General features: G+C 39.5%; 215 protein-coding genes, 3 tRNA genes, 2 pseudogenes and 1 riboswitch (2 of these 221 only partly in view). Of the genes and pseudogenes, 118 read left to right on the plus strand and 102 right to left on the minus strand.

What is annotated here, in order from left to right; genetic code table 11:
* Positions 1-202, plus strand: the final stretch of a protein-coding gene (locus L0668_RS13160) for a peptidylprolyl isomerase (protein WP_268820370.1). Its footprint begins 410 nt before the window's first position; only the last 202 of its 612 coding nucleotides appear in the window; its start codon lies beyond the left edge, outside the window; the stop codon is at positions 200-202.
* A 6-nt stretch (positions 203-208) separates the two neighbouring features.
* Here the strand turns inward: L0668_RS13160 and L0668_RS13165 are convergent, their stop codons facing one another.
* The 4 genes from L0668_RS13165 to efp all read right to left on the minus strand — a co-directional run bounded on the left by L0668_RS13165 (position 209) and on the right by efp (position 2829).
* Complete coding sequence (locus L0668_RS13165; protein WP_235313118.1) at positions 209-736, minus strand: GNAT family N-acetyltransferase; 528 nt, start codon at positions 734-736, stop codon at positions 209-211.
* Positions 729-1166 (minus strand): hypothetical protein, encoded by a 438-nt coding sequence (locus L0668_RS13170; RefSeq protein WP_235313119.1) that lies wholly within the window; start codon positions 1164-1166, stop codon positions 729-731. The genes L0668_RS13165 and L0668_RS13170 overlap by 8 nt, the downstream gene beginning before the upstream one ends.
* 50 nt (positions 1167-1216) lie before the next feature.
* Complete coding sequence (epmA, locus tag L0668_RS13175; RefSeq protein ID WP_235313121.1) at positions 1217-2191, minus strand: elongation factor P--(R)-beta-lysine ligase; 975 nt, start codon at positions 2189-2191, stop codon at positions 1217-1219.
* Between the two features lie 68 nt (positions 2192-2259).
* Positions 2260-2829 carry an elongation factor P gene (efp, locus tag L0668_RS13180; protein ID WP_235313123.1) on the minus strand — a complete coding sequence of 190 codons (570 nt, stop codon included), beginning with the start codon at positions 2827-2829 and terminating at the stop codon, positions 2260-2262.
* 35 nt (positions 2830-2864) lie between these two features.
* Here efp and epmB point away from each other — a divergent pair, with 35 nt between their 5' ends.
* Positions 2865-3890: an EF-P beta-lysylation protein EpmB gene (gene epmB, locus L0668_RS13185; RefSeq protein WP_235313124.1), complete on the plus strand. Its 1026-nt coding sequence runs from the start codon at positions 2865-2867 to the stop codon at positions 3888-3890.
* 136 nt (positions 3891-4026) lie between these two features.
* On the opposite strand, the gene L0668_RS13190 is transcribed toward epmB, so the two are convergent.
* Positions 4027-4218 (minus strand): hypothetical protein, encoded by a 192-nt coding sequence (locus L0668_RS13190; protein ID WP_235313126.1) that lies wholly within the window; start codon positions 4216-4218, stop codon positions 4027-4029.
* A 94-nt stretch (positions 4219-4312) separates the two neighbouring features.
* Here L0668_RS13190 and L0668_RS13195 point away from each other — a divergent pair, with 94 nt between their 5' ends.
* Positions 4313-4624 carry a hypothetical protein gene (locus L0668_RS13195; RefSeq protein ID WP_235313127.1) on the plus strand — a complete coding sequence of 104 codons (312 nt, stop codon included), beginning with the start codon at positions 4313-4315 and terminating at the stop codon, positions 4622-4624.
* Positions 4625-4658: 34 nt separating this feature from the next.
* Here L0668_RS13195 and L0668_RS13200 read toward each other — a convergent pair whose 3' ends face one another.
* The 7 genes from L0668_RS13200 to nudF form a co-directional block, all read right to left on the minus strand.
* The gene (locus L0668_RS13200; protein WP_235313129.1) at positions 4659-5948 is read right to left on the minus strand and encodes a YfiM family lipoprotein; all 1290 of its coding nucleotides are present in this window, start codon (positions 5946-5948) and stop codon (positions 4659-4661) included.
* A gap of 145 nt (positions 5949-6093) precedes the next feature.
* Entirely contained in the window at positions 6094-6585 is a 492-nt protein-coding gene (locus L0668_RS13205; protein WP_235313131.1) for a hypothetical protein, read from the minus strand.
* Positions 6586-6594: 9 nt separating this feature from the next.
* On the minus strand, positions 6595-8484 hold the full coding sequence (parE, locus tag L0668_RS13210; protein ID WP_235313132.1) for a DNA topoisomerase IV subunit B: 1890 nt from the start codon (positions 8482-8484) through the stop codon (positions 6595-6597).
* 87 nt (positions 8485-8571) lie between these two features.
* Positions 8572-9150 (minus strand): YqiA/YcfP family alpha/beta fold hydrolase, encoded by a 579-nt coding sequence (locus L0668_RS13215; protein ID WP_235313134.1) that lies wholly within the window; start codon positions 9148-9150, stop codon positions 8572-8574.
* A 23-nt stretch (positions 9151-9173) separates the two neighbouring features.
* Complete coding sequence (locus L0668_RS13220) at positions 9174-9917, minus strand: metallophosphoesterase (RefSeq protein ID WP_235313136.1); 744 nt, start codon at positions 9915-9917, stop codon at positions 9174-9176.
* 6 nt (positions 9918-9923) lie between these two features.
* Entirely contained in the window at positions 9924-10367 is a 444-nt protein-coding gene (locus L0668_RS13225; RefSeq protein WP_235313137.1) for a DUF1249 domain-containing protein, read from the minus strand.
* Positions 10360-10986: an ADP-ribose diphosphatase gene (gene nudF / locus L0668_RS13230; protein WP_235313395.1), complete on the minus strand. Its 627-nt coding sequence runs from the start codon at positions 10984-10986 to the stop codon at positions 10360-10362. Before nudF ends, L0668_RS13225 begins: the two co-directional genes overlap by 8 nt.
* Positions 10987-11245: 259 nt before the next feature.
* Here nudF and tolC point away from each other — a divergent pair, with 259 nt between their 5' ends.
* Positions 11246-12526, plus strand: coding sequence for an outer membrane channel protein TolC (gene tolC, locus L0668_RS13235; RefSeq protein WP_235313139.1), 1281 nt, complete (start codon positions 11246-11248; stop codon positions 12524-12526).
* A gap of 105 nt (positions 12527-12631) precedes the next feature.
* On the plus strand, positions 12632-13450 hold the full coding sequence (locus L0668_RS13240; RefSeq protein WP_235313141.1) for an ion transporter: 819 nt from the start codon (positions 12632-12634) through the stop codon (positions 13448-13450).
* A 112-nt stretch (positions 13451-13562) separates the two neighbouring features.
* On the opposite strand, the gene prsT is transcribed toward L0668_RS13240, so the two are convergent.
* Positions 13563-16331, minus strand: a complete 2769-nt coding sequence (prsT, locus tag L0668_RS13245) for an XrtA/PEP-CTERM system TPR-repeat protein PrsT (protein ID WP_235313143.1) — start codon at positions 16329-16331, stop codon at positions 13563-13565.
* A 42-nt stretch (positions 16332-16373) separates the two neighbouring features.
* The gene (locus L0668_RS13250; protein WP_235313145.1) at positions 16374-17648 is read right to left on the minus strand and encodes a TMEM143 family protein; all 1275 of its coding nucleotides are present in this window, start codon (positions 17646-17648) and stop codon (positions 16374-16376) included.
* A 326-nt stretch (positions 17649-17974) separates the two neighbouring features.
* On the opposite strand from L0668_RS13250, the gene L0668_RS13255 reads away from it, so the two are divergent.
* The 7 genes from L0668_RS13255 to L0668_RS13285 all read left to right on the plus strand — a co-directional run bounded on the left by L0668_RS13255 (position 17975) and on the right by L0668_RS13285 (position 25877).
* A complete protein-coding gene (locus L0668_RS13255; RefSeq protein WP_235313147.1) occupies positions 17975-19720 on the plus strand; it encodes a DEAD/DEAH box helicase in 1746 nt (581 codons plus the stop codon).
* Positions 19721-19949: 229 nt separating this feature from the next.
* Entirely contained in the window at positions 19950-21353 is a 1404-nt protein-coding gene (locus tag L0668_RS13260) for an alpha/beta hydrolase family protein (protein ID WP_235313149.1), read from the plus strand.
* Between the two features lies 1 nt (position 21354).
* The gene (locus L0668_RS13265) at positions 21355-22389 is read left to right on the plus strand and encodes a sensor histidine kinase (RefSeq protein WP_235313151.1); all 1035 of its coding nucleotides are present in this window, start codon (positions 21355-21357) and stop codon (positions 22387-22389) included.
* 4 nt (positions 22390-22393) lie between these two features.
* On the plus strand, positions 22394-23107 hold the full coding sequence (locus tag L0668_RS13270; RefSeq protein WP_235313153.1) for a LytR/AlgR family response regulator transcription factor: 714 nt from the start codon (positions 22394-22396) through the stop codon (positions 23105-23107).
* Positions 23108-23252: 145 nt separating this feature from the next.
* Entirely contained in the window at positions 23253-24641 is a 1389-nt protein-coding gene (gene cysG / locus L0668_RS13275; RefSeq protein ID WP_235313155.1) for a siroheme synthase CysG, read from the plus strand.
* A gap of 80 nt (positions 24642-24721) precedes the next feature.
* Positions 24722-25453, plus strand: a complete 732-nt coding sequence (locus tag L0668_RS13280; protein ID WP_235313157.1) for a GGDEF domain-containing protein — start codon at positions 24722-24724, stop codon at positions 25451-25453.
* Positions 25454-25559: 106 nt separating this feature from the next.
* Entirely contained in the window at positions 25560-25877 is a 318-nt protein-coding gene (locus L0668_RS13285; RefSeq protein ID WP_235313159.1) for a DUF4870 domain-containing protein, read from the plus strand.
* Positions 25878-25914: 37 nt separating this feature from the next.
* Here the strand turns inward: L0668_RS13285 and L0668_RS13290 are convergent, their stop codons facing one another.
* Positions 25915-26787 carry an ATP-grasp domain-containing protein gene (locus L0668_RS13290; protein ID WP_235313161.1) on the minus strand — a complete coding sequence of 291 codons (873 nt, stop codon included), beginning with the start codon at positions 26785-26787 and terminating at the stop codon, positions 25915-25917.
* 175 nt (positions 26788-26962) lie between these two features.
* On the opposite strand from L0668_RS13290, the gene L0668_RS13295 reads away from it, so the two are divergent.
* Together L0668_RS13295 and L0668_RS13300 are read left to right on the plus strand one after the other, a co-directional pair.
* Entirely contained in the window at positions 26963-28114 is a 1152-nt protein-coding gene (locus tag L0668_RS13295; RefSeq protein WP_235313163.1) for an efflux RND transporter periplasmic adaptor subunit, read from the plus strand.
* 16 nt (positions 28115-28130) lie between these two features.
* Entirely contained in the window at positions 28131-31316 is a 3186-nt protein-coding gene (locus L0668_RS13300) for an efflux RND transporter permease subunit (protein ID WP_235313164.1), read from the plus strand.
* 353 nt (positions 31317-31669) lie between these two features.
* Here L0668_RS13300 and L0668_RS13305 read toward each other — a convergent pair whose 3' ends face one another.
* Both L0668_RS13305 and L0668_RS13310 read right to left on the minus strand, forming a co-directional pair.
* Positions 31670-32302, minus strand: a complete 633-nt coding sequence (locus L0668_RS13305) for a YigZ family protein (protein WP_235313166.1) — start codon at positions 32300-32302, stop codon at positions 31670-31672.
* A 69-nt stretch (positions 32303-32371) separates the two neighbouring features.
* Positions 32372-33247, minus strand: coding sequence for an EamA family transporter (locus L0668_RS13310; RefSeq protein ID WP_235313168.1), 876 nt, complete (start codon positions 33245-33247; stop codon positions 32372-32374).
* A gap of 455 nt (positions 33248-33702) precedes the next feature.
* Here L0668_RS13310 and L0668_RS13315 point away from each other — a divergent pair, with 455 nt between their 5' ends.
* Both L0668_RS13315 and L0668_RS13320 read left to right on the plus strand, forming a co-directional pair.
* A complete protein-coding gene (locus L0668_RS13315; protein WP_235313170.1) occupies positions 33703-36588 on the plus strand; it encodes a TonB-dependent receptor in 2886 nt (961 codons plus the stop codon).
* 115 nt (positions 36589-36703) lie between these two features.
* Complete coding sequence (locus L0668_RS13320; protein WP_235313171.1) at positions 36704-37915, plus strand: alginate lyase family protein; 1212 nt, start codon at positions 36704-36706, stop codon at positions 37913-37915.
* A gap of 39 nt (positions 37916-37954) precedes the next feature.
* Here the strand turns inward: L0668_RS13320 and L0668_RS13325 are convergent, their stop codons facing one another.
* The 3 genes from L0668_RS13325 to L0668_RS13335 form a co-directional block, all read right to left on the minus strand.
* Positions 37955-39769: a putative bifunctional diguanylate cyclase/phosphodiesterase gene (locus L0668_RS13325; RefSeq protein WP_235313173.1), complete on the minus strand. Its 1815-nt coding sequence runs from the start codon at positions 39767-39769 to the stop codon at positions 37955-37957.
* 299 nt (positions 39770-40068) lie between these two features.
* Positions 40069-40731 carry an HAD family hydrolase gene (locus tag L0668_RS13330; RefSeq protein WP_235313175.1) on the minus strand — a complete coding sequence of 221 codons (663 nt, stop codon included), beginning with the start codon at positions 40729-40731 and terminating at the stop codon, positions 40069-40071.
* 58 nt (positions 40732-40789) lie between these two features.
* Positions 40790-41689: a LysR family transcriptional regulator gene (locus L0668_RS13335; protein ID WP_235313396.1), complete on the minus strand. Its 900-nt coding sequence runs from the start codon at positions 41687-41689 to the stop codon at positions 40790-40792.
* Between the two features lie 155 nt (positions 41690-41844).
* Between L0668_RS13335 and L0668_RS13340 the strand changes: the two genes are divergently transcribed.
* The gene (locus tag L0668_RS13340) at positions 41845-43011 is read left to right on the plus strand and encodes an MFS transporter (RefSeq protein ID WP_235313177.1); all 1167 of its coding nucleotides are present in this window, start codon (positions 41845-41847) and stop codon (positions 43009-43011) included.
* 212 nt (positions 43012-43223) lie between these two features.
* Here the strand turns inward: L0668_RS13340 and L0668_RS13345 are convergent, their stop codons facing one another.
* From L0668_RS13345 to L0668_RS13355, 3 genes are all read right to left on the minus strand, one after another.
* Positions 43224-43775, minus strand: a complete 552-nt coding sequence (locus L0668_RS13345) for a carboxymuconolactone decarboxylase family protein (protein ID WP_235313178.1) — start codon at positions 43773-43775, stop codon at positions 43224-43226.
* Positions 43776-44081: 306 nt separating this feature from the next.
* The gene (locus tag L0668_RS13350) at positions 44082-44684 is read right to left on the minus strand and encodes a TetR/AcrR family transcriptional regulator (protein ID WP_235313180.1); all 603 of its coding nucleotides are present in this window, start codon (positions 44682-44684) and stop codon (positions 44082-44084) included.
* 137 nt (positions 44685-44821) lie between these two features.
* Complete coding sequence (locus L0668_RS13355; protein ID WP_235313182.1) at positions 44822-45688, minus strand: LysR family transcriptional regulator; 867 nt, start codon at positions 45686-45688, stop codon at positions 44822-44824.
* Positions 45689-45793: 105 nt separating this feature from the next.
* Between L0668_RS13355 and L0668_RS13360 the strand changes: the two genes are divergently transcribed.
* Together L0668_RS13360 and fghA are read left to right on the plus strand one after the other, a co-directional pair.
* Entirely contained in the window at positions 45794-46924 is a 1131-nt protein-coding gene (locus L0668_RS13360; protein ID WP_235313184.1) for an S-(hydroxymethyl)glutathione dehydrogenase/class III alcohol dehydrogenase, read from the plus strand.
* A gap of 122 nt (positions 46925-47046) precedes the next feature.
* Entirely contained in the window at positions 47047-47901 is an 855-nt protein-coding gene (fghA, locus tag L0668_RS13365) for an S-formylglutathione hydrolase (protein ID WP_235313186.1), read from the plus strand.
* 269 nt (positions 47902-48170) lie between these two features.
* Here the strand turns inward: fghA and L0668_RS13370 are convergent, their stop codons facing one another.
* The gene (locus tag L0668_RS13370; RefSeq protein WP_235313187.1) at positions 48171-48878 is read right to left on the minus strand and encodes an SDR family NAD(P)-dependent oxidoreductase; all 708 of its coding nucleotides are present in this window, start codon (positions 48876-48878) and stop codon (positions 48171-48173) included.
* A gap of 67 nt (positions 48879-48945) precedes the next feature.
* Positions 48946-49359 carry a hypothetical protein gene (locus tag L0668_RS13375; RefSeq protein ID WP_235313188.1) on the minus strand — a complete coding sequence of 138 codons (414 nt, stop codon included), beginning with the start codon at positions 49357-49359 and terminating at the stop codon, positions 48946-48948.
* Between the two features lie 148 nt (positions 49360-49507).
* Between L0668_RS13375 and L0668_RS13380 the strand changes: the two genes are divergently transcribed.
* On the plus strand, positions 49508-50329 hold the full coding sequence (locus L0668_RS13380) for a hypothetical protein (protein ID WP_235313190.1): 822 nt from the start codon (positions 49508-49510) through the stop codon (positions 50327-50329).
* 8 nt (positions 50330-50337) lie between these two features.
* On the opposite strand, the gene L0668_RS13385 is transcribed toward L0668_RS13380, so the two are convergent.
* Positions 50338-50811, minus strand: coding sequence for a nuclear transport factor 2 family protein (locus L0668_RS13385; protein WP_235313192.1), 474 nt, complete (start codon positions 50809-50811; stop codon positions 50338-50340).
* A 170-nt stretch (positions 50812-50981) separates the two neighbouring features.
* Between L0668_RS13385 and L0668_RS13390 the strand changes: the two genes are divergently transcribed.
* The 3 genes from L0668_RS13390 to L0668_RS13400 all read left to right on the plus strand — a co-directional run bounded on the left by L0668_RS13390 (position 50982) and on the right by L0668_RS13400 (position 54653).
* Positions 50982-51548 (plus strand): TetR/AcrR family transcriptional regulator, encoded by a 567-nt coding sequence (locus tag L0668_RS13390; protein ID WP_235313194.1) that lies wholly within the window; start codon positions 50982-50984, stop codon positions 51546-51548.
* Between the two features lie 196 nt (positions 51549-51744).
* Positions 51745-53604 (plus strand): hypothetical protein, encoded by a 1860-nt coding sequence (locus L0668_RS13395; protein ID WP_235313196.1) that lies wholly within the window; start codon positions 51745-51747, stop codon positions 53602-53604.
* A 74-nt stretch (positions 53605-53678) separates the two neighbouring features.
* A complete protein-coding gene (locus tag L0668_RS13400) occupies positions 53679-54653 on the plus strand; it encodes a hypothetical protein (protein ID WP_235313197.1) in 975 nt (324 codons plus the stop codon).
* Positions 54654-55165: 512 nt separating this feature from the next.
* Here the strand turns inward: L0668_RS13400 and L0668_RS13405 are convergent.
* Together L0668_RS13405 and L0668_RS13410 are read right to left on the minus strand one after the other, a co-directional pair.
* Positions 55166-55471, minus strand: coding sequence for a nucleotidyltransferase domain-containing protein (locus L0668_RS13405; RefSeq protein ID WP_235313198.1), 306 nt, complete (start codon positions 55469-55471; stop codon positions 55166-55168).
* A gap of 2 nt (positions 55472-55473) precedes the next feature.
* On the minus strand, positions 55474-55893 hold the full coding sequence (locus L0668_RS13410) for a nucleotidyltransferase substrate binding protein (RefSeq protein ID WP_235313200.1): 420 nt from the start codon (positions 55891-55893) through the stop codon (positions 55474-55476).
* A gap of 446 nt (positions 55894-56339) precedes the next feature.
* On the opposite strand from L0668_RS13410, the gene L0668_RS13415 reads away from it, so the two are divergent.
* On the plus strand, positions 56340-56585 hold the full coding sequence (locus L0668_RS13415) for a hypothetical protein (RefSeq protein WP_370659900.1): 246 nt from the start codon (positions 56340-56342) through the stop codon (positions 56583-56585).
* A 491-nt stretch (positions 56586-57076) separates the two neighbouring features.
* Positions 57077-59020, plus strand: a complete 1944-nt coding sequence (locus tag L0668_RS13420; RefSeq protein ID WP_235313202.1) for a fibronectin type III domain-containing protein — start codon at positions 57077-57079, stop codon at positions 59018-59020.
* 139 nt (positions 59021-59159) lie between these two features.
* Here the strand turns inward: L0668_RS13420 and L0668_RS13425 are convergent, their stop codons facing one another.
* Positions 59160-60341, minus strand: coding sequence for a BaiN/RdsA family NAD(P)/FAD-dependent oxidoreductase (locus L0668_RS13425; protein ID WP_235313203.1), 1182 nt, complete (start codon positions 60339-60341; stop codon positions 59160-59162).
* A gap of 89 nt (positions 60342-60430) precedes the next feature.
* Here L0668_RS13425 and L0668_RS13430 point away from each other — a divergent pair, with 89 nt between their 5' ends.
* Positions 60431-61108, plus strand: coding sequence for a cyclase family protein (locus tag L0668_RS13430; protein ID WP_235313205.1), 678 nt, complete (start codon positions 60431-60433; stop codon positions 61106-61108).
* A 1-nt stretch (position 61109) separates the two neighbouring features.
* Here the strand turns inward: L0668_RS13430 and L0668_RS13435 are convergent, their stop codons facing one another.
* From L0668_RS13435 to L0668_RS13450, 4 genes are read right to left on the minus strand one after another with little or no spacing between them, the layout of a single operon-like run.
* Positions 61110-61727 carry a response regulator transcription factor gene (locus L0668_RS13435; protein WP_235313207.1) on the minus strand — a complete coding sequence of 206 codons (618 nt, stop codon included), beginning with the start codon at positions 61725-61727 and terminating at the stop codon, positions 61110-61112.
* A 30-nt stretch (positions 61728-61757) separates the two neighbouring features.
* Positions 61758-62909 (minus strand): sensor histidine kinase, encoded by a 1152-nt coding sequence (locus L0668_RS13440; protein WP_235313208.1) that lies wholly within the window; start codon positions 62907-62909, stop codon positions 61758-61760.
* 27 nt (positions 62910-62936) lie between these two features.
* Entirely contained in the window at positions 62937-63740 is an 804-nt protein-coding gene (locus L0668_RS13445; protein WP_235313210.1) for an ABC transporter permease, read from the minus strand.
* The gene (locus L0668_RS13450) at positions 63737-64705 is read right to left on the minus strand and encodes an ABC transporter ATP-binding protein (RefSeq protein WP_235313212.1); all 969 of its coding nucleotides are present in this window, start codon (positions 64703-64705) and stop codon (positions 63737-63739) included. Before L0668_RS13450 ends, L0668_RS13445 begins: the two co-directional genes overlap by 4 nt.
* A gap of 176 nt (positions 64706-64881) precedes the next feature.
* Here L0668_RS13450 and L0668_RS13455 point away from each other — a divergent pair, with 176 nt between their 5' ends.
* The 3 genes from L0668_RS13455 to L0668_RS13465 all read left to right on the plus strand — a co-directional run bounded on the left by L0668_RS13455 (position 64882) and on the right by L0668_RS13465 (position 67220).
* Positions 64882-65499, plus strand: coding sequence for a DNA-3-methyladenine glycosylase I (locus tag L0668_RS13455; protein ID WP_235313214.1), 618 nt, complete (start codon positions 64882-64884; stop codon positions 65497-65499).
* A gap of 51 nt (positions 65500-65550) precedes the next feature.
* Positions 65551-66081, plus strand: coding sequence for a DUF3750 domain-containing protein (locus L0668_RS13460; RefSeq protein WP_235313216.1), 531 nt, complete (start codon positions 65551-65553; stop codon positions 66079-66081).
* A 272-nt stretch (positions 66082-66353) separates the two neighbouring features.
* Entirely contained in the window at positions 66354-67220 is an 867-nt protein-coding gene (locus L0668_RS13465; protein WP_235313218.1) for an AraC family transcriptional regulator, read from the plus strand.
* A 490-nt stretch (positions 67221-67710) separates the two neighbouring features.
* Here L0668_RS13465 and htpX read toward each other — a convergent pair whose 3' ends face one another.
* Genes htpX through L0668_RS13485 form a run of 4 tightly spaced genes read right to left on the minus strand, consistent with a single transcriptional unit; the run spans position 67711 to position 72141 of the window.
* Positions 67711-68586: a protease HtpX gene (htpX, locus tag L0668_RS13470; protein WP_235313219.1), complete on the minus strand. Its 876-nt coding sequence runs from the start codon at positions 68584-68586 to the stop codon at positions 67711-67713.
* Between the two features lie 50 nt (positions 68587-68636).
* Positions 68637-69425, minus strand: a complete 789-nt coding sequence (locus tag L0668_RS13475) for an RMD1 family protein (RefSeq protein WP_235313221.1) — start codon at positions 69423-69425, stop codon at positions 68637-68639.
* A 38-nt stretch (positions 69426-69463) separates the two neighbouring features.
* Positions 69464-70696 carry a GNAT family N-acetyltransferase/peptidase C39 family protein gene (locus L0668_RS13480; RefSeq protein WP_235313223.1) on the minus strand — a complete coding sequence of 411 codons (1233 nt, stop codon included), beginning with the start codon at positions 70694-70696 and terminating at the stop codon, positions 69464-69466.
* On the minus strand, positions 70696-72141 hold the full coding sequence (locus tag L0668_RS13485; RefSeq protein WP_235313224.1) for a RimK family ATP-grasp domain-containing protein: 1446 nt from the start codon (positions 72139-72141) through the stop codon (positions 70696-70698). The genes L0668_RS13480 and L0668_RS13485 overlap by 1 nt, the downstream gene beginning before the upstream one ends.
* 250 nt (positions 72142-72391) lie before the next feature.
* Between L0668_RS13485 and L0668_RS13490 the strand changes: the two genes are divergently transcribed.
* Complete coding sequence (locus L0668_RS13490) at positions 72392-73222, plus strand: LysR family transcriptional regulator (RefSeq protein ID WP_235313226.1); 831 nt, start codon at positions 72392-72394, stop codon at positions 73220-73222.
* A gap of 37 nt (positions 73223-73259) precedes the next feature.
* On the opposite strand, the gene L0668_RS13495 is transcribed toward L0668_RS13490, so the two are convergent.
* Positions 73260-73493 carry a hypothetical protein gene (locus L0668_RS13495; protein ID WP_235313228.1) on the minus strand — a complete coding sequence of 78 codons (234 nt, stop codon included), beginning with the start codon at positions 73491-73493 and terminating at the stop codon, positions 73260-73262.
* 25 nt (positions 73494-73518) lie between these two features.
* The gene (locus L0668_RS13500) at positions 73519-73692 is read right to left on the minus strand and encodes a hypothetical protein (RefSeq protein ID WP_235313229.1); all 174 of its coding nucleotides are present in this window, start codon (positions 73690-73692) and stop codon (positions 73519-73521) included.
* 196 nt (positions 73693-73888) lie between these two features.
* On the opposite strand from L0668_RS13500, the gene L0668_RS13505 reads away from it, so the two are divergent.
* Complete coding sequence (locus L0668_RS13505) at positions 73889-74659, plus strand: 3-keto-disaccharide hydrolase (protein ID WP_235313230.1); 771 nt, start codon at positions 73889-73891, stop codon at positions 74657-74659.
* Positions 74660-74778: 119 nt separating this feature from the next.
* Here L0668_RS13505 and L0668_RS13510 read toward each other — a convergent pair whose 3' ends face one another.
* From L0668_RS13510 to recG, 9 genes are all read right to left on the minus strand, one after another.
* Positions 74779-75252: a peroxiredoxin gene (locus L0668_RS13510; RefSeq protein WP_235313231.1), complete on the minus strand. Its 474-nt coding sequence runs from the start codon at positions 75250-75252 to the stop codon at positions 74779-74781.
* Between the two features lie 77 nt (positions 75253-75329).
* Positions 75330-75824: a DUF3016 domain-containing protein gene (locus L0668_RS13515; RefSeq protein ID WP_235313232.1), complete on the minus strand. Its 495-nt coding sequence runs from the start codon at positions 75822-75824 to the stop codon at positions 75330-75332.
* A 216-nt stretch (positions 75825-76040) separates the two neighbouring features.
* Positions 76041-77339, minus strand: a complete 1299-nt coding sequence (locus L0668_RS13520; protein ID WP_235313233.1) for an ATP-binding protein — start codon at positions 77337-77339, stop codon at positions 76041-76043.
* 7 nt (positions 77340-77346) lie between these two features.
* Positions 77347-78060: a response regulator gene (locus tag L0668_RS13525; RefSeq protein ID WP_235313234.1), complete on the minus strand. Its 714-nt coding sequence runs from the start codon at positions 78058-78060 to the stop codon at positions 77347-77349.
* A 13-nt stretch (positions 78061-78073) separates the two neighbouring features.
* Positions 78074-78424, minus strand: a complete 351-nt coding sequence (locus L0668_RS13530; RefSeq protein WP_235313235.1) for a DUF3019 domain-containing protein — start codon at positions 78422-78424, stop codon at positions 78074-78076.
* A 105-nt stretch (positions 78425-78529) separates the two neighbouring features.
* Positions 78530-79366: a MipA/OmpV family protein gene (locus L0668_RS13535; RefSeq protein WP_235313236.1), complete on the minus strand. Its 837-nt coding sequence runs from the start codon at positions 79364-79366 to the stop codon at positions 78530-78532.
* Between the two features lie 151 nt (positions 79367-79517).
* Entirely contained in the window at positions 79518-82070 is a 2553-nt protein-coding gene (locus tag L0668_RS13540) for a DUF4132 domain-containing protein (protein WP_235313237.1), read from the minus strand.
* Positions 82071-82097: 27 nt separating this feature from the next.
* Entirely contained in the window at positions 82098-82892 is a 795-nt protein-coding gene (locus L0668_RS13545; RefSeq protein ID WP_235313239.1) for a class I SAM-dependent methyltransferase, read from the minus strand.
* On the minus strand, positions 82885-84960 hold the full coding sequence (gene recG / locus L0668_RS13550) for an ATP-dependent DNA helicase RecG (RefSeq protein ID WP_235313240.1): 2076 nt from the start codon (positions 84958-84960) through the stop codon (positions 82885-82887). Before recG ends, L0668_RS13545 begins: the two co-directional genes overlap by 8 nt.
* A 154-nt stretch (positions 84961-85114) precedes the next feature.
* Here recG and L0668_RS13555 point away from each other — a divergent pair, with 154 nt between their 5' ends.
* Positions 85115-85594 (plus strand): nuclear transport factor 2 family protein, encoded by a 480-nt coding sequence (locus tag L0668_RS13555; RefSeq protein ID WP_235313241.1) that lies wholly within the window; start codon positions 85115-85117, stop codon positions 85592-85594.
* 63 nt (positions 85595-85657) lie between these two features.
* Here L0668_RS13555 and L0668_RS13560 read toward each other — a convergent pair whose 3' ends face one another.
* A complete protein-coding gene (locus tag L0668_RS13560; protein ID WP_235313242.1) occupies positions 85658-86287 on the minus strand; it encodes a peroxiredoxin-like family protein in 630 nt (209 codons plus the stop codon).
* A 209-nt stretch (positions 86288-86496) separates the two neighbouring features.
* On the opposite strand from L0668_RS13560, the gene L0668_RS13565 reads away from it, so the two are divergent.
* Positions 86497-90114 (plus strand): 3-keto-alpha-glucoside-1,2-lyase-like domain-containing protein, encoded by a 3618-nt coding sequence (locus tag L0668_RS13565; protein WP_235313243.1) that lies wholly within the window; start codon positions 86497-86499, stop codon positions 90112-90114.
* A gap of 61 nt (positions 90115-90175) precedes the next feature.
* Here L0668_RS13565 and L0668_RS13570 read toward each other — a convergent pair whose 3' ends face one another.
* The 5 genes and pseudogenes from L0668_RS13570 to rpoZ form a co-directional block, all read right to left on the minus strand.
* The gene (locus L0668_RS13570) at positions 90176-90439 is read right to left on the minus strand and encodes a TfoX/Sxy family DNA transformation protein (RefSeq protein WP_268820380.1); all 264 of its coding nucleotides are present in this window, start codon (positions 90437-90439) and stop codon (positions 90176-90178) included.
* Positions 90440-90505: 66 nt separating this feature from the next.
* Positions 90506-91174 (minus strand): annotated as a pseudogene (gene trmH, locus L0668_RS13575) (tRNA (guanosine(18)-2'-O)-methyltransferase TrmH); the annotation flags it as partial.
* 41 nt (positions 91175-91215) lie between these two features.
* On the minus strand, positions 91216-91602 hold the full coding sequence (ridA, locus tag L0668_RS13580) for a deaminase RidA (RefSeq protein WP_235313244.1): 387 nt from the start codon (positions 91600-91602) through the stop codon (positions 91216-91218).
* 40 nt (positions 91603-91642) lie between these two features.
* A complete protein-coding gene (gene spoT / locus L0668_RS13585; protein WP_235313245.1) occupies positions 91643-93781 on the minus strand; it encodes a bifunctional GTP diphosphokinase/guanosine-3',5'-bis pyrophosphate 3'-pyrophosphohydrolase in 2139 nt (712 codons plus the stop codon).
* Between the two features lie 111 nt (positions 93782-93892).
* Positions 93893-94165 (minus strand): DNA-directed RNA polymerase subunit omega, encoded by a 273-nt coding sequence (rpoZ, locus tag L0668_RS13590; RefSeq protein WP_235313246.1) that lies wholly within the window; start codon positions 94163-94165, stop codon positions 93893-93895.
* 171 nt (positions 94166-94336) lie between these two features.
* Positions 94337-94435, plus strand: a riboswitch (TPP riboswitch).
* Between the two features lie 133 nt (positions 94436-94568).
* Here rpoZ and thiC point away from each other — a divergent pair.
* From thiC to thiH, 6 genes are read left to right on the plus strand one after another with little or no spacing between them, the layout of a single operon-like run.
* Positions 94569-96530 carry a phosphomethylpyrimidine synthase ThiC gene (gene thiC / locus L0668_RS13595; protein ID WP_235313247.1) on the plus strand — a complete coding sequence of 654 codons (1962 nt, stop codon included), beginning with the start codon at positions 94569-94571 and terminating at the stop codon, positions 96528-96530.
* Positions 96531-96533: 3 nt separating this feature from the next.
* The gene (locus tag L0668_RS13600; RefSeq protein WP_235313248.1) at positions 96534-98129 is read left to right on the plus strand and encodes a bifunctional hydroxymethylpyrimidine kinase/phosphomethylpyrimidine kinase; all 1596 of its coding nucleotides are present in this window, start codon (positions 96534-96536) and stop codon (positions 98127-98129) included.
* A complete protein-coding gene (locus L0668_RS13605) occupies positions 98126-98950 on the plus strand; it encodes a HesA/MoeB/ThiF family protein (protein ID WP_235313249.1) in 825 nt (274 codons plus the stop codon). Before L0668_RS13600 ends, L0668_RS13605 begins: the two co-directional genes overlap by 4 nt.
* Positions 98947-99165, plus strand: a complete 219-nt coding sequence (gene thiS, locus L0668_RS13610) for a sulfur carrier protein ThiS (protein WP_235313250.1) — start codon at positions 98947-98949, stop codon at positions 99163-99165. The genes L0668_RS13605 and thiS overlap by 4 nt, the downstream gene beginning before the upstream one ends.
* A 3-nt stretch (positions 99166-99168) precedes the next feature.
* On the plus strand, positions 99169-99942 hold the full coding sequence (locus L0668_RS13615; protein WP_235313251.1) for a thiazole synthase: 774 nt from the start codon (positions 99169-99171) through the stop codon (positions 99940-99942).
* 14 nt (positions 99943-99956) lie between these two features.
* Positions 99957-101066, plus strand: a complete 1110-nt coding sequence (gene thiH, locus L0668_RS13620) for a 2-iminoacetate synthase ThiH (protein ID WP_235313252.1) — start codon at positions 99957-99959, stop codon at positions 101064-101066.
* An 82-nt stretch (positions 101067-101148) separates the two neighbouring features.
* On the opposite strand, the gene gmk is transcribed toward thiH, so the two are convergent.
* Positions 101149-101793: a guanylate kinase gene (gene gmk, locus L0668_RS13625; RefSeq protein ID WP_235313253.1), complete on the minus strand. Its 645-nt coding sequence runs from the start codon at positions 101791-101793 to the stop codon at positions 101149-101151.
* Between the two features lie 90 nt (positions 101794-101883).
* Between gmk and cyaY the strand changes: the two genes are divergently transcribed.
* The 11 genes from cyaY to L0668_RS13680 all read left to right on the plus strand — a co-directional run bounded on the left by cyaY (position 101884) and on the right by L0668_RS13680 (position 110241).
* Entirely contained in the window at positions 101884-102201 is a 318-nt protein-coding gene (gene cyaY / locus L0668_RS13630) for an iron donor protein CyaY (RefSeq protein ID WP_235313254.1), read from the plus strand.
* A 39-nt stretch (positions 102202-102240) separates the two neighbouring features.
* Entirely contained in the window at positions 102241-102912 is a 672-nt protein-coding gene (locus L0668_RS13635; RefSeq protein ID WP_235313256.1) for an alpha/beta hydrolase, read from the plus strand.
* Positions 102913-103029: 117 nt separating this feature from the next.
* Positions 103030-103362, plus strand: coding sequence for a metalloregulator ArsR/SmtB family transcription factor (locus L0668_RS13640; RefSeq protein ID WP_235313258.1), 333 nt, complete (start codon positions 103030-103032; stop codon positions 103360-103362).
* A 1-nt stretch (position 103363) separates the two neighbouring features.
* Positions 103364-103777: an SRPBCC family protein gene (locus L0668_RS13645; RefSeq protein ID WP_235313259.1), complete on the plus strand. Its 414-nt coding sequence runs from the start codon at positions 103364-103366 to the stop codon at positions 103775-103777.
* Between the two features lie 196 nt (positions 103778-103973).
* On the plus strand, positions 103974-104441 hold the full coding sequence (locus L0668_RS13650) for a YHS domain-containing (seleno)protein (RefSeq protein WP_235313260.1): 468 nt from the start codon (positions 103974-103976) through the stop codon (positions 104439-104441).
* Positions 104442-104456: 15 nt separating this feature from the next.
* On the plus strand, positions 104457-104927 hold the full coding sequence (locus L0668_RS13655; protein WP_235313261.1) for a GNAT family N-acetyltransferase: 471 nt from the start codon (positions 104457-104459) through the stop codon (positions 104925-104927).
* Positions 104928-104994: 67 nt separating this feature from the next.
* Complete coding sequence (gene hemC / locus L0668_RS13660) at positions 104995-105930, plus strand: hydroxymethylbilane synthase (RefSeq protein ID WP_235313262.1); 936 nt, start codon at positions 104995-104997, stop codon at positions 105928-105930.
* 19 nt (positions 105931-105949) lie between these two features.
* On the plus strand, positions 105950-106669 hold the full coding sequence (locus L0668_RS13665; RefSeq protein WP_235313263.1) for a uroporphyrinogen-III synthase: 720 nt from the start codon (positions 105950-105952) through the stop codon (positions 106667-106669).
* 29 nt (positions 106670-106698) lie between these two features.
* On the plus strand, positions 106699-108069 hold the full coding sequence (locus tag L0668_RS13670; RefSeq protein ID WP_235313264.1) for a uroporphyrinogen-III C-methyltransferase: 1371 nt from the start codon (positions 106699-106701) through the stop codon (positions 108067-108069).
* A complete protein-coding gene (locus tag L0668_RS13675) occupies positions 108066-109232 on the plus strand; it encodes a heme biosynthesis HemY N-terminal domain-containing protein (RefSeq protein WP_235313265.1) in 1167 nt (388 codons plus the stop codon). The genes L0668_RS13670 and L0668_RS13675 overlap by 4 nt, the downstream gene beginning before the upstream one ends.
* A 7-nt stretch (positions 109233-109239) precedes the next feature.
* Positions 109240-110241, plus strand: coding sequence for an MBL fold metallo-hydrolase (locus L0668_RS13680; RefSeq protein WP_235313266.1), 1002 nt, complete (start codon positions 109240-109242; stop codon positions 110239-110241).
* A 70-nt stretch (positions 110242-110311) separates the two neighbouring features.
* On the opposite strand, the gene L0668_RS13685 is transcribed toward L0668_RS13680, so the two are convergent.
* The 5 genes from L0668_RS13685 to L0668_RS13705 form a co-directional block, all read right to left on the minus strand.
* Complete coding sequence (locus tag L0668_RS13685) at positions 110312-114205, minus strand: cellulase family glycosylhydrolase (RefSeq protein WP_235313267.1); 3894 nt, start codon at positions 114203-114205, stop codon at positions 110312-110314.
* A 76-nt stretch (positions 114206-114281) separates the two neighbouring features.
* Positions 114282-116750 carry a TonB-dependent receptor gene (locus tag L0668_RS13690; RefSeq protein WP_235313268.1) on the minus strand — a complete coding sequence of 823 codons (2469 nt, stop codon included), beginning with the start codon at positions 116748-116750 and terminating at the stop codon, positions 114282-114284.
* Complete coding sequence (locus tag L0668_RS13695; protein ID WP_235313269.1) at positions 116747-118054, minus strand: sugar MFS transporter; 1308 nt, start codon at positions 118052-118054, stop codon at positions 116747-116749. The genes L0668_RS13690 and L0668_RS13695 overlap by 4 nt, the downstream gene beginning before the upstream one ends.
* A 194-nt stretch (positions 118055-118248) precedes the next feature.
* Positions 118249-119379 carry a helix-turn-helix domain-containing protein gene (locus L0668_RS13700; protein WP_235313270.1) on the minus strand — a complete coding sequence of 377 codons (1131 nt, stop codon included), beginning with the start codon at positions 119377-119379 and terminating at the stop codon, positions 118249-118251.
* A 284-nt stretch (positions 119380-119663) separates the two neighbouring features.
* The gene (locus tag L0668_RS13705; RefSeq protein ID WP_235313271.1) at positions 119664-121031 is read right to left on the minus strand and encodes an alkaline phosphatase PhoX; all 1368 of its coding nucleotides are present in this window, start codon (positions 121029-121031) and stop codon (positions 119664-119666) included.
* A 297-nt stretch (positions 121032-121328) separates the two neighbouring features.
* On the opposite strand from L0668_RS13705, the gene L0668_RS13710 reads away from it, so the two are divergent.
* The 6 genes from L0668_RS13710 (at position 121329) to L0668_RS13735 (ending at position 126745) form a co-directional block, all read left to right on the plus strand.
* A tRNA-Arg gene (locus tag L0668_RS13710) sits at positions 121329-121405 on the plus strand.
* Between the two features lie 654 nt (positions 121406-122059).
* Entirely contained in the window at positions 122060-122587 is a 528-nt protein-coding gene (locus L0668_RS13715) for a sigma-70 family RNA polymerase sigma factor (protein WP_235313272.1), read from the plus strand.
* Complete coding sequence (locus tag L0668_RS13720) at positions 122584-123285, plus strand: anti-sigma factor (protein ID WP_235313273.1); 702 nt, start codon at positions 122584-122586, stop codon at positions 123283-123285. The genes L0668_RS13715 and L0668_RS13720 overlap by 4 nt, the downstream gene beginning before the upstream one ends.
* 219 nt (positions 123286-123504) lie before the next feature.
* Positions 123505-125085: a DUF4331 domain-containing protein gene (locus L0668_RS13725; protein ID WP_235313274.1), complete on the plus strand. Its 1581-nt coding sequence runs from the start codon at positions 123505-123507 to the stop codon at positions 125083-125085.
* A gap of 9 nt (positions 125086-125094) precedes the next feature.
* Positions 125095-125592, plus strand: a complete 498-nt coding sequence (locus tag L0668_RS13730; protein ID WP_235313275.1) for a cadherin-like domain-containing protein — start codon at positions 125095-125097, stop codon at positions 125590-125592.
* An 85-nt stretch (positions 125593-125677) separates the two neighbouring features.
* Positions 125678-126745 (plus strand): tetratricopeptide repeat protein, encoded by a 1068-nt coding sequence (locus L0668_RS13735; RefSeq protein ID WP_235313277.1) that lies wholly within the window; start codon positions 125678-125680, stop codon positions 126743-126745.
* Between the two features lie 553 nt (positions 126746-127298).
* Here L0668_RS13735 and map read toward each other — a convergent pair.
* The 4 genes from map to rpmE all read right to left on the minus strand — a co-directional run bounded on the left by map (position 127299) and on the right by rpmE (position 129549).
* Positions 127299-128069 (minus strand): type I methionyl aminopeptidase, encoded by a 771-nt coding sequence (gene map, locus L0668_RS13740; RefSeq protein ID WP_235313278.1) that lies wholly within the window; start codon positions 128067-128069, stop codon positions 127299-127301.
* A complete protein-coding gene (locus L0668_RS13745; RefSeq protein ID WP_235313279.1) occupies positions 128062-128268 on the minus strand; it encodes a ParD-like family protein in 207 nt (68 codons plus the stop codon). The genes map and L0668_RS13745 overlap by 8 nt, the downstream gene beginning before the upstream one ends.
* Positions 128269-128365: 97 nt before the next feature.
* The gene (locus tag L0668_RS13750) at positions 128366-128917 is read right to left on the minus strand and encodes a hypothetical protein (protein ID WP_235313280.1); all 552 of its coding nucleotides are present in this window, start codon (positions 128915-128917) and stop codon (positions 128366-128368) included.
* Positions 128918-129336: 419 nt separating this feature from the next.
* A complete protein-coding gene (gene rpmE, locus L0668_RS13755; RefSeq protein ID WP_235313281.1) occupies positions 129337-129549 on the minus strand; it encodes a 50S ribosomal protein L31 in 213 nt (70 codons plus the stop codon).
* A 197-nt stretch (positions 129550-129746) separates the two neighbouring features.
* Between rpmE and priA the strand changes: the two genes are divergently transcribed.
* The 16 genes from priA to L0668_RS13835 all read left to right on the plus strand — a co-directional run bounded on the left by priA (position 129747) and on the right by L0668_RS13835 (position 145141).
* Positions 129747-131927, plus strand: coding sequence for a primosomal protein N' (gene priA / locus L0668_RS13760; RefSeq protein WP_235313282.1), 2181 nt, complete (start codon positions 129747-129749; stop codon positions 131925-131927).
* Between the two features lie 99 nt (positions 131928-132026).
* On the plus strand, positions 132027-132551 hold the full coding sequence (locus tag L0668_RS13765; protein WP_235313283.1) for an SPOR domain-containing protein: 525 nt from the start codon (positions 132027-132029) through the stop codon (positions 132549-132551).
* A 173-nt stretch (positions 132552-132724) separates the two neighbouring features.
* Positions 132725-133249 carry an ATP-dependent protease subunit HslV gene (hslV, locus tag L0668_RS13770; RefSeq protein ID WP_235313285.1) on the plus strand — a complete coding sequence of 175 codons (525 nt, stop codon included), beginning with the start codon at positions 132725-132727 and terminating at the stop codon, positions 133247-133249.
* Positions 133250-133327: 78 nt separating this feature from the next.
* Positions 133328-134659: an ATP-dependent protease ATPase subunit HslU gene (gene hslU / locus L0668_RS13775; protein WP_235313286.1), complete on the plus strand. Its 1332-nt coding sequence runs from the start codon at positions 133328-133330 to the stop codon at positions 134657-134659.
* Positions 134660-134972: 313 nt separating this feature from the next.
* Positions 134973-135380: a Rap1a/Tai family immunity protein gene (locus tag L0668_RS13780; protein ID WP_235313287.1), complete on the plus strand. Its 408-nt coding sequence runs from the start codon at positions 134973-134975 to the stop codon at positions 135378-135380.
* Complete coding sequence (locus tag L0668_RS13785; RefSeq protein WP_235313288.1) at positions 135380-135901, plus strand: Na+/H+ antiporter subunit E; 522 nt, start codon at positions 135380-135382, stop codon at positions 135899-135901. Before L0668_RS13780 ends, L0668_RS13785 begins: the two co-directional genes overlap by 1 nt.
* 2 nt (positions 135902-135903) lie before the next feature.
* Positions 135904-136179, plus strand: a complete 276-nt coding sequence (locus L0668_RS13790; RefSeq protein ID WP_370659901.1) for an MrpF/PhaF family protein — start codon at positions 135904-135906, stop codon at positions 136177-136179.
* Entirely contained in the window at positions 136172-136513 is a 342-nt protein-coding gene (gene mnhG / locus L0668_RS13795; protein WP_235313289.1) for a monovalent cation/H(+) antiporter subunit G, read from the plus strand. The genes L0668_RS13790 and mnhG overlap by 8 nt, the downstream gene beginning before the upstream one ends.
* Positions 136510-137490 carry a DUF4040 domain-containing protein gene (locus L0668_RS13800; RefSeq protein ID WP_235313290.1) on the plus strand — a complete coding sequence of 327 codons (981 nt, stop codon included), beginning with the start codon at positions 136510-136512 and terminating at the stop codon, positions 137488-137490. The genes mnhG and L0668_RS13800 overlap by 4 nt, the downstream gene beginning before the upstream one ends.
* Positions 137487-137846, plus strand: coding sequence for a cation:proton antiporter subunit C (locus L0668_RS13805; protein ID WP_235313291.1), 360 nt, complete (start codon positions 137487-137489; stop codon positions 137844-137846). Before L0668_RS13800 ends, L0668_RS13805 begins: the two co-directional genes overlap by 4 nt.
* A 5-nt stretch (positions 137847-137851) precedes the next feature.
* Positions 137852-139345, plus strand: coding sequence for a monovalent cation/H+ antiporter subunit D family protein (locus tag L0668_RS13810; protein WP_235313292.1), 1494 nt, complete (start codon positions 137852-137854; stop codon positions 139343-139345).
* Positions 139342-140808, plus strand: coding sequence for a monovalent cation/H+ antiporter subunit D family protein (locus L0668_RS13815; RefSeq protein ID WP_235313293.1), 1467 nt, complete (start codon positions 139342-139344; stop codon positions 140806-140808). Before L0668_RS13810 ends, L0668_RS13815 begins: the two co-directional genes overlap by 4 nt.
* Position 140809: 1 nt before the next feature.
* Complete coding sequence (locus L0668_RS13820; protein WP_235313294.1) at positions 140810-141124, plus strand: hypothetical protein; 315 nt, start codon at positions 140810-140812, stop codon at positions 141122-141124.
* A complete protein-coding gene (locus tag L0668_RS13825) occupies positions 141114-142823 on the plus strand; it encodes a Na(+)/H(+) antiporter subunit D (protein WP_235313295.1) in 1710 nt (569 codons plus the stop codon). The genes L0668_RS13820 and L0668_RS13825 overlap by 11 nt, the downstream gene beginning before the upstream one ends.
* 492 nt (positions 142824-143315) lie before the next feature.
* Positions 143316-144692, plus strand: a complete 1377-nt coding sequence (locus L0668_RS13830; RefSeq protein WP_235313296.1) for an N-acetylmuramidase domain-containing protein — start codon at positions 143316-143318, stop codon at positions 144690-144692.
* Positions 144693-144709: 17 nt separating this feature from the next.
* Positions 144710-145141, plus strand: a complete 432-nt coding sequence (locus tag L0668_RS13835) for a 3TM-type holin (protein ID WP_235313297.1) — start codon at positions 144710-144712, stop codon at positions 145139-145141.
* Between the two features lie 17 nt (positions 145142-145158).
* Here the strand turns inward: L0668_RS13835 and L0668_RS13840 are convergent, their stop codons facing one another.
* The gene (locus tag L0668_RS13840; RefSeq protein ID WP_235313298.1) at positions 145159-145977 is read right to left on the minus strand and encodes a substrate-binding periplasmic protein; all 819 of its coding nucleotides are present in this window, start codon (positions 145975-145977) and stop codon (positions 145159-145161) included.
* A gap of 310 nt (positions 145978-146287) precedes the next feature.
* Between L0668_RS13840 and L0668_RS13845 the strand changes: the two genes are divergently transcribed.
* The 4 genes from L0668_RS13845 (at position 146288) to L0668_RS13860 (ending at position 150533) form a co-directional block, all read left to right on the plus strand.
* On the plus strand, positions 146288-147892 hold the full coding sequence (locus L0668_RS13845) for an ABC-F family ATPase (protein ID WP_235313299.1): 1605 nt from the start codon (positions 146288-146290) through the stop codon (positions 147890-147892).
* A 72-nt stretch (positions 147893-147964) separates the two neighbouring features.
* Positions 147965-148639 carry a nitroreductase family protein gene (locus tag L0668_RS13850; protein ID WP_235313300.1) on the plus strand — a complete coding sequence of 225 codons (675 nt, stop codon included), beginning with the start codon at positions 147965-147967 and terminating at the stop codon, positions 148637-148639.
* Positions 148640-149115: 476 nt separating this feature from the next.
* Positions 149116-150066 carry a calcium/sodium antiporter gene (locus L0668_RS13855; protein ID WP_235313301.1) on the plus strand — a complete coding sequence of 317 codons (951 nt, stop codon included), beginning with the start codon at positions 149116-149118 and terminating at the stop codon, positions 150064-150066.
* A gap of 29 nt (positions 150067-150095) precedes the next feature.
* A complete protein-coding gene (locus tag L0668_RS13860; protein ID WP_235313302.1) occupies positions 150096-150533 on the plus strand; it encodes a phosphate-starvation-inducible PsiE family protein in 438 nt (145 codons plus the stop codon).
* A 103-nt stretch (positions 150534-150636) separates the two neighbouring features.
* Here L0668_RS13860 and gorA read toward each other — a convergent pair whose 3' ends face one another.
* Positions 150637-151983 carry a glutathione-disulfide reductase gene (gene gorA, locus L0668_RS13865; protein ID WP_235313303.1) on the minus strand — a complete coding sequence of 449 codons (1347 nt, stop codon included), beginning with the start codon at positions 151981-151983 and terminating at the stop codon, positions 150637-150639.
* Between the two features lie 248 nt (positions 151984-152231).
* Between gorA and prlC the strand changes: the two genes are divergently transcribed.
* The 6 genes from prlC to L0668_RS13895 all read left to right on the plus strand — a co-directional run bounded on the left by prlC (position 152232) and on the right by L0668_RS13895 (position 159313).
* A complete protein-coding gene (gene prlC, locus L0668_RS13870) occupies positions 152232-154271 on the plus strand; it encodes an oligopeptidase A (RefSeq protein ID WP_235313304.1) in 2040 nt (679 codons plus the stop codon).
* A gap of 18 nt (positions 154272-154289) precedes the next feature.
* Positions 154290-154979 (plus strand): DNA-3-methyladenine glycosylase I, encoded by a 690-nt coding sequence (locus tag L0668_RS13875; RefSeq protein ID WP_235313305.1) that lies wholly within the window; start codon positions 154290-154292, stop codon positions 154977-154979.
* Between the two features lie 195 nt (positions 154980-155174).
* Positions 155175-155714, plus strand: a complete 540-nt coding sequence (locus tag L0668_RS13880) for a methylamine utilization protein (protein WP_235313306.1) — start codon at positions 155175-155177, stop codon at positions 155712-155714.
* 3 nt (positions 155715-155717) lie between these two features.
* Positions 155718-158042 carry an EAL domain-containing protein gene (locus L0668_RS13885; RefSeq protein ID WP_235313307.1) on the plus strand — a complete coding sequence of 775 codons (2325 nt, stop codon included), beginning with the start codon at positions 155718-155720 and terminating at the stop codon, positions 158040-158042.
* Between the two features lie 43 nt (positions 158043-158085).
* Positions 158086-158898: a DUF3034 family protein gene (locus L0668_RS13890; RefSeq protein WP_235313399.1), complete on the plus strand. Its 813-nt coding sequence runs from the start codon at positions 158086-158088 to the stop codon at positions 158896-158898.
* Between the two features lie 4 nt (positions 158899-158902).
* Positions 158903-159313 (plus strand): group I truncated hemoglobin, encoded by a 411-nt coding sequence (locus tag L0668_RS13895; protein ID WP_235313308.1) that lies wholly within the window; start codon positions 158903-158905, stop codon positions 159311-159313.
* 100 nt (positions 159314-159413) lie between these two features.
* Here L0668_RS13895 and L0668_RS13900 read toward each other — a convergent pair whose 3' ends face one another.
* On the minus strand, positions 159414-159746 hold the full coding sequence (locus tag L0668_RS13900; RefSeq protein ID WP_235313309.1) for a hypothetical protein: 333 nt from the start codon (positions 159744-159746) through the stop codon (positions 159414-159416).
* Between the two features lie 350 nt (positions 159747-160096).
* Between L0668_RS13900 and L0668_RS13905 the strand changes: the two genes are divergently transcribed.
* The 5 genes from L0668_RS13905 to ubiB all read left to right on the plus strand — a co-directional run bounded on the left by L0668_RS13905 (position 160097) and on the right by ubiB (position 167618).
* A complete protein-coding gene (locus L0668_RS13905; RefSeq protein WP_235313310.1) occupies positions 160097-163468 on the plus strand; it encodes a PVC-type heme-binding CxxCH protein in 3372 nt (1123 codons plus the stop codon).
* A 24-nt stretch (positions 163469-163492) separates the two neighbouring features.
* Entirely contained in the window at positions 163493-164371 is an 879-nt protein-coding gene (locus L0668_RS13910; RefSeq protein ID WP_235313311.1) for a sugar phosphate isomerase/epimerase family protein, read from the plus strand.
* A gap of 163 nt (positions 164372-164534) precedes the next feature.
* The gene (gene ubiE / locus L0668_RS13915) at positions 164535-165314 is read left to right on the plus strand and encodes a bifunctional demethylmenaquinone methyltransferase/2-methoxy-6-polyprenyl-1,4-benzoquinol methylase UbiE (RefSeq protein ID WP_235313312.1); all 780 of its coding nucleotides are present in this window, start codon (positions 164535-164537) and stop codon (positions 165312-165314) included.
* Between the two features lies 1 nt (position 165315).
* Complete coding sequence (locus L0668_RS13920) at positions 165316-165975, plus strand: ubiquinone biosynthesis accessory factor UbiJ (RefSeq protein WP_235313313.1); 660 nt, start codon at positions 165316-165318, stop codon at positions 165973-165975.
* Positions 165975-167618, plus strand: a complete 1644-nt coding sequence (ubiB, locus tag L0668_RS13925; protein ID WP_235313314.1) for a ubiquinone biosynthesis regulatory protein kinase UbiB — start codon at positions 165975-165977, stop codon at positions 167616-167618. The genes L0668_RS13920 and ubiB overlap by 1 nt, the downstream gene beginning before the upstream one ends.
* Before the next feature lie 28 nt (positions 167619-167646).
* On the opposite strand, the gene L0668_RS13930 is transcribed toward ubiB, so the two are convergent.
* Positions 167647-168528, minus strand: a complete 882-nt coding sequence (locus tag L0668_RS13930) for a hypothetical protein (RefSeq protein ID WP_235313315.1) — start codon at positions 168526-168528, stop codon at positions 167647-167649.
* Positions 168529-168820: 292 nt separating this feature from the next.
* Here L0668_RS13930 and tatA point away from each other — a divergent pair, with 292 nt between their 5' ends.
* From tatA to hemB, 6 genes are all read left to right on the plus strand, one after another.
* The gene (gene tatA / locus L0668_RS13935) at positions 168821-169081 is read left to right on the plus strand and encodes a twin-arginine translocase TatA/TatE family subunit (RefSeq protein WP_235313316.1); all 261 of its coding nucleotides are present in this window, start codon (positions 168821-168823) and stop codon (positions 169079-169081) included.
* Complete coding sequence (gene tatB, locus L0668_RS13940) at positions 169081-169380, plus strand: Sec-independent protein translocase protein TatB (protein ID WP_235313317.1); 300 nt, start codon at positions 169081-169083, stop codon at positions 169378-169380. The genes tatA and tatB overlap by 1 nt, the downstream gene beginning before the upstream one ends.
* Before the next feature lie 76 nt (positions 169381-169456).
* Complete coding sequence (gene tatC / locus L0668_RS13945; RefSeq protein WP_235313318.1) at positions 169457-170206, plus strand: twin-arginine translocase subunit TatC; 750 nt, start codon at positions 169457-169459, stop codon at positions 170204-170206.
* Positions 170207-170283: 77 nt separating this feature from the next.
* Entirely contained in the window at positions 170284-171084 is an 801-nt protein-coding gene (locus L0668_RS13950) for a TatD family hydrolase (protein WP_235313319.1), read from the plus strand.
* A 1-nt stretch (position 171085) separates the two neighbouring features.
* The gene (locus L0668_RS13955) at positions 171086-172507 is read left to right on the plus strand and encodes a sensor domain-containing diguanylate cyclase (RefSeq protein ID WP_235313320.1); all 1422 of its coding nucleotides are present in this window, start codon (positions 171086-171088) and stop codon (positions 172505-172507) included.
* Positions 172508-172547: 40 nt separating this feature from the next.
* Positions 172548-173540 (plus strand): porphobilinogen synthase, encoded by a 993-nt coding sequence (gene hemB / locus L0668_RS13960; RefSeq protein ID WP_235313321.1) that lies wholly within the window; start codon positions 172548-172550, stop codon positions 173538-173540.
* A 27-nt stretch (positions 173541-173567) separates the two neighbouring features.
* Here hemB and L0668_RS13965 read toward each other — a convergent pair whose 3' ends face one another.
* Both L0668_RS13965 and rhlB read right to left on the minus strand, forming a co-directional pair.
* Entirely contained in the window at positions 173568-175088 is a 1521-nt protein-coding gene (locus L0668_RS13965) for a Ppx/GppA phosphatase family protein (protein ID WP_235313322.1), read from the minus strand.
* Positions 175085-176347: an ATP-dependent RNA helicase RhlB gene (gene rhlB / locus L0668_RS13970; RefSeq protein WP_235313323.1), complete on the minus strand. Its 1263-nt coding sequence runs from the start codon at positions 176345-176347 to the stop codon at positions 175085-175087. The genes L0668_RS13965 and rhlB overlap by 4 nt, the downstream gene beginning before the upstream one ends.
* A gap of 102 nt (positions 176348-176449) precedes the next feature.
* Here rhlB and trxA point away from each other — a divergent pair, with 102 nt between their 5' ends.
* The 5 genes from trxA to L0668_RS13995 all read left to right on the plus strand — a co-directional run bounded on the left by trxA (position 176450) and on the right by L0668_RS13995 (position 180396).
* On the plus strand, positions 176450-176776 hold the full coding sequence (trxA, locus tag L0668_RS13975; protein ID WP_235313324.1) for a thioredoxin TrxA: 327 nt from the start codon (positions 176450-176452) through the stop codon (positions 176774-176776).
* Positions 176777-177039: 263 nt separating this feature from the next.
* Complete coding sequence (gene rho, locus L0668_RS13980) at positions 177040-178305, plus strand: transcription termination factor Rho (protein WP_235313325.1); 1266 nt, start codon at positions 177040-177042, stop codon at positions 178303-178305.
* 231 nt (positions 178306-178536) lie between these two features.
* The gene (purE, locus tag L0668_RS13985; RefSeq protein WP_235313326.1) at positions 178537-179031 is read left to right on the plus strand and encodes a 5-(carboxyamino)imidazole ribonucleotide mutase; all 495 of its coding nucleotides are present in this window, start codon (positions 178537-178539) and stop codon (positions 179029-179031) included.
* Between the two features lie 11 nt (positions 179032-179042).
* Entirely contained in the window at positions 179043-180182 is a 1140-nt protein-coding gene (locus L0668_RS13990) for a 5-(carboxyamino)imidazole ribonucleotide synthase (protein WP_235313327.1), read from the plus strand.
* A gap of 138 nt (positions 180183-180320) precedes the next feature.
* Positions 180321-180396, plus strand: a tRNA-Thr gene (locus L0668_RS13995).
* Between the two features lie 501 nt (positions 180397-180897).
* On the opposite strand, the gene L0668_RS14000 is transcribed toward L0668_RS13995, so the two are convergent.
* Both L0668_RS14000 and prmA read right to left on the minus strand, forming a co-directional pair.
* A complete protein-coding gene (locus L0668_RS14000) occupies positions 180898-182331 on the minus strand; it encodes a M20/M25/M40 family metallo-hydrolase (RefSeq protein WP_235313328.1) in 1434 nt (477 codons plus the stop codon).
* 85 nt (positions 182332-182416) lie between these two features.
* Positions 182417-183295: a 50S ribosomal protein L11 methyltransferase gene (prmA, locus tag L0668_RS14005; RefSeq protein WP_235313329.1), complete on the minus strand. Its 879-nt coding sequence runs from the start codon at positions 183293-183295 to the stop codon at positions 182417-182419.
* 318 nt (positions 183296-183613) lie between these two features.
* Here prmA and L0668_RS20815 point away from each other — a divergent pair.
* Positions 183614-184756: pseudogene (locus L0668_RS20815) on the plus strand (methyl-accepting chemotaxis protein); the annotation flags it as partial.
* Between the two features lie 436 nt (positions 184757-185192).
* Here the strand turns inward: L0668_RS20815 and accC are convergent.
* From accC to aroQ, 3 genes are all read right to left on the minus strand, one after another.
* Positions 185193-186542 (minus strand): acetyl-CoA carboxylase biotin carboxylase subunit, encoded by a 1350-nt coding sequence (accC, locus tag L0668_RS14020; RefSeq protein ID WP_235313330.1) that lies wholly within the window; start codon positions 186540-186542, stop codon positions 185193-185195.
* Between the two features lie 12 nt (positions 186543-186554).
* Positions 186555-187004, minus strand: coding sequence for an acetyl-CoA carboxylase biotin carboxyl carrier protein (accB, locus tag L0668_RS14025; protein WP_235313331.1), 450 nt, complete (start codon positions 187002-187004; stop codon positions 186555-186557).
* A gap of 83 nt (positions 187005-187087) precedes the next feature.
* Positions 187088-187522 carry a type II 3-dehydroquinate dehydratase gene (gene aroQ / locus L0668_RS14030; RefSeq protein WP_235313332.1) on the minus strand — a complete coding sequence of 145 codons (435 nt, stop codon included), beginning with the start codon at positions 187520-187522 and terminating at the stop codon, positions 187088-187090.
* Between the two features lie 222 nt (positions 187523-187744).
* Here aroQ and L0668_RS14035 point away from each other — a divergent pair, with 222 nt between their 5' ends.
* Together L0668_RS14035 and upp are read left to right on the plus strand one after the other, a co-directional pair.
* Positions 187745-188347, plus strand: a complete 603-nt coding sequence (locus tag L0668_RS14035) for an acyl carrier protein phosphodiesterase (RefSeq protein ID WP_235313333.1) — start codon at positions 187745-187747, stop codon at positions 188345-188347.
* 2 nt (positions 188348-188349) lie between these two features.
* The gene (upp, locus tag L0668_RS14040) at positions 188350-188979 is read left to right on the plus strand and encodes a uracil phosphoribosyltransferase (protein ID WP_235313334.1); all 630 of its coding nucleotides are present in this window, start codon (positions 188350-188352) and stop codon (positions 188977-188979) included.
* A gap of 17 nt (positions 188980-188996) precedes the next feature.
* Here the strand turns inward: upp and L0668_RS14045 are convergent, their stop codons facing one another.
* Positions 188997-190754 carry a protein-disulfide reductase DsbD gene (locus L0668_RS14045; protein ID WP_235313401.1) on the minus strand — a complete coding sequence of 586 codons (1758 nt, stop codon included), beginning with the start codon at positions 190752-190754 and terminating at the stop codon, positions 188997-188999.
* Between the two features lie 319 nt (positions 190755-191073).
* Here L0668_RS14045 and L0668_RS14050 point away from each other — a divergent pair, with 319 nt between their 5' ends.
* The 7 genes from L0668_RS14050 to L0668_RS14080 are packed head-to-tail and all read left to right on the plus strand — an operon-like array spanning position 191074 to position 195763.
* Positions 191074-191583, plus strand: a complete 510-nt coding sequence (locus L0668_RS14050; protein ID WP_235313335.1) for an FxsA family protein — start codon at positions 191074-191076, stop codon at positions 191581-191583.
* Between the two features lie 48 nt (positions 191584-191631).
* Complete coding sequence (locus L0668_RS14055; RefSeq protein ID WP_235313336.1) at positions 191632-192294, plus strand: response regulator; 663 nt, start codon at positions 191632-191634, stop codon at positions 192292-192294.
* Between the two features lie 3 nt (positions 192295-192297).
* Entirely contained in the window at positions 192298-193626 is a 1329-nt protein-coding gene (locus tag L0668_RS14060; protein ID WP_235313337.1) for an ATP-binding protein, read from the plus strand.
* Entirely contained in the window at positions 193623-193985 is a 363-nt protein-coding gene (locus L0668_RS14065; protein WP_235313338.1) for a cupredoxin domain-containing protein, read from the plus strand. The genes L0668_RS14060 and L0668_RS14065 overlap by 4 nt, the downstream gene beginning before the upstream one ends.
* Positions 193975-194748: an FTR1 family protein gene (locus L0668_RS14070; protein WP_235313339.1), complete on the plus strand. Its 774-nt coding sequence runs from the start codon at positions 193975-193977 to the stop codon at positions 194746-194748. The genes L0668_RS14065 and L0668_RS14070 overlap by 11 nt, the downstream gene beginning before the upstream one ends.
* Positions 194745-195452, plus strand: a complete 708-nt coding sequence (locus tag L0668_RS14075) for a hypothetical protein (protein ID WP_235313340.1) — start codon at positions 194745-194747, stop codon at positions 195450-195452. Before L0668_RS14070 ends, L0668_RS14075 begins: the two co-directional genes overlap by 4 nt.
* Before the next feature lie 35 nt (positions 195453-195487).
* Positions 195488-195763 (plus strand): peptidylprolyl isomerase, encoded by a 276-nt coding sequence (locus L0668_RS14080; protein WP_235313341.1) that lies wholly within the window; start codon positions 195488-195490, stop codon positions 195761-195763.
* A 370-nt stretch (positions 195764-196133) separates the two neighbouring features.
* Here the strand turns inward: L0668_RS14080 and L0668_RS14085 are convergent, their stop codons facing one another.
* From L0668_RS14085 to L0668_RS14135, 11 genes are all read right to left on the minus strand, one after another.
* Positions 196134-196967 (minus strand): FAD:protein FMN transferase, encoded by an 834-nt coding sequence (locus tag L0668_RS14085; protein ID WP_235313342.1) that lies wholly within the window; start codon positions 196965-196967, stop codon positions 196134-196136.
* Positions 196968-197062: 95 nt separating this feature from the next.
* Positions 197063-198355, minus strand: coding sequence for a DUF3570 domain-containing protein (locus L0668_RS14090; RefSeq protein WP_235313343.1), 1293 nt, complete (start codon positions 198353-198355; stop codon positions 197063-197065).
* Positions 198346-198570 (minus strand): DUF4266 domain-containing protein, encoded by a 225-nt coding sequence (locus tag L0668_RS14095; protein WP_235313344.1) that lies wholly within the window; start codon positions 198568-198570, stop codon positions 198346-198348. Before L0668_RS14095 ends, L0668_RS14090 begins: the two co-directional genes overlap by 10 nt.
* Before the next feature lie 6 nt (positions 198571-198576).
* Complete coding sequence (locus L0668_RS14100) at positions 198577-199071, minus strand: TlpA disulfide reductase family protein (RefSeq protein ID WP_235313345.1); 495 nt, start codon at positions 199069-199071, stop codon at positions 198577-198579.
* 135 nt (positions 199072-199206) lie between these two features.
* Complete coding sequence (arcA, locus tag L0668_RS14105) at positions 199207-199914, minus strand: two-component system response regulator ArcA (protein ID WP_235313346.1); 708 nt, start codon at positions 199912-199914, stop codon at positions 199207-199209.
* A 137-nt stretch (positions 199915-200051) separates the two neighbouring features.
* On the minus strand, positions 200052-201701 hold the full coding sequence (locus L0668_RS14110; protein WP_235313347.1) for a sensor histidine kinase: 1650 nt from the start codon (positions 201699-201701) through the stop codon (positions 200052-200054).
* A 70-nt stretch (positions 201702-201771) separates the two neighbouring features.
* Positions 201772-202098 (minus strand): hypothetical protein, encoded by a 327-nt coding sequence (locus L0668_RS14115; RefSeq protein ID WP_235313348.1) that lies wholly within the window; start codon positions 202096-202098, stop codon positions 201772-201774.
* A 1-nt stretch (position 202099) separates the two neighbouring features.
* Positions 202100-203524 carry a glycogen synthase GlgA gene (glgA, locus tag L0668_RS14120; RefSeq protein WP_235313349.1) on the minus strand — a complete coding sequence of 475 codons (1425 nt, stop codon included), beginning with the start codon at positions 203522-203524 and terminating at the stop codon, positions 202100-202102.
* A 9-nt stretch (positions 203525-203533) separates the two neighbouring features.
* Complete coding sequence (locus L0668_RS14125; RefSeq protein ID WP_235313350.1) at positions 203534-204559, minus strand: methyltransferase; 1026 nt, start codon at positions 204557-204559, stop codon at positions 203534-203536.
* Positions 204559-205278, minus strand: a complete 720-nt coding sequence (gene trmB, locus L0668_RS14130) for a tRNA (guanosine(46)-N7)-methyltransferase TrmB (RefSeq protein ID WP_235313351.1) — start codon at positions 205276-205278, stop codon at positions 204559-204561. Before trmB ends, L0668_RS14125 begins: the two co-directional genes overlap by 1 nt.
* A 102-nt stretch (positions 205279-205380) precedes the next feature.
* A complete protein-coding gene (locus L0668_RS14135) occupies positions 205381-206118 on the minus strand; it encodes an alpha/beta fold hydrolase (protein ID WP_235313352.1) in 738 nt (245 codons plus the stop codon).
* 78 nt (positions 206119-206196) lie between these two features.
* Between L0668_RS14135 and mutY the strand changes: the two genes are divergently transcribed.
* From mutY to L0668_RS14150, 3 genes are all read left to right on the plus strand, one after another.
* The gene (mutY, locus tag L0668_RS14140; RefSeq protein ID WP_235313353.1) at positions 206197-207264 is read left to right on the plus strand and encodes an A/G-specific adenine glycosylase; all 1068 of its coding nucleotides are present in this window, start codon (positions 206197-206199) and stop codon (positions 207262-207264) included.
* Positions 207265-207286: 22 nt separating this feature from the next.
* A complete protein-coding gene (locus L0668_RS14145; RefSeq protein WP_235313354.1) occupies positions 207287-207559 on the plus strand; it encodes an oxidative damage protection protein in 273 nt (90 codons plus the stop codon).
* 348 nt (positions 207560-207907) lie between these two features.
* A tRNA-Phe gene (locus L0668_RS14150) sits at positions 207908-207983 on the plus strand.
* A 315-nt stretch (positions 207984-208298) separates the two neighbouring features.
* Here the strand turns inward: L0668_RS14150 and L0668_RS14155 are convergent.
* Together L0668_RS14155 and L0668_RS14160 are read right to left on the minus strand one after the other, a co-directional pair.
* On the minus strand, positions 208299-208727 hold the full coding sequence (locus tag L0668_RS14155; protein ID WP_235313355.1) for an RNase H1/viroplasmin domain-containing protein: 429 nt from the start codon (positions 208725-208727) through the stop codon (positions 208299-208301).
* Positions 208728-209180: 453 nt separating this feature from the next.
* On the minus strand, positions 209181-209588 hold the full coding sequence (locus tag L0668_RS14160; RefSeq protein ID WP_235313356.1) for a DUF2787 family protein: 408 nt from the start codon (positions 209586-209588) through the stop codon (positions 209181-209183).
* Positions 209589-209708: 120 nt separating this feature from the next.
* Here L0668_RS14160 and L0668_RS14165 point away from each other — a divergent pair, with 120 nt between their 5' ends.
* On the plus strand, positions 209709-210152 hold the full coding sequence (locus L0668_RS14165) for a hypothetical protein (protein WP_235313357.1): 444 nt from the start codon (positions 209709-209711) through the stop codon (positions 210150-210152).
* 81 nt (positions 210153-210233) lie between these two features.
* Here L0668_RS14165 and L0668_RS14170 read toward each other — a convergent pair whose 3' ends face one another.
* The 5 genes from L0668_RS14170 to L0668_RS14190 all read right to left on the minus strand — a co-directional run bounded on the left by L0668_RS14170 (position 210234) and on the right by L0668_RS14190 (position 215450).
* Positions 210234-210692, minus strand: a complete 459-nt coding sequence (locus tag L0668_RS14170; protein WP_235313358.1) for a DUF6641 family protein — start codon at positions 210690-210692, stop codon at positions 210234-210236.
* An 18-nt stretch (positions 210693-210710) separates the two neighbouring features.
* On the minus strand, positions 210711-212732 hold the full coding sequence (locus L0668_RS14175) for an AAA family ATPase (RefSeq protein ID WP_235313359.1): 2022 nt from the start codon (positions 212730-212732) through the stop codon (positions 210711-210713).
* The gene (locus L0668_RS14180; protein ID WP_235313360.1) at positions 212732-213643 is read right to left on the minus strand and encodes a tyrosine-type recombinase/integrase; all 912 of its coding nucleotides are present in this window, start codon (positions 213641-213643) and stop codon (positions 212732-212734) included. The genes L0668_RS14175 and L0668_RS14180 overlap by 1 nt, the downstream gene beginning before the upstream one ends.
* Before the next feature lie 189 nt (positions 213644-213832).
* On the minus strand, positions 213833-214702 hold the full coding sequence (locus L0668_RS14185; protein ID WP_235313361.1) for a hypothetical protein: 870 nt from the start codon (positions 214700-214702) through the stop codon (positions 213833-213835).
* Positions 214689-215450: a hypothetical protein gene (locus L0668_RS14190; protein ID WP_235313362.1), complete on the minus strand. Its 762-nt coding sequence runs from the start codon at positions 215448-215450 to the stop codon at positions 214689-214691. Before L0668_RS14190 ends, L0668_RS14185 begins: the two co-directional genes overlap by 14 nt.
* A gap of 223 nt (positions 215451-215673) precedes the next feature.
* On the opposite strand from L0668_RS14190, the gene L0668_RS14195 reads away from it, so the two are divergent.
* The 5 genes from L0668_RS14195 (at position 215674) to L0668_RS14215 (ending at position 220999) form a co-directional block, all read left to right on the plus strand.
* Positions 215674-216030: a hypothetical protein gene (locus L0668_RS14195; RefSeq protein ID WP_235313363.1), complete on the plus strand. Its 357-nt coding sequence runs from the start codon at positions 215674-215676 to the stop codon at positions 216028-216030.
* A gap of 90 nt (positions 216031-216120) precedes the next feature.
* A complete protein-coding gene (locus L0668_RS14200; RefSeq protein WP_235313364.1) occupies positions 216121-217101 on the plus strand; it encodes a hypothetical protein in 981 nt (326 codons plus the stop codon).
* Between the two features lie 639 nt (positions 217102-217740).
* A complete protein-coding gene (locus L0668_RS14205; protein WP_235313365.1) occupies positions 217741-219402 on the plus strand; it encodes a reverse transcriptase domain-containing protein in 1662 nt (553 codons plus the stop codon).
* Positions 219402-219548, plus strand: a complete 147-nt coding sequence (locus L0668_RS14210; protein ID WP_235313366.1) for a hypothetical protein — start codon at positions 219402-219404, stop codon at positions 219546-219548. Before L0668_RS14205 ends, L0668_RS14210 begins: the two co-directional genes overlap by 1 nt.
* Positions 219549-219790: 242 nt before the next feature.
* Entirely contained in the window at positions 219791-220999 is a 1209-nt protein-coding gene (locus L0668_RS14215) for an FRG domain-containing protein (protein WP_235313367.1), read from the plus strand.
* A gap of 672 nt (positions 221000-221671) precedes the next feature.
* Here L0668_RS14215 and L0668_RS14220 read toward each other — a convergent pair.
* The 7 genes from L0668_RS14220 to L0668_RS14250 all read right to left on the minus strand — a co-directional run bounded on the left by L0668_RS14220 (position 221672) and on the right by L0668_RS14250 (position 229519).
* Positions 221672-224785 (minus strand): efflux RND transporter permease subunit, encoded by a 3114-nt coding sequence (locus tag L0668_RS14220; protein ID WP_235313368.1) that lies wholly within the window; start codon positions 224783-224785, stop codon positions 221672-221674.
* A 53-nt stretch (positions 224786-224838) separates the two neighbouring features.
* Positions 224839-225777, minus strand: a complete 939-nt coding sequence (locus L0668_RS14225) for an efflux RND transporter periplasmic adaptor subunit (RefSeq protein ID WP_235313369.1) — start codon at positions 225775-225777, stop codon at positions 224839-224841.
* The gene (locus L0668_RS14230; protein WP_370659903.1) at positions 225774-227096 is read right to left on the minus strand and encodes a TolC family protein; all 1323 of its coding nucleotides are present in this window, start codon (positions 227094-227096) and stop codon (positions 225774-225776) included. Before L0668_RS14230 ends, L0668_RS14225 begins: the two co-directional genes overlap by 4 nt.
* 71 nt (positions 227097-227167) lie before the next feature.
* The gene (locus L0668_RS14235; protein ID WP_235313370.1) at positions 227168-227563 is read right to left on the minus strand and encodes a hypothetical protein; all 396 of its coding nucleotides are present in this window, start codon (positions 227561-227563) and stop codon (positions 227168-227170) included.
* 87 nt (positions 227564-227650) lie between these two features.
* Positions 227651-228535, minus strand: coding sequence for a cation diffusion facilitator family transporter (locus tag L0668_RS14240; RefSeq protein WP_235313371.1), 885 nt, complete (start codon positions 228533-228535; stop codon positions 227651-227653).
* Positions 228528-228887 (minus strand): DUF3703 domain-containing protein, encoded by a 360-nt coding sequence (locus tag L0668_RS14245; RefSeq protein ID WP_235313372.1) that lies wholly within the window; start codon positions 228885-228887, stop codon positions 228528-228530. Before L0668_RS14245 ends, L0668_RS14240 begins: the two co-directional genes overlap by 8 nt.
* The gene (locus L0668_RS14250) at positions 228884-229519 is read right to left on the minus strand and encodes a cation efflux transmembrane domain-containing protein (RefSeq protein WP_235313373.1); all 636 of its coding nucleotides are present in this window, start codon (positions 229517-229519) and stop codon (positions 228884-228886) included. The genes L0668_RS14245 and L0668_RS14250 overlap by 4 nt, the downstream gene beginning before the upstream one ends.
* Before the next feature lie 81 nt (positions 229520-229600).
* On the opposite strand from L0668_RS14250, the gene cadR reads away from it, so the two are divergent.
* Positions 229601-229990 carry a Cd(II)/Pb(II)-responsive transcriptional regulator gene (cadR, locus tag L0668_RS14255; protein ID WP_235313374.1) on the plus strand — a complete coding sequence of 130 codons (390 nt, stop codon included), beginning with the start codon at positions 229601-229603 and terminating at the stop codon, positions 229988-229990.
* Between the two features lie 213 nt (positions 229991-230203).
* On the opposite strand, the gene L0668_RS14260 is transcribed toward cadR, so the two are convergent.
* Positions 230204-230686 carry the 3' end of a tyrosine-type recombinase/integrase gene (locus L0668_RS14260; RefSeq protein WP_235313375.1) on the minus strand. Its footprint extends 807 nt past the window's final position, so the window shows 483 of its 1290 coding nt (coding positions 808-1290); its start codon lies off the right edge, out of view; it ends in the stop codon at positions 230204-230206.

The raw sequence follows: 230686 nt of genomic DNA on the forward strand, positions 1-230686 counted from the left end.
CTTTTTTAATATGGCTAACAATGACAGCTTAGATCCTGGCAGAAACTGGGGATACACAGTATTTGGTTCGGTACAAGAAGGTTACGAAGTGTTAGATAAAATGGCTGCGGTCAAAACTGACTTTGATCCTAAATACGGCTGGCCTGATGTACCTGTTGAACCAGTAATTTTAATAAAAGTTGTGATACTACCGCCAATTTAGAGCCATTTATTGGGCACTCAGTTCAAAAAGATGACTTAACTCATTATAGCCTTTTAGCTGCAAGGTATTTTTGTAGCTAAAACCTAATTTACCTAGCAAAGATATGGACTTGTCATTAGTGAAAGTGGTAATTGCCAAGACGTTTTGCAAACCATTTTTCTTGGCGAATGCATCTCGCAAAACCAATTGTGCACTTTCAAATGCATAGCCTTTATTTCGATACATTGGCAAAAACGCAAACCCCAGATCGGGGGAAGATAACTCCTCTCGTTTTAGCAATCCACACAAACCCAAAATTTCGCCACTATTGGATTCGACCACCAATAAGCCTAGATCAAGTTCTTGATACATTTTTAGCGGACCATTTTTAATATAATCAATGGCGTCGATTTGATTATGTAAGCCTTTATCTCCTATATATTCGATACAATCAGGATCATTAAATAGTTGTAATACAAAGTTTGCATCGCTTATTTTTATAGGTCGTAAAAGCAACCGTTGTGAAGTAAGTGCCTGCACTAAATCGTTAATCAAGTAGCAAAAAACACTGAGCCAAAATCATGATTATTAGCAACACATGAGGGTATGCCACTGTGGGTTTTAATGATTGTTTGATGTATTCGGCAATTAGACCCAAGGCTCCTTTTCTAGACTCAGCCCAAGCAGAATTAAACTGCATGCCTAGAGTGGATGAATCAGTTAAATCTGCACCAGCTAGAGCGTTTTCAACCTGCTCTAACCTTTCGCCCATACGAGCTTGAAATGTTTTCCATATGCCATCTTGCAACCAAATCATCGCACAGACAAAAATTGCCCAACATCCAAGATCTAAAACAAATACTAAACAACAGGTCACTAATATATTGAACAACTTAATCATTAATGAGTACTTTTCGTAACTATCAAACTGATTTTGTAACGTTGTCCATTCTTGTTGTAAACTAGTTAATTGATTCTCAGACATTTGAATTCCTTAAATTAAAACTTCATGGTTCTATAACTAAATCAGTACAATTAAGCTCGGTTGTGTTCAAAAGCAATAACTTGTTCTATGCGCTCACATTCCAAAGCTAACATGATTAAACGATCAACCCCTAAAGCCACACCTGCACAAGCTGGCAAACCTGACTGAAGAGCAGAGATTAAGTTTTGATCGATAGGCATACTTGCCAAACCTTGCTGCTGACGTTTCATATTATCGTTTTCAAATCTTGCTTGTTGTTCGTCAGCATCATCTAATTCATGAAATCCATTGGCCAGTTCTATACCTTTAAAATACACCTCAAAACGTTCTGCTACATTTGGATCTTGAGGGCTAATTTTTGCTAACGCGGCTTGTGACGCTGGAAAATCATATACAAAACAAGGGCGTTTTTGGCCAATGTTAGGTTCAACTATTTGGCTGAACAACAACATTAATAGAATGTCTTTATTATGTTCATTTTCTGCTATCTCTGCAAAGCCGTATTGTATCGCAACAGTCTTGATTTCATCCAAACTAGCTTTGATTGGATTGCAAAACAAGTGTTGTTCAAACGCCTGTTGATAGGTCAACTTATCCGCATTTTCACAATTAAGAATTAGTTGCAATAGTTCATCCATTTCGGCCATTAATTGATGATGGTCAAAGTCAGGCCGATACCACTCAAGCATAGTGAATTCAGGGTTATGATTACGCCCTGCCTCTTCATTACGAAAGGACTTACAAATTTGATAAATGGCTCCACTACCTGCACACAACAAGCGTTTCATGGCAAATTCTGGTGAAGTCTGTAAATACAGGGTTTGAGTTTTAGGTGAGAGTGGACTTTGAAATAAAGTGCTAAATGAATGCAAGTGTTCATCAGTCACAGTGTGATGACTCAAAGCAGGTGTATCAACTTCTAATATTTGCCTTTCTGCAAAAAACTGCCTGATCTTTTGTAAGATCTGAGCTCTTTTTTTAAGAGTTGAGATAGCCGCACTAGGCTGCCAGTTTGTCACTGTCATATGATGAATTGCTCAAATAAAAAAGCCCACCAAAGGTGAGCTCTTAACTAATAAATTTGTAGTTGTTACTACTTTTGTGCTCGACCTACGTAGTCACCTGTACGAGTATCTACCCGCACCACTTCACCAGTTTGCACAAATAATGGTACACGCACTACTGCACCTGTAGCCAAAGTAGCAGGTTTACCACCTGTACCAGCAGTATCACCTTTTAGGCCAGGATCAGTTTCAGTAATTTCTAATTCAACAAAATTGGCTGGTTGAACTACGATAGGTGAACCGTTCCATAAAGTAATAGTGCACATATCGTTTTCTACTAACCATTTTACATTTTCACCCACAGCACTTTCATCTGCTGCAATTTGTTCAAATGTATCATTGTTCATAAAATGCCAAAATTCGCCATCTGTATACAAATAAGCTAATTCAGTTTCCATTACATCTGCACCTTCCACAGAGTCACCGGATTTAAAGGTTTTTTCTAATACTTTACCTGTAATAAGTTTACGAATTTTCACTCGACTAAAGGCTTGCCCTTTGCCTGGTTTAACAAATTCATTTTCAAGAATGTTGCAAGGTTCGCCGTCGAGCATTATCTTTAAGCCCGCTTTAAACTCATTTGTACTGAAATTAGCCATGTGTCCTCGTGAATATAACTATGCTGAGAAAATAATTGTCGCAAATAATACCTAAAAAACCGCTGTCTGTAGAGAGTAACTGGCAAAAAGAAATTGCGACTAGCTTTTCTGATCCCGAATCTTTATTAAATTACTTGAATTTACCCACCCAAAACTTCTCTGAAGACGTTAGAGCGCGTGCGCTTTTCCCCATGCGGGTGCCTCGTTCCTTTGCTGCTAGAATGAAAAAGGGGGATCCTACTGATCCACTATTTTTACAAGTATTTACTAGCCGCGCTGAATTTCTAACAGCCAAAGGCTTTAGCAAAGACCCGCTAGAAGAACAAAACAATCAGCAACCGGGCATATTACACAAATATAAAAATCGACTTTTATTGTTAGTACGAGGTGGCTGTGCGGTTAATTGTCGTTATTGTTTCCGGCGTCATTTTCCCTATGGCGACAATCATTTAAATAAAAATGAGTGGCAGCAAGCCATCACCTATATCCGAGACAACCCACAAATAGATGAAGTAATTTATTCAGGTGGTGATCCTTTAATGGCTAAAGATGATTTTTTAGCTTGGTTAACTTCTGAAATTGAAAACATTTCTCATGTTAAAAGATTACGAATTCATACTCGTTTACCTGTAGTAATTCCCTCCAGAATAACTACAGAACTAATTAATTGGTTTACTCAAACCAGATTAAAACCAGTATTAGTGCTACATATCAATCACGCTAATGAAATTGATCAGTCTTTAACATTAGCTATGCAAAAACTAAAAGATGCGGGAGTCACCTTGCTTAATCAAGCGGTTTTGTTAAAAGGAATTAATGATACTGTTGAACAACAAATAGCGCTGAATGAAGGAGTATTTGGATTAGGGATCATGCCTTATTATTTACATGTATTGGATAAGGTAGAAGGTGCCGAACATTTTGATGTTCCAGAGTGCGATGCAACAAACCTAATGGCAGAATTGATAAAGCATCAGCCAGGTTATCTGGTGCCTAAACTCGTTAGAGAAATAGCAGGCCAACCTGGAAAAACACCACTTGACCTAAACCTGCATCCTTAAATAGTGGCTTTGATAAAAGTAAAACGCTTACCAGGTTATCAATCCCCTAAACTCACTAGAGAAATAGGCGTTAGATAACCCGGCAAGACGCCACTTAATTTAAAGCTTCAACCATAGGGTTTCCCCTATTCTATAATCAAGCAAAAGTGTCTATGTTAGACCCAAGTGCAGGATTAGCAGACGAAGTTTTTGGCACGTCAGCGGCTGATTCCAGCAGCTGAAGCGTCGCTTTACCCTCTGTTTCTTGCTGTGACTTAGCAAGCTGCAGAGACTTTATTTCTAGCGTCGCACCGGATGAAGCAGAGTGACTAGCACCTTGAATATCCATACCATATTCCTTGTAGCAAATTACAAAAGAAGGCAGAATTGCCCTCCTCGACAATTTATCGGCAAGATTAAGTAAAACTTTACTATTAATTACTATGCAAAAAATTATTCAAAAACTAGGTGAGAATGTACAACTGATTTATCGCAAAGCCATCGATGCAGATCAAATCATTAGTCAATTACAAAATCACGGGAAAGGTAAATTTAGCGCAATATTTCCAGCAGAAGCAGGGTTTAGTGCGAACAGTAAGTATTTTAAACCTTACGTGGAAGAGTTAGCCAAAACGGTTGTAGAACTATCGGAACAACCTGAGTCTGATTTAAAAACAGAATTACCTGACTTAGTGGCAAAAATAGAATTATTGCTTAAAACTTTAAGCCATTTTCAACAAACGGTGCGTAAGTAAGTCATTTAAAAAGCTCTTTCGAGCATCAAGTTTATTATTGATGCTCGGAATGAATAGGTAAGTTAGCAATTCTGCGCTGAATTTCATCTAACATTTTTACGTATTTAGGGCTATCAACCTCACCAAACTGCTTGGTGAATTTTTCTTTTCTAAGACCTTCGGGCAGACCTTTAATCTGAGGGAAAAATAAACCTTCGCTATAATTGTTGGCTAATTTTTGTTGTACAAACCAGGCTGTTGTTGGGTCGGTTGCGGCCCGTGCAAATTCAACCCCCGCAATATCGGCGGCTAAATCCACAAAACTATAACCACTGCCACCTTTGCCTCTATCCATTAGCTCTTTAAATTCACCTATAGCAATACTTAAGCCTTGCTCAGATAATATTTTAATCGCCGCTGAAAATAGAAAGTGTTGATTTAAATCACCTCGATATTTCAACATAGGCTTTACTCTAGGTAAGGCGACTTTCCCTACTTCTGGTTGCACATCTCCAACAAAGTTAGCAAACCTGTGGTGGCCAGCATAAATGGCTAAAGCCAAAATAGCGGCTTTATTTTCTTGCGCGGCGGTTTCGTATGTAGATCGTTGTTTTGCCCAATTAAATAAAGGCCCCATAAATTTAGCTAAAGACTGAGGCCGTGTTTTATTACCTATATCTAAATCAGACAGATTTTTAAGATAATATGCAGTTCTAAGGCGTAACTCTTCATCACTAGAGCCTCCTACACCTTGTTTAACTTCATTAAGATCTTTCAAAAATTGATCAAGTGGACGCACTGCTAATATCATTTTTTGCGGATACATAGTCACATTCTCTACTTGCTGCACAAACTGGGTAGCTATGTCGCTGCCTGTGTACCAATTTGCTATAGTGACTAAAGTTCTCAGGGCTAAATTACCCGGAATTAAAAAGGGGCCAACTTTAACGTGTTCGAATTGAATTCCAACTCCAGACAACATTAATATTTCAATATTAATATAGTTACCTAAGGGATTTTGTGGCAAAGCATAACTAGCCAAAATAAGCGCTGATTGAGAGGTGATTTCTACTTGACCTTGAAGCGGTTTATGGGCTCTTTGAGCAAAGCCAACTAAGCTATTTAACTGGCTTTCTGTTATCGTAATATTTTGTTGAGTCTCACGATTTTTAACACTATCGCTAAGCTGTTTCATTAGCTTTTTGACTGACTCAGCCTGATCCACTTGTTGCCCACTTCTAGCACTAAACTGTGGCTCTGATTCAATAGATAAAATAAACAGACCAACAAAACTAGCCAATACTAGAAATAATATCAGTAACAGATATTTAAACAGCTTATACAAAAAACATTCCTCTTAAAAAACAGGCTGGGGGTCAGTGATGATATTAAACGATACTATCACTAAGAGGAACTCGAAAAATCCATGATAATGAATATATATTATTCATTTCATCAAGCTTTGGGCTGCAGTATTAAGTTATCTTGTTTTAACTAAATAATTTCAACAACTTGATTGACTCTTTATCTGCACGAACTAGATCTTGAGCTTTTTCAACTTCTGTTAGATATTGCTGCTTGTCAAAACACAAAATTGGAAAATCTGCATAATTCCAATACAAGCCCTGTGATTTTTTATCTACGTCATCTCTATTTGGATTGCGCCATTGGCCCCAAAAGACAAAATCATTAAATCCAGTGATTAGCCCTTGCAACACCCAACATTCCCATTCACCACAATCACATACGTAAGGCCTAAACCTTTGCCCCTGATTATTGATAGTGGCCATACTATGCATGATTTCGTAGCTACCTAAACCCGCTGTATAAGCTCCATTAATTTTATGGTCAAAACGCTTTTCAAACTCAGCAATACTATCTAATAAACACACATCATCGATGTAAACATCGAATATTAAGCCCAAGCCTCGGTAATGCCCGACTGGTTTTAAACTAAGTTTGTTTAATATATCCTGGCTCAAGTGTAAAACCTAAACGACTGCCATATTGCCTTTTGATTCCAACCATTCTTTACGATCTGGCGCGCGTTTTTTAGCAAGTAACATATCCATGGTTTCTAACATTTGTTCATCATCTTCAACAGTTAACTGCACTAACCTGCGAGTATTGGGATCCATAGTAGTTTCCCTTAGTTGTATTGGATTCATTTCACCCAAGCCTTTAAATCTTTGTACATTGACTTTACCGCGTTTTTTCTCAGCAACAATGCGATCTAAAATGCCTTCTTTTTCACCTTCATCTAAAGCGTAAAAGACTTCTTTACCTATATCGATTCTAAATAACGGAGGCATGGCCACATAAACGTGTCCGGTATTGACTAACTTACGGAAGTGTTTAACAAACAAGGCACACAAAAGGGTGGCGATATGTAAACCATCAGAGTCAGCATCGGCCAAAATACAGATTTTATCGTAACGCAGGCCAGATAAATCGTCTGAATCGGGATCTATGCCTAAAGCCACAGAAATATCATGAATTTCGTTAGAAGCTAACACCTGAGATGAGTCAACTTCCCAACTGTTTAGAATTTTTCCTCGTAACGGCATAATCGCTTGAAAATCACGATCTCTGGCTTGTTTAGCGGAACCACCAGCGGAATCCCCTTCCACTAAAAACAATTCTGAACGCGAGGTGTCTTGGGTGGAACAATCGGTCAATTTACCGGGTAATGCGGGGCCGGAAGTGACCTTTTTACGGGCCACTTTTTTACTTTGACGTAAGCGGGACTGAGCATTGTTGATGCACATTTCAGCTAGGAGTTCGGCCACATCAGTGTGTTGGTTTAACCACAGGCTAAAAGCATCTTTTACTACGCCTGATACAAACACTGCCGCTTGCCTTGAAGATAGACGTTCTTTAATTTGACCGGCAAATTGAGGATCTTGCATTTTAGTAGACAAAATATAAGTACAGCGATCCCATATGTCCTCAGGAGTTAACTTCACACCTCGTGGCATTAGATTTCTAAATTCACAAAACTCTCGCATGGATTCTAATAAGCCCTGACGCAAACCGTTTACGTGTGTTCCACCTTGCGCTGTAGGGATAAGATTCACGTAACTCTCGGTGATCATTTCGCCACCTTCTGGCAACCACATTACCGCCCAGTCAGCAGCCTCAGTGTTACCTGAAAAAGCTCCAACGAACGGTGCGTCATTAGGTAATGTTTCATACTCTTTTACCGACTGATATAAATAATCTTTTAGGCCGTCTTCAAAAAACCACTCTTGGCTTTCGTTGGTAATTTTATTATTAAACTTAATCCGTAAACCCGGACACAAAACAGCTTTGGCACGTAATACATGTAATAATTTTGATACCGAAAACTTAGCCGAATCAAAATATTTGGGATCTGGCCAAAAATGCACTTTAGTCCCAGTATTACGTTTTCCACAGGTATCCACAATTTCTAGTTCTTGAACTTTTTCACCATTTTCAAAGGCGATTTGATACACGTTTCCGTCACGTCGAATATTTAATTCAACCCGAGTAGACAAGGCATTAACCACGGAAATACCCACACCATGTAAACCACCAGAAAACTGGTAATTTTTATTGGAAAATTTACCACCCGCATGTAACTTAGTCATGATCAATTCAACACCAGAAATCCCTTCTTCTGGATGAATATCTACTGGCATGCCTCGACCATCATCCGTTACCTCTATGGATTGATCTGCATGCAAGGTGACTTTAATAGAACTTGCATGTCCAGCCAAAGCCTCATCCACACTGTTGTCTATCACTTCCTGACTTAGGTGATTAGGGCGAGTCGTATCGGTGTACATTCCAGGACGTCTTTGTACCGGCTCTAGACCGTTTAAGACTTCAATGGCTTCTGCGTTATATTGATCTGACATAATTTTTTGTATTCTTATTGTTCGCGCTAGTTCAAGTTAAATAAGTAGAGAAACTTTCCACTAAAGGTATGTTATACCAAGCTTCATTTAGTCTTGCAGTAGAAACCTAAAAATATCTGGCAAGAATCGTTCAAAATGCTGAAAACTATGATCACCACCTGGTTCAATTGTCATTTTACACCCATGATATTTTTGTTCTGCTTGCCGATAGTCCAGCGTTTCATCTGCAGTTTGTAACAACACCCAATAATTCAATAAATTGGTCACTCTAGGTGAGTCCAAACTAATCAGTTCGGTTATATGTTTATGCTCAAGCAAAAAAGCTTCATCTGTGTATGGACTGGTATGTTCACCCAAATAATCCACTAACAAGTCGTAAGGTTTAACCGCTGGATTAACTAATACTGCTTTACCACCGTATTTTTCACGCATGTAGGTCGACAAATAGCCACCTAAAGAGCTACCCACAAACCGTAATTTTTTATTAGGATGTTGGGCAATGATGTTTTCAATAGTTTGCGCCGCCTGTAGTGGGTAATTAGCTAACTTAGGCACTTCTAAGGTCAATTTCGGATAATGACGGTTAACGAACGCTTTAGTTTGCTGGGCTTTAAAAGATTGTGGTGAACTTAAAAATCCATGCAAATAAATGACTAAATAATCCAATATTTTAGACCCAAATAATGTGTTTAAAGAATACGTTTAACTGAAGTACTTATTTGACCATTTTCTAATAAGTTAATCACCCTGAAACCTGGCCTTAATTCACTCACTGCAAATAACTCACTATTTTGCCATTGCCAACAGGTTGAAGGGCAAGCCATATACTGAATTCCGTTTTTAGTGGATTCAATGTCAGAATGAATATGCCCGTAAACCACAGCTTTAACTGCGCTATGCTGATTAATTAACTCAACAAACTCGTGTCGATTAAGCCATGGGTGTTTATCCATCCAACCGCCACAGTCGAGTGGGTGATGGTGTACTGCAATTAAATGTGCTTTTTCTGGGTTTCGATCTAACTGCTCTGACAAAACCAATAAGTCTTGAACTGAAACTTGGCCAAAAGTGCTTTTGTAATGACTATTTAACAAATGAATTTGCCACTCTTTCTCATCTGATATGAGCGGTGAATTACCCCACAAAACATTTTGCGGAAATTCACTTTTTAGCAGCTCAGGGCTATCATGGTTTCCTGGTAAAATAGTTATGCCACAGCGTAAATTGGCGTTGGATATTAACTGTTTAAAGTGTTGGTAGCTTCCAATCGAACCGTCACCACTTACATCACCGGTTACCAATAACAAATCCGGTTTGTAACCACTTACTTCCTTCAAGATTATTTTAAGCGTTTGATAAGGATTTATTTGCTTGTATCCAAGTTTATTTACATCAGCAAATAGATGACAATCTGTTATTTGTACCAGGCGCATAAAAAGTTAATTCGCTACAGGCTGTGTTTGCTTGTTTTGATTCAGGCAAAATTGCAACCACTCCGCCAAAAACTGATTAACCATTTCTTTTTCGTTTTTTTGATACATCTTAATATTGGGATATTGATAGCTAGGTTTAAGAGAACCAATATTTTGTGCGCTTAATACTTCAGCCATTTTTGCATCGTGGTACAACCTAACTTGTACTATTGGCCTTAAAAATTCAAAACCTGTTTGACTCTTTTGCGACATTTCTAAGGTACTAGTGTATCGACTGCATTCAATAATTTTGATGGTATATTGTAAAGAGCTATTGATATCAAATTGATAACTTAAATCTTCAGTATCACAATCGGGTAACAACCTAAGTAAACGCCCATAATTTAGCTCACACACCTGGTGCATGTTAGCTAATTTGGGGACGTACTTTTTACCGACTACTTTATTCATTTTCCCATAAATCCAATACTTTTTGTTTATTCATAGTAAACCACTGCAGGGCAATAAGTGTCGCTGCATTATCCACTTTACCTTGTTCAATCCACTCAATTGCTTGGGTGGCAGAAACTCTGTGTACTAAAATATCTTCACCTTCATATTCTAAACCATGCACACCTTGTGCTTGCGTGGCATCCACTTCACCCACAAAAATATGTAACCTTTCAGTTGTTCCACCTGGGCTAGACAAATAGCTCAATGCTTTAGTTAGGTTTTTTATCTTTACCCCAGCCTCTTCTTCAGCTTCTCGGCGACAGACGTTCTCTGCGGTTTCTCCCTCATCAATAATTCCGGCTACCACCTCGAGTAACCAAGGCGATTCAGAAGTAGGGAATGCGCCAATACGAATTTGTTCTATCATCACAAATTCATCTAAGTTGGGGTCATAAAGCAAGACCGCTATAGCGTGACCTCGCTCGAAAATCTCTCTTTCAATTACTTCACTCCAACCACCTTTATACAATTTATGTTTAAAAGCATACTTCACCATATTAAAAAAACCGCTATACAAGGATTCTTTTTTTAATATTTGTACATCTTGTTGGCCGTATCGCTGAACCTGATTAGTTATCTTAGTCAAAGCTATTTCCTACTAAGTTTTCAGTGGTTTTATGGGTCTATTGTAACCCAATCTAATCAAGCTTTAGTTATTTATAATTGAGTCCCTAATAACTTTAACATGTTTAGCCACACATTCTGTTACACTTGGATACGCTGTGTTACCACAAAGGGTTTTTAGTTAGGTCTTGATTTGCTTAGACTTTAACTACATATACAATATTCTGGCAAGATCGAGCTGGACAATAGATAGCGAACCATTAGGACAACAAATGAAAAAGACACTTTTATCACTATTGATAAGTGTAGGCATGACTTCTTCTGCTTATGCTGACTCACTATTTGAAGTTTATCAGCAAGCTTTGCAAAACGACCCTAGCACTTTGCAATCTAAGGCAAATAAAGAAGCCGCATTTATTGGTATTGAAAGAAGTCGAGCTAGCTTATTGCCACAAATATCAGCATCTTTATCAGCAAATAAATCCTATGGTGATAGTGAAGGTTCCTCAAACGGTGCAGGAGTAAGTTTACGCCAAAGTATTTATGACCAATCCAACTGGATTGCTGTAGATCGTGCTGAATTAGTTGCTAGTCGAGCTGACACTATATATGCCCAAGCCATGCAAAATCTGATTGTGCGCACGGTTACAAACTACTTCAATACCTTGCAAGCCAAAGATGACTTGGAGTTTGCCAAAGCAGAAAAACGCGCTATCGAACGCCAGCTAGAACAAACTAAACAAAGATTTGAAGTTGGCTTAACCGCCATTACGGACGTGCATGAAGCACAAGCCCAATATGATACCTCACTGGCTTCAGAAATTAGTGCGGAGAATGAAGTAGAAAATAACCTAGAGGCTTTGCGAGAAATTACTGGCCGTTATTATTCTTCGCTAAATAGTTTAAATACGGACACATTTGCGGCTGCAATGCCATCTCCTTCAAATATCGAAGACTGGTTAAAATTAGCTGACGAATTCAATTTGCAAATAATATCTGCCAATACCAGTGTAGACATTGCTAAATTTGATATTAAAAACGCTCGTTCTGGTCACATGCCAACAGTAAGCTTATCAGCCAATGCTAACTCAAATGATGATGATGACTCAGATAGTCGATTTAACACCTATGGTATTGGATTATCTGTCTCTGTTCCTATCTATAGCGGTGGCCGAACCTCGGCTGACGTAAGTACTGCAAAATTTAACTTTGTAGCCAATAGCGAAGAAAGAGAACGTACTCGTAGGCAAGTGATCCGCAATGTGCGCTCAAATTACAATGGTGTTAAATCTGCAATCGCTAGAATCAAAGCTTTCGAACAATCTGTTGTATCAGCTGAAAGTGCCTTAAAAGCTACAGAAGCAGGTTTTGAAGTAGGTACCCGTACAATTGTTGATGTGCTAAACAGTACTCGTAATTTATTTAACGCTAAACGTAATTTATCTAGGGTTAGGTATGGTTATGTAACTAGTGTGATGGATTTGAAATTAGCTGCCGGCAAATTATCTGAACAAGATGTTAAAGACATAGACTCGGCACTAGTTAGCCTTTAGGTGTTTACATACTTAATTATCAAAGGCAGCAATCGCTGCCTTTTTTATTGACAGATTCAACTAAATCACTATTCTAACGCCGTTAATTTTTCAGTCGATAACCCTATGAAAGCATCAAGTCTAAAAAATACATTTATCCAAATTCGAAGCAACAAACTTTTTGAAATTTTTGTAGTGACCGTTATCATATTTTCTGCATTATTAGTGGGTGCAAAAACATACGATGCGTCAAATACCAGCACTATGTTATTGGTCACTAAGTTTCTAGATTGGTTTATTAGTGCATTCTTTTTAACAGAGATCACTATTCGTTTTTTAGCAGAACACAAAAAACGAGACTTCTTTAAAAGTTTTTGGAACATCTTCGATACTCTAATTGTTATTGTCAGCCTTATTCCAGCAGATGATGCTGAACTAGCCGTGATTGCTCGTTTAGTAAGAGTATTCAGAGTGTTGCGGATGATTTCGATTATTCCTGAACTACGTATATTATTAGTTTCTTTAGTAAAAGCATTACCACAGCTTGGTTATGTAATGTTACTTATGTTCATTATCTTTTACATCTATGCAGCCATAGGTAGCACCTTATTTGAAGCAATCAACCCTGTGTTATGGGGCGATATTACTATCTCTTTATTGACTTTATTTAGGGTGATGACTTTTGAAGATTGGACTGATGTCATGTACGAAACAATGGAGGTGTATCCACTTAGCTGGGTCTTCTATTTAACCTTTATATTCTTCACCGCCTTTGCGTTTTTGAATATGGTAATTGGTATAGTTGTGGGTGTGATGGAGCAAGAAAACGCTAAGGCTAGGGCAGAAAAGTTAGAAGAAGACGGCGAACCTAGTTTGAAAGATATATCTGCACAAATTACTTCTTTACAAGCTCAAGTGAATACTCTGAAAATTGACAAGCATTAAGTAAAGTTTATGTTTCAATAAAAATTAAAATTCCCTAATCAATTATTGAGGGGCCCGATTTTACCAATCCACGTTAATAAGTGACCACTTATTAACGTGGAATTGAACTAGGTTACTGAATTTTAAACTTAGCTTTTAACTCAGTAACGCGCTGAATAGATTCAGGCAGTTTATATTCGCGTTTTTTCAAAGTACGTTCCGCTAAAAAAGCATTATCTGCTGCGAACAATGCATCGACATAATTCAGATAAATTTCTTCATTTTGCATTTGATCAGTCACAGCGCGATCATACAATTTCACCGCTTCTGTATAATCTTTTTCAGCCATCCGGATTTGTGCAAGTGTGTCCAAGGCAGCAGCATTATCTGGTTTTATCGCGACAGCTGCTTCTCCATGCTCTTTAGCTTTATCAATTTGTCCCGCTTGTAAATACAAATAAGCTAAATTATTTCTAGCCACATAGTTTTGGGGATTTTGTTGAATAGCCGTTTCATACGAGGCTATGGCAGAAGACACATCCGAACCTAGCTGTCTTTCTGCTAACAACATACGAGCAGTTTGGTCGTTAGGTTGTTTGGATACATGTTCAGCCAGTAATTGGGTACCTTTAGCACTTTGTTTTAACTGTTCATAACTTGCTAAAATCACCAACAAGTTTCGCGTAGTAGGACTAGCATTATAAGCTGTTAAAGCGTTTTCTATGGCTAACTCTGGCTGCTTATCCTTTAATTGTAAGCGAGCAAGAAACCCTTTAACCAAAGGTTTATCCACCACAGATTCAGGTAATAAATTATATTTAACTTGCGCTTGTTCGTAATCTGAACTCATTAGCAAAAAGTGCAAATGTAAAAGCTGCATTTGTAAATCGTCACGATTATTTAAAAAACCTGTCGTCACTTTTAGTGCATCTTCAAACTTATTTTTGTTATCTAACAAGAGCAACTTACCAATATTAGCGTCTTTGTTATTAGGCTGTTGTGCCAACCAAGCATCGTAGTGTTGATTGGCTTTTGTTACTTGATTTGTTCGAATATAACTTTGGCCTAAAATTTTCCAATATCCAATTGGCAAGTCTTTGCCATTTTTTAAATCTTTTAGTAGTTCTATGGATCCTGCATAGTTTAGCTCAGCTGCCTGCACTCTTGCTAACAACAAACGTAAACCTAAGTTTTGTTTATCGCCATTAAAGGCTTGTTGAATTTTACTCAGAGCTAAACTCGCGTCTCCTTCTTGCTTCGCAATTAAATATTGCGTCGCTAAAGCAGGCACGTTTTGCGGATATTCCACCAAAATGTCATCTAACATCTGAGACGCTTGAGAGACATTCTTTTGCAACAACTCTAAGTTCACCATAGCTAACTGTGGCGACACATTATTTGGCGATTTGCTCAAGGCTTGTTTAAATTCGTTTTTGGCTTCGGAGTACTTTTGTTGTTTGGTATAAACCTCACCTGCTAACATAAAAGGTTTTATGTCATTTGGTGCACTAGTTTTCCATTCATTGGCTAATATCAGGGCTTTATCAAACTGTTGAGTAGCTAAATAGGCTTTACCCAAAGTGGTTTGTGCTGCTTCTAAATCAGGCGATTTAGCCACAGCTTCTTCTAAATTGACTATGCCATCTAAGTTATTTAGTGAAAGTTGCAATAAACCTAAACGAGTTAAATCCTCAGCTGTATTGCTCAATCCTGTGGAGCGCTCTACAAGTCCTTCCGCTTCTTTTTCAAAACCATCTTTTAAAAGTTCGTAACTAGCTTTAGAAAACAAAGGAGCATCTTGTTCAGACAAGCTATCTAGCCGACCTAACACGTCACCTACCTCTGAAGTTAAACCTAACTGCAATTGACTGGCCGCTAAAAGTTTTAAACCTGGGTGATTATCTGGCAGAACACTAGCGACATAGGACAAATGCCTGTTGGCACTAGTATAGTCCTGAATTTGATAGGCGGAATAACCAGCAATTAGAGCTAAAGAAGTCTCATTAATCCCGGCATTAATAGCAAACTCGGCATATTTTAACGCAGTGGCGTATTCTTGTTTTGCGGCACTAGTGGCAGCCTTAAGTTGATTTAATAACGGATTTGTACCGTTTATCAATAAAAGTTTATCTATGTACGAATCTGCTTGAGCAGCCTTACCAGTATCCACCAGCAACTTTGCCAAAACAAACACAGTCTGACTATCTTCAGGGAACAAACTAACATATTCAGTAAACACTTCAATTGCCTGATCAGTCTGACGTAGAGACAAATGCAATTGTGACAATAATTTCAATAACTCAGCATTTTGAGGTGCCTGTTCTTTCAACGCAGTCACTTGAGTTAAAGCTTCTTGATAGTTTCTATCCACTACAAACATATAGGCTGCTGTGAGTGGTTTATATATTGAACTAGTATCTAAACTTGCAAGTTCTTCTATTAATACCTTGGCGTCTTCTAATTTATTCAAACGAACTAAAGACAAAACTTTAAAATAACCAATCTCAGCTCGTTCTACCGAGGTTAAACCGGCATTTCCATGTTCTATCTTACTGATAGCTGAGTACGCCCCCGTTTGATGGTAAGCCTGAGTTAACAGAGGGATAACCTTCGACGCGTCATAGCCATATTCTAAGGCTCGGTTTAACTCTTTTTCAGCATTTTCAAACTGCTTTTGCTGCAAATACAATTGGCCTAATTCAAAACGAGCCAAGGCTGATTTTGGGTCAACTTGAATGGCATTTTTTAAAGATAAAATTGCAGCATTGGCGTTATTTTCAACCGTAAATTGTTTGGCTTCTTGTATGTATTCATCACTGGTTTTTTGACCGCAACCTGCTAAGCCACCCAATAACATCCCTACCATGACTAAATTCAGACCCGTCTTACAAAAAGTTTTCATCTATTTTTCCCTATCAATTGATTAACTCTATAATAACCCGACTTAATGAAACTTAAACACTTGGTCCCAATTTTTATCTAAAATAATCAGCCCTTGATTAAGTGGCACGGCTGAATAAGAGTTGTCCATTACAGTGACCAGTTTCAAGCGTAATAATTTAGCTAACGCATCCTCTATTTCAAAATCCAATTTAAGCCCAAATTTGTCATCAAACCAAGTTTCTATTTCCTTATCTAACTCTTGACTAGTTAAGCCTGACTGACTAACCAATAAAAAGTAGTAAGCCAATATCGCCTCTTTACACTCTTCCTCTTCTGCTGAGTCGATTAAATGATGAAAAACTCCGCTATTATTGTCTAAGTTTTTGCAATACAAATTATCGGCTAAGGTTTTCATAAAACTTAGTTTTCTATTTTTAAATTTACTCCACTCTTTAAAAATAAAACCGCCAAGTACAGCTAGTCCGGCACCTAATACTAATAACTGCTGACTGCCTATCACCACTTCCTTGTTACTTAGTCCAATCCAATAACTCATTAAGGCTGCAACTAAAACAAGAGACGCACCCAACTTAGTTACCAAAACCACCGCCCCTCCTACGAGCGCTGAACCACCAATAATTGCTTTATCAATATTTCGCATCCGTACTTCACTGTTAGGAAACAACATTTCTAAGTCAGCTTTTGGAATGTTTTGAAACAACTTAATGACCGTAGAGCCAGGTTCAAAATGCGCCACTGTTTTGTTTTTCTGCTTAAAATATTCTGCATCTTTAAACTTAATATATACAGTCACTTTGTCGTAATTGGTAAATCGGATCTTTTGCTTTTTAAGGCCCCAATATTGGCTCAACACTTCCGTTTTCTGTTGTTCTCCCCTGCGATAAAACACCACTTCTTCAAAATCTTCAAACTCCACGACTAACCTTACTTTAAACAGAGATTCTTCATGCAAAGCTTCTTGTAAATCTGTATCTGTGATTTTTTCAAAATTTGCTGCGTTGAGTACTTGGGTAAAATCTTGAGCAAATTTTTGCTGTTTTTGTGCCAGAATTTCAGGACTATCTTGATCTAATTTTAAAGTATCGCTGTTTGGATCAAATGGGGCATAATTCTCTTTTAAAGCCTCAAGTATTTGGTGATACTCAAAATGCAAAGTGCTGGTTAATATGCGACAGAAGTCAGCAAACTTTACATTTTGTTCAACAGATAACCGTGAATCATGAATACAAGCTTGAATTACATCAGCTTTTCGCAAAGGAATGAAACGGTCTTTCTGTCCATTCTTTTCACTTAATGTTTCCCCTGATTTTTGCATAAATTTCCTAAAAATAGTCTTTCAATAAACTGAGTCACTTAAATTGGCTTGTTAACCAATATCAGCAAATGTTAATTATTTGCACTAACCGCATGGGGCTTTCTCAACATTTCTGACAATAAACTACAAAATAAAGCATTATAAAAACACATTTTTGAAAAATAATGCAATTAAACAAAGCATTACGTGGAGTAAATCTAGAAAATCGAATATAATTTGACCTTTGAAACCGTGCCGGCTTCGCCTTAAATAATTGTATTACCGATTTTAGAAATTGTATTACCGATTCAAATAATGCTGTGCCTGCCTGTACCCTGGGAACATTGATGACAACCACATCTGATATTACATTTAGAGATTTAAACCTACCCGAAGAACTGCTGCAAGCATTAGAAAAAGTTGGTTATGAAAAACCAACTCCTATTCAAGCTGAAAGTATTCCAATTATATTAAACGGTGACGATTTATTAGGAACGGCGCAAACCGGTACTGGTAAAACGGCAGCATTTGCTTTGCCTATGCTAGCCAACGTTGACCCTGATGACAAAAACACCCAATTATTAGTATTGGCACCGACTAGGGAGCTAGCTATTCAAGTAGCCGAAGCTTTCCAAGTATATGCCAGCTTTTCTAAGAAAATTAACGTACTACCTGTTTACGGTGGTTCTTCTTACGACAATCAAATCCGTCAGCTAAGACGTGGTGCACAAGTAGTCGTAGGTACACCTGGTCGTGTTATCGACCACATTAAAAAGAACACACTTAAATTAGATAAATTAAAATTCTTAGTACTTGATGAAGCTGACGAAATGCTACGTATGGGCTTTATTGACGACGTAGAATGGATTTTGAGCCATGCACCTAAAGAACGCCAAACCGCGTTGTTCTCAGCCACCATGCCAGATCCAATTCGCAAAATAACCAAGCGTTATTTGAATGACCCTAAGCAAGTGAAAATTGAATCAAAAGTCACCACAGCTAGTACAATTCGTCAGCGTTATTGCCAAGTGGCAGGCCATCATAAGATGGAAGCCTTGACCCGTATCATGGAAGTGGAAAACTTCGATGGCGCTATCATTTTTGTGCGTACTAAAACCGCGACTATGGAATTAGCCGAAAAATTATCAGCTCGCGGTTATGCTGTAGAACCTTTAAATGGTGATATTCCACAAAACTCTCGTGAACGTACTGTTGATCGATTGAAAAAAGGCAAAATTGATATTCTTGTTGCCACTGACGTTGTAGCCCGTGGTCTAGATGTTGAACGTGTTAGTCACGTAATTAACTTTGATGTACCTTACGATACAGAATCTTATGTACACAGGATTGGTCGTACAGGTCGTGCGGGCCGTGAAGGGGATGCAATATTATTTATTTCACATCGTGAAAAACGTATGTTGTTCTCAATAGAGCGCGCTACAAAACAATCTATTGACTCAATGGCGATACCTTCAATTTCAGAGCTAAATGAAACACGTTTAAGTCGTTTCAAAAGCAGTGTGATTGAAGCGATGAGTGATTCTTCCATTGAAACCTTGATCCCAATTGTTGAATCAATTCAAGAAGAAACCGAAGCCGCTCCTGAAGTGATCATGGCTGCATTGGCTAAGATTGCACAAGGTGATGAACCACTTATACTTAAAGAAAGTGACCGCCCAGACTTAAACTCTCGTCCACCGAGAAACGACCGCAACGATCGTGGAGATAGAGGTGATAGAAACGATCGTGGCGGTAGAGACCGCGGCCGCAGTAATGACCGTCCTAAGCGTGAACGTAAGTCAGGTCCTCCTAGTGAAGGCATGCAACGCTACCGTATCGAAGTAGGTCATACTCATGGTGCTAAGCCAGGCAACATAGTTGGCGCTATTGCAAACGAAGCGAATATCAGTAGTAAAAACATAGGTGCTATCGAAATTTATGACAATTTCAGCACAGTAGATTTACCTAAGGATATGCCTAAAACAACACAAGACGTGTTACAAAAAACACGCGTAGCAGGCCGCAGTTTAGGTATGCGTGAATGGTCAGATCAACCACCTAAAAAGCGTGGCAATCCAGGCAATCGCAAATAATTAATTTGATTCAATCATTTAATTGAATATATAAAGGGCTAATTTTTATTAGCCCTTTTTTTAACATCAAAATTTGAATTATCCTGAGTGATGTCAATTCAAGTAATACCAAATACAGTAAATAATTGGTGTAACCACTTATCCGCTTTTTAGTACGTTCGTCATAAAAATCATTCAAACAATATTTCTTTTGATATCGTAATTTTCGACATCAACAAGGAGAAATATCATGTTCAAATCTTATATTTGTAAACAAAGTCGTAAACCTATTCCAATGTGGTTGTTTATGCTCATGTTAGTTCTGTGGGTTACTGATTCAAAAGCGAATCCTGACTGGACACAAGATTGGACAGGTAAACTTAATATAACGCCAGAAATGAGCTTAACCCTCATTCTTCATATCAAGCAAAAAGATGGCAATTACCTAGCAACTTTAGACAGCGTGGAGCAAGGCGCGATGGGCATTGCAGCGAGTCATACAAATATCAAAAACCAACACTTCTTATTTCGGTTTTCGAGCATAGGTGCACAATTTAAGGGAGAATACCAAGGAGGAGAACTGGTAGGGACATTCAGTCAAGGTGGAGGCAAACTTCCCCTCTCTCTAACCCCGTTAACCCCAGAGTTGAAACAACAGGTCGCAGAAGCTAACGCTCGCCCACAAGAGCCACAAGCCCCATATCCATATATTGAAGAAGAAGTGAGTTATACCCATGTTAAGCAAAATTTTAGTTTTGCAGGTACCTTAACCAAACCTAAGGGCAATAGCCCTTTTGCGGCAGCAATTTTAGTGTCTGGCTCTGGCCCACAAGATCGAGATTCCAATTTAATGAATCACAAACCATTCAAGGTAATAGCAGATCACTTAACTCGGTTAGGGTATGCCGTTCTGCGCACTGATGACCGAGGCACAGGAAAGTCTGGTGGTAAATTCGACAATGCTACAATTAACGATTTCTCATTTGACGTTGAATCAGCCTTTAATTACCTGTCACAACGAAAAGACATAGAAGCCAGCAAAATCGGCCTAATTGGTCATAGCGAAGGTGGTATGACAGCACCAATATTTGCTGCTCGGCAACCAAAAGTTGCGTATATCATTATGCTTGCAGGATTAGGTGTTTCAGGTACAGAATTATGGGCTACTCAACAAAAAGAATTAGGCTTAGCATCAGGTATGACAGATGGCGCGGCTATTTATAATTTACAGTATAAAGCCGCTACTATGGCAGCAAATCACGCCACTGAAGCTGACCTAAAAACTTTATTCAGCACCATACCCGGAGCAAATGAACAGCTCCTCAGCACTATGTCCAAAATGTTAACTAGCCCATGGGGCCAGTCATTTACTTCGTATCAACCAGCTGAGATTTTAAAGCAATTAAACATGCCCTTGTTAGCTATAAATGGAGACTTAGACATACAAGTAAACGGCCAAGCCAATCTAGCTGGAATTCAGAAAATCATGACAAAAAGCCAGAATAAGGATGTTACTATCACCTTATTACCTGGTCTAAATCATCTTTTTCAAAAAGCTAAAACCGGTCACGTAATTGAATATGCGCAAATTAACGAAACGATAAACAAAGTTGCCCTAGATACACTTTCTCAATGGTTAATTACGAGATTTTAAAATGTTAACACCTTATTGGCGATATCAAATCATTGGCTGGTTTACCCTATTGACTTTGGACTTTAGCGGTAAATACGCCGCTAAAATGATGATACCGTCACTTTTGTTAGCAGTATTAATTTTGTATAGCTTGGGTTTATTGGTTAGCCATGGGATGCGTTATATTTTTAAACAGTATTGTGCCCAACTTACTATAGCCAAACTTATACCTGTAGCTTTTTTGGTCAGTTTTGTTGGAGCGTTTTTATCCTCTTCTGGAATGATGTTGCTATTGTATTTGAGTGGTCATCAGGCTTTTACAGATGACAAAGTGAATGCCATGCAAATTTATCAATACAACATATTTATGATGTGGTTGTTTTTATCAATTTGGACGGGCTTATACTTATTTGTCACTCGCCAACGCCAAGTTGATGACTTAAACCAGAAACAACAGGCGCTGCAAGACAATTTACAACAATCTCAGTTACACGCTTTAATGAATCAGTTAAACCCACACTTTATGTTTAACAGTATTAACAATATTCGCGCATTGATTTTAGAAGATAAACATAAAGCTAGAGACATGTTGGCTCATATGGCAGATATGTTGCGATACAATTTAAAAGATCAAGACAAAGCGTTAGAAGCGTTAAGCAAAGAACTAGAAATTGCCAATGCATTTATGGCACTTGCATCCATTCAATTCGAAGATAGGTTAACCTTTGTGGTAGAACTTGACGATAATATCGATCAGGACATTTTAATTCCACGAATGCTCCTCCAACTACTGTTGGAAAATGCTATAAAGCACGGTATAGCTAAAAGAATGCAAGGTGGCGAAGTCAAATTAAAAATTAAGTTACTTACCAATAATATTAGTATTGAAGTTACCAATCATGGGCAACTAGTCACAGGATCCAAACCGCAAGATACAAAAATTGGTCTTCAAAATATTCAAAGCCGATTGGCTATGCTGTATGACAACGAAGCAAGTTTCGAGATAAAACAAGTTAATGAGTTAGTACTTGCTAGAATATTAATACCAAAGGGTTGATATCATGCGCGCAATAATTATTGAAGATAGTCGGTTGGCAAGAGTAGAACTTAAAGAGCAACTTTCTCAATTTACTGATATAGAATTAATCGCCGAAGCTGAAAATGCAGAAGCAGGTATAGAATTAATCCACCAATCCCACCCTGATTTACTATTTTTAGACATTCAATTACCGGGTATGGACGGTTTTGCTTTATTGGAAAAACTCGATTTTTTACCTCAGATAATTTTCACTACAGCCTATGACGAATATGCGGTTAAATCCTTTGAAGTGAATGCATTAGATTACTTACTTAAGCCCATTACTAATGACAGATTACAAGGAGCAATCGACAAAGCGAGGCAACAGTTTAAATCTGCAGCCATATCACCAGACCAAACATTACAACCCAATAGTCGTTTCTTCGTCAAAGAAAAAGAACAATGTTGGTTAGTTGAATTACAGCAAGTGCAATTGTTTGAATCAATTGGCAACTATACGCGCTTATACTTTGAACAACATAAACCTATGATTTATAAATCTTTAAACCAGATTGAATCTCGCTTACCCATAGGAAATTTTTTTCGAGCTAACCGCACCGAGTTAATTAATATGCAATATGTGAAAAATGTTGAGATGGTTTTAAACGGCCACCTTTTGATTAGTTTAGAAAACGGCAAAATAATTGAATTATCTCGCAGACGAGCGACTGAATTTAAAAAACAAATGTCTCTATAATTTCATTAAAAAGTAACAAGTAAGTCTAAACACAAATAAAGTCAGTTTGGCTAATAACCAAAAAACATAAAATTGTCGCTATAGACTGTTTATTCACTGGCTATTAAAGGGCAAAATGCTTATACAGCACTTAGAGTAAGACCCAATGAAATACTTTCCAATTTTTTTAGATACCACAGACCTATCTTGTTTAGTTGTCGGCGCCGGTGAAGTTGCCGCGCGTAAGGTTGAGTTATTACTTAAAAGTTCAGCCCAAATTACAGTTGTCGCTCCATGGGCTTGCGATACTGTTAAAGAATTTGCAGAGCAGAAAAAAATTAAATTACATGTTAGACCTTATGCAGAGTCCGACATGTTAGATCAACAAATGGTATTTGTGGCGACGGATAATGGCGAACTCAATGTAGCGATTCACGACCAAGCTCGTGCCCAAAAAATATTAGTGAATGTGGTTGATAACACGCCTTTATGTCAGTTCATAACACCATCTATAGTCGACCGTTCCCCCATTACTATTGCTATTAGTAGTGGTGGTGTAGCACCTGTATTACTCAGATATTTAAGACAAAAATTAGAAACAGTTATTCCTCACAAAGTCAGTTTACTTGGCCAGTTTTCTGAAAAATTTCGTGAACTCGTGAAACAAAAATTAAACACAGTCACCCAAAGACGTTACTTTTGGGAAGATGTGTTAGATGGTGATATAGCTGAAAATATCTATCAAGGTAAGGTTGAACAGGCTGAACAAAAATTGCTGGCTAAGCTAGAAGATCCAGAAACCAAACAAACTCAAGGTGAAGTTTATTTAGTCGGCGCCGGTCCGGGAGATCCAGAGTTACTCACATTTAAAGCTCTGCGGTTAATGCAGAAAGCCGATGTGGTGGTCTATGACAGATTAGTGTCACCAGAAATTCTAGAAATGGTGCGTCGCGATGCAGAAAAAATTTATGTGGGCAAAGCAAAAAGTGATCATGCTGTGCCCCAAGAAAAAATTAATGAATTATTAGCTAGACTCGCGCTAGAAGGAAATCGAGTAGTTAGATTAAAAGGTGGCGATCCATTTATTTTTGGCCGCGGTGGGGAAGAAATAGAAACTCTAATCGACCATGGCGTTAACTTTCAAGTGGTGCCTGCCATTACCGCGGCCAGTGGTGCGGCTAGTTACTGCGGCATTCCTTTGACCCATAGAGATCACTCAAAATCAGTGGTATTTGCAACTGGCCATCTCAAAGACAACAGTATTAATTTAAATTGGCAAGGGTTAGCTCAGCAAGATCAAACCATAGTGTTTTACATGGGACTCACGGGTCTTCCAATAATATGTGAAAAACTCATAGAGCATGGGTTATCGCCTGACACTCCAGCTGCCATGGTACAATCAGCCACGACTCCAAGACAAAAAGTGGTAACAGGTACCCTAAGCACTATTCAAAGTATTGCTGAACAAGCAGGAATTCGTCCACCGACCTTAATTATAGTTGGCTCGGTAGTCAGTTTACATAAAAAATTAAATTGGTATGACGAAAACAATTAGTCCTTATCTAATTGCTTTAAACAGAAGTAAGTGTCTACTATAGTATGGAGTTCAAGGGTATTCTGTAGGGAAACAAGACATTGGCCATTCATTTAACTACAAATCAGATTAAAGCAATCAATCTCGTCGCCTTGGTTGCTTTAATTGGTTGCAGTGTTTTATTACTTATACACACTTTAGACATCCTTTCTATTCCCCTTTCAATTCAAACAAGGTTAATAAGCATAGTACTAATCTCTAGTGCAATAGTACTTTTCGGAGTCATATTTCCACTGCTCAACAAAGTAGAACAATTAATAACACAACTTCAACTAGCCAACACTCAAGATACTTTAACGGGTTTAAATCAAAGACACACATTTACACCATTGGCTAAACAAACCATAGCACTTAGTCTGCGATATAGATGGCAACTATCAATCATCCGCTTCGACATCGATCATTTTAAATCCATAAATAGCCAATATGGCAATCAGGTTGGTGATGCGGTAATCAAACATGTAGCTTTAACCATTAGCGCAAACTGTCGTGAGTCAGATAATGTGTTTAGATTTGATGGTGAAGAATTCGTTTTATTATTGCCGCAAACCAATCTAGAGCAGGCACTAAGACTTGCGACTAAAATTAATCAAAAAGTGCTGTCGGCCCCACTCTCAACGGACAAATTAATCTTGGAAGTCAGTGTAAGCGCAGGGGTGTCCGAATTACAATCAGAAGAAACGGATTTAGAAGCAACATTAAAACGAGCAGACCAAGGATTGAAACTTGCAAAAGAGCAAGGTAGAAACAGAGTAATGCTAGCAGAGGGTTGATTTCTAACTTCCCAAATCGGCCTTAATCTGCTATTAATTCACAGCGAATTTATATCAGCATGAACTGGTATTAGATGGATATTAAAATTACAAAGAGGATATAAACATGGATCAAGATTCAAAAAACATCGCTATTCTAAACTGGGTACTTACTATCTTTTTTGGATTTATACCGGGCTTAGTTTTGTATTTAGTCAAAACTGACGATGCGTACATCAAAGGTCATGCTATTGAAGCATTAAACTGGTCAATCACGGCTATCATTGGGTATGCCATTGCCACTGTTTTAAGTTTTATTGTGATAGGTATATTTTTATTTCCCGTTATTGGAATATGCCACTTAATATTTTGCATCATGGGCGCTATCGCGGGCTCTAAGGGCGAAGATTTCAAAACCCCTTTTGCAATCCGTCTTATCAAATAAACCAGTTTGTTGAAGGCACGTTTACGAGTACGAGCCTTTAATTTCCTTTTCCAAATTTTGTTACGAAAGCATCCACAAAACATTGAGGGGATTCAGGATCCATATTGAAATAGAGTGAAGGTTCAATTAATTCTATTTCAATCACCACAAATTCATGCTTGTGACGAATGATATCGACTCTTGCGTACAACACATCATCAGGTAACGCAGCTAAACTATGCCTTGCTACTGTTAACATATCTTCTGTAGCTTGAATGGTTTCTAACTGCCCTCCATGTTCTTCTTGAACTCTAAAGTCTCCAGATTTGGGTTTCTTTAAAATGGCATGACTATAATTTCCATCAAAATAAAAAAGTGAATACTCACCCTCATCAATAATGCCGGGTAAGAATGGCTGTAACATAAACTCTCTGTCAGAAAAAACATCAGATAACTCGTTATTTAAACCAACTAATGAGTCTCGAGTGAATCGATAAGTGAAATCAGCGTTTGCGCTAATTAACGGCTTAATGACCATTTCCTGTGTACTAAAATGTTCGAAACCTGAAGTTATTTTGGCGTAGTCAAAAGACTCAAACCACAATGTGGGTACTATACTCACTCCTTGATTTTGTAAATCTTTTAAGTACGCCTTACTAATATTCCATTCGACAACCTTTAAACTATTTTCCAATTGAGCTGAAGAAGCGTCAATTTCCCGTAAACAAGTGAGAAATTCTTCGCAAAATTGTTGGTAATCCCAGGTACTGCGAATAATCACTACATCAAATACACTCCAGTCAATCCTCCTGTTACGCCAAGACACTTCCTCTGCTAACCAGCCATATTGTTTTAAAGGCTCAATTAACATTTGGTCATACACAAAAAAGTCTTCAAGATTATCTGTAGTTAATAAGGCACATCGCTTCATAGCAATCCTTTAATTTAAGGTTATTTGATAGTCAAATTAGCATTTTGCAGACGCATAATTAATTCCATACAGAAAATATGTGTATTACTTCACATATTTTTACAAATGCAAATAGGTATGCGACTTATCCTAAGTTACTATATGCGGGTTAAGATTATAATTACAGGCATATACTATGAAAACCGCATGGATGAAAATAGCTTTACCAGTGTTAATTTTATTAATTGGCTTTGGTGGATTGAGCGTAATTAAAGCTTCAGCAGATCAAGAAGAAGAAAAAGAAGTAGTTGATACGCGCCCAACGGTTAAAGTAGAGACAGCGATAGCAGAAGACTACCAAGTCAATATTACCAGTTATGGTGAAGTCGCGCCATTAGAAAGCACTATGTTGTCAGCGCAAGTGTCTGGTGAAGTAACCAGTTGGCATCCTAATTTCGTAGCCGGTGGGTTAGTGTTACGTGGTGACACATTATTTAATATTGAAAAAGACACATACGAAGCCGCTTTATTACAAGCAGAAGCTAACCTTACACTTGCCAAATCTCAACTTATCGAAGAGCAAGCTAGAGCAGACGTAGCTAAAAGAGAAGCAAAAGGTCTATCACAAAGTAAAATCTCTGACCTGTATTTACGTAAACCTCAATTATTAAGTGCGCAAGCAGCAGTAAAATCAGCTCAAGCTAGACTTAAAATTGCCCAGCGAGACCTCGAAAACTGTGAAGTTAAAGCACCGTACGATGCACTAGTAGTAAAACGTAACTTAGGTGTAGGCCAATACGTCAATCAAGGTGCTCAAATAGCAGAAATATATAATATTGAAACTGCTGAAATATCCTTTCCAATAGCTGGCTTTGACCGTGAGTTTTTACCGCTAAACATTGCCCAACAAGAAGCAACGGTTAGCACTAAAGGTTACAACTCCATTTCTAGAACGGCCACTATCAGTCGCGACTTAGGTATTATTGACCAAGATACTCGTATGAGCCAATTGGTAGTCCGAGTTGAAGATCCCTATAGCTTAAAATCGTCACAACCAGCATTAAAATTTGGTCATTACGTAGAAGTCAGCTTTGCCGGTAAAACCTTAAGCCAAGTTTATCGTTTACCTCAATCTTTAGTGACCAACCGCATCATTTGGGTGTTGGACGAAGAACAACAAATGCAACCCAAACGTGTTGAAATCCTGCGTGAAGAAGGGGCTTACTTCCTAATTAGTGAAGGACTACAAAATCAAGATAAATTGATTATGACCTTACCTGAATACCCACAAAAAGGTATGAAAGTAAAAATTGCAGAGCCAGATCAAGATTTAGTTGTTCAACAATAATTCAAAGGCATAAATCATGAATAGTGAAAATGAAAACCCCCATGCCATCGTTGAAAAGAACGACGCAGAAGAACCTAAACAGACTGGTTTTATAGCATTTTTTGCCAATAACTCTGTGGCAGCCAACTTAATGATGGCTTTTATCATCATTATGGGCTTATTTAGTTACGCCACTATTCAACGACAAATGTTTCCTAATGTCGAAATTAATTACATCAATGTGAGCGCTGTATATCGCGGCGCCTCTCCTCAAGAAATTGAAGAAAGCATACTGATCAAAATTGAAGAATCTCTAAAAGGTATCACTGAAATTAAAAAAGCCGTGTCTCGGGCTTATCGTGGTAGTGGCTCAATTAGTTTAGAAATTCAAAAAGACAAAGAACTGACAGAAGTATTAGACAAAGTCAAAGCCCGTATTGATAGTATTGCCACCTTCCCTGGGGGCATGGAACCGCCAACCATCTCACAAGTAGAGTTTCGTCAAGATGTGATAGAAATGTCTTTAGTAGGTGATATTCCCATTACTGAGCTAAAACCTATTGCCAAACAAGTAGAAGACGAATTATTACAACTTAGCAATGTGTCTTTAGTTGAATTAGATTCACCAATGGACGAAATCGCCATTGAAATCGATCCTGATATTTTACGTAAATATAATTTAACAATTAATGATGTTACTCAAGCTATTCGTAAACACTCAGCCAATATATCTGCCGGCCAGTTGCGCACAGAGTCAGGCATAGTGGCGGTCAGGGTTGAAAATCAATATTACAATGGCGACGAATTCCGTCATATCCCAGTAAAAGTAGGTAAAAATGGCGCCAAAGTCTATTTAGAAGACGTGGCGATAATTAAAGATGGCTTCACCGAAGGTAAACGTTACTTCAAATATTCTGGTAAGAACGCTTTATTCATGTCGGTCAAAGCCACTAAAGATCAAAATATGGTGCCTGTTGCAGAATCAGTTCATAAATATATTAAAGCCCGTAACAAAACTTTACCTGAAGGTTTAGAGTTAAAAGTGTTAGTCGACATGACCTTCTACCTTAACGCTCGCCTAGACATGATGTTAAAAAATCTAACCCAAGGAGCCTTACTTGTCGCCATTATGCTGACTATATTTTTGCGCTTTAGGCTAGCATTTTGGGTAATGGTGGGATTACCAGTGTGTTTCTTGGGCGCAGTTATGATGATGCCAGTATTCGGCATCACCATAAATATCTTGTCTTTATTCGCATTTATTATGGTACTTGGCATAGTGGTAGACGATGCCATAGTCATAGGAGAGGCCTCCTACAGTGAGATTGAATCCAAAGGCGGAGGAGTCGAAAGTGTGGTGCGTGGTGCCAAAAAAGTCGCCACTCCAGCCACATTTGGTGTATTAACTACGATTGCCGTTTTTGCTCCATTTGTTTTTTCTAAAGGACCTGAAGGCGCGTTTTTTATCAACATCGCCACTGTGGTAATTTTATGTTTAGTGTTTAGTTTAATCGAATCAAAATGGATATTACCGGCCCATTTGGCCCACATGAAATTTACCCCAGTTAAAGACTCAAGTTGGCGAGCCAGATTCAACAAAAACTTTTTTAATTTTGTTAACGGCCCATATAAGAACTTTATCACTCGCAGTATCGAATGGCGATGGCTTGTGTTGATGACATTTATTGCCGTACTCATGATCAGCTGGGGACTAATTTCAGCCAACTATGTGCGAGTAGTCCCCAACCCTAAAGTACCTCATGATTTCCCAGCTATTGCCATTGAAATGAACGACAATGTGGCTGATGACACCACTATTGAAGCGGTAAAAACCATTGAAAAGATGGTGTTAGATATAGAAAAAGACGTCATTCAAGAATTTGGTAGCCCAATGTTACAAGACACTATGGTGTTTAACCAAGGGCGTACTAAAGCAAGACTTATTGCACCACTTGTAATTGAAGAAGAGCGTCATTTCGATGCACTCGAATTGGCCAGAAGGTGGCGAGAAGCACTACCCATTATTCCAGGTATGAAATCTATCACCATACAAGACAGCATTAACGGAGGCGGTAATGGTGATGGCGAATTTGGTTACATGCTGTTTGGTGCTGATATAAACATGCTGAACGCTGCAGGCCGCGAATTTATTGCAATGTTACAACAGCAAAAAGGGTTATTCGACATTAGTTCTTCAATTGACCCAGCCAGTAAAGAAATTCAAATAGACTTGCTACCTGTGGCCTATGATCTTGGTTTAGATTTAGCCGCCATAGCCAACCAAGTTGGTGCTAGCTTTTTTGGTGGGGAAGCACAACGGGTAATTCGCGACGGTGAAGAAGTAAGAGTAATGGTCCGTTACCCTCAACTCACTCGTGAACGTTTTGCTGAATTAAAATATGCTGTGATTACCACGCCAAGTGGGCAAGAAGTCATGTTAGGTGATGTAGTGACTCTAACGGAAAAACCAGGTATTAATCATATTCGCCGAGAAGGTGGTTACAGAAGTGTATACGTATACGGGTCTATTGATGAAGAAGTGGTTGAGCCAAATGAAGTGATAAAAGAAGTGCAGGAAAAACTACTACCACAGCTTAAATCTAATTTTCCTGGGGTAAAATCAGAACTAGGCGGTGCTATAGAAGAACAGCAAGCGCAACAAGACGAACAGTTAGCTTTTTTTATTGCTGGTATGTTACTGGTATATATTTTGTTAGCCGTGCCTTTAAAAAGTTATGGGCAACCTATAATTATTATGTCGGTGATCCCGTTTAGTTTTACTGGTGCAGTTTGGGGGCACTACTTCTTTGGTATTGATTTAAGTATGATGTCAGCATTTGGCTTAATTGCGGCAGCTGGGGTGGTCATTAACGATAGCCTAGTCATGACCGACTTTGTCAATCAAAGGCGTAAACAAGGATATTCAATTTTAGAAGCGGTAACCGAAGCGGGTTGTGCAAGGTTTAGGGCGATAACTCTTACCTCTATCACTACCTTTGCTGGTGTATTGCCGATAATGTTCGAAACTAGCCTACAAGCCCAGTTTGTCATCCCTATGGCTGTGGGGTTAGGGTTTGCAGTCTTGTATGCAACTATGGTTACACTAATTTTGGTGCCGTGTTTGTATATGATATTAGAAGATCTGAAAAATCGTTTTGGGGGACTGTTTAGGATCATTGCATGGCCAGCGACCTATTTAGGCAGGCGAATTTCAAAGTCTTAAACTTCTAAATTAATAAACAAACTAAAAGCGCTGAAAGGCGCTTTTTTTTGTCAGTTTAGTACGTCAGTATCTAGCAGACTAATTTTCATCATTAGTTATACCAATCCACCTTAATATGTGATCACTCAGAATGCATCCAGCGGATTTTGATTAAGGCGTCGCTGCGCAGTAATGGTTGTTCCCTTTCAAATAGCGAGAACGCAAAGCAAAACCCGCTGGGGCATTCCTTTCAGGCGAGTTTTAAAAGGGTTTACTCTGTGTTGCATGACCTCGAAAGAGAACGAGGTGATTTTTTAGTAAAGAGCTATCAATCATGCTCCTTGATTAAACCCTTTTAAACTCTCGCTGAGTGACTACATATCAAGATGGATTGGTATTATATCAACCCTGCCACTGGTGATATTAATTAACTCAACTTTCAAATCAGCTAACTGGGTGGATGCCACATCTGCACTAGCCATGACATTTTCGCTATATTCTGTTTGAATATTTTCAACATCGTATCGGGCTAATAGTCGAGAGACGGCTCCCTCAAACTCATATTCATAGTTCAATTTAAGTTTCGAACGACTCACTTTAATTTTGCTAGGCATGTCAGTTAGCACCTGAGCGACAGCATCTGAATATGCTCTTTGCAGCCCTCCAGTACCTAATTTAGTGCCACCAAAATAGCGCACTACAGCAACAACAATATCACCGTAACCACTATGTTCTAATACTTTAAGCATAGGCATTCCAGCTGTTCCACTTGGTTCCCCATCATCACTCATCGAACGAATGGTGGTATTAGGCGCACCTGCAATATACGCCCAACACACATGATTGGCTTGAGGATGTTGTTCACGTAAAGAGCGGACAAAGTCATCAGCTTCTTGGCGAGAACTGGCGTTATTCGCTAAGGTAAGAAACTTACTACGTTTTACCTCTAATTCAGTTTGCCAAATACCCACTGGCACTTGATAACTTTGCGCAACATTTGAATTCAATTTAAGCTCTCATGCCTCTTAATTTTAAGTTCACATAACTCATAGCTCTGTATTCATGCAAAAATAGCCCTATGCCCACATTACGAGCAACGCGGCAAAACCAATTAACAACAGACCAATAATTTCATGTTTCTTAACAGGGTTCTTCAACCAAAAAACCGCTATCACTATAGTAAACAGCACCTCAAGTTGGCCTAAGGTTTTAACGTAAGCCACATGATGCAAAGCCATGGCACTAAACCAACAAATAGATCCCAAACAACTGGTTAAACTGGTGCTAAAGGTCATTTTTGCGTTTTGCTTAAGGTGACCAAATGTTTGTGGATTGTTCATGGCGATATAAATAATAAGTAAACTAGTTTGAATACATAACACCCATAATAAAACCCAAGCGGCACTATGAGGAAATGGCACATCTAATAAATGCGCAGCTTCACGTACATATAAAGAGGTAAGGGCAAAGCAGGTTCCACAGGCCAAACCAATTAAAATAGTTTTAATACTCAGCTCACCTTTTTTGCCACCACCACTTAATACAAACACAGCAGCAGCACCCACAAAAATGCCTATCCAACCAAATAAACTTAGCTGACTGCCAAAAAATAAAGTACCTATTACACCTGCTACTAAAGCTTCACTTTTTGCTAAACCTGCGCCTACAGCAAAGTTTTTTTGTTTAAATAAAATCACCATTAACGAAGTAGCAGCAATCTGCAACACAGAAGCGAGTATTACTATGCCAATAAACTTAAAGCTAAAATCGGGAAGAACTTGATCTGAAAAAAAATACAGAAGAAATAAATATAACAGTGCGATTGGCGGTGCAAATAAAAATCTCGCTAAGGTTACCCCTGATGTACTTACCGTAGCACTTAGCTTACTTTGCAGAGCATTACGAAAGGTCTGCATTATCACGGCACCAAGTGTGAAGAATATCCAGCTCAATTTAAACCCTTATTTACCATTCAGTATGTTATTTCCAAAAACTAGCATTTTACCCTTTTTAACGAACTATAGTTATGAAACTCAACTAAATTTTCCGCTTCGCCGCTCCCATATCAATAACTAATTTCTATTTTTCAGGCCCCGCTTTTTACACAAACCAACATTGGCCTTACAATTAAAAATTTGGACATACCAAATAAAACACAAAAAACCAAATAGAAATGTAAATAATTTTTAAATGTTTACTAAAATTAACAATAAAATCAAAAAAGCCAATAAAAACAATATAAAAACCTTATTTAAACTACAAACAACAGTTAAATAAATGTTCTTTTTTTGTAACTTAATTCAATTAATTTTGGCATGACCACTTGACTATATACTTATATGACATACTATAATTATTAAAAATAACAAACAACACACACAATCAAATCATTTAATAGAGGTAACACATGCACTCTACACACCCATTTACAACTAATCGCAACATGAAAAAAAGCTTCACTGCACTTGCAGTATTGGCTGCTTTTAATACCCTTAGCACATCAGTTTTAGCTCAAGCTACAGAGCAAAATACAGATGATAGTGCTGAAATTATCGAAGTAAGAGGAATTGCAGACGCATACCGCAACGCAATTGCTGAAAAAAGAAGTTCGGCAACCATAGTCGATGCTTTGTCTTCTTCAGACATAGGCGCATTACCTGATTTATCCGTTGCCGAAACACTAGAACGAATTACCGGTGTTAGCGGAGATCGCTTTAAAGGTAACGCAAGTGAAATATCGATTCGTGGACTTGGTCCATTTTTAGGATTTTCTACGGTCAACGGTAGAGCAATATCCTCTGGTAGTGGTAACCGCTCTGTTGCTTTTAGTCAGTTCCCATCTGAATTAGTTAACGGTGTTACCGTTTTTAAAGCCCAAAAAGCGGATCTACTTGAAGGCGGTGTATCTGGTCTTATCGATTTAAAAACCATCAAACCAGTAGATTACGGTAAAGAGCGTTTTCAAACTGAAATGCGCTTAAACTATAACCCTTACCAAGCAAAATTCAACGACGACAATGGTTTAGGTTATCGCCCTTCTGCTTCTTACACCAACAGCTTTGAGTTAGATGACGGCGGAAAGTTTGGTTTTGCAGTGGGATATGCGGGAGCTCGCATTTCCTCGCCAGAAGAAAGTTATAATACTAGCTCTACATTACGCAACTGTAATTCAGATTATGCGGTTGATGGTGGCAGTAATTGTAGTTTTAGTGACGCTCGAGCTGCAGCAAATGGTGGCGAAGCTAAAGATGGCGACTACTATTTTATTTCTAACCAATTTTATTATCGCCAAATGGAGTCAGAAGAAGAACGTGACGGTGTAATTTACGCCCTACAATGGCAGCCGAATTCGGATTTAGACATTAACTTAGATGGTCAATGGTCTAATCGATACTATTACGAAGATCGCCATGACTTAATGTTTGATGATGGCCGCAGACGTATCGCTAACTGGACCACTAATAGTGAACATGCACTCACTTCATATACTGGAGAATCACGTATTAGTTCATACGGCGAATACCGAGTTAGAGAAGAAGAGTACAGCGGTGTGGGTTTGAACATTGATTGGCAAGCCAGCAACGATCTGCATGTCGCTTTTGATGCAGCCTACTCTGGCACTGAGCGATATCAAACAAGAACTTGGGCCCGTTTTCGAGGTGACAGAAGTTTTTACGATTGGCAAAACAGTGACGGTCAAGATTTCCCAAGTATTACCGCTGTTTACAGTGATTTTGATGATCCCGCGGGCAGCGCCGAAAATTGGCAACAAAACATCCAAGATCTAGCTTATTTTGATGCCGACAGCGAAGCCAGAAACTATCGTTTTGACATTGAAGATACCATTAAAAGTTATCGCCTAGATTTTGAGTATGCCTTAGACGGTGACATATTTTATGCAGTTAGATTTGGTAGCGCTATGTCATTCCATGACCATGACAACTTTGGTGAAGAAAGAAAAAGTTTATCTACACCATCAAGTCAGCGACCTGAAAAAATAGCAGCGGCAGTTGCCAACTGTGCCATTGATTTCCCTCAATCTGACTTTGGTGAAGATGCTAACTTCCCAGTAAGTAGCTGGGGCACCTTTGATACACATTGTGGCTATGATGTTTTAGTTGGCGACACTGACATGAGTGTTGATCCCATGTCTCCGAGTGAAAACGATGTGCGTATGAGTGAAGACATTACTTCATTCTATGCTATGGCCGATTTTTCTACTGAGTGGGGCGACATATCAGTAGACGGAAATGTGGGTCTTCGTCATGTAACAACTGACATATCATCTCTTGGTATTCGTACCTCGTATACTGTTAATACCAATGACAGTGGCTTTATTTCTTTCACTGAAAATGCCGGTGTGAATGAATTCAGCGAGCTGCAAAATAGCTATAGCAACATTTTACCTAGTATCAACCTTTCATTTGGTTTAACCGACGAATTGCAATTAAGGTTTGCTGCGTATGGCGGCTTATCAAGACCAGACATGTGGTATTACGGTTCAGCTCGTGACATACGTGGCGCGTCTGAAGAAGACGAATTCACCACAGTTCAACAAGCCTTAGACGGCAATGTCACCGCTCGTGGTAACCCATACTTAGAAGCATTGGAGTCTAACAACTATGACCTGAGTTTAAGTTATTACTTGGGTGCTGATACTATGTTATCAGCAGCCTTATACTACAAAACCTTTAATGCTCGATTTGATTCATTAAGTGGTTTTGAAGATGTTGTAGTAGATGGCACTGCATACAATGTTGAAGTACAAGGTCGCCCTACTATTGTAGATGAAGACTCCAAAATTCAAGGTTTAGAGTTAACTGTAATGCATCAGTTTTCAAATCTACCTGCGCCTTTTAATGGCTTAGGTACATCGCTAAACTATAATTATGCTGACTCTGATTTTGAAACGCCAGAAAATGGCGGCAGTATTACTCAAGATGTACGTGACATGATCGCACCATCTGATATTGCGGGTTTATCTAAAAACACCTTCAGTGGGCAAGTTTATTGGGAAAGTGATAACTTCTCAGCTCGTCTATCTTATAAATACCGTTCTGAATACTTAAAACCCTTTGGCAGCAGTTTGGCCCAGACTAACCGTTTTGTTGATGATACTTCGTCCTTTGACGTTGATTTTAAATATGACATCAACAAAAACATCACGGCTCGCTTTCAGATACTTAACTTAACTGGCGAACCTTATGTCGAGCAACGTGTTGCACATGGTGCATATAACCGCATCGAACATTCAGGACCTCGTTTCTTCTTAGGTTTAAAATACCGTATGTAATTCCATTTTTGGTAAATACGGCACGCAGCCAAGTTCTTAAAACTCATAGTTGGGCCGCACTCCAGCTATGAGTTTTTTGTATTAAACTAGAAAAAGCTCAGCAGGTGTAATAAAAATGTATGTCAAAAAAAACCGTTACCTTGGTTTAATCCTAGCAGCCTGGTTAGGCTTTATCACAACAGCTTGCACCCAACCCAATTCGAACTTACCAGTCCAAGTTCTGGAAAAACACACCTTGCCCTTTACTGTAGATAAAAATGCAGTATTACAAAAAGCCGACTTAGCCTTAACTGCGCCCGTGACCACAGTGACGGCAACTTCTTCAGAACGAAGTGCTGGCGGCATTCATGACTTTTATTCAGAAGGTGACTATTGGTGGCCTAATCCTAGCGATCCAAATGGGCCATACATACGCAAGGACGGTCAAAGTAATCCAAATAACTTTATCGACCACAGACTTGCCATGATGACTTTTAGAGATATAGTAGCTGCGTTAACGTCAGCATATTTAGTGACTGGAGATACAAAATATTCAAACCAAGCCTTAGCCCATATTAACGCATGGTTTGTTAATCCTAAGACTAATATGACGCCAAATTTATTGTATGGCCAAGCGATAAAAGGCCGTCACACAGGGCGAAGTATTGGCATTATTGACACCTTACATCTAACCGAAGTGGCACTGAGCATTAAAAGACTAAACGATGCAGGGGTAATTGCTAGCCAAGATTTTTCTGCTATTCAAAACTGGTTTGCACAATATTTGAATTGGCTGAATAACCATGAGTTTGGCATAAAAGAGAAACACCATCCCAATAATCACGGCGTTGCTTGGTCGTTACAAGCTGCAGCATTTGCCTTAGTCGCAAAAGACGTTGCAACCCTTGATTGGATCCGTACTCAATTTAAACAAGTCTACCTAAAACAAATGATGAACCAACATGGCGGTTTTGATGCAGAGCTAGCTCGAACAAAACCCTATGGTTATTCTTTGTTTGTGCTTGATTTAATGGCTGGTTTAGCCACCTTAGCGTCCACCGAGCAAGAGGACTTATGGGATTTCACCTTAGCAGATGGACGAAATATGCAACTAGGTATGGAGTTTATCCTACCTTACATTCAAAACAAACAGGCATGGCCATATCAACAGGATATTCAATACTGGGATAACTGGCCACAAAGGCATCTCAACTTAGTCTTAGCTGAAGAAAACTTAAACCTACCTCAAATACGGCCTATATGGCTAAACTTACCGGCTCATTCTGATGTATACGAAGTAAGAAGGAATATGCCAATGACTCAGCCCATTCTTTGGTTACAAAAATAACCTAGATTCTGGATAAGCATCTATTGTATTGGGTATTTATTACTTGCTGGCATCTTGCCTATATAGCTCGTGCCAGTTTTCAAGTTCTTCTTGACGCATGGGTTTACTATAATAATATCCCTGTAGGCTTTGTATACCCATGCTGATTAATGCATCCGCTTGAGCCTTAGTTTCTACTCCTTCAGCTACTACGCTATAACCCAACTCTTTAGCCATATGTTGAGTCGCTTGGATCACTGCTGTGCCTCCTTCAGCCATACTAGCAATAAAGTTTTTATCAATTTTAACTACGTCTGCTGCAATAGATTGTAGTAACGAAAGTGACGAAAACCCTGTTCCAAAGTCATCTACTGACACCTTTATCTTCAACTTTTGTAAGGCTTTTATTTTTTGAATAGCTAACTGAATATCTTCCACAAATATTGATTCGGTAATTTCTATATGTAATTTTTCAGCCGGAAATCCAGATTCTTTTAACGTTTTTTCTAGTACATCTAACATATTGTTATGCATCAACTGAGACACAGACACATTGACCGACAAGTTAACTGTATTATCAAATGTCCATTTAGTGGCAACTTTGCAAGCTTGTTGCAATACCCAACTACCTATGTCGTGGATAAAGCCATTTTGTTCTGCAATAGGAATAAATTCATTGGGTGGTATCAACTCTCCGTCAAGCTTCCAACGCAATAAGGCTTCACAAAAACATACCTGGCCAGTTTGACTATCTATCACCGGCTGATAAGTGACATACATTTGTTGCATTTGAAGCGCGCGACTTAAACCATCTTTTAAACGGTTTTCACGATTTATAGATTCTCGCATTACGTCATTAAATACACGCACATCAGATTTTGAGGTTTGTTTTTGGGCATACATAGCTGTGTCTGCTAATTCAATCAACTCTTGCTCATTTTTAGAATGCTTGGGGTACATAGCAATACCTATAGTAGCACCAACACTTAGGGAGTTTGAGTTCACCCGGATGGGTTGCGACAATAAATGAATTAATTTAGTAGAAAATTCTTTAGCTTCTATTTCATCTCTATGCTGTAAAGCAATCAAAAATTCATCGCCACCCCATCGACATAAGAACTCATGGTTTTGTGCTTGCATGTATAATCTATGAGCAATTGAAGTCAGTACATCGTCGCCAACTGCATGGCCATGTGAGTCATTTATATTTTTAAAACCATCTAAATCAATAAACAATAAAGCTAAAGGTTTATTTTCTTTTTCTGCTTTAGCGATCAGCAACTTAAGGCTTTCAGAAAACGCGTTACGGTTAAAGAGTTTAGTTAATGGATCCAACCTAGAAATAGTTAAAATTTCTTGTGTTCTACTTTTTACTTTTTCTTCCAAATTAAGATTTGATTCTGCTATTTCAGCATTCTTTAATTCCATTTCTTTCAATAAATCTGAGTTTTGATTTTTAATTAAAATAGAGTCCATGGTGAATTTGGACGACAATCTTGCCGAAGACATCATCACCCCAACAAAAACAAAGCCTAATACCCCGAAAATATTGTGATGATCTTCAGTAGAAAACAAACAAAGTAAAGACAATGGGATGAGTAAAATTGCCGCATAACTTAATGATAAGGCTTTGTTAGCAGCCAAAACTGTTGCAGCGCCGCCAGCCATTGCTGACATAACGACTAATGTGCACGACAATTCAATAACATCCATTGAGTCAAAAAACAAAATAGAATAAACGCTTAAAGTAAATGCTGTTAAATATCGCCCTACAATAAACCGGCGCATAGGTGCAGACACGTCATATTGGCTTCCCCTCAGTTTTGTTTGCCAGTAAAACAAATCTGCTAAACGATAGGTTAATAAGAGGCACATAAATAGCAGCCAGTAAATTTTTAAATATTTATCTGGGTTGTTAGGAAAAAAAAAGACAAGAGACAAACAAATACTCAAAGTAACAAATAAGCTACCTGAGTTGTTTCCATGTAGAAGCTCAAGTATATCTCTTTTTATGTTTTGTTCAGAATAAACAGAAATAGGCCTAGCTTCCTTTATATACTTTGCAGACAGCTTGCCAAGACGTAAATGTCAAAGCTATATTATTGATAATAAAAGACATTAATCATAAACCGATCGTATGGCAATAGATAACCTACTTTAGTCTATGTATTTCATTACAACTTTAACTTAAAAAATAACAATGCTTGATCAAAATGAGCAAAAGTATATGGGCAGTTTGATAAAATTTCAGGCTCAATATCTACTAAATCTGGAATAACAGCAGTTTGGCAGCCAGCTGCTATTGAGGCTTTTACCCCAGCATTTGAATCTTCAAACACCAAAACTCGCTCTGGTCGCACACCCAACTTATTGCATGCTAATAGATAACAATCAGGAGCGGGTTTAGGATTGGCTATATCGTCAAAGGTCACCAACACATCAAGTTTTTGCTTATAAGCTGTGTTTTGAAAACTCTGTAATGTAGATTCAAGATCGGACGATGTCACCACGCCAACTGGAATTTTTTTATCAAGGATGTATTGAAATAAGGCATCAAAACCTTTTTTAACCGGCAGCCCTATGCGTTTTTTCTCTGTCATATACAGACGAATTTCAAAAATAAATTGGTCCATGGGGAAATCTGGACCAAACTGTTTGTGCGCAATTTGATAACATTCTTGAGTAGGCACACCGATAAAATCTTTATACATGTCTACGCTAAAATGTACATTGAATGCTTTGGCCGTATGCACCCAGGCATCACAACATATCTGTTCGCTATCAAAAATAGTCCCGTCTTTATCAAATAACACAGCATCAAATTTTGTAAAGCCCATTCTCAAATTCACCTCTTAAGCAAAAATATGACGCTGCATAGGCAGCATAATTTACTCATTACATTAACCTTAATTGAGGTTTGATAAAATCAATAAAGGCGCTAATTCTCTTAGTGGTTGTCGATGATTGATAGTAGACCGCATTTATCAACTCTCTATCTGTATTCGTAATTAGATAGGGCTCTAAAATTTTCACCAGCTTGCCACTTACAATATCTTCGGCAATCATAAAACCCGACAAACAAGCTATACCATTCCCAGCTAAAGCCAACTGTCTAATACTCTCACCATTGCTGGCATGCAAAGTGGGGTTAATCAGAGCGTGAGTCTTATTTGTTTGCCCTTTTAATGGCCACTTGTTTAATACTTTACTATTTAAAAAGCCGATTAACTCATGCTCGGCTAAATCCTCTGGAGTTTGCGGTTTTTTATGTGCACGCAAATATTCTGGACTGGCCACTATATATAAAGGGCTTCTACCTAATGCTCTAGCTTTTAATGTGGAGTCTTCTAATTTACCTATTCTGATAGCGACATCTGTTCGCTTCTCAATTAAATCCACAAATTCTTCATTCGAGCTTAGAGTTAATTCTATATCTGGGTAAGCCAGTTTAAATTTTTGAATAACAGGAATGATTTGATGAAACAAAAATGGGCTAGCGGCATCTACCCTTAATGGCCCAGCGGGTAATTCGCCACGATTGATTATATCTAGCTCTGCGAGCTGAATTTTTTCTAAACCTTCACTCACCAGTTTGACAAATTTCTTGCCCTCATCGGTCAAGGCGACTTTTCTTGTGGTGCGCGTGAAGATACTGGCTCCGAGTGCAGACTCCACTTTTGCAACGGAGCGAGATACCCGAGCGACTTGCATATCTAGAGCCTCTGCGGCCGCCGAAAAACCACCAAACTCTACCACCGCTAGTATCACTTCTAAATCGTCTGAGCGGGTTTTCAAAGTCACTATAATCTCTCCAATCCAATTAACCCTATTTGCTACAAAAGTAATTTGACAATACCGATATTTATCACAAAAGAATAGCAGTTAATAATAGCGCCATCAAAACATTGCGCATGTTGCGCCTTGTTCATTTAAACCATTTGGAGTCAATTATGCCTTTAGCATTACTTGCATTAGCCTTGAGTGCTTTTGCGATTGGAACAACTGAATTTGTGATAGTGGGCTTATTACCCACTATGGCCCAAGATCTTAACGTCAGCATTCCCTCAGCCGGGTTGTTAGTCAGCCTTTATGCCTTAGGGGTAGCCATAGGCGCACCTGTACTCACCGCCTTAACCGGACGATGGAATAGAAAACACGTTTTACTATTTGTGATGGGCTTGTTTGTCATAGGCAACTTAATTGCTTGGCAAGCTCCTAGCTTTTCAGCGCTAATTGTAGCTCGCATTTTAACTGGCCTTGCTCACGGTGTGTTTTTCTCAATTGGCTCGACCATAGCCACGGGCTTAGTGCCCAAAGAAAAAGGCGCCAGTGCTATTGCCATTATGTTCACTGGCTTAACGGTAGCCTTAGTGACAGGAGTGCCTTTAGGTACTTACATTGGCCAACTTTTTGGCTGGGAAGCGACGTTTTTAACCGTTTCATTATTAGGCTTGATCGCAATGATTGGCAGCGCCTTATTGGTACCGAATAATTTAAAACAGCCACAAGCAGCAAAATTAGCCGACCAAATTAAAGTGCTGACCCATAGCCGTTTGTTATTGGTTTATGCCATCACCGCAGTTGGTTATGGCGGCACGTTTATCGCCTTTACTTATCTTGCGCCAATTTTAAAAGAGATCACTGGCTTTGGCTCTCACACTATTGGTCTAATTCTATTAGTCTATGGGGCATCAGTAGCCATAGGTAATATATGGGGCGGTAAATTAGCCGACAAACATGGGCCTATTACCGCACTGACTATTATATTTTCTGGCCTAGCGCTAGTGCTATTGATGTTTAGTTTCACCGCCCCCCACCCTATTTTAGCCGTGCTTACTATTTTGATTTGGGGGGCTTTCGCTTTTGGCAATGTACCCGGGCTACAAGTTTATGTTGTTAAACTTGCCGAGCAACATACGCCTAACGCGATAGATGTAGCATCGGGATTAAACATTGCGGCCTTTAATGTAGGTATAGCCTTAGGTGCCTTTGGCGGTGGATTAATAGTAGAAAACTTTAATCTTATGGATACCCCTTGGGTGGGTGCCATAGTGGTAGGTGTGGCAATTATACTGACCAGGGTAAGCGGCCGTTTAGATAGCAGTACCAATTCTTAATTAAACAACTAAAGGGGTTCAACGTTTTAGGCGCTGACCCCTTGCTACTTTTTTATTCAACTCAACTTAAAAATTTTTCAGCATCTATACCTATTACCTCAACAGCTAACTAACAACGCCACATAACTGGCATAATTTTACTTTAAAATTGAAATAAAAAAATAGCCAACAAGAGTTGGCTAAGCTTTTCTAAATCATGTTAGTCAATGCTATTAAGCTTTTGACCAAGCAAACTTTTCAAACGGCTTATCGACCGGGGTATTGCCAATGTGGTTGGTATAGTTACTGATCACCTTTTGCGACAAACCTAAAATAATTTCTAGAATTTGTTGCTCACCATAGCCTGCAGCATAAAAAGCTTCAAGCTCTTGGTCTGTAACATGGCCACGATTGCGCACAATAATTAATGTCATATCTAGCAAGGCTTGTAACTTAGGAGTAGGCATAGGTTGCTCGTTACGCAATGCTTCGATTACCTCTGGGCTAACCTTCATCGAGTGAGCAATACCTGTGTGGGCAGGCACACAATAATGACAGCCATGCTCGACGTTAATGCCTTGCCATACCACTGTTAATTCTTCCGCATCAAAAGAAGTGTTAGTAAACAGTTCATGTAACTTTTGATATCCCTCTAGGATAGTGGGCGCATTGGCTAACACACCGTGTAAGTTAGGCACCATACCAAAGGCTTTCAGTGAACCTTCTAATAGTGGCTTGCTTGCTTCAGGTGCTGACTCAATAGTGTGGATTTTCAAAGTTGTCATCTCGTTTCCTCAGATTCAAATAAAAGTAGGCAAGATTGCCCATAGATTAATTCAATGTTTAATAAGATTCACGGCATTAAATACCGATCGGTACATTATCATTTAAAAGAATTGTACCGATCGGTAACAACAAGTCAATAAAAATCTAAATAAAAACTTGGTTCAAGGGAAGTTTAATATCAATTAGGAAATGTAACTTATTGAATAAAAAGGAAACATTATTAATGTATTTTTAAAAATGAGGAAACTGACGCTAAAGAAGGGACGAAAATCTACATAGTGCTAAAGCTATATTGATTTTTAGCCTTAATGCACACCTATGCCCTTGATAATCGAATCAACAGAATATTCAAGATCGGCTTGACTAACCGCTGAACGTGCCATAGAAGCAGTGCCTTTTAATAACGTATACAAACTCAAGGCATTGGCCGCGGCATGTTTATTCAAGCCTAGTGCTATGGCTTCTGGGTCGGTGTTGAATAAATCGGTATACAATTGCTTAGGTAAAAGATCGGCGTCCAGTAATATTTGTTTCGCTGCATCTGGAATATTGCCGCTTACTAACTCTGATTGACACAAAACCAAGTAACAGCCCATAGGATTTTGCTGGCTACATTGCATATCAACAATCGACATCATGTGCCGGTGCAAACGTTGTTTTAAAGGCACACCCGGTTCAAACAGTAGCTCGAGGTGAGGTTTCATTTTAGTATCTAGGTAGCGCTGGGTAGTTTTCACAAACAATGATTCTTTGTTGCCAAAAGTACGGTACATACTAGGTTTGTTAATACCCATAGTTTCGGTTAAGTCGCTCAACGACGCGCCTACATATCCTTTTTGCCAAAAGACATGCATAGCCAGATCGAGTGCTACTTCAGAATCAAACTCTAATTTACGGCCACTTGTCACAATACTTACCCATTCACATTTATATTTATATTTATATTACCAAATACTACAAGCCTTTTATTTTACCAGTCGGTACATAATATTCAAGGAATGTGTCAAAACGTCTGTAGAAACTACCTGTAGAAATAAAAGCCCAATCAGGCTAAGTGTTCGGCTAAAAAATCCACTAGCGAGCGAATTTTCGGGGATAAGTGTCTATTTCGTGGGTACACTGCCCATATTCCTTCATCAGACTCACGATAATTGTCGAGTAGTGTCACTAGCTCCCCACTTTGTATATGTTGATGCACGTAATAGTCGGGCAATTGCACTATGCCTAACCCTTTAAGTGCGGCATCTACTAAACCGTAACCGCTGTTGTACCGTAAGCGGCCATTCACGCGAATATTCTTTTCTTTGCCAGCATCACTAAAATGCCAATAATCCAATGTGCCTAATAGACAGCTATGTTTGTTTAATTCAGATAAAGAATGAGGCACACCGTATTCATCCAGGTATGCCGGAGACGCACATAAGTAGTTAGTGCGAGTTCCAAGTTTTTTAGCCATCATCGACGAGTCGCTAAGCTTGCCAAGGCGAATAGCCAAATCGAAACCTTGTTCCACCAAATCTACTCTTTGATTACTTAAATAGGCTGTCACTTCCACATCTTTATAGCACAGCATAAAATCATTAATAATAGGCAGGATTTGCTGCTCGCCATAAGTGACCGAGGCGGTAAGGCGAATTTTACCTTGGGGTTTCGACTGTAAGTTAGTAATCGCGCGTTCGGCAGCATCGAGCCCATCCAGCACACTGCGGCAATGTTGATAGAAAATCCGCCCTTCTTCGGTTAACGACACTTTGCGAGTTGTGCGGTAAAACAACTTAACTTTTAAACGCTTTTCTAATGCACTAATTTGTCGACTCACCTGAGCAGTTGAAATTGCCAAAATTTTTGCTGTCTGGGTGAAACTCTCTGTTTCAGCCACCGACACAAACTCATTTATTCCTTCCCACTGCATTTATTATTACCTGTGAGTAAAAGTAATTTACTAAAACCACATATTATCATCCAAACAGAAACAAATATAATACTTGCCATATTCGAACTAGAAGAGAGTCTCACTATGTCAGATCAATTTATTAAATCTAAAGCCGCTATCGCTTGGGGCCCTAAACAACCACTATCTGTTGAAGAAGTGGACGTAATGCTGCCGCGCAAAGGCGAAGTGCTAATTAAAGTGATTGCATCAGGTGTTTGTCATACCGATGCATTTACCTTGTCGGGTGAAGATCCAGAAGGTATTTTTCCGGTAATTTTAGGCCATGAGGGTGGTGGTATTGTTGAGCAAGTAGGTGAAGGCGTGACCAGCGTGTCGGTTGGCGATCACGTTATTCCGCTTTACACCCCAGAATGTGGCGAATGTAAATTCTGTCTATCGGGTAAAACTAACCTATGTCAAAAAATTCGCGAAACCCAAGGTAAAGGCTTAATGCCAGACGGCACCACTCGTTTTTACAAAGATGGTCAACCAATTTTCCATTACATGGGCTGTTCAACATTTTCTGAGTACACAGTATTACCGGAAATTTCACTGGCTAAAGTCAATAAAGATGCGCCGTTAGAAGAAGTCTGCTTACTGGGCTGTGGTGTAACGACTGGCATGGGCGCGGTCATGAATACCGCCAAAGTAGAAGAAGGCGCAACCGTTGCCGTATTTGGTTTAGGTGGTATTGGTTTGTCTGCTGTGATTGGCGCAGCTATGGCTAAAGCTAGTCGCATTATTGCTATCGACATCAACGAGAGCAAATTCGAGCTAGCAACAAAATTAGGTGCAACAGATTGCATCAACCCGAAAGACTACGACAAACCTATTCAAGACGTAATCGTTGAACTTACCGATGGCGGTGTGGATTACTCATTTGAGTGTATCGGTAACGTCAACCTAATGCGTTCTGCACTTGAGTGTTGTCACAAAGGTTGGGGCGAGTCAGTCATTATCGGTGTAGCCGGAGCGGGCCAAGAAATTAGCACCCGTCCTTTCCAACTAGTAACAGGCCGAGTATGGCGTGGTACTGCATTTGGTGGGGTAAAAGGCCGCTCTGAATTACCAGATTACGTAGAACGTTATTTGGCAGGTGAATTTAAATTGAGCGACTTCATTACTCACACTATGGGCCTTGAAGACATCAATGAATCCTTCGAACTTATGCACAAAGGCGAAAGTATTCGCAGTGTAATTCATTTCGACCAATAACCCAGCCGCAAACAAATAACCAGTTTAGCCGGCGCTTAATCTTCCCAAGGTTAATCGTCGGCCTTTTATTGTTGCTCACTTTTATTGTTTTTCTCTCTTAACCTTGCTCTAAGGACTTAAGCATGACAATTGAAAATATCAGTATAAACAAAAGCTTTGGCGGCTGGCATAAACAATATAGCCATCAGTCTAAAGTACTCTACTGCAAAATGCGTTTTGCTATCTATTTACCGCCGCAAGCCTCAAGTGGTGAAAAAGTACCAGTATTGTATTGGTTGTCTGGGTTAACCTGCACCGACGAAAACTTTATGCAAAAAGCCGGTGCACAACGTAAGGCGGCAGAGTTAGGTATTGCCATTGTAGCGCCAGACACTAGCCCACGAGGCGACGACGTAGCCGATGATGATAGCTACGACCTAGGTAAGGGCGCAGGTTTTTACCTAAATGCCACTCAAGCTCCATGGAACCGTCATTACCATATGTATGATTATATAGTGAAAGAGTTGCCACAGCTGATTGAAGCCACCTTCCCTGTTTCTAATAAACGAGCCATAGCGGGTCATTCTATGGGTGGTCATGGTGCTTTAACCATAGCCATGCGTAATCCTGAGCGTTACACCTCTATGTCTGCTTTTAGCCCAATTACTAATCCCTCTAATTGCCCTTGGGGAGAAAAGGCCTTTAGTACTTACTTAGGTAAAGACACAGCCACTTGGGCTCAATATGATGCCAGTGAACTAATGCGTGAAGCCACACAATTTGTGCCGGCTTTGGTTGACCAAGGCGCAGCGGATGACTTTTTAGTAGAACAACTTAAGCCTGAAATATTAGAAGCTGCAGCTAAAGTAAGTGATTACCCACTAGAACTTAAGCTGCATCAAGGTTACGACCATAGCTACTACTTTATCGCTAGCTTTATTGAAGATCACTTGTCTTTTCATAGTGAATATTTAAATAATTCTATTGGTCGAAGTTAGTTCATATAAAAACTGCCGTATATTCGGCAGTTGTTTAATTTAAATCAAAATAAGTAAATATGCATGATTGCTAAATTTTGTTTGGTTGTAATTTTGCGAATGAAAAATCAGAGCATTTTTAAATTAAAACTCCTTGCAGTTTTTGCATACTCCTAAAGCTGCTGACTATACGAATAAAGTGCTGCATAAAAAATTAGCACCAAACTGTTTATGGACTAATTAGTAACATTCCTGAAAAAGTAAACCAGTAAGCCTTTACCCTGATTGAGCTACCAAGGAATAGTGGCGCCTGTACTGTCTAAAAATGAACCTGATTGTTCAAGCGTAAGGCTTTCAATTGTTAGGCTAATTTGCTGAGCGACTTCAGCTACACTGGTTGGCGCCTCTGGGCCGCCCATATCAGTATTTACCCAACCTGGGCTGATGGCACAATATATTGCCGACTTAGTTTGGGCTTTGTTGGCTAAGCGTTTAGTTAACAAATTAAGGGATATTTTACTCACAGCGTATGCATCAAATGGCTCATCTGCCCCTATATTTTCTTGTAAAGACGCTAGTCCAGTGGAGATTTGTATCACTTTAGTATTGTGTTCAAATAGCCCAGATAACGCCTGGATCACTAAAGCTGGGCCAACCATATTTGCATTAAAGTTATTTAAGAAGGTGGCTTGGTTCCATTCACCAAACTTACTGTCAATGGACACACCCGCGTTATTGATCAACACTGAGATATGCGACCACTCTTCGCATACTTTAGCGGCAAAATGTTGAATAGATTGTTCGTCACACACATCCAGTTCTACTAAGGTTAAGTCGCTAGAATATTGTTTATTGAGCTCTTGTAGGGCATCACTGATAGCACCTTGCCTGTGAGTAGCAATAACCTGCCAGCCATAGTGTAAATATAACGAACATAAACCTAGGCCAATGCCGCGATTCGCTCCAGTGATGACAACTGATTGTTTTGAATTTAACATTGAACACTCTAAGACATGGTATGAGAAAGGATTACATATACAATTTAAAGGGTAATTATATCTGAATTTAAATCCAGTCTTCTAACAAAAAAGTAAACCCATTATCTGTTAGCCATTTCTCTGCTAGTTCTGGAGTGTGGGTGTAAAACTGATGATCAGTATCGTAATTGGACACATTAGCAATAATGTTTTTTTGCATTTCAAATCGACATAAAGTGACTTCGTGGGTTTGATTATTAGCCGCACACCAATCATAAATTAACTGAAAATCGTCGAAAGCTTCAAAAGTTGGCATTATCCAATTTCGAATGTCCACAAGTGCAGCCCAAGGTTGATGCGTAATGCCATCAACCAGATCTTGAGTTTCTGCCAATACCTTTTTAACTGTGCCTTTGGACCATACATTATTTAACTCTACGCACAATACATTACCTACTAACTGTAATTGATATAAATTTTGCCTAGAGTCTGTATGCACCATAATAAATTCCTATTTTGCCCGCACACTTAGTTTACTATCTAAAAACCAGTTGAGACAATTTTTATCCGAATAAATATTCTTTGAATCCAACCATCAAGTTTGCTAATTTTCCATTCCTATCCATATTTTTAATATATATTTTTTATACGTGAATTTAATTTTTGTCCTGCTCAGCCAGATTATCGCCTTTCCAGCTCAACCCAATATAAAACTAGAAGTTGTGGGACAAGCCTCAGTTACACCTAACTTAGCTATATTTGCACCACACGAGAACGAAAATGTAGTAAACGATTATGTATCTCAGAAAGTGACTAAATACGGTGGCGTATTTGTTATTTTGCGCCAAAATAAAGAGCGTTGGATAAGATTCAACATAGATCCCTTTGAAGTGAAAATTGATCCCAATCGTATATTTACCGAGTCTGGAAGACACAAAAATATTATCAAACATAACCCAAAGTTACGCACCAATACTTATGTGTTTCATCGGGCCATGCTGCTTTCAAAACGCTTAGCTAAACTCATTACCCATACCATGGGTAACACTGACTCATCACCCATTTGGCTTGCTATTCACAACAATACCCATGGTTATCGAGGCGATAACAAACAAGGGCGAGGTGATATATCAATACAGCTATACCAACAAAAACTGGCCAATAATGCCACCTTCATCAAAGCAGTAAGTCAGCAATACGGTGACGAAGATGACCTGTTTTTTGTGACCCAGCAACAAGACTTCAATACCTTGCAACAAAACGGCTGGAATGTAGTTTTGCAACACCCACAGGTTGGCGTCAATCCAGAAGAAGACAACGGCTCTTTATCTATGTACGCTCAAAAATTAGGTATTCGTTATATCAATATTGAAGCAGAGCGTTCTACATATAATTTTGGTGAAGATCACTTAATCAAACAACAACAGATGGTAGATTTTGTATTCAACCAACTGTTAGATATCAAAGATTAACGACTAGATTATAAACCTAAATCTAATAACCCTGGATGATCCTCTGGTCTGGCGCCATGTGGCCAATGAAACTTACGTTCACTCTCTTTTATGGGTAAATCATTAATACAAGCAAAACGGTTTTCCATTAATCCATTTTCATCAAATTGCCAATTTTCGTTACCATATGAACGATACCACTGACCCGAGTCATCATACCATTCATAGGCATAACGTACCGCGATACGGTTGTCAGAATAAGCCCATAATTCTTTTATTAAACGGTATTCCAATTCTTTATTCCATTTACGAGTTAAGAATTGTTCAATCTCTTCACGACCATTGACAAACTCAGCACGATTTCGCCAACTACTGTCTTTGGTATAGGCCATGGCCACCTTACTTGGATTACGGTTATTCCAGCCATCTTCAGCTATTCGTACTTTTTGTTTAGCGGTTTCTGCATTAAAAGGTGGAACCGGATGTCTGATTTCTTCACTCATGTTTATTCCTTAATAGTTATTGATAGCCGTGCATTGGGACAAAGGAGACAGATTGGTCTACCTAGTATAATAAATTAATAGACAGACTTGTCTACGTCAAGAAATTTATCTACTCTTAGCACTATTAAAATAAAGGTGTTTAAAAAGCATACTCAGCGAATAAGGTTTCGATGAAAGAAAATAAGAAAGACCTGCTTATCGATATAGCGCAAAATTTGTTTTATCAACAAGGCATAAGAGCGACAGGCATAGATCTTGTCTTGGCTAATTCTGGCGTAGCCAAAAAAACCTTATACAATCATTTCGACTCTAAAGAAGCACTTATCATCGCCACATTGGAAAGGCGCGATCAACAGTTTATGGCCATGATGCAACAAAAAGTCACAAACTTAACGGCTAGCCAAACCGCTACCCAAGAGTTAAAACCCACTTTGGCCTTATTTGATGCTCATTATGAATGGATTAATTCAGATAACTTCCATGGCTGTATGTTCATCAATGCCTCAGCTGAATACCCAGTCGCTGAAGATCCTATTCACCTAATGTGTTTACAACACAAACAGAATATAGTCGGTTACATTGAAACTTTATTGCCAACAGCAATCAGCGACAAACCGTCTACAGCTTTGCAGCTAGCATTACTTTTAGATGGTGCAATTGTTATGGCTCACACCATGAATGATAAAAACTCAGCAAGGTTTGCTAAACAAGCTGCAATGAAAGTGTTAGGACACTAGTGCCTAAAATATGGTTACACCATTAAGAAAAGTGATTAAAATCTCACCTTGTTCTGCCCCCTATAGTTAGAATGGTCCTAGGAATTAGCACGTAAATTTCCTTAACCTCATCTTACATTCAATAAAAAGTGGATTTGTTAAGAGAAAAGTTTTTATAATACCTACACATTTAAATATAAATAATTAAATTCATATAATGAAATTAGTACGTATTATTATCGTTTTCTGGTTGGTAGCTTTGTCTGCTGCTTCTGTTGCTTCTGAAATTGTTAATATTCATCTGGAACCAAACACGTCCCGCAATATCGGCGGGGTCACTAAATTTGATAGGACGCAATTCATAACGCTTCATGAAAGCTTTGGATCGTCTGATCTAACCAATGAAGATCTGCAATATATTGAATATGAACTTGAAGCTGAATTTGGCAGAGATGGCGGACTAGTTTCATGGCTAGCCAGAGATATTCCCGCTGACAGCAACAATCCTGACATGCCTGACGTAGGTAAAATTAAAGAATTATTTGCACCGAAATTCAATGGCAAAAGTGATCAGCTCAGGTATAAACCGAACCATATGCGTAATGTTATCTTGTGTACTCACCCTGAAATTATGCATGGACATATTCACAATAAGTCACTTGCATGGGGGCCGCGCACAGCGGAAGCGACAGCAGAATACACCGCACAAATGCTAAAATGGGCATTTACAGATGAAAATAGACCCCTTGCTATTGAGGTCTATAATGAACCATTTGTTAAAGCCAAAAAGATCCCAACCACAATCGAAGAGATGAGTGAACAACATAATGTGGTTGCTAAGCGGGTTAAAGAGTTAAATCCCAATGTAATGGTGGGCGGGTATTCTGCAGCTTGGGTAGAATTTGAAAGTGGTGACTGGAACAATTGGAATAACTGGCAGAAAAAGTTCATGGATATTGCCGGTGAAAATATGGATTTTTGGTCATATCACATCTACGACGGCGTGAATGTAATGGGCACCCCAAGATCGCGAACGGGTAGTAATTCTGAAGCGATTATGGATATTATCGATACCTATAGTCACATTAAATTCGGTGTTGCAAAGCCTCTTATGATCACTGAATACGGAAAAATTCCTGCAGGTAATATGAGTACCATGCCATACAGTGAAGAACGTTCAGCCGGCATGTTGTATTCAGCACTAGGCCAGTTAATGACTTTTATGGATCACCCAGACCGCTTAATGCGCACAGTGCCTTTTATACTGGGTAAAGCTTCATGGACCTATAACATGACTAAGGACTATGTTCCCGGTGAAGCAAACCCTTATTTACTCTGGCGACGTTTAGCTGATGGCAAAACCTATGTCAAAACCGATTTGATGAAGTTTTATTCCTTCTGGAAAGGGGTTAAAGGAGATTGGCGCTATACCTCGAGTAGTAACCCAGACGTCAGAGTGCATATGTTAGCAGATACCAATCGGCTAAGTGTGATCATGATGAACCTTGATGGATCCTCTAAACAACTGTCCTTAAAAGGTTTACAAGAAGTCAAAACAGATTCAGTTGTATTGCGCTCGTTAACGACGAACGTAGCCACTCCTGTACTTGCGGAGAAAACATTGCAAACAATACCTGACGTTTTTGATCTAGAAGCCGGTGAAATTGTCTTGTTTCAAGTTAATTTGAAAAAGACTGCCCAAGTGGAACGTACCTTAAAAGAACATAGGGTATATGCCACGGATTATCTTAAGGATATAAAGGGAGGCGAGCCGATTACTTTTAAGTTTAAGCAGGTTCCCACAGGAAAAGGTAACGCTATACTTCGACTTTCTCCTGCACGAAAACTTGGCAAGCAACCCCTACCTACAGAGATCAAAATTAATGGTACTCCTTTAACCCTTCCCACAAATTGGGCGGGAGATGACCAAAAAGGCCGAAACATGTTCTACGGCATGGTCGAATTGCAAGTACCCATGCAAGCATTGAAAGACGAGAGTATGGTTAGCCTGACTTACCCTGATGATGGTGGAAAAATTGCCAGCGCAGTGCTGCAAGTTAATCGAATGGAAAACTAAAGGTATGTGTAAAATTGCGACGTTAATATTAGCCCCAATCCTTTAAACTAACAGCGCCTATTAAGTGAATAAAAATGAAAAAAATAATATTTTTAGCGTTAATAACAATCACTGCAACAAAAGCTTTTTCCAGCACAGGATATGGCTATAACAATAACCGTATTGCTATTAGTGCTGATGGTAATAATCAATCTGATCCAGACACTTGGGGCGGGCAAGTTACGGCAAAAGCGCCGGCTGCAGACGCAGGTAGAACTTATACTTATAAATCTGAATGGCAAAGAGGAGATGAAGACGACTGGAGTGCAACCCCCGCTGCTTTAGCCATGATTGCTAATGCAAATTTAGAAGGGATGTTAGTCCATTACTCCTATAATAACTTTATTGGCTCGCCTCCACATACCAGTGCGCGAAACATTATGAAAGAAGGCGTTGATGGTTCTTTGCTTCGCTGGAAAAACTTTGATCCTGCCGTGTTTTTTGATGTATCCGCTGACAACAATAAAGCAATAAATCATTTGGCCGAACAAATTAAAATTTCAACAGCCAACGACCCCTTGTATTTTATCGCTATGGGGCCGACTGAGTTCCTTTATCGAGCGTTAGAAAAGGTAAAAGCAGCAGGAAAAGAACAGGCTATCAATCACTTGTATATCCTTTCACATAGCAACTATAACGACAATCATATTAGGAGAGTTGAGCATAGAAGAATGGAACATGTGTTCGAAGAATTTCCAATAGTTGAAAAGAAAAATTTCAAACGAATTAAAGATCAAAATTCTTCTTCTAATTTAAATAAGGGCTGGAGTTCGTCAAAAGTAAATAAGCAAAAAACTTGGGAGCCTTATCACTTTTTGAAAACACATGCTGACCCCGATGCTAGATTTTTATGGGAGATGTTAAATATTGATAATTTAAGTAAACCCGATATTTCTGACGCGGGCTTGGTTTGGTATTTATTATACAATGACCAAGATGGTAATCCGAGTAAGCTAAAGACCCAATTCATTGACGGCATTAAAACCGATGGTCTTTCACAGCCGAAATAGTTAACCCGAACTCTGGATAATAAGTGTCGTAATACTTTGATTTTACAGTTGCCCCACCTTAGTAACCGAGGTCGCGAATAATCGAGGTTATAAAAAGATTGTTTGGCGGCAATACCAATGCTTTTGATTTACCCGTGACTACAAATTTCCGCATTTCAAATCGGCTTGCCATGGACGGTAAGACTGGGTGCATATCATCATGGATGTGGTTCTGACTCATCTGGACAAGGTAATATTTGATGGATTAGACAAAAGTTTCTGGAAAATTTTTGAACAGCTTTAGCTGGTTCACGGAGGGTATCGATAGCCCTAAGGGGTAAATACATGGATGTATTATATAAAAGAAGTAACTGGTGAAGCCGGCAAAACCGCATGCGACCGCCAATAATGACGGAAGGTAGAGTAATGCAGGAGCAGCTACCGCGAGTACTTTGTGTACGAAGTACAGTGAACCTAGTGAATAATCTTAGTTCTCGCAGCGAATACTTGGTTTGCGAAGCACACAAGTAAGCTCAATCTCGTTGATAGATTACTTGTCCTACACGCTCAATATGCTCAAGCAAGCTTGTATTTTCAATTTGTGAATAAAGTGAAAGATCTATTTCATAAGGGAGATCCAATTGCTCTAATTTATCCATTATCTCGTACAAAGAAGGCATATTGAGTAATGCTCCTTTTAAAGCAACATCGATGTCCGAACCCGGGCGATAATTTCCTTTTGCTCTTGACCCATAAAGAATAGCTTGCTCAACACATTGATATTCAGCTAATACTGCAAGTATCCCGTCTAAAGTCTGTTGAGGAAGACCATAATTCACAGCTATACATTCTCAGCTTGTTTATCTAAGGACTTTTTCAACTGAATAAACTGCGGATAGTAAAGCTGGCACACATCACTAAACACGGTTTCAGCAACTACGATATTGTAAGCATGACTACTCAATTGGCGACTTTTTATCATTTGCATCCAAATCTCTCCATGTTCAACTAAACCACGAGAAAAGGCGGTACGAAAAGCATCACGACTACCTTGAATTCCTTCTTCCCCCTGATACTGATAAAAATCTTTTATTACATTCCACGCCAACTCATAAGTAAACTCAAAAGCTTGAATCAAGCCTTGCTTCTCTAAGTCAGATAAAGGGCGAGTATCAGCTAGTTCGACCGCAAAGGTTAATCTAGATAATGCTAAACCGTAATTTTGCAACCGTTGCAACCAGCGAATATCTTGCTCTGTCATTATAATATTCTCATGTTTAAATGTACGTGCAGTTTATGGTGGATACGATACAGAATCAAACTATGAAACCCACGATTTTTGTATTATGGCTTCGCCACTTTATGCGCTGCGCGATAGGGCATTCACTTCATGAACCAAGCATGACTTCGTCAAGGTATACGCTGCGCTTATTTATTCACTTCGTTCATCGCAATCCATTGCGGGTTTTCAAACCTCATCCCTGAGGCTCGACAAACTTTTTACCAACAGCCGCAAAAAGTATGCATAAAGGACCGTGCTCCAGACAAATTCCTGTTCAATCAAATAATTGACTTTAATGTCAGACCGGCAATAAGCCGCTCCCAGCTATAAAAAATTGCCTTGTCCAGATGTCCATATCTGGCTGTCAGACAAGCCAATCATTTACTGAGAAATTAGTAGTCGCAAGAGATTGGGTGAATATATTTGTGAAATGGTATAACCATGAACATCGCCATAGTGGCATTAAATTTACCCCCCATGAGCGCCATACAGGTCGAGATATTGAAATCTTATCCGCTAGAGCCTTGGTGTATAAAAAGGCTAAGTTAGAAAATCCAAAGAGATGGTCAGGAGAAATTAAGAACTGGGTGCATATTAATGAAGTGCATCTCAACCCAGAAAAAGGGAAATCAGAAATAGTGGAAATAAGGCGGCATAAATTTAAACTGTAGGCGACAACTAGCTTGAAAAACACCGGTATTCGAGGTGCGAACTAAGCGCAGTACTATTTATGTGCTGCGCGCACTAAGATATAAACTATTGCCGAATAAATGGTACTGCAGTAGAAATAATGGCCATATTCGCAAGGCAGAACTTAGACACCTAGCTTTGAATGAATTTAGGCCATAGTAAAAATTAAAAACAACTTCTCCTATTACAAAAGCACAGCAGTCTAACGACTGAGAATATGACACTTGATCTGTCTTTATGAAACTTTTGTAGCACTTTTAATATTTAACAGACTTGTCACTTTCCTTTGTTAGGGTTTTTACCGCAACGTTCAGCTTAAATAAAATATTCAGTAATAGTTCTAACTTGATACTTTTTTGAGGTGTTCTGCGGTGTTTCTAGTTGGTTTGCACTTAGTGAGTTGGGAACCAAAATCTCAACCTCTTTTGGGCAAAGTGAAAAATATAAACTCAGACTTGATGGATAAATAACAATGAAAAGTACATTTTCTAATCCCCGCTCTCTAGGGATACTATGTTTAGCAGCCGTGCTTTTTGGCTGTGACGACGACAAAATCATAGAAGTACCGGTAGAGGTAGAAATACCAGTTGAAGTTCCAGTGATAGTTAATCCCGAACATGCACTGTTAACAGACCCGTTTTTACAAGTTCCAACGAACGACTCAGTTAATGTTGTATGGTTTACTAATTTCGAGAGTTCAGAAAATACGCTAACTTATGGCGATACATCTACCAATGCTGTGACCACCACACAGTTAAGCCGCATGATGGAAGATGCGTCTTCTCAGCAATTTGGCAAATCCTATGACACTGTAAGTTATCGTACAGTTTATCGCCATGAAGCTAAGGCAGAAGGGCTAACCCAAGGGGAACGGGTTAATTACTCAGTGTCGAGTATTGATACAGATGGATTTGAATTTTCAAGTAGCACATTTACCCTAGCACCCGCTCCGGCAAAAGGTGCAGCCATGAAAATCCTGCTTACCTCTGATTTACAGTCTAAAAAGAACGTAGTGGCAAATTACCAAAAAGTAGTAGAAACCGTTGGCACTCCAGATGCTGTATTATTTGCTGGAGATTTTGTCAATGTTCCCGACCGAGCATCAGAATGGTTTGACCAAGCTAAAAGCAATGCCCCAGGTTTTTTCCCTGCATTACAAGGTCATTATCAAGAATACTTCCCAGGTTTCCCGTATAACGGTGGAGAGATACTGCAACACTCACCATTATTCGGCACCATAGGTAACCATGAAGTAATGGGACGTTATAATCCGACCGAAGATGATTATTCACTTAACGGTAGCTTTAATGATCCTCAAACTAGATGGTATGCAGAAGCCGCTTACGAGCAAGTAAAAGCAGACGTGAACCCTTCTAATGACGCAGATATAAAAGCACAATGGATTATTGATCAATCCCATAATCAAATTAGTTTCTTAGATATATTTTCTTTTCCAGATGATGGCCCAGGCGGTGAAGAGTACTATGCAACAACATTTGGTGATGTATTCATTATTTCAATGAATGTGTCTAGAATTTGGCGTTCATGGAGTGTGTCAGGTGCAAATAAGTCAAAATTTGTCGAAAGCCTCAGTACGCTAGAAGATCCATCTAAATGGGGTTTTGGCGAGTTTTTATTTGAGCGTTTTGACAAAGACTCAGACCAGTATGCTTGGTTAGAATCTGTGATGGAAACAGACGCATTTAAAAACTCTAAATACAAAGTAGTAATGGCTCACCAAGGTGTTTTTGGATTAGGTGATAATACTGTACCAGTGTTATCTCAGCCAGTTATGCAGCTAGTTGAAACCGACAGCCAAGATGTTGAAACTATTACTGAGTTTACCTTCCCACTAACAGCTGATGTATGGACAAATACAGTTCAACCTATGCTCACAAATGTCAGCGAAGTACGTTATCAATACCCACTTAACCAAGATGTATGGCTAAACGATATTGAACCACTGTTATTAGCAAATGACGTAAACTTGGTTCACATTGGTCATTCTCATTTATGGAATCGTGCGCAAGTTGAAAACCTACATTATTTAGAAAGTTCTAACGTGGGTAATTCTTACGGCGCATATTATGTAGATACCAGTGGCACATATACCAAAGATGTACGCTCTAGCTATGCTGATTTTTGGGCTGACGTAAACTCCGAAAATCCTCGTTGGTTAATTGAAGATTATCCACCAAATGGTGATCCTCAAGACCGTGTATTGAGCTTCCCTAATATATTTAGCCCAATGAGTGCAGAAAACGAAAATTATCCAAACCTTCCCTTTGTCACTAGCAACACATTGTCAGTGTTTTCTATTTTAGATACTGGCACGGGAACAGTACAAAGTTACGTATTTGACCCTACAAACCTTAATTCGACCGTAGAGTTATTCGACGAATTTTCTTTGGAATAATAATTCGCGATATATACGCAGGTAATGAGCTACACAGCTCGTTACCTGATTTTTGGTATAAGTGTTTTGAGCAAGTAAAATACAAAGCTGCCCTGTTTCATAGTCACGCTACGTATATATTTAAAGCCAAACGGTCACATCAAACCACCTGCCCAGCAACCCAACCACTCGACCAAGCCCATTGGAAATTATACCCCCCCAACCAGCCTGTGACGTCCATCACCTCGCCGATAAAATATAACCCTTTTACTTTTTTGGCTTCCATGGTTTTTGAAGATAGTTCGTCTGTGTCGACTCCACCTAAGGTTACCTCGGCAGTTCGGTAGCCTTCGGTGCCATTAGGTTTAAGTTGCCAGTGATGAAAGGCTTCGGCCACTTGGCCTAGCTGTTTGCCTTGATATTGTTTTAGCGGTTTGTTTTCAATGTTTAAATAGGGCAATACCGCTTGTACATATCGTTTTGGATAATGTTTGGTTAATGCGGTACTTAGTTGTACGTCTGGCTGGTTTTCTTTCGCCTTCTCTAATTCAGCCAAAAGTTCTCCATGGGGGAACAAGTCAAATTCAACAGTTTGACCCGGTTGCCAGAACGAGGATATTTGCAATACAGCTGGGCCACTTAAACCCCTGTGAGTAAACAATATGTTTTCGTTAAAGCTAGTGTCATTACAACTGGCGTTAGCATCTAGCGATATACCGCTTAGTTCAGCGAGTACTTTTTTGTCTAGCTCGTGCAAAGTAAAAGGCACGAGTCCAGCTCGCGTGGGTTTAAGTTTTAACCCAAACTGTTCTGCAATTTGATAACCAAATGGGCTAGCGCCTAATTTAGGAATAGACAAGCCGCCAGTCGCCACCACCAGCGATTCGCATTGATACTGGCCTTGGTTGGTATTTAATACAAAACCATCATCAATTTTTTCTATATCCAGAATTTCACATTGCTGGGTCACACTGGCACCGGCTTTTTCACATTCACTAAGTAACATTTTCAAAATGTCTTTAGCACTATCGTCACAAAATAATTGGCCTAGGGTTTTCTCGTGATAAGCAATACCGTACTCTGCCACTAGCCCAATAAAATCCCATTGGGTATAACGGCTTAAGGCTGATTTAGTAAAATGTGGATTATCGCACAAGAAGTTTTCATGACTGGCATACATATTGGTAAAATTACAGCGACCACCACCAGACATTAAAATTTTACCGCCAATACGTTTGGCGTGATCGAGCACAGCTACACTACGCCCACGTTTTGCAGCTTGAGCCGCACAAAATAGTCCAGCTGCGCCTGCGCCAATGACGATTACATCTAATTTTTTCAATTCAATGCCTGAATGGTGTTATTTATGGCCGGATTATAGGGGATTTACATGCTAATCTGCAAAAATACTCGAATAAGGCAGTTGCTAATATGACTACATCTCACAAAAAATGCTCACAGATGATCGACTTAAGCCATACCATTTTTGATGGTTTGATTACCTACAAAGGCTTACCAGCACCTATTATGTGCGACTACTTAAGCCGTGAAAAATCAAAAGAAATTTACGGTGAGGACTATCAGGTTCAAATTGGTAAAATTGAAATGATCGCCAACACGGGCACTTACCTTGATTCACCTTTTCATTTTGCTGAAAACGGTAAGGACTTGAGTGATTTGTCTTTGGAGTTACTCGCCAATTTGCCAGCTGTATTAGTTGATGTAAAAGACCAAATAGAAATTGGCCCAGAGAGTTTTCAACACTTAGACGTAAAAGGTAAAGCGGTGTTGGTTTATACCAACTGGAGCCAGCATTGGAATACTGAACAATACTTTGAAAACCATGCATTTATCACAAAGCAAGCGGCAATCTGGTTAGTCGACAACGGAGCAAAATTAGTCGGTATCGATACCCACAATATTGATGATACACGGGGAAAATTAAGGCCCGTACATAAACATTTATTGGGCAATGATGTTTTGATTTGTGAGCATATGACAAACCTAGAGCAATTACCTAAAGATGGTTTTAGGTTTTTTGCTGTACCACCTAAAATCACGGGTGTAGGTACATTTCCGGTGAGAGCGTTTGCTCAGATAGTTGACTGAACTACAACCAGCCGTTTTGATGGGCGATCCTGGCGGCTTCAACTCGGTTTTTTGCATTTAACTTATTGGCCGCAGAGGACAGATAGTTTCGCACAGTGCCCGCTGATAGAAACAACTTAGCTGCGATATCTTCTGTAGACATTCCGTCTTTAGCTAAACGTAGTGCATGGCGCTCTTTTTCTGACAAAGGGTCTTTTTCCATCCAAGAATCAACCATTAACTCAGGAGCAATGGCGCGGCCACCTTGGTGAACTTTGACTATGGCATCGATTAAATCTTGCGACGGTGAATCTTTTAATAAGTAACCTTTTACGCCTGAATCCATGGCCCGACGTAAGTACCCACTTCTGGAGAAAGTAGTAAGAATAATCACTTTACTAGCACTTTTTTGTTGGTGTAACTCATGAGCTAGCTCTAAGCCCGTCATGTCTGGCATTTCAATGTCGGTTAATACTATGTCTATTTTTTGTTCTGGATTAGTCAATACAAAGTCCAATGCCTGTTTACCATTAGCGCAACTTTTGACTACCTCTAGATTATCTTCTAAATCTAAAATAGTGGCTAAGGCATTTAGCAACATAGTTTGGTCTTCGGCTAATACTATTCTTATTTTTGCCATGTTAGTTTTCCTGAGCTTTTATTTTCACTACTAGTTTCCAGAATTGGGGACAGTAATTTTGGTCAGGGTTCCCATATTTTCGCCACCAGAAACAACATCCACTACCCCGCTCATTTTTTGCATTCGCTCTTTAATACCTTTAAGGCCAAACCCTGAAGCCGAGTTATCTTCAAACCCAATACCATTGTCTTGAACGTTTAATTCCATATTGTTGTTTTTACTATAAATAGTCACTTTAACTTGTGTAGCTTTTGCGTGTTTAATAATGTTGGTAATAAGTTCTCTAAGTACGATAGCTAGCTCTTTATTACTGGCTAAATCTAGCTCTAAACCATCTTCTTCAACACCTAGTAACTCATAACTAAATTCTATGTCTACACTGGCAAGTACATACTTGGCATTGGCTAACTCACTGAGTAAATCACTGGTGCGATAACCTGAAACCACTTCCCGTACCTGACTTAAGGCATCACGGGAAATATCTTCTAGTTGTTTGATTTCGGTGCGGGCCTTTTGCATGTCAGGGCTAAAACCTTCGCTATTCCCTTTATCAAGCAGCCGTCCAGCCAAGTCGGCTTTTAGGGTAATAACTGAAAACGTATGGCCAATAAGATCATGTAAATCTCGAGCAATACGCTCTCGCTCAGCTACTTTAGCTAAACGTTCCACTTCTTTTTGCGACAGTATGAGTTCTTGTTTTTTATCGTGTAGGGCATATTGATAAATATTTATCGAACCCACAATTAAACTAAACACTATCCCAGGCAAATAAAAGTAAGCTTCTAGGCTAAACCACCAGCTAATACCAGCCATCCACAAGACTATGCCAGTTAAAAACATAAAAGAATATTTCACTGGCCTTAGTCGACTTGTAAATGAAGCCGCATAAATAAATAAGGTTTGTGCACTTGGGGTAAACAACGCGCATAAAGTACCAATTAAAACAATCGCCACTATATGAAATATAACGTATTTACGATTGACCCAATAAACATGAAAATACACAATTAAAAAGCTAACTGTTGCGATAGCAGCCCATAACCAGTGCATAGGATCGGGCGAGTAATAAAATACCGGACCAAAAAATAAAGGTAAATATATCAACCAAACATAAGGCGAGAATTGCTCACACAGGTCTCTTGGCAACAAACGGGCATCAATTGATTTAAGTAAACTCTTCACCTAATAATTTCCTAGTTTTACAAAAACTTAGTTTTGTTTTCTTTTATGGGCAACTAACGCAAAAACAAAAAATATCACTGCAAACAAAGTTAAAGCCAGTAGATGTGTGAAAACAGAATCACCTACGTCTTGCTGCATAACTTTTAAAGCCAATTGCGACAAATGGTAAGGAGGTAAAAAATTAGCAAAGGTCTGCAAAAAGTTTGGCAACATAGTAATAGGTATCCATAAGCCTGACAAAAAGGCCATAGGTAAATAAATAACATTCACAATTGCTGGCGCACTTTCAGCTTTTAGCATCATGCCTAAAGCCAAACCTAATAAACAAAAAGGCAAGCCTCCAAAAACCAGAATAACCGACAATAAGGCACCTTGGAATACGCTTAACTCCACTCCGCCAAAGAACACTCCAATAATCCCTAAACTTATAATGATCAGCAGAGAAAAAATCATTGAAACAATTAAGCGGCTAATAATTTGTGCTGATGCTGGCATAGGAGAGGCTTCCTTAATATCTAACCAACCTTTTCCTCTTTCTACCGCCAACGCCGCCCCAAATGAAAATAATGCTGGCCCCATCACCCCAAAAGTCCCGTATGTACTTAACAGGTAACTAGCAGCTTGCACATTACCATGGTTCATTAAGACGCCAAAAAATAAGTAAAAGATCACTGGGAATAAAATGGCCGGTAAGGCAAAAGCTGGATTTCGAATAGTTTTAAGCCATTCAAACTTGGTTTCTAACCAATATACCTTGAGTGTTTTGGCTGGGCTCATAGGAACAAACTGTTCACTAGTTGAACTGGCACATTCTATACTTGTATAGTTCACGCTGCTTCCCCTTTATTAATAACTGATTTACCGGTTTTACTTTGTGCCAACTGATCTTTATTTAACTCCAAGAAGGCTTCTTCTAAACCTGCTCGAGATACGCTTAAATCTTCTAGCTCAGGATATTTAGTGAGTAGTGAAATTAGTGTTTGATTCAATTCATTGGTTTGAATCGCAGTATATTTTCCGCTTACGTCATGGCTAATTAGATAAGCGACACTGTTGAAATCTATTGGATAAGAAGGTGTGGTAAATCGAATAGTTGTAGAACTAACACAGGCTTTTATTTGCTCGTTAGTGCCTCTTTGAATAATGGCACCTTGTTTAAGCAAGACAATTTCATCCGCTAAACTGTCTGCTTCTTCCAAATAATGTGTGGTCAACACAATTGCTGTGCCTTGATTTTTTAAGTCTCGAATTGCTTTCCATAAACTTTGTCTGGCGCTTAAATCCATACCTACGCTGGGTTCGTCTAAAAACAACAACTTAGGGTTGCCACAAATACTTAAAGCAAAAAGTAAACGCTGTTTTTCACCACCCGACAACTTCTTAGAGAAACGTTCTTGCAGTGACTCTAAACCGGCATATGCAATCACCTTCTGGTAGTCCATAGGGTTTGGATAATAACTTTGAAACAGTTGAATATGTTCTCTAATTTTGAGGGTTTCTGGTAACGATGCAACTTGTAACATGGCGCCTGTTTGTTGTTTAACCGCTAAAGAGCCAGGCTGTGATGAAAATATACTGATCTCCCCAGAGTCTATTTTTAACCGGCCTAACAAGGTATTAATTAAGGTTGTTTTACCTGCACCATTTGAGCCTAAAATGGCTAATACTTGGTTAGATTTTATCTGCAATTCAACGTCGCAAAGAGCTTGTTTATTAGAAAAGCTTTTGTTTAAACCTTGGATAGAAGCAACCACTTGGGAAGCGTCCGAATGTTTAACTGAATTAACTTGCTGCATATCAATCTCGTGTGTGAATGAATACCGTGAGTTAACTATGCTCGAAACCAAAATGAATATTTAGACATATCTATCATCAATTCAATGTGACAAATGTCATTAATCGCCAGTCTTTTCTTTATCAACAAGCAAGAGTAGTCTTTGAGCTCGATTAGTTATTGTTTAACGAGATGAGTATGGCCAATACTTTTAAGGCTGAAGATGGAAAAGTGCGCTGCAGTTGGTGTGCAGCCTCGCACTTCTATATCGATTACCATGATAACGAATGGGGCTATCCTGTTATTGACGATCAACGCTTGTTTGAAAAGATTTGTCTCGAAGGATTCCAGTCAGGATTAAGTTGGCTCACAATTTTGAATAAACGTGAAAATTTTAGAGCAGCATTTGCTGACTTCGATTTTAATAGAGTTGCAAAATTCACCGAGCAAGATGTTGAACGCTTAGTATTGGATGCAGGCATCATTCGCCACCGTGGAAAAATCTCTGCAACCATCAATAATGCTAAACGAGCAAAAGAAATGATCAAACAAGAAGGCTCGTTAGCAGCCTATTTTTGGCGATTTGAACCAAAGCGTGATGAGTCTATTGAACCTGAAGTGATGGCAACATGTGAAGAGTCCATAGCACTATCGAAAGATATGAAAAAACGCGGTTGGAAATTTGTTGGCCCCACGACTGTATATGCTTTTATGCAGGCAATGGGTATGGTGAATGATCATGCGTTAACTTGTGTTGGACATACTAAATCAAAGCAATTACGTAATGAGTTCACAAGACCTTCGGGGTTGTTGTGAGGTATAATCAATAGTTAACTTACATCAAAAATGACTACTCAACCTTAAGAAATGAATAAATTATTTTCTGTATTTTTATTAATAAGCTTACTTAGCAGCTGTGCCAATAAAGACTGGCGCACTGCGTCAAGAGAACCCGCAGGTTTAGCCCCCAACCCTGCCACAGAAACACAAGCCATAATTCAATTTTATGCTGCCGATGCGTTTAGTTGGCGTGGCTGGTTTGCTGTGCATACTTGGGTAGCACTTAAAGAACCATTCGCTGAACAATACACAGTGCACGAAGTGGTAGGCTGGCGAGTAAAACGAGGGCTGCCGGCTTTACATCAATATTTGACAACTACCCCAGATAGGTATTGGTATGGCTCTAAACCTGAGTTGGTACTTTCTATTGAGGGGGAGCAAGCAAGCCAATTAATACCTAAATTAACCGCCGCGATAAAGCGCTATCCTTGGGCGAACGAATATTCTGTAGTGCCTGGCCCTAATAGTAATACGTTTCCAGCATGGCTAGGGTTGCAAGTACCTGAGTTAGGTTTAGACATGCCGTTTAATGCCATTGGTAGTGGTTACGCTGATTAACAGCAGACTAGACCAGCGTGGAGCAAAATAGGCAGTAAACTACATAGGTAAAAGACTTTAAAACAAAAGCTAAAAGCCTTTCACCACAGAGGTCACAGAGCGCTGCACAGAGAAAAAAAATGGTTAAGAATCAGTAAATAATAGATGAACAACATCTTAAATCTGGTTATGCCTGTATTTCATGTTAACCACATTCAAGATTGAGCAACCTTGGTCAAGATTAGTATCTCAGCTGGTTTTAGTATTAATTGACCAAGGAGAGAATTATTCATATGTCAAAAATTCAAGATCGGTTTCTGCAAGTCATTAGTTATATAGAGACTAACCTCGATGCGGATCTTGATCTTAATATGCTTTGCCAGCAAGTTCATTTGTCGAAATATCATTTTCATAGGCAATGCTCAGCATTCTTTGGAATGCCGGTAATCAAGCTTGCAAGATTACTGAGGCTTAAAAGAGCAGCCTACCAGCTAGCCTATAGAGATGATAAGAATATTTTAGATATCGCGTTGGCAAATGGCTATGACAGTCATGAAGCTTTTTCCCGGACTTTTAAAAAGTATTTTGATAAAAGTCCGTTTGAATTCAGGAAAGCACCTGATTGGACTCCTTGGCAATCTATATATGACCCAGTATTAACGTTAAGGACAAAGATGATGAATAAGCACTGTGAATTTAAAGTAGAAATAATTGATTTCCCCGAGACATCGATCGCTGTAATGGAGCACAGAGGTGCTCCAAATCTACTAGGAAATACCATACAAAAGTTTATCGAGTGGAGAAAGCTCAATCGTCTTTCGCCAAATATAAGTAAGACCTTCAATTTGGTATACGATGACCCCAATGTTACAGCCCCAGAAGACTATAGATTTGATATTTGTTGTTCTAGTGATCACAAAGTTGAACCAAATAATCATGGTGTAGTTAACAAAGAAATTCCGTCGGGAAAATGTGCAGTAGTTAGGCATGTCGGTAGTGATGATTCTATCGGTGTGGTAGTGAACTTTCTGTACTCCAAATGGCTATTGGATTCTAATTTTGAAGTTCGGGACTTTCCTATTTTTTTTGAAAGAGTTAGTTTCTTTCCTGAAGTATCAGAGAATAAAATGATAACCGACGTTTATTTACCAATTAAATAAGACGTATATCAAGTTGCCACGCACTTGCACATAGTTTCATGTTAGGTTTGAAAAATTTGTGGCTATTTTTACGATCAAGGTTACAAGCTTAATCTTATCTCGACCTAGCCTCTAGTCATCTCGGTAATGTTTTAAGCCGGGATCCATTTTTTCACTAGTGGATTCCTGCTAACAACATACAGGAATGACGGTGTGACATGCAGATATAGCGGTGTGGCATGTAGAGTAACTAGTGGGCTGAACCACTGAAATTGTAGATAGAATAGCATTCCTGCATGAGCGAAAATGTCACAAAATCCCCTGTTAAGTTTGGTTAAACACTTTTCATTTTAACCAAACCTTTTGCTCTGTGATCTCCGCACCCTCTGTGGTTCAAATTCTTTTGCTTTTTCTTCCTACTGTTTTTTCTGCGCCACTTAGCTCTTCTGCCCTATTCTGCCTCACACTACTATTGTCTACTGTATCCTGCTCCAGGCTGTTTGATCCGCTTTTATCTACTCTGCGTTAAATTGGCGATGCGTTGTTCTAACGGTGGGTGGCTAGAAAACATTTTTTTGACCTTACCGGCACTTATAGCAAAAGCAGCCATTTCATCGGGTAAAGCAGGGCCATTCTGAAAACTCTGCAAACGTTTTAAGGCCGCTACCATATTATTGCGCCCGGCTAATTTAGCCCCACCTTCATCGGCTTTAAATTCTCTTTTTCGTGAGAACCACATCACTATCATGCTAGCCAAAATACCTAAAATCAGTTCACAAATAATAGATACAATCCAAAAAGCAGGCCCATGACCGCGTTCAACTTTAAACACCACCCTGTCCACAACATGGCCTATCACTCGGGATAAAAACACCACAAAGGTATTGATCACGCCTTGGATCAAAGTAAGCGTCACCATATCGCCATTAGCCACATGGCTGACTTCATGGGCCAATACCGCTTCTACTTCGTTTTGTGACATCTGCTCTAACAAACCCGTACTCACAGCCACTAAAGCATTGTTTTTATTCCAGCCAGTAGCAAAGGCATTAGGGCTAGGATGCTCAAAAATGCCCACTTCTGGCATACCAATATTGGCTTGTTCTGCTTGCCTTCTAACCGTTTGTACTATCCACCTTTCGGTTTGGGTTGAGGCTTGATCAATTATTTTGACCCCCATAGAGCGTTTTGCCATAAATTTTGACAATAATAACGAAATAATCGCGCCACTAAATCCAATAACGGCCGAATAAACCAATAATGTGCTTAAGTCTAAATCCACCCCATTTTGCTGTAAAAGTCCTTGCACACCTAACAAGCTAAAAGTCACACTAATCAAAGCAATAACCGCTAAGTTAGTACCTAAAAACATTAAAATTCTAAACATACGTCCCCCTTTAGGTTTTGTGCACTTAATCTAATTAAGTGTGGCATAAGTCAATGAACAAAAAACAACACTATTTCTACCGCAATCAATATAATAATAATCCATTCCAAAAATGAAGAATGTTTATGGTGCTGTTCAGCAGCAAGCATTTCATATAACTCATTAATAGTGCCTAATTTCATAGTTAAAAGGTCTACTCTAGGTTTTAAATCTAAATACTTACTCACTGTTAAATATTTTTGCTCTTGCTCTGGATATTCCCAGAAAAACTCAGGTGTATCCAACAAGTTAAAATGCAACAAAATGTCACTCTTAATACTAAACAGTGCCCCTCGTAATTTTGACAATTCTTTGCGGCCTAGTGGCATTTTTCCAGTTTTAGCTAACGCTTGTGACAAATAAGCATTATTTTGAATTGTACTTACTGCCACTGATTCAAAACGTTCTAACGTAGCTGACTGTGCCAAAGCATGACTCACAGCTAACAGTGTTAACGTACTGCCATCAGGAATAGTTAACTCATCATCGATCATTTTAACTGGCTCAGATGGCTGCACTTTAAACTGATAACACTCAGCCTCAACCTGTGCCACTTTTTGGTTTACTGCGTCTTCGGTTATCTCAAGTAAGTGTTGTTTTTTAGTGGGGCTCATACCCCATCCGATAACCACACCATAATCAAAAATAAACAAATGTCCTTTAGGTGTACTCACACCTAAGGCATCACGGTATTGCTTAACAAAATAGGTTTTGGCTATTTTTTCTTTTAACGCACTTATCTTAATTTCATTACCAAGCAACATTATTTCAACGGTCGCACTAGCAAAGTTGGTATTCATTTTTTGTTCCTTTTTGTTTATTATTTTTTTTATTAGTTTTAATTTAAGATTATCGCTGTGCGTAATTTATTTTTGCCATAGCTGGATAACCTAATAAAGTCTTCTTTAGCCAATGGAATATGTTGGCAATCAAACCCCATTACATGGCCATCGGGCACACTAGGATCGTGAAAATACAAACAATCATCGTCCATCGCTGTGATCGTGACCCAATGAGGTACTTTGTAACCATCCATTTGATAAGTACTAATAAGGCTTAACACACGACCACCACTTTCTAGTGCCGATTGCAATAAATCCAAATCAAATTCAGCCGTTTCAACCTGTATACCTTTAGTAGCAGCTCGGCTAGCGAATTGTGCTTCAACCAACTCCACTGTTTGCTTTTTATGCTCGCTACGCACACCTGCTGTAAACAAAGGTAAAGTTTGATTGATTAATACCTTGGCATTAAACCCTCTTTTTTCTGCCGCCAGTGCCAAACCTATTGGGTGACAACCGCCATGGCCTGACATCATAAAAATGGTGGTGGCTTCGCGCCATAAATCTAATTCTGTTTGTTGATCCATCGACATATCTGCCGAAATGCTTTTCATGGCCATCATTAGTGCAGCTGGGCCACAAGTGAAATCTGTGGTTTGTTCATACCAAGGGTAAGTGGGTAAACGATTAAAATTAGAATAATGACGAATGGACTTTTGCATTCTCAAGGCGTCATTATTGTTTTCATAATAGTTTTTATAATCGCCAAACACCTTATAACCCATAGCTTGATACAAACTAATGGCGCGTTTATTGGTTTTTTCTACCTCTAAACGCAAGAACAATTTACCCGCTTCCACGCTTAGTTTTTCAAGCTCGATTAATAACAGCTTACCTACACCTTGACCGCGCACGTCTGACAGTATAGCCAGCGAATATAAACGGGCTAAACGAGTACCAGAGCGCATAATCACTAAGCCGTAACCTACAATCTGTGTTGCCTGTTCAATCACAATAAATATACATTGTGGTGACTGTAACCAGTGGCGAAAACTGCGCTTACTTAAACGATCGGTAGCAAAACAGTTTTGCTCAATGTCAACCAAAGCAGCCAAGTCTGATAAACCCGCTGCACGAGTTACAAACTTTGCTTGGGCACTACTAGCTGGCTGCGGCTTAATGTGTCTAGAGTGCTCTTGTTTGAAGTCATCTTGCTTGAGGCCACTTTCTTTGCAGTCACTGTGGTCCGAGCTAACTAGCTGACAGTTAATTTTTTCATGGGTATCCATTAACGCCCCCTTTGCTCTAAACGAGTAGCAAACTCTTGCATTACTTGCATGTACAATTCTTCACCTAAATATTTGTCTTCTATGCCGTAATCTAGGCTTGGATTGTCGTTGACTTCGATCACGTAAACTTTGTCATCATGATGCTTAATATCTACACCATACAAACTAGAACCAATAAATGAGCAAGCACTTACTGCTGCATCAAGCACTTTTCTAGGGACTTCGAAAGTAGGTAAGGTTTCAAAATCACCAGACGAAAAACGTTTCGAGCCATGGTTATATATTTGCCAATGATTACGCGCCATATGGTATCGACAGGCATAAATAGCCCGACCATTTAACACTCCTATACGCCAATCAAACTGGGTGTATATGTACTCTTGAACCAATATAATCGCCGACTCAGTTAACACCTCAGTTATTTTGCTGACTAATGCTTGGTGATCCGCCACCTTAAATACACCTTTCGAAAACGAGCTTTCGGGGAGTTTTAACACCATAGGAAAACCAAACTCTTGTTCTAAGTTTGCAATAGTTTGATCCGACGCATCCAATACAAAACGGGTTTTAGGCGAAGGAATTCGGTGATAAGTAAAAGCATCATGCAAAAACACCTTATTGCAACAACGTAAAATTGAGTCTGCGTCATCTATCACCACTAAGCCTTCACGAGCAGCAGCTCGGGCAAGTTGATATGTGTGATGACGAATAGCTGTGGTCTCGCGAATAAATAAAGCGTCGTAACGACTTAACAAACCAATTTGACTAGCCGACACCAACTCAGCATTAATGCCAAAATGTTTAGCTGCTTTGATAAAACGTTTAAGCGCACCGTTATCACTTGGTGGTAGGGCTTCTTGCTCGTTCACCAAAATAGCCATGTCCCAACGTAGGTGTTTATTACTTTTTTTGTTGCGCCAAACTTGATTGGTAAAGTCGTCTAAACGTTGAATAAATAATTCATGCTCAACTGTATTTAATTGGGCTAAATCAAATAAACCCACACGTACATACAACTTGTCTTCTCGCCAAGACAGAGACAACTGCAAAATAGGCGCGGGGTATTGTTCGAACACATATTTGGCGACTTTGTTAATACAAGTGTTTTGGTGCCACCCAAAATAAACTAAGCAGTCTGTTGCTTGCTGATCAACAAAATGGCGAGACACAACCCCAGGGATAACAAGCTCTACGCCATTGATTTGGCTGGTTAAATCATTAATAGTACTCACACTAGGTAATACTTTATGCTGCCGAGCTTCAGCTAATAATGAGCAATAATATCCCTGACTCAAATATTGACTTGAGTCACATAAATTTATTAAGCGAGTTAACTGCTCATCCTTTTTCGGGAAGTCAGCTAGGTATTGATTGAAGTCAATCGCTTTAATATTTGTATTAATCACGCTAGAAGTTTGATTAAGTACAATAAGGGTTTTATGCATTATCCATTTCCACAACTAGAAAATCATTAGGTTAATTAGGGTTAAATTTATCCAACAAGCTTTGTGCAGAACACTATTTAAGCTGTTGATTTTTGGCGCATCGTACGCTGTTTAATGGAATTGTGAAGTGAATGCTGATTGCAAAATATTTATCTTCAAGAACACTTTTATTAATGTAATATGTCGCTTAATTCTTGCTGTACTTCAGGGCACCTAACGCCCAATAGAACCAATAAATAAAAGAGTTTTTATGGATATTCGATTTCTTATAACCTTTATGGAAGTAGCCGAAACACGGCATTTTGGAAAGGCGGCCGAAAACCTATATTTAACCCAGTCTGCAGTGAGCGCACGCATTAAGCAGCTAGAAGAGTATTTTAATTCAGCTTTATTTGTGCGTAATCGAAATAGTTTACAGCTCACAGCTGCCGGCGAAAAATTAATCCCTTATGCAGAACAATTAGCCAAAACCTTAAACCAAGCAAGACAAGCCTTAAGTGACGAAAATGTACAACAACTTTCCATTGCTTGTACGCCAAATGCATGGGATGTGTATTTAAAGCAAAACTTAACTGGATTAAAAAATGCGTTTCCTGAAGTGGCTATTAAGGCAGACGTATTAACCAACGAACAACTAATGCGTTTGGTGCACGAACATGCAATAGACTTGGCTGTAACCACTATCCCCTTTAAGTCTGATGACGTGGAAACAATAGAGTTAAGCAGCAGTAAACTGGCCTTATATCAAACAAAATCACTAGATATGCTGGATAAAGCCGCAGACAATTCTCAGTTTATTTATATGGATTGGGGTAAAAAATATAATGAAAAAATTGACAAACTTTATCCTGGCTCTAGGCAAGCTAAGTTGCGTACTAGCTCTTTGCAAGTTGCCTTAGAGTATTTAGCTGATAATGCTGGCGCCATGATATTACCCGAAGAGTTTGCTCAATCTATTTTAAAGCAATACGAGTTAAGCAAAGTCTCTACATTGGATAGCTTAGAAGTGAAGTGTTATTTAATTTATCTAAAAGAAGCCCGTGAAACCTGGCTAGGTGAACTGATTGAATTTTTGGAATAATAGCCGTACATTTCGTCAAATATACGGCTATTTCAAACTAAAGTGCGGTATCTAACTTAACCAAAGGTCGAAAACCCTCAGCAGCTAATTCTTCATTCACACATTCTAACATGTATTTTTTTAGGTCTTTTTCGGCGATCTTATATTCAGTCGCCATTTCACTACAATATTGTGTCAATTCAGTGACTACCTTGGCACTTGCGTTTGGCAATTCTTCTGCAGACACTGTACTTACTAATAATACGCCCAATGACAAAATGACGCTTTTCATCTAGTTTTACTCACTATAAAGGTTGTTAATGTAATTCGGCAAATTCGATGTGCTCTTTACGCACTTTACGTTTATTCACCTTTTGTTTTTTTCTAGAGTTTGCCTCTAGTTCGCCGCTATATTCCGCGTTAAATCTATGCTTTTTAGCACCAGTGAAGGACTCAAATTCATCTTTTTTTGAATAAAAATTTCTACTCATTTACCTAACCCAAAAAGTTTATGTATTAATCACAGCATTTGCTGTTTCGCTATTATTGACTCTATTTAGAAAAAGAAAAACGAAATAAATTGTTCTTCACGAGTAATAAAATTGTTTAATCTAATTAAAACACCCTCTAATATACAGCCCATATATAAACCAATTAATTTATATGGAAACTAGGGACTTAATTATCATGAGAATACTATCTGTCATGCTAAGCATCATGATGACACTTGGATGCAGCGGCACTTCCAAGTCAGACCAATGGATCACCTTATTTAATGGTGAAGATTTGAATGATTGGGTAGTTAAAATGAATCACTACCATGCTGGAGAAAACTTCGGTAATACCTTCAGAGTAGAAGACGGCTTGCTTAAGGTCAGATACGACCAATATGAATTTACCGATGAGTTTGCACATATTTTTTATAAAACGCCTTTTAAGAACTTTCACTTAACAGTGGATTATCGTTTCAGCGGTGAGTTTGAACAACAGGCCCCACACTATGCTGAATTAAACAGTGGCGTAATGTTTCATAGCCAGTCAGCTGAATCTCAAAATAAAGAACAAAACTGGCCAGTATCAGTAGAGATGCAATATTTAGCAGACTTAGGTGACGGAAAACGCACTACAGGTAATATGTGTTCACCAGGTACAAACATTGAATACCAAGGTAAGGTATTTCCCGGCCACTGTTTAAAATCAAGTAAAAAAGCGCTACCTAAAGATCAGTGGGTAACCGCTGAATTAATTGTTAATGGTCCTAAAATTACACAATTGATCAACGGAGAAGTTGTACTTGAATACACTAATCCTACTATTGATGGTAATGACCACACAGTGAAAGGCCAAAGTCCTGAATATATTCAGGGTGGTAAAGCCTTAGACTCTGGCTACATAGGATTACAAAGCGAAGGCCAACCTATAGAGTTTAAGAATGTAAAGATCAAAATATTAGATTAGGGCAGTTATACCAATTACAGTAAATAATTAAGAGAAACTGACAAAACCCAAAAACAAAAATGCCGCTGACTAAAGCGGCATTTTTATAGCTTGTTTATAAGCTGTTCAATAAGTTTCGTTTATAAACTATTCAACATAGTCTCAGCGTCACTGACTTCAAATTTACCTGCAGCTTCAACATTTAGGCTGGTCACAACTCCATCATCAACTAACATAGAATAACGTTGAGAACGCACACCACCAAATGTAGCTGTTTGCATATCTAAACCAATTGCTTGAGTAAACTCAGCGCCGCCGTCGGCTAACATAGTAACAGCAGCAACGTTTTGCGTTGCGCCCCAAGCGTCCATAACAAAAGCGTCATTTACCGATAAACAGATTATTTCGTCCACACCTTTGGCCTGTAATTTATCAGCTAATGTTATATAACCTGGTAAGTGGGCCTCTGAACAAGTTGGGGTAAAAGCACCCGGAACTGCGAATAGCACTACTTTTTTACCTGCAAACAATTCACTGGTAGTAGGGTTACTTGCTTCCCCTGCTTTACGTAAACTAAATGTAACTTCTGGTAATTTATCGCCCACTTTAATCATTATTTTTCCTATCTAATAGTTAGTTAATTTTCAACTGATTTAATTTATTGAGTTTTTATTGGTTTATCTTTTAACTATTAATTTTTCACTAAGTAGTCAGTAAAACTATCTTTAAACCAATCTTCAATTAATTGTTTTTCAAAGCCATAAGCTTCATTTTTGTACCGTAAAGACACCTTGTTCATGAAAGAGGTATCACGAATATTTTCTTGGTTTTCAGCTAATACATTATCGCCACCATCCAATAACTGATAAGAAAATTCCATTCTAGGTGGAAACATGTCTCTTACCACTCGGAAATTTCGTGACTGAGTTTCACCGGCTAAATCTAAGTCGGTTACATCTAACTTCAACAAATAACCGTCAGGCAGCTTTTTGGCTAATCTTTTTAATACTTTTTCAATATTATAAAAAGCATCTTCTTTAGTATTTTGCATCCCATTAAAAGGGTCTTTGATATCGACATATTTTTCTGGATTAGTCCAAACGACTTCAACTTTGGCCATGGCCGCTACTTGAAAACACATAAATGTTGCAGCTGCTAAAGTAAATATTCGGCTAGTAATTTTCATTATTCGTCTCCTGTAAAACACTTATGAATTAAAACATGATTTATTAAAAAGCTGTGCTCAATTTACATACTTACCTACAAAAAGATAAATATTCTCTAGCACATATGCTAGTTAGTGTAGTTTATTAGACGTCTTAGGTAAGCTTTAGTTGCTTGCTGGTAACAATTTGTTTCATTTTGAGCATATAAAACTTGTCAAAACAACAGTTAATTATGGCTAGTTGTGGCCTTTAATTGATAGAAAACTTACAACCAATTCTGCACCGCCTAAGTCAACTGAATCGTCAATTTTTAGCCGCCCCTGATGCCATTGTATTATGCGATTAACAATTGCCAACCCCATGCCATATCCAGATTGTTGTCCCAGCCTAAGTTCCCCTCGCGTAAATGGTTTTAATAATTCAAACCGTTTGTCTTTTGGTATTCCTGGGCCATCGTCTGATACTTTTAAATACACCTGTTCTAGCTCGCTACTGACTGCTACTTGAACCTTTGATTTAGCGTGCGTCAAAGCATTTGTAATAAGGTTATTTAACAACATTGACAAGTAATGTTCATCACCTTGAATATATATTTCGCCTGCAGGTTGCCAGATAATATCCTTATCAGTCGCTCCTTGTACTTCAAGACATTGCTTAACTAGCGAGTTTAGCTCAACTGGTTGCTGTTTAACCTCAACCATACTCTGCTCCATACGCGCATAATTAAGTAATACTGCCACTAACTTTTCCATCTCATCAATGTCACGACTAATATGGTTTTGATATTTTTCTCTATTAGCTTGATTGTCGGTTTGTTGTAACGCTTCAATACCAAATCTTAACCTAGCCAAAGGTGTACGTAGGTCATGAGATACCGCATTACCCAGTAATTTATTATCGTCCACAAGCACTTGAATACGCTGTGCCATACGATTAAATTCTTTCTCAATATCGGCTATATATGATGTACGCGTTATAATAACTCGTTGATCTAACTCACCCTCGCCAAAAGCCTTGGCGCTTTGCCTTAGATGTTGTAAATGCCTAACCAGTGGATATAACCACAACAATACAATACTTAAAATACCCAGATAAAAGACACTGGTGAAGACCAAGCGTAGACCCTCATTACTCTCAGGCTCCGAAGGTTTAGGAATAGACAATATCAACACTTGTTGACGACTAGGCAGCAAAAAATGAATTAATATATTGTTTTCAGACTCTAACTCTAATGCTCTTCCTTGGAGGAAATTAACTTGCAATTCTTTGGGTAAAGGCAACTCTGCTTGCATTATCAGGGACAAAGTCAATTCAGAATTTTTAGGCCAAGCCTCTAGAAAAGTCACCGGGTCTATCTGTTGATCAAGAGCTTTTGCTAACGCCTCCCCCATCTGACGATAAGACAAAAGCTCGTTACTTTGTGAACTTGTTCGCTCAGGTGCATTCAATTGAGCAAAAAAATTATCTAACGTCCAACCTAAACCAATAGCTGCAGATAACACCACAAACAACAATGAAAATGATAGTTTCTTCACCTTAGGTTTACCAAGCGTCACTCACAAATAAGTAACCTTTACCCCAAACGGTTTTGATTCGGTAAGGGTTTTGTGCATCATCTCCCAATTTTTTGCGAAGGCGTGACACTAATATATCCATTGAACGATCAAAACCATCGTATTCAATACCTCGTAACTCTGTGACCAATGCTTGACGACTCACCACTTGGCCAGCGGCTTTTGCAAGTAGTCGCAGCACATCAAATTCATTCGATGAAATAGCCACGACTTTTCCAGCAAATCGCACACTACGCCCCGTCAAATCCAAACTTAGTTGGCCAAAATTCAACCCATCCGCTTGCTCTATCGATGCCACTTGGTTTAATTCAGTTCGGCGTAATAGCGCTTTGATTCTAGATAATAAAACCTGCGGTTTAACCGGTTTAGTCACATAATCATCTGCGCCTAATTCTAAACCTAACACTTCATCTGTCTCTTGATCTCTAGCTGTCATCATTAAAATCGGACCATGATACTCTGCTCTAACCTGTTTACAGACGTCAAAACCATCCTTAACGGGTAACATGATATCCAAAATGACTATGTCGGGTTGGTCTTCTACAATTAAGTCAATCGCCACATCCCCTCGAGTAACAAGCGTTACGAGAAAACCATTTTCAGTTAAATAGTCACTAAACCACTCGGCCAGTGATTGGTCATCCTCTACCAACATAATGTGTTTGGCTACTATGTTATCCATTAAAAATTATCCATTAAAACAATCTCCAACTGCCTTTTGGTCGCTTAGATGATTTATACACCCAAGCAACAGTAATTTTTTGTTTGACCAAATCAATTGTCGAACCTTTCGCACGCATTACATAATTGCGGCTTGCCTGGTCTTGAAAGTCATAGCTTAAGCTACCTTGATTGATTTTAGACCAGCACTGCAAAGTCTTATTTTGGCTCAACTCGACTAAACAAAAATCCCCCTTTACTGTGCTATGCCAATTAAACTCTACATGCTGATAACAGGTTTGTCCTTGGCGTAAGGCTACACAACGTTGAGGGCTGATTTTCAACTGTATAGATGATTGCTTATTGGCGTCCTCCTCAGACCCCATAGCTCGAAAACTTCCACTGATGAATACTATCGTTATAATTATTAAATTAATTATAAAGAGACTTATCCTAGTCATATGTATCGTCATTATATTTACGCCTCTATATTAAAAAACGTAACTAATGCTAGTACTAACTGACATAGCGTTGTCACGATCAGTCAAAAATAGAGGACTATCAGAGTCATTATCTATAGCGCTACCATACCGAGTTGTAGCCCTAAATACCCAATCTTCGTTAATAGGATAAGTCACACCGGCTTCAGCAGTGAAACCCAATACGCTTTTCCCTGTGAAGGCAGTAAAATCAGTGCGAGCTGCCTCTTCTTCAGACACCCCTAAATAATAATCAACAAGCTTTTCGTCGTTATAATTCAAGCCCAACATGCCATGAAAATTCCAATTACGATATTGCCAATTTCTGCCAACCAAAACTGAAGCTGAAGTGCCACTACTATTACCAGTAATGTCATGCTGCATACTTAGTTGTAAGGTATTACCAGCAAAGTAACCTGTCGCTCGACCTCCAAGCATCACTGATACATGTCGTTCATTTATTCCAATAAATCTATCATCTAACTCTTCCCCCATACCGTTGCCAGTCGGTATTAACACCACATCAAATGACCAATTTTTTGAATCATAGGCATTGTAACCAAAAACTAAAGGTGTATGACTTTCTCCATATAAATCAATAAAAAATCCCCGCCAGTTGTAACTGCCGTTTACAAGTACTTCAAAATCTGAAAAGTCTTCATCGTCTCTTGTAAAACTTGATCCTTTACCCGCAATAGCAGCCAAACCTATTTCGAAGTAATTTTCTGGTGCGCTATTAAATTCAGTATTGTTACGCAACGAATGAGATATATCTGCTGCGATACTAGAAGTGGCAAAACCCAAAGTGACCAATGCCAGTGAGACTTGTTTAGCTAAATTAAATTTCATAGTGTTTATCTATCCTTTTTGTAAGACACCTAGGCATTATATTTTCCATGGTCGCCTAAATGCGTAACAAGATACTGCGTCTGTAACAAAATGTAGCGAGCACTAATCCAATTGACGATCAGACATTGACGTGTACTTGTCATGCTAGACCTCAGCCCCTTGCAGAAAGCTGAGCTAAAAAACTAGGATATTTAATTTTATCGTCATCCACTAAAACATGAGCTTTCGATAAAATAGCCAACAAAATACTATCAATCTCAAACAGCGAGTGAATATTATCTTTGGATTTAATATTTGTTTTCTGTGTCTCAAAATACAGCACTTGTTCATTTTTCTGTATTAAAATTTGCGCGCTACCTATATGAATTTTATAGTTATTTATTTTTCCACTTATCACTAAAAAACTACCATCTAGAGACATGTGATGACCTAAAGTTAAATGTGGAATTAACCTTTCTAGTATGTTTTTTCGTGATTTAGCAGTTTCCGTCAGCTCACCAAATGAATACAAGTGCCAGTAGTCTTTATAACCTTGTAGCTTTTCAGCCTTTTCATCCTCCCATAATGGTTCCCTACCAATACTCGCCACTTCAATAAACAAACTAATATCTCTAAATATTTCTGAAAATAAAATCGCAGGGACATCCCCAAAGTTGACAACGCCAGCTTCCTCATTAAAAAATGTAACCTCATCAGTGACGACATAATTCCACATCCAAGACTCATTAATATCAGTATTACTATAAGAGGGTTCATTAACAGAAAGTTTCACCGTTAGTTTATGCTCTGGAAATGATCTCGACACATGGCCTTTGCCAGATCTGTCGCCCATTGCAACAAGTAACTGAAATGCCCAGCCCTTAGATACAGCTAGGGACTTAAGCTGATGTTGTTTGAGAATATGTTTAGCCAATTTATCCGTAGTAAGCTGATTAGATATTTCAAATTCAGACAAATGAAAGCATTCACGAAAAGCCTGTTTAATTGGCTGCTGAATTTGCAGATGTTGCAGCTGGCTTCTCCACTGTGTAATTACGCAGTTGTCTGTGTCATGGGGATGCCAAAGCTCAACCGTCTCTTCACCAGTAAAGTCAATTACCTGACCTTGAACATTTTTCCACTGATTAGACACAAAAATAACTAGATTATCGTCGACTTTCCATATGAGTTTATTTGCAATCTGAGACAGTAAGCCATGCTGCAAATAGGTTTTGCTAAATGATGATAAAGTCCATTGCATATTTTCGGTGTATAACCTGTCTATACGATGTTTTTGTGCGCTGAAGGTTTGTTTTATTTGCTTACAAAGGCTGCGTGTATCTTTAAGCTTATCCATATACACGTCGTTTTTTTTGATCCATTCTGGTGTTGTCTTTTGAATTTTACCATCGGTGTTCCCCCAGTGTGTATCTAGCCCACCAGAGTTAGATAATGCAATTTGAAACTGATAATAATCAAAATCAATACTCAACTTGCCATTAATAAGACCAAAGGTTGGCACTGATAACTCTTCTATTCGTGCAGTACTCATACCCATACTGTTAGCTTTCTTTTCAATATATTTTTGAATAAGCTTTTGGGTATTAGTTTGGCGAATATTTAACTTTAATTTTGATAAATAGTTTATGCCAGCCATGCCATTAGCCTGAGCCAAAACATATATACCTGCATTACCAAGACTGGTTGAAGCCGCACCTTTACCAATAATTTTTTTAAAACATACCTCGGTTAAAAGCTCGATAGATTGCAAAGTTTTTTCATCTTGAAAAAGGCTTAACGTCCATACCATGCCTTTTAATAGGTTAACCTGCTTTTCCTCAACAAATTCTGCGCCCGCTACAGTTTGAAACTTTAATTTTGAAATAGCCGTTATCCATTCAATCACCCTAGTTTGATAGGCACTAGTACCTAGTTGTTCAATAATTAATTGAGCTGTTTTTATAAAAGATTTGCTGGGCTTTGATGTACTAGCAGTAGATAAATGATTGAATATTACGTGCCATTGATTTTGTTCTGCAAACGTTAACTCTGCTAATGACATGTTTAATATTGTACTAACTCGCCCGTCATCAAGAACATAAGGGGTGGCTAATTGTTTATCATTTAAGAATAATAGTGTTTCTAACTTATTGACCGCTTTGCCAATATCTGGGCCCCAATAGGCTTTACTAGAATCATTGGTTAAATATTGACTTAACTTGGGATGCGTTATTAATGCTTTGATGTCAGCACTGGTAATCGGATCTAAACCATAATGACTGACATGATGCTCAATTTGCTTAACAAAATGGCTAAATGGACGGTCGGGTATATGTAAAGGCAGTTCGAAACATTTATTTGGCTGATATAGTTGATTAAACAAGCCTAAAAATGAGTAACCATTAGGAAACCTAAGATTAAACCTCAATAGTTTATTGAGTAGATGAATATCAATGTAATAAGACTTAAGGCCCACCTCGTCTTTAAACTCAACTGTACTAATTTTATGCACCAATACATCTAACACTTCAAGTTTTTCAGATGAACTGAGTTTCTTTAGTTCTTGGTACTGTGGGCAATTTGCAAAAGACAAGTCTGTCCCTGCATAAATATACTTTTCAGACGAAAGAATATATTTCTCTATGGATAAAAGCATTTCATCATATTGGCTCTCCTTTTTACTGGCAGAGAGTATCCCTATATTTTTTAATAGCTTGTTTAGCATTATTCCTCCAGTGAATATTTCTCTGCTTTATACAATCAAGTACACATCAAACCTATTTGCTTTGCCTTTCATTTCAATATCTGGTTTTGTATCAGCCAAATATGGCGCACCAGATGGACGCTTTACCACTACTCTTTTTTTGGCCAAAGCCAAGGCTGGGGCTAACAATAAGTTGGCATCTTCATCGGGGCCAAGTAATTGCTGAAACAAACGCATTTCTTTTTTTACTGCCGCGCTTTTTTTACGGTGTGGGAACATAGGGTCGAGATACACCACATCGGGTATATTCTTTGGTTGTTGCTTGCGCCAATTGGCTAAAAGCTCATAGGCCACACCGTGAAATAGTTTCATTCGAGCATTAAGCCAGTCGGCCAAGTTAGGCTCTGAACCCGCTCGTCGTAAGCCGTCGTTTAATAGTGCGGCCACTATAGGTGAACGTTCAATCATATCCACATCACAGCCCAAGCTTGCCAATACAAAGGCATCGCGGCCAAGGCCAGCGGTAGCGTCTAACACTTTTAATTTACCAACACCTTTAAGCCCCAGAGCCTTGGCTATGGCTTCTTTTTTGCCACCACCGTGCAAACGCCTAAAGGTTAAAGCATCAGAGGCAAAGTCCACCAGCACTGCGCCTACTTTGGGCTCGTCTAATTGGCGCAGTTCCAATTGGTTAGCTTGCTGAATTAAGGCTAAACCTTTATCCACATTGCTTTGATAAGTTAAGCCCCACTGCTGAGCGGTTTGTTTGGCTTGGGCAATTACCTCAGCGGTTGCTTCTGGGGCAGTAGTAATCTTAATTGTGGGGTACAAATTATCAGGCATGTCCGTATTGCTCTTTGTGGCCTAACCAGCGGTTGATAATAGCTTGGGCGTTAGCTGGATAAGACTCCCATAAATGATTGGCGATGTTTTGCACTTGGGGGATAAGTTCAGCATCGCGCACCAAGTCGGCAATTTTTAAATCGGCTAGGCCTGTTTGTTTAGTGCCGAGCAATTCACCTGGTCCTCGAATTTCCAGATCCTGTTGAGCAATGTAAAACCCATCATTGGATTCACGCAATACTGCTAGTCGCTTATTGGCAGTTTTTGACAATGGGCTTTGATACATTAATACACAATGGCTCTCGACTGAGCCGCGCCCTACTCGGCCACGTAATTGATGAAGTTGAGCCAAACCTAAACGTTCTGGATTTTCTATGATCATCAAACTCGCATTAGGTACATCCACGCCTACTTCAATTACCGTGGTGGCCACAAGTAAGTCCAGCTCTCCTGCTTTAAAGTCAGCCATGATTTGTTGTTTTTCATCAGATTTTAATCTGCCATGAACCAAACCCACTTTCAGCTCAGGTAAAGCTGTACGCAGTAAAATCGCAGTATCTTCAGCCGCTTGGCTTTGTAAAAATTCAGATTCGTCGATTAGAGTACACACCCAATAGGTTTGCCTACCTTGTTCCACACTGGCGTTACGTACTCGAACTATGACTTCATCACGGCGGGTATCAGGTAAAACCACAGTTTTTACTGGCGTTCTACCTGGAGGTAATTCATCAATCACAGATGTATTTAAATCAGCATAAGCTGTCATGGCAAGAGTTCTAGGGATAGGCGTTGCTGTCATGATCAATTGATGAGGAAAGGCACCTTGCGACTCTCCTTTTTCCCGTAGGGCTAACCTTTGATGTACACCAAACCTGTGTTGCTCATCGACTATCACTAAAGCTAAATTGTTAAACTCAACAGTTTCTTGGAAAATAGCATGAGTACCGATCAGCATCTTGATTTGACCTGACTTTAAATCAGTTAGTACTTGCTGTCTTGCTTTGCCTTTTAATTTACCAGCCAACCACCCTAACTCAATACCTAGTGGCTCAAACCATTGACGAAAATTATTAGCATGCTGTTCTGCTAATAGCTCAGTAGGTGCCATCAAACCGACTTGATAACCACTGGCGATAGCCGACAATGCCGCCATAGCGGCCACCAAGGTTTTACCAGAGCCCACATCACCTTGTACTAAACGCATCATAGGGTAATTTTGTTGCATGTCTTGCTGAATATCGGCTGCCACTCTATGTTGTGCATTAGTTGGCTTAAAGGGTAAATTAGCTAAAAAATCCTGCAATACTTTAGCCCCTGCTGGGATCGGGTATGAGGCTTGTTTTTGACTTTGTTGGCGCACTTTTAGCACACTCAAGTGGTGGGCTAACAATTCTTCTATCACCAATCTTTGTTGGGCTGGATGTTTACCATCTTCTAATAAAACCAAGGTCACATCTGGCGGTGGCCTATGCACAAGCATAAGAGCTTCAACTAAACCTACTTGTTGTTGATATAAACCTTGAGGCAATAATTCAACTAATCCGCCCTTTTTTAACAGCTTCAACGCTTGTTCGGTGAGGTTGCGCAAAGTTAATTGTTTAATCCCTTCAGTTGCCGGATACACTGGGGTTAGCGATTCTTGCATCAAATCCGGTTTATCTGAATTAACTGTTTTATATTCTGGATGCATGATCTCTAAACCATGTTTACCCGCTTTTACCTCGCCGAAACACCTAATGGTAGTGCCCACTTCTAGATTATTTTTTTGTGCCGCAGAGAAATGAAAAAACCGTAAAGTAACCGTACCCGTGCCGTCACTAATTCGCACTATTAACATACGTTTTCGACCAAACTGCACGTCACATGACATCACCTCACCTTGAATACTGGTGTGTAAATGAGGTTGTAAATCGGCAATGGGATAAATACGCGTGCGGTCTTCATAGCGCAAGGGTAAATGAAACAACAAATCTTGCACAGAGGAAATAGACAACTTTAAGAAGTTTTCAGCCACACGACTGCCTACCCCTTTTAATTCGGTAATAGGAGTTTGTGCTAGGCCTTTCAAAGGGAAAATTGCCCCAATAATAGGGTGGTCAAGTTATTCATTTAACTGTGGGTAAATCGATATATAGTGTTATGTCTATATAATCAAAGAATTAGCGATATGGATCAAGCTATTATACTCTGAATATAACTACTGCTAATTTGAGGAGTACACCATGAAACTTAAATCGTTGTTGATTGCCTATTTGATATTCTCATTTCAGCTAACCGCTTCTGCCGACCCAGTACAAGAGGTAAATGAAACCTTAGATAATTTCCATCAAGCAGCAAGTGAAGCCAACCTAAATGAGTATTTTGCATTATTGACAGAACATGCGGTTTTTATTGGTACAGATGCCAGCGAACGTTGGAGTAAAGAGCAGTTTTACCAATATGCCAAACCTTACTTTGAGCAAGGAAAAGGTTGGTCTTATACCCCAGACAACCGTCATATCTATTTTTCAAAAGACAAACAAACAGCCTGGTTTGATGAACTGGTCACTAATAAGACGTTTTGCGATTGTAGAGGAACAGGAATATTAGAACTAACTAGTGCAGGCTGGAAAATAAGCCAATATCATCTCACTATACCTATTCCTAATGAGCTAGCTGATGACATAGTTAAAAAAATCAAAGTTGCGGATAGCAAGCGGTAGTCTCCATCTTTTGGTGTGGTCACTATTTTTTGGTGAGCATTACGCTCACCAAAACCTGCGGATTTACAATGACAATTTAGCCGCTTGATACAATAACTCTGAAGAAATCCTAGTTTTTGTATCTGGGTTAACGTAATTAAATTTCACCATACCTTTTTGATCTAAAATAAACACAGCAGGTGCCGGCAATACAGCTGTACCAGAGGATTTTTCGCTGGTTAAATCAATATCCCATTTAGATTTGTACATAGTGCGTTTTTCATCTTCTATGTAGTAACCAATGCCAAAACCACTAATCGTTTCTAGTTCCGCATCAGAATAAAGTTTAACTGTGAACTTAGTCTGTAATTTTTGCGCTTGTAACTGAGCTGGTGTTTCTGGGGAAATCGCTAAAATTTGATAACCTAATTCGCCAAGCTTGCCTTCAATATCTTTTAGGCCAGCTAACTGACGATTACAATAAGGACACCAACCACCCCGATAAAATATTAAGATTGTTGGTTTTTGCATAGTTAAGGCTTTAAGACTAACCGGATCGCCATCAACAGTTTGTAATGTGGCTTTTGGGGCAACTTGTCCATTTAAAATTGGGGTGACGTTTTCTACTGAATCAGCAATTTTACTTCTGTCTAAGGCAGCAGCTGAGAATGACATCAAAGCAATGACGCACATTAATAGTTTTAGTTTTTTCATAATAACTCAAAAATTTAGGTTGGTTAGTGACGTATTAGAGACCCAATGGCCAAATAAATAATTTCAAAATAAGAAGTTTTCTTGACAAAAATATGTGCCCTCTATCTTTCAATTAACTGAATTAACTTGTTGAATACGTATGCAAATTACTGTTTCCTAGGTAAACCTAAGAGTATGATAAAAATCGGTTTATTTAGGATCAGATACCTATGTTTAAAGAAAATACCACTTCAACTTTCTCGATATGGTCGTTCATTGTTTTCTTAGTGATTTTCTGCGTGGCTTGTAACCAGCCTGAGCAGCAAGCTCCAAGTTCATTCAAGGAACCAAACTTACAAGCCATGCGTTCAACTTTAGACGGTGAAACCAGAATTATCAGCCTTAAACTAGGCAATGATATTACCGCCGCGTATGACACTAAACGCTCAGCTTTATTTAAACTTTGGCAAGGAGAGTTGAGTTTATCTGGTGCCGTGTTTGACCAAAAACATGGACCACAACCTAAAACTCAAGGTCAAGCTTTTGTCATTGATAGCAAAGCAAATTGGTCGGTAGATTCAGGAGACGTTAGTTATCAGGGTCATCAACTCAATCAAGATAACGTCACTTTATTGTATCAAGCATCCGGTACTCAAAATGGCAAAGATTGGCAAGCTCAAATTGAAGAAACTCCTAGTGCCAGTTTTGCTGGAAACCAGTTAAGTTATACCCGCCAATTTAAGGTAAGCGGATTACCTGCAAACCTAACTCTTTATCTCAAACAGCTATTTGCCGGACAACAAGCTAAATTAACAGGCGCTGGAGAATACGACTCGCTTAATCAAACCTTAATTTTGCAAAATGGCCAAACTAGTTTCAGCGTAGACTTTTCTGCAATAGATATTTCAAAACCAGAAGTAAAAACAGCAAAACCAGAAGTACACCCAGGGTTAGCTCTGATTCAAAATAGTGATTGTGCAGCCTGCCACAATGCAGAGGTAAAAACGGTTGGTCCTTCTTACACTGCCATAGCACAAAGGTACATCACTATTAGTGGAGCCAAAGAGCAACTAAGTCAAAAAATAATTGCAGGTGGTGCAGGCAATTGGGGAGCAGTACCTATGACTCCGCATGCCACCTTGAGCATGGCCGACGCTGGAACTATGTTGGATTATATTTTTAGTTTACATTCAACTGAGGATACGCAATTAGATGGTACTGATGTATTACTAGGCAAACCGAGTATTTCAGTAAACTTTAGTGATACTACACCTGAGTTTGTAGAAGCCTCTCAAGGTGCTTATGTTTATGTCACTGGATTATTAAATGGCGATCCAGATGAACAACATGCTCGCACCAGTATTCCTAGTTTAGGGGCGTTAGTTTCTGAAATTCATTTCCCGAATATAGAGAATTTAGGTCCAGCCACCAATGATTTTATGTATCACGTCAAAACTAATCTAAAGCTCACCCAATCCCTAGGTACCACCATCAGGTTGGTATCAGACGATGGCGCTTATTTGTATTTAAATGGTCAGCGTATTATCAATAACTGGGGATTCCATGCCGCCGAACCTAAAGATGCACAAGTAAAATTAGTAGCAGGTTTGCACAGTTTAGAAATTATTTATTTTCAAGCCGGTGGCGGTGGCGCCTTGTCACTGCAATGGCTAAACCCCGAGTCTAAGAAATTCGAAGTGATACCAGCTGACATGCTGCAAGTGACAGAGCAAGATATTAAACAAGTAAAACCTATTATTACCGACCCTGACATTGTAAAAACTGTACCTGGCGATATGCGAGAAGTAGCAGGAGTGCATCCATCGTTTAACTTAAGCCAGGCTCGTCCAGATGAATTTAAACCTATGGTAGGTGGCATCGACTTTTTCGAGGATGGTCGAATGGTAGTCAGTACTTGGGACCCTGAAGGCTCAGTTTATCTTGTAGAAAACTACCAAGAAAAACCTGAAGATATTAAAGTAAAACGTATTGCCAAAGGTTTAGCTGAACCACTTGGAGTAAAAGTGGTTGATGGCCAGATTTATGTATTACAAAAACAAGAACTGACTCGTTTAGTCGACACCAACAACGACGGCTTTATGGATAGATATGAACTAGTCTCTAACGACTGGGCCGCCACCGACAACTTTCATGAATTTGCCTTTGGCTTAGAGTATGAGGACGGGTATTTTTATGGGGCATTAGCCACCGCAATTTTACCTGGTGGAGCCAGTGCTGACCCACAAGCACCTAGCCGCGGTAAAGTGATAAAAATATCTAAAGATACAGGCGAAGTTGAATTTATCGCCCACGGATTGCGTACCCCTAATACCATAGGTCGAGGCATAGACAACAAGCTGTTTATTGCCGATAACCAAGGTGACTGGTTACCGGCCTGTAAAATTGTCGAACTTACTCCCGGCGCTTGGTATGGCTCGCGCTCAGTGGATTTTGAGGGCACGGCTAATTTAAACGAAACCTTACCTGTTGTTTGGTTACCCCAAGGTGATATTGGTAATTCTGCTAGTCAACCTGCACCTCTAAATGTTGGCCCTTATAAAAATCAAATGATCCATGGTGACGTAACTCATGGTGGCATTAAACGCGTGTTTGCCGAGCGTGTAGATGGCCGATTGCAAGGCGCAGTGTTCCGTTTTAGCCAAGGCTTAGAAGCGGGGGTCAATAGATTAATGTGGGCACCAAATGGTAGCTTGATTGTGGGGGGAGTTGGTAATCCAGGCAACTGGGCTCACGGTCAAAAATTGTGGTACGGGCTTCAAAGCCTGACTTACAATCAAGAGTCTACTTTTGAAATGTTAAGTGTTAGCGCCCGCAGTGATGGTTTTGAAATCACCTTAACCGAACCTGTCAAAACAAACCGACTTGTTCAAGCCAGTGACTTTGAAATTCAACAATGGTATTTCGAACCTACAGCAGAATACGGCGGCCCGAAAAAAGATCAACGTGAGCTTGAAATCCAAGCCCTGACTCTGTCTGAAGACCGCACTAAAATCCAAATCAAACTGGATGGGCTAAAAGAAAACCAGGTGGTGTATTTCAGGATCAAACGAGCCTTTGAAAGTGAAAATAATCATGAGCTGTGGACCACTGAAGCTTGGTATACCTTAAACAAGATCCCGCAAAACAAACCTTTAAAATTAAATAATACTTACACCATTTCCCATAATGAGCTTAGTGCAGAAGAACAACTGCAGGGGTGGGAATTACTATTTGATGGACAGTCTTTAGGCCACTTCAGAAACTACAACCAACAAAGCATAGGCAAGCGTTGGGGGATAGATAACGGCAATTTATTTTTTGCTGGTCGCACTCCAGAAGAAACCGGCTGGCAAACAATAGACGGTGGTGACTTAATCATCACTCCTGAGCCAGTTGAAAGCTTTGAATTAAATTTAGAATGGAAAGTGCAACATGGCGGTAACAGCGGCATTATTTATAATGTGAAAGAAAGCCCTGAGTTAGAATTTCCATTCTTGTCAGGCCCAGAAATGCAAATTTTGGATAACCCTAACCACGGTGATGGGCAAATTGAAAAACATCGCTCTGGCGACAACTACGATTTAATCAAAAGCAAATTTGTTAGCGTATTGCCCGCAGGAGAATGGAATCAAGTACGCTTAGTAGTTAACAATGGCCATGTTGAGCATTGGTTAAATGGCTATAAACTAGTTGATGTGCAGATGTTTGACGATAACTGGAAAGCCTTAATCGCGGGTAGTAAGTTTAAAGACTGGCAGCATTTCGCCAAAACCCCAGGTGGCCACATAGTGCTACAAGATCACGGAGATAAGGTCTGGTTTAGGAATATTAAACTGAAACAACTTTAATGATTTTTGCATAACTTACTAACACAGCCCGTGATTAACGGGCTGTGTTATTTGGTGATAGTTATTTAGGCGCTAGTCCCATTTCATCTAGTTTTAACAAAATTTCGTTTTTTTGATTAGCAGAAATGTCCAACCAATGTTTGCCTTGTTGCGCACCAATTAACGCATAAAGAGAATTTAAACCGGTACCCGCTACTTTTAGTTTTAATTGTTTATAAATTTGGAATGGATCAGCAGCCATAAACTGTTCAGCCGTGTAAATATCTACCTTAGCTAACATTTCTTCACTTTTAAGGCCAAAGCCCTTTAGGTCGCGAATATTCATGCCTTGATAAGGGTTAGAGCCAGTCGCTTGCACTCTTTTCCACCAAGTAGCATCCGCTTGAATTGCTTGCACTCTTTTCCACCAAGTAGCATCCGCTTGAATTTGCCCAGCTTCATCTATATATGGGTATTCGATACCCTTGCGATCACATATTTCTCGGTATCGAGGAAAACCACCTTCAAACAACATTTTTTGACAATCGACTTCTGTCAGGTGTTGTTGATCGTACAAGCCCGCATTTTGTCTTTGCCTTTGGGCTTCGTATAACACCAACGCGGCTGCTACTGAAACATTTAAAGACTGCACCATGCCTACCATGGGAATGACGATATCTTTATCAGCTAAAGCAATGGCTTGTTCGGTGGCACCATGTTTTTCTTGACCAAGAATAATAGCGGTAGGTTGGGTATAATCAATTTCTCGAAAATCGACCGCGGTGTCTGACAGATTGGTCACCAAGACTTGCATATTTTGTTGTTTGAGTTGAGTTACAGCTGCTTCAATCGAATTGTGCCTTTGGGTATAAACCCAGTTTTGACTGCCCATAGCAGTGCCTTTACGAAGCACTGCTTTTTTTGCCCACACGGCATGCACTTGATGCACACCTACGGCGTCACAACTACGTAAAATAGCAGAGACATTGTGCGGTTTATGCACCTGCTCTAAACACACAGTTAAGCTTGGTTGGCGTAACGCAATGAGTTGCCTGATGCGCGCGTAACGTTCAGGCTCCATTTTGACTTCTACAGACATGATTATTTCAGAATATAATTAGCTTACTCAGGCAATTCCATCACACCGTCAATTTCGATTTGCACACCTTTAGGCAAAGCGCTTACTTGCACAGCGGCTCTTGCTGGGTAAGGTTGCTCAAAATACTGACTCATGATTTCATTTACCGTAGCAAACTTAGATAAATCCGTTAAAAAGATATTCACTTTAGCCAATTCATTCGTGGTGCCACCAGCAGCTTCACATACTGCGCTAACATTCTTAAATACTTGATGAGCTTGTTCAGCAAAGTCTTCTGATATCACTTGCATGGTTTCTGGAACCAGTGGAATTTGTCCAGATAGATAAACAGTGGTACCAGATTTAATAGCTTGGCTATATGTGCCAATCGCAGCTGGTGCGTTATCGGTATGAATAACAGACTTAGTCATAATAATGTCCTTTAATTTTTGGGTTTAATAGTAGCAAGTGTTATTTTTTGCTATTTGTTTTGCTACTTATTTTTTTGGCCTGACTGTGACGAGATACCCTTTGCACTTCGGGCATAATACGAATTTTTCGCATGACATTAGCTAATTGCAGGCGATTTTTAATAGTGAGTTCAATATCAATATAATAAACGTTACTTTCTTTTTCTTCGGTTTGTAAACCTACTATGTCTGAGCCAGCCGCGGCCACCGTACTGGTTAATGTAGCCAAGGTTCCTTGGCGATTGATAAGTTCAATACGCACTGAAGCATGGAAGTTACCACTCACATCATTATCCCATTGCATAGTTAACACTCGGTGAGATTCTTCTTTGCTTAATTTACGAATGTTACTGCAGCCAGTTTGATGGATCACTAAACCGCGACCTGGGCTTAACACTGCCACTATTTCATCATCTGGTATGGGGTGACAACAGCGTGAATATGTGACTAATAACCCTTCGGTACCTCTAATAGCCACTTTGTTTTCTTTATGCTCTAAGTCGGTAGATTCCCCCAATAAACGTCTGGCGACTATGGCACTTAGTTCGTTACCCAAACCAATATCAGCCAACAACTCAGTAAAATTATTATGTTTGGTTTCTACCACCACACGATCAATGTCTACTTGAGGTACTTCGTCTAGTTTGACCTTACCTAAGGCATGCCTGAGTAAACGATTCCCCATGACAACCGCTTCTTCAGAGCGCTGATTTTTTAAGTAATGACGAATATGGGCACGAGCACGAGCACTTACCACAAAATTCAACCAGTTGGCATTAGGTTTAGCTCTAGGCGAGGTAATGATTTCAACGGTTTGACCGTTCACTAAAGGTTTACTTAATGAAAACGGGCGTCTTTCTACTTTCACCCCAACACACGAATTACCTACGTCTGTGTGTACTGCATAGGCAAAATCTACCGCTGTGGCGCCTAAAGGCAATTCAATAATTCGTCCGTTAGGGGTAAACACATAAATTTCATCAGGGAACAAATCGGTTTTAACGTTTTCGATAAATTCAAATGAAGAGCTAGCACTTTGTTGTAACTCTAACAATGACTGCATCCACTTACGTGCACGCACTTGAGCCGTAGTATCACTGCCATCGTCTGAATCTTTATAAAGCCAATGCGCTGCAACGCCTTTGTCAGCCATTTGATTCATTTCTTGGGTGCGGATCTGGATTTCAACTGGAATGCCATGAGGGCCAATTAAAGAAGTATGCAAAGACTGATAACCATTCGTTCTAGGAATAGCAATATAATCTTTAAATCGATTGTCGATGGGTTTATATAAACCATGCATGGCGCCTAAAGCACGATAACAATGGTCAACAGAATCCACTATCACCCTAAAAGCATAAATATCCATCACTTCATTAAACATCAACTCTTTATTTTTCATCTTCTGATAAATCGAGTACAAATGTTTTTCACGACCTGTGGTTTCGGCCTTAATACCCGCTTCAGCGAGTCTACTTTCGACTTCTTTTTTGGTGTTTTCAATCACCTCTTTACGATTGCCCCGTGCTTGTTTTACCGCGCCTTTTAGCGCTCGGTAACGTAAAGGGTACATAGCCTGAAAACCTAACTCTTCTAATTCATTTTTAATATCATGAATCCCCAATCGGTGGGCAATAGGCGAATAAATATCTAGAGTTTCACGGGCAATACGTCGTCTTTTGTCTGGCCTTAACGATCCAAGGGTGCGCATGTTATGAGTGCGGTCAGCTAGTTTAATTAAGATAACGCGTATGTCTTGTACCATAGCCATCATCATCTTACGGAAGTTTTCGGCTTGGGCTTCTTGTTTACTGCTGAAGTGGATCTTATCTAATTTACTTACCCCTTCAACTAACTCACCTACAGTTTCACCAAACTCTTTGCTCAGATCTTCTTTGCTGTGATCGGTATCTTCGATAACATCATGTAAAAGCGCAGCCATGATGGTTTCATGATCTAAACGCATGTCAGCCAGAATGGCTGCAACTGCTACTGGATGGGTAATATATGGATCACCACTAGAACGCATTTGGCCACTATGGGCGTCTCTTGCGACAATAAACGCTCGCTCAGTATCTGCAACCCTATTGGATGGCAAATAAATCTCAAGTTTTTGTTTTAAACCCTCAAACAGATACACGAATGCGTTTACTTATAAGTAGTAATGAATTAGAAAGTAAGAATACGGGGATTTGACGAACAAGCCAACGGCTAACATCAATAAAATGCAGCCGCAGACCAAAAATAATGTTTATTCTTCTGAAAGAATATTCGCTACTGAAGCAAATTCGGCTTGATCTTGTTCTTGTTGATCACGAAGAGTATCTGCGTCTAGGCTAGATGCAGTCACTAATCCTTCTTCAATCTCACGTAAAGCAAGTACGGTTGGCTTATCTGTGCCTCTTGGTACTAAAGGTTCTTTTCCTTCAATAGCAATTTGGCGCGCACGACGAGCAGCCACTAAAACCAAATCAAATCGGTTGCCAATTTTATCTACAGCATCTTCAACTGTTACGCGGGCCATGATGATCTCCGTCGGGTGTTAACATTAAAAAAAGGTCGCATAGTGTACTGATTAATCAAACAATTTAAAAGCTATTTGATCTACAAATGATCGAACTTATTTCAAATAACCTGAGTTCCAGATAAATTACCTAAAATTCTTGAATGTGATTTAGGCTTAAGCTTATACTGCTCGCTCTTGTCGGAGTGCCTTATGGCTGAGACCGTTAATTCGGGATCCGTTGAACCTGATCGAGTTAATACTCGCGAAGGAAACAAGCGAGAGCATAATTTTATATTGTATTTTTAATTATGTTCTATCAGCTTCTAGTTTTCATTTTGTGAATGATCACTATTAGTGCTTTTCAACACAATATTTCTCCAGACAAGCAACTTCCTTTTCAACTGTATTTGTGAGATTGCTAATGTCAAACCGCCGTGAAACCCGTGCTAACGCACAACAATTTATAGATAACTTAAAGCCATTATTACACCCTAATTCAACTAAAGTTTATTTGTCAGGTACGCAACATGATATTCGTGTGGGTATGCGTGCAATTCAGCAAACTGACACTATCTTAGGTGGCACATCTGAAGAACCTATTACCGAGAGTAATCCCGACATTTTGGTTTACGATTGTGCTGGTCCCTACTCAGATCCAGATGCAAATATTAATGTGCGTCAAGGCTTACCCAAAGTTAGACGAAACTGGATTACTGCTCGTGGTGACGTTGAACAATTATCTTCAGCTAGCTCCCGCTATACTCAACAACGTATGGCAGATGACGGCTTAGATCACCTCAGGTTCGATTCTTTAGACCACCCACTAAAAGCCAAACCGGGCAAATGTGTCACCCAGATGCACTACGCCAGAGCAGGCATTATCACTCCTGAAATGGAATACATAGCTATTCGCGAAAATATGGCCAGAGAACAAGTTAAACAAGATGTGTTGACCCAAAAAGCGCCTGGCCGAGCATTCGGTGCCTCTATAGGCCAGCCTATTACTGCCGAGTTTGTGCGCGAAGAAGTCGCCCGAGGGCGAGCAATTATCCCAGTTAATATTAATCACCCAGAAGCTGAACCTATGATCATAGGCCGTAACTTTTTAGTTAAAGTGAATGCCAACATAGGTAACTCTGCCGTGACCTCTTCAATTGAAGAAGAAGTAGAAAAACTAGTTTGGTCGACTCGTTGGGGTGCTGATACGGTAATGGATTTATCTACTGGCCGTTATATTCACGAAACCCGTGAGTGGATAGTACGTAATTCGCCTGTGCCAATTGGTACTGTGCCTATCTATCAAGCGTTAGAAAAAGTAAATGGTGTGGCAGAAGATCTCACTTGGGAAGTCTTTCGCGACACCTTAATTGAACAAGCCGAACAAGGTGTAGACTACTTTACCATTCATGCCGGTGTGCTTTTGCGTTACGTACCTATGACCGCCAAACGCTTAACCGGTATTGTTTCTCGCGGTGGCTCTATCATGGCTAAGTGGTGTCTATTCCACCACAAAGAAAGTTTTTTATATCAGCACTTTAGAGAAATCTGTCAATTATGTGCGGCGTATGATGTGTCACTTTCCTTAGGTGATGGTATGCGCCCTGGTTGTATAGCTGATGCCAATGATGAAGCCCAATTTGCTGAATTAGAAACACTAGGTGAGCTAGTCAAAGTTGCATGGGAGTACGATGTACAGACGATAGTGGAAGGCCCTGGACATATTCCAATGCAACTCATAAAAGAAAATGTTGAGATGCAACTGGATATTTGTAGTGAAGCGCCTTTTTATACCCTAGGCCCACAAACCACAGATATTGCCCCAGGTTATGACCACTTTACTTCGGGCATTGGTGCCGCCCAAATTGGATGGTACGGGGTTGCCATGTTGTGTTATGTCACGCCTAAAGAACATTTAGGTTTACCGAATAAAGAAGATGTTAAGCAAGGTTTAATTGCATACAAAATTGCTGCCCATGCCGCTGATGTGGCTAAAGGCCATCCTAGCGCACAAATTCGTGATAACGCTCTATCCAAAGCTCGATTTGAGTTTCGTTGGGAAGATCAATATAACCTAGGTTTAGATCCTGATACAGCCCGCGCTTACCACGACGAGTCTTTGCCTCAAGAATCGGCAAAAGTCGCGCATTTCTGTTCCATGTGTGGACCTAAATTTTGTTCTATGAAGATCACTCAAGAAGTACGTGATTACGCGGCTAGCCAGCCCATTGATGTAGAGCAAGATGCCACTCGTTTAGTGGAAAGTAGAATGCTTAATGAAGATGAAATTCTCCAAGCTATGGACATCAAATCTCAAGAATTTAAAGCCCAAGGAGCCAAACTTTACACTCCAATAGAAACTCCAGTTGTAGAAGGTGAAAAGTAACACATGTCGGTCAATCTAGGTGCCGAACCTTTGTTACAACAAAGCAATAACTCGCGCCCTGTTGTTTGGAGCATAGCTGCTTCAGACAGTGGCGGTGGTGCAGGTATTCAAGCTGATAATTTGACCATTCACGATTTGGGTGGTCATAGTTGTAATATTGTGACCGGCACAACTGCGCAAAACTCTACAGTAGTAGCAGGTGTAGAGGCAACATCTGAGTGCATGTTATTGGCTCAACTCAATTGTTTAGCCAATGACATGCCACCCCAAGCCATAAAAATTGGGGTACTGATGAATGTATCTCAAGTTCGCACTATTAGAGTTTGGTTGCAAAACGAGTTAGGTAAACTAGAAGCTCAGCTAGGTAGGAAAATTCCTGTGATTTGGGATCCTGTCATGCTAGCAACAGCTGGCCAGGCACTAACTGAATCTAATCTAAGCCCCTCGCTTAAGGATTATCTAAAACTTGCAAAACAGGTTAGTTTGATCACGCCAAATTATCAGGAATTGGATTTCCTAACACAGGAAAACGCTAACCAAGATGAACAAGGTTCTTGGCAACAAAAAATTGAGCTATTAAAAAACAGCACCAATACCAACGTGTTATTCACGGGCGGAGAACAAGCTGACAAAATTGCAACTGACTGGTTAGCAGCTACCAAATTAGAGCACACATCCTTGCACCACCAGCAGCAATTAATTGGTTTTTGCACAAACAAAATAGTCACCGCCAATAATCACGGTACTGGCTGTACATTGTCTTCGGCAATCGCGAGCGCTATGGCCTTAGGCCATCCAATGTTAGATGCTATTTGTATTGCTAAAGCTTATGTGACTCAAGGGTTAGTCAAAGGTTATCAAATAGGTCAAGGGCCGGGTGTGTTAGCCCGTGATGGCTGGCCAAATAAATTAGAATACTTTCCTAAAATTGAAATGCCTCGCTACCCTAAGTTAGCTCTGCAACACAAGGTAAGTTTTGCCAAAGTCAAAACACCTTTGCAGATTTATCCCGTGACCCAGTCTTTGAAGGTACTTGAACAAGTTCTTAAAGCGGGTGCATTAACAGTTCAGTTAAGAATAAAACAGCCTAAAGACATTTCTCTTCTTGAAGAAGATATCCAGCAAGCAATAGGTTTAGGCCGCAAATATCAAGCCCAAGTGTTTATTAACGATCACTGGCAGTTAGCCATTAAACATGGAGCCTTTGGTGTGCATTTAGGTCAAGAAGATGTGTTAGAAGTAGATCTAGAACAAATATCCCTGGCTGGGTTAGCCCTTGGATTATCCTCCCATGGCTACTTTGAAATGTTACTTATTCAGCAACTTTCTCCTAGTTATCTGGCTATAGGGCATATTTTTCCAACTCCCACTAAATCCATGCCATCACAACCTCAAGGACTACAAAAACTTGCCCGCTACTGCCAATTACTCAAAGGCAAAATTCCTTTAGTGGCCATAGGTGGTATTGAGCAACAAAATTTAGCCCAGATTGCCCAAACAAATGTGGACGATGTGGCTGTGGTGCGAGCCGTTGAACAAGCTGAAAACCCAGGCTTGAGTTGGAAAAACTTACAACATCAGTGGGAGGCTTGTTCTTGAAACCTGCATTAACCAATAAACAATTAGAGCAATATTACCGACAAGTTTTGCTGCCACAAGTAGAAGAGTCTGGTCAACACAAGTTGCTACAACAACATGTACTGATTATTGGTGTTGGCGGCTTAGGGACACATGTTGCGCAGCAGCTATCTGCTGCTGGTATTGGTCATTTACATTTAATGGATGACGACAAAGTAGAAACCTCAAACCTGCCTAGGCAAATACTATTTGGTAACTATGACATAGGAAAGTCCAAGGTAGAATGTGCTAAAACAGCCTTAAACAGGCACAACCACCAAACTAAAGTTAGCACTTACATACAGAGATTTACGGCTAAAACCATAAACAGTGTTATCAACAACAGCTCTTTATTGAGTGACCTTATCTCCGCTAAACAACTGATTGTTTTAGATTGCTCAGACAATATGGCCACACGTCAAGCTGTTAATCGTTGGTGTGTGCAGAGCGCACTGCCACTTATTAGTGCTGCGGTTACCGCTTTTAGAGGTCAATTACTTTTAGTGGATAACCAAACCAATCCAGAAGCGGGTTGTTACCATTGTGTTTTCACGACTCAAGAACAAGCGACTAACTGTGCTGAAATGGGCGTACTCGGGCCCACAGTGGCTACGGTTGCTAGCATGCAAGCTTTGATGACCATCAAACACATATTGCAATTATCCCGAAAGGATAATCAGTTACATATTTTTGATGCGATGGATTTAACTTGGCGTAAATTAACTCGCCAACAAGATCCCCAATGTCCAGTTTGCCAGGTTCATCTAAATAGCCCACCAGCCCAACCAGAGACTCACATATGATCACTATATCTTTCAATAAAGACACCTTAGATATTGCGGCTAATAGCAGCCTACAGCAGGCGTTAAATAGTTATGCCGAGCAAAAACCAGAAATACAACTAGCCAACATTGCTTTGGTAGTTAATCAGAGAATTATGCCTAAAAGTCAGTGGCCTAATTATCTTTGCCAGAACCAAGACCAAATCGAAATTTTTAGCCCAGTAGCAGGAGGGTAAGTAATGTTAACCATAGCCAAGCATACATTTAATTCACGCTTATTCAGTGGCACGGGTAAATTCTCTAACACTCAAACTATGCTCGAAGCACTGAAAGCCTCTGGATCGGAACTTGTCACCTTAGCCATCAAACGAATTGATCAACGCCAAGGTACAGATAATCTGATGGTTCCCCTTACAAAAATGGGTGTTAAGTTGTTACCTAACACCTCTGGCGCTCGTAATGCCAAAGAAGCCATATTTGCCGCCCAACTAGCCCAAGAAATGTTTGGCACTAATTGGATAAAACTAGAAATCCATCCCGATCCTAAATATTTAATGCCAGACCCGATCGAAACACTGAGTGCGGCTGACGCTTTAGCTAAACAAGGGTTTGTGGTTTTACCTTATGTACATGCTGATCCAGTATTGTGTCATCGCTTAGAAGAAGTGGGTTGTAGCGCGGTAATGCCATTAGCCAGCCCAATTGGCAGTAATCAGGGGTTATTAACCCGAGAGTTTTTACAAATTATTATTGAACAAGCCAAGGTTCCTGTAGTGATAGATGCGGGAATTGGTTGCCCGTCCCATGCAACTGCGGCTATGGAGCTGGGTGCAGATGCGGTATTGGTCAACACAGCTATTGCCTCCAGTAATCAGCCCATTTCAATGGCGCGCTGTTTTAAACAGGCGGTACAAACAGGCCGAGAAGCCTACCAAGCTGGTCTAGGCCAAGTCAGCCAACAGGCGCAAAACACCAGTCCATTGACTGGCTTTTTATCAGTCAACTCAATTTAATCCAAGGCTAGGTTATGAATTTTTCAGATGTGTTCAAAAAATTAGATAGAGAGCACCTGCGCCTTTCTTTATATTCATCTACCGCATCAGATGTAGAACAAGCATTGGCTAATCCAAGTGGTAGTTTATCTGCCTTGATGGCTTTGTTATCACCTGCCGCGCAGCCATTTATAGAACAAATGGCACAAGCAGCCATGCAACTTACCCAAAAGCGTTTTGGTCACAATATTAATTTATTCATTCCATTGTACTTATCCAATTTATGCGCCAATGAATGTGATTATTGTGGTTTTACTATGAGCAACAAAATAAAGCGTAAAACCTTAAATAAAATAGAAATAGAAAGTGAAATAGAGATTATAAAAAAACGCGGATTTGATTCTGTTTTATTAGTATCTGGTGAACATGAAACCAAAGTTGGCATCGACTATTTTTCTCGAGTACTACCTCAAGTGAAAAAACACTTCAGCCATTTAGCTATGGAAGTACAACCTTTGGCTACGGCAGAATATCAACAATTGATAGATTTAGGCTTAGATGCAGTTATGCTTTATCAAGAAACCTATCAAACTAACACTTATGCAAAACACCATACCCGTGGTAATAAAAAAGACTTCGAGTATCGCCTCAATAGCCCAGACAGATTAGGTCAAGCTGGGGTGGATAAGATGGGGTTAGGAGTATTGCTTGGGTTAGATGATTGGCGATTGGATGCATTAATGATGGGCCACCACCTAGAATACTTGCAAAACAAATATTGGCGCAGTAAATACAGCATATCTTTACCTAGGTTACGCCCTTGTACAGGTGGTATTCAACCTAAATCCCCCATAACAGATGCAGGCTTAGTCCAGGTAATTTGTGCCTTTAGGCTGTTTAGCGAACAATTAGAAATTAGCCTATCAACCCGCGAGTCAATTGAGCTGCGTAATAATTTAATTCCTCTTGGTATCACCCACATGAGCGCAGGTAGTTCAACTCAACCCGGTGGGTATAGTGCTGCTACAAAAGAATTAGATCAATTTGAAATTAGTGATGAACGTTCAGTAGAAGAAGTCTCAGCCATGATCCATCACAAAGGTTATCAAGCAGTATTTAAAGACTGGGAAAGTGGCTGGTGCTAGTGGCTAAGGGCTAAAGGCTAAAGGCTTTAAATACAGCTCACACCAACCACTCTAATAATACTTGTTTTTTTATTCACCTGATTTATTCACCAAGTAAGTTATCAAATAACTGCTGATGACGAATAATTTGTTTTTCTTTACGAAGGCGTCGGGTCATCACAATGGCATCTAACTCTGCTAAAGCGGCTGCAAAATCATCATTCACCACAATATAATCAAACTCATGGTAGTGGGATATTTCAGATACAGCTTTGGCCATACGTTGCTCAATCACCTCAGCAGAATCTTGGCCACGTTTAGTCAATCTAGCTTGTAATTCTTGTTTTGAGGGTGGCGCGACAAATACGGTAGCTGTATCCGGAATCTGCGCTTTAACTTGGCGAGCTCCTTGCCAATCAATATCTAAAAATACATCAATACCTTGACGTAAGGTTTGCTCAATCACAATTTTTGAGGTGCCGTAATAATTACCAAATACTTCGGCCCATTCAAAAAATGCATCTTGCTCAATTAAAGATTCAAATTCAGCTCTGTCCACAAAATGGTAATGTACACCATCCACTTCACCTGGTCTTGGAGCACGAGTGGTGTGGGATACAGAAACCTGCATCACATTATTGTGGGCATTTGTGCACTGGTGTTTTTCTAACAAAGCTTTAATCAAACTAGATTTACCTGCCCCTGAAGGTGCAGTAAGAATAAAAAGATTTCCGAGAGTCTGTGGCATATTTATATATTAGTCATTAATTATGGTGTCGCGATTAACTAGCAATGTTAGCATATTGCTAGCAACAGAATACATAACGAGCAAGATATTATGAACGATAGCCAATACCATCAAATGACAGATGATTTATTAATTAGCATTGAAGAAATGTTAGACGAGTGTGAAGTAGATATAGATTATGAATCTGCGGGCAGTATACTTACCATGACATTTGAAAATGGCAGTAAAATAATTATTAATAAACAACCGCCACTTCATCAATTATGGGTAGCCACTAAATTTAATGGTCATCATTTTAATTTTCAAAATGACTTATGGATCGACGAACGTACAGACGTTGAATTTTGGTCATTCTTAGATGAAGCATGCAGCAAACAAGCTGAACAAACTGTTTCACTAAGAAAGTAAGCACCTACCAACTATAACGGATAAGAAGAGATTATCACAATGAGCGCACAAGATTTACCTTATGTTGAAGTAAACCCAACTACCACAGCCAAGGCCACAGTCATTTGGTTACATGGTTTAGGTGACTCTGGTAATGGATTTGCGCCTATTGTACCTGAACTCAAAATGCCGGAAGAGTTAGCCGTACGCTTTATTTTCCCTCATGCGCCAGTGCGTCCTGTCACTATTAATAACGGCATGGAAATGCGCGCTTGGTACGATATAAAAAGCATGGACTTTTCAAGCCGAGCCGACAGAACAGGCGTAAACGAATCCGCTGATTTAGTTGAAGCTTTAATCGAAAAAGAAATTGCCCAAGGTATTCCAGCTGACAAAATCATCCTAGCTGGATTCTCCCAAGGTGGGGTAATCGCATTGCATCTTGGTACTCGTTACCCACATAAACTAGCTGGCATTATGTCTTTATCGAGTTATATGTGTGAGCCAGAAACTCTAACCGCAGAAGCCCACTCTGCCAATAAAGATACCTCGATTTTTGTCGCCCATGGCCAACATGATGATGTGGTACCTATGTTTATGGGTAATGCTGCATTTAAAACCTTAGAAAGCAACGGCTACCCAGCCAGTTGGAGAGAATACCCAATGCAGCACAATGTATGTGTGCCAGAGCTCAACGACATCTCAACTTGGTTACAAACCCAACTTAGCTAATTTAATTTTAAGAGTTAAACAAATTATTTCATCACGCCTTGACATGAAACCAAATGGTATTATATTTATAAAACCTTTTGGTTTCATTTTAACGGTAAACATTTAGGTAAAAATAATATGATGGATTATCAACCTGTATTTCGTTCATTAGCAGATCCTACTCGGCGAGCCATTTTATGTATGCTCAAAGAGCAAGATCTGTGTATTGGCGATATAGCGGATCATTTTCAAATGACTCGTCCGGCAGTAGCTAAACATCTAAAAATTCTAAATGAGGCTGACTTAGTCATTATTGAAACCCAAGGTAGAGAGCGGATCAATCGGCTCAATTTAACCCAACTTATGTCGGCAATGGATTGGTTCAATTATTTTGATCAATTCTGGGATAAGCAACTCAATCACTTAAAACAAGTGGTGGAAGATAAGGTTCTTGAGGATAAGGAGCAATAAGATGCAAATAGTTAAAACCATTTTTTTAAAAGCGCCACCAGAACACGTATGGAAGTTTTTAACCGATCCAGATTTACTTGCCACTTGGTTTCATCGAGGTGGTGGGATCATGCAGCAAGGCGGAGAGTACTCTTTACTCACCAACAGCTTAGGTAAAGAAGGCGATAAAATGTGTTGGGGTACCATATCTGAACTGGATGCGCCCAATCGGTTGGTTCATACTTTCACCCATAATTATTTGCAGGGAGTGGAAACCACTGTCACCTGGACACTTACCGCCCAAGATGGTGGCACAGTGCTCAAACTAGTACACCATGGCTGGGACAATATGGCTGAAGGTAGCTTTAACATGGCAGCTGACCATGATGTGGGTTGGGACGAACACTTCGCTCGTTTACGTAAAGTGGTTTCATAAAGTGATTTCGTAAAACAAAACAAGATTGATTCGTGAAAATGGTGGCTCAGTCTGATGCCACCTTTTTTTAAAAAAAACGCAGGTATACCAAGAATCATAAAATGAATTTTAGTGCTGTGATAAAAATGTGATGAAATTAAATTAGGCTATATTCGGTTTATTAAATTAACTAAGCATTCCCCCAAGGAAATTAATCATGTTTAAATTTTTACGAGCTAGCTGCTTAATACTTATAACTTTTATCACCCTACCCGCTTTTGCATTAGACGACGCGGTCAATACCGGACGTTTTAATAACACTGCCATTGATGGCTATGACACAGTTGCCTACTTCACCGAATCCAAACCAGTCAAAGGCGATAAAAAGTTTGAATTTACTTGGCGAGATGCAAACTGGCGTTTTGCCAGCCAGAAAAATTTAGAATTATTTAAAGCTGCCCCCGAAAAATATGCACCTCAGTATGGCGGTTGGTGTGCTTATGCTATGTCTGATGAAGGCAGAACAGTACGTATAGACGAAGATGCTTGGCATATTCATGACAAAAAGTTGTATTTGAATTACAGCAAAAGTGTACAAAATGCATGGCTAGAAGATAAGTTATCTAACATAGCTGAAGCTGATGGTTTTTACCCAAAGACCACAAATGTAAACAAGTACAAATAGTTCTCGAGCAAACAAATGTCTGACTACACCATTCAACAAGCGGGGTTAGATGACGCTCCAATACTCAGTGATTTGGCCTTAAAATCAAAAGCCCACTGGGGTTATAACCAAATTTTTTTGGATAATTGCAAAGCAGAATTAACTTACACCGCAGAGCAGCTAAATTCTAAGCAGTGGTGTTTTAAAGTAGTTAAAAATCTAGAACAAGAAGTAGTTGGGTTTTACGCAATACACTATGTGTCTAATCAGCAAGCTGAATTAAATGCCCTATTTATTGAACCCAAGTTTATTGGCCAGGGTATAGGGAAGATATTGCTTAGCGACGTAATTCAACAAACCAAAAAACTACAACTATCAGAGCTCATAATTCATAGCGATCCATACGCTGAAGACTTTTATCTCAGCCAAGGGGCAATTAAAATTGGGGAGACTGAATCGGGCAGTATCCCTGATCGATTTTTACCTTTGTTGTGCATCAAGCTTTAACCCCACACTCTAAAATTTTCTGGTAAGATCTACTCATAAAATATCCATTTTTTATGACGGAACCTAAATGTCAGCAAGAACCATACGTATTGCCACCCGAAAAAGTGCATTAGCACTGTGGCAGGCAGAATATGTTAAAGCAGCACTACTCAGCGCCCATGCAAATATCAATGTAGAACTAGTGCCAATGAGCACCCAAGGCGACAAAATTCTTGATACACCTTTAGCTAAAATTGGTGGTAAAGGCTTGTTTATAAAAGAGTTAGAAGTGGCCATGACCGAAGGTCGTGCAGATATCGCCGTACATTCTATGAAAGACGTGCCTGTAGAATTTCCAGAAGGGTTTGGTTTGCACGCTATTTGTGAACGAGAAAACCCTTTTGATGCTTTTGTGTCGAATACCTATGCCGATTTAGATACATTGCCACAAAATGCAGTGGTAGGGACTTCTAGTCTTAGACGTCAATGCCAGTTACGTAAGTTACGCCCTGATTTAGTCATTAAGGATTTACGAGGCAATGTTAACACTCGCTTAGCAAAATTAGACGCAGGTGAATATGACGCTATCGTTTTAGCCGCAGCCGGACTTATCCGTTTAGGTATGCAAGAACGTATTCAATTTCAAATCCCAGCAGATCAATCTTTGCCAGCTGTAGGTCAAGGTGCGGTAGGCATTGAATGCCGTAACGACGACCAAGAATTAATTGATTTACTGGCGCCACTTAATCATCAAGAAACCTCAATTCGTGTGCGTGCAGAAAGAGCCATGAATGCCAAACTAAATGGTGGCTGCCAAGTGCCTATCGGCAGTTTTGCGGTTATCGATCAAGAGTCGAGTAAAATCAGCTTAAAAGGTCTAGTTGGCTCAACCGATGGCAAAACCTTGTTGCATGCAAGCCAAACCGGCACAGTAGACCAAGCAGAACTAATTGGTGAGCAAGTAGCCCAAATGTTACTCGACCAAGGTGCCGGTGAAATTTTAGCTGCTCTGCACGCTGAATAAACTAAGTAAGGTTGTTTCCTTGAGTTATTTGTTACTTAGACCACAAGCAAAATGCCAAGCTAGTGCTAAAGCTTTTAATCAAGCAGGTTTAAACACAATTGCTTGTGGCCTAATTGATACCTTAGTTGATGATCAAGCCATAACAAAACTACCTGACAAAATGGCTCAGTTAACCAAGGAGTCAAATATCCTAGTGATAGTCACTAGCACAGTCGCCGCGCAGCAAAGTGTTTTACTTAAACAAAAATGGCCTGCTAACATTCAATTTTTTGCGGTAGGCGCTAGCACAGCACAGATCCTAAAATCAGCTGCAATCAATGTAATTGTACCCCAAGAGCCTAGAACCGAAGGGCTACTTGCTTTACCAGAACTGAATAATGTCACCAATAAAACGGTCATTATTATGAAAGGATATGGCGGTAGAGAGTTACTTGTAGAGAGCTTAAAGGCCCGTGGCGCTCAAGTTCAAGAATGGGAAGTATACAAAAGGCAAAGAGTGACTCAACCTTTATCGACACAAGACTGGCACCCAGAGCAAATTCATTGCATTATTGCTACTAGTGGTGAAGTGATTGAAGCCGCGTTTGACTATTTTGAGCTTGCTTGGTTAATCAAACAAAAATGGATAGTAGTCAGTCAACGCACCGCTCAAATTGCTGCTAAATTAGGTGTAGAACAAATAAAAATTAGTAAAGACGCCAGCGATCAGGCACTTATTCAATGCGTCCAACAACTGTAATTCGCGCAAGACATTCTTCGGAGCTTTAAATGGCAGACAGTCAAGACAAACTAACACCAGCTGATCAAAAAACCTTAGCTGATTTGGAAAAACAATTAGCTGAAGATAAAGCCACGCCCAAGGCTAATAAAAATGCAGCGAGTAACAGCGCAGCGAATAAAAGCCCTGCATCTAATGCTAAATCTAATTCCAGTAACAAGGATATTGGTAGCTCAGCCAATACTTCTTCGCGACCTACTCCATCTAAAGCTTCACCATCAGCTAAAACCGGCATCTTGTGGTTTTTCACTCTAATCAACTTATTGCTGTTAGTAGGCGTTGTTGGAGCTGGCTATTGGGGTTGGATGCAATGGCAAACTCAATCAGCACAACAAAACCAATTATTAACCACGCAAAATACCAGGGTACAAAATCAACAATCACAAGTGGCTCAATCATTATCCACTGCCCGCGACATTGAAAATCAACTAACCCAACAAAACCAAGCACTACAGGCAAGCGTTGAAAGTTTAGTTAGGCAATTACAAATAACTAGCGAGCAAGTAAGTACCAACCAACAAAATTTGGCAGATGTGACAGGACGACGACCATCCGACTGGTTATTGGCAGAAGCTGATTATTTGGTGCGTATGGCCGGTAGAAAGTTATGGTTAGAAAATGACGTAAGAACCTCTGGCATGATGCTCGAGTCAGCAGATTCCCGCTTAGCAGATTTAAATGATCCTAGTTTAATTCCCATTCGAGAAAAACTCGCCAGCGATATACAAAAATTACAATTAGTCAATCAAGTATCAATAGACTCAGTTGCCTTATCAGTGGGCGCACTGCTAAACCAAATTGATAGTTTACCGCTAGCTTATTTTAAAAAGCCTGAGACAGAGAGCTCAACTACTGCGACTGAGCAAGAAGACAATTGGCGTACGAACTTAGCCCGTAATTGGCAACAAGTTACTCAAGACTTTTTTAGTGTTAAACGCAAAACCACTGAAATCAAGCCGTTTATGTCTGACAAAGAACAATGGTTAGCTAAAGAACAACTTAAGTTTGCCTTGTTGCAAGCTCAAGTAGCGGTATTAAAAGAAAACAGTGAGTTGTTCCAACAGTCTTTAAACACCTCAGTGCAATTAACTAATCAATTTTTTGATTTAGGTCAAAATCTAGTGACGCAGTTTTTAGCGAGTTTAACCGAGTTGCAAGCAACAGATATTGAACGTATTTACCCCGAACAGTTTAGCTCAGCTCCAGCATTACAAGATTTGATTGAGCGCAGATTGGATAACCGTTTTGTTACTTCTATTGCTGAGAAAATAGACGCCACTGACGTTAGCGAGGCAGCAGTGCCAGCCGAGGCGACCAAACCTTCGGTGGCTACAGAGTCAGGCGAGGCTATTCAACCATGATTAGAATTTGTATCGTATTTGTTTTATTACTCATCGCCCTAATGCTTGGCGCTATGGTGTTTGACGACAGAGGTTATGTATTTGTCGAATTCAGCGGTTGGGTAGTAGAAATGAATGTATTTTCATTGGCTATTTCCATGATCTTTATTTTTGTGGGCTTTTTAATCCTGAACTGGTTTATTAAGAATGCACTTAAAGCCGCCTCTGGCTCGCGCAATTGGCTAGGCAATTGGGGTTACCGAAAAAAACAAAAAGCCTTCAGACAAGGGTTAATTGCTTTAGCCGAGACTAATTATTTAGAAGCTAAAACTCAATTTAGCAAAGTTGAAAATGAAGACTTTGATGGTATTAACTTATTAGCTGCGGCTGACGCTGAAATAAACCTAGGCCAACCTCAACAAGCACAGGCTTATTGGCGCATGGCCACGACTTACGAAAAGTCAGCTCTGGCTGCCAATATCAGCTTAATAAAATTTGCTCTCGAGCAAAATAAGAATCAAGAAGCCTTAGACTTAATCGAAGCCTTAACTCAAAAGCAACAAGAGCAAACTCCTGTCATCAAACTTTGGGCCAAAGCCTTAAGTCAGGCTGGGCATTGGCAAACTTTAAAAACTAAATTAAAAGCTTGGAAAAAAGCGTTAGGCCCAGCATATCAAGATTTAATGCAACAGGCATCAAAAGGCAGCTTTGCTGAAATTGCCAGCAAACAAGGCGCGGCAGAACTGAAACAAAATTGGCAGACTTTACCAAGAGCAACACGCAAAGATCCCGCTCAACAAGCAGCCTATATTCAACAATTAATTGACCAAGGTATGCACTCAGATGCAGAGCAAGTACTTATTGAGTCTCAAAGATCTGGACCGAATGCTTTGCTAGTTCCTTTATTTAAACAAATCCGTTTACCTAACCCAGCTAACTCTATTCGTAAATTAGAAAGTTGGATCAAACAAGATGATTTAAATGTAGATTTGTTATCAGCACTCGCTCATATTGCCTTTCATTCAAACGACAAAGTGTTAGCTGAAAAAGCCTTAAACAAAGCAATAAAACTGGCCAACCGCAAACAAGATTTGCAACTTATGGCTGAAATTAAGGAATCTCAACACGATGACAGTCACGCCTTACAGTTTTATAAACAGAGTTTTTCTCAACAGGATAAGTAATCAAAATATGAAGTTATTGACACTATTTATTCTGGTCAGTTTAAGTTGCCAGATATTTGCCAATCCTGCTCCTAAATATGTAAAACCAGCCTTTGAGTTAATTACCTTAGGTGATACTGGCGGCATTCAAGACGGCAACCTCAGCGCATTTTTATTACGCTCTTTGTCTGACAGCAATTACATTGCTTTAGATGCTGGCAGCCTAGTGAATGGAATTAACGTAGCCCTACACAAAAAAGCATTTGCAAATATTACTATAAATAACGATCCCGCTTGGCAAACCAATGGCATCATTTTGCGTGAACATGTTAAGGCTTATTTGATCAGCCACGGCCATTTAGATCATGTTGCCGGCATGCTGATTTCGTCTCCACAAGATAGCAAAAAGCCTATTTACGCTCTGCCATCAGTCAACCAAACCTTGTTAGACACCTATTTTAATTGGCAAGCTTGGGCCAATTTCACTAATCGAGGCAAACCACCTCAGTTAAACCAGTACCAGTTAATAGATTTAAAGCCCAAACAAGCTACTCCGATAAAAAATACCAGTTTAAAAGTCACAGCTTTTAGCTTGAGCCACCCTTTGGAATCCACCGCTTTTGTAATCGAAAAAGGCCAAAATATGTTTGTTTATTTTGGCGACACAGGCCCAGACGAAGTTGAAAAACAGGGTAAGTTAAACGCGATTTGGCGATACCTAGCCAAACAAATGCCAGACAAAACATTACGCGGGTTAATTATAGAAGTGTCTTTTGATAACCAAAGACCCGACAACCTTTTATTTGGTCACTTAACCCCTAAATGGCTAATGGCCGAACTCAAACAATTCAACATTTTACTCCAGCCAAATATTACCTTAGCAGGTACTAAAGTTGTCATCAGCCACATTAAATACAGTTTAGCCTCAGGACAAAATCCAAGACATAAGATTAGACAAGAGTTAGCCCAAGCTAACAATTTAGGCATAGAATTTATTCTAGCTAAACAAGGTCAAGTATTAACCTTTTAAATAAAGTGTTAAAAATAAAGCCCCACTGGCGTGCCAGTAGGGCTTTAAAAAATTAGATTACTTGTCACATTTAGTTAAGCATGATGTTCGCAATATAATAAGTCCCCGCATTCCACTGAGCAAAACGGATTTCCACAATATTGGTTAAATCGATACCTGCAGCACCACTATAAGTAAACGGGATAGTAGCCCATTCATTTTGAGTAGTTCCGGCTTCAGTCCAAGCTGACCAAGTAGCACCTTCACCATCCACAAAGGTCATGTAAACCGTATTATTACCTTGGGTATCTTTCATATCGAAATTAAGAGATTGATACATAGTCATATCTATAGCGGCAAATGATACTCCAGCATAACCTTGGTCCACCCCATCATTAGCTAGTACTTCTAAGCTCAGTACGTCAGCGGCTTTTTCAGCATCGTTTACCAAAGACACAGTTGCATTACTGCCGCTCATAGGGTTTTCAGATAACGGAATAGACATACTTCCTTCTACCGAGGCAACCAAGGTCACCTTATCAAGCATGTAGGTGCCCGCATTCCATTGAGCAAATCGCACTTCCACTACCTTAGACAGATCAATACCTTGTGCTGCTTGATAGTTCACATTCAAAGTCACCCATTGATTAAGCGAAGTACTATCATCCGTCCACAATGACCATGTTGCCCCTTCATTATCCACCAAGGTGACATGTGCAGTATTACTTCCTACCGAGTCTTTAAATTGTACTGTCATGTTGGCAAATTGAGTAAAATCAATTTCAGCAAATGATAGTGAGGCATAACCTTGATCCACCCCATCATTAGCTAGGACTTGTAAACTCAATACATCTGCTCCTTTATCTTGATCATTGACCACAGAGACTGTCGCGTTAGTCCCACCTGTAGGTTGTTGAGGAAGTGCAAATACGTAATCAACTTCTCCAGTTGGCAGGGGGGATGGCGTAGCGACTTGCGCCACTAAAGTTACATCTGAAACCAAATAGGTGCCAGAATTCCACTGGGCAATACGCACTTCTGTGACTTTACTCAGCTCGATAGTTGATGCAGCCTCTGAATAATCCAAACCTAGGTTTGCCCAAGCATCTTGGGTAGTTTGATCGTCAGTCCATTTTGACCAAGTATTACCTTGGTCATCCACTAAGGTCACATGAGCAGTATTCACGCCCTGTGTGTCTCTCATATCAAAGGTTAAACGCGCAAACACACTCAAGTCGAAACTTTCTAGAGGAATAGATGCATAACCTTGATCAACCCCGTCACTAGCCAACACCTCTAAACTAATCACTTGAGCAGATTTATCAGCATCATCAACCATAGTTACATTTGCATTGGTTCCGCCAGTGGGGTTTTGTAAAGTAACCACAAAATCTACATCACCTGTTGGAATAGGCGTAGGTTCTGGTTCCGGAGTAGGCTCTGCCGCTCCTTCACTAAAGCGCATCCAATTTAAGTTCCACTGATTATCTAAAGAGTTAAGACGCAAAGTAGATTGGCCTGCAGGCATATCTAGATTTACCGAAAGCGTAACATAGTCTTGCCAGCCACCTGTGTTTGGTACCGTAATAGTGGTCAGTACCTCACCTGCCACAATTACATCAAAACGTACATCACCCACTAAGCTGGCTAACCTAAATTCAGCACTATAAGTCCCCGCTGTTTCAACATTAATACCATAATCAACCCAACGATTCGTTTCGAAACTACCAATGTTAAAACCACCACCTATGTCACCGGATCCCTCAGTGTTCACACCAGGGTGTGAGGCAGTGTAGTTTTCAGCTTCGATAAAGGTAGGTAAGGTGTAGAAAGTGTCGCCGCTGGCTTCAATATTACTAGCGTAGCCTTCGTCAGTTTCGTTATATGCCGATACATAATAATAATAAGTGGTATTGGCTAACAATTCGCTATCGGTATAACTAGTACTGGTAGTTTCCGCTAACACTTCAAAGCCTGAACGTGGCGCAGTAGAACGATATATTTTATAACCACTTATGTTATTTTGAATGGCTTCCCAAGATAACCCAACTGATGTTTCAGATACATTTAAGCTTAAGTTGCTTGGCGATACTGGAATATTAACAAAAATATTAGCTGGCTCAGTCGCTGTAAGTGCCTGCATAACATCTTGGTTTGCCACATAGTCCATACTTGCAAATGAAGTAAAGAAGTGTGCTATTTCCTCTGGGCTTGAACTGTTTGCATCTACCGATGGTAACACTCGCCCCGTCACATCAATACCTTCGGTTGGCATTTCTGGGATCAGGTAAATTTCGGCCCACATGTCATTACCAAAGTCACCATTATCTTTAAATTTACCAGAGAGTGTATAAGACTGGCCGCCTTCTACCTGAACAGGCATATAAATCACACTATTATGCCCTGCAGGTGCCGTAACATTTAGCGCAGCGCCTGTATCGCTACCGGCAAATTCTCCCGCGGGATAAGCAAAATCATAATTGCGAGGATCCCCCCATACAGCCACTTCTGTCCAACCTTCGCCTGTGCCAAAGTCTCCATTCGACAATGCATTTTCACCCGTTGTATCATTGGTTAACGCAATATTGTCATAGATTACATCCGTACCATTAAACGATCCCGTTTTAATGGCTAGATACATAGTTTTAGATCCTTCTCCATAATAAGGCACGGTACTTTTAGCCGACACAGCACACGCTTCAGCAAAGGTACTTTCCCAGTTATTACAGCTCCACGTTTCAGCTTTCGCTAATAACTGGTCACCATTGTTAGTGAGTAATCCCCAACTACCGTTACCGACACCACCGGCAGGTGATACAGTTTTAAGTGACCAAGCCGTTACCGCCCAATTGAGCTGATTGTACTTGTCGAACGTTGCACGGGTAACATCGCCACCTAACTCGCCCAACCCAGTCCAAGGCTGCATTTCGCCAATCAACATAGGTGTGAAAACGTCTCGCGCTTGTTTGGCCCAACTACATACACCAGCATCACCGTTTTCTCCACAGGTGAGCCAATCTCTATGTACATCATAGCCAATTTCACCCCAACCAAATATGCCTGGATAAAAATGCATTTCGAATGCAACATTGTCCATACCATAGTCCAGTGGGTCACCATAAGCAGTAATACCCTCAGAATTATGACCTGGCAAAATAACAATATGCTGCTCATCTTCGCTACGTACAGCATCATAAAGATCAACAACAAAATCTTTTAACGTCTCTGCGTCTGTACCCCAAGGTTCATTCAACAAGCCATAACCTGCTATGGCAGGCTCATCTTTATAACGAGCAGCGATTTGTTTCCACAACCAAGCCGTGCGCGCTTTGTATTCATCACTTTCCCATAGTTGATTTTGTCCCGCACAACCTGTGTGTTGCTCACTGCCTTGTCTACCTGCAGCGCCATGTAAATCCAAGACTAGGTACATGTCACGGGCGGCTGCCATCTCTACGGCCCAATCCAAATACTTCCACGCATCGTCTTTGAGTGTCATGGGTTGGTCGTCGTTTTCTAGTAAATCATATAAAAACGGCACCCGTACTAAATTGAATCCAGCTTGTTGCATCACATCCCAATCGTTTTCAGTGATCCAGCTGTCTCTGTGTAAAGTCATTAATCTTTGTTTTTCAGCTTCACCAAAACGTTCTACTAGTGTGTTTTCTAAGGTGCACTGATCTAAGATCCCGCCACCTAGGGCTTCTTCACCACCAAACATCCACATTTCCATGGCTAACCAGTTGCCCAAATTAATACCTCGTAAAGACACTTTTTGACCTTGTTGATTGACCCACATGGTGCCTTGCTGTTTTAGCATTGAGTAAGACTCTGTAGTAGGTGCGGGTTGTTCTACCGCAATAGGCACTGGTTTGACTGTCGCTGGCGCATCACTACCACAACCACTTAACATAGCTGCCATTGCCAGTCCACCGACCTGCATCATGGTGCTCAAAAGATGATTTTTACTTGTTAACTTATTCATCATATATCCTGTTTTCTTAGCTGTTATTAACTTAAAGTTGGCAAACAACAACGTAATTCATTAACTCAAAGTAACTTTAAAAGAACGTATTGAAACGCACGCCATAGCTTCTAGGGGCGGCATATCGGCCCGGTAAACCAGCTGCAGTACCGTTATCAACAGTGGTACTAGAACGAGTCATTTCGTCTGTTAGATTGTTGATAAAGAAATCAACTGTCCAATCACCATTGGATGGATAGTAGGTCATGCCTAAATCCACTTTCGAGTGTGCCTCTTGCCCTGCAGGATTTCCCCAAACCTCTCCAGTTTGTTGCACGTCATTAATTAGGTTATTGACGAATGTGCGGTTTTCGTTTTCATCACGGAAGAAAACATCGTCGACAAACCGAGCACTAATACGCGGCACAAAATCTCCATGTTTGGTGTTAAATTCCCAACTAAAACTGGCAGAAATTTGGTATTTAGGAGATTGTGGTAAGTAATTACCGCTTAAATCGTAAAAGCCGGTAGGTTCACCATTTTCATCAACTAAGGCTAGGTTATTGGTACCACTGCCTCCTCCGTCAGTGATGTAATCGGTATATACGGCATCTAAGTAAGAACCAGAAAAATCAAAGCGTCCGCCATCGCCTACCATCCAGATAATCTCAGCTTCTAGGCCAGTTATTTCTGCTGCTGCAACGTTACTATTCACGATTTGCTGTATGTCTTCATCAAACCCAGAACGGATCAAATCTTCATAATCAATGAAAAATGCGGCAAGGTTTAAACGTACGTTGTCGAAATCAGACTTACTACCAATTTCGTAACTAGTACTATTTTCAGGTTCAGTCACTTGACCACCATCTTGGATCACGCCAGAGCGATAACCTGTTCCCACGCTACCGTAAAACATATGATCGTCTAACTGATATGACAGTCGTCCTAAGTAGGTGAGTTTGTCAGATTCATCTTCTACGTCATTGCGTAAAGTCGCTGCACACTGACCACGTACTCTTTCTATTCCTTTATAATCATCGTAACCGTCAGGCCCTTCTGCTCCTGTGGTGTTATTTAAAAAATCTTCAAATATAGATAATTCACTACCGCCAAGATCTGGGCGAATAAAGCCTTTTGGACAGTCTTGAGCATTACGACCACCACGATCATATTTTAAATCGTCGGTGTAACGTACACCTGCGGTGAAACTTAATTCTTTGCTTAAGTCATAAGTCGCTTGAGCATATACAGCCTGAGATTCAAGTCCCCTAGCTGGCTGAATAAAGGTATTACCTTCTCCATTTAACCAAGGGCCGACACCATCAAAGTCAAAACGAATAGCCGTTTCTTCTTCAAAATAATACACACCCGCCGTCCAGCTAAATGGGCCGCCATTTGTGTTCTGAATTTTTAGTTCATGACTAATAGAGTCAGAATGTTGATATTCAGTACGGCCTTCTTGAAAACGCGAAGTGATCCCGCCATCTTGGTCAACCACTTGTGTACGAAATAGCTTTGCACCACCAAAAATGTATTCGGCATTAATGTTTTCAGAAATATCGTAGCTGAGCGTAGAGCGCACCACGTCAGTAGTTAAGTCGAGAAATATAGGCGAATCAATGAATGCTTGATAACGGCCCTGTTCAACTTCAACAGGGTTAAGTAATATGCCATGGTTACCTTGGTCAGAAAAACTCTCGTAGGACATGGTCCATTTAAGATCATCCATTAAATCCCACACCCCAGTAATTCGGGCCGCTTGCACATCAGTGTTATTTAATTTGGTTTGGGTGGTAGCAGAACGGCCTATTTCTGTGCCGCTGAAACCATGCTCTGTACCACGAGGGTCATTATCAATCGAATCCACCCAACCATCATCTGATTCCATATATGCCGCAAATCTAAAAGACAAATCATCGGTAACAGGTAAGGTCACAGCACCAGAGATCTGCTGGCGATTATATTTTCCAAAGGTGACTTGCATATCCCCTTCAAAATCTTTACCAGGTTTACGTGATTCTAACAACACCGCACCACCTGTATTATTACGACCAAATAAAGTACCTTGTGGGCCACGTAAAACTTGTACCGCTTCTAAATCAAACATTAGCGCCAACGCACCTTGAGCACGTGCAGCGAACACACCATCTACATATACACCTACACCTTGGTCACCAGTTTCGGTAGGGTTATTAGTGCCTACGCCCCGTATGTATATTTTAATGTCTGACTGATCTTCTTGTCCCGACACCACCAAGCTAGGTACAAAACCTGTGAGGTCGGTGACATCTTTAATGTTATTTTTTGATAACGCCTCTTGCGTCATGACCGAAACAGCAATAGGTGTTTCTTGAAGGTTAGTGACACGGCGTTCAGCTGTGATTTGAATGACTTCAATTTTCTTTTCATCGTCTGTGCTTTTTTCAGCTTCTTGTGCAAAAAGCGATGTGCTGCCAAGACTAAATAAAGCGGCCGTAACAGCGAAGCTAATGCGTCGCTTTTTGGCACTAATAGGTATACCCATAGTTGTTACCTCATGTTTATGATTATTGTTTAGTTTTTTCATAATTGATGTGTTCTAGAGTTGTGCTGCGCAGATTGATTCCACGCAATCATTGTTGCCCCTTTAAGGCCGTAAAAACCTACGAACAAGTAGCATAATAGTGGCACCCAGAAGGACTGTTGCAGTCCAAAACTGTCGGCGGCTACACCTTGAAGCATAGGTACAATTGCGCCGCCAACTATGGCTAAACACAATAATCCAGAACCTTGCCCTGTTAGGCTTTTTAAACCTGTCAGGGCTAGGCTGAATATGGTTGGAAACATAATTGAATTAAAAAGGCCCACTGCCAATATTGAGTACATGGCCATATTCCCATTGAGCTGAATGCTCAAAGCAATTAGTATCGTGACCATTAAAGAACAAAACACTAAGCAGAATCGGGCAGGTACAAAATGCATAATACTGGCCCCCAAAAAACGTCCTAGCATGGCTCCGCCCCAATAATATGCAATTAAATTAGCCGCGACTTTTTCAGTCATATTGCCAATCTGAGGGTCAGTAAAAAAATTAATCAAAAAGCTACCAATTGACACTTCGGCCCCGACATACAGAAATATGCCAATTGCGCCTAGAATCAAATGAGGGTGATCAAAAAGTCGAGAATTGTCAGCGCTACGTTTTTCAGCAGAATGACTAGTAATATCCGGTAGTTTGAGCTTGTAAAATATGAAACTGAGAGCCAGTAGTGTGCCGGCAATCAACAAATAAGGTAGTTTGACCGCATCTGCTGGTGAACCTAACGCAGTAACCTCAGTTGAATGGGAGACAGCACCAAAAATAAGTAAGCCACCAAAGAACGGCGCAATAGTCGTACCCAATGCATTAAAGGCTTGGGTCATGGTAAGTCGACCCGAAGCCGTTTCCTCACTTCCTAATGCCGTTACATAAGGGTTGGCAGCCACCTGTAAAATAGTGATGCCACTTGCCAGTACAAACAATGCACTTAGAAACAAACCATAGGATACGACAGAGGCCGCAGGATAAAATAACAATCCACCAACAGCAGATAATGCTAGACCTATCACTATGCCGCGCTGATAACCAAGTTTCTTACAAAGATGGCCTGCTGGTATCGACACCACAAAATAGGCACCAAAGAAGCAAAGTTGCACCAACATTGCTTGGGTATAAGATAATAAAAATAGCTTTTTTAAATAAGGGATCAAAATATCGTTAAGGCTAGTGATAAAGCCCCACATAAAAAACAATACAGTGAGTGACATCAATGCACTACGAAATGAATATTCGCGAACATATTGGGCACTATGAGATTCTGTATGTGTGTCTTTAGATAATTCGTTCGACATCTAACAAGCTCTTTTATTTGTAACTAACACAGATTTGTTAGCTGCATGTTAATAACTTGCTAAAAAGTGTCGTTCAGGCTCATCAAAAAACTTTAATTAGAACGTTCGGATAGGCATACGAACGTAAATAAAACATCTATATTCAAGTTAAAACAGTGAGTTAGAAAGATTTTATTAGAAATAGAAATTTACGATTATTTGGCTGTAGATAAATGCTTTTTCCGGTATGCACTCGGAGTCATATTGTACTTTTTCTTAAACAAAGTGTTATATACCGACTTACTATTAAAGCCCGCTTGGTAAAAAATATCGGTTATGGTTTTGTGGCTGTTTACAGGATTTAGTAACTGCTCTTTAGCCTCTCGAATGCGATAACCATTAATGTACTCATAAAAATTGATATTAAAATGCCGATTAATCGCACTCGACAAATCCTTCACCGGAACATCTAACTGCTCAGCTAAACGTTCAAAAGAAATAACTGGATTGAGATACAGTTTATCTTGCTGCATAGCCTGTTCTATTTTTTCAACAACAACCATGTTTATTGGTTCTATTGTTTTAGGTTTGCTTATACCCCCAGCATTAACAGCGGCATTAACCATTACATATAGAACCAAATTAACCAAAGCAAAAGTCGAGTAGTAGCCAGTTAGGCCAATCAATTCAAGCCAATCATGGTTAATAGAATAAGCTAAGTCATATACTTTAAGGCTAGTAAGTAGAAATTCCCACAACAGTACAAACCCAAATGCGTAAAGAATAAAAGTCACCCAATCTCTTTGCCAGTCTGAAAAAGAGATAGAGGTATGAACTCGCACATAATAAATGGACAACAAGATATAGCTAAGGCGTTGTAATTTATTTAGCAAGTCCACAGTCACATAGTGTCCCGAATAGGCAATTTCGTGACTGACTATCAATTCATTTTTAATATCTATTGGCAATTGCCAAAATGCAAACCACATATAGATCAAAAATAAAGCTGCTGGTATTAAATGCCAAAAATGCTGCTTTTGGATCCGAAAACCTGATGAAAAATAGCTGATGATAAACAGATATAAAAAAGGCCCATCTATCCAAGAAGAGAAATTGAAGGTAAAGAAAATATTAGGTGAAACACTTAACACCCATTGCCTAAATGTGGCTCCCCATAAAACCAATTCGTGCAGAGCAATAAAACTGTGCGCAACAAGAAAGCCAGCTAAAAAAATGAATGGCAGCTCCCTGCTTTTATTAGAAAACAAGAATATTGCTAATAACATACATTCAAAACTGGTTATCAATAGAACCAAGTCATGAATGTTAAATAGTGTTTTATCCAAGAGCCAAACTAACCCTGTCACGTATCGTTTTCTCGAAGCATTAAATATAATGAGATGACGATTAAAATGCTATTTATTTCAAAATCATAACACAATAACATATGGCAAATATGTACTAAGGGCTGCCTATTTTTGGTGTGAAAGTTTCGTTCAAACTAAACACTTTTTAATCGCAGCGTTGACTTGCAGGTGAGCTATATGGTCTTAGTGAGTAATGAACAACAAGTAAAAAACGTCCCGTTTGTGCGGAAATTCTAATGCTTCATTCCCCTAGCGTAATAGCACTACTCTACAATTTTATGCCAAGGGCCTGTAATCGCTAAGGTTTTTGTAGGTGAATAAATATTCACAAACATAGTAGAACCGTCAGCAGAAAAACATGCTCCAGCTGGTTCAGTTTGTATATTTAATTTGGCAAAGTTGTACACTTCACCCTGAGGGGTAACCCCACGCAAATGATTTTCTTTCACAGATGTATATTGATCTTCACAAACTATTAAGTGACCAAAAGGCGTAACAACTAGGTTGTCTCCGAAATTATATAAAGACTCATCAACACTTTCTAAAAATAGCTGAATACGCCCTGGTGTAAGCCCCTCGTTTGATTGCCCCTCATTTTTAGAGGGTTGATATCGCATGATTTGGCCCAGCTTTTTTTCGCCACCATTAGTGCAACAGAAATACAATTCATTGTCACCCCAGTGAATGCCTTCTCCACGGGCAAATAAGGCCGCTCCTTTTTCATAACCTTGCTTGCGTAAGTCATCATTAGGGCTTTCAGGGTTATTGATATCAATCCATTCGACATCAACCCAATCTTGCAACTCCATAGTTGCAGCTGCCCAGTTTCGGCTGTCATATCCAGGCTTGTTTATCACCATTAATGCCTGTAATTTGCCGCCTTGATCCAACTGGCCTTTCACCTTTGGAATAAAACGATAGAACAAACTATCCCCTCTATCTTCCGTTAAATATACAATACCTGTATGAGGGTCAACGGCCGCAGCTTCATGATTAAAGCGCCCCATAGCTTTTAAGGGTTTAGGCTCAACCAAACCAGTTGCTGTAGCTGGTACTTCGAAGATATATCCGTGATATTGAGTCAACTCTTTGTTTGGAGTTGCGACAGATTCCTCACAGGTTAGCCAGGTATTCCAAGGCGTAATGCCACCAGCACAATTTCGAATAGTGCCAACTATAGACAAAAACTCTTTCTCTAATGTTTTGGTTTTAAGGTTATAGACCAAATTACTAGTACCACCGGGCAAAGCCACACCATCAGTGGTGTGGTCGTAAGCCAAAGGCGTTTTATGATGTTTAATACTGTGTTGCGCTTTTATTAAATCCTTTGGTGTTAACTCATGATTACGGACCAATACTACTCTATCTTCGTCTAGCGAAAGACAACCCATACCATCGGCCTTATTCGGTACATTAAAACCATCGCTCATAAGATTATCTAATTCAGAAATGACCTGATATGAAAACCCTGCGGGTAAATCCAACAACTCTTTAGGGTCTACAACCAGAGGCCCAAAACCATCAGTCGTTTTCTGTACCGCAGCATGAAAGGACTTACCTAGTATGCTGGTAGATAAACCACTAAATGCTAACGCACTCGCACCAATAGTAAACTGCCTTCTAGTTAGCATAATGTTTTCTCGTCTGTTAAGTGATCAATTTAAAAATATGTATAAGTTAATAATACTAACCTACTGACATAACTTTAAGACAGCAAGATAAAAGAAACAAAATAACAGTGGAAAAACCAACATAATTCATTAGAATCACGGCTCGCTTGATTAAGTGGGATATGTACAAGGCTTAGTTATTTAACTTAAGTGAGTCATATACACTTCTATGATAATCAGCACCCAAACTCAACATCGTGTTTTAAAGCATTGTCGAGTTGTACAATCAGGCGCTGCATACAGCGAAAGAAACTGATTGCACCCGTAGCTCAGCTGGATAGAGCGCTGCCCTCCGGAGGCAGAGGTCAGAGGTTCGAATCCTCTCGGGTGCGCCATCTACTGCTGTAAAGTAGTCAGCCACTATCAATCTTAATTACTAAATTAGCAGTGATCACAAATGTGCACCCGATAGGTGAGAACTTCTGCGGTTCGACTATAACGTCGGGAACGTTATAGGACAGCTTTAGCTGGTCGCAAAGCGACGAAGCACATGGATGTGCTGAGCAATCCTCTCGGGTGCGCCATCTACTACTGTAAAGTAGTCAGCCACTATCAATCTTAATTACTAAATTAGCAGTGATCACAAATGTGCACCCGATAGGTGAGAACCTCTGCGGTTCGACTAAAACGTCGGGAACGCTTTAGGACAGCTTTAGCTGGTCGCGAAGCGATAAAGTACTGGACGTACTTTTCACTAAATTGTCTGGAACAAGTTTATTCGCAAGCCCGCTGCGCGGTTCTATTTGTTCTAACAAATTTTGGTAGAGTTGCTCGCTGAACTTGTTAGCATTCGCATCGCGACTTTTTCGAATATTACAAACAAACCTGAAACTTGTAAGTTAAAAACTATCCTTTAAGGCAAGCAATAATAGAACTCCCTTTGGTCATAAGTTAACAACACCTTACTCAATATTGTGCTACTTTTTGCATCTGAATAAGTGTATTAGCCGTATGGCTTTACTCTATGATTTATCTTCGAAGGAATTTTTATGGAACATGAAGAGTTATTTCCCCTGTTGTGTGCAACAGCTGAGGGTAAAAAAGACGCCTTTGCTTCACTTTACGAGAAAACCAGCGCACAAATATACGCTGTTGCGCTAAAAATGTTGAAACGTAAGGAGCTTGCTGAAGAAGCCACACAAGATACCTTTATCAAAATATGGCACGGTGCTGCAAGTTATCAGCGCAGTAAAGGTACTGTATTGACTTGGATGGTCAGTATTGTTCGTTATCGCGCGCTGGATTTAATGCGTTATCATAATATTCGAAATGAAGTCACTCTTGAGCCCGAAATAGATTTACCGCGAACCAGTATGCCCTTCCCATCTGCGGAAAAAAGGCGACTAGCGGAGTGTATTGATGGGTTAGAAGATCCGCAAAGGCAGGCAATTCATTTAGCTTTTTATGGGGGATTATCTCACCAAGAGGTGGTTCAACATTTAGATTCTCCACTAGGCACGATTAAAAGCTGGATCCGCCGAGGACTGCAAAGTTTACAAAGGTGCCTTTCGTTATGAATTACACAAAAGAAACGTTACGTAACGCGCTAGCTGCGGAATATGTGTTAGGCACTTTGCGCGGTGGTGCACGCCGTCGCTATCAACAATTAATGATGACTAGCCAACTAATATCAGAAACGACCTGGCTGTGGGAACAATATTTAAACGGTATGGGAGAAACCATTTCCCCTGTCACTCCAGACGATAAAGTATGGAAGGTTATTCAAGAAAAACTTGGTTTTATTGAGCAAGCCCCTAAAGTTACTCAGCTAGATGAAGCTAGGCAACAAAAGAGTAATAAATGGCGAGGCCCTGCTTTATACGCATTTGCTGCATCGTTATTACTAGCTATTGTTTGGACTAGCATCGACCCCATACTCACCCAACCTGCGAGCCAAATTGCAGTGGTAAATGACGAAGATTCCAATCCCTTATGGTTAATTGAAATCTCTGATAAACACTTACGTGTTCGTAGTACCCAGCAATTAACCGCAGTGGCTGGAAAAGATTTTGAGTTATGGATTGTTCCCGAAAATGGCGCTGCGCCTATCTCACTTGGGGTATTGCCCAAAGATGGCGAGCTTAAAACTCCTGCGGCGAACAGTTTGAAGTCTGTGCCTATCTTGCTGCTTGCTGTGAGTTTAGAGCCATTAGGCGGTTCACCTAATGGACAACCCACAGAAGTACTTTATACAACAAAACTCATTAAAGTATAGCCATCTCTATTATTGGCGCGGTGTTTCTTTTGGAGCCTGCGCCAATAACTAACCCGAACTCGGGTTAGTTGAAAGCTTTTTCACCTAACTCCACAGCCAGTGTATTTCCCATTAGTAATGTCCTTTTTAAAAAAATTAAAAAAAATTTAATTTTTTTGCATCCAATTTTGTATGTCGTTCGTTTGGCTTATAGAACTCATTACACTTAAAGGTAATAACATGCAGAACAAAACTAAATTTGCGATTGCGCTAGTATCCAGTGCCGTTGCGTTTAACCTCGTCGCATCAAGCCACAGAGAGGCTCCAGCAGTAACACAAACACCCACTATCGATTCTACTGATTTTTATGCGTTTAACAGTTATGAAGAAGGAAGAGAGGGTTACGTGACTATGATTGCAAACTATATCCCCTTGCAAGATGCTTACGGCGGTCCAAACTATTTTGCTATGCATCCGCAAGCTCATTATGCCATTCACATTGATAATGATGGAGATGCCAAAGAAGATATATCTTTTGTATTTAACTTTAGCCAAAAGCTCGGGAATAATGGTACAGGAATTACCTTACCAATTGGTCCAGAAGGTGACCAACGTGCTGTTCAAGTGCCTTTGAAAAACGTCGGTGGCATTAGTGCTGATTCTAGCGCCGCAGCAAATTTTCAAGAGAATTATTCGGTAACTTTAGTTGAAGGTAACCATACAGCGGGCACACGCACCGAACTAAGCGCCAATGAAGCCAGTATGTTTGGCAAACCATTAGATTTTATTGGTACAAAAACATTTAGCAGCGTAAGTGGTTATGAACAGTATGCAGATACTTTTGTGTATACCACTCAAGTCCCTGGTTGTGACATACCAGCAAAAGTGTTTGTTGGTCAACGTAAAGACCCTTTCGTGGTTGCTCTAGGTAAAACATTCGACCTAGTCAATTACGTACCAGTTGAAGGTGACAGCGTGCCAGGTGCAAATGATGGTGCTGGTTTTCCAGGTGGCATCACCCAAAGCAATGACAACGATGACTTAGGCGATAAAAATGTAACGAGTATCGCAGTAGAGATCCACAACTCTTGTATCACAGGTGATGGTAATGGTGTGATAGGCACTTGGACTACAGCAAGCCTTCCTCAAACTTCTGTATTAAATCCTAATGCCACTTTTGACAAGCCTTCTGTCTCTGGCGGTGCAATGACTCAAGTATCAAGGTTGGGCAATCCATTAGTTAATGAACTAGTGATCGGCTTAGGTGACAAAGACAAGTTTTCTACTTCGCACCCATCCATGGATAGTCAATTTGCAGATTACGTAACTCACCCTACATTACCTGAATTACTAAATATTCTGTTTTTGGATGCGGTCAATACCACCCTAGGTGCTGAACTGCCTACACTTGCGCCTACTAATATTCCTCGGATGGATCTGGTAACTGCGTTTTTAACGGGTTTTCCAGGTGTAAACCAGATGGCCGCCGTTACCCCTTCTGAAATGTTACGTTTAAATACTGGGATCCCTGCTGTTCCGGCAGCTCAACAATCGCCATATGGTGTAGCGGGCAATGATCTTGCTGGTTTCCCGAATGGCCGCCGCCCAGGCGATGATGTGGTTGATATTGCATTGCGCGTAGTTATGGGCGCCTTGTGTCACCCCATCCCACTAAACGGAGAACCTACCAATCTAGGGATTTGTGAAGAGGCTGATGCAAATGTGGGAAATGTACCATTCACCGATGGAGCACCACTTAATGCCTCATATATGAATAGTCAGTTCCCCTATTTAGCCACACCACTACCAGGCTCAAACTAGGAGAAAGACATGAATATTAAATTACTACTTGTTGGTACCTCGATACTCACCCTTAGCGGATGTTTTAATAGTGATAACGAGCTGACTCTGCCGGATAAAAACTATCCACCATCGGCGATAGATGCTTCCTTTGTCACTCAAACTGATATGCCAATAAACGGCAGTGTTGAGGGGGCAGACCCTGAAAACAATATGTTGGTCTTTGCTTTAGAGCAAGATGCAAGTAATGGAATGTTAACGTTGAACCACGACGGTTCTTTTACTTATACACCCAGTCTTGAGTTTACTGGCGCAGACGAATTTAGCTTTTCTGTATCAGATGGCAAAAACCCAGCCGTTACGGGCACTGCAACTATTACAGTTGAAATGCGACAGATAAAATTTTCTAATTTGAGTCGTGAAGCATTTTCTCAATCTGCAACAGATGAACCGCTGCGCATCAATGGCCGAGTGATAACCAATGACGTTGAAGATCCAAGCGCTTTTGACGATCTACTGCTTGACTAATGGCAACGATTTCGCATAACGGAAATGGTTTCGCCAAGGATGGCGTTTTGTATGTCCCGAGTTCGGGTAATTTGAGGAGTGATACATGAAAAGTTTTAAAATTAGGCTGTTGTTTACAGCCCGAGTCGGCATTGCCTTTTGCACATTATTGGTGCTTGGCTTAGTGGCAACTAACACTGCATTGGCACACGGCAACCATGTACATAAACCGCGGGAGATGATGAAAAAATCTGACTATTCTAATCTCGACTTGTCGGCACTTGAGCAAAAAATCATCTCCATGCAGTACTTAATGCCAAGAGAAGAATCTATTAAAGGGCTATTAACAAGGCTAGAGAACATACCTACACAATCAAATGTAGAAAAAGTAAAACAACTATACCTATACGCTCGTGTGCAGCAACACAACCATGATTTTGATAAAGCCAAACAAAACTTGAGTAAGGCATTAGATCTATCATCAAAAGATATTAACTCATTATTATTAATGGCGTCTGTATCAAATAACCTTGGCGAACACGAGGCTGCCCTAAGGTATTGCAAGCAATTACTAGGCTTGGCAGATGGAACAATTATAGCGGCCTGTATCGTTGAAACCAAAGTGCAAATCAACCCTGAACAGTTACAAACTCAGTATCAAAATTTACAACGAGTAGCTAAATTATCAGGTGCATCAAATAACCAATATCAATTTTGGGTTAATGAAATTTTAGCGGAACTTGCCTTAAAAATGGACAAACCTCAAATTGCAAAAGGTCATTTAAACGATTCAATACTTGAGCAAGCCCCTGTTAGTTATATCGCTCTATGGTCAGATATTGAAATAGCTTTAAATAATCATTCTCACGTATTGGATACATTAAGTAATTTAACTGCTGACCAAAATGAAATTAATGATGCCTTGTTACTTCGATTGTCTATGGCTGAAAAAGCAGCAAATAGTAAAACAACTTGGCTACATGCTATGCGTCGCCGTATTACAGAAAGAAGTAATGAACATAACTACGCACATGCTGCAGAACTAGCAAAATTTTACTTGTATGTGGATCACAATCCATCTGAAGCTAAACACTGGGCCAAGGTAAATTCAAATCATGCTAAATCACATATGGACGTGGATTTATTGGCAGCTGCGAACAGTATGGAAAATTAATAATTTTTATAGGTTTTGCCATACAACAAAGCATGTAATTAAATTAACTAGACCACCTCAAGAAGTGGTCTAATTAACCATCACATCAGGTTAATTATTTAGAATATATTTGTTGATTGTTTATCAGTTACCTCCAGCTAATTTTATGCGGAAGAGTCTGTATGTAGGTCATACACTTTTCACATTACTCACTTGGTGTAATGACAGCAGATGAAAAGGTGATGACTTGTTATCAATACTCAGTTATTAATTGTCATTTGTAATGATAGAAAGAGAAATAACTCTTTTTGTGTGAGATTTGCCATCAAACCAACTCGTCTTAATTAGCCCCGTTTGTTTTGTTTACTTCCGTTTCTTAATACGGGCGAACCGCCTGAGATTTTCTTATACAGCTTTAGCTGGTCGTAGAGCGACCGCCACTAGAGATGGGGGGAGCAATCTGCCGGTTTAAAGGCTCTTCTCAACTTAAAAACAAAATCAAAGTCTGTGGTTCTTTAGTACTTTGGAGCTATTGCTCTGCTTCTTTCCGCCTGTGCCTGCTAGACCTAGGGTTTTAAGCTTCTTCATCACGTAATGTAAGTACTTCATAACCTGATGGGGTAACTAAGATGGTATGTTTCCACTGAGCTGACAATTTTCTGTCTCTAGTAATTACTGTCCAACCGTCTTTCTTTTGTTTGGTTTTATAGGACCCTTGATTAATCATAGGTTCAATCGTAAACACCATGCCCTCTTGCAAAGTAATGCCCGTATCAGGTTTACCTAGATGCAATACTTGTGGGTCTTCGTGCATTTCTCTGCCAATGCCATGACCGCAATAGTCACGAACCACACTAAAGCCATTTTTTTCAGCATGGGTTTGAATAGCATGGCCAATATCGCCCAATGTTTTACCTGGTTTAACAACCTTAATACCCTGCCACATAGCTTGGTAAGTCACATCCACTAGTTTTTTAGCAATGGGTAGTACAGCTCCAATCATGTACATTTTGCTACTGTCTGCAATATAACCATTTTTCTCTAGGGTAATATCAAGGTTGATAATGTCTCGCTCTCTTAGTTTTTTGCCGACAGAAGGAACACCGTGGCAAACCACCTCATTTATGGAAGAGTTCAATACATATTGATAACCATACTGCCCCTTACTGGCGGGCCTAGAGTGCAAAGTATTAATAATATAATCTTCAACAAAATCGTTAATTTCCATTGTAGAAATGCCGACTTGAATATAACTGTCGAGTGCTGTAAAAACGCTGGCAAGTAATCTGCCAGATTCACGCATTAAACCTATCTCTTCCTGAGATTTAATGTGGATATTACTCATTGACCAATTTCACTGTTGTGACATTTTGCGCGCGCATTTCTCGTTGCAAAATTTCTTCATAAGTTAATGTGGGATTTTGTTCTGCCAACCTACCAATTTTTAACCAAAACTCAGCCTGTGAATTAATCGATCTTTCCATTACCGCACTATTTTTTCGAACCTCTTCATGAAGCTGATCTGAGATTTTTACTATACCCATGTTTTCACCAATATACGTTATGCTACATAATGTAGTATAACGCATACTATCTGCATTGTTAATATCAGACAGTTTAAATAACAATCTGTTCTGTTCACTATGGTACTAATTGTTGTACTTGATGATCCCACTTAGACTCAAACTCTTTTAAGTTCTGCTTGCGTATTTTGGCACATTTTACAAAAACAGCCATATCACCACTGTTTTCCATACACTCAGCTGATTCTTTAAAATAAATATTCCATGCCTGCTTCTTTTTACCTTTAAAATCAACGTAATTAGACACCATCACATGTTCAGTTTTAGCGTAATTTTTAGCTTTGTAAGATTTTGTTTTGTATCGGCTTATGGTCTGTGTCTTAGATAATGACTTAGGGTGTGTTTTATGCTTTTTGGAAGAGTTAGTTGAAGTTGATGGCGAACTTGAAGCAGCCTTTTTTGATTTTTTGGCAGGTTTATTTTTAGCTAAAAGGCAGTCTAAAAACTCTTGTTTAACTGCACGGTGTTTGTCTCTCGCACGCTCGCTGACTTTGTATTTTAGTACATCATTCCATCTATCAACCTTTTGTTTTTCAGTATCACACTGCGCCTTAGCAACTGATAAATTACAATAGGTCATGGTAATTATCGCGAGTATCAATAATTTCATTAAACGTTCCTTGTTATATTTTTAACTATTTCGAGTCATTAAGCTTAGTACCAATTCGGCTAAATAACGTGGGCGAATTTGTCTGCTTGCCTTAGCCATTGATAAAAGGAATTTTGCAGGGCTATTATATTCACTCCAATTGAGGTTAAAGCGTTAGCCGTATTTAATTGATCACACATATTGTTTTGTACTAGTTGTATTAGTTTGGCTAAATGCGACTTGGGTCGTCCATCAAAAAATAAATAAAAGCCCAACTTGTGGCGTAAAACTGGTGAGTTGTACCCTTGTTCCATTGGTGATTTGAAAGATGCAGCTTAATTTCTTAGTCTGCAGGGGGTTAGTTAAAGCAACAAAAATCACCCACAAAAAAAGGCGCTGAATAAGCGCCTTTTTGATGTCTTTTCAGACTACAAATCATTTTACTTCTTTTTAAGACCAGCAAAACGTTTGTTAAATTTATCAACACGACCACCAGTGTCAACGTTACGTTGCTTACCAGTATAGAAAGGATGGCAAGAAGAACATACGTCTAAGTTGATGTCTTTTTTCAATGTTGAACGTACAACAATTACGTTTCCACATGAGCAGTTTGCTGTCATGTCTTGATAATCTGGATGGATATCTTGTTTCATGGGTTACCTTATTCGTCAGGCCGCATCGCTATCCAACCCGAAGTTGAACACCATACGAAAATTAAATTAAAAAGCTTTGTGGCTTGCCGCAAAGTGGCGCGCATATTAATGTATGGGGCTTAGGCGATCAAGGGTTTTGTTGTTTTTATCGCCATTTACTCCAAATTCAGCTCAACAGACAGGTTTTGCCGTACCCGATGTCAATAATTAGTATTGCTCTTCCCATTCCCAAACGTCAGCTATTTGATTATTTAGCTGCCGACGAGATCCCTAAAATTGGCTGCCGAGTGCGGGTATCCTTTGGGCCTCGTAAGTTAATTGGTGTGGTTTGGGAAATTAATCAAGAATCAGACTGGGATAAAAACAAACTTAAAAAAATTGAACAAATCATCGATGCACAACCTATATTTGATGCAACTCAACGTAAGCTTTGTTCCTGGTTAGCTCAATATTATAAACATCCAATTGGTGACGTGGTGCAAAGCGCTATGCCTGTGGCCTTACGAAAAGGTGAATCGAGTGAGGCTAAACCCACTAACTACTTAACTTTAACGGATTCTGGCAAAACCTTTGATTTATCGAATTTATCTCGCGCTCCGAAACAATACTCATTGTTAGAAAAGCTCAATAAAGTCGAATTAACTAAGTCTCAAGCCAACCAAGATTTTGGTATTTCTGCGGTTAAAGCTTTACTAGACAAAGAACTCATTCAAGACGTATCAAAACCCCATCAAATAAACACTAGTTGGCAGCAACAAATTGTTGTACAAGGAAAGCCTCAAGCTAATGTAGAACAAGCATTGGCCATAAGCAGTGTAGAAGCCAAACTAGCTGAATTTGCTTGTTTTTTGTTGGATGGTATAACCGGCAGTGGTAAAACTGAGGTATATCTGCAGGCTATAGAGCCGGTTTTAAAGCAAGGTAAACAAGTTTTAATTTTAGTACCAGAGATTGGTCTCACGCCTCAAACCGTGCATAGATTTAAATACCGATTTGGTATTGATGTAGGCATTTTACATTCTGGCCTAACTAACACTGAAAGATTACAAGTTTGGCAAAAAAGTAAAAATGGCGAATTAGGCATTGTGATTGGCACACGTTCAGCCATATTTACGCCCATGTTAAATCCCGGCCTACTCATTGTGGATGAAGAACACGATGCATCTTACAAACAGCAAGATGGGCTACGTTACCATGCTAGAGACTTAGCGGTTGTTCGAGCCCATGCTGAAAATACCCCATTAATTTTAGGTACGGCCACCCCCGCTCTAGAAACCCTAAACAATGCGTTAACTGGGAAATATCATCACTTACAATTACAACAACGGGCTGGTAAAGCATCCGTCGCCACTAAGCATGTTTTTGATATACGACAACAACCCTTACAGTTTGGTATTGCCCAAGGCATGTTAGATCGCATACAACAACACTTGGAGCAAGGCAGCCAAGTGATGTTGTTTATCAACAGGCGGGGTTATGCACCAGCTCTTATGTGTCATCAATGTGGACATGTTGAACATTGCCATCGTTGTGATAAACCTTTCACACTACACAATCAGTTATATAAATTACAATGTCATCACTGCGGAAGTGCCAAACCTATCCCACAACAATGTAATCAATGTCAGTCGAACGAATTAAATGCCATGGGTGTAGGTACCGAGCAACTAGAGATAGGGCTAAACAAATATTTCCCCAACTACAGTAATATTCGAATTGATAGTGATAGCGCTAGAGGCAAGAGTAAGCTGGATACTATGCTAAATAGTATCAATAACAACGAACATCAGATTTTAATTGGCACGCAAATTTTGTCTAAAGGTCATCATTTTCCGAATGTCACTTTAGTACTAATTTTAGATATAGACGGGGCATTATTTAGCGCAGATTATCGCGCCGCCGAAAACCTTGCTCAACTGATTACCCAATTAGCTGGACGAGCTGGACGAGCAGAAAAACCCGGAGAAATGTGGTTACAGACTCACGATCCAGGGCATCCTTTATTGCAAGATTTAATTAACAATGGTTATGGGCATTTTGCCCAATATGCATTACTTGAAAGAAAAACGGCCAATTTACCGCCTTATACTTACCAAGCTTTATTTAAGGCTCAGGCATTAAACCCAAAAGATGCTCATACATTTTTACAAAATGTGGCAGAGTTATTTAGCCAATATTCAGATGTGTGGTGCCTTGGCCCTATTCCAGCGTTAATGGAAAAACGCCAAGGCCAATACCGAATGCAATTATTATTACAAGCCAAACAACGCAGTGTTTTACAACATGCTCTTGGTCAGCAGGTAAATCAAATTGAAACACTCTTTTTGGCAAACAAAGTACGCTGGTCACTTGATATCGATCCTCAAGACTTCAGTTAGAGATTGAACCCAAAAATAAATTTAACAAAATGATTTACTCACAATCTAGCCAAGGTAAGATTGGTCGCCCTAGAGTAGTAAATTGGAAGTCTTTGTAACATGGCTCAAAAAGATTATGTAGCCCGTGGGCGAAGTAAAAAACAAGCCCCTCCTCCTAAACATTCAATTCCTTGGTTACGTTTAATTACTACCTTGGCCTTGGTTGGCGGATTTAGCTTTTTTTTATGGACCCTCAAAGATAAATCTGCAGAGCAAGTGACAGTTGCGCAAGCTAAAAACCCAGTTAAAACAGAAGATGACTTACCAGATATTCCTGAAGAAGAATGGGAATTTATTAAGAGTTTGCCAGAATTTACCGTAGAAATTGAAAATAAGCAGCAAGACCAACCTGTGATCCTTAGATTAATGCAATGTGGGTCTTTTAGAAAAGAATCACAAGCACAAGAACTTAAAGCACAAATAGCCTTACGAGGTGGTTTAGAATCACAAGTCAGAACTCAATCGGGAAGATGGTACCGAGTGATTCTAGGTCCATATGAAAATAAACGTTTAGCTGAAAAAGACCGTCATATCTTACAAAGAGTCAAAATAAACGGCTGTAAAATTTGGAATTGGAATTTATAAAACAAGGGAGCTAACCTTAGCTCCCTGCTAAATTCTCATTGGAATTTAAGCTTTACCTTGAAAATTTCACTTTTCTCCCCAGATCTAGCTCATACCACGCTAGTCCAGACAATTGACTGGATTGAAGGCGCTAAGTCGGCAGTTTATCTGCCTATTATTTTTAAGGAATTTAAGTGACTACTATTGTATCTGTGCGTCGTAATAATCAGGTTGTTATCGCTGGAGACGGCCAAGTTTCGCTAGGTAATACCGTAATGAAAGGTAACGCCAAAAAAGTACGCCGTTTGTACAACAATAAAGTACTAGCGGGTTTTGCCGGTGGCACAGCCGATGCGTTTACCTTATTTGAACGGTTTGAATCCAAACTAGAAATACATCAAGGTAATTTGACTCGCGCAGCTGTAGAGATGGCTAAAGACTGGCGTACCGATCGTATGCTCAGAAAATTAGAGGCATTATTAGCTGTAGCTGACGAAACCGCATCATTTATCATTACTGGAAACGGCGACGTGGTGCAGCCAGAAAATGATTTAATTGCAATTGGCTCAGGGGGCAATTTTGCTCAATCGGCAGCCATGGCATTATTAGATAACACTGAATTAACAGCCAAAGAAATTGCTGAAAAAAGCCTCACAATTGCTGGTGATATTTGTGTATTTACTAATCACAGCCAAACTATCGAGACAATTGATTACTAACATTCGTCTACAAACAATTACTAAGCCAAATCAACTGCACATTTAATTGATTTAGCTATCTACACAAAAGGTTTTAATATGTCAGAAATGACCCCAAGAGAAATTGTTCACGAACTAGATAGCCATATAATTGGTCAACAAGATGCTAAAAGAGCTGTCTCCATTGCCCTTCGAAATCGCTGGCGTAGAATGCAACTTGAACCTGAATTGCGTCAAGAAGTCACCCCAAAAAATATCTTAATGATTGGCCCAACAGGTGTAGGTAAAACCGAAATTGCACGCCGCTTAGCTAAACTGGCCAATGCACCTTTTATCAAAGTCGAAGCCACAAAATTTACTGAAGTCGGTTATGTGGGAAAAGAAGTTGAAACCATCATTCGAGATTTGGCTGACATAGCGGTCAAAATGACCAAAGAACAAGCCACCAGTAAGGTGAAATTTAGAGCCGAAGAAGCAGCTGAAGAACGTATTTTAGATGCTTTATTACCACCACCAGAAAACGCTTTTGGTGAAAAAGAACAAGCCCAAGATAGTGGTACTAGACAAATATTTCGTAAAAAACTACGTGAAGGTACACTAGACGACAAAGAAATAGAGCTTGATGTAGCGGCTCCTCAAGTAGGAGTAGAAATCATGGCTCCTCCTGGTATGGAAGAAATGACCAACCAGCTGCAAGGCATGTTTCAAAATCTATCAGGCAAAGAGAAGAAAAAGAAAAAGCTCAAGGTTAAAGAAGCCTTTAAAATATTGATCGAGGAAGAGGCTGCAAAACTTGTTAACCAAGAAGATTTAAAAGCTACCGCTATCGAATCACTCGAGCAAAACGGTATTGTGTTTATAGATGAAATTGACAAAATCTGTAAACGTGAAGGCAACACCAGTGGTGGTGACGTCTCCCGGGAAGGAGTTCAACGTGACTTACTACCGCTAGTTGAAGGTTCAACGGTTTCAACAAAACATGGCATGGTAAAAACCGATCATATCTTGTTTGTTGCATCTGGCGCTTTCCAAATGAGCAAACCATCTGATCTCATCCCAGAGTTACAAGGCCGTTTACCTATTCGCGTAGAGCTAGAAGCGTTAACAGCCCATGACTTTGTGCGAATTTTAACTGAGCCAAACGCTTCATTAACAGAACAATATGTTGCTTTACTTAAAACTGAAGGTGTAGAGGTTAAATTTACCGAAGAAGGCATTGAACGCATTGCGAATGCAGCTTGGCAGGTAAATGAGCGAACTGAAAATATTGGTGCTAGACGTCTTCACACTGTGATGGAAAAGTTAATGGAAGAGATTTCATATGATGCGTCTGAAAAAGCGGGGGAAACCTTAGAAATCAACGCAGATTATGTTAATTCACACCTAGATATGTTGGTAGAAGACGAAGACCTTAGTCGCTTTATTTTATAGTCTGAGACTTAACTTTAAATCGAAGAAATACTATTAACGTGATAGTTAATAGTATTTCTGCTTTAAATTAAATAAAAACTTTATTGATCTAAAGCTATATTCGTTACGTAGGAGTAGGAGCTTTATTCGCCACCTAAATTTTGCATATCAATATACCATTGCATTGGACTTGCACACTTGGTTAATTAGTTCATAATATTCATAATCTTAGTACTGGATGGCTGATATGTTTTCAAAAGAAATAGATTCAAACCTGCGTCATAAAACAAAGATTATTCCTAAATTTGTTGGCCTCATATTGGTCCTGCAATTTATGACAGTATTTACTGTAAATGCGGTAGAAGTACTCACCGCGAAAGAATTAACATCCCATTGTAAATTACTTAGTTCAGAACCCGAAGGGATAGATGGACAATATTGTATTCGGTACATTCAAGGCTTTATTGATGGTGCCATAGCTACTGATGCCAGAGTTATGCTAAATGCAGAAAATGCAATTTCTAAGAGTGAAACATTTTCAGAGCGGGCCATGCGTACTCGAATGCCAGGTCGCTCTGATCTATCTCGTGCCGCTAAATTAGCTGGATTTTGTCTTGGCGACCCTCTACCTATAAGGGAAGTCGTTAATCTTGTGGTGAAAGATTTGAATGCTCACACAAAAGAAGAACCAGCAATGGAAGTTGTCTATAACTCGCTAATCAAAAATTATCCCTGCCGATAATGAAGTTACTTCGAAACACCCCATTATCTCAGCAAGGTAAAGCAAACATATCATCTATTTTGCTTTTGCTTTTTATACTCGCTGGTTCATGGCTGCTGTGGTCAGGACTATATAAACCATTATTGATGGGTTTAGGTGCTTTTTCGTGTTTTCTGAGCACATATCTGGCATACCGTATGGGCTTTTTTCGCCATCACAAGGCCTTATTGCGTATGTTACCTCGCTTACCTGGTTATTGGTTATGGCTACTAAAAGAGATTGTTATATCAACCATAGACGTAGCTAAAATCATTCTATCCCCTTCGTTACCGATCACCCCAACTGTTGTAATTTTAGACGCCAAAACAAAAACGGATGTAGGCCACGTTATATTGGGCAATTCAATCACTTTGTCTCCTGGCACTGTTACATTAGATGTGCATGAAGAACAGCTACTAATTCATTGCTTAACCAGTGAAGGAGCAAAAGAATTACAAAAAGGTGAAGTAAATAAACGAACCGCATCTTTGGAGCGAAAATAAGCGTGTATATTGTTGTTTCAATCGCTATTTTAATCACTATGGTTTTAGCATTAGTCCGAGCCTTAATGGGCCCGAGTGTATATGACCGAGTGCTAGCGGTTAATGTGTTCGGCACAAAAACCGTACTATTACTATCTGTCATTGCCTTCTTATATGGACGACCTGATTTTCTTGATTTGGCATTAGCTTATGCTTTAGTCAATATGGTAGGAATACTTGCGGTTTTAGAGTTTTTCCAAGATCGTTCCAGAAAAAAGCCCGAGGCCAAAGATGATTGATCTACTGATTGATATTCTAAGTTGGATCCTGCTTATACTAGGTGGGGTTTGCGTACTTATTGGCGGTATTGGGGGGTTACGCCTACCCAATTTTTATACTCGCATTCATGCAGCCAGCCTTACTGATACAATGGGCACTATTTTAATTTTTACGGGTATGATGCTGCAAGCTGGTTTGACCTTAGCAACCTTAAAGTTATTTGCAATTATGTTATTTTTGCTGCTGACTGGCCCTACCGCTACCTACGCCCTGGCTAATGCAGCACTATTGTCTGGTCTCATACCAGAAGCCCGAAAAGCTAGCGATGAAGTAGAACAGGAGAAGTCCAAATGATATTTATTTTTGCTGTTTTTCTGCTGACCCTTCTCGTAATTACTGCCATAGCGATTGTGCGCACAAAAGATCTGTTCGTGGCGGTAATGTTAACCTCTATATTTAGCTTATTGATGGCGGCAAATTTTTTCATTCTAGATGCAGCCGATGTTGCTCTAACTGAGGCAGCGGTAGGTGCAGGTGTGACAACAGTGATTTTTCTATGTGCTTTAGGTTTGACCGGATACAAAGAAAAACCTAGAAAGAAAAAGCGTTGGGTGGCCCAAGTTACAGTAGGTATCTTGACGCTACTGATTATCTACGCCACTTTTGACACACCTAGATTAGGAGATCCAGATGCTCCTGTTCACCTACATGTAGCACCTTGGTATTTAGAAAAAACCCCTGAATACATGGATTTCCCTAATGTGGTGACTGCAGTGCTTAGTAGCTTTCGTGGTTACGACACCTTGGGCGAGGTCTTCGTGGTGTTTGCGGCATGTATTGGCGTGTTATTTATCTTAGGCGTCAGCCCACCGCGTAAGTCTATTTCTGTAACTGAAAACACCAGTGGTTTAAAACATCACCTAATTCCTCAAGTTGTGGGACGACTGCTGATCCCATTTATCGTGCTGTTTGGTCTGTATACGCAATTTCATGGTGAATACGGACCAGGGGGAGGATTTCAAGCAGGAGCGATTATTGCGACCGGAGTGATACTTTACGCTCTGCTCGAAGGGGAAGCAAAAGCATTAAAAGCGGTTCCTCGTAATGTATTACTTGGGATGGTAATCGGCGGTGCCCTTTTGTTTGGATGTGTTGGAGTTATTTGTATGATATTGGGTGGAAACTTTTTAGATTATTCAGTACTTTCTTCCGACACCGTATTTGGACAACAATTAGGAATTTTGATCATCGAGGCTGGGGTTGGCATGGCAGTTTGTGGAGCCCTCTTATCTATTTTCCATGCATTCGCTGCCCGTGAGAGTACATTATGAAACTATTAGAACTCCTTGGATATTTCAATTATTGGGTATTTGCTATCATATTAACCGTTGGGTTATACGCTGTAATAAGCAAAAGTAATTTGATCAAAAAACTTATCGGTTTATCAATATTTCAGTCAGCAGTATTTCTCATGTATATAACTATGGACAAGGTTGAAGGTGGAACAGCTCCGATTATTCAAGCGGGTATGAAAGACCAAGTATTTTCAAATCCCCTGCCACAAGTACTAATTTTAACAGCCATAGTGGTTGGGGTCTCGACTCTTGCATTAGGCCTAGCCATGGTGGTGCGCATTAAAGAAAGTTACGGCACCATTGAAGAAAACGAAATATTGGGCGCTGACTAATTACTATGGATTTATTAGCACATCTTCCTGCACTTCAAGTCATTGTGCCGATGTTATCGGCGCCACTGATTGTATTATTACAACCACGAGGATTAGCTTGGGCTGGCGCTACAGCGGTAGCATTACTCAGTTTTGCTATTGCAGTCTCTTTAACTCTAGCTGTTTTAGATGGACAAACAATTGAATATGCTATGGGTGGCTGGCCCGCACCATATGGTATTGCGCTGTCTGTAGATGCATTTAGTGCATTAATGTTACTTGTAGTAACAGGTGCAAGCACTGCAGCATTACTCGCAGCTAAACCAAGTATCGATAAGCAAATAGAACTAGGGCGTCAACCTCTTTTTTACTCAGCTTGGCTACTTGTACTATCTGGTCTAGTGGGCATTGTAGTAGCGGCCGATGCATTCAATATATTTGTATTTATGGAAATTTCATCTTTAGCCAGTTACATATTAATTGCTGGGGGGCCCGATAGGAGAGCACTGCCAGCTGTTTTCAAATATCTAATTATGGGAACGATCGGTGCTACATTCTATCTGATTGGCGTAGGCCTAATTTACATGATGACTGGCACACTTAATCTTGCTGATATGGAAGCTAGGATAGGTGATGTGGTCGAGATAAACCCAGTATTAGTTGCAGCTGGTTTTATTACCATTGGCTTGGCACTTAAAGCAGCGGTGTTCCCGCTGCATGTATGGGTCCCCAACGCTTATACCCATGCTCCGCACATGGTGACAGTATTTCTTGCTGCTTGTGCCACTAAAGTTTCCTTATATGTATTGATACGGTTTGATTACATGGTTTTTCAATCCAAACTTGTCGATCACGATATGCAATTTGCCATGTTTGCCATGCCATTGGCGATCCTTGGAATATTAGTTGCTTCAGCTGTAGCCATGTTCGAAGGACATCTCAAACGACTATTAGCCTCATCCTCTGTAGCACAAATTGGCTATATATTATTAGGAGCCAGCTTAGTTAGTGTTATAGGCCTCAGTGCTAGCGCAACACACTTATTCAACCATGCGTTAGCAAAAGGAGGGTTATTCTTAGCTGTAGCCTGCCTAGCTTACCAATATAAAGATCTACGTCTTGACCAATTAGGTGGGGCTTCAACACGTATGCCATGGACTTGCGCCGCTTTTGTAGTCTGTGGTTTAAGTTTAATTGGAGTACCGGGTACCGCTGGGTTTATTAGTAAGTGGCTGCTTATTAACGCTGCACTACAAAGTGGACCTTGGGGCTGGGGTTTAGTCGCGATTATTCTAATCAGCTCCTTGATGGCTGTAGTTTATATTTGGCGTATTGTTGAAGCCTTATATTTTAACGATCCAGTCGAAGACGACGTTCTTACATCATCAGAAGCGCCACTCCAGTTACTTTTAATTACGGGGCTTGTAGCGATATTGAACATATACTTTGGTATATTTCCACAGGTTCCATTAGAGCTAGCAAATAGTGCAGCGGCTTTGCTAATGGAGGGCGCTAAATGATACCAGAAACGGCTATATTAGCCGCTATAGTTTTACCTTTAGCTGGCGCGTTGGCAATTGCTCTTGCGGGTCGAATTAGTCCTAATCTTCGTGAAGCGGCAACCGCAATTACAGCGATCAGTTTGATCTGGGTGGTGTGGGGATTGTTACCGACTTTAATGGAAGGCGGACGTCCCTCCGTAGAGGTTAGCGAAGTGTTGCCAGGTTTGAGTATAGCGTTTAAAGTTGAACCGCTCGGCATGTTATTCGCAGCATTAGCATCAGGGCTTTGGTTGATTAATTCGATATATTCCGTTGGCTATATGCGCGGAAATAATGAAAAAAATCAAACTCGATTTTTCGCTTGTTTTGCCCTTGCTCTATCAGCGACTATGGGTATCGCTTTTGCTGGTAACTTATTTACCTTATTTTTATTCTACGAACTATTAACCCTATCTACCTATCCTTTAGTCGCTCACAAAGGTGATGCTGCAACGGTTCGTTCTGCCAGAATATATTTAGGTGTTTTATTAAGTACATCTATTGGGCTATTTCTACCAGCTATAATATGGACCTATATGGCAGCTGGAACAGGTGACTTCACAGCTGGTGGGATCCTCGCAGGAAAATTGAATGATCCAGAAATAGGATTATTGCTTGGCCTATTTGTATTTGGTATCGGTAAAGCGGCTGTAATGCCCATGCACAAGTGGCTGCCAGCCGCAATGGTAGCACCCACCCCTGTGAGTGCATTATTACACGCTGTTGCAGTAGTAAAAGCCGGTGTATTCGCGATCACCAAAATTATTGTATATATATTTGGCATTGACTTTCTATTTGCCGCACCCAGTTCGCAATGGCTATTATATGCAGCCGCATTCACCATAATTACAGCCAGTTTAGTGGCAATGCGTCAAACTAATATTAAGCGTTTATTAGCCTACTCAACCATTGCTCAACTTTCTTATGTCGTTATGGCAGCGGCAATTTTAAAACCATTAGCCGAAGTAGGAGCTGCCATACACATGGTGGCTCATGCCTTTGGTAAAATAACCTTATTTTTTGCAGCAGGTGCAATCTACGTCGCATCAAAGAAAACTGAAATAGCTCAATTGCGCGGTATTGGTAAGCGTATGCCTTGGACTATGGCGGCATTTACTATTGGTGCACTCAGCATGATTGGGGTTCCACCAACCGCTGGATTCGTATCTAAATGGTACATTCTAGCCGGAGCATTTGAAGCCAATAACCTAATAGCTGTATTCACTATAATTGGTAGTACGGTATTAAACGCAGCCTACTTTTTACCTATTTTATATATGGTTTGGTTTGAACAAGAAAAAGAAGGTGGAAAGGAGCACGGTGAAGCTCCGGTGTTAGCTGTTTTAGCATTATGTTTAACCGCCTTACTAACGCTAGGATTCTTTTTGTTTAATGGTCCAGTAATTGAATTGGAAAGCCAAGTTGTGAAGGGGCTCGGTTAATATGAATGATGAAAAACAACTACATTGGCTAGTGCGACCTTCAACTATTCGTAAATTATGGATCGGTTTTAGTATTGTTTTAGCCTTAACCGTATTGGCTCAAACTGTTATATATGTAAAAGGCTACTTCGGCTTTGATGCTTGGTTTGGGTTTGGTGCAGTGTACGGATTCACGAGTTGTTTGATAATGGTTTTAATCGCTAAATTATTGGGTTTAGTGCTGAAACGGCCCGAAAATTATTACAATGAAAATCAGCACGAACCAACTGTTAACTCTGAGCAAACATCAGTAAAGGAGAGCAATAATGGAGTTTGAAATGCTTTCTCCCGCACTCATATTACTAATTGCTTCAGTTCTTATAGGCTTAGTCAAAGGTCATGCTCGAACGGCTGTTATACTACTTGCCCCACTAATGACCTTATGGGCCATCTGGCAGGTTCCTGATGGAGTTCAAACAACTGTTAAGTTTCTCTCATATTATATTGAGCCCGTTGAGGGTAGCCCACTAAGAAGGCTGTTTGCCACTGTATTTGCCATTATGGTGTTTGTTGGCGGCCTATATGCTTTTCGTATCGCAAAATGGTATGAACTAGCTGCAGCTTTTGCCTATGCAGCTGGCGCTATTGGCGTTTGTTTTGCTGGTGATTTAATTACCATGTTTTTATATTGGGAGTTAATGGCAATTTTTTCCACTATAGTTGTTTGGTGTGGTGGAACGCCTGCCGCACGGGCTGCTGGAATTCGATACGCCATTATGCATTTGCTCGGAGGAGTGATACTTAAAGTAGGCATCGAAGGCGTGGTGGTAGGTACTGGTTCAATTCAAATTCAGCCTATGTTGGCGACTGATTTCGCAACTTGGATGATTCTGATAGGCATTCTAATTAATGCTGCTGCACCGTTTGTGTCGTCATGGCTGTCAGATGCATACCCCGAGTCTAGTCCAACAGGCTCGGTTTTCTTGTCAGCATTTACGACCAAAACTGCTGTATTAGCTCTAATACTGTTATTCCCCGGAGAGTCGGTACTGATAGGTCTAGGCCTTTTCATGGTAATGTATGGAATTATTTATGCGCTACTCGAAAACGATGTACGTCGAATTTTGGCTTACTCTATCGTTAACCAAGTAGGTTTCATGGTAGTAGCTGTAGGCATTGGTACCGAGATGGCACTCAATGGGGCTGCAGCTCATGCCTTTGCTCATATTGTCTATAAGGCACTTTTATTCATGAGCGCAGGTGTGGTTATCTATCGAACAGGTAAAAATAAATGTATTGAATTGGGCGGTCTTTTTAGAACTATGCCCATCACTTGTGTCTGCGGCATTATTGGTGCCCTGGCTATTTCTAGTTTTCCGCTTACTTCAGGCTTCACCACAAAAAGTATGATCTCTCAAGCAGCTGTTGATATGAATCTCATGTGGGTATATATGGGGCTAACCGCAGCGTCAGCAGGTGTATTTTTACATGCTGGAATCAAATTTCCTTGGTTTGTATTTTTCCAAAAAGACTCAGGCTTAAGACCAAAGGATGCACCATGGAACATGAGTGTGGCAATGATCATTTTCGCCAGTATTTGTATTTTATTGGGCGTTTTTCCCGAACTACTTTATGGTTTGTTACCTTACCCTGTTAATTACCAACCTTACTCAATTGGGAAAGTACTATTCTATTTACAGTTACTGTTATTTTCAGGATTGGCATTTTTTGTACTTTTACCAATGATGAAACGAACTATGACCATAAGCCTCGATACTGACTGGTTATGGAGGCGCGCCGCATATTCCTTACTTCAAATAGTCGAGAGAGCTTTGGGCACAATATCGGCAATGTTATCAATACAGAAAAAACGCATACAAAACCTCTTACAAGCTATGGCGGTTCGCTACTTAGGCCAACCACATACTGCAGATAGTAAAGAGCGCAGTATATTTGCCCGTTCATGGACTGTAGGCACCACTGCTTTATGGATAGCCGGGTTGTTATCTGCATATGTTTTGCTTTACTACCTATAAGCAAATCGTCCATCTCATAAAGGGCTTAAAAATCTGCCCTTTATGAGTTACTGAAGAGTTTAGGTGTTACCAATATTGGCAAACGGTGAAATAGGCTCAAGATAGTAAATTGGATTTTTGTTTTCAACAACCTCACTAAAAACATCTACGGCCAGCAATTCACTTATTGCTCAACAAGCTGTGATTCAGCTCACACTAAATGAATATGCTAGTTGATTCTTAAAGTGAACTTTATCACTCGCAACCATCTGTCTAGAGCCAATTTAATTTCCATGGTTCTAGCTTGCATTTTGGCGTAATTTTTGGACTCAAGATGCAGTTACATGCGATACAAAACCAGTCCCTAACTGCACAATAAAATTTAAATCTACAAAAGTAGCATTAGGTTGAATATGCTGGTCTAGCATTCTATATTTATTATCAACCCCATAATAAAAGGATTTATGTCATGTTTAGATGGCAACTTTTTGAGCAGATTAGGAATGCTATCCCATGCTAGGCGCAGTTTCAGCTTCGATACTAAACGTGAGGAGTATGCCTGCCGCTAGCAGTTCAATTCTTGGTCAAGTTAGCCATGGAATGGTGCTAAAAGGTAATGGGCCTCATAAAAACTGGATACAAATCAATTATAAAGATACTTTTGGCTTTGTTGCAGCCCAATATATACAACCGCTCAATGATCTATCACGCTTAACCGGCACGGTTAACACTGCAAGACTGAATGTTAGACAATCCCCTACTGCGAGTTCTAAATATCTAGCTACTTTACATTTAGGCGCTTCTATTAAGACACTAGCAATTCTGGATAATTGGTTGGAAATCGAGTTCAACGGTTCAACTGCATATGTTGCATCTCAATATGTGGATTTAGTTTATGTATCAAAAGGCTATTACGCCAGAGTGAACACCAATTTGCTCAATGTGCGTTCTGCGCCAGAGTCGCATGCCAACTTGTTTGGTCAGTTATCTATTGATTCTAAAGTTTGGGTTGAAGGAGCCCAACAAGGTTGGAGTCAAATTCGCTTCAATGGTAATCGTGCATATGTCGCCAATAAGTATTTAACTCAGATAGATTTGAGTCAAAATAACTTAACAGAATTTGAGCCTATTACTTTAGCTGACAGCCAAGACGAACCGCCAATTCCAATCGAAGAACATGGCCAACAATTATCTAGATTAACACCTACTAGTCTTTTATCCGTTACTGGCACAAGTGAACAAAGAAACGTCGCTGCTACGTGGAATAGATGGGGCGCATTATTACAAAATTTATGTCACAAAAAACATTTAGATGTTTCTTGCGCATTGGCAGTACTGTGCGTGGAAAGCTCAGGGAAAGGTTTCGAGCAAAACAACGGCGACAAAATGATCATTCGTTTTGAAAATCACAAGTTTTGGAAATTTTGGGGTAAACATAATCCACAACAATTTAGGCAGCATTTTCAATACAGTAATCAAAAAGTATGGCAAGGGCACAAATGGAGAAACGATAACGATTCTGAGTGGCAATCCTTTCATGGCAATCAAAATAGTGAATGGCAAGTTTTTCAATTCGCTCGCCAGTTAAATGAAGATGCGGCTATGTTATCAATTAGCATGGGAGCGCCACAAATTATGGGTTTCCATTTTGAGCGTATTGGTTACCAATCCATAGTTGAAATGTTTGACGCCTTTTCGCACAGCATTCAAGGACAAATTAACGGATTATTCGACTTTTTTTCACCTAGGATGTTGCAATATTTACAAGACTTAGACTTTGAGTCGTTTGCTGGTATGTATAACGGCAATGGACAAAAAAAAATTTATGGAGACAAGATACAAAAACATTACGCAGCATTTAAAAAAGTAATGCCCAACTTAACAGACTAACTTTCGAGGAAAAAAACATGAACGTATTTTCTTTTATCAGCAATATTTTCGAACCAGCAGTCAAACTTATTGATGAAATTCACACCAGCGACGAAGAAAAATTACAACTTCAAGCACAAATAAAAGCGGTCGAAAATGAATTACTAGCAAAAGTAATGGATTACGAAAGCCAACTATTAAAAAGCAAAACAGCCATCATTACGGCAGAAGCCACTGGACAATCATGGATCCAAAGAAACTGGCGACCCATCACTATGTTAACTTTTTTAGTATTAGTAGTATTAGACAGCTTTGGGGTGTTAGCGTTTAGATTATCAGAAGATGCTTGGACCTTATTAAAAATTGGCTTGGGGGGCTACGTAGCAGGTCGTTCTGCAGAAAAAATCACTCAACAATATTTACAAGCTAGACCCGCAGAAAACAAAAACAACGGCATTGCCAAAGGCTAACTGATTGTTTTTAGGGGCTAAGGTAAAACAGGCGCAATCAATTTTATATGGTGATGCGCCTTTAGCTTTTTATATTGTTCTGACTGCAGATAAACTTTCAACTGACGATCAAAAGCTTTTTTTAAGTCCTTATTTTTAAATCCAGCACGATAAGAGTTAATAGCAAAAAACGGGTGAACTCGAACCTGCTCAAACTGACTATCTCCTGTTAGTTCTTTGCTCAAAAAATCGAACACATTCAGGTCGATAACAATTGCATCTACGCCTCCTTGCAATAACAACTCAACTTGTTTTTTCTGGTCGGCCATTTCAAAATACATACTGTTACCTTTAGCCAAAGCCGAATATTTATCTCCCAATACATCCTTAGCACTTTGAAAACCAACTACTCGTAAGCTAGATAGATCAGCAATATTATTAATTTTATAGTTGCGCTGTTTTAAACTAATGACCACGTTTTGATATTCAATATATACATCACTTAAGCTATCTGTAGGCACACCTATACCTTCATTTAATGTTAATGCAATATCAACTTGCTGGGCATTTAATAATTGGATTGTGGTTTGGTGCGGCACATAAACGACTTTAGTCTTATGCCCCAGTTTGGCTAAGATTTGCCTAATGATGTCTAACTCAAAACCGGTATGGTCAACGGGATTAATATAAGGAGGCCTAGCCCAACCAGCGGCCACACTAATTATGTCTGCTTTTGCAGTAAAACCTAAACTTAAAACAATCAATAACCCCAACACATAAAGTGTTGGTTTTAAAATAAATCTACTACCTTGAGATATAACACCTTGAGACTTAGTACTTCGAGGCAACAATTTCATTTGGCTCTATTGAATCCTTTTTATAGCAACATAAACTACAGCCCAGTGCATTTTAGCAATAGTTAGCAAAATTCTACAACTCATTAAACACTAGCCCCATACGAAATAATTAACCAGCTGAAATGAAAGGATAAAACTAGATTATGCTAACTATTAAAAGCCCAGAATCGAACTGATTAGTATAAATATTCAGCAGCTATACTCGACTTTAGGGCTGCATTTCCGTATGATGCGCGGCCTTTGTTTGGCATCCTATTAAATCGGCAAGACCAAACACTTCGACTAATTTTTTATTTCTGGAATACCCACTTTGATTTCTACCGCTAACATCACCATGCAGTTTGGTGCCGAACCTTTATTTGAAAATATTTCTGCCAAATTTGGTAATGGCAATCGTTATGGTTTAATTGGCGCAAATGGCTGCGGTAAATCAACTTTTATGAAAATTTTAAGTGGAGATTTAACCCCAACTTCGGGCAATATTTCTATTACTCCAGGCGAGAAACTGGGCACCCTTAGCCAAGACCAGTTTGCCTTTGAAGAGTACACAGTAGTGGACACCGTGATCATGGGTGATGTTAACTTGTGGAAAATCAAACAAGAAAGAGACTTTATTTACTCCAAAGCTGAAATGAGCGAAGAAGACGGCATGCATGTAGCTGAGCTAGAAACGCAGTTTGCGGAAATGGACGGGTATACCGCTGAAGCAAGAGCCGAGGAACTCTTATTGGAAGCAGGCATAGCTGCAGAGTACCACTACGGCTTAATGTCGCAAGTTGCACCAGGTCGTAAATTACGGGTTTTATTAGCTCAAGCCTTGTACGCTAATCCAGATATATTGTTGCTTGATGAACCAACCAACAACCTTGATATTTACACCATCAATTGGTTAGCAGAAGTGTTGAATCAACGTAAATGCACCATGATCATTATTTCTCACGATCGCCATTTTCTTAACTCTGTGTGTACTCATATGGCTGATATCGATTATGGTGAATTACGCATTTATCCAGGTAACTACGAAGCATACCAAGCAGCCTCCTCGCTCATTCAAGAACAACTATTAACCGAAAATGCGAAGAAAAGTGCTGAAATGGATGAATTACAAGCCTTTGTGGATCGCTTTTCGGCAAATGCCTCTAAAGCCAAACAAGCCTCTTCGCGTGCTAGAAGGTTAGAAAAAATCACCTTAGATGAGGTTAAATCATCTAGCCGACGTACACCTAGAATTGCATTAAAACAGCATAAGAAGTTACATCGCCAAGCGTTAATCCTTGAACAACTCGGCCATGGTTTTGAAGATAACTTTTTATTCAAAAACGGCGAGCTTATTTTAGAAGCCGGAGCAAGACTGGCTGTGATCGGTGAAAATGGTGTGGGTAAAACCACCTTTTTACGTTGCCTAATGAATGAACTACAAGCAAAACAGGGTGTAGTAAAATGGTCTGAAAATGCCAGTATTGGTTATTGCCCACAAGATAGTTCAAAAGACTTTGATAATGATCTCAGCTTGTTTGACTGGATGTCGCAATGGCGTACTCCAAAACACGACGATTTAGCCGTACGTGCTTTATTAGGTAGTTTATTATTTAGTGCAGATGACTTTAATAAAAAGGTCAAGGTATGTTCAGGTGGAGAAAAAAACCGCTTGTTATTTGGTAAATTAATGATGTCGGATATTAACGTACTGATTATGGATGAACCTACTAACCATATGGATATGGAAGCAATAGAAGCATTAAACAATGCCTTGAAAAAATTTGACGGTACATTAATATTTGTAAGCCATGATAGGCAGTTTGTGTCTTCACTCGCTACTCGTGTCATAGAAATCCGTGACCAAGAAATGATTAATTTTTCCGGAACCTATAATGAATACTTAGCAAGTCGAGCTGAAGCACTGGCCGTAGCTTAATAATACAGCCAATATATTTCGCTTTCATGCGGCCAATAAAATACAGTAACTAAAAGTAACAAGAGACACGCCATGCATGATCAGAACTGTTTGCCTCTCACTGATTTTATTGAATATCCACCAGCGGAAATGCTGCAACGCTCTGAACAATTTTATGCTGGCATAAAACGTCGCCATAGTATTCGCCAATTTAGCGATAAATCGGTAGCCAGAGAAATAATAGAAAACTGTATTAAAGCTGCGGGCACAGCGCCCAATGGTGCAAATCACCAGCCTTGGCATTTTACTGCGATCCATTCCCCAGAAATTAAAGCCCAAGTGCGCCAACAAGCAGAGGCTCATGAACAAGGATTTTATCAAGGTCGTGCTGGCAAAGAATGGTTGCAAGCACTCAAACCACTGGGCACTGACGCAAATAAGCCATACTTAGAACATGCCCCTTGGTTAATCGCTATTTTCAGTAAAAAACATTCAGAACAAGAAAATGGCAACAAACAACAGAATTATTACGTACATGAGTCTGTTGGCATAGCTACAGGCTTTTTAATTAATGCCTTGCATCATTCTGGTTTAGTCACCTTGACTCATACCCCCAAACCTATGAGCTTTTTATCCAAAATTTGCAAGCGCCCAGATAACGAGAGGCCTTACATGTTATTGATTGCAGGATATCCGGCAGAAAACGCAAACGTGCCAAAACATGCCTTAAATAAAAAGCCTTTGGCTGAAATAGCGAGCTTCCTTTAAAAAATGTATTTACATGACCCAAAAATGTATATTATTTTATTAAAAACAATCATATAGAAACTAACTCTTCATCAATAATCGGGAGAATAGCGATACCAAATTTTTGAAGAATTCCATCAAGTCCACTTTAAACAGTTTCAAAACCATTCGAATAACTATTGCCTTTTAGATAAAACTTCACATTATTTTAAGATTGAAAATTACCTATTGACGTTACAGATGTGGCACTCTTCTGAACATATTCAGGAGTTGGCACAATTATCCATAACCTGGGTTAATTAACTATTTTTAATAAAAACACCTAATATCACACTAATAACTCTATTTTTTCACTTCGTCCTGTATCAATCCTACAATGATTAATAGTGCTACCATCTAGAACCTTGGATTAAACCAGCACTTATTGAATTGTTGATAGTTTGTTTAAACGAATTAAGAGTTATTATTTACTATAGCAATTACCAAAAGAGGCTTTAATGGATTTTGTTCTAATACTAGTCGGTATAATATTATTAACTGTAGGCGGTGAAGCATTAATCCATGGGGCTATGGGAAGCGCCAAACGGCTGAAGATATCACCTGTGATGAGTGGCATTATTATAGTAGGATTTGGCACATCTGCGCCAGAACTAGCAGTGTCAATTGACGCAGCTTTAAGTGGTAATTCCGACCTAGCCATAGGCAACGTGGTTGGCAGTAACATAGGTAATGTTTTACTAATTTTAGGCTTATGCGCAGTTATAAAGCCCCTAACCATTCAGCCTAAGATTTTGCATCGCGACGCTATGATTGCTGTATTAGCCAGTATCATTGCCTCAGCAGCATTGCTCTTCAATATATTAAATATTACTGGCGGTATTTTACTCGTCGGGTTATTGATCACCTACCTTGTGGTTGTATTTAATTCAGAAAAAGATGTTTCAATACCCTCTGCACAGTTACACATATCTGAATCAAAAGAAATAACTATGTTTCCATCTAAAGACTGGTTATTAATTGTCTCAGTTTTAATGGGCTTAATGTTATTAATTGGGGGCTCTAAAGTTCTACTATTAGGTGCTGTAGGCTTGGCAAAAGACTTTGGTGTTTCTGAGGCGGCCATTGGACTTACCTTAGTGGCTGTTGGTACCTCTCTGCCTGAGCTAAGTATTTCTGTGATCGCTGTTTTTAGAAAACACACAGATGTAGCCATAGGTAACGTTTTAGGTAGCAATATTTTCAACATACTAGGCATTTTGGGAGCATCAGCCATGCTACAACCGCTAACACCTAGTTCACGTATGCTTTCCTTTGATTTATGGGTGATGTTAGCCGCGATCATTGCACTCGTTTTTATTCTTAAAATCACTAAAAAACTAAGCCGGGTAACTGGCGGCCTATTGCTAATATGTTACTCTGGGTATGTCTATTTAAGTTTCAATTTGTAATGCAATCTATAGTTTAGAAGGAATGGTCATTGAATATCAAAATAAAGCCTTTATTTGAAAAAGTAGTCGATTTAGTATTTGGCATCATTCTTCTATTTATCATTTTGGCCATTGCAATCGGTGCCATTCAATTGTTTGTAGATGTCTGGGATTTGCTGAGTTTGAAAGGCATTACTGGTCAATACATAAATATGATTACTGATGTACTAACCTTGTATGTGATGGTTGAATTAAGTCGTTCACTAATTGAGTACTTTGAAACACATAAATTACGGCTTACTTTTATTATTGATGCCGCCATTGTTTTTATAGTTCGCGAATTATTAATCGGTTTATTCAAACATGAAATGAAACCCGACATGATTTATGCGATTTCAACTATTCTATTTGTTTTAGGAGCTCTGAGGATCGCAGCTATAGTGGTGTATCAAAGAGAAAAACAAATGTCAGAAGACGCTTTAAATTAACAATAAAAACAATATAATTTTTGAAAATCACTTTAACGTCCACATAAAAAAGAAAAACCATTCATATATATGAATGGTTTGACTTTTGTATCCAATAAAACAATTACATAGTGACGTATTCTTCACCGCTGGTTGGGTGTATAGCCACACAAGCATCAAAGTCAGCTTTGGTCGCGCCCATTTTCATAGCAACACCAAATCCTTGTAAAATTTCATCCATACCAAAACCAATACCGTGTAAACCCACTACTTTTTGATTTTCACCCGCACAGACTATTTTCATGCGGGTCATTTGTCTGTGTTTAGTCACGGCTGTGTACATAGCAGCAAAACCAGATTTGTATACGGTAATATTCTCTTCGCCATATTCAGACTTGGCTTCTTCTTCACTCAAGCCCATAGTACCAATAGGTGGATGGCTAAATACTACAGTTGGGATTAATGAATAATCCATATGGGCATCGGTTTGGCCATTAAATAAACGTTCTGACAACAAACGGCCTGATTTCACTGCTACCGGCGTTAACTCCACATAACCAATATTGTCGCCAACAGCATAAATGCCTTCTACATTGGTGTTTTGATATTTGTCTACCTTGATATATCCACGCTCATTTAATTCAACACCAATTTTATCCAGTCCAATGTTGTCGTTAGCAGGCTCTCGACCTATGGCCCAAATCACACAATCTGTTTCTACAGAATCTCCGTTTTCAAACTCTATAGTCAGAGAACCATCAGCATTTTTAAGCACTTGGGTAGGTGTAGCGTGAGTACGCAAACTGGGGCCATCTTGGGCCATGAGTTCCACTAGCGTGTCTGACAACATAGAATCAAAATTTCTAAGCGGTGCATGTTTACGTACGACTAGTTCCGTTTCAGTACCTAAAGCATGTAACACGCCAGCTAATTCAACGGCGATATAACCTGCACCGACTACTACTGCTCGTTTGGGTTGTTCGTTTAATTCAAAGAAACCGTTTGAATCTATGCCTAAATCTGCACCAGGAATATTGGGTTTAACCGGCCTACCGCCAGTGGCAATCAAAATATGATCGGCAGTATAAAGTTTGCCGCCTACTTCAACTGTATTTTTATCCACAAAAGTGGCAAAACCTTCAATTAAAGTGACGCCATTATTTTTAAACATATTGCCGTAACTACCATGAATACGTTTGATATAGGCTTCGCGACTATCTACTAGCGTCTGCCAACTAAAATTATTCACAGTCACATCAAAACCATAATCAGGTGCATACAAATTAATTGCTTCGGCAACATGAGCACCAAACCACATTACTTTTTTGGGTACACAGCCTACGTTTACACATGTACCACCTACAGCTGTAGCTTCTATTACAGCAGCTTTTTTGCCGTGTTTTGCCGCTCGATTAGCTGAAGCAATTCCACCACTGCCGCCACCAATACAAATATAATCAAAATGTGTCATATTGTTACCTATTCAAAAAATTATACATTCAAGATAATGCTATCAACAAAAAAAAGACACAACATTTTATCAATTAACTTAATCGGTTAATCAAATGCAAGTGAATTAGAATTCTGCAGACATTTAATTCAGAAGACCATTTTTAAATACCAAATATTTGATTCAATTGAGAATGATCACACTACAGCTATTGAGATTTGCCTTAAGCACCCTTATTTCATTCATAATCTAAGTAAAATGAGTACTTTATGACTAATCCAATTTGTGACTTATCTGGTCTTCCACAGTTTTCTGCCATTAAACCTGAACATATTCAATCAGCAATAGCTGAAGCGATTGAGGCCTGTAAAAGTAAAATCACAGAGTTACTCAAACAAGACAGCTATTCATGGGACAATTTGATTGCACCTTTAGAGGAAATCGACGACCAGCTAAGTCGAAAATGGTCGCCTATTTCCCATATGAATTCTGTGGTGAGTAATGACGAGTTACGCGAAGCTCATGATGCTTGTTTACCGGCACTTTCTGAATATGGCACTTGGGTAGGACAAAACTCTGATTTATATAACGCCTATTGCCAAATACAAAACAGCCCTTCGTTTAACCAATTGTCAGAAGCACAACAAAAAGTCATTACTCAATCAGTAAGAGACTTTACTTTGTCAGGCGTAGCCTTAACTGACGAAAAGAAAGTCCGATACGCCCAAGTTAAAAGTCGTCTATCTGATCTAGGCTCTAACTTTAGTAATAATGTGATGGATGCCACCTTAGGCTGGTTTAAACATATCACTGATCAAGCTGAATTAGCGGGATTACCAGAATCCGCCATAGCCGCAGCTAAACAAGTGGCAGAAAGTAAAGAATTAGATGGCTGGGTATTTACCCTCGACATCCCAAGTTATTTGCCGATTATGACTCATGCTGACAATCGTGGGTTACGTGAAGAAATGTATCGAGCTTACACCTCTCGCGCCTCTGAACAAGGGCCGAATGCAGGTAAATGGGATAATACCGAAATCATTAACGAAACCCTAAGCTTGCGTCAAGAATTAGCCCAGCTATTAGACTTTGATAATTACGCAGACTATTCACTAGCTAGCAAAATGGCAAACTCAGGCTCACAAGTTACGGGCTTTTTAGAAGATTTAGCCAAACGCTCAAAACCTCAAGCGCAAAAAGATGTAGATGAATTAAATGCATTCGCCAATGAGTTTTATCAAGCACCTAGTCTAAAGGCTTGGGATATCGCTTATTACAGTGAAAAACTAAAAGAGAAAACCTACAAAATATCTGACGAACAGCTCAGACCTTATTTCCCTGAAAATAAAGTCGTGGCTGGCTTATTTGAAGTGGTGGCGCGTTTATATAATTTAGTCATCACTGAACGTAATGATGTAGATACATGGCACAAGGATGTAAAGTTTTACGACATTCACGACCAATCAGGTGAGCTAAGAGGTAGCTTTTATTTAGACCTATATGCCCGCCCTCACAAACGCGGTGGTGCTTGGATGGACGAATGCCAAGTTCGTCGCACTAAGTTAGACGGAAGCTTACAAAATCCAGTCGCCTACTTAACCTGTAATTTTAATGGCCCAGTAGGCGATAAACCTGCATTATTTACCCATGATGAGGTGGTAACTTTATTCCATGAATTTGGCCACGGCATTCACCATATGTTAACTAAAATTAATGTAGGCGGAGTATCAGGGATCAATGGTGTGGCGTGGGATGCAGTAGAGTTACCCAGTCAATTTTTAGAAAACTGGTGTTGGCAACCCGAAGCCTTGAGTTTTATTTCAGGTCACTTTGAAACAGGTGAACCATTACCACAAAACTTGCTCGACAACATGTTAGCTGCGCGTAACTTTCAATCGGCCATGCAAATGTTAAGACAATTAGAATTCAGCCTATTTGACTTTACCTTACACCAACACTTTAAAGATGCCGAGTCTACCAATGTACAAGCTTGGCTAGATAAAGTTCGCGAACAAGTTGCTGTTCTGGTCCCACCTAGTTTTAATCGTTTTCAAAACAGCTTTGGCCATATTTTTGCGGGTGGCTACGCAGCGGGTTACTACAGCTACAAATGGGCAGAAGTGTTATCTTCAGACGCCTTTAGTCGTTTTGAAGAAGAAGGCATATTCAACCAACAAACGGGCCGAGACTTTTTAACTAATATTCTTGAAATGGGCGGTAGTAAAGAACCAATGGAGTTATTTGTAGCCTTTAGAGGCAGAGAGCCAGAAGTGGATGCTTTACTTCGTCATTCGGGCATAGCGGCATAACCCATCAAGGATTGAACTATGAGCCAGCTTGAAAAATTTGATGCCATTTACCAAAGAGCTTGCGAACGTAAAGGGGGGAAAGAGGTTTTGGAGTCTTTAATCGACAAACCTTTAAGCCCCCAAACTCTTGCACAAATTGATGAAAGCCGGTATTTGGCAGAATTCACTAAAAAGGTGTTTCAATCTGGCTTTGTGTGGCGCGTAGTTGAAAATAAATGGGATGACTTTGAACGGGTATTTTTTGAATTCAACATTCAAAAAATCCTGTTAATGCCCGATGAAATGTTAGAGAAAAAAGCTACCGACCCCAGCATTATCCGTAATTACAATAAAGTTAAAACCATACGCGAAAATGCCATTATGATAGATACAGTTAATCGTGAACATTGTGGTTTTGCTCAATTTGTAGCTGATTGGCCAACTGAAGATATTATCGGATTATGGGCCTATTTGAAAAAGCATGGCGCCAGATTAGGCGGCAATACTGGCCCATATGGTTTACGTACAATTGGCAAAGATACATTTTTATTGAGTAATGATGTGGTCGCCTATTTTACCCAATGGGATATTATTTCAGGTTCAGCCCAATCTAAGCGCAGCTTAAACGCAATCCAAGCTAGTTTTAACGAATTACAACAACAAAGCGGACGCACGCTGCAAGAAATAAGCATGATCTTGTCTCGAAGTGTAGGTGATAATTATTTTTAGCCAATAAAAATAAGCCGAGTTCGCTTCACTATCAAATAACACTTTTTTCTTGTAAGGTAGCTAAACTAAGTTTCTAATCATATGAGTTAACACTTGCGTCATTGCATATTATTGTTTTTACTTATTAGTCTCCTCGGTACAAGTGGGTTAGCTTTCCCAGCTATACTTAAGATCCTCGATCAAAATGGCAATCCAGTGCCAAATCTAGTGGTTAGTGCTAAATTAGCAGAAGTACAATCTAAGTCGCCTGACATTCTGGTTATGGATCAAATCAATAAACAATTTGAACCCCACATTTTAATCGTCAATAAAGGCCAGACGGTTAAGTTTCCAAATAGTGATAATATTCGTCACCATATTTACAGTTTTTCTAAACCTAAACCGTTCGAAATTAGAATGTATCAAGGAGGCGAAAGCAAAAATTTACGCTTTGAAGAATCGGGTATTGTGATTTTGGGGTGTAATATTCACGATCAAATGTTGGGCTATATTTATATTACTGACAACGAAGTTGCTAAAATTACTAACAGTTTAGGTCAAGTTACACTTGATATAAAAGCATCAGAAGTGCAGTTATGGCATGCTCGATTATCGAATAATCATATTGAACGCCAAACCATTAAAATTGATCCAGACAGTGACGAGACACAAGTAGTAAATGTTTATTTGTTTGCTGAAAAAGAACAACATAAATCCAGTAAGTTTTCTGCCCGTAAATTCAAAATTAAGGATTAATGAGTGGCTGCTAAGTCTTTAAATCAAAGCATATTCAGACTTGTTGTTGGTGTTGTACTGCTCACCTCTTTAACCATTATTGTCAATGTTTGGTTAGCCACCACAGAGCAAGCTCAAAAAGGGTTAGATAGAGATTTAAAAGTTGCACAAAACGTTTTAGAACAAGTTTTATCTAATCGCGAAAATCTGTTGTTTAACTCAGCAGGTGTGTTAACTGATGATTTTGGCTTCAAACAAGCTGTAGCTTCAGAAGATACACCAACCATAAAAAGTGCCTTGCAAAATCATGGGGCACGCATTAATGCTGATGTAATGGCGTTAATTTCCTTGAACGGAAAAAACATTGCAAGTACCCCAACTCTATTAGAGCCAGGCACAGAATTTCCCTATCAAAGTCTAATTCAAACAATGTTATCTGATGGCGGCGCGTCAGCTCTGATCATGTTAGATAAGCAGTTATACCAAGTTATTATGCTCACAGTTGATGCGCCAGCTCCTCTTGCTATTGCCTTGGTTGGATTTAAGTTGGATCAAGGTTTGGTTAATCAACTAAATGATATTACGCAGTTAGAAACTACCATCGAGGTAGCAAAAAATGGCGCAGAAGAATTCTCAGTTAGTACTTTAGAAGATCCTGCAGCCCTTAAAGCGATTCAGCAAAATCAAACAGACTTAAATTGGTATTCAATTACTATCGCAAAAGATATTCCTTTTGTGTCTAGACAGTTTATCTTGGCAGATGAGTTTGGTTATCAAACTCAGATTACTTTGTCAGAAGATGTTGATAAATTATTTGCAGAGTTTAATCAGTTACAACTAAATATTACTGTCATCGGCGCTTTAGCCATTGTAATAGCCATGTTGCTTGCAGCCTTATTTTCAAGAAAACTAGCTAAACCGTTAGTCACTTTATCACAAGTGGCGCAACGAATTTCCTCAGGAAATTATACTACTAAGGTTGAGATACCGCCTAGCACCCAAGAATTAGACACCCTATCAACTGCATTCACTTCCATGCAAAGCAATATAAAAACACGCGAAGAAAAAATAGTCTTCCAGGCTAGGCACGACACCTTAACGTCCCTATCCAATAGGCACTACATTGAAACTTTACTTGATCAGAGGTTTGTCGAGGGGCAACCTTTTTTAGCCATAGGTATTAATATTTTTGGTTTTAGAGGCATCAACGATATTTTTGGTTATCACAATGGCGACTTATGTTTAAAAGAACTCGCTAGCCGAGTGGCAAAGCTAGACGGTTTAGCAGCGCGATTAACTGGCGGCGAGTTACTCTGGGTACCAAGCAAACACCTAGAACTTAGTGACATCGAAAAAATTAAAATTGAATTAGAAAAACCCATTGATAAGGGTGAAGTAGTGATCAATTTGAAAGTTGCTATGGGATTACTTTATTGCCCGGAAGATGCCAAAGATGCTGAGCAACTATTTAGACGCATGAACATAGTGCTAGATGAAGCACAAATTTCTAGGCAATTTATTTTACGATATGACTTTGCGTTAGAGGATAAATACTTACGTAGACTATCCATTATTACCGAGCTTAAAAATACCTTAACGCATGCGCAACATGAGTTAAATTTGTTTTACCAGCCTAAGTTAAACCTAAAAACTGGTAAGGTTGAAAGTGTAGAGGCGCTAATTAGATGGACCAATGCTAAGTTAGGTTTCGTATCCCCAGAAGACTTTATCGCCACGGCTGAACATGCTGGCTTTATTGAATTGGTCACCCAGTGGGTAATCGAACGAGCCATCAAAGATGCAGCGACATTTCAAGATAGTAAGTTAACACTAACCATCGCCATAAACCTTTCTGCTAGAGATGTAATGAATACTAAATTACTCTCACTTATCAAGCAAAAATTAGCAGAATACCAACTCGATTCCACAAGTGTATCCTTCGAAATTACAGAAGGCGACTTGGTCAAAGATCACCAAAAAGCAATTGAACATTTAAAAGCATTTCAAGCCTCTGGATTTAGTATTGCTATTGATGACTTCGGTACAGGCTATTCATCAATGGCTTATTTACAAAGCCTACCCGTGAATACCCTTAAAGTTGATAAAAGCTTTGTACTCAACTTAGATACTCAGGTGGGCGACCAACAAATTGTTAAAACAGTTATCAGTTTAGCCCATGCTTTTGAACTGACGGTTGTGGCTGAAGGTATTGAAAACTTGCCAACATTGCAATTATTAGCACAATGGGGATGCGAATGGGCTCAGGGTTATTACATTTGTAAACCTGCTCCTGCAGAGCAATTAATTAAATGGTGTCACGAAAATAAAAACACTCAATGGTTAACCTAATATGATCAAAAAACCTAAAATCATCAAAAACTTAACTGCTGTTATGTTTATTGTTTTTTCTCATCATAGTCTAGCTGCAGATGGAAAACTTATAGGTACTGCTGGCTTAAGTCAGGTAGAAGGTTCAGGGGGTGGAGGTTTAGTGCCTTGGGCTACTTTGTCTGGCTATGATAGCCAAGACCAAATGTCAGTGAACGTATTTACTACCCAAGTTGATCTCGATGATTATCGATTAAATGTAGTAGGTATCAACGCTTCTTTTTATGACAGAGTGGAAATTAGTGCAGCCCAACATAGGTTTGATTTGAAAACCCTAGGTGGTGACATCAAACAAAATGTCTTCGGCGTTAAATATAAGCTGTATGGCGATGTGGTCTATTCAACTTGGCCACAAATAAGCGCAGGATTACAACACAAGCAATTACAAGACGGCACAATAGCTCAAGCTGTTGGCGCACAAAATAATAGCAGTGGCACTGATTATTATTTAGCTGCAACTAAAGTACATTTAGGAGCAATTGCAGGTTATAACGCAGTATGGAATCTAACCGCTAGAGCAACCAAAGCCAACGAGATGGGCTTACTGGGTTTTGGAGGAGTAAATAATAACTCCTATCAAGTCATGTTGGAAGCGTCAGCTGGCATATTGTTCAGTCGACATTTAGCTGTAGGTGTTGAATATAGACAAAAACCCGACAATTTAGGTCTTGGCGAAGATGATTGGACAGATTTTTTTGTCAGTTATATTCCTACCAAAAGTGTCAATGTAACCTTGGCTTGGGCTAATTTAGGCACAATTGCCGGAGCTGAGAAACAACAAGGCATTTATTTATCTCTAAACGGACAGGTTTGGTAAAGCTATGAAAAAAACACTTATATTATTGATACTCGTTCTCGCTGGGTGTGCATCTACCCATTCATCAATTTATCAACAAATGGGTGGTCAAGAAAAAGTAGTGGAGGTGGTGGAAAACTTTATTACGGAGATAGAGTACGACTCTAGAATGTTTGAGTATTTTAAAGATTCAGATGTTGACAGGTTTCACCAAAAACTAATTGAACATCTTTGCTATCTGACGGGTGGTCCCTGCAAATATACAGGTGATGAAATGCGTCAAGTACATGCAGGAATGAACATCAACGAAGCGGATTTTAATCACGGTGTTGATCTATTTATTAATGCGATGGAAAAAGCAAACATTTCCCATCCAATACAAAATAAGATACTTGCAGTACTGGCTCCCACCAGAAAAGACATAATCTATTTGTAACTTACAACTAACGGGCAATTTGCAAAACAGATACTGAAGAATGAATTAGCTACCTATATATGGAAGGTAGCTAATCTAATTCCAAGTATGATTGGGAATATTAGAAAGTATTACTATTTGAATTATGAACCACTGCCAATAATTTTGCTGGTTTCTCGACTTTTTTGTGAGCGATAACTTTTATCAACATTTGTTGAGGATCAAACTGCACTGTGGCCATTGCGTTAGGGTTTTGTTGCTCCATCTTAAAGGCTAACTCTTTTTGTTGAGTTAGATATTTTTCACTTGTTGAAATTAATGAAGATGTACAGCTCTGATCGATTGTGTACGCTTTCAAATTAACACAATTAAACATACTTTTGGGAGCATCTTTTGCAAAAATAGCACTCGAAAAAAAGTATAAGATGACAACTGATAATATTTTGATACGCATATGAAATTACCTCTAAAATTACATTTCATTTACATAATAGCACAAGAGGGAAAGCAAAAGAATCACAGTTTTATTACAGTAATGTGACAGTGGGATATTATTTTATATTACTCCTATATTCTTATTCACTATAAGCATCTTCATCCCCTGTAAAAAATGGCTAATCACTACAACGAAAAATATGTGCTTTTTAAAGAAAGAGCCAACCTATATAGGTTAGTAACAAATAATAGGTGCACCGAAAAAATCGTACAACGCCGAATTTGTTGCATTGCTCACAGAATATTCACTATAAGATTTGAAGCTTTTTAGCTACCATTCCATTAAAGTACCATTTACAGATCATTAACATGAAATTCTTAAAAACTCTCGTCATAACCAGCTTTTTAGCTAGCTCTTTCTCTTCCATAGCTGAAGATAAAAAAGTCGACTTGGACCTTAGAATAAAAAGCTTTTCTATCCCGGAAGACATAAAAGTTGATGTATGGGCTGACACCTCGCTGACCAAAAACCCTAGTTATTTCTATTTTGATTCCAATGGTCGAATGCTGATGACTGAAATATATCGAATTGGAAAAGGTGTAGGAGACGTAAGAGGCTTCTCTAAAGAGGCAACCATAGCCGATATTCAAATAGAAACTTTAGACGACCGTTTAAAGTTGTATAAAGACTTTGCTCAGGAATTCCCACAAAATCAGGGACGCACAGTATCAGATAAAATTGTATTAATAGAAGACACAAATAATGATGGAAAAGCCGATAGTTCTAAGGTTTTTGCTGAAGGGTTTGACCACCCTCTCGATGGATTAGCTGCGGGTGTAATCGAACGTGATAACAAGGTGTATTTCACCAATCTACCTAACCTGTGGATGTTAGAAGACATTAATAATGACGGAGTAGCAGATAAAAAAGAGTCATTGCAAACAGGTTTTGGTACCCGAGTCAGTTTTTTGGGGCATGACATGCACGGTTTGGCTTGGGGACCAGATGGACGTTTATATTGGTCCTTAGGTGACCGTGGATACGATTTAAAAACCAAAGAAGGAAATCATTTTTTTGCAGCTAATTTTGGCGCTGTTTTTCGTTCAGATCCCGATGGCTCACATATTGAAATTTTTTATCATGGCTTACGGAATCCACAAGAATTAGTATTTGACGAATATGGTAACTTATTTACTGCAGATAATGATGGTGATCACGGTGATTTAGAACGTATCAATCATTTAATAGAAGGTGGTGATTCAGGTTGGCATGCAGGGCATCAAAACATAATGAGCTTTACGCCTAAGTTGGGCTTACGTTCTTCTAAATATACAGGTAATGCAAAAATACCAGTAGCTTGGTTAGTTAACGATATGTCTGTCATTCGTAACAAAAAACAACCGGCTTTTATGTTACCAGGTATTGGTCAATTGTACCGAGGCCCTTCAGGTTTAACTTACAATCCATCTAACTATTTGGGTGAAAAATGGCGTAACCACTTCTTTGTAGCACAATATGGCGGGGCGCCTACCCGTTCTTACATTTCTAGCTTTAAGAACCAAACAAATGGCGCGTCATTTTTAACCAAAGAGATTAAAGAATTTGCCCGAGGCATTAATGTAGCAGACATCGACTTTGGCTTAGATGGCCGATTTTATATATCTGAGTTCAACTTTGGTGGTTGGGAGAACTCTGACGAAGGAGCTGTATACGCGCTTGATTTGCTAGATAGCCCAACAGAGCTAGAGCAACGAAACAAAAAATATCATCAATTATTAATCGCTGACTACGGCAAAAAATCTATCAATGAGCTAGCTGAATTATTGGCTATAGATCATCAGCGCATCCGCCAGCAGGCACAATTTGAGCTAGCTAAACGAGGCCAGCAAGCTTTTACTTTATTTGACAGTCTTGCTCACAATCCTAAAAAAAATACTTTTTCTCGTATTCATAGTATTTGGGGGTTAAGTCAGTTGGTTTTCAACCACACTATAAAGTCAGAACAATTAGCGAGTTTAATTCCATTACTAAAAGACAAAAACGAACAAGTTCGTATCCAGACGGCTAGAGTTTTAGGTGACCACAAAGCTAAATTTGCGGAAATTGAATTAATTAATGCCTTGTCTGATACTAATGCGCAAGTCGCCATGTATGCCGCAAATGGTTTAGGTAGGATTAGCTCTTCATCGGCAATTCCGACTGTCATTAAGAAACTGGAAATGACTCAAGATAATGACTTATGGTTACGTCATAGTTTAGTTATGGCATTAAAAGGTGCGCCTAAACAAAGCTGGATCCATCACAAAACCCATTCATCGAAAGATGTGCGTATGGGTGTGTTATTAGCGCTTCGCGCGTTAAAAGATCCACAAGTTGCAGACTTCTTACAAGATACCTATCAAGTCATAGTAGATGAAGCTATTATAGCGATTGACGATAAAGAGTTAACTGCAGTGCGCGGTAAAGTCGCCGAATTGCTAGATCCAAACTTAGTCGCAACTACGCCAGAACAAGCTTATATACATCACAGAATTATCAATGCCAACTTTAACCAAGGCGGTACGGCAGACGCGAAAAGATTACTAAATTATGCCAGCCATAAGGGTTTGAATGAGGATTTAGCATCTGAAGCATTAGCCGCTATTGAAGGATGGAATGATCTTAATCCTATCGACACAATTACTGGCCTACCTAGTTTGGCAAACAAACAACGTGCCTCTATCAGCAACATAGTTAAACAACAACTACCTAGTATTTTCAGCAATACCACTGGTACGTCTTTAGTCCAAGCCATGCGTATTGCCAAACAAGTGAATTTTGAATTATCACCAGACGTATTATCTAAAATTGCCAAAGATACTTCAGCTAATATGGATATCCGCTCCCAAGCACTTCAATCACTGAGTGAGCTCAACAAAGAACTAGGGATTAATGTGAGTAAAACTTTATTGGAAGATCCTTCTGACAAAATCAAAGCTGTTGCATTAGGTGTGCTTAGCCAACAAAACCATGCAAGTGCCAACATGGCAATTGAGCGCTTTATAGCGTCAGACTCAGTTAAGTTACAACAAATTGGTTTGGCTAATATTTCTGCTAAAACCAATAATGTCATCGACAAATTATTGATTGATAAATTGAGTGCTTTAATTTCTGGAAAAGGGAAAAATGCCATCATATTGGAATTACTCAATGCAGCAGAAAAATCTAGTAACCAACAAATAAAAGCTTTATTTAACCAGTATAACCAAAGCTTAGAAGGCGCTAGTTTATTGACAAAATTTGCTGGTTCGCTAAGTGGCGGTGATCGCAAAGCTGGTGAAGAAGTTTTCTTTACTAGTGGCGCTGCACAATGTGTACGTTGTCACACCGTCAATGGTAAGGGCTCTAATGTAGGTCCAGACTTAAGTAATATTGGTCAACACAATAATGAAAGATACTTACTTGAAGCCATGATCGACCCTAGCGCCACCATAGCGCCTGGATTCGGTACCTTCAATCTGACCTTAAATGATGGAAAGGTGGTAAGTGGTTTATTTTATAAAGAAACCCCGACTGCCATTACCTTAGGTGAAAAAGGCAAAACATTAACCACCTATAAAAAATCTGATATTAATCAAATTCAGAGACCACCTTCAGGCATGCCTCCGATGAACTATTTGCTCAACAATGAACAATTACGCGATTTAACTGCCTATTTAGCCAGTTTAAAAAACAATAAAAAAGTTAATACCGGCCATTAACAGGCCAAACAAAAAGGAACCACTATGAAACATATCCTCATCATTAGCGCAATGCTGTTCAGCCTGATTGGTTTGACAGCTTGCGGTGAAAGTAAATCTCCCGCTTCAACAAAAATTGAAGTACCACCGGTCAGCGTGCAGCTTTGGTCGGTAAAAGATGCTCTAAACGAAGATTTTAAAGGTACTTTAGAAAAACTAGCTGATATGGGATTCCAAGGAGTTGAGTTTGCTGGCAACTATGGCGAGTACGCCGAAGATCCAGCTGGCTTAAAAGCTTACCTTACTTCAATCGGACTTAAAGCCAGTGGGGCGCATGTCGGCTTTCAGCATCTAGGTGCAGATAAATTAGATGACACGCTAAACTTTCTCAAAGCCGTCGGTATTGATTTAGTAATTATTCCTTATGATCAAAGGGCATTTAGCACAGATGGTGTGGATAGCTTAACAAGTGATTTAGTAAGATTGTCTGAAGTGTTAGCTAAAAAAAATATGACTATTGGTTATCATAATCATGACCATGAATTTAACACTTATTTGGATGCAACGTTTTGGGATTACATTGCCACAAACACACCACAAAGCGTTTTACTTCAGTTGGATGTAGGCTGGGTAAATTTTGCAGGTAAAGACGCGGTTGAGTATGTTAAACGTTATCCTGGACGTACTTTAACTACACATCTTAAAATACGTCACTATCACGGTCCAAACAGAACACCACAAGGCGCCAGCCCGATTTTAGGGGATGATGACTATGACTGGGCTACATTAATTAAAACCCAAGCAAAGGTTGGTGGTACTCGCTGGTTAGTATTGGAGCAAGAAGAATACCCTGATGGCTTTAGCTCAATGCAAGCTGTAGCAAAATCTAAAATCGGTTTAGATAAAATTATTAGTACACTTTAACTCAAGCCTCCTATGAACCTCAGTCGAATTCTACTAATTCGACTGAGGTTTTTTATTTTCTATCTATCAATTCTTAAAAACACTTTTAAAACCTGCAAACATTCCCTGTTGACTGAGACAATATTTGGGTAAACTAGCTTTATATGAAATCCAAGGAACACACATGAGCGCGTCTGAAACTCCCGAGTCCCAACCTCAACAAGAACAAACCACTCACTTTGGTTTTAAACAGGTAGATAAAAACCAAAAAGTGAACATGGTAAAAGATGTGTTTCAGTCTGTTGCGGCTAAATACGACATTATGAATGACCTTATGTCATTGGGTATTCATCGCTTGTGGAAGCGTTATACTATCGACTGTAGTGGCGTTAGAGCTGGCCACAAGGTGTTAGATCTAGCTGGCGGAACTGGGGATTTAACCGCTAAATTTTCTAGAATTGTTGGCGAATCAGGACAAGTAATACTCGCCGATATTAACGATGCTATGTTAAAAGTCGGTCGGGATAAATTACGGGATAAAGGCATAGTAGGTAACGTTGAATACGTACAAGCTAATGCTGAAGAACTACCATTCCCTGACAATACTTTCGACATTATCACTATAGCTTTTGGTCTACGTAATGTCACAGACAAAGACAAAGCATTGGCTTCTATGTACCGCGTGTTAAAACCAGGTGGGCGATTATTAGTGTTAGAGTTTTCTAAACCCAGCAACGAAATACTCAATAAAGTTTATGATACTTATTCATTTCATTTGTTACCTAAAATCGGCCAACTCGTAGCAAACGATGCAGACAGTTACCAATACTTAGCTGAATCTATTCGTATGCACCCTGAGCAAGAAGTCCTTAAAGGCATGATGGAAAATGTCGGGTTTGAACAAACCACATATCATAACTTGACCGGTGGCATAGTTGCTTTACACCGAGGGTTTAAGTTTTAACATGCCATTACCGCAACTTGTTACCTCAGGAATTGAATTAGCTTTGAATAAGGTTCTATTGCTCGATCCTGACAGTCAAGGGCGATTACGAAAATTATCTGGTCGTTCACTACAAGTGAAAGTTAACGAATTACCTTGGCCGCTAATGTTTAGCTTTTCAAGCCAAATTGATGTCCGAATTGCAAGCCAAGATCCACAAGACACAATTGCAGATTGTTTAATTGAATTAAACCTAGAAACCTTGCCCAAGTTAAAAGATAGCAGTCAACTAACTCAACTTATCCAACAAAAAAAACTAAATTTGATTGGCGATATATACGTCGCACAAACCTTTAGCTCGCTAATGAAAGACTTAGATATTGATTGGGAAGAACAGCTAGCAAAATACACTGGCGATGTGGTTGCTCACCAAACTTTTAGCAGTACAAAAACACTTTTCAAAAAAGCTAAATTTAATCTCGAGCAAACCGCTGAGAAACTAGCAGAAAACTTACGCCAACCTAATTCAGTCAGCATTACTCAAAATGAAATGATTCTTTTTAGTGAGGATGTAAATGATTTACGCAGTCACACTGAACGCCTAGCAGCGAGAATTGCTAGATTAGAACAAACCGCCCAAATTAAAGCAGAGCAAAATCAAACCAAGGGATCAGCAAAGTAGTGAGAATATTTCGCCTATATCAGATAAATAAGGTCATGTTGCAACATGGTTTAGATGAAATGATCCCGCCTAAATGGCTTCCTTGGTATGCCAAAATAGCCAGAAACACATTTTTTTGGCTAACAAATAAGCACAAAGACAAGTCCGAAGGCGCTCGGATTCGGTTAGCCCTGCAGACCCTAGGCCCAGTCTTTATAAAGTTTGGTCAAATGTTATCCACTCGTAAAGACTTGTTACCTCTAGACATAGCTAAAGAGCTTAGTATTCTCCAAGATCAAGTCGAACCATTTGACAGTGAACAAGCCCAACAAATTATTCGCCACGCTTTTGGCTTACAACGTATAGATCAATTGTTTAGTGAGTTTGATTCGACTCCACTGGCTTCTGCTTCAATAGCGCAGGTTCACTCGGCCAAGATCCAAGATAAAAACACGGGCCAAGATCAAGAGGTAGTAGTCAAGGTCATTCGACCTAACATCAAACAAACCATCCAATCCGACATTGAATTAATGCGTACCCTAGCGGGTGTGTTACAAAAGCTATTACCCGATGGTAAACGACTTCGCCCAGTTGAAGTGGTAGAGGAATACGAAAGAACCATTATCGATGAGTTAGACTTAACTCATGAAGCAGCGAATGGTATTCAATTTAAACAAAACTTTGAAAACTCGCCAGCTTTGTATGTGCCTAAAATATACAGTGACTATTGCCATAAAAACGTCATGGTGATGGAGCGAATTTATGGCACCCCCATTTCTGATATTGAACAACTCACCGCGCGAAATACTAACTTAAAACGTTTAGCCGAAAGGGGTGTTGAAGTATTTTTCACCCAAGTGTTTCGTGATAGCTTTTTCCATGCTGATATGCATCCAGGCAATATTTTTGTGGCCTATGATAATCCACAAGATCCACAATACATCACCATAGATTTTGGCATTGTTGGCACCCTAACCCGTGAAGATAAACGTTACTTAGCTGAAAACTTTATCGCTTTTTTTAATAGTAACTACAGAAAAGTAGCCGAATTACATGTGGATTCAGGTTGGGTACCATCAGACACAGACATAGACGATTTTGAAGCGTCTATTCGTAAAGTATGTGAACCTATTTTCAAAAAGCCATTAGCTGAAATTGAATTTAGCAATGTGTTGTTACAGCTTTTTAATACCGCTAGAAGATTCAACATGGTGATCCAGCCTCAACTGGTATTGCTACAAAAAACCTTATTGTACATTGAAGGCTTAGGCCGTCAGTTATACCCACAACTAGATTTGTGGCAAACAGCTAAACCTTTTTTAGAAAACTGGTTAAAAGAACAGATTGGCTTTAAAGCCATGTATAATAAAATTTATGCCAACTTACCTTATTGGTCTGAAAAACTACCGGAAATCCCTGACCTAGTTTACGATTCGTTAAAACAAGTCAAAACCTTACCAGAACAACAAAGATTACAATTTGAAAACCAACAAATTCAGCTTAAACAACAACATAAAAGTAGCCAATGCGTGATGGTGGGTTGCAGTTTAATTATTGTTGCTAGTATTTTACCGATTTATCAAAACTCAATGTGGCCAAGCATTACTTGTGCAAGTGCAGGAGTGATATGTTGGTTGTTAGCTTGGAAAGTAAAAAAGCTATAGTTGCTGTGGTGGTCTGAGAAGTAAAAAGCTACAGTTTGCCAAAATAACCTTCAACCCTAAGTGCCATGCCATAAGAGGCTGAAAAACTTTCATCTCTGCGCCACAACACAAATGGCTCCACCTCAAAAAACAACCATTCTCTTAATGCGTTTTTCCGCCACCTAGTACTAATTAGGTATTCTTCAATTCGATAATTAGGCTGACTTTTTCCTTCTAAATATACGCCAGTGATCAAAGCCGTTTCAGCATTTAACTGCTTAAGGTTTTGCACATTGTGCTGCCAAAACCAATCATTAGTCTTATCACGGTAATAAAAATGGTTATTGAAACGAAATAAATCACTATCACTGATGTTATAACCAAATTGTCCTGTTATTTCTGCGCCCAAACCATCTTTCGAATAAAGATAAGCCGAGGTCTCCCACCTAAAGCTGGTTTTATCTGTCAGTTGATGGAAATTTCTATATCGACTTTTAGCAAAAATTTGCAGCTTACGTCCCACACCTATTCGATGAGAAAAACCACTATCCGGTTTACTTTTCCAACGTAATGCTAAACTAAAACGATTTTTCTCCGAATAATCTTGATTCTGTAAAACATTTAGAGAATTGTCCGCTTGTTCATCGTCGTGATCTGACAAAATCACATCAACTCTATTTTTTAATTTAGGGAGTTTGAATCTAACTTTAAATCTTGTTTCGAATTCATTTAAGTCTCTAGTTCGTGGCTCCCAACCTAAACGAATTCTAGCCTCGCCTCTCGCTGAGCTATCAGTTGGAAAATCTTCTAAAGCAAAAAAGTTATCGAACCACACAGCAGTCGATCCTACTGAGTCAACTAAGTTAGCATGCATAGAATCTAACCAAATGTAACTTTTTTCAGTTTGCTCGGCGTTCACAGGCCAAGTCAATACTATGCTCAACCAACAAACAATTATATTCTTCCGCGTTAGCTTCAATGCTGATCCTAATAGTTAGTTGTCAAAAATCAGTTGTACTTCAAGAAGTAATATAACTTTAGCAGGTAAGATGCCAGCCTTGCTGAAATTTCTAATTAACCTGAGTTCATACATCGAACTTAGGTTAAGTAAGCCTTATCAATTAAAACTATGATAAATAAATTTACAGTTTAACTCATCAAATCCAGTGACCTTTGGTTGAAGAAACGTATAATGAGTCAGATTAAAAAATTTGGAGTATTTTATGTTTGGCATTAGTCCAATGCAGCTATTAATTATCTTAGCAATAGTGGTTTTATTATTCGGAACAAAAAAGTTACGTGGCATGGGTAGTGACTTAGGCGGCGCTTTAAAAGGTTTTAAAAAGGCCATGAGTGACGATGAAAAAGACGCTGACTTCGAAAAAACAGAAAAAAAATCGGATGAAAAGGTTGAAGACAAATCATCAGATACAGCTGCAACAGCAACTCAACAACCTAAGAGCGAACAAAAAGAGTCTAATTAATGTTTGATATTGGCTTTTTTGAAATACTGATTATTGGAGTATTAGCCTTGGTTGTTCTAGGTCCTGAAAGGTTGCCCGGTGCAGTGCGTTCAACCATGAAAACCATTCGTGGTATTAAAGGTATGGCCAATGGCTTCAAACAAGAAGTCGAGCAGCAATTTAAGATCCATGAACTACACGAAAACCTCAAAAAAGCCGAGCAACAAAATTTAGAAAACCTGTCTCCTGAATTACAAGAGTCTGTTGACGAACTTCGTAATGCAGCCAAGTCTGTACAAAAACCGTATTCAAAAGAGTAATTAACCTTGAGCAACACACAAAAGAATACAAATATTCGCTACAGACGTATCTTGTGTCGAATTCGGATTAACTAATATGTCAGAACCAAACAGCTTAGTTGCTCATTTGATTGAGCTAAGAAGTCGTGTATTAAAAGCCTTCTTAAGCATATTTGTAGTATTTTTGTGCCTAGTTTACTTTGCTCAAGACCTTTATCATTGGTTGGCTACACCTTTGTTAGATACCCTACCTGAACATGCTGAAATGATAGCCACAGATGTGGCCTCGCCATTTTTTGCTCCCTTTAAATTAACTATGGTGTTATCTTTTTTTATTGCCATCCCTATGGTCTTTTATCAAGTTTGGGGATTTGTAGCCCCAGGTTTATATAAAAATGAAAAACGTTTGGTTGCGCCGCTACTTTTCTCAAGCACTTTGTTATTTTATTTGGGGATGGCCTTTGCCTACTATGTAGTTTTTCCATTAGCTTTTGCCTTTTTTACTAGCGTAGCCCCCGAAGGGGTGGTTATTAATACCGACATCAGTAGTTACCTAAATTTTGTACTAAAAATATTTTTTGCTTTTGGTTTATCTTTCGAAATTCCTGTGGCCATAGTGCTTATGTGTTGGACGGGCATGACTACACCAGAAGCCCTAAGAGCTAAGCGGCCTTATGTAATAGTTGGCGCATTTGTGGTCGGAATGTTACTCACACCACCAGACATAATTTCGCAAACACTCCTGGCTATTCCAATGTGGATACTATACGAATTTGGCATTATTGTTGGCAGTGTGTACTCACGTCGGAAACCAGACGAAATTAACGAAGAACAAGAACTAGACTAAACTTTTAATAAAAACGTTAGTCTTCTTGCGGTTCCTATTAACAGTTATAAAACACTTCCTGATGAGAATGACGGCTTATGAATTGGTGTGATATTGGAGTCAACTTTACCGACAAAAGGCTTGAATTAGAGCCAGTATTAGCCCGTTCATTCAAATCTAATGTCAACCAAATTATCATCACAGGCACGTCAATCCCTAGTAGCTTAAAGGCCGTTGAGTTAGCTAGCGCTTATCCAAAACACTTATATTCAACGGCCGGTGTGCACCCCCATCATGCCAGTGAATTTAGCCAAGAAACTGTCAAACAATTAAAACAGTTAGCCAACAATTCACTAGTAGTGGCTATTGGCGAATGTGGACTGGATTTTAATCGTAATTTTTCAACGCCTGAACAACAAGTTTATGCTTTTGAACAACAACTACAACTAGCTTGCGAATTACAACTACCGGTTTTTTTACACGAGCGTGACGCATTCGATACCCAAATCGAAATATTAAGTAAATACCAAAATAATTTAGTTGGTGGTGTGGCCCATTGTTTTACCGGTAATCAGCATCAAATGCTGCAGTATCTAGAGTTAGGTTTTTATATCGGTATTACTGGCTGGGTTTGCGATCTTAAAAGAGGCACAGACCTACGAGATGCAATCACTTCATTACCTTTAGAGCGCCTTTTATTAGAAACTGATGCACCATATCTGCGGCCTAAAGGGTTAGCTAATAATAGAAAACTCGACAAAGGTAATAACGAGCCAGCTTATTTACCTTTTATTGCTCAACAAGTAGCTGATTTAATGCAAGTTGACTTAACTGTATTAAACCAAGCCAGTTTAAACAACACCCAGCAACTTTTTGGCCTTGCTGGGATAGATAATTAATATGCAATCCCAGCCTTTCAAGCTTTCTTTACCCAAACAGAGATTAACTATTATTGGGGTTAGTATCACTCTAGCTATTACTGGTTTTAGTATGATGTGGAGCAGTCAAGAAAGCTTTATTTTAGGTTTATTTTTTGGCTTATTAGTCGCTTTGGGTTTAACTAACTTTTTTACTTATCTCTATACCCAGTCTTTCAGGTTCTTAATTTACAGCTCACTCATTCTATTTTGGGGCTTAACTTTGGCCTCATTTTATGAGCTGGGAGATAAACATATTTGGTCTGATATAGGTTGGTTACGGCTGCATTCACTCGGCCTTTTCCTAACCTTAAGTTTATGCCTAAGTTTGTTATTTAGTTACTTTTTGCTAAATGTGGCACGCTATAGTCAGTTACTAAGTTTGCTGTTTAAGCTAATGGCGATTTTAGTGCTGATAAACTTTGTAGCTAGCTTTTTTCTCGCTGATGGCACCATCAGCTTAGCTTTATTATCGACTTTAATTTTAACCAAGCTGCTACTCGTATTCACTGGGGGATGGTTATGGAAAAAAAGAGTTCCACTTGCCAAAAATTATACAATTTCCTGGTTAATCTTATCAGTTGGAATTTGCCTAATCTGCCTACCCCATATAGCAAATCTTCACATTTCAGAGACAATTTTACTGCTCGCTTTGGTGATAAAATCTAGCTTACTAACCATGATGTTAATTTTACATTATCATCAAGAAAAACAGAGTATTCTTCGAGAAAAAGTCGACACTCTTGAACAATTGAATCAATCCTATCAAGCACAAACGGCTCAGCAAAATGAAGAACAAACGTCTACCCATGATCTAGAGTACAAAGTGCAAGAACGTACGCTAGAACTCGAAATAGCGCTACGAGAATTATCAGAAAAAAACCAAGAGTTGGAACAAAGAAACACTTTAGATGCTTTAACCGGTATACGTAACCGCAGTTATTTCGATAAAAAGTACCAAGCAGAAACACGCAGAAGTAGGCGTGAGCAAACTAAACTTTCTATCGTGATGTTAGACATAGATCATTTTAAAAATGTAAATGACCAGCATGGCCACTTAGTAGGTGATGAATGTATAAAAACCGTAGCCCAAACCATTCAAAATGCCCTTAAACGCCCCAGTGATGACGTCTGCCGTTATGGTGGTGAAGAGTTTGCACTCATACTGCCCAATACAGAGTTAGCAGGCGCGATGAATTTAGTGGAACAAATTAGACTTGATATCGCTAATACCCCTATAAATATTGATGATCTTAATGTGAAAATTACCGTTAGTGCCGGCATTGCCACAGCCATTGCAGAACAAGACGAAGATTCAATATTAGCTTTAGCTGATAAACAATTGTATAAAGCTAAAAACTCCGGCAGAAACAAAGTGTTAGGTAGTGAGTTAAGTAGCTCGTAATTCATAACACGTAAATAAAATTAGCTCAACAGGATGCAAAATGCCCGAACAATTTCCCCAAACTCGCATGCGTAGATTGCGCAAACAAAGTTTCACTCGCAAATTAATGGCTGAAAGCCAATTATCGGTTAGTGATTTAATCTATCCTATGTTTGTTTTAGAAGGCGAAAATCAAAAAGAATTAGTCCCTTCTATGCCTGGCGTAGAAAGGCTATCAATTGATTTGTTAGTAAAAGAAGCCCAAGAATTGGCAGCACTAGGTATTCCAGCTATTGCTATTTTTCCAGTCACGCCAGCAGAGGCTAAATCACTATGTGCCAGCGAAGCATTTAATCCGCAAGGTTTAGCCCAAAGAGCCGTGCGTGCTCTAAAAGCTGAAGTTCCGGAACTAGGCGTGATGACTGATGTAGCACTTGATCCTTTTACCTCCCATGGTCAAGACGGCTTAATTGACGATCAGGGTTATGTATTAAATGACGAAACAATCGAAGTACTGATCAAGCAAGCTTTGTCTCATGCTGAAGCAGGAGCAGATATAGTGGCACCTTCAGACATGATGGACGGTCGTATAGGTGCGATACGCCAAGCTCTTGAATCAAATGGTTATATTAATACATGTATCATGGCTTATTCGGCCAAGTACGCTTCAGCCTATTACGGACCGTTTAGGGATGCAGTCGGTTCCGCTGGTAATATCAAAGGTGGTGATAAAAAAAGTTATCAAATGGATCCGTCCAATTCTGACGAAGCCTTACGAGAAATCGCGCTAGACATAAAAGAAGGCGCTGACATGGTCATGGTTAAACCCGGTATGCCATATTTAGATATTGTTAGACGCTGTAAAGACGAGTTCAAAGTGCCCACTTTTGCCTACCAAGTCAGCGGCGAATACGCCATGCATAAAGCCGCATTTGCCAACGGCTGGTTAAACGAAGAACAAGTGATCCTTGAGTCGCTACTTGCGTTTAAACGAGCGGGAGCAAATGGAATTTTGACATACTTTGCTAAACAAGCGGCGTACCTACTTAAATAGCTATAATCCACGGCAGTACTGATAGAGCTAGAAACATTCCAGTTTCCAGCCGACTTTGTGTTGCTGCCACTTTTCATTAGCAAGTTCAGCATCAATTAAAGGATGAGATTTTAACCAAGTTCCTGGGAAAGTAAGCACCCACTCTTGTTCATTAACCTTTAAATCAAACTGAGCTAATAGATGGTCTTTACGTCGAATAGATAAAATACAAGCTAGGCGTAAAATACGAGTAAGAATATGTAAAGCATGACGTACATCAGGATGAAATGATTCAAAAGTACTTAATTGAATTTCTTGCCTATGACTTTGCACTAAGGCTTTAATGCCCTGAACCTGCTGTTGAGTGTACCCCACCATAGGTAGATAACTTAAAATATAGGCACCATGTTTATGATGTTGTTTATATTCGATATGCATGCCCAATTCACTTAACATTGATGCCGCGATCAACATGGGCTCACAATCCACTTTAGTTAACTCAAGTTGTTTTTGCACTTGTTTAAATAGAGCCAAAGCTAGATTTTTCACTCGATTAGCATGTTCTGCTTCTATGTGAAACCTTTCAATAATTTGCTCTAAAGTTTGCGTTCTACGGTCATTTTGTTGCATGTTATCTAACATGCCGTAGATAAGCCCCTCTCTTAGCGCTCCGCCAGAGATCTGCATTTCTTGAATGTGAAGCTGTTCAAATAAGGCAATCAGAATGGCTAACCCACTTGGAAAAATTGCTCGCCGAGCTTCTGTTAACCCTTCAATTTCCAATTCTTCGATTGATACACAGTCGATACATTGTTGTTTTAAGTTGTGCAAATAATCTAAACGAATAGAGTCACTTATGCCTTGAGTAACCAAGATTTCAGTAATAGCTTGTGGTGTACCAGATGCACCTAAACACTGCTGCCAATTAAAGTTTAAAAAGTCATCAACTACAGGGGCTAATAAAGACTTAGCGTATCCGATCGCTTTCTCGAAAGCTTGCTCGGTAATATTTCCGTCAGAAAAAAATCGCTCTTTGAAAGTGACACACCCCATATTCATACTTACTAAATGAATAGGCTTCATGTCATTGCCAACAATCACTTCAGTGCTAGCGCCACCTATATCAATCACCAAGGAATTGCCTTGATTGGCAGAAGTATAGGCTACTCCTAAATAGATTTGACGAGCTTCTTCTTCGCCATCTATAACGTTTAATTTATGATTTAAGATCTTTTCCGCTTCAGCAATAAAAACATCGGCATTTTTGGCTAAACGTAAAGTGGCGGTACCCACTATTTTAATGTTAGATAAAGGAATATCTTGCAGTCGTTCAGCAAACACCCGTAAGCAATTCCAGCCTCGCTCTAGACTGGCTTGGTCGAGCATCATATTTTCATCTAAGCCCGCGGCTAAACGCACTTTTTGTTTTACTTTTCCAATAATATGTACACATCCCGCAGACACTCTAACTACTACCATATGAAAACTGTTAGAGCCTAGGTCTACTGCGGCATACAATTGCTCTGGTTGAGCAAAGGGAACGACTGTTTCTATATTATTTTTATTCATCTATTTCGATTTGGGCGAGGTCCTGAATGACGTTTTTGGTGGCTTCGGCCACTTTGCATTCGTTTTTTAAATCTTGGTTTAGGTGGCTCAACATCCCGAATTAAATCATTGGGGTTGTATTCCGTCACTGGAATAGAGTGTTGTACATATTCTTCAATGGCAGGCAAGTTCAATGAATATTTTTCACACGCAAAACTAATAGAGGTTCCGCTTTGACCCGCTCGGCCAGTACGACCAATTCTGTGCACATAGTCTTCTGCATCGTCAGGTAAATCATAATTAAACACATGGCTCACCGACGCAATATGTAACCCGCGAGCGGCAACATCAGTAGCCACCAAAATATCAATGCCACCAGAAGTGAAATTTTCTAATATTTTGAGACGTTTATTTTGTGGTACATCACCACTCAACAAACCAACTCTGTGATTATCTGCTTCTAACCAATCCGATACTCTTTCGCAGCTATGTTTTGTGTTGGCAAAAACAATGGCTTTTTCCGGCCATTCTTCTTCCATCAAAGTTAACAACAAATAAGGTTTATCTTCGTCAGATGGATAGAACAATTCTTCTTTTACCCGCTCTGCGGTTTTGCGTTCTGGTTCAATTTGCACATGAGTTGGATTATCCATGTGCTCATAAGCCAATTCCTGCACTCGATAAGACAAAGTAGCCGAAAACAACATGCTCAAACGCTCTGTAGGTTTAGGCATTCTGCGGAATAAATAACGTATATCTTTGATAAAACCTAAATCAAACATGCGATCAGCTTCATCTAACACTGCGACTTGAATATTATCTAGTGAAAAGATGTTCTGTTTATAATAATCAATGATGCGCCCTGTGGTGCCAATAATAATATCTACACCTTCTTGTAACTTTTCACGTTGACTTTGATAACCCTCGCCCCCATAAATGAGTCCAAGTGACAAACCCGTGTGTTTGCTTAGTAATTCAGCGTCATTAAAAATTTGCACAGCAAGTTCACGGGTTGGCGCCATGATAATTGCCCTAGGCTGACGTTTTGAGTCTTGTTGGTTAGTTAACAAATAGTGAAAAGTAGCAACCAAAAATGCAATGGTTTTACCGGTTCCCGTTTGTGCCTGACCTGCAATGTCATTACCTTCTAAAAGTGGAGGTAAGCTCAAAGCTTGAATAGGGGTACAATGGTTAAAGTTTGCGGCCGATAAAGCCTCAATAACCTGCGGATGAATGGCTAAGTCTGAAAAATGTGTTTCGGTTAAATGTGTTGTTTGCATAGCTTATAGCTTATCATTGCTTGCATTAAAAACCAGTTTCTATATAACAATCATTAATACGTTGAAGTTATATCAACGTAAGAAAAAATTACGGAGAAAAAAATGAGCGACAAAATTATCACCTTGTCTGACGATAGTTTCGAGGCCGATGTTATCAATGCTGCTGGTCCTGTGTTAGTTGACTTTTGGGCTGAATGGTGTGGCCCTTGTAAAATGATCGCACCAATTCTACATGAAGTGGCAGATGAGTTTGACGGCAAGTTAACAGTTGGCAAGCTGAATGTCGATGAAAATAACGAAACACCACCTAAGTATGGTATTCGTGGCATCCCAACTTTATTATTATTTAAAGACGGAAACGTAGCTGCAACTAAAGTCGGCGCTCTGTCTAAAGCTCAATTAGTTGAGTTTTTAAACGAAAATATTTAGTAGTTTTATCTAAATAATAATTAAAAAAGCTCAGCAGTTGTTGAGCTTTTTTATATCCAGTCATAAAAGCAATGAACCTAATCGAGCCCTGTGTAAACATTTTCACTAGACTATTTAAATTAATGATGCTAAGTTTTGTATGTGTTCACACCTGAACAGACCCGTATTTAGCTCAAATCAGAGATTAAAAAAGTAAATACCCTTGAATTATTCAAACAAACTTGACTGTAAAGACAAGCATCTAGCATAAAGACCCACCAATTATGAACCTAACGGAACTCAAGAATAAACCGATCAGCGAACTTGTTAAATTAGCCGAAGAAATGAAGCTAGAAAACATGGCCCGCGCCCGTAAACAAGACATTATATTTTCCATTCTAAAGTCTCACGCTAAAAGTGGTGAAGACATATTTGGAAATGGCGTATTAGAAATTCTCCAAGATGGCTTTGGCTTCTTGCGTTCCAACGACTCTTCATATTTAGCTGGTCCAGATGATATTTATGTATCACCGAGTCAAATCAGACGTTTCAACTTACGTACTGGTGACACAATAGCGGGGAAAATTCGTCCGCCAAAAGACAGTGAACGTTATTTTGCCTTATTAAAAATTGCAGAAGTGAATTACGACCGTCCTGAAAACGCTCGTAATAAGATATTGTTTGAAAACTTAACCCCGTTGCACGCTAATGAACGTTTAACCATGGAGCGTGGTAACGGCAGTAGCGAAGACATTACCGCTAGGGTGTTAGATTTAGCTTCGCCAATTGGCCGTGGTCAACGTGGTTTAATAGTCGCTCCACCTAAAGCGGGTAAAACCTTACTTTTACAAAACATTGCCCAATCGATTGCCGCTAATCATCCAGAATGTTTATTGATGGTACTGTTGATTGATGAACGCCCAGAAGAAGTAACTGAGATGCAACGCTTGGTGCGTGGTGAAGTAGTAGCTTCAACCTTTGATGAACCAGCTAGTCGTCACGTGCAAGTCGCAGAAATGGTTATCGAAAAAGCCAAACGCTTAGTTGAACATAAAAAAGATGTAGTCATTTTACTTGATTCAATTACCCGTTTAGCTCGCGCATACAACACAGTTATCCCTTCGTCAGGTAAAGTATTAACCGGTGGTGTGGATGCCAACGCATTACACAAACCAAAACGTTTCTTTGGTGCTGCCCGTAATATCGAAGAAGGCGGTAGTTTAACTATCATAGCCACAGCCTTGATAGACACTGGCTCTAAAATGGACGAAGTTATCTACGAAGAATTTAAAGGTACGGGTAATATGGAATTGCACCTGAACCGCAAAATTGCAGAAAAACGTGTATTCCCAGCCATAGATTACAACCGTTCAGGAACACGTCGCGAAGAATTACTGACAACCCAAGACGAATTACAGAAGATGTGGATATTGCGCAAAATTGTGCATGAAATGTCTGAAATCGATGCAATGGAGTTCTTAATTGGCAAGTTGTCTATGACCAAAACCAATGATGAATTTTTCACTGCTATGCGCAGACAAAAAACCTAAGTTCGACTCTTTTACATTCAACTTAAAAAACAATCCGCCCTCATTTTTATGTCGGCGGATTTTTTGTTTTAGCGTTGAAGTTACACCAATTAAAGCAAAAAATTTAATCAAAAATAACATGGTTTATTCAAACACTACGATAGGCTACAATACGCGGCTTGAAATTTTAGAGATGTTTGATTAAACAATTCAAATATCTACTTATTTAAAATTAATTAAGCGAGAAACCTTATGCCTAAAGTGGCAATAGTGATGGGCTCAAAATCAGATTGGCCTACTATGCAACAAGCAGCCCTAATGTTAGAAAAACTTGGCGTGGACTATCAAGCCAAGGTGGTTTCAGCCCACCGTACTCCTGGGCTTTTAACTGAATTTGCAGAGCAAGCAGCTGATGAAGGTTTTCAAGTGATAATTGGTGGTGCAGGCGGTGCAGCTCACCTACCAGGCATGATAGCTGCTCATACACATTTACCCGTTTTTGGTGTACCTGTGCGCTCTAGCCAACTTAATGGCATTGATTCGTTATTATCAATTGTGCAAATGCCTAAAGGCGTAGCTGTAGGCACATTAGCCATAGGCGAAGCCGGCGCCGCGAATGCAGGCTTATTGGCAGCTCAAATAGTCGGTTTACAAGATCTTAAGGTTCAACAAGCAGTTAAAGATTTTAGAGCTGCACAAACTGCAACAGTGCTTGCACAAGAAGAATTACAATTACCTTCAGCATAAAGGCTTAAAGAATGAGTATCTTAGTTTTAGGTTCTGGGCAGCTTGCCCGAATGATGTCACTCGCTGCTGCGCCAATTGGTGTTGAAGTCCAAGCTGTAGATGTGTCTAATCATAAAATTGTTGATCCAGTGACTAAGTTAGCCAGTAATCACTCACTTGATAAAATTTTACAAGAAGTGGATGCGGTCACAGCTGAATTCGAACATATCCCAGAAGATTTATTGGCCACAGTACACGCTTCAGGAAAACTCAAACCTAGTGCAGAAGCCATATTAACAGGCGCTGATCGAGTGCGAGAAAAAACCTTACTCGAAAAACTTAAAATAGCTAATTGCCCTTTTGACATCATTACCAATATCGAGCAGCTAGATGCCGCTGTTGAAAAACTAGGCGAACAACTCATTATTAAGGCAAGCCGTGACGGTTACGACGGGTATGGTCAATGGCGCATGCAAAATAAAAGCGAGTTAACCACTTTAAAGCAAACTCTTTCTAAGCTTGATTTGAATAAAGTGCCTCTAGTGGTCGAAAAAATGCTGAACTTTGAACGCGAATTGTCACTTGTAGCCGTTCGCAGTAGTGAAGGTCAATTAGCATATTATCCTCTGGCTGAAAATTTACATCATCAAGGGCAATTACATGTATCTATTGCACCAGCCACAAATGTTGATGAAGCACTAAACCAACAAGCGCAGCAAATATTTAATAAGCTTGCTGAGTCATTAGATTATGTGGGTGTATTGGCGGTAGAATTCTTCCAGTTAGGCGATACTCTGTTAGTTAATGAAATTGCACCTAGAGTGCATAATTCAGGACACTGGACTATGCAAGGCGCTGATACCTGCCAATTTGAAAATCACATACGAGCGGTACGGGGTTTACCTTTGGGTTCAACAAAAGTGACCTCACATACTGCCATGATCAATATTATCGGTTGCTCTTCATTCAATCGAGATATGTTAAGTATTCCAGGTTGCCATTTACATTGGTACGGTAAAAACCCAAGAAAAAAACGCAAAATGGGCCACTTTAATTTATGCGCTGACAGCTACGCAGAGTTGTCCAAATCAATTGATCGTTTGTCTGAGTATGTGCCATTAGAATTCTTCCCAATGCTTACAGACGAGGCTGCACGTTTGGCGAAATTATAAGCAGACAGAAACTAATTTACGTAATTGTTTGACAAATGTTTATATCTGAATAGAATAGCGCTCGCTTTCAGGGCTAGGAGCCTAATAAGGTTACTTACCAACAACCTGAAAGTAGCGTCACTTGAAGTAAAAAACAGTGCCGACTTAGCTCAGTTGGTAGAGCAACTGACTTGTAATCAGTAGGTCACCAGTTCGACTCCGGTAGTCGGCACCATTTTATTTCAGCATTTCTTCAAACTGACTTGTAATCAGTAGCTAAGTCTCATAGCAGTTCGACTCCCACAATCAGCACCATTTTTCTTTTCAAAAGCAAAAGCAAAAGCATTCACTTCGTTCACTTATGTGCTTCGCACACAAAGCATTCGTAAACTCACTTATGGCATAGCCACTTTATGAGCTTCGCTCACTGTCATCCATGACTTTTTTTAAACGAAATCCATTTCGTCTAACTTACTTTTTACCAACAGCCGCAAAAAGTAAGCAAAAAGGGCCGTGCTCCAGCAATGCTCTTCTTCTAATTTTGTAATGAATTAAGCAGGCCAGCTTGAGATGTTCCCGACATCACAAGCCTCAATTGGCTATCCATGCCACTTGACCCACTAAATTCACCACAAAATCAGCGAGCCTTGATTCGCATTAAGGGAAAAGCATGTGCTTCGCACACAAAAAAACACTAATCATTACAATTGGTGTTTTTTAGCTTACCCATGTTCGGTTATTTAGTTTTAGGGATTTTTAGGTCCACGTCAGAGTCTGCGATCATATAAATCGTTGCTGCGTAGGCTGCGACGTTTTGGGCGAGTTCATCTGGGTTGATTTTGTCTAAGGTATCATCAGGAGTGTGATGCAAATCAAAATAATCTCGACCATTTTGATTTAAACGGATAGTGGGTACACCCTGCTGTGCCAGCGGAATAATGTCTGGGCCACCACCTGCTATGTCTGCACCACCACGTACTATGCCAAGCGGTGATAACACCTTAGCTATTTCATCCATCAACTCTGTTGCTTGTGGATTGACGTTTGAGACTAGTTGCCAGATGGTTTGTGCGCCAAAGTCTGATTCTGTGGCCACCACGTGATTAGATAAATTATCTTTGTGTTGTTTTGCATAAGCAAAAGCACCGAGTAATCCAACTTCTTCGGCGCCAAACATTACCACTCGAATAGTGCGTTTAGGTCGCTTAGGTAATTTAGCTATTAGTGCCGCAGCAGCTGTGGTAATCGCGACGCCTGCGCCGTCATCTACTGCACCTGTACCCAAATCCCAGCTATCTAAATGACCACCAATTAGCACTATTTCATCTGGTTTTTCGCTACCAATCAAATCCAAAATAACATTGCCGCTGCTTACTTCACCTTTCCATTTAGACTCTGAATGCAAAGATATATTTAATGGCTTACCCAAGTTATGCAGTCTACGCAGGTGATCGGCGTCTGGATTAGAAATAGCGATAACCGGAATTTTTGCCCAGCCATCATCATTTTTACTCATCATGCCAGAATGTGGAAAACGGTGCGAGTCTGAGCCTACAGAGCGCACCACTAATGCCTTAGCACCAGCTCTTTGGGCATGTTGCCAGCCTACTCTTCTGCGTTGATTAGCTTGACTATAACCTGCACCGGTTTGACTTTTTACTAACAAGTCACCATCTACAAACGCAATTTTTCCGACTAACGACCCGTTTTTCACTTCAGCTAACGCATGGATATCTCGAAAATATACTACAGATGCGTCAATATTTTTCTTGGATGGGGCAGCTCCACCAAGCGCTGTGCCATATAAAGCTTGTTGGTAGGGTGAAGTTAATTCAATATGTAGATGGCCTCTATCCCAAAATGGCATAGTAAATTCTTCAATACTGACTTTATCAAAATCTAGACTTTTACCTAACTTAACTCCCCAATCTCGGGCCCGTTTTTCAGCCTCAGAACCGCCTAAACGCGGGCCAATCTCAGTGGTTAACGATTCCACTATACTAAAGCCAAGATCACTTTCAAGCGCTGTTTGAATGAGTTGTGTTGCGGTTTCTTTTTGGGCCTCTGTAACAGCAGTAACAACTGTCTGTTGGGCTAAAAGTTGAAAACTTAAAACACCTAAAGCTATGCCGTATGCAAAGCGCTTGGTTAATGGTTCTGTTAATCGCATGTTACACTCCGTTTGTCATCTACTTGGTATTGTATATTTAGTTGTATTTAAATCTTATAACCATGGTTTATGAATTGAGTAATTATTACTTTCTTTTACCCGACACTCTCGCCCATTCGCCGTCGATTTCGATTGGTTCCATATCAAAATCAACACTATATAAATCATTAATTTCTTGCGCTTGGTTATCTAAAATACCTGACAAAACTAATTTTCCGCCAGGCTTGCAGTATGCTGTGATCACTTCTCTTAGCTCTCTAAGAGGCCCTGCAAGAATATTGGCTAACACCACATCGGCTTCTAGTTCTGGCTGATCTTGTGGTAAATATAGCTCTATCAAATCGCCAATATCATTGCGATTGGCGTTGTCTTGGCTAGCTAACAAAGCCTGGGGGTCAATATCAATGCCTACCACTCGTTTAGCGCCTAACTTGAGTGCAGCTATACCCAATATACCTGAGCCACAACCAAAATCGACTACTAAGGATTGAGCGAGCTCTAGGCCATCTAACCACCTTAGGCACAAGCTAGTTGTGGGGTGAGTGCCAGTGCCAAATGCTAGGCCTGGGTCAAGCATCACATTCACAGCGTTAGGATCGGGTACATCACGCCAGCTTGGGCAAATCCATAAACGTTCTCCAAATTGCATGGGGTGGAAGTTCTCCATCCATTCCCGTTCCCAGTCTTTATCTTCTAATTGATCGAGTTTGTGATTGAAACTTTTTCCTAATATTTTGGCTTTGGATAAACGATTAATTACGCCTTGCATGTCGTGATTTGCGTCGAATAAACCTACTATTTGAGTGTCTGGCCATAACATCACTTCACCGGGTTTAGGTTCATACATGGGTGTATCTTTAGCATCAACGAAAGTCACTGCTTGGGCGCCATTAGCAGTTAACATGTCGCCGATTTGTTCAGCATATTCTGCTTGGCTGTTTATTTTTAGTTGGATCCAAGGCATGGGAGAGTTCTTTATCAAAGTTTTAGCCAGTATACCATGACAGCTTAATATGGCTTTACTTGAAACTGTCGTCAGAAAAATCACTATCAATTTTGAGTTTATGGTCGATAGTAAATATTGCAAAGTACAACCACCTCTTGTACACCTAACTATTTGTTATTAAAGTATTTAGGTAATTATCAGGTTTAAATTAAATAGTAAGGAACAGTCTTTATGGGATTTTTCAGTAAAAGTAATGACTTGTCTGTAGAGCTAGCTGAAATCACTCGTCACAAGTATAGTCTTGAAGCTGTGTACAAGGCGTTTTCTTTGTCCATGGCGATGATTGAATTTAGTCCTGAAGGTAGAGTACTCACTGCCAATCACAACTTTTTGCAAACAATGGAATATAGCCTGCAAGAAATTGTTGGTAAACATCACAGTCTGTTTTGCAAAGCAGAGTTAGTGAATAGTGCGGAGTATAAAGATTTTTGGAAAGAGCTGGCTAACGGTAAAGCGACAAATGGCGAATTTTTACGAGTCACTCACAGTGGCAAGAATATTTGGTTGGCTGCAAGTTATTGTCCAGTATTAGATCAAAGCGGCCAAGTCGAAAAAGTCATTAAAATAGCTTCAGATATGACTCAAACAGTTGAGTCAATGCATGAACTAAAAGCCCAATCCGAAGCTGTTTCTCGTTCGATGGCAACCATAGAATTTGATATCAATGGTAATATTCTGTCTGCCAATGATAATTTTTATCAGACTATGGGCTATACACAAGCCGAAATAATAGGCAAACATCACAAAATGTTTTGCACCGCTGAATTATCTAGATCTGACCAATATCGCCAATTTTGGCACAAACTTAATAGTGGAGAGTTTATTTCCGGCCGATTTGAACGGATCAATAAAAATGGGGATTCAGTTTGGTTAGATGCCACCTACAATCCGATTTTCAATACAGAAGGCCAGCTTTATAAGATCATAAAGTTTGCAACCGACCATACCGCTTCTGTCGAGGCCGGTAACAAAACCAGTGAACTTGTTTACCAATCATCAATAAAAACCGATGATATTTCAACTAAAGGCAACGACATAGTTACTGAAGCAATAGCGGCGATGCAAAAAGTATCACAGGGGTTATCTAGCGCAGCAGCAAGTATAGACTCTCTGAGCCAGCAATCAGAGCAAATAAGCAATATAGTCAATACCATTACGTCTATTGCTGATCAAACTAATCTATTAGCACTTAATGCCGCCATTGAAGCTGCCCGCGCTGGCGAACAAGGCAGAGGCTTTGCTGTGGTTGCGGACGAAGTAAGACAGTTAGCCGGTAGAACCAGTAAATCAACCGCTGAAATTGATGAAGTAGTTAAAGAAAATAATCAACTATCTAATGATGCTGTTCAATCTATGCAACAAATTGTTGAGCTTGCAGAACAAGGCATGAATTTAGTGCAAAAGACCGGCGAAGCAATTACAGAGATAAGCGACAGTACTCGAGAAATGGTGGAAGTAGTGAGTAAAATGTCAAAAAGTGACTAATACCAATCGGCATAAATAAGTAGTCACTCAGAATGCGTCCAGCGGATTTTGATTAAGGCGTCGCTATGTAGTAATGGTTTTTCCCTTGCAAATAGGGAGAACCCACTCTTTTTGAAAAGCTTGGGCGCAAAAGCCGCTGGGGCACTCCTTTCAGGCGAGTTTTAAAAAGGCTTACCCTGTGTTGCATGACCTCGAAAGAGAACATGGTGATTTTTAGTGAAGAGCTGCCAGTCATGCGCCTTGTTTAAGCCCTTTTAAACTCTCGCTGAGAGGCCAATTATTTATGCCGATTGGTATAAAAGCTTTAATTCTACTCATAAAAAAAAGAGCGACTAGTCGCTCTTTTTTTTGTTTTGCGTAAAGCTTAAGCCTAGTGGCCATCCATACCTAATTTCTTTTCAAGGTAATGTATATTCGCTCCACCAGCAGCAAAGGCATCATCTGCCATAATACTTTTTTGCAAATCAATATTGGTTTTAATCCCACCTATTACTAGCTCATCTAAAGCATGACGCATTCTTGCGATCGCTACATCTCGGGTTTCACCGTAAGTGATAAGTTTACCAATCATAGAATCGTAATAAGGCGGCACAGAATAATCTGCGTAAATGTGCGAGTCCCATCTTACTCCCAAACCACCTGGAGCATGAAACTTAGTAATTTTACCAGGGCTGGGAATAAAGGTTTTTGAATCTTCTGCGTTAATACGGCATTCAATGGCAAACCCTTTCACCACTATATCTTCTTGAGTAATGGCAAGTTTTTGACCTGAAGCAATACGTAACTGCTCTTTAATTAAGTCAACACCTGTAATCATTTCAGACACTGGATGTTCTACTTGAATACGGGTATTCATTTCGATGAAATAGAACTCACCATTTTCGAACAAGAACTCAAATGTTCCAGCACCACGATAACCGATTTCAACACATGCTTGGCAACATCTAGCACCAATTTTCGCACGCATTTCAGGGGTGATACCTGGCGCAGGCGCTTCTTCAACCACTTTCTGGTGACGTCTTTGCATTGAACAGTCACGCTCACCTAAATGAATAGCATTACCTTGGCCATCGGCTAAAATTTGGATTTCAACGTGACGTGGGTTTTCAAGGAATTTTTCCATGTAAACCACATCGTTGTTAAATGCAGCACCGGCTTCACTTTTAGTCATAGCAATTGAAGAAATTAACTCTTCTTCATTACGTACCACGCGCATACCACGACCACCGCCACCACCGGCAGCTTTAACAATAATTGGATAACCAATACCACGGGCTAATTCTTTATTACGAGCGTCGTTATTTCCTAAGGGCCCATCAGATCCAGGCACACAAGGCACACCTGCAGCTTTCATCGATTTAATGGCAGACACTTTATCGCCCATTAGGTTAATGGTATCTGCAGTTGGTCCAATAAAGGTAAAACCACTTTTTTCTACCGCTTCAGCAAAATCTGCATTTTCAGCTAAAAAACCATATCCAGGGTGAATAGCTTCAGCGTCAGTGACTTCTGCTGCAGCGATAATTCGAGGAATATTTAAATAACTTTCTGTAGCAGAAGCTTTACCAATACAAATAGTTTCGTCAGCTAGCAATACATGTTTCAAAGATTCATCAGCAGTTGAATGAACCGCAACCGTTTTGATACCTAACTCTTTACACGCACGCAAAATTCGTAGAGCAATTTCGCCGCGGTTTGCGATAAGGACTTTTTTAAGCATAGTCATAGACCTTTATTCAATCACAAACATAGGTTGATCGAACTCTACAGGCTCTTGATTATCGACAAGAATTTGTTTCACCACGCCGGCTTTGTCAGATTCAATTTGATTCATCATTTTCATTGCTTCGATAATACATAAAGTATCACCAACATTAACTTTTTGACCTACTTCGACAAAAGGCTTGGCTTCCGGTGAAGATGAACGATAAAACGTTCCAACCATAGGGGAAGGAATAACATGACCAGAGATGGCAGCAGGTGCAGCTTCCGCAACTGGCGCAGCTGGAGCAGGTGCAGCAGCGACAGGAGCTGCTGGAGCCGCATATTGCACAGGAGCTGCAGCTTGCGCTACACCACCACGGTGAATGCGTACTGATTCTTCACCTTCGGTAATTTCTAATTCAGATATGCCTGATTCTTCAACCAGCTCAATCAATTTTTTTATTTTACGTATATCCATTTTTCTCTCTCTAAAAGATTACTCAGCAACAATTTTGCTGATAATTACTTATTTAATACTTATTTAAAATTTTTTATGAAAAGTTATTTACTCAAAAAACTCTTAGCTGCCGTTATGGCAAATTCGTAACCTTGAGCGCCTAAACCACAAATAACACCATGTGCCACATCTGAAAGGTAAGAATGTTGTCGAAAGGACTCTCTGGCATGTACATTTGACAAATGCACTTCAATAAAAGGGATGGAAACGCTTAACAAAGCATCTCTTAAGGCGACACTGGTGTGAGTGAATGCGCCTGGATTAATCACAATAAAATCAACTTTTTCAAATGCACTGTGAATATTGTCAATTAACACATGTTCAGCATTCGACTGTACAAAGTTAATATTTATGCCTAATGATTTTGCATACTTAGTTAAGTCAGCATTAATTTGCTCTAGACTTAAATGACCGTATGTTTCTGGCTCTCTTTTACCCAACATATTTAAATTTGGGCCATTGATAACTAATACATTCACAGGTTTGCCATTTCAATTAATTAATTTTAAATTGCTTTAAATGAATCCAACATTCGCTTTTAAAAATCATTATTTTGTGTAATTAACACACAAAAATAAATACAATCACACTATTATAGTGAGAAAGCAGAATTTAACAGCAAAATACTGGTCTTATCAGCGAAGATTACTGCAAAGTTTACAACTTTTGTAGTTTTAATTTCTATCAAAACGAGTTTTTAAATGAATTACATTGCTCACCTCCATATTGCCGAACATACCAATACCAGCAAGTTAGGTAACTTTTTGGGAGACTTTGTTAAAGGAAGTGATTTAACTCATTTGCCTGAAGAAATAGAATTAGGTATCAGATTACACAGGAGTGTCGATAAATTTACTGACTCCCATGATCTTATCCGCAATTTAAAAACACAATTTCCAGCCAATATACGCAGAATGGCTGGTGTCATAATAGATATATATTTTGATCATTTATTAATGAAAAGTTGGCAGCACTATTCAGCACAAAGCTACCATAGTTTATTCTCGAGTTTTTATACTGAACTCAAAACCTTTTCATTACCTGATAATCACTATTACAGCCAACTATCTCAACGCCTACTCTCCCACCAATGGCTGAAAGAGTATACATATGAACCTACTTGCTTTAGAGCCTTTGTCAGTATTGAAAAAAGGTTAAAAAGAAAAGTCATGTTTGCCACTCATGCAGAATTCTTTATAAAACAAAACCGCTTACTTTTTATTAATTGTTTTAAGCAATTTTACCCAGAGTTACTCAGGCATGGGTTACACTTTAAAAATAACAAAACTTTAAGTCGGACGTAATTATGACAGTTAAAGCCATTCAACATCCCTTAGTTCAACATAAATTAGGGCTTCTAAGGCAAAAAGACTTAAGCAGCAAAGATTTTAGAGAACTTGCCAGCGAAGTGTCCAATTTATTGACCTACGAAGCGACACGGGATCTAGCCACTGAAACTGCAGAAATTAAAAGCTGGAATAGCAGTATTATTAAAACAAATAAAATCAAAGGCAAAAAGATCACAATAGTGCCTATTTTACGTGCTGGATTGGGCATGTTAGATGGCGTATTAAAATTAATTCCCAATGCCAAAATTAGTGTTGTGGGTTTATATCGAGATGAAGAAACCTTACAACCGGTAGCTTATTTCGACAAAGTAGTTAAGGACGTGTCAGATCGCACTGCACTTATTGTTGACCCTATGTTGGCCACTGGCGGCACTCTTATAGCCACCATAGACCTGCTCAAACAAAAAGGCTGCACTAACATTATGGGACTGTTTTTAGTGGCAGCACCAGAAGGCATAAAAGCAGTTCAAGAAATTCACCCTGACGTAGACATATACACGGCGGCTATTGATGAATGCCTAAATGAAAAGGGTTATATCTTACCGGGCCTAGGTGATGCGGGTGACAAAATTTTTGGCACCCGTTAACAAAAGCGGGCGCTTAATTATTGATTAAACAGACCATTTACATGCTGAGCAAAAGGCTCAGCGCGCATAAAACCTGTCACTCTAGATGAAGGGATTTCTTGGCCATTTAAATTGAAAAAAATAATGGTCGGCAAACCCAACACTGAGAACTTCTCTTGAAAAGCAAAATTACTTTCGGTGTTATCGGTTAAATCTATTTGCATTAATACAGTATTATCTAAAGCCTTAACTACTTGGGGATCAGGAAAAGTGTATTTTTCAAATTCCTTACAAGCAACACACCAGTCAGCGTAAAGGTCAATCATCACTGTTTTACCTTCGGCGTTTGCTTTAGCTAAGCTTCGGTTAAAATCCTCAAGGTTAGTCACCTGCACAAACTCAGTATGCGTAGAGCTAGCGTTTTGAGTTAAGTTATTTGATTGCATGGTAACTTGTGTACCAAACCCGACACTTAACGTTTGATAGCCATAACCGGCCGAGCCAAACAAGCCTACAAAAATAATTAAACTACGTAGTCCTTTGAAGAACGATCTTGGGCTGTCTTGGTTCATCACATAAAAATAACTAAAGGTAGCCAAACCTAATAAGCTCCAAGCGATATCTGTGGCTATGTGTGTGACTAGTCGTTCAACAAACATAATTGCCACTGCTAACATCATAAAACCAAAAGTGACTTTAACCACATTCATCCAATTACCCGCTTTGGGTAATAGCTTGCCACCCGTGATACCAAATAGAATTAGCGGGATACCCATGCCTAGGCTCAAGACATATAGAGCAGAAAAACCTAAAACCAAGTCACCGCTTTGAGCAATAAACAATAATATTCCAGTTAAAGGCGCAGTAGTGCATGGCGATGCCACTAAACCAGAAATAGCTCCCATTACTAATACGCCCAAATAACTGCCGCTAGTTTGTTTGTTACTAAGTGCATTTAACTTTTCTTGCCAAGATGAAGGAAGTTGCAGCTCCCATGCACCAAACATGACTACTGCTAACAATACAAAAAGAGTGATTAACACAATCAGAATTGCCGGATGTTGCAAACTAGCTTGAAACTGCACACCAGCCGAAGCGACCACTAAACCTAACAACGAATAAGTGAGCGCCATGCCTTGCACATAAATAAACGATAAGCTGAACGCACGGGAAGTACTGATTTGTTTACCTTGACCAATGACAATACCAGATAGAATCGGATACATAGGAAATACACAAGGCGTAAAAGCTAAACCAATACCTAAACCTAAAAATATCAGCAAAGTCCAAAATAAACTTTGTTCACTTGACAATAAACTCGCCAACTCAAATTGTTCGGATACGACGCCGACGCTAGATAAATTCGATTGTTCAGCACCCACACTGACTTGAATAGGTTCTAGAAAAACTTCTTTAATCATAGGCTGATAACACAGACCTGCATCGGCACAACCTTGATAACGCACTTTAACCACTCCACCTTGTTCCGCAGATAGAATTTGATATTGAATATCTAATTGATGACGAAATACATCAGACAACCCAAAATATTCGTCTTCAATTTGTTCAGCGGCAGGAAAACTTGGCTCACCTATCTCAGCCTTTTTAGTCACTGCTTTAAACTGCTTTTTATACAGATAATAACCATCTGCAATTTTCCAACTTACAACCAGTTCATCACCTTGTTGTTTAAAATCAAACTGAAAAGCTTCATCAACTTTTAAAAACTCAGGTTCATCTGAGAATAGGTCGGCCAATGGATCATTGCTTTGAGCCAAAGTTTGGCTAGGTAGCATGCTGCATATAAACAACAAAACTAAAATACGGTGGATAATATTCATGTACAGCACTTCTTCTTTATAATGTTAGAGCTTTAGTAAAAATTATAAGCTCAATATACAAGCTCAAACTTAACAAAGCATTAAATCTTGTGTATAGACCTAAATTAATAGGTTTAACTTTCAACAAGTATGTTTTGAAGTGTTTAATTAAAAAAACAACTAAGTGATTAAATTAGACAAGCCAAGCAACACTCTGTAACAATACAAAACTTGGTTTTAAGGGCTTAATAGCCCATATCATTTATATATTTTATTCAAGTGACTCGAGGTTAGATTGGGAAAGTTATTTATTTTATTTGCTGTGTTACCCATTATTGAAATTGCTATTTTAATCAATGTAGGTGAACAAATTGGTGGTTGGTACACAGTAGCAATTGTGGTCCTAACTGCATTTTTTGGTGCCCGCTTAGTCAGACAAGAAGGCTTAAGCACCTTAACCCAAGCTCAACAAAAAATGCAAAGCGGCCAAATGCCAGGACAAGAAATGGCCGAAGGACTATTATTGGTTATCGCCGGCGTTCTGTTAGTCACACCTGGATTTGTCACTGATGGTGTAGGTTTTTTACTAAGTTTACCTATGACCCGTCCTTTAATTGCCAAAGGGTTAATGAAGCATATGTCAGTTAATATGGTTAACACCTCATATCAAGCAGACTTTACTCACCAAACTAGTAATCAGTATGATTTCCAACAAAAGGAAGAACAAGAATCAGGTGAAATTATCGAAGGCGAATTTGTCGATAAAGATGAAAAGGTTAAGCCAGGCTTAAGAAAGCCAGATTAAACTACTAAGTACCACAACCCCCATTATAAATTAGGTTAAACCAGCCTTATGCGCATTTTGTTAGTAGAAGATGATGCCCAATTAGCTAAAGCCCTGCACCAATCACTGCGAGCAGAGGGGTTTATTGCTAACCAGGTTTGTACTGCCAAAGACGCACAACTAAGTGTACAAACCAAGCAGTGTGAGATGATCATTTTAGATCTAGGTTTACCAGATATGGATGGCTTAGTCTTACTAAAAAACATACGAAAAACATCCCCTGCCATACCAGTCCTAATTTTAACTGCTAGAGACACAATTGATGACAGAATAAAAGGATTGGATCAAGGTGCTGACGACTATTTGTGTAAACCCTTTGACGTGAATGAACTTATTGCTAGGCTTCGAGTAATTGAAAGACGTTTAGGCACAGCTTCAACTTCAATCATAACCATTAAAAATGTATCTTTAGATGTAGCGGCCCATAAACTAACCGTAGACGAGCATGAAATAGATTTGTCTCGTAAAGAATTCATGTTAATTAGAATATTGGTCGAACAAGCTGGCAGAATTCAATCTAGAGAACAATTAGAGTCAAAACTTTATGAATGGGGTGAAGAAGTGGCAAGTAATGCAGTAGAAGTACATATTCATCACCTTCGTAAAAAGCTACCTAAAGACTTTATTAAAACCATTAGAGGTGTTGGCTATAGCGTTTCGAAGGGTGGCTAATTTTTGTCTATTCGCCGTTATTTAAGCTTAATCTTATTATCCGTCATTACTTTAGTTACGTTTTCTGCAGCCCTGCAGGGTTATCGCAGTAGTATGTTAAAAGCTGAAGCAATATTTGACAATGAACTTAGAGCATTGGCCCATGTATTTTCTACAAATCCAACAGACCTAAACGAAAATTCAACAGAATTACCAGACTCCTCACTCATTTTCCAAGTTTGGCAACACAATCAATTACTGGTGAGTTCCAACTCTGTGTTATCCGAAGCAATTGCTGAATTCGAAAATGGTTTTTCTGAACATAACTTTTTGTCACAACGTTGGCGAACCTACAGTCAATACTTTCCTCTAACACAGCGTTGGGTCATAGTGGCACAACCCTTAAATCGACGCTTTGAATTAGCTGAAGAAATGATCCTAGCAGCCGTCACACCGTTAGTTTTATCCATTCCTTTGTTGGCAATGATCATTTACATGATTATTAATTCCGGATTAGGCCCTCTTAGACAGTTATCACAAAATTTGCAAAACAAAAAAATCAATGATTTAAGCGCAGTTAAACTTGAGCAAGATGTTAAAGAATTAGCACCAGTGGTGCATACTCTGAATCAATTATTTGCGCGATTAGATAGTGCATTCGCCAGAGAAAAACGTTTTGCTTCTGACGCAGCCCATGAATTACGAACACCTCTTAGTGTATTAAAAATTAATGCCCACAACCTCAGTCATGAATTATCAGCCAATGAAATAAAGTCGACAAACTTAGCCGATCTAGAAAAAGGCATTGAACGTATGGGCCATGTAGTTGAACAAATACTGCTTCTCAATCGAACCAATCCTGACCAATATCGCGTTAACTTTACTAAGGTTGATCTAAAAAAGTTATGTCAAAACACAATCTCAAACATCTATCCACAAATTTCAGAAAAACAGCAAGAAATAGAATTCAGTAGCCGAGATCTCTCAATGTTTGGGGACGAATTTTCATTAGGTATTTTACTGCAAAACTTAGTTACAAACGCGAGTAAATACTCACCTCAAAAAGCCAAAATATCGGTCACGTTACAAAACCAAGCTGAACAAATAATTTTAACAGTCGAAGACTCTGGTCCAGGCATTAATGCAACAGAATTTGAACGAGTATTCGAAAGGTTTTATCGTATTGGTGGAGATAGACATTCCAGCTCAGAACCTGGTTGTGGCCTAGGGCTTGCGATATCAAAACATATAGCTCAGTTACATAATGGTAGCTTTAAATTAGCTAAATCTGATACTTTAGGTGGGTTAAAAATTTCTGTGGTTTTTCAGTCCAATCAACATAAGCATTTATGACACTTAGAGTATTCGTTTTATTAGTACTTTCCATTGTCGCATTAGCTGACACTGCGTCCGCTGCTGTATCTGAATACTCCATTCAACTTAAAGATCATTTATTTTACCCCTCCACAATTAAAATTCCAGCAGGAAAAAAAGTTAAATTAGTCATTCAAAATCTAGACGACACACCTGAAGAGTTCGATAGCTTTTCATTAAATCGTGAAAAAGTATTATTCCCTAAACAAACCTCCTTTATTTATATCGGCCCATTAAAGCCCGGTGTTTATGATTTTTTTGGTGAATATAATCCGAATACAGCTCGCGGGAAAGTGGTAGTGCTCAAGCAAACAAAAGGAGCTACCCATGTTAATTAACTCAGTAGTTCTATTGCTAAGCGATGCTTTACCGATTTTTATATTGATCAGCTTGCTTTGGGTCCATTTGTCATTTAATCGAATTTGGTTGCCTGTATCACTAATAGTCGGTCTAGGATTAACTGTACTTTTAGTCGGTAAATTAAATTCATTAGGTAACTGGTTGGAAGGCACAGGGGTTGAACTAATATTGTTTTCTATTCAAGTCATTAATTACTTTTTGGCCTTATATTTGACTTACCAATTTATCCATAAACAAACCGATAAAAAGCTATTAATTTTCTCGGCTAGCATCATGCTAATTTTAACTATTGCCAATAAAGGTACAAATTTTGTGGTTTATTTTTCTGGTTATTTCGGCGAATTAGGCGCACTACAATCTATGTTGGTTGGCTTATTTCTTGGGCTAGGGATATGCCTGAGTTTAATGATTTTACTCTATTTTGTATTAACTTGGCTGGATACTAAGATCACAAGTCTTATTAGTATTATATGTATTCCCATATACTCAATTGGCCAATTGACTAACTCTTTACCACTTCTAGTACAAGTCGACCTAATTAATGGATCTGAAACTATTTGGGATACTCAAAATATACTCTCGGATCAATCTGAATTAGGACAACTTTTTAACGTACTATTTGGTTATCAAGCCACACCATCATTCAATCAATTTGTTTTATATATTAGCACTTTACTTATCCTACTCCTAATGATGGGACGAGCTAACTTAGCTACATTCAAGCAAGGTAGAATTCCATGAAAATTATTTACCATGCGGCCGCAATATTTTTGTTAATGGGTATTGTAGTATCTAAAAGTTGGGCGGACGGCATACCTGTGGACAAAGTTTATCATCCCAATATCTTGGCCAATGAGCGTAAATTAGAATGGCGACTTGTCTCCAGACAAAATGACGATGGCAATTTGTTGGCACAAAGAATTGCCTATGGCCAAGCTATCTCAGACAATTTAATTATAGAGGGTTACATAGTAGGTGAACGAGATGAACTAGGCGATTTTGGCTTACAAGCTTACGAGCTTGAAGCTCGTTGGATGTTAAGTGAGCAAGGCGAATTATGGGCTGATTGGGGGGCATTATTAGAAATTGAAAAGCAACATACTAAAAACACCTTTGAATTAACCACAGGTCTGTTGTTCGAAAAAGAATATACCCATACAAGCTTAACCATCAATGCCTTATTGGTGTACGAATGGGGCAATAGTATTAAGAATGAAATGGAAACGGAGGTCAGATTAAAATATCGTTATCGCTATACTCCTGCATTCCAACCAGCTATTGAAATTTATACTGGGGAAGACTTTGTTGGCATAGGTCCCGCCTTCATGGGCTTGCATAGATACCAAGGCCAAAAACAGCTAAACTGGGAAATGGCCTTTATTGCTGGATTAAATGGCGATGCAAAAGACCATACACTAAGATTTGCCATAGAATACGAGTTTTAATCAAAGCGTAAATAACCTAATTCTGGATAAAGATTATGAAAGCCTGTGCTTGCCACATATTAGTCAAAAACAAAGATCAAGCTGAAAAAATAAAAGCTCAATTAGACAAGGGTGGAGATTTTCACCAACTAGCCAAAAAACACTCTATTTGCCCATCAGGAAAAAAAGGCGGTGATTTAGGTGAGTTTGGCCCAGGAAAGATGGTAAAAGCCTTCGATAATGTAGTGTTTAAAAAAGAAATTTTAAAAGTCCACGGCCCAGTTAAAACCCAATTTGGTTTTCATTTGATTAAGACTTTGTATCGGAGTTAGAGAAGCAGATTGAGGCTGGGAATAGCTAAGAGCAAATGAACGGCTTTGTCATTCAAAATATTGAACCACCCAGGGCACAGAGAACACAGAGAACACAGAGGGAAGTAAGTCTTAATAATTAAAATAAATTAGCTTCCAATCAACCTATATCCCAAACAGTTCCGTCATTCCTGCATGCTGTTAGCAGGAATCCACCAGTGATAAAACAAAAATGGATCCCGGCTCAATACAATACTGGGATGTCGTTAGGGATAAACGCATGCATTTCCAAAAAATTGGAATTTCTGTCTTTGTGGCATAGCCATGCTTGGTGAACGCAGTGAATGCTTAGTGTGCGTAGCACATGCTTCATTTAACAAACATAAACCGCTTACCGGTAACACCAATGTTTAACACCTTGTTGTTGCAAAAATCCGTCTGCATTTGGCCCTTGTAATAGTGCCAGCGTGGCTAATAGTCCAGCTTGAATACAATGGTCAGTGGCGACGGTTACCGAACGGGCAGAGTCTTCTATGGGATAACCCGTTTTAGGGTTGAGTATGTGCCCATAACGGATACCATCTTTTAGAAGGTAGCGTTTAGCGTCACCGCTTGTGGCTAATCCACCTTGATAGATTCTTAACACTTTTTGTGTTTTCAGCTGTGACTTAAAACTTTCAATACCGATCAACCATGCTTGTTGATTAGCTCTTGAACGAGTGACTTGAATATCGCCACCAAAGTTAACCACAACAGAGGTTAATGGAGCCTGTTCTTTACAAATTTTTGCCACATTATCTACCGCATACTCTTTGCCTATCCCCCCAAAATCTAGCTCCATTCCTTCAGGTAAACGAATGTTTTGTTGATTGTATTTTACTTTAGGCCAACCAACTTTTGGCAAAATAGCTTTTACTTGCTGTTTTGTAGGAATATTGTCAGAGCCGTCAAATTTCCAGATTTTTCGTAATACACCAGAGGTGATATCGAACAAACCTTCACTTATCTCATAACAGGTATTGGCAAACTCTAACAATCGATATGTTTCATCATCTATGGCGACTGATTGGCCTTTGCTCTTGTTGATCTGGTCAATTAAATTACCACCAAGGTAACGACTATATTTTTGTTCGATTCTTCGGCATTCGGCATAAGCAAAAGAGGTTAAATGCTGGGCTAACTTTTGATCTTGGCTATCAATAAGCAGTTCACATGGGCTAGCCATAGCCGAAAAACGACCCAAAAAATGATCGTTTTTCTGCTCTATAACAAATGTTTGGTTGGGGTTAATTATTGCATCCTCACCAATTTGACTTGGCTTTAAAAACTGTAGCTCACCTGAGCAATTATTGCATTTAAGCTAGGGTACAAATTTTGTTGCTGTAAAATACCGGGCGCTGTAACGCCAGAGTTCTTAGGGTTTTGTTGATAATACTCCAACCTAAATGCCAGTTCATTGCCACTTGCCATAGTCATTCCATATTTAAAGCCTAAGGTATAAGCCGTCATTTCGCCCAATCGATAGTCAGCACTTGCATGCTTGGGTAATTCATTACCTTCCATCAAGAATGGACGATATAAATCTGCAGCACTTTGTTGGTAATATCTAAAATGCGGCTGAATGTAAGTATTGTTGCTTAAGTTAATACGAAAACGCGTATCAATAGTGTGAGAATTAATATCCCAATCATCAGTGGCAAAACGATAAGATACATCGGACACACCTAAGCTCGATGCGTATTTTGTTTGCCAATAAACACTATGCCTCGCTCGTTTATCTGGGCGATTTTCATATAATAAACTTTGAGTTTGACCTTGTTCATTGACCACACTTAACACTTTAAATGGATCAGTGTGATATCCCTCTGAAACTGAATACCCGTAGTTAAATTGCATCAACATTTTACGACTGATGACTTGGGTTACGCCAAATAACAAATCTACTATGGTTTTATCATCACTACCAGATTGACGAGTCTCACCAAATGCCGTTCTGTATGCCTCTTCGTTAGCAAATTGTCCTTGGTCGATAACCATCTGTGAAAATGCCACAGGCCGCCCACCTTCAGGGTCAATAGTATCAAATGCTAAAGACACTCCAGCAGAAACTGTGGTGTTTTTTTGATTAAAGTCTTTTGCTAACGAACCATTCACAGCTAAAGACAAATAATCGTACTCTTTGGATAAATGCAAACCAGAGCTCACTTTGTAGTCTTGCCATAGTGGTTGGGTCCATTGTCCTTCTAGTTGTACACGGGTATCTTTAAATGTGTCATCTAAGGGAGTATCACTAGCATTAATTTGATATTGCCCGTTGCCAGAAGGTCGAGTAAATGTTTGTACACTTTCTTGTGGTACAGCGCCTGTTGCTGATGCGCCGGTTAAGGTATCTAATACTAATTTTGCTGAAAAAATATGTTCATCACCAAAATCTTTTTTAGCCGCAAAAACGCCCTCTACGGCGGTTACACGGTCTGTTTCGCCATAATATAACAAGGCAGTGTCCATTTCCCAAACAGACTCTTGGGCATCAACAGTTGGCGTTACACCTAACAAGGCACATGTGGCCGTGGCCAGTGCTGCAGTTACGTTTTTAGATTTAGTTAGTTGCATCCACAACCCCCACCAGCAAAGGCTCTGCCGCCACTTGTTGCTTCTTTACTAAAATAAATGTGGTCGTCTAGCCCTAGGTCAATACCTTCAGCATCTAGTGCCATTTCTTTTTTGGCTAAGATATCTCTTTCCCAGGGCTTCACCCCTAAACTGGCACAACCCACTAACTGCAATGCCAGCACTAACCCTATAATTTTAGTTAATTTATTAGTCATAGTTAATCACTCCTTTTCTTGCAGTAGTGAACTAATTTCTTGTTCATATTGTTTTTGTTTGTTTATAAAAAAACCTGTATGAAAAAAACGGATGTTGCCAGCCCTGTCTATTAAATAACTGCTCGGCATTCCCACTAATTTATATGCCTCAGCTATTTTTCCTTGAGGGTCATAAACCACTGGTAACTTGGTTGGAATAGTACGCAGAAACTCGTCCGCAAGGTGCCGTTCTTGGTCTAAATTAACTGTGATTATTTGTAACCCCTGAGCTGCATACTCTTGCTGCATAGTATTCATCCACGGAAAGGATTTTCTACATGGTTTGCACCAACTTGCCCAAAAATCGACATACACAACCTTTCCTTTCAAAGCCGATAATTTTGCTGGCAAATGACTGGTGTTTAATGTGAAGTCTTTTGCAGACTGAGCATTGACCAAGCATGAGTGAGAAAAGGCCATAACATACAAAACAACCAATATTTTAGGAGTAAATTTATTCAAAAAATGCACCTTTACTAAACGTTCAATTGTGACAATAAAACCAATCTAAACTATTAAACTTAACTAAATCTTAAGGTATAAAACAAAAAAAGCTCCCGAAGGAGCTTTTTTCATAAATTGTTTCAGGCTAGATGTTTATGAGTCAACTGAACCACAGAAGCGGTAACCTTCACCATGAATTGTCACAATCAAATCATCGGCATTAGTCTCTGATTCAAAATGTTTACGAATTCGGCGAATCGTTACGTCAACGGTTCTGTCGTTAGGGCGCAACTCACGACCAGTCATTTCCATAATCAGCTGTTCGCGAGTTAGAATTTTTCCTGGATTATTCAAAAACAAATGTAATGCTCTGAACTCACTCCGAGGTAAACGAAACTCTTTGCTGCTTGGAGAGATTAAACTTCTGCTGTCGCCATCTAATGTCCAGCCATTGAAACTTACGCGACTTGGTAAGTCATCATCTTCACTAGTATTGCTAGTACGCGTTAATAAGTTACGTGCACGTATAGTTAACTCTCTAGGGTTAAACGGTTTAGTAAGATAATCATCTGCACCAATTTCTAATCCCAAAATACGGTCAACATCGTTATCTCTGCCCGTTAAGAATATTAACCCAATATTTTTACGGCCTCGGACTTCTCGAGCCAAGATCAAACCGTTTTTACCAGGTAGGTTAATATCCATAATAACCAAGTTAATAGTATTGTTTTCAAAGATACTATGCATTTGCTCGCCGTTTTCAGCTTCAAAAACATTATACCCTTCAGCCTCAAATAAGCTCTTCAGAGTAGTACGGGTTACAACTTCATCTTCAACAATTAATACGTTTGGGGTCTGCATCTTTTCAGGCCTGATTTCTAATTTAGTTAAAAGTTTACCAGAAAATATCTAATTATCAGGGTTTTATCTAGAAAAATTTCAAGATATAAATAATTTATTAGCATTCTGTTTACGAAAAGCGACATTTAGGTACAAATTTACACCAAAGAACCGCTAGGAACTTTATCAATATCAATTTTTTTTACCGGGAACAAAATATCAAACTTTACTCCCTTTTGCTCTTCACTAACTAGCGATATTGAGCCATTTAGCGCTTGAGTAACCAAATTGTAAACTAGGTGCATACCTAAACCGCTTCCCCCTTGGCCACGTTTAGTAGTCACAAAAGGGTCAAAAATTCGTTGGCGCATATCTGTAGAGATACCTCTGCCATTATCGGTGAATACAATCCTAATTTTACTATTTTCGACCAAATCAATACTGATGTTAATTTCACCACATTCAATATGTTCAAATCCATGAATAATTGAATTCATTATAAGATTAATAATAATTTGATTAATCGGACCAGCTTTTGATTCAATATACAAAGAGTCTGCACAATGTACGTTAATTTTATGCTGCACTTTTTTCAGCTTAGGTCGCATAGACATCAATATTTCTTCCATTAATTTGCTGAAAGAAAATACTCTGTTATTTTCTGATGACTGATCCACAGCCACTTGTTTAAAACTTGATATCAGTTCTGCTGCTCGATTTAAATTACGATAAATAATATTGAGGTTTTCTTCCCCTTCAACCATAAACTTAGATAGAGCACTTGCTTTTAAGGATTTATTTTCAAAAGACTTTCTCACATCAGCAAGCCTGTCTAACATCATAGTAGAAGCGGTGACCCCTAAACCAATTGGAGTGTTAACTTCGTGGGCAACTCCCGCTACCATGTCACCAAGCGAGGCCATTTTTTCATTTTGTACAATTTGTCGCTGAAATTGATGTAATTTTTCTAAAGTTTGAATTAATTCGTTATTTGCTTCTTTTAATGCTTGAGTACGCTGTTGCACCTTTTCTTCAAGACTGGCATTTAATCTATTTTGTTCGGCTTCGGCTTTGTTTTGCCTATCCATATGTTCTTGTGTGCGGTGCAACATACCATTAAAGGCCTCACACAAAATATCTAACTCTTTTATACCTGTTAACTCTGCTCGACTTGAGTAGTCTTTTTGACGACTTATTCGCTGCACAAGCTTTACCAGGTTATTTATAGGCCGGGTAATTGACCTTTGTAATCTGACTGTAAAAATAAAACAGAACAATAGACACACAATAGAAACACAAACTGTAATTAGCACGGATCTAAAGATTAATTCTTCTAATTGCTCGGCAGATGAACGTAAATATGTGTAACCAACAAGCTCTTGTTCGAATTTAATGGGCCTAATAATTTCCACGATTCCATTAGACATTTTCGGTTCGACTAGTTCGGAAACTTGACTAAATTTTGCTTTGACCGGCGCTATACCCTGTTTATTGTAACTGGCAAAAAATTCTATGGATTCGTCTGCTAAAATTTTATAGATGTGTACATTTTCAATAACGTCTGACACTGCTAGTGCGGTTAAACTATATTGTTCTGCTTGATTGTCGTTTTCCTGAATAGGCTTAATCGCCGTGCGGCTAATTATATCCGCAAACATAATTACGTTTTCTTTGAGAGATGTTTTGTAGGTTGTAATTTGGCTATATAAATTAACACCAGACGCAATAACAATAGAAGCTGATGTAATGGCTACAACAACCCATATAATTAAACTTTTAATAGATAAACGTTTTGTGTCAGATGACATACTAAACTTCACATCCCATAGATTAGTCAATATTGGTATAAAAATTACAAAATTGAAACCTTATTCAGTACTAATGTTTTACCAGCTTAATTAATTCTTCTTGGCTGATTTGATATTTTTGGGCAATTCTTTGCATAGTTACTTGCCAATCTATTTCTTCTAACTTACTCATTTTACTGTTTTTAACTAAAGCTAAATCAGTTAAACACAAACATATAACATCATTCTTTTTAACCTCTAAAACAGGCACTGCAACCGCAGCCTGTTTATAGATTAACCGAGGACAGGCTTTAGTACGTTCCTCTGACTGAATACACTTACTAGGTAATGCTTTGGCTTGATTAACGTGAACGACTCCGATTAAAAAAATGCTTAGCAAAATTGTAAATTTATACAAACTAAATTGCTGCTTGATAAAGTGAAACATATTCTGCTGCCGCATCTTGCCAAGTAAAATGTGTTGCCATGGCGCGTTTCACCACTGCTTCAAATTCTTTTGGGTCTTCATGGTAAAACAATAAAGCTCTTTGTATACAAGATAATAAAGCCGCACCAGTAGGCTCTTCAAAAATGAAACCCGTAGCATTTTCTGGTTGTTGAGCAATATCCACTACCGTATCTTTCAATCCACCTACCGCTCTAACAATAGGTAAAGTCCCATACGCTAGGCTGTACATTTGATTTAAACCACAAGGTTCAAATAAAGAGGGCATCAAAAAGAAGTCACTCCCAGCTTCAATCATATGGGCCTTACGTACACTAAAGTCTTCTACGAAGGCACATTTAGTCGAGTGCTTAGCGGCAGTATCTTTCAATATTTGGCTAATGTAGGGGTCACCCGTACCTATGATTGCCAACTGTACTTTATGCTGCATCAGCTGTTCAAGAATAGGTAAAATAAAACCAAAACCTTTTTGATCAGTCAATCGACACACCATACCAATTAAGGGCACATTAGCTTGTTGAGGTAAGCCCACTTCTTTTTGGATATCAGCTTTACAGGCTTTTTTGCCGGATAAATCATCGAGTTGATAATTTTGCGCTATATGTGGATCAGTCGTAGGGTCCCACTGACTATAATCACAACCATTTAATATACCACTTACATCAGAATATCTGCGTTGAAATTCTTCAAATAAATAGTGCGATCCTAAAGGAGTTAATAACTCTTGAGCATAGTTAGGACTCACTGCATTAATTTTATTTGCATAGCGAATTCCCATTTTTACATAATTTAATGCATCACCATCAAGCTGACTATGTAAGTTATAGTGAGGTTGTAAATAAGGAATTTCACTGAATCTGTGTGCTCCTTGATATGCTCCATTATGGATAGTAAACACAGTGCGCGATTTGGCAAAAAAGCCAGTATCGTCAATACTTACAAAATATGGCGTTAATGCTGTATGCCAGTCGTTACAATGTACAATATCTGGCTGAAAATTAACGACTTGTGCTGTTTTTATTGCAGCATGAGCAAAAAAGGCAAATCGTTCCGCATTATCTGCATAGGCATGATAAGTATCGGCATAAAGCCCTTTACGGTTAAAAAATTCAGAATGATCTACAGCCAGCACTCTCAGGCCTTGTAAATCTAGTTGTTTAACGCCAAACTCATAAGCCTCATGACCTGAAAATAAAGTTTGTTTTTCACAAATATCATCGGCATTAAATTTTTCGGCTAGTTGCCTGTAGTAAGGTAAAACTATTGTGACTTCGTGGCCCAATTCAGCAAGAGCTAAAGGTAATGCTTTACCAACATCAGCTAAACCGCCAGTTTTGACTAGATCTTCCACCTCTGAAACAACAAAAAGAACTTTCATAACTATCCCTTATTTTACGCGATTGCACTGATAAAGACTAAATTTAGTGGTTTGTTTAAGTAAAGTTACCACATTAAATCGTTTTTCTAGTAACTCAGAATAACGCAAAAATTTATTAGCCACTAAAACTAAGTTACCACTAGGAGCGATAAATTTATTTAACTGCCCAATAAATCCTTCTGTGACTGAATAGTCTGTTTGAATTCCAGTATGAAACGGAGGGTTAGTCACTATTGTAGAAAACTTACCTGTGACATTAGCCAAGCCATTTGAAGCTAATACTTCAACGTCGAGTCCGTTTAACTTAGCGCTTTGCTGTGAACAATAAACAGCTAGTGCACTTACATCACTCATGACTATTTTACTATCCGGGCTTTTAAGTCCAACAAAACAGCCAATCACACCCGCACCGCAACCAAAATCTAACACTCGTCCAAACTTAATATCAGGTAAATTCTCGAGCAATAGCTGAGTACCTAAATCTAATGAGCCGTGATTAAACACACCAGGTAAAGAACACACTTTATAACTTAAACCAGCTACAGCAACGGTTAATTCTTTGTGCCATTTTGCAATATCAAAAGCTTTTACGTCTTTATCTACCTGACCTCCAAACAATGCACAATGACGAGCCGAATCAATCTTATTAGTTTGACTGCTCACTGGATCTAACAATTTCACAGCACTTTTGATACCACCTTTGTTCTCACCTACCAGTAATAAGCTGCCATTCTTATTTAAACAAGCAGCAATATTGGCAATTAACATTTTTAACTGGTCTTTGGATTTAGGTACATAAATTACAGCGCCATCAAACTTATTATCTGTTGGGTAAGCTGCTGCAAAAGTATGTTGCTGCGTATTTCCGTGACTTTGACTTTGTTGATAAATATCAAAATATTGATGAAAAACACTAATATCTGCTTGGCCTAAACTGGAGGTAATATGCGTATCTGTAGGGTTAACCAATAACCATTTACCTGTAGTAAAAATATCTTTATTACGGACTAATACCTGACTAGGAGCACTTAACATTAAGACACTCTCTCAAACATTAAATCCCATACGCCATGGCCTAACCTATGGCCGCGCTGTTCAAATTTAGTTAGTGGACGCTGAGCTGGACGAGGCACAAAATCATTTGATTCAGACTGATTTTTAAAACCTTCAGCTTCTGTCATCACTTCTAACATATGTTCAGAATAATTTTCCCAATCGGTAGCCATATGAAATACACCACCTATTGCAAGTTTAGATCTGAGTTTTTGCACAAACTCAGGCTGTACAATACGTCTTTTATGATGACGGGTTTTATGCCAAGGGTCTGGAAAAAATAGCTGCACTCTGGCCAAACTATTGTCTGCCACACAATCAGCTAATATTTCTACTGCATCATGTTCGAATACTCTAAGGTTTTTTACACCTTTTTCAGCAGCTTCACCTAAGCACGCTCCCACGCCAGGCTTGTGTACTTCAATACCAATAAAATCTTTATCAGGTTCATTTTGTGCCATCTCAACTAATGACTTACCCATACCAAAACCTATTTCTAACACGACCGGTGCTTGGCGACCAAAAGTGTCGGTAAAGTTTTGTAAACCACTGGCATGCTCTAAGCCCATGGTTGGCCAGTGAAGTTCAATTGACTTAGCCTGCCCTGCAGTTAAACGACCTTCTCTTTTTACAAAGCTTTGGATTTTGCGAATATAAACGCCAGCCGCTGCGGCTTCTTGTTCATTTTTAAACTGACTCATTTGGGGATCTCATTCTAAAATTTTTCTGATTTTTTATTTCATTGAATATTGCGCATTATCCTTTGCCACCAGCTGAATGCAAGGTCAACACATATCAAGGGCTTAACTAAGTGTGTTAATGTTTTCTGCTAAATACTTAGCCAACAGTTCTGGTTGCTCAATTGGTATCATATGACCTGCATTTTTAATAACCTGACTATTTGCATTTGGAAGTGCAGCTGACATAGCCGCAAAAGATTGTTTACTGACGAAATTATCTGACTCCCCAGCAATCAAATTTATTTGAAACTTAGTTTTAGCCAGTTTAGGTATTAAATTAGCTCTATTGGTTGTAGCCCGATATTGCGCAGTTAATACACCCGCACCTAAGTCTTGTTCCATTTGACTAACTAACGTTTTTAACTCGCCATTTTTTTGATTGGCCGGATGAAAAAACTGCTCTAAGCGTTTATCAGACATACCTTTGTACTGTTTGTTTTTAATTAAATTTAAAGTTTGCTGACGAGACTTTTTATCTAATTCTGAAAACTCACCGGCTGTACTAGCAATTAAGGTTAAGGATTTAATACGACTGGAATTTTCTAAGGCAGACATAGCTGCGATATATGCCCCCATGGAAAACCCAACCAAGTGCACTTTGTCGTCAAAATATGCCAATCGATCTGCCGTTAACATTTTCATTTGAGCAAGGTCTTCAGCCCACTGCAAAGGCACAAATGCTCGCATTGGAATATCTAGATAATGCCAACACGCATTAAAAATTCTTTCATCACATAAAGTGCCAGGTAAAAATACAATAGGTTGCTCAATGGTATATTTTTTAGGCTGGGTATTTGGCAAGTTAATCTCTACTAAACTTTTTGTTAGGTTATCAGGTATTATCCGCTTAATTATCCTAAGCGCAAAGTAATCAGTTCTGTGCCTGACAATATAAATTCGCAAAATTACAACTTTAGCCAAAAAGTATTAGCTTGGTTTGACATCAATGGCCGAAAAAATCTGCCATGGCAAACCAATAAAACGCCCTACTCTGTATGGGTGTCTGAAATCATGTTACAACAAACCCAAGTTAAAACCGTTATTCCGTACTTTCAAAATTTTATGCAAAGTTTCCCCAACGTTTTAACTTTAGCAAATGCCCCTCAAGATGAAGTACTTCACCATTGGACAGGATTAGGTTACTACGCTCGCGCCAGAAATTTACAAAAAGCAGCGCAAGTCATACGAGATGAGTATCAGGGTAAATTTCCTGAACGAATAGACCAGCTTATTGCTTTACCCGGTATTGGCCGTTCTACTGCAGGAGCTATATTGTCACTAGCTTGTAATCAACATCACAGTATTTTAGATGGTAATGTAAAACGAGTATTAGCAAGATATTTTGCGGTAGAAGGTTGGCCAGGCAATAAAAAGGTTGAAACCGACTTATGGCAATACGCAGATAAACTCACCCCAGCCAAACGCACGGGAGATTACACTCAAGCCATGATGGATATGGGAGCAACTTTATGTAGTCGCTCAAAACCCAATTGTGATGAGTGCCCTCTCAGCCAAAGTTGTTTAGCCTTTGTCCAAGGCCGACAAACTGAGTTGCCACACAAAAAACCCAAAAAAGACATACCGGTAAAATCTACAATTATGTTAATTCCAATGTGGCAGCAACAAGTCTTGATTTATAAACGACCACCTAGCGGTTTATGGGGGGGATTATGGGGTTTTCATGAAGTTGAAAGCCCACAACAAATCATTCCTCAGGCTGAAAAACTAGGATTTTTTGAAACTCAACAAACAGTATTGACAGCATTTCGTCACACTTTTAGTCATTTTCATTTAGACATCACCCCAGTGATTTTGCACCTAAAGCAAGCGCCAACTGAGCAGATAATGGAAGACAACCAGATGTGGTTTGATTTAATCACGCCACAAAATGTTGGATTAGCCGCGCCAACCAAGAAACTATTTAGTACAATCACCCAGAATTTTTAGTCACCCGAATTAGAGCAACATTATGAGTAGAACAGTATTTTGCCAGCGCCTACAAAAAGAAGCTGATGGCCTAGATTTCCAATTATATCCAGGTGAACTAGGTAAAAAGATTTTCGACAACATTTGCAAAGAAGCATGGGCTGAATGGCAATCCAAACAAACCATGCTAATTAACGAAAATAAATTAAATATGATGGAACCAAACGCCAGAAAATTTTTAGAGGAACAAATGCAAGCCTATTTGTTTGAAGGAAAAGAACCTGACATTGAAGGTTATGTTGCTCCTAAAGCGTAATTTTCGAGTAATTTTGTAATATTTAGGCTGTTTTTGCTCAATCTATAGGCGATCAGTAAAAATACCTAAAAAAGAGGTTGACTTAAATGGTGTAAATCCGTTTAATACGCACCCACAGCGAAGCAGGTACGTCACTCTTGATTAAGTTACCAAGAGAAACAATGGCAAACTTGTTAGTTGATGCCCAGATAGCTCAGTCGGTAGAGCAGAGGATTGAAAAGCGCAAGCTTATTCAATCTAGTTTCTACCAAACGCTTGAATGGCAATGGTTAACAAGTTAGAGTCCACTAACTTGTTGTTTGCAAAGTTTTGCAAAGTATAGTTTGGACAACCTGCACGTTTTTATGTGCCCAGATAGCTCAGTCGGTAGAGCAGAGGATTGAAAATCCTCGTGTCCTTGGTTCGATCCCGAGTCTGGGCACCATTTCTCTTGGTGTCGTATATTTTAAAATATTAATTTCAAAATCTTTGCAAATAATATTTGATAAACCTTTTTGTTGAACCAAACAAACATCATATTCTTGAATAAGAAAAGAGTTAGTTTTTTCGTTAGTTTTATAAACGCCAGACTCGCGATTTTGGAATTGGTAGACATGACGGATTCAAAATCCGTTGCAGCAATGCGTGGCGGTTCGAGTCCGCCCACCGGTACCATTCTTTGCAAGAAACATTAAACCGACCTAGAGTCGGTTTTTTTGTGTCTGAAATATAGTTAATTTGAAGTCGCTTCAAATAATCATTAATCCCATGGAGGTTGGTTAATATAGTGAGAATAAGCAACAGAAAGCGATTGCACTGTTAAAGGAGTCGACATCTGATTAGCAATTTTTACGATTGCACGGACGGCTTCAATTGAATGTGTCCTATTTAAGGTCGCGCACCACTTCAAACAATTTTTTAGCCTGTGTTTTGCTTTTTGATTCGTGAATGTTAATTTTTTAGCAGGCTGTGTGTTTTGGGATAGCAACTTCTCTATTGGCATTTTTTGTTGTCGTTTCCAGAGACTAAAGGCGCTTCGTGCCTCTTTAACACTTTGAAATGGGCGGTACCATGCTAGCGGGCAGTCATTAATTTGTTTATGGACATCATCCCAGTTTTTATACACTCCGGGTTGGCGACCAATATAAACAATGTACGCAGGTGCATCGGTTATAGATTGAATGGACATTGGTGTCTCCTGTGAATAGCTATTGTCTTAATTACTAATTACTAATTACTAATTACTATTTACAGTTTGCACTTATCCAGTTTGGTGAAACTTCATTTCGCTCGCGATTTTCTCTTGCGCCGCTTATTTTTTTGCTCTGTCGTCTTCAGTTCCTCTTCTAAAAGTTTGTATTCAAATTCAGTATCGATACCTGAATGACCTAGAACGAGATCAATCTCAAGTCGTGAAGGAATGACATATGTATTCTTAATGAACTTATCTAACACCTTGACAGCGTTTCTTTTTATTTTCTAGACTTTCTGAAAGCTGCTTATAACTTCTTACTTCAGTCATTTTTTCACGATGGAGTTGTTTTTCTATATGTTTATAGTCGGCTATGACTCATAGCTAAGTCACTGATTCAGATTGAGAAAAGTAATCTAAAGCTCTTCTCATTTATTAATGGGTCTTGGTCTATCCAGATACTGTTACTTTATATGGGGAAAGAGCAAACCAGTAGTGCAAGAAGTTACTCTCCCATATCTGATACATATCTGTGGCGCTTTCTATTGGGTATACGCCAAACATGTTTTGAAACACACCAGCTTGAAAGTCAAAATCTAGATCTTTAGCTAGCTCAGAGTTGTAGCCATTTCCCACATAACAAAAGTCTGTCACGTAACAGAGCTGCCAATAATCAACTCGCTTTTCTAACCTGATCTCGACAGGATGAAAACCACCACCTTCGGCTGAGTATGTTGGGTCGCGAAAATTAATAGTGACAGCATCACTGTCAATACTCTGTTTTTCAATGACGTTAGTGAGTGCATCGACAAGTAATTTAGAGACGGGCAGGGCTAATCCCTCGTGTTGAATACGCATATTGATTCCTTAAAATATAAAAATAATGAAGTTTGTAAATTGCTAGATTGTGAGTAAGAAGAAATAGAAAATTGACTGCGCATACTAATTTAATGGCATACAACTACAGAGGCCATTAATATGCATCAGTTCGACTTTGCTAACTTCCCATTTATTCCGCACCCATTGTTTAAACAAATACTGAATGAGGCATTTATTCATGCGCCTGACGGTGTTGGTTACTATGAATGGGTCATGTCTTTTCCCAACTCTTCGATTGCTCCGAACGAATCTTTTTTGTTTAAGGTTAAACAAAATGACAGAGCTAAATACCTCGTTGAAGCCATTTATTGCTTGAACGAATTGGATGGTGCCCCTCATGTGTGGGCATATGTTAATAGCCCAAAAGGTATCGACTCACTATTACAGTTAGGCAGTTGCGATAGAGCTTTCGATCTCACAACCCTATTAGAGTATTTACAAAATTTAGTGCTAGAAGATGTTGCCGCCAACGGGATCGAGTACAAAGTGGGCAAGGCCCCCTTTTGGGAGAAAGAAGAGTTTGCCCAAGTTTTACCTGATTAAAGTTGTCAGGCGATTTGGTTGAGGTTACAAGAACTGTGGTTGCGAATTAGGCTTACCACAGTTCGATATATTTAACCTAAATTAAGCCTTCACTTTAGGTTTAGTTGTTTGAATGATTTTGCTAGTAGGTTTAGCTAACAAAAGTTCGTCTAGCTCGCCTTTTTCAGTTGCTTTAATTATGGTGTCTATCACTTCAGGTAGTTTTGATTTATCACCAATATCAATAGCGGGTTTACCTTTTTGTAACTCAACAGGCTTGTTATTGATCTTTACTTCAAAGTAGTAGTGGCTATCACTATCGTAATACCATGGCTTAACACTGACAGGACGGCGTTGCTTTTGGCGTTCACCTGTTTCTTTATTCGTTACCATCTTTTCACGAAATGCTTCAAAAGGGCGTTTCTCGATCATGCAGGTAGCCATATCTTTTTGCTGCTCTAGCTTCTCAATGAGCTTCATTCGTTTGCCAATGACGGGTGATTTAGGCTCAATTTTAGGGCGAGCGATAACCTTGAGTGAACTCAATACAGATGTAGTCATAATATTTTCCTTAAGGGATTAGAGAGGGCGAATAAAGCCCATTTGGTTTTTAGGTTGTTTTCGTTGGTTTTCTTCCGCCAACAAAGTGATGGCTGAAAGTCGGTGGTCTTGAGATGGTTGAAACATTTGGCGTCTGGCTAGTATGGCAAAATCGCCAGGTGTAAGATGACGCATTAGCGCCAGACTGCGTTTTTCCTCAAGCGTTAATTTTTTAATGGCAAGTACATGTTTGTATAGTTGTATGACTTGCATTGATGTTAGGTAGTCACATTCCAATTTAAAGTCGAAGCGACGTAATACTGCCTTATCTAATTTGCTATCAAAGTTGGTTGCAGCGAAAAGCGGTTGGCTAAAACACTCAATCTGGGTTAAAAATTCATTCACCAACTGGAGTTCGTGGTGTGTGGTCAGTGCTTCACGGCTAACCAACAGACTGTCAACCTCATCTAGCAGAATGACCTTCTCTTCGGAATGGGCTCGGTGGAATAGCTCAGCAACATTCTGCTCACTTTCGCCAGACCACTTGCTTAAAACATCTGAGCATTTAACGCGGATAAGGTCACGTTCGTGTAACTCAGTTAGGTAATGAGCATAGGCCGTTTTACCTGTTCCTGGAGGGCCTGTTAATAATATACGAGCAGGTTTATTGTGCTTTAGGGCATACCTAACATCATCTAATAGCGCTCTATTTTGCCTGATGTTGAGTAAGTTAGGATTAAAGCACAAGTCCCCTTTATATTGAGCCGGTTCAGTTAATATATTGGAAGCACGCATAGTGCTATTAACCACCTCTAGCACAGTGTTTTCAGCGCTTGTACGCTTGTTTCCAAGAGTTTTAGCAACATGCGTAGCATTAGCTATAATAGCTGGGGAAATACTGCTTATATGCGCTAGCGTGCGTTTAAACTGCTTGGATAACGCTAACCCTTTGTAATATTGTTGGCAAACTGTGTCTATGTTCTCTGCATTAGGAGATGTGACCTCAATGACTAACTTAAAACGCCTAATAAAGCTTGGCGCTACATAATCGACATGGTTGGTAATCCATATACAGGGAATATGGTTGTCTTCTAAAAAACGTTGAAGATGGTCTTTACTATATTGGTTATCTGCACTTTCAAATAGGCTTTCACATTCATCGATTAATAGCATGGCATTATATGACGAAGAGAGTAATGCTGTGATTAATGATAGGTAGCGTAACCTGTCTTTATCTGGACTTTTTGACTCAAATTCATCTTTAAGCCGCCCGCCTTTAATACCGCTTGCTCTTACTTCAAATAGATGTAATCCATTTTCATCTGCCAATGAACGCGCTAACTCTGTTTTACCCGCACCAGAAGTACCATAGAAAAGTAAGTTTGTGCCTAATTGAGCCTCTTCTATCGCGGCATTCAGGTAGTCAGATATTAAGCCAGTGTTAACTTGATGAAAGCTATCTAGCGTAAATTGCGCAGGTTTACTGGGCAGTAACAGGGCATCAAGTAACTCTTCTTGTTGAGTTAATGGCTGAGTCAGCAATTTAGTCATTAAAGCTTTAGGTATCTCGTCACCGACTATTGCATTAAGGTTGGTAGACGTTAATAGGCCTAAGTCATATAGGTCGTTAATGACTCTATCTAAATCGGCTTGAGTTATACCTGTAATCTCTCGCAATATGTCATCGATCGACCAAACGTCGTTATATAGCTGTACGTGCTCTACTAAACTCATAAAGCACTTATTTGCCTGACATATCAAAACAAACTCAATAATGCTGGCACCGTTTGTATTGCCTTCGGTTAACGAGAGTAAAAATTGAATATTTCTTCTTAGGCACTTTGTATATCTAGGGTAAGAGTCTTTTATATTTAATAAGTTGTTAAGACTATTAGTATCAAGTGCGGTGCCAATAGGTACATTTTGGCCCCGTAAATAGCTCAATGAATCTATATTCAAGCAATCTAAATGATGCTTTGATAAGTAGGGAAGCAGTTGCCTAGCAAATTGGCAGCTTAAAAAGTGCAATCTGGTAGGTTCGTTAAAGGACTGATGCAACATTATAAGTCCTTTTGTTTGTTGTAACTTAACTTGGCTGCCGCTTTTTGCATCACGGCTTGGTCACGTTTGTCATAGATAATAGTGGTTGATATGTCAGCATGGCCAGCCATTTGCCTAACGGTATTTAGATCTACGTCCTGCTCAAGTAGTCTGGTAATAAAGGTTCGACGTAAATCATGTGGTGATAAATTATTCAACCCTACATGATTGGAAACACTGCGAACTAGTTGATAAATTGTTTCGGTAGTAATGCCCAACTTGATGTTGATACGTTTTGTTCTATTGACCGGATTAAACAAGTATTCTCCCTCATTACCCCGCAACAATAGCCATGTGTGTAACCGTTCTACGCACCAGTCGGGTAGAAAGGCTATCCGGCGTTTATTACCTTTACCCTTTTGTACTATTAGTCGATTTTCAGCTAAGGTTAAATCGTTGAGCTTAAGTGCTACTAGTTCACTTCTACGTAACCCCGCTCCCAGTAATAGTCCAAATATAGCTTTATTCCGAAAGCCAACGACACTCTTATCTAGATCCAAGTAACTAAGAAGGGCCATGACCTGAGTCGCATTTAAGGGATTACCTTGATATTGAGGGCTTTTTTCATGTTTGATAGAACTGAGCTGTATCAGTTGGTTCTCAGGAATAACTCCCATTAATACGGCTACTTTTACTATGTTGCGGATTGTAGACATGGCGCGGTTAATAGTTTTTCCAGATGACCCCTGTTGAGCTAGCTCTACTTTGATACGACAGGCTATCTGATAATCTACTTGATGGAACATTTGTTCACGAGAATCAGGGGGCCATTCCATAATGTCTGCGATTTTATTTAATTGTGATTGAATTGACCGCCGACTATTGGGCGCAAGTGTTCCCATATACAGCGCGTAAGGGCTGGGTTTGTCCATGTATGCTCCGATTGTGTGCTTAAAACGCTTAAAAAGAAGGGTAATTGCTTGGATAAGCTGTTTTTAGGTTAGCAAAGGAAAGCAGGCAAAAATATGGCTATTTTGTACCGAGATAGTGAGGGATTGAGCAGTCGCGAATTCGCGACTACTACTTTAATTGAATGGGTTACTGAACTTGCCCCCCTTCTTTTAAGTTTTAGTGACTGCATTTTCTAAAACCATCGGAAACCACTCCTCAATTAAGCTATATTTGCCTTCATCGGAAAGCCAATTTGAAAATTGGTTCAAGATTTCTTCTAGCTCGTCCTCAGGTAGCAAATCACTTTTTTCAGTAGGAAATATTATTCCGGCAGATGATTCATATGGCTTTTCTTGAGTAGTTTGCGGGTGTTTTTCCCCCTCATTATTGTTTGTGTCGAAATACTCAGAGTCGTCATCAAAGTAAAAACCATCATCATCATCATCATCATCATTATCATCATTATCATCATTAGATGTATTGTCATCGGCTGATGCATTAACAGGAGCTTGAACATTTTTCTTTTTGGTTGCAGAACCTTCATATTTTTTTTGAATGTACTCCTTTATTATGCTGGCCGTTAGTTTTTCACCTTCCACTTTGTCGATATACAAATCATGATGAATTGTCTTTACTCTTGCTTTTAGCTCTTCTTGGGTTTTACTATCGCTTTTAATTAATAAAAACGCGTCTAAGTGAGATGCGGGCATTTTACCTACTGCCTCAAAATTACCATCAAATATTATTAATTCAATCTTGCCTCTATTAACTTGCTTGTAACACTCTTGCGGGCATTTTGAATTAATGATGTTTGATTCAAATAGTTCTTTTAGATAGTCATATCCTAACTCCTTGTGCCATTCAAATATAGCGGATAAAAGCAGTGTCTTCCGTTCATTTTCGACACCTATATCGATCTGTTTTAAGCGTTCTAAAACCAATTTTTTGTCAAGATGTTTATCTTCATCCTTAATGCTGTCAGTATCGCAACAAAGCCTCAATTCAACGATGTCGCTTTCATGAATATTAAAATCTTCCATTTAAACCTCCAAAATAATTAAATGTTGTGTAGTCTACTAAGCTAGGGTCGTAAATGAATTTTGCATATTCAGATAAAACATCTGTACATATATTGATTACGTTATTCATTTGCTTTTGCGAATTCAAAAGAATCTCAAGTTTGTCAATGACTTCTGTCTGAGCGGTTGCTTCGGCCAGCTCCTGTAATATTTCCATTTTTTCATCTAGCGGCAGGTTTTTGATGTACCCAACTGACTGTTCTCGGCGGGAGGTACTTTTCTTTAATTTGTTATTTTTACTTCTTTCTCTTTTAAGCTCAGTAATATTGCAAGTTTGAACGATGGCTTGTTTAACCGATTGCAGGTCCCAATCCAGTTTCTTTTCCTTAAGATACATACTTACTCGTTGCATCGCCAACGCAGAATGTCTTATTTCCTTTAGTTCCAATGCCACCTCTGTCTCGAGCCTACCAATTCCAGCCTCACCCCAAAGAGTCGCTTCAGTCTTAGCAGCATCCAGTTGATTATTATAGGATATATAGTTTTTACCAAAACGTTGTTTAAGCATTCCAGTCATACTATTCTGATGGTCGTGTTTGTAGCCGTCATAAAGGTTAATGTCGTACAAAAACCTCCTTATTTCTTTAGTTGAGCAGTCATTTTTTATTTGTTCCAAAAAATTATGATATTTACTTTCGTTCATTATCATACTGTTTGAGATTGGCTTTGGTGTTGCCCATTCATCATTCAATTCATCGCTTTTTTTCATAACTGATTCCTGTGTTGTGATCCCCTATAGATTACACTTGTGATCAAGTTAGTGCTGGGGGTTCGTGCACTGAGAACGTTCGTTAGGTGCGAACGATTACTCCTAGCTATTGACTTTTCTGTCGGTTTAATAACACACTGATTTATAAAGTTTTCTGGAGCACGCAATGACTAAGAAGGGGTTAAGTCAAGGGATGACATTTATAAAGACACGAAGAGGGCTGATGATTTCTCTATTGGTGTATCAAAGTAATTCAAAACTGGATAACGGCTATCCACTTAAAAAATTGGGGATAGAGGTTGGTTTATACTTTGCGACTAGAGGTAAAGCCAAAGATAAAAAGAAGGCATACTTTTATCGCTCACTCAATGAGCTCTGCAAAAAAGTGGCCACTTTTTCATCTAGACAAGAGATTAGCAAAAATGCCATGTCTGAAGCACTTACTGCTTTAGATAAATATGGGCTCATTAAATATGAAAAAGATGTCCCAAAAAATATTGAAAAGCATGGAGGAAAAAGAGGTATAAGGGTTGTGGTTATGAGTCGTGAGCATTACATCTGTTTGAAAAAGGAAGGCTGAAACTATATTAATTCCTCAAATATGTGTTTTCGGTTCTAGCAAATAGTAATTTCATTATTAACGCTGTATTAATTTGATAATGAGGTTTTTATGACACTAAAATTTAATAACGAAACAATTGAAGCTAGTTCATTTATATTTTCAAAGATATTTAATCAACCTGATATACATGCAACTTTATCTATAGATATGATCTCTGTAACTGTTCCTTTGGTACAGGAACATGCTAAGAAATTGCTTAGTTTGCAAAGGTATAGGACGGCAGACTATCAGTTTAAGTTAATAGTATTAGATGGCAAGGAAGCTGGTCAGCAAAAGTATAAGAGAAGATTGGATGCCAACTTTTCTGATGGCTCTACGCTGAGTATATTTTTATTTGGATTGAATGAATTTCAAAATCCAGTAAAGATATTTTTTAATCCGAATAGGGTCAGTCGCCAAAATGCTGCAACAATCTTACGACATATTCAGGATATTCTAGGCCATAGAAACTATCGACTCTTGATGCTTAGAAGCAATGTGACGCGAGTTGACTACTCGTTTGATCTTCCGAATGTTCCATTCGAACACGTGATAATAGACTATGCTTATTCTCCTCCGTACGAGTCATTTTTTGAGCATGGTTCGAGAACTGGCTTTCGGTTTGGTAATAAAACAGGATGCCCAGTCATTACGTACGACAAGGCGAAGGAACAGAGCGGTATATACCTCGGATATTCAAAATATACTCGAATAGAAAAGCAACAGAAACCAAGAGCACGAGGAGCTAAGTCGATGTTCAAGGTCGGGGACATGGACGAGCAAAAATATTCCTTTCAAGGCCTAATTTTTTACGATCCAAAGCTCCTGATCAATATGCCAAGTCGAGTGTTAACGCTCATTGAGCAATATGGTATTAGCAAGGCTCGGTCGTTACTTGATGAACCTGACAGAACGAAGCTGTACAAACGAATGGAAAAGTATCGGCTCGTTAGAGGAACTGAGTTCAAAAAAGCACTGGAGCAGGCATATCAGAACAAAATGGAAGAGCTGAAACTACTTCTAGTGGAACCTCAACGATTTGTCGATTGAAGCAAATGTACTAGTCGCGAATTCGCGACTAGTTAAACGCAAGAACTTTAGGTCACGTTAATCTATATTAATGCCACATATCGGATGAAAGAATTTATTTTGGCCTCTTACATAATAAGGTGATTGCTTCTTGTTGATTTCGTTTGTGTTAGCTAATCCACGAATAATTGGAGAACAGCACTTTTGAAGGTTTAAGCCTAAACGAGTTAGAAAGAAGATACAGGCTTTACTATAAAACTATGGCCAAATTAACTATGCCACTAAAGTGTAACACCAGTATCCAAATGATAGAGCTACACTATGGTCACGTTATTCCTAAGATGTTTAGCAACCAGCTATCGGGTATTGATATGCCTATATAAGCGAAGGTAATATTCGCCAAGAAAGACAAATAGTGGGTTGCAAACTATATACGAAAAGGCTGTATTAAATATTTTCAGCAAAGCTGATTGATGTTGCGAGTTCGCCTACAACTGGGTAGTATCTTAAGGCGGGTGACGAAGATTTACTTTTTTCATGCTATCTGCGTGAAGTATTTTATAACGGCATTTTTGCCGGCTCGCTTACTAAACTATTGCTATCGGCTCTAAGTTGTAAAGATAAAATCCGTCACCCGCGCAACAATAAAAGGAATTTTGATTGTTTGATATAATAGACCCTAAAACGCTTAATGAATGCTTCACTGTTGAGTTATTAGCTAAGTTTTTAAATACCGACTACCCCAACTTATCCAAACTAATCTATGGAAAAAAGTCACCATATCGAACTTTTTATATTCCTAAAAAAAGTGGTGGCACAAGAGAAATCAAAGCTCCTATAAAAACACTCAAATTAATACAACAAAAGCTAAAGGTAGAATTTGAAGATTATTCGAGCCCAAGAGTTGCCTCCCATGGTTTCGTAAAAGGTAGGAGTATTCTAACAAATGCAAAACTTCACATTAATCGGAACTACGTTTTAAACGTCGATTTGGAAAGCTTTTTTAACTCGATAAATTTTGGAAGAATCAAGAAACTATTTGAAAGTACCCCATTTAAATTTACATCTCCAGTCGCGACTGTTTTAGCTCAGATATGTTGCCACGAAAATAGCCTTCCACAGGGCGCACCTACGTCACCAATCCTATCAAATATGATCGCCTTTAAACTTGATGGTGAATTAATGAGGTTGGCGAAAAAAATTAATTTCAGGTATACGAGGTACGTAGACGATTTAACTATTTCTTGCCAATCATTAGCACAACTCGAAAAACACAAAATCATCTATCGAAGTAAAGAAGCAAAATATGAAGCGGGGTTCACTCTCAGTAGGTTAATTGAAAAAAATGGTTTCAAGATCAATAACGAGAAAACGAGGCTCCAGCAACGCACTGAACATCAAGGGGTTACTGGCCTTACAGTTAATGTAAAATTAAATGTTTCTCGAACTTTCATTCGTCAGACATCTTCAATGATAAATGCTTTAATTATTCATGGAGCTGAAAAATCAGAACATGAACACTTTACAAAATACTTTGATGGATATGTTCCAAATAGGCAGCAACAAAGAATTTCTAAAAAACCTGGCGACTTATTTATCAAAAAAGTGAAAGGTAGAGTGAATTATATAAAAATGATTAGAGGCGCTGCCTGCCCAGTATATAGAAAACTAGCATACCAGTTGACTTGCGGACTAGGTTGTCCTAATGAGGATTACAACAAAGACTGGCTTGATTGGATTTCCGATAGTGTTCTCGTATTAGATAATAATTTGGATATTTTACAAGGCACTGCCTTTTATGCGGATGGCTTAGGTATTGTCACTAACCAACACAATTTGGAATCTATAACGGAAGACAACATAGCTGGTAACATCACTCTAGTTGAGCCTCTAAATTACTCAAAAAAATATCAGCTTTTGGGTCTCAATAAAACATCCGAAAAATATGACATTGCACTCATTGATTTTGGCGTCCATGCAAAGAGCAAAAGAGCTTTAGAAATAGCTGACTCACCATTATATAAAACTGGTACTACGGTATATGCGATAGGTTACCCAAATCACAGTGAGGGAACAAAGCCGACAATTTTGGAATGTAAAATAGTAAATAAAACAAAGTGGCAAGGTGAATGTAGATATAAAATTGATCAAAATATTCACCATGGATTTAGCGGAGGTCCAGTTATCGATACAGACGGAAAAGTCATTGGGATCGTATCCAATGGTAATGCTGTAGGAGCATCTAAGAGTACTGAAGATATGTTCATTCCGGTAGAAACCGTTATGAAATTTGCTAACGACGCAAAGCCAGAAGACTGTTGATGAACACAAAAACTGATAAGCCAGATGAAAATTTTAACTACGCTTCGGAGAGAATGTTTTCAAAAAAAAATGACTCACTCAGGTATGCTGATATAGAAGCCGCGACTCTAATCGATGGAAATGAAGGACTTAAAATATCGGGTTAAGATACAAGAACAAAGTTAAATTGTTCGTGATGTCTGTGGCGATCAGATTGGTAATAGTTTAATTGTACTAATGTCCGTAATTGGCCGAAATCCAGGCTAATCTTGAAGGGCAAATTTATGTTAATATCGGTCATTTATCGATAACGTATATTACCGAATAGAAGACATTGTTATTGTTAAGTTTATTCGTTAGCCTACTTACCGGATAATAAATTGCACGATTATACAATAAGGAGTCATGATTGAGACAGGTAGTTATTTCAATTGAAGCTACTAGAGTAGAGGCTTCAGAGGGAGCCAAAATTATTGAGATAGGATGTGTTGAAATTCTCGACAGCAAAATATCCGGCAATACTTTTCATGTATATTTAAACCCCAAATGTTTGGTTGATCAAGCCAGTATCGAAAAGCATGGAATTACAAACGAATATTTAGCTGACAAACCTGTTTTCAATGATGTTGTTGGCGAGTTTTTAGATTTTATAGGCGATGCTCAATTAGTCACTTATAACGCGGGTCATGTAATCCCTTTTTTGCATAAGGAATTAATTGCCTTAGAGGGTGGAAAGCATGGGAGGCTAAAAAATGACTATATTGATATTTTGACCATAAGTAACAAAAGGCATCCAAATCAAAATAATAGCCTAGATAATTTAACTGAGCGCTATTATCTAGATTCGTCACAGTTCAATGGTTTTGGTGCATTATTTAAAGCTGAAATTATAGCAAACTTGTTATTGGCACTCATAGATGAAAGCACTAAAAACATTACTTCTGACACAGAACAATTTGAGATAGGTGAAAACCTAACGGTTGTAGAAACGTTCTCCGATTTTGACATTGCAATAGAAGGTATAGGTAAAACGGCTTTGTGTCGTGGAGTATCCAATCATGAATATCCACTATTACCTTCGCTTTTTAGGCACAATGAAGTAAAACTAGCTGATACACGAGAATTTAATTCAATGTGGGTATTCAAAACTCACGCAAAACCTCATTTAGATGTTATCCCACTAAATGACATCGAGTGGTTAACGATTGCTCAGCATCATGGACTACCAACAAGACTGTTGGATTGGAGTTTGAGTCCTCTAGTAGCTTGTTTTTTTGCAGTTCAAAGTTTGACTAGAGATGATGCAGCTGTTTTTATTTATGACATTGGAAAATTTAAAAAAGAAGAGGAGATAAAACTCTCAGAATTAAAAGAAATTACAGCATTCTTTCCTTCCCATGCTACAAAACGTATTACTTCTCAGTCAGGGATGTTCACTATACACCCAACAGCAAGTATGAAGTTAGAGCCAAAATCACTTAAGAAAATATTAATACCAGCTTCTAGAAAGAAATACTTTCTAGAAAAGCTGGTTAAATATGGAGTACATCATGGGACGATTTTTCCTGATTTAGACGGACTTTCAAGTTATGTACGGTATCTCAATAATTATAGGTAGCAATGCAGGACATCGTAGTATTCTAATATTGAAGTACTTTTTAGGAAACCTGTAGGGGCAGGTTCGCTGAAACGTATCATTTGGCACCAAGTTTACCGTTCGACCTTTAGAGTTTTTTAGTCCGCTCTGGGCGTTAAGCCGAAGTTAATGTTAAAAGTACGAAATGAATGAAATTCGAAAAATTTACAGTCAAACGTCGTTGTCATTTCGTTTATCTAAATTGCTTAGTTAGGGGCTTAAAACTAGCTATAAGCTGAAAAAGTAGAGCTAACTTTTGTTAATGTGTATTAACAAAAGCTTAAATTAGCGTTTGCTCTCGCATATTAATTATTGAATTTTAACCAACTTGGCTGAGAGGTGTGTCGCTATTCCTCCGTTAGCAAACAGTTAAATGTTATTACCCAATGGGCCCTTTGTGCCATTTGCAGTCGTTGAACAGAAGTTCTCTGACAGGCTGCTTTAAGCCTAAAAGCGGACAGTCGAACGTTAGACCTGACTGTTAAATTTGTGTCATTTGCAGATCATCATTCGACCTTGATTGAATTGGTGTTAATTTTAGTATTCCGGTGAATCAGCTTCTTATTGGTGAATATACAGTTCAGTAATCATTTTCAGTTGTTTTAAATTTCCAGACGAAGAGCACCGTATTTTCTGCAATACGGTGCCCAACATTCACTCCTTAGTTAATTTCGAGTGCATCATCCGATATAAAATAGGCAAAACCACCAATGTTAGAATGGTGGACGAGATGATCCCGCCAATCACCACCGTTGCAAGCGGTCTTTGCACTTCAGCGCCAGTCCCGACATTGAGTGCCATGGGAATAAAGCCTAAGCTTGCTACCATTGCTGTCATCAAAACCGGACGCAATCTTGTGATAGCTCCGTCAACGATTGAGTTAATTAAGTCACCTGTTTCTAGTACTCGCTGTTTAATAAATGACAACATCACTAGGCCGTTTAGTACCGCAATACCAGAGAGCGCAATAAACCCGACTCCGGCAGATATAGACAGTGGCATGTCACGCATCCAGAGCGCGAAAACACCTCCTGTTAAGGCTAAAGGCACACCAGTGAAGATGATCAAGGCATCACGAAATGAGCCAAACACGACTACCAGTAACACAAGTATCAGAAAAAGCGTGGCAGGCACCACGATAGACAGCCGCTGACTGGCACTTTCAAGCTGCTCAAACGTGCCGCCATAATCCAGCCAGTAGCCTGCTGGGAGTGAAACCTGTTCGGTTATTTTGATTTTTGCTTCGTCAACAAAGCTCCCTAAGTCGCGCTCTCTGACATTGGCGGTAACCACGACTCTGCGCTTACCGTTTTCTCGACTGATTTGATTGGGAACAGACGAGTACCCCAGCGTAGCGACTTCTGATAACGGCACAAATTCCCCATCCGATGTAATGATAGGAGTGCTGCCAATGGCATCTAAATCTGTGCGGATACCTTCACCAAATCGCACAAGCAACTCAAAGCGTCTATCTCCCTCAAAAATTAAGCCAGCAGTATTACCACCGATAGCTGACGCCAACCACTCCTGCAAATCGGCCACGTCCAATCCATAACGTGCCAACTCGACTAGCTTAGGGTTGATAGTGAAGATAGGGATATCATCGACCTGTTCAAGTCGTGCATCCGCCACGCCGTCAATTGATTGTAAAACCGTTAAGATGTCGTTTGCAGAAGCAACCAGCGTGGTTAAATCATCTCCGAAGACTTTTATACCAAGGTCAGCCCTTACCCCACTTATCAACTCGTTAAAACGCATTTGGATAGGTTGGGTAAACTCATAGTTATTGCCTGTCACCGCTTGTAAGTCTCGCTCAAGGGTTTCCACGAAATCAGCTTTTGATAGATTAGGATCAGGCCACTGCGCTCGTGGTTTTAGCATCACAAAGGTATCGGTTACGTTGGGCGGCATCGCATCGGTAGCTACTTCTGCGGTACCGGTTTTCGCAAACACTGTGAGTACCTGTTCGTATTCCATCAAGGTAGATTCAAGTGTTTTTTGCATTGCGACGGCTTGTTCAATACCTGTGCCCGGTATTCGCATGGCGTGCAGTGCGATGTCTCCTTCGTCAAGCTGGGGAACAAACTCAGAGCCTAATCGCGTTGCCAACCATAAGCTGCCCACTACCAGCACGACTGAGCCGAAAAGCACTATCCAGCGTAATTTCAGTGCAAGATGAATGATAGGACGATAGGCGGATTTAGCTGCAACAATAATGAAGCTTTCTTTCTCACTGACTTTACCTGCCATAAACATCGCGACTGCCGCCGGTACAATGGTAATGGAGAACAGCATCGCTGCTATCAGCGCCATGATGACCGTTGCCGCCATTGGTTGGAACATCTTGCCCTCAACGCCTGTCAATGAGAACAGCGGGATATACACGACAGTAATAATCAATACACCGAATAAGCTAGGACGAATGACTTCGTTGGTCGCTTGAAAAACCAGTTCTAGCCGCTCTTTAAGTGGCAAGACTCCGCCTGTGCGTTTCTGAGACTCGGATAACCGCCTGATACAGTTCTCTACGATGATCACCGCACCATCGACAATTAATCCAAAGTCCAATGCGCCAAGGCTCATTAGGTTGGCAGACACACCTGTATTAACCATCCCTGTAATGGTCGCCAACATCGCCAGCGGTATAACTGCCGCAGTGATGAGCGCGGCGCGAATATTGCCAAGCAATATGAACAAGATCACTATGACTAATAACGCACCTTCTACTAAATTCTTCTGAACCGTTTCGATAGCTTTATCGACCAATAGGGTACGGTCATAGACTGGCTCAATGACAATACCATCAGGTAAGCTGGATTGAATGTCCTTCACCTTTTTGGCAACGGATTGAGCAACGGCTCGTGAGTTTTCGCCGACTAGCATCATTGCCGTACCTAAAACGGTCTCTTCACCCTCCTGCGTTGCCGCACCAGTTCTCAGCTCCTTACCAATAGCCACACTGCCAATGTCTTTCACCGCAACGGGGACAGTATTAATGCGTTTTATTACCACATTTTCGATATCGCTAAGTGTTTGAAGTTGACCTTGTGAGCGCACCAGTATTTGTTGCCCATTTCGCTCAACAAACCCCGCCCCCTGATTGGTGTTGTTTCGCTCCAGCGCACGATGGATATCGCTTAGACTAATGTCAAAATTCAGCATAAGCTGTGGTTCAGGATTCACATGGTATTGCTTAACATAGCCTCCAATGGCGTTGACTTCAGTGATCCCCTTAACCAGTGCGAGCTGGGGTTTTACGATCCAGTCGTGTATCTCGCGAAGCGCCATTGCATCGTACGGCTCACCGTTTTTTTGCATGGCATTTTGCTTGGCTCGCAAGGTATACATATAGATTTCACCCAACCCAGTAGCGATAGGTCCCATTTCAGGTGCTAACCCTTCTGGTAGCTGACTTTTGATTGCACCTAATCGGGTATTGATGAGATTACGTGCAAAATACAGATCAGTGCCTTCATCAAATACCGCTGTTACCTGAGACAGGCCGTAGCGTGATAAAGAGCGGGTGTAGGACAGGTCAGGTAATCCCGCCAGTGCTGTTTCTACTACGAATGTGATCCGCTGCTCGGTTTCCAAAGGCGAATAGCCCGGTGCTTGTGTATTGATTTGCACTTGCACGTTGGTGATATCGGGTACCGCATCGATAGGTAATTTTTGATAACTGAATATCCCCATGCCCAGCACAAGGAAGATCAACATCAGCATTATCCCTCGTCGCTCTATGGATAAACGTAATATGGATTCAATCATGTGTTCGTCCCCCAATAACAGAGACACTAGACCAAGTGGCTAGCATTGAGTTATTAGTGGTCATGACCGGCCTCCGACTTTTCTAAATCGGCTTTAAACAGATAACTATTCTGGCTGACAATCACATCGGCAATGTGCAGACCTGATAATACTTCGATATTGTGGCTGTCTTGCTGACCTATGGTAACGGGCACAGGATGGTATTCATCCCCTTCTTTGACAAACACTACCGAAGCCCCCTCAAACTCTTGAATAGAAGTTTTGGGTACCATCATAGCGACATCTGCGCGGTTGATTGTCACAAGCCCCTTAATAGCCGCGCCAACCGGCCACTGACCTGAGGTATTAGCTATTTTGGCATACGCCAATACATACGGCTTTTCATCTGGCGAGGGTAAGATATGCTGGATAATGGTTTCTAACGATGAGCCTGCCACACTAAGTTGAACACCTTGCTGCTCTGCAATATCAGAGAGCTGCTGTGGGAATATTTTAAGCTGTGCCCACACGTCATCATAGTTAGCGATTGAAAATAACACTTGGCCATTAGATAACTCGCCTTCATTGGCATGTCTGGCAATCACTGTGCCTGAAAACGGCGCTGCAACAGGATAGCTTTTCAGGCTTTCATTGGATTCAACTACCGCTAGTGTGTCGCCTTTTTTGACCTTGTTACCCAAATTTGCGTTGACCTTTGTCACCATACCGTCGAATCTCGCGCGGATATGACTCAGCGATGCCGGATCGGTCACTATATTACCGTATACTGTGGTGGTGATATTAAGTTGACCGGCATTGACACTTTGTGTCATCACGCCCATTTTTTGCGCCATGTTGTCAGGCATGAGTACAAATTCAGCATCATGAGTATCCTCAACCCCATGTTCGCCCTCTGATGCTTGTATTACACTGCAAAAAAGCAATGTCATAACACTGCACATGATGAAAATTAATAGGGTGTTTGGTTTCTTGATTAATGTTTTATTGTTCATTGATTTTTACTCGAAAAAGAGGTGTTGATTGCATCGGTAAGCGGCTGCGCAGTCAGTGATTCGATATCCGCACCCCGCTGATGTGCCTGCTTTGCTGACTGAATTAAAGCTTGCTTGGCATTAAGCAGTTCTTGACGTGTACTCACCCATTCAAGGTAGCTGAATCGACCATTGATATAGGCTTGTTCTACTAATTCCAGCGCTTGAACTAAGGGTGGGATAATAGAGTCTTGCAGTGTCTGTACATTGAGCAGCGCATTGTTTCTGACCATCAATGCAATATTTAGCTGATGGTATAGGCTTTGCGTCGCTGACTCTTTTTGTTGTTCCAGTTGTGCCTGAATTGCTCGCTGCTTTTGGTACTCGCCAAGATTTCGGTCACCGGCAAACAAAGGCATACTCACGCCCGCTACAAAGGCTGTTTCATCTATGCCATTGATGCGCCTGATACCGGCTGACCAGCTTAAATCTGATTGATTAGCGGCTTGGGTTAGGCGAACTTGCGTTGCTTGTAATCTCGCTTCTTGTGCATAAACATCAAGATTGGGACTACCCAATAGAGTGGTAAAAAGCGTGCTTAAAGAAGGAGACGATTGCAGCGCAAATAGGTCACCCTTTACATCGGTAAAAGTGGGATATTGTTCCCCCCACATTATAGCCAGACTATTTATCATGGCGTGCTTAGTTTGCTGAGCCGTCACTACATCCAGTCTAGCTCTTGCCAGCGCTGCCTCAGCGCGTTTCTGCTCATATGCAGGCGATGCACCAGCATCCACCCTTTTTGTGACAGCTTGATAGGTATACCTAGCAAGTGTTTCTGCATCTTTCTGTGCATCAATTAACGCTTGTTGTGCCAATACATCGATGTAGCGACGTGTCACTTCAGCCAGTACATCCAATGTGTGCACTTGTTTTTGCTCTTCGACGAGGGTTGATTGTGCCTTAGCAAACGCCTTACGTGAGGCGAGCTTGTTGCCCAATTCAATGACCGACGACAATGTGAGAGTCAATTCCGAGTCTTTAATACCGGAGACCTCGCCTGTTCCTAAGAAGTTTTCCACTTCAATGCCTGCGTTGAGGGCGGGTTTGAGCGAAGCTGTTTTAATTTCCCCCTCAATCGCTTGTTGCCTGAAAGTGAACTCATGCAATTCAGGCGAATTCGCTAATGTTCGCTGAATGGCGCTTTGCAACGTTATTTCGCGATTGGGGATACTGTTTGTTTGTGCTACTACCACGGTTTGTGTTGTCAAAAGGACAAACATCGTGGAAACCACCCAAGCGTGCAAACGCACAGGGCGACTCAATGAAATACGCATCATTTTTTTATTCCTAAATTATCAAAAATGTACATCGCCAAGCTATTGGCGAACGGTGTTTGATTAGTTCAGGGTTATGCTTTAGGTGGGCGTAATAATTGCGTGACAGGTGCATCCATTACTTTTGATAAGTAATAGAAATTGTGATGGGTGGCTACAGAATCGAGTTCGATACCATTGGCGCTTACAAGCCCTTGGACATGGGTTCCGTGACAATGACCACAGTGGTGGCAATCAGCAGGATTGTGAGAAATATCTACGGGGGTGTTATCAGCATCGGGGTGTTCGCTAGATTGTAGTTGAACCTGCGTCTGTTCAGTAGCGATGTTATCGCCCAATTGATGTTCGTGTATTTCATTTAAATGTTGTGAGTCAACAGTATGAAAATCCAATGTATTGGCGACAGCAGAAAACGACTGAAACAAAATCAGCGAAATCAACAGGTAACTTGTCACCTTCATACTAAACATATCTATCTACTCTCATCTTTTTTATGTTAACAGGTAATCAAACTAAGACCAATCGACCAACCGAAACAAAGTGTTTCAAACATGGTATTACTCATCACGACAATCCTCATTGGCAAATTCAATTTCTATTGTAGTGTGCACAAAATCAAACTCATCAAGACCTTGGCGAAGTTCGTCTTTAAGTGTTCTCAATTGAGATACCGACACATCCTGTTTCAACTCCACATGTGCCGTCATGACGCTATGTTCACCGTCCAAAGACCAGATATGAAAATGATGTATATCCGCCACATCATCAAATGACATGAGTACTTTACGCACTTCCTCCATCTGCTTAGCATCGGGCGTGGCTTGCAAGAATAACAATAAGGTTTCTTTTAGATTTCTGACTACATTGAATAAAATGAATAACGTGAAGCCAATAGATAATATAGGATCTAAAATTGGCCATGGCTTAGACATCAATACAATCGATACGATCAGCACTGCCACCCAACCCAATACATCTTCAAGCAAATGCCAGTTTAAGATACGCTCGTTTAAGGAATTCCCTTCGCTAAGTTTATACGCAGCAAATCCATTAACGGCGATGCCAAAAATTGACAGGAGTAACATGCCTTCGACTTGCGGCATTTCGGGTGCTGAAAGCCTTGGGATAGCTTCGAATAAGATCCATATTGAGCCAGTCGTTAACACTAACCCGTTGATCAATGCACCAAGAAGTGAAAAGCGTTTATAGCCATAGGAAAATGTATTGGTTGCTTCTTTATCACTGAGTTTATTTAAGCCCCAAGCAGTACCAATGGATAAACTATCGCCCAAATCATGCACTGCGTCGGCCATAATGGCCGTGCTGTTTGTCAGCCATCCACCGATAAATTCAATGATGGTGAATACCACATTTAAAAAGAACGCCCAGCCAATACGTTTTGATGCGCTGTTATCACTTTGATTGTGGTTATGATTATGCATGGTTGATTTTGTCCAATATCGCTTGATTTTCAGCGTTGATTGGCAGTCGCTTAAAAGGGCTGATGTCAGTGCCGCCTGTATTCCCTTTAGGTACAAGGCCGATAGCTGTTTTGGTTGCAGCACCAACTATTCTTATTACTTGTCCAAAAACGGCTCTCCAATCTTTGTTTATAAGACCATGTCGCAGCATTTTATAATGAATTAAACAATGGTAATAAGTAGAGTGCTGACCAATTACATGCGCATTCTCCAGCGCTGCAAATGCCTGCCTCTCATTATTGTTAGACATTGCATCTGAGTAATCTGTCAATTTGGAATCGATATGCGGCTTAACGGCTTTATTGTATGTCATAGTGGATCGCCCACTTTACCTTTCTGTACTTCGTTATTAAGTACTTCCTGCTTGGCGTCTTTCAGGATCATCCACGCTCCGCGCAGCACGACAATCGACACTATACAGCCGATAACCAGATCCGGTACTCTGCTATCAAGCCATACCACTAAAACTCCGGCGATGATGACACCCATGTTGGCAATGACATCGTTAGCTGAAAAAATCCAGCTGGCTCGCATATGTACTTCGTCGTTTTTATGATTACGAATAATCACCAAGCAAGCGACGTTTGCAATTAGTGCAATGAACCCCATTCCTATCATTAATGATGAGATAGGCTCACTGCCCAAGAATAATCTTCTCGTAATATCAATGAGAATGATCACGCCCAGCAATAGCTGAAAGTAACCACTGATTTGCGCAGCTTTGGCTTTGTGAAGTATAGATTTACCCACAGCATAAATACCTATGCTGTATACAACCGCATCCGCTAGCATGTCCATAGAGTCTGCTATCAAAGCAGTAGAGTCAGCCAAAATACCAACGGTCATCTCAACGAAAAACATCACCGCATTGATGCCGAGCAGCCAATACAGAACCCTTTTTTGTGAGGCATCTTTGATTTCCACTTCACAGCCGCAACCACTCATTGTTCAACTCTTATTCCCAAAACTATAAGTACAGTGTAAAGTCTATACCTAGTATAGAGTCAACAACACAAAGGCATGTTTATGAAAATAGGTGAGCTATCAAAAAAAAGTGGGTGTTCTATTCAGACGATCCGTTTTTATGAAAAACAGGATTTGTTTGAGGCTTGCAATCGCAGTGAAGGCAACTACAGAATTTACGACGCATCATCGTTGAGAGCACTGCGATTCATTAAACAATGTCGCTCATTAGATTTGACCATAATAGAAATTAAACAGCTGTTGGATACAAAAAATAATCCCGATAAAAGTTGTTCTAGTGTGAACAATTTGATCCATCAACATATGGTTGACGTCACGCATCGCATTGCAGAGCTTGAGGAGCTAAAGCTTACCCTATCTGAGATGGCCTCGGCATGCACAGATAATAGAAAAGTTAAAGAATGTGGGGTATTGCAGTTGCTTGAAGAGTGATACTGATAGCTATAAGTCTTATCGTTTTACCTTTGCCTACGGTTTCATAATGGTACAGGTTCGACAAATTGAAATTCGATAAAGTAACCAATACACAATAAATAGCTACGTCCGCATTTTTGGGCTAAGCAGTCGTTCGACTGAGGTAGGTCGAATGTCCGTTGATCGCTCACTGCGGTCGGTTGGGTTGAATGATGACTGAATGTCAAATCATTAAATACAACCTAGTCTTCTATAGTTAGCTGCCCATTCTTTAAACCGTTTTTCATCCCGCTCCATACTCTTTGCTTGTCTGGCTAACGTCTTTTTCGATTTAGGTTTCGGCTTTTCTTCGTCAAAAGTGACACCAGATAGTGCATCAGCGAACATCTCAGGTTTAACGTGACTGTAATGTTGCTCGATCATCGCTGCACTTGTTCCGCATTGCCTTGCAATAACATCCATACTGGTTCCAGCTAGTAGTTGCCAAGTAATATATGTATGTCTTAACGAATAAAGTGTTCTAGGCCCTCTGGGAGATACTTTCAGTCCCGATTTTTGCAGTGCCTTTTCGAATGCTTTGCCTAACTGTGGGGTTGGTTCACCGCTAGTGAGAAGAAATAATTTTTGGCTAGGAATGCGCAGTGGAAAACGTTCTCTAAGTCTGGTTAGCGCGCCAATTACATCTCTTCTGCATACTACCTTTCGAGTTCCGGT

Origin of the sequence: Paraglaciecola algarum, from assembly GCF_021532655.1 — a bacterium.
Taxonomy (GTDB): domain Bacteria; phylum Pseudomonadota; class Gammaproteobacteria; order Enterobacterales; family Alteromonadaceae; genus Paraglaciecola; species Paraglaciecola algarum.

What these genes read in the sequence shown, in the direction of transcription:
- L0668_RS13170 (WP_235313119.1), bottom strand. Translation starts at nt 1,166, where the DNA reads ATGTCTGAGAATCAATTAACTAGTTTACAACAAGAATGGACAACGTTA.
- epmA (WP_235313121.1), bottom strand. Translation starts at nt 2,191, where the DNA reads ATGACAGTGACAAACTGGCAGCCTAGTGCGGCTATCTCAACTCTTAAA.
- efp (WP_235313123.1), bottom strand. Translation starts at nt 2,829, where the DNA reads ATGGCTAATTTCAGTACAAATGAGTTTAAAGCGGGCTTAAAGATAATG.
- L0668_RS13190 (WP_235313126.1), bottom strand. Translation starts at nt 4,218, where the DNA reads ATGGATATTCAAGGTGCTAGTCACTCTGCTTCATCCGGTGCGACGCTA.
- L0668_RS13195 (WP_235313127.1), top strand. Translation starts at nt 4,313, where the DNA reads ATGCAAAAAATTATTCAAAAACTAGGTGAGAATGTACAACTGATTTAT.
- parE (WP_235313132.1), bottom strand. Translation starts at nt 8,484, where the DNA reads ATGTCAGATCAATATAACGCAGAAGCCATTGAAGTCTTAAACGGTCTA.
- L0668_RS13220 (WP_235313136.1), bottom strand. Translation starts at nt 9,917, where the DNA reads ATGCGCCTGGTACAAATAACAGATTGTCATCTATTTGCTGATGTAAAT.
- L0668_RS13225 (WP_235313137.1), bottom strand. Translation starts at nt 10,367, where the DNA reads ATGAATAAAGTAGTCGGTAAAAAGTACGTCCCCAAATTAGCTAACATG.
- tolC (WP_235313139.1), top strand. Translation starts at nt 11,246, where the DNA reads ATGAAAAAGACACTTTTATCACTATTGATAAGTGTAGGCATGACTTCT.
- L0668_RS13240 (WP_235313141.1), top strand. Translation starts at nt 12,632, where the DNA reads ATGAAAGCATCAAGTCTAAAAAATACATTTATCCAAATTCGAAGCAAC.
- prsT (WP_235313143.1), bottom strand. Translation starts at nt 16,331, where the DNA reads ATGAAAACTTTTTGTAAGACGGGTCTGAATTTAGTCATGGTAGGGATG.
- L0668_RS13250 (WP_235313145.1), bottom strand. Translation starts at nt 17,648, where the DNA reads ATGCAAAAATCAGGGGAAACATTAAGTGAAAAGAATGGACAGAAAGAC.
- L0668_RS13255 (WP_235313147.1), top strand. Translation starts at nt 17,975, where the DNA reads ATGACAACCACATCTGATATTACATTTAGAGATTTAAACCTACCCGAA.
- L0668_RS13260 (WP_235313149.1), top strand. Translation starts at nt 19,950, where the DNA reads ATGTTCAAATCTTATATTTGTAAACAAAGTCGTAAACCTATTCCAATG.
- L0668_RS13265 (WP_235313151.1), top strand. Translation starts at nt 21,355, where the DNA reads ATGTTAACACCTTATTGGCGATATCAAATCATTGGCTGGTTTACCCTA.
- L0668_RS13270 (WP_235313153.1), top strand. Translation starts at nt 22,394, where the DNA reads ATGCGCGCAATAATTATTGAAGATAGTCGGTTGGCAAGAGTAGAACTT.
- cysG (WP_235313155.1), top strand. Translation starts at nt 23,253, where the DNA reads ATGAAATACTTTCCAATTTTTTTAGATACCACAGACCTATCTTGTTTA.
- L0668_RS13285 (WP_235313159.1), top strand. Translation starts at nt 25,560, where the DNA reads ATGGATCAAGATTCAAAAAACATCGCTATTCTAAACTGGGTACTTACT.
- L0668_RS13290 (WP_235313161.1), bottom strand. Translation starts at nt 26,787, where the DNA reads ATGAAGCGATGTGCCTTATTAACTACAGATAATCTTGAAGACTTTTTT.
- L0668_RS13295 (WP_235313163.1), top strand. Translation starts at nt 26,963, where the DNA reads ATGAAAACCGCATGGATGAAAATAGCTTTACCAGTGTTAATTTTATTA.
- L0668_RS13300 (WP_235313164.1), top strand. Translation starts at nt 28,131, where the DNA reads ATGAATAGTGAAAATGAAAACCCCCATGCCATCGTTGAAAAGAACGAC.
- L0668_RS13315 (WP_235313170.1), top strand. Translation starts at nt 33,703, where the DNA reads ATGCACTCTACACACCCATTTACAACTAATCGCAACATGAAAAAAAGC.
- L0668_RS13320 (WP_235313171.1), top strand. Translation starts at nt 36,704, where the DNA reads ATGTATGTCAAAAAAAACCGTTACCTTGGTTTAATCCTAGCAGCCTGG.
- L0668_RS13325 (WP_235313173.1), bottom strand. Translation starts at nt 39,769, where the DNA reads ATGTGCCTCTTATTAACCTATCGTTTAGCAGATTTGTTTTACTGGCAA.
- L0668_RS13330 (WP_235313175.1), bottom strand. Translation starts at nt 40,731, where the DNA reads ATGGGCTTTACAAAATTTGATGCTGTGTTATTTGATAAAGACGGGACT.
- L0668_RS13340 (WP_235313177.1), top strand. Translation starts at nt 41,845, where the DNA reads ATGCCTTTAGCATTACTTGCATTAGCCTTGAGTGCTTTTGCGATTGGA.
- L0668_RS13345 (WP_235313178.1), bottom strand. Translation starts at nt 43,775, where the DNA reads ATGACAACTTTGAAAATCCACACTATTGAGTCAGCACCTGAAGCAAGC.
- L0668_RS13355 (WP_235313182.1), bottom strand. Translation starts at nt 45,688, where the DNA reads ATGCAGTGGGAAGGAATAAATGAGTTTGTGTCGGTGGCTGAAACAGAG.
- L0668_RS13360 (WP_235313184.1), top strand. Translation starts at nt 45,794, where the DNA reads ATGTCAGATCAATTTATTAAATCTAAAGCCGCTATCGCTTGGGGCCCT.
- fghA (WP_235313186.1), top strand. Translation starts at nt 47,047, where the DNA reads ATGACAATTGAAAATATCAGTATAAACAAAAGCTTTGGCGGCTGGCAT.
- L0668_RS13370 (WP_235313187.1), bottom strand. Translation starts at nt 48,878, where the DNA reads ATGTTAAATTCAAAACAATCAGTTGTCATCACTGGAGCGAATCGCGGC.
- L0668_RS13375 (WP_235313188.1), bottom strand. Translation starts at nt 49,359, where the DNA reads ATGGTGCATACAGACTCTAGGCAAAATTTATATCAATTACAGTTAGTA.
- L0668_RS13385 (WP_235313192.1), bottom strand. Translation starts at nt 50,811, where the DNA reads ATGAGTGAAGAAATCAGACATCCGGTTCCACCTTTTAATGCAGAAACC.
- L0668_RS13390 (WP_235313194.1), top strand. Translation starts at nt 50,982, where the DNA reads ATGAAAGAAAATAAGAAAGACCTGCTTATCGATATAGCGCAAAATTTG.
- L0668_RS13395 (WP_235313196.1), top strand. Translation starts at nt 51,745, where the DNA reads ATGAAATTAGTACGTATTATTATCGTTTTCTGGTTGGTAGCTTTGTCT.
- L0668_RS13400 (WP_235313197.1), top strand. Translation starts at nt 53,679, where the DNA reads ATGAAAAAAATAATATTTTTAGCGTTAATAACAATCACTGCAACAAAA.
- L0668_RS13410 (WP_235313200.1), bottom strand. Translation starts at nt 55,893, where the DNA reads ATGACAGAGCAAGATATTCGCTGGTTGCAACGGTTGCAAAATTACGGT.
- L0668_RS13420 (WP_235313202.1), top strand. Translation starts at nt 57,077, where the DNA reads ATGAAAAGTACATTTTCTAATCCCCGCTCTCTAGGGATACTATGTTTA.
- L0668_RS13430 (WP_235313205.1), top strand. Translation starts at nt 60,431, where the DNA reads ATGACTACATCTCACAAAAAATGCTCACAGATGATCGACTTAAGCCAT.
- L0668_RS13435 (WP_235313207.1), bottom strand. Translation starts at nt 61,727, where the DNA reads ATGGCAAAAATAAGAATAGTATTAGCCGAAGACCAAACTATGTTGCTA.
- L0668_RS13450 (WP_235313212.1), bottom strand. Translation starts at nt 64,705, where the DNA reads ATGCAGCAAGTTAATTCAGTTAAACATTCGGACGCTTCCCAAGTGGTT.
- L0668_RS13455 (WP_235313214.1), top strand. Translation starts at nt 64,882, where the DNA reads ATGGCCAATACTTTTAAGGCTGAAGATGGAAAAGTGCGCTGCAGTTGG.
- L0668_RS13460 (WP_235313216.1), top strand. Translation starts at nt 65,551, where the DNA reads ATGAATAAATTATTTTCTGTATTTTTATTAATAAGCTTACTTAGCAGC.
- L0668_RS13465 (WP_235313218.1), top strand. Translation starts at nt 66,354, where the DNA reads ATGTCAAAAATTCAAGATCGGTTTCTGCAAGTCATTAGTTATATAGAG.
- htpX (WP_235313219.1), bottom strand. Translation starts at nt 68,586, where the DNA reads ATGTTTAGAATTTTAATGTTTTTAGGTACTAACTTAGCGGTTATTGCT.
- L0668_RS13475 (WP_235313221.1), bottom strand. Translation starts at nt 69,425, where the DNA reads ATGAATACCAACTTTGCTAGTGCGACCGTTGAAATAATGTTGCTTGGT.
- L0668_RS13480 (WP_235313223.1), bottom strand. Translation starts at nt 70,696, where the DNA reads ATGGATACCCATGAAAAAATTAACTGTCAGCTAGTTAGCTCGGACCAC.
- L0668_RS13485 (WP_235313224.1), bottom strand. Translation starts at nt 72,141, where the DNA reads ATGCATAAAACCCTTATTGTACTTAATCAAACTTCTAGCGTGATTAAT.
- L0668_RS13490 (WP_235313226.1), top strand. Translation starts at nt 72,392, where the DNA reads ATGGATATTCGATTTCTTATAACCTTTATGGAAGTAGCCGAAACACGG.
- L0668_RS13495 (WP_235313228.1), bottom strand. Translation starts at nt 73,493, where the DNA reads ATGAAAAGCGTCATTTTGTCATTGGGCGTATTATTAGTAAGTACAGTG.
- L0668_RS13500 (WP_235313229.1), bottom strand. Translation starts at nt 73,692, where the DNA reads ATGAGTAGAAATTTTTATTCAAAAAAAGATGAATTTGAGTCCTTCACT.
- L0668_RS13505 (WP_235313230.1), top strand. Translation starts at nt 73,889, where the DNA reads ATGAGAATACTATCTGTCATGCTAAGCATCATGATGACACTTGGATGC.
- L0668_RS13510 (WP_235313231.1), bottom strand. Translation starts at nt 75,252, where the DNA reads ATGATTAAAGTGGGCGATAAATTACCAGAAGTTACATTTAGTTTACGT.
- L0668_RS13515 (WP_235313232.1), bottom strand. Translation starts at nt 75,824, where the DNA reads ATGAAAATTACTAGCCGAATATTTACTTTAGCAGCTGCAACATTTATG.
- L0668_RS13525 (WP_235313234.1), bottom strand. Translation starts at nt 78,060, where the DNA reads ATGGATAACATAGTAGCCAAACACATTATGTTGGTAGAGGATGACCAA.
- L0668_RS13530 (WP_235313235.1), bottom strand. Translation starts at nt 78,424, where the DNA reads ATGGGGTCTGAGGAGGACGCCAATAAGCAATCATCTATACAGTTGAAA.
- L0668_RS13535 (WP_235313236.1), bottom strand. Translation starts at nt 79,366, where the DNA reads ATGAAATTTAATTTAGCTAAACAAGTCTCACTGGCATTGGTCACTTTG.
- L0668_RS13540 (WP_235313237.1), bottom strand. Translation starts at nt 82,070, where the DNA reads ATGCTAAACAAGCTATTAAAAAATATAGGGATACTCTCTGCCAGTAAA.
- L0668_RS13545 (WP_235313239.1), bottom strand. Translation starts at nt 82,892, where the DNA reads ATGCCTGATAATTTGTACCCCACAATTAAGATTACTACTGCCCCAGAA.
- L0668_RS13555 (WP_235313241.1), top strand. Translation starts at nt 85,115, where the DNA reads ATGAAACTTAAATCGTTGTTGATTGCCTATTTGATATTCTCATTTCAG.
- L0668_RS13560 (WP_235313242.1), bottom strand. Translation starts at nt 86,287, where the DNA reads ATGAAAAAACTAAAACTATTAATGTGCGTCATTGCTTTGATGTCATTC.
- L0668_RS13565 (WP_235313243.1), top strand. Translation starts at nt 86,497, where the DNA reads ATGTTTAAAGAAAATACCACTTCAACTTTCTCGATATGGTCGTTCATT.
- L0668_RS13570 (WP_268820380.1), bottom strand. Translation starts at nt 90,439, where the DNA reads ATGAATATTCGCGACCTAAAGGGCTTTGGCCTTAAAAGTGAAGAAATG.
- ridA (WP_235313244.1), bottom strand. Translation starts at nt 91,602, where the DNA reads ATGACTAAGTCTGTTATTCATACCGATAACGCACCAGCTGCGATTGGC.
- rpoZ (WP_235313246.1), bottom strand. Translation starts at nt 94,165, where the DNA reads ATGGCCCGCGTAACAGTTGAAGATGCTGTAGATAAAATTGGCAACCGA.
- thiC (WP_235313247.1), top strand. Translation starts at nt 94,569, where the DNA reads ATGTCAAACCGCCGTGAAACCCGTGCTAACGCACAACAATTTATAGAT.
- L0668_RS13600 (WP_235313248.1), top strand. Translation starts at nt 96,534, where the DNA reads ATGTCGGTCAATCTAGGTGCCGAACCTTTGTTACAACAAAGCAATAAC.
- thiS (WP_235313250.1), top strand. Translation starts at nt 98,947, where the DNA reads ATGATCACTATATCTTTCAATAAAGACACCTTAGATATTGCGGCTAAT.
- L0668_RS13615 (WP_235313251.1), top strand. Translation starts at nt 99,169, where the DNA reads ATGTTAACCATAGCCAAGCATACATTTAATTCACGCTTATTCAGTGGC.
- thiH (WP_235313252.1), top strand. Translation starts at nt 99,957, where the DNA reads ATGAATTTTTCAGATGTGTTCAAAAAATTAGATAGAGAGCACCTGCGC.
- gmk (WP_235313253.1), bottom strand. Translation starts at nt 101,793, where the DNA reads ATGCCACAGACTCTCGGAAATCTTTTTATTCTTACTGCACCTTCAGGG.
- cyaY (WP_235313254.1), top strand. Translation starts at nt 101,884, where the DNA reads ATGAACGATAGCCAATACCATCAAATGACAGATGATTTATTAATTAGC.
- L0668_RS13635 (WP_235313256.1), top strand. Translation starts at nt 102,241, where the DNA reads ATGAGCGCACAAGATTTACCTTATGTTGAAGTAAACCCAACTACCACA.
- L0668_RS13640 (WP_235313258.1), top strand. Translation starts at nt 103,030, where the DNA reads ATGATGGATTATCAACCTGTATTTCGTTCATTAGCAGATCCTACTCGG.
- L0668_RS13645 (WP_235313259.1), top strand. Translation starts at nt 103,364, where the DNA reads ATGCAAATAGTTAAAACCATTTTTTTAAAAGCGCCACCAGAACACGTA.
- L0668_RS13650 (WP_235313260.1), top strand. Translation starts at nt 103,974, where the DNA reads ATGTTTAAATTTTTACGAGCTAGCTGCTTAATACTTATAACTTTTATC.
- L0668_RS13655 (WP_235313261.1), top strand. Translation starts at nt 104,457, where the DNA reads ATGTCTGACTACACCATTCAACAAGCGGGGTTAGATGACGCTCCAATA.
- hemC (WP_235313262.1), top strand. Translation starts at nt 104,995, where the DNA reads ATGTCAGCAAGAACCATACGTATTGCCACCCGAAAAAGTGCATTAGCA.
- L0668_RS13670 (WP_235313264.1), top strand. Translation starts at nt 106,699, where the DNA reads ATGGCAGACAGTCAAGACAAACTAACACCAGCTGATCAAAAAACCTTA.
- L0668_RS13675 (WP_235313265.1), top strand. Translation starts at nt 108,066, where the DNA reads ATGATTAGAATTTGTATCGTATTTGTTTTATTACTCATCGCCCTAATG.
- L0668_RS13680 (WP_235313266.1), top strand. Translation starts at nt 109,240, where the DNA reads ATGAAGTTATTGACACTATTTATTCTGGTCAGTTTAAGTTGCCAGATA.
- L0668_RS13685 (WP_235313267.1), bottom strand. Translation starts at nt 114,205, where the DNA reads ATGAATAAGTTAACAAGTAAAAATCATCTTTTGAGCACCATGATGCAG.
- L0668_RS13690 (WP_235313268.1), bottom strand. Translation starts at nt 116,750, where the DNA reads ATGAAAAAACTAAACAATAATCATAAACATGAGGTAACAACTATGGGT.
- L0668_RS13695 (WP_235313269.1), bottom strand. Translation starts at nt 118,054, where the DNA reads ATGTCGAACGAATTATCTAAAGACACACATACAGAATCTCATAGTGCC.
- L0668_RS13705 (WP_235313271.1), bottom strand. Translation starts at nt 121,031, where the DNA reads ATGCTAACTAGAAGGCAGTTTACTATTGGTGCGAGTGCGTTAGCATTT.
- L0668_RS13715 (WP_235313272.1), top strand. Translation starts at nt 122,060, where the DNA reads ATGGAACATGAAGAGTTATTTCCCCTGTTGTGTGCAACAGCTGAGGGT.
- L0668_RS13720 (WP_235313273.1), top strand. Translation starts at nt 122,584, where the DNA reads ATGAATTACACAAAAGAAACGTTACGTAACGCGCTAGCTGCGGAATAT.
- L0668_RS13725 (WP_235313274.1), top strand. Translation starts at nt 123,505, where the DNA reads ATGCAGAACAAAACTAAATTTGCGATTGCGCTAGTATCCAGTGCCGTT.
- L0668_RS13730 (WP_235313275.1), top strand. Translation starts at nt 125,095, where the DNA reads ATGAATATTAAATTACTACTTGTTGGTACCTCGATACTCACCCTTAGC.
- L0668_RS13735 (WP_235313277.1), top strand. Translation starts at nt 125,678, where the DNA reads ATGAAAAGTTTTAAAATTAGGCTGTTGTTTACAGCCCGAGTCGGCATT.
- map (WP_235313278.1), bottom strand. Translation starts at nt 128,069, where the DNA reads ATGAGTAATATCCACATTAAATCTCAGGAAGAGATAGGTTTAATGCGT.
- L0668_RS13745 (WP_235313279.1), bottom strand. Translation starts at nt 128,268, where the DNA reads ATGGGTATAGTAAAAATCTCAGATCAGCTTCATGAAGAGGTTCGAAAA.
- L0668_RS13750 (WP_235313280.1), bottom strand. Translation starts at nt 128,917, where the DNA reads ATGAAATTATTGATACTCGCGATAATTACCATGACCTATTGTAATTTA.
- rpmE (WP_235313281.1), bottom strand. Translation starts at nt 129,549, where the DNA reads ATGAAACAAGATATCCATCCAGATTATCAAGACATGACAGCAAACTGC.
- priA (WP_235313282.1), top strand. Translation starts at nt 129,747, where the DNA reads ATGTCAATAATTAGTATTGCTCTTCCCATTCCCAAACGTCAGCTATTT.
- L0668_RS13765 (WP_235313283.1), top strand. Translation starts at nt 132,027, where the DNA reads ATGGCTCAAAAAGATTATGTAGCCCGTGGGCGAAGTAAAAAACAAGCC.
- hslU (WP_235313286.1), top strand. Translation starts at nt 133,328, where the DNA reads ATGTCAGAAATGACCCCAAGAGAAATTGTTCACGAACTAGATAGCCAT.
- L0668_RS13780 (WP_235313287.1), top strand. Translation starts at nt 134,973, where the DNA reads ATGACAGTATTTACTGTAAATGCGGTAGAAGTACTCACCGCGAAAGAA.
- L0668_RS13785 (WP_235313288.1), top strand. Translation starts at nt 135,380, where the DNA reads ATGAAGTTACTTCGAAACACCCCATTATCTCAGCAAGGTAAAGCAAAC.
- mnhG (WP_235313289.1), top strand. Translation starts at nt 136,172, where the DNA reads ATGATTGATCTACTGATTGATATTCTAAGTTGGATCCTGCTTATACTA.
- L0668_RS13800 (WP_235313290.1), top strand. Translation starts at nt 136,510, where the DNA reads ATGATATTTATTTTTGCTGTTTTTCTGCTGACCCTTCTCGTAATTACT.
- L0668_RS13805 (WP_235313291.1), top strand. Translation starts at nt 137,487, where the DNA reads ATGAAACTATTAGAACTCCTTGGATATTTCAATTATTGGGTATTTGCT.
- L0668_RS13810 (WP_235313292.1), top strand. Translation starts at nt 137,852, where the DNA reads ATGGATTTATTAGCACATCTTCCTGCACTTCAAGTCATTGTGCCGATG.
- L0668_RS13815 (WP_235313293.1), top strand. Translation starts at nt 139,342, where the DNA reads ATGATACCAGAAACGGCTATATTAGCCGCTATAGTTTTACCTTTAGCT.
- L0668_RS13820 (WP_235313294.1), top strand. Translation starts at nt 140,810, where the DNA reads ATGAATGATGAAAAACAACTACATTGGCTAGTGCGACCTTCAACTATT.
- L0668_RS13825 (WP_235313295.1), top strand. Translation starts at nt 141,114, where the DNA reads ATGGAGTTTGAAATGCTTTCTCCCGCACTCATATTACTAATTGCTTCA.
- L0668_RS13830 (WP_235313296.1), top strand. Translation starts at nt 143,316, where the DNA reads ATGCTAGGCGCAGTTTCAGCTTCGATACTAAACGTGAGGAGTATGCCT.
- L0668_RS13835 (WP_235313297.1), top strand. Translation starts at nt 144,710, where the DNA reads ATGAACGTATTTTCTTTTATCAGCAATATTTTCGAACCAGCAGTCAAA.
- L0668_RS13840 (WP_235313298.1), bottom strand. Translation starts at nt 145,977, where the DNA reads ATGAAATTGTTGCCTCGAAGTACTAAGTCTCAAGGTGTTATATCTCAA.
- L0668_RS13850 (WP_235313300.1), top strand. Translation starts at nt 147,965, where the DNA reads ATGCATGATCAGAACTGTTTGCCTCTCACTGATTTTATTGAATATCCA.
- L0668_RS13855 (WP_235313301.1), top strand. Translation starts at nt 149,116, where the DNA reads ATGGATTTTGTTCTAATACTAGTCGGTATAATATTATTAACTGTAGGC.
- gorA (WP_235313303.1), bottom strand. Translation starts at nt 151,983, where the DNA reads ATGACACATTTTGATTATATTTGTATTGGTGGCGGCAGTGGTGGAATT.
- prlC (WP_235313304.1), top strand. Translation starts at nt 152,232, where the DNA reads ATGACTAATCCAATTTGTGACTTATCTGGTCTTCCACAGTTTTCTGCC.
- L0668_RS13875 (WP_235313305.1), top strand. Translation starts at nt 154,290, where the DNA reads ATGAGCCAGCTTGAAAAATTTGATGCCATTTACCAAAGAGCTTGCGAA.
- L0668_RS13890 (WP_235313399.1), top strand. Translation starts at nt 158,086, where the DNA reads ATGTTTATTGTTTTTTCTCATCATAGTCTAGCTGCAGATGGAAAACTT.
- L0668_RS13895 (WP_235313308.1), top strand. Translation starts at nt 158,903, where the DNA reads ATGAAAAAAACACTTATATTATTGATACTCGTTCTCGCTGGGTGTGCA.
- L0668_RS13900 (WP_235313309.1), bottom strand. Translation starts at nt 159,746, where the DNA reads ATGCGTATCAAAATATTATCAGTTGTCATCTTATACTTTTTTTCGAGT.
- L0668_RS13905 (WP_235313310.1), top strand. Translation starts at nt 160,097, where the DNA reads ATGAAATTCTTAAAAACTCTCGTCATAACCAGCTTTTTAGCTAGCTCT.
- L0668_RS13910 (WP_235313311.1), top strand. Translation starts at nt 163,493, where the DNA reads ATGAAACATATCCTCATCATTAGCGCAATGCTGTTCAGCCTGATTGGT.
- ubiE (WP_235313312.1), top strand. Translation starts at nt 164,535, where the DNA reads ATGAGCGCGTCTGAAACTCCCGAGTCCCAACCTCAACAAGAACAAACC.
- L0668_RS13920 (WP_235313313.1), top strand. Translation starts at nt 165,316, where the DNA reads ATGCCATTACCGCAACTTGTTACCTCAGGAATTGAATTAGCTTTGAAT.
- tatA (WP_235313316.1), top strand. Translation starts at nt 168,821, where the DNA reads ATGTTTGGCATTAGTCCAATGCAGCTATTAATTATCTTAGCAATAGTG.
- tatB (WP_235313317.1), top strand. Translation starts at nt 169,081, where the DNA reads ATGTTTGATATTGGCTTTTTTGAAATACTGATTATTGGAGTATTAGCC.
- tatC (WP_235313318.1), top strand. Translation starts at nt 169,457, where the DNA reads ATGTCAGAACCAAACAGCTTAGTTGCTCATTTGATTGAGCTAAGAAGT.
- L0668_RS13950 (WP_235313319.1), top strand. Translation starts at nt 170,284, where the DNA reads ATGAATTGGTGTGATATTGGAGTCAACTTTACCGACAAAAGGCTTGAA.
- L0668_RS13955 (WP_235313320.1), top strand. Translation starts at nt 171,086, where the DNA reads ATGCAATCCCAGCCTTTCAAGCTTTCTTTACCCAAACAGAGATTAACT.
- hemB (WP_235313321.1), top strand. Translation starts at nt 172,548, where the DNA reads ATGCCCGAACAATTTCCCCAAACTCGCATGCGTAGATTGCGCAAACAA.
- L0668_RS13965 (WP_235313322.1), bottom strand. Translation starts at nt 175,088, where the DNA reads ATGAATAAAAATAATATAGAAACAGTCGTTCCCTTTGCTCAACCAGAG.
- rhlB (WP_235313323.1), bottom strand. Translation starts at nt 176,347, where the DNA reads ATGCAAACAACACATTTAACCGAAACACATTTTTCAGACTTAGCCATT.
- trxA (WP_235313324.1), top strand. Translation starts at nt 176,450, where the DNA reads ATGAGCGACAAAATTATCACCTTGTCTGACGATAGTTTCGAGGCCGAT.
- rho (WP_235313325.1), top strand. Translation starts at nt 177,040, where the DNA reads ATGAACCTAACGGAACTCAAGAATAAACCGATCAGCGAACTTGTTAAA.
- purE (WP_235313326.1), top strand. Translation starts at nt 178,537, where the DNA reads ATGCCTAAAGTGGCAATAGTGATGGGCTCAAAATCAGATTGGCCTACT.
- L0668_RS13990 (WP_235313327.1), top strand. Translation starts at nt 179,043, where the DNA reads ATGAGTATCTTAGTTTTAGGTTCTGGGCAGCTTGCCCGAATGATGTCA.
- L0668_RS14000 (WP_235313328.1), bottom strand. Translation starts at nt 182,331, where the DNA reads ATGCGATTAACAGAACCATTAACCAAGCGCTTTGCATACGGCATAGCT.
- prmA (WP_235313329.1), bottom strand. Translation starts at nt 183,295, where the DNA reads ATGCCTTGGATCCAACTAAAAATAAACAGCCAAGCAGAATATGCTGAA.
- accC (WP_235313330.1), bottom strand. Translation starts at nt 186,542, where the DNA reads ATGCTTAAAAAAGTCCTTATCGCAAACCGCGGCGAAATTGCTCTACGA.
- accB (WP_235313331.1), bottom strand. Translation starts at nt 187,004, where the DNA reads ATGGATATACGTAAAATAAAAAAATTGATTGAGCTGGTTGAAGAATCA.
- L0668_RS14035 (WP_235313333.1), top strand. Translation starts at nt 187,745, where the DNA reads ATGAATTACATTGCTCACCTCCATATTGCCGAACATACCAATACCAGC.
- upp (WP_235313334.1), top strand. Translation starts at nt 188,350, where the DNA reads ATGACAGTTAAAGCCATTCAACATCCCTTAGTTCAACATAAATTAGGG.
- L0668_RS14045 (WP_235313401.1), bottom strand. Translation starts at nt 190,754, where the DNA reads ATGCTACCTAGCCAAACTTTGGCTCAAAGCAATGATCCATTGGCCGAC.
- L0668_RS14055 (WP_235313336.1), top strand. Translation starts at nt 191,632, where the DNA reads ATGCGCATTTTGTTAGTAGAAGATGATGCCCAATTAGCTAAAGCCCTG.
- L0668_RS14065 (WP_235313338.1), top strand. Translation starts at nt 193,623, where the DNA reads ATGACACTTAGAGTATTCGTTTTATTAGTACTTTCCATTGTCGCATTA.
- L0668_RS14070 (WP_235313339.1), top strand. Translation starts at nt 193,975, where the DNA reads ATGTTAATTAACTCAGTAGTTCTATTGCTAAGCGATGCTTTACCGATT.
- L0668_RS14075 (WP_235313340.1), top strand. Translation starts at nt 194,745, where the DNA reads ATGAAAATTATTTACCATGCGGCCGCAATATTTTTGTTAATGGGTATT.
- L0668_RS14080 (WP_235313341.1), top strand. Translation starts at nt 195,488, where the DNA reads ATGAAAGCCTGTGCTTGCCACATATTAGTCAAAAACAAAGATCAAGCT.
- L0668_RS14085 (WP_235313342.1), bottom strand. Translation starts at nt 196,967, where the DNA reads ATGGCTAGCCCATGTGAACTGCTTATTGATAGCCAAGATCAAAAGTTA.
- L0668_RS14090 (WP_235313343.1), bottom strand. Translation starts at nt 198,355, where the DNA reads ATGCAACTAACTAAATCTAAAAACGTAACTGCAGCACTGGCCACGGCC.
- L0668_RS14095 (WP_235313344.1), bottom strand. Translation starts at nt 198,570, where the DNA reads ATGACTAATAAATTAACTAAAATTATAGGGTTAGTGCTGGCATTGCAG.
- arcA (WP_235313346.1), bottom strand. Translation starts at nt 199,914, where the DNA reads ATGCAGACCCCAAACGTATTAATTGTTGAAGATGAAGTTGTAACCCGT.
- L0668_RS14110 (WP_235313347.1), bottom strand. Translation starts at nt 201,701, where the DNA reads ATGTCATCTGACACAAAACGTTTATCTATTAAAAGTTTAATTATATGG.
- glgA (WP_235313349.1), bottom strand. Translation starts at nt 203,524, where the DNA reads ATGAAAGTTCTTTTTGTTGTTTCAGAGGTGGAAGATCTAGTCAAAACT.
- L0668_RS14125 (WP_235313350.1), bottom strand. Translation starts at nt 204,559, where the DNA reads ATGTTAAGTGCTCCTAGTCAGGTATTAGTCCGTAATAAAGATATTTTT.
- trmB (WP_235313351.1), bottom strand. Translation starts at nt 205,278, where the DNA reads ATGAGTCAGTTTAAAAATGAACAAGAAGCCGCAGCGGCTGGCGTTTAT.
- L0668_RS14145 (WP_235313354.1), top strand. Translation starts at nt 207,287, where the DNA reads ATGAGTAGAACAGTATTTTGCCAGCGCCTACAAAAAGAAGCTGATGGC.
- L0668_RS14155 (WP_235313355.1), bottom strand. Translation starts at nt 208,727, where the DNA reads ATGTCCATTCAATCTATAACCGATGCACCTGCGTACATTGTTTATATT.
- L0668_RS14160 (WP_235313356.1), bottom strand. Translation starts at nt 209,588, where the DNA reads ATGCGTATTCAACACGAGGGATTAGCCCTGCCCGTCTCTAAATTACTT.
- L0668_RS14165 (WP_235313357.1), top strand. Translation starts at nt 209,709, where the DNA reads ATGCATCAGTTCGACTTTGCTAACTTCCCATTTATTCCGCACCCATTG.
- L0668_RS14170 (WP_235313358.1), bottom strand. Translation starts at nt 210,692, where the DNA reads ATGACTACATCTGTATTGAGTTCACTCAAGGTTATCGCTCGCCCTAAA.
- L0668_RS14175 (WP_235313359.1), bottom strand. Translation starts at nt 212,732, where the DNA reads ATGTTGCATCAGTCCTTTAACGAACCTACCAGATTGCACTTTTTAAGC.
- L0668_RS14180 (WP_235313360.1), bottom strand. Translation starts at nt 213,643, where the DNA reads ATGGACAAACCCAGCCCTTACGCGCTGTATATGGGAACACTTGCGCCC.
- L0668_RS14185 (WP_235313361.1), bottom strand. Translation starts at nt 214,702, where the DNA reads ATGGAAGATTTTAATATTCATGAAAGCGACATCGTTGAATTGAGGCTT.
- L0668_RS14190 (WP_235313362.1), bottom strand. Translation starts at nt 215,450, where the DNA reads ATGAAAAAAAGCGATGAATTGAATGATGAATGGGCAACACCAAAGCCA.
- L0668_RS14195 (WP_235313363.1), top strand. Translation starts at nt 215,674, where the DNA reads ATGATTTCTCTATTGGTGTATCAAAGTAATTCAAAACTGGATAACGGC.
- L0668_RS14200 (WP_235313364.1), top strand. Translation starts at nt 216,121, where the DNA reads ATGACACTAAAATTTAATAACGAAACAATTGAAGCTAGTTCATTTATA.
- L0668_RS14210 (WP_235313366.1), top strand. Translation starts at nt 219,402, where the DNA reads ATGAACACAAAAACTGATAAGCCAGATGAAAATTTTAACTACGCTTCG.
- L0668_RS14220 (WP_235313368.1), bottom strand. Translation starts at nt 224,785, where the DNA reads ATGATTGAATCCATATTACGTTTATCCATAGAGCGACGAGGGATAATG.
- L0668_RS14225 (WP_235313369.1), bottom strand. Translation starts at nt 225,777, where the DNA reads ATGAACAATAAAACATTAATCAAGAAACCAAACACCCTATTAATTTTC.
- L0668_RS14230 (WP_370659903.1), bottom strand. Translation starts at nt 227,096, where the DNA reads ATGATGCGTATTTCATTGAGTCGCCCTGTGCGTTTGCACGCTTGGGTG.
- L0668_RS14235 (WP_235313370.1), bottom strand. Translation starts at nt 227,563, where the DNA reads ATGTTTAGTATGAAGGTGACAAGTTACCTGTTGATTTCGCTGATTTTG.
- L0668_RS14240 (WP_235313371.1), bottom strand. Translation starts at nt 228,535, where the DNA reads ATGCATAATCATAACCACAATCAAAGTGATAACAGCGCATCAAAACGT.
- L0668_RS14245 (WP_235313372.1), bottom strand. Translation starts at nt 228,887, where the DNA reads ATGACATACAATAAAGCCGTTAAGCCGCATATCGATTCCAAATTGACA.
- L0668_RS14250 (WP_235313373.1), bottom strand. Translation starts at nt 229,519, where the DNA reads ATGAGTGGTTGCGGCTGTGAAGTGGAAATCAAAGATGCCTCACAAAAA.
- cadR (WP_235313374.1), top strand. Translation starts at nt 229,601, where the DNA reads ATGAAAATAGGTGAGCTATCAAAAAAAAGTGGGTGTTCTATTCAGACG.